The sequence below is a fragment of the Serratia sarumanii genome (assembly GCF_029962605.1).
GTDB lineage: Bacteria > Pseudomonadota > Gammaproteobacteria > Enterobacterales > Enterobacteriaceae > Serratia > Serratia sarumanii.
In genome coordinates, this window is record NZ_CP124750.1 from 4769602 (window position 1) to 5000287 (window position 230686).

Below are 230686 nucleotides of genomic sequence, written 5' to 3' on the forward strand. Positions count from 1 at the left end.
GCAGATCGGCGCGCGGCTGGAAGACGCCGGCACATTCGCCAAGTACCTCGGCGGCTCCTCCGGCAACGTGGCCTACGGCACCGCCATTCAGGGGTTAAAATCCGGCATGCTGGCGCGCGTCGGCGACGAGCACATGGGCCGCTTTCTGCGTGAAGAGCTGCAGCGCGTCGGGGCCGATACCCGCTGCCTCATCACCGACAAGCAACGATTAACCGGCCTGGTGATCCTCGGCATCAAGGATCAGGAAACCTTCCCGCTGATCTTCTACCGCGAAAACTGCGCGGACATGGCGCTGACGCCGGACGATATCGACGAGGCCTACATCGCCTCCGCGCGCGCGCTGGCCATCACCGGCACGCACCTGTCGCACCCGAACACCCGCGCCGCGGTGCTGAAGGCGCTGGAATACGCGCGCCGCCACGGCCTGCGCACCGCCCTGGACATCGATTACCGCCCGGTGCTGTGGGGGCTGACGTCGCTGGGCGACGGCGAAACCCGCTTTGTGGAATCGGACCAGGTGACCCGCGAGCTGCAGGAGGTGCTGCACCATTTCGATCTGATCGTCGGCACCGAAGAAGAGTTTCATATCGCCGGCGGCAGCACCGACACGCTGACGGCGCTGAAAAACGTGCGCCGGGCCACGGCGGCCACGCTGGTGTGCAAGCGCGGCGCGCAGGGTTGCTCGGTGTTCGAGGGCGAAATCGCCGACGACTGGGAACAGGTGAAACTGCACGCTGGCGTGCGGGTTGAGGTGCTGAACGTGCTGGGGGCCGGCGACGCCTTTATGTCCGGCCTGCTGCGTGGCTACCTGAACGATGAGGGCTGGGATCAGGCCTGCCGCTACGCCAACGCCTGCGGCGCGTTGGTGGTCTCGCGCCACGGCTGCGCGCCGGCGATGCCGACCAAACGGGAGCTGGACGACTACCTGCTGCGTGAACGGCAGGTCACGCGCCCGGACCGCGATGCGCGCCTGAACCACCTGCACCGGGTCACCACCCGCAAGCAACAGTGGCCGGAACTGTGCGTCTTCGCCTTCGATCACCGCAAGCAGCTGGCGGACATGGCACGCGAAGCCGGCGTCGGCGAGGAGCGCATTCCGCGCCTGAAAACCCTGCTGCTGACCGCGGCGCAACAGGCCGCCGCGCAGGCCGGCCTGAACGGCAACAGCGGCATTCTGGCCGACACCACTTACGGGCAGGCGGCGCTGAACGAGATCACCGGCCAGGGATGGTGGATCGGCCGGCCGGTAGAGCTGCCCAGTTCGCGCCCGCTGCGCCTGGAGCATGGCAATATCGGCTCGCAATTGATCGACTGGCCGCAGGAGCACGTGGTGAAGTGCCTGGTGTTTTATCACCCGCACGACGCGGCGGAACTGCGTCGCGAGCAGGATGAGCTGATCGCCGACGTCTACCGCGGCTGCTGTAAGTCCGGCCACGAGCTGCTGCTGGAAGTGATCCTGCCGGACAACAACCCCGACAAAGACGAACGTTATTACCTGGAGATGATTGAGCACTTCTACCAGTCGGGCATTCAGCCGGACTGGTGGAAACTGCCGCCGCTGAGCGCGGAAAACTGGCGGCGGGTCGGTGCGCTGATCGATACCTACGATCCCTACTGCCGCGGCGTGCTGATCCTGGGGCTCGACTCCCCGGAAGCGGTGCTGAAGGCGGGCTTTGCCGCCGCCGCGGATGCGCGCTGGGTGAAGGGTTTCGCCGTCGGCCGCACCATCTTCGGCCAGCCTTCGCGCCGCTGGCTGCAGGATGAAATCGACGACGCCGCCCTGATCGAGCAGGTGAAACAAAAATACCTGACGCTGATCGGTTTCTGGCGCCAGTACCGTCCGCAGGCGAGCGGTGCGCACTGACAGCGAGCGCGAGTTCACGTCCCCTTAAGGCCATTTCGCCGCTTTAAGGGGATTTTTTTGCCCCTTTTCTGTGAAGTCGCGCAATGTGCGATCGAATAAATCGCTTTTTGAGGAAATGAAATTTCCGCTCCGTCTGTTAAAATACCCTGTCAATATTTCAGGCGTCAGGCCAATGCGCCTTCACCCCACTGCGAGCCGAATGGATGAACAACCCAACTCAACTTTCGCTGTTACAGGACGAGATTCGCCACCGTTATGAAACGCTGAGCAAGCGTTTGAAGCAGGTGGCGCGCTATATTTTGGATAACAGTAACAGCATCGCTTTCGATACCGTTGCCTCCATCGCCGCACAGGCCAGCGTGCCGCCTTCCACCCTGATCCGTTTCGCCAACGCCTTCGGCTTCAGCGGCTTCAACGAAATGAAGCAGGTGTTCCGTCAGCATCTGATGGAAGAGACGGTGAACTATACCGAGCGCGCGCGCCTGTTCCGCCAAACCTCCACCGACGACAACGTCGCGCCGGAGAAACCGGCGGAAATTCTCAACGTATTCACCATGGTCAACGCGCAGGCGCTGCAGCAACTGGCGATGCAGATCGCCCCCGAGCAGCTGGATCGCGCCGTCGAACTGCTCAACAACGCCGAAAACATCTACGTGATCGGCCTGCGCCGTTCGTTCAGCGTCGCCTCCTATCTCACCTATGCGCTACGCCATCTGGAGCGCCGCGCGTTTCTTATCGACGGCCTGGGCGGCATGTTCACCGAACAGCTGAGCATGGTGAAACCGAAGGACGTGGTGATCGCCATCAGCTATTCGCCGTACGCCCGCGAGGCGGTGGAACTGGTGGAATTGGGCGCCAAGCGCGGCGCGCAGCAGATCGCCATCACCGACAGCCAGGTCAGCCCGCTGGCCGCCTTCAGCGACGTCTGTTTCGTGGTGCGCGAAGCGCAGGTGGACGGGTTCCGTTCGCAGGTGGCCTCGATGTGCCTGGCGCAGACGCTGGCGGTTTCGCTGGCGCTGAATAACGCCCGGGACGAGTAAGGCTGGGGGGAACGCGCCCGACAGGCTCGGGCGCGGCGGGGTTATTGCAGCAACAAATAGCGGTAGAGCGCGCTTTCCAGATCCTGCTTCATGCTGATGAAAAGCAGAATCTCCACCGTCTGACCGTCGTAGTCATAGATGACGCGGTATTCGCTGTCGGGATCCAATCGCTCGTGCAACCGTCCCCCCATGCCCGCCAGCACGGCGTTGAAGCGGTAGCAGGCAGGATCGTCGGCAATTGCCGCGAGGGACGATAACAACAGATTGTCCACGAACACCCCGGCCGCGACTGCTCCTATCGTTCCGCTCTTATAAGACTCGATGTCTTTCAGGCTCCATTCCGCCGCCGGCGCGACGGTAAAACGTATTTCCTGGGGCATCCTGCACCTCGGGCCTATTTCCGCGCGTCACGCAGCCGCTGCAAGGTTTCTTCGGGCGACAGACCACGCTGATTTTTAATCTCTTGCTTCGCCAGCATAGTCAGTTTCAACAACGCGTTGGACTGGCGCTCCAGATTGCGTTCCCGAATTTCGGCCTCTCTCTCAGCCGCCGTTTGTACAAACAGCTCGGCAACACCATTTTTTGTGACGTAAACCCCGCCTTCAAACAGGTCGGGCGAACCTAATCCTTCGCGCGCCGCTTTTTGGGACATGGTAGTCGTCATGGTTCTTCCTCCTGTGTACCGGCAATTTCGTTGCATAACAGCGGTTCGTTAGATTCACTCAGCCAGGGAGCGATCGCGTGCGGACAGATTATCATTTGAGCAAGATGGAGGGAAAATTTAGGTCAAATTTATACCCTGATAAAGAATAAGCCCGGCAAGCCGGGCCTCAGGCGCTTATTGCGCGGCGGGATAGCCGTCGCCGTTAATCCAGGCGTGGTCTTTTTCCCAGGTGAATTTCCATTGCCGCACCGGCCCGGCCATCACGTTGAGATAATAGTTGTCGTAGCCCGCCAGGGTCGCCACCGGGTGATAACCGCGTGGCACTTTCACTACGTCCCGATTGTAGACCGGCATGCATTCGTCGAGCGTGCGATCGTCGGTATAGACGCGCTGCATGCAGAATCCCTGCTCCGGCTGAATGCGGTGATAATACGTCTCTTCCAGATAGGTTTCGTCCGGTGAGTCTTCCCGATCGTGCTTGTGGCTCGGGTAGGAACTGGTGTTGCCCTCGTCGGTGTAAACCTCCACCACCAGCAGACTGTCGGCCGGCTCGCTGTCCGGTAGAATGTTGTGCACCAACCGCTGGTTGCGCCCCTTGCCGCGCCGCTCCACGCCGATATCCGCCGGCGTAATCAGCCGTGAAGGCAGGTGGCCGCTGCCGGGCGCGCTGCACACCGCCAGCTCCAGATCGGTTTCTGCCCGCACGTCGATGCGATCGTGGTGCGGCACATACACCGCGTAAGGCGGCGTGCGCTCGAACGGGCTCATGCGTTTGCCGATATGCGGGTATTCGGCGCGCAGCGTGGCGACGGAGGCGATACCGGCCACCAGCACCAGGCACAGCTCCTTGTCACCGCACTCCAGCTGCAGCGACTGCCCGGCGGCCAGGCGATAAACGTCGAAACCGACATAGCGCCACCCGGCATTTTCCGGCGTCACGTGCTGAATACGCCCCTCGGCGTTCGGCGTCTGACATTTGGCAAGCAGTGAAGACATCTCGATTCTCCTGTTAACTCCCCGTGCAAAGGCCGTTGCCCCGAAGGAGCAACGGCCCGCTCATACTTTGCGATCGCTTAACCCAGCGTCGGCATGCTGAATTCGGACACCGTCTGCTGCCCGGCCGGCCAGCGCGCGGTGGCGGTCTTCATGCGCGTGTAGAAGCGCACGCCGTCGGTGCCGTGCACGTTAAGCGCGCCGAACACCGAGCGCTTCCAGCCGCCGAAGCTGTGGAACGCCATCGGCACCGGCACCGGCACGTTGACGCCGACCATCCCGGCCTGCACTTCCTGCACGAACTGGCGCGCGTAGTGGCCGCTGCCGGTAAAGATGGCGCTGCCGTTGCCAAACTCGTGGCCGTTCACCGTGTCGATGGCGGTGCGGTAATCCGGCACCCGCACGATGCCCAGCACCGGCCCGAAGATCTCTTCGCGGTAGATGCGCATGTTCGGCTTCACATGGTCGAACAGCGTGCCGCCGACGTAGTAGCCTTCAGGATAGCCCGGCACCTGATAATTGCGGCCGTCGGCCACCAGGGTGGCGCCTTCTTCCACGCCCAGATCGATGTAACCCAGCACCTTTTTCTGGTGGGCGGACGACACCAGCGGCCCCATTTCATTCTCTTCTCCGCCCTGCTGCAAGCCCGGCCCGACGCGCAGCTGCGCGATCAGCGGCTTCAGTTTGGCGATCAGTTTATCGGCGGTGTCGTCACCGACTACCACGGCGATCGGCAGCGCCATGCAGCGCTCGCCGGCGGAGCCGAACGCTCCGCCCATCAGCGCGTTGACCGTGGCGTCCAGATCGGCGTCCGGCATGACGATCGCCTGGTTCTTCGCCGCGCCGAAGGCCTGCACCCGCTTGCCGTGCGCGCTGGCGGTGGTGTAAATATGTTCCGCCACGGTGGAGGAGCCGACGAAGCTCACCGCCTGAATGCGCGGATCGGTGCACAGCTGCGCCGCGTCTTCATTGGCGCAGTGCACCACGTTGAACACGCCGTCCGGCAGGCCGGCTTCTTTCAGCAGTTCCGCCAGGCGCACCGAGGCGGAAGGCACCAGCGCCGGCGGCTTGAGGATGAAGGTGTTGCCGCAGGCCAGCGCGATAGGGAACATCCACATCGGCACCATCGCCGGGAAGTTGAACGGGGTAATGCCCGCCACCACGCCCAGCGGCTGCATCAGCGAGAAGCTGTCGACGCCACTGCCGACGTCCGGCGAATACTCGCCCTTGATCAGATGCGGGATGCCGCAGGCGAATTCGACCACTTCCATGCCGCGCGTCAGTTCGCCCAGCGCATCCGAGTACACCTTGCCGTGCTCGCTGACGATAAGCTCGGCCAGCTCGTCGCGGTGCTGTTCCAGCAGCGCCTTGAAATTGAACATGATGCGCGCGCGGCGCAGCGGCGTGGTGCGCGACCAATCGGCAAACGCCCGATGGGCCACGTCGATGGCCTGCTTGACTTCGGCGGCGGTGCTCTGCGTGACGCGCCGCTCAACCTGCCCGCTGGCCGGGTTGTGCACGTCGACGGTTTGATTGCTGCTGCTCAGGCACACCTGCCCGTCAATAAAGTTACCCACGGTTTTCATGTCACGCCCTCTTTTCAAGTCCGCTGTCGCCTGGCCACTCGCCGGCGGCGCGGCGTTAATCGTCCCGCTCGCCAAACCCCGTCGGCAAGCCGGCTACATCCTGACCGGATGCAGCAAACTCTATTTCATTGAAAAAAAAATTTCAAATAAATTGTTTTGAAAAATTTGTTTTTAGTGCGTGAGGTCGCAATTTTGCGGTGTCGATCGGGTTGGCGCTTTCATTACCGCGCCAGGGAAAGCGTAACGGCGCAGGAGAAACCAGGGGCAATACACACTGACTTTGCTACAGAAAACCCGCACCGCGCCTGCCCTGTCGCCGTTACCGCCCGCCCCAGAACGCCCAAGGCGCCCGGATCGCGCGTGACGGTTTTTTTTGAACTGGATCTAAAAATCAATATTCCATTATTCACTAATTATGAAATAAATGTTCTTGTTTGTTCCAGCATTTATCGACGACATCGCCTTGATGACAGGCACGGTTCACACCCTTCCGCTCGCCCTCTTCCCGATAACCCAACCGTGCGGACGGAAGCCAGGATAAAAATCGGAGCAACACATGTCATATCAGCGTAAGCACAATACCGGCTACATATTGCGAATTTGCGGCATCGCCGCCCTGGGCGGCATTCTGTTCGGCTACGATACCGCCGTGATCTCCGGCGCGATCGAAGCGCTGAAAACCTATTTCAATCTCAGCCCGGCCGAAACCGGTTGGGCAGTCTCCAACGTGGTGATCGGCTGCGTGGTCGGCGCCTTCGCCGCCGGGCCGCTAGCGGCGCGCTGGGGCCGTAAAAAGGCGCTGATGCTGGCGGCGCTGCTGTTCACCGTTTCCGCCGTCGGCGCAGCCTTGGCCCCGACCTTCACCTGGTTCGTCATCTACCGCATCATCGGCGGGCTGGCGGTCGGCATCGCCGCCACCGTGTCGCCGATGTACATGTCGGAAGTGTCGCCAAAGGACATGCGCGGGCGCGCGCTCAGTATGCAGCAGTTCGCCATCGTGTTCGGTCAGATCGTGATTTTCTACGTCAACTTCAAAATCGCCAGCCTCGCCAGCGAAGCCTGGCTGGTGGAAATGGGCTGGCGCTGGATGTTCGCCTCGGGCGTCATCCCCTGCATTCTGTTCTGCATCCTGGTGTTCGTCATTCCTGAGTCGCCGCGCTGGAACGTGATGATGGGCCGCGACGATCAGGCGCTGGCGATGTTGACCAAGGTTTCCAACGCCGCCCACGCGCAGAATCTGCTGAAAGAAATCAAAGACTCGCTGCAGCAGGATCAACAGCAGCGGCATCGGAAGCTGAACTACGGCGATGTGCGGGTGCGTTTCATCCTGTTCGTCGGCTGCATGATCGCCATGCTGCAGCAGGTGACCGGCGTCAACGTAATGATGTATTACGCGCCGGTGGTGCTGAAAACCGTCACCGAAAACGCGCAGGAAGCGCTGTTTCAGACCATCTGGATCGGCGTGCTGCAGCTGGTCGGTTCGGTCATCGGCGCCATGCTGATGGATCGCATGGGCCGCATTCCGCTGATGCGTTACGGCACGCTGGGCGCCATCGCCGGCCTGCTGCTCACCTCGTACGCGCTCTACACTCAGGCCACCGGCTATTTCGCGCTGTTCGGCATGCTGTTCTTCATGGTGTTTTATGCGCTGTCCTGGGGCGTCGGCGCCTGGGTGCTGGTGTCGGAAATCTTCCCGAACCGCATGCGCGCGCAGGGGATGAGCATCGCCGTCGGCTGCATGTGGGTCGCTAACTTCGCGGTGTCGCAGTCGTTCCCGATGATCAACGACCACCCTTACCTGTTCTCGCATTTCCACGGCGCCTTCCCGATGTGGATCTTCGCCGCCTGCTGCCTGTTCAGCTACTGGTTCATCGGCCGCTATATTCCGGAAACCAAAGGCGTCTCGCTGGAAAAAATGGAGCAGGTAGTGCTGGCCAAACGCCACCGCCACCCCCTGCCCGACGGCAAGCCGCTGCCGCTGGAAAACGGCAAATCCTGATCTCTCAACCCTGACCGCTGGAGTAATGCCTCATGACCATTGCACTGGACCGCTTCTGCATTAACCGCAAAATCGCGCCGAATCTCGATCTGGACAGTTTTTTCCGCCTGGTGAAACGCTGCGGGCTCAGTAAGGTTGAGCTGCGCAACGATATGCCCAGCGGCAAGGTGACCGACGATCTGAGCGACGCGCAGCTCAATGCGCTCGCTGCGCAATACGGCATCGAGATCGTCACGATCAACGCCCTCGGCATGTTCAATCTGATGGACAACCCGGCGGCGCTGCAGCAGCGCGCCGAAGCGTTGCTGGCGCAGGCGCAGGCCATCCACAGCCGGGCGCTGGTGCTGTGCCCGCACTGCAGCGCCGATGACACGCGCAGCGAGCAGCAAAAACGCGACGACACCCTCGCCGCGCTGCGGCTGCTGGCGCCGCTGTTTGCCCGCTATGGCGTGCAGGGGTACGTCGAGCCGCTGGGCTTCGGCATCAGCTCGCTGCGATCGTCGCTGCTGACCCAGGCGCTCATCCGCGATTCGGGCGCGCCGTACCGCATCGTGCTCGATACTTTCCACCACTATTTAAGCGGTGTGGCGCAGGCCGACTTCGACGCGCAGATCCAGGTGGCGCAGATCGGCCTGGTGCATCTGTCCGGCGTGGAGGATGGGCGGGATAAAGGCGCGCTGAGCGACGAAGAGCGCATCATGTTGAGCGAGGGCGATCGGCTGGAGAGCCGCCGCCAGGTGCAAAACCTGGAACGCCTGGGCTACACCGGCGTCTATGCCTTCGAGCCCTTCTCTTCGCAGCTGGACAGCTGGAGCGAGGCGGATATCGAACGGGAAATCCGCCAGAGCATCGCCCTGCTGCAAGGGTAAAAAAACGGCCTCCGCGGAGGCCGTTTTTCATGGCGTTACTTCAGGTTGCCGACCACCAGCTGGTGGCGCGCGTTGTAAAACTTACGGTAGGCCAGATAGCAGGCGATGATGGTCGACAGGCTGGCGGTGGAAAGCAGCATGAAGGTCACCATAATCTGGTATTTGATCGCTTTCACCGGGTCGATGCCGGCGAAGATCAGCCCGGACATCATGCCCGGCAGGCTGACCAGCCCAACGGTTTTCGCCGAATCCACGGTCGGGATCAGCGAAGCGCGGATACTGTCGCGGATCAGCGCCGCCGAAGCGAACTTGGGCGTCGCCCCCAGGCTGAGCATCTCCTGAATCTTCTGCTGTTCGCTTTTGAAACGCTGGCCGAGGTTGGTGTAGCACAATCCCACCGCCACCATGGCGTTACCGGCGATCATCCCGGAGATGGGGATTACCTGCATCGGCGTAAATTCGATGGAGCCAGTCAAGACCAGCACCGCCAGCGTCAGCACCGCGCCGGTGGTGATGGCGATAAACGACGTCACGAACGCGTGTTCGACGTACTTGCTGCGTTTCTTGGCGTTGTAGGCCGCGTTAAAGCAGATGAACAGCACCATCAACACGGTGAGCACCGCGTTATCCAGATCGAAAATGTACTTCAGCACGTAGCCGACGATGATCAGCTGCACCACCGCGCGGCAGATGCTCCAGATAATGTCCTTTTCCAGCGCCAGCTTTTCCCGGTGGCTGATCAGAATGGCGACCACCACCAGGAGCATCGACAAGCCTAAGGATTCGTTGGTGATGTTATGCTGATTCATGCTGTTGCTCCTGTTGCTCGGCGCCGTGCGCGCGCAGGGTGATCACCTCGTCCGCATGCGCTATCTCTTCGGTATCGTGCGTCACCCACAGCACCGCCAGCCGGTGCTCCGCCACCAGCTGATGCACTATCTCATTGACGTTGCGCTTATTTTCCTCGTCCAGCGCACTGGTGATCTCATCGAGCAACAGCACCCGGGGCATAAACTGCAGGTTGCGGATCAGGGACACGCGCTGCTTCTCCCCGCCGGACAGCTCATTGATGCTTTTGGTCAGCATCGCCTCCGGCAGCCCGAAACGCGCCAGATCGGCCTGCATTTTTCGTTCATCCGGCGACTGTTGACGGATCTGGTAGGGCAGCGCCAGATTGTCGTAAACCGTATTGCCGAACAGCGCCGGCGTCTGGAAGCAGTAAGAAACCTGTTTGCGATACGCCTCCGGCGACATCTCGGCGATCGCTCGTCCGTCGAAATAGAGGTTTCCGCTGGTCGGATCCATTAAGGAAGAGATGATTTTCAGCAGGGTGCTTTTCCCGCAGCCGGAAGGTCCGGTGATCAGTTTGAACTCGCCTTCACCCAGCGTGAAAGAGACGGAGTCCAGGATCACTTGGTTGTCTATTTGATAATGAATATCATCCAATCTCAGTATGTCTTTCTTTTCCTTCATTACGATGCCGGCTCCCTACACCTGTTCCCGTCTGAGCGATAAGTATATGGCCGCAAAAAACATATTAGCAATGCCTGTGCGGATGGCAGCGAGCGGAGAGGAGGATTGACGGAGCAAAACGCCCCGTCAAATAATAAATTTTACTAATGATTAGCTGTAGGAATAGTCAAAAGCGACCGCCAGGGTCGAATCACTCTTTTTTTATCGCCGCCTGTTCGTCGCAGCTGTACCAGCGTAGAGAATTGTTGATGCTGCGGTGGGTGCAGCGAACCTTGCCCTCCTTTTCCAGCGCCAGCAGCAGGGTGCGGGTGGTATAAATGTTTTCGCCGCATTTATCCGCCAGCTCGCGCGTCTTCGGCCACTGCTCCGGCGGGGGATGCAGGCCCCCGGCCCCTTCCACAAGATCCCGGCACAATCCCCGCAACACATCCAGCATCAGCGATTTTCTACTTTCAAACGTTTTCGGCACCTTGGCCATAGCATTCCTCCTGAGTGGTTACTGCTGAGCCCCCGTTCATGACTGCACGTCAGTGATGCGCAGGGGCATAAATCACGGCGGCGTCCGCGCAAACAACGTTGTTCCGATAAAATAGACCTGGCGCTGTCTATCACCGCGCGAATGAATATTTATTAATGAATCCAACCTTTGCCGATAAAATGTCATGCATTGTTCCTCGGATTTTTCACTAGGATTTTTCTGTGCAATTTTTTTCATGGCTATCATGATATGAAGATGTTTAAACAATCCCATAACGAACTGTGAATACATAATTACCAACATTGTCAACGCATGCGCCTTACATCTGTTAAATGCATTAATCGCAGTAATCATTCCATCGTTCATCCTTTGATTATCACTTAGGTCATTATTATGTAATGCCTACGGCATCACCTGCCCTTTTCTGGTTAATCACAATGGGTTAAATAACATAAGCGCGTCCAAAAAATAGCATCTGATAAGAATAATCTTCCCCCTGCCTTGTTGTTATTTTTTTGTTAACGACTCTTCGACAAACCATCGACAACCCAGGAATAGGCGGTGGAACACCATAGGGACAACTAACCACACAAAATCATACAAAACAAATGCTTATGTTTTTCATTTTGTTTCATAAAGAAAATTCTTCAATGTTCGTCAAAGCGTAATATTAGCAAAGCGATATTGCGCATTGTAGGGCAACCGCTATTACAGTCGATCTAATATCTCGCATAACCTTATTTATTCAGTCATTTATTCTGGATAATATTTACATACGATCTATTGGTTTTTGATCTTATATTTAACTTTTTCCTTTTGGTTTTATATTCTGAATTTGAGTTATTTCAACAAAATCTATTTCCAAGCAATGCTATTGTTTGCAAGAATATTCCCAGCAAAACGCCATACTGATATTCGGGTTTTAAAATCAAATAAAACCGACCAAACATCACATAACCATTTCGTTATTAAAAGCAAATAACGAAAAGTGTGCGTATTGCCCAAAGCAAAAGGATCTGGCTCCCATCGCAGTGCGGCTAACAGGGCGTTGCTGCTCTGCGGGGATTTAGGTGTGCTTTTCTTTTTATTTAAATACTCTCTACAGGAACCTGAGAAATGAAACTGAATAAATTAATGCTGGCGACCGCCATTGCTTTTTCTACCGCCTCCGTTGCACATGCGGCGCCGACCCCGAACCAGGGCAGCGGCACCGTGACCTTTAGCGGTGAAATTATCGATGCGCCTTGCAGCATCACGCCGGACTCCGTCGATCAAACCGTCCCGATGGGCCAGATCAGCAGCCGCATCCTGGCCAAAGAAGGCAAATCCAGCGCCGAACCCTTCAGCATTGAGCTGAAAGACTGCGCGCTCAACACCATGAAAAACGTCAAGGTGACCTTCACCGGCACGCCGGATGCCGTCAACAGCAAATTGCTGGCGCTGAGCGGTTCCGCCAGCGGCGCGGGCATCGTGATTTACGACCAGCTGCACGCCAAGGAAGTTGAGCTGGGCACCGCAACGGACGGCCAGGGCCTGAACGAAGGCAACAACGCCCTGAAATTCGCCGCATACCTGCAAGGCAACAGCGCTTCCGGCGCCGTCGTGCCGGGCCAGTTCACCAGCGTGGCGAACTTTACCCTGGCTTATCAGTAAGCCTCGTTGGGGATGCCGGCGCGGGCATCCCCATGCTTAACGACGCCGGCTCCGGCAAAGGAACCGATCTCGACAGGGAGAAGCCAGCATGACCATCCATTGGCGAGGCGCATTGCTGATCGCGCTCAGCATCGGCAGCGCTAGCGCCACGGCGAAAACTCAGGGCCACGGCAAAGTCAGCCTGGGCGGCGAAATCGTCGAAACGCCGTGCAACATCGCCGGCGACAGTTTGGATCAAACCGTTGATTTCGGGCTGGTTTCAATGAGCGACGCCGGGCGAGATGCCCAGCCGAGCCTCATCGGCAGCCGCCGCCACTTCGCCATCAGGTTGGTGAACTGCGAACTGGCCAGCCAGATAAAGCCCGATTTTATTTATCGCGCGGCCAACCTCACCTTCAGCGGCATCGCGGATAGCCAAGATCCGCAATGGCTCGCCGTCCATGGCGAGGCGCGCGGCATGGCTATCGAGTTGCTGACCGACGCCGGCACCCCGATCCCGCTCGGCAGCACGACGGCGGATTATCTGATCGTTGCCGGCGATAACACGCTGCGCTTTGGCGCCCAGCTGCGCATTCACCCCGACAGGGCACGGGCGGGCGGTTTCAGCTCATTGGCCAAATTCACCCTGTCTTATCTGTAGCCGGTTTTCGTTAGGAACGCTGTACAGCATTACGTATTCAGGTCTTACGGGATGACCTGCTATTAGGCGCGGATTTGCCATGAGTGATCATTCTATGACGTCTTTACTGACAATAAAAAAAACGCCCATCATCGTCATTCTCTCTGTTCTCTGGGCAAAAACGGTCTTTTCCGCCACGGAATTCAATACCGACGTGTTGGATATTGGCGAACGCAGCAAAGTGGACTTATCCCGCTTTTCCGACGCCGATTACGTCATGCCGGGCACCTATCTGCTGGATATCAAAATCAACCAGAAAACGCTGCCCCAGCGCAGCATTCAGTATTTCCCGTCGCCGGATAACAAGAGCGGCAGCCAGGTGTGCCTGCCGCCTGACCTGGTGGAAAAAATGGCGCTGAAAGAAGAAGCGGCCAAAAAAGTCACCCTGTGGCGCGACAACCAGTGTGCCGACATTCGCGGCATCAAAGGCGCAGCGGTTTCCGATCGCATCAGCGGCGGCGTGCTGGCGATCACCATTCCGCAGGCCTGGATGAAATACTCCGATCCCGACTGGACGCCGCCCGAGCAGTGGGACGATGGCATCCCCGGCGTGCTGCTGGATTACAATCTCAGCGGCCAAATCGGTAAACAGCACCACGACAACGGCACCGCCGAAAGCCTCAGCAGCTACGGTACATTGGGCGCCAACCTGGGCGCCTGGCGCCTGCGCGCCGATTATCAGACCGATTTCAACCAACAATACGGCCGGCGCGACAGCAATTTCGACTGGAATCAGATCTACGCATACCGCGCGCTGCCGATGCAGGCCGCCAGGCTGACGCTGGGTGAAACCTACCTGAATTCGCCGGTGTTCGACGCCTACCGTTTTACCGGCCTCAACCTCGCCAGCGACGAGCGCATGCTGCCGCCCAACCTGCAGGGTTACGCGCCAGAAGTACGCGGCATCGCCAAAAGCAACGCGCGGATCACCGTCTCTCAGGAAGGCCGCACGCTGTATCAAACCACGGTGCCCGCCGGGCCGTTCGCCATTCAGGATCTCAGCAGCTCGGTACGCGGCAAACTGGATGTGAAAGTGGAAGAACAAGACGGCAGTGTTTCCACTTTTCAGGTAGATACCGCCAGCATTCCTTATCTGACCCGCCCCGGCTACGTGCGCTATAACGTGGCGCTGGGCAAGCCGTCTGCCTACGATCACCGCACGCAAGGGCCGGTGTTCTCCGCCGGCGATTTCTCCTGGGGCTTGAGCAACGCCTGGTCGCTGTATGGCGGCGCGCTGCTCGGCGGCGATTACAACGCCTGGGCTCTCGGCCTGGGGCGCGACCTGAACCTGTTCGGCGCCCTGTCGGTGGACGCCACGCAGTCGATCGCGCGCCTGCCCGATGAACCCAGCGCCAAAGGCATGTCATTCAAGGTCAACTACGCCAAGCGTTTCGACGAGCTCAACGGCCAAATCACCTTTGCCGGCTACCGCTTTTCGCAGCGCAAATTTATGACCATGTCGCAGTACCTGCAGGCGCGCTACGGCGACATTGACGATCGCTACAGCGGCCGACAAAAAGAGTTGTATACCGTCACCGCCAGCAAAACCTTTATGGCGGAGGACAGCGCTCAGGCGATCACCGCTTATCTGACCTACTCACACCAGACTTACTGGGACGCAGGCGCGCAAAACCGCTACGGCATGTCGACCAGCAAGCTGTTCGACTTCGGCGGGATCAGCAACATCACCGCCTCGTTGGCGGCCTATCGCACTCACTATCGGGGCCGCACCGACGATAGCGCGATGCTCAATTTCACCGTGCCTATCGGCGAGCACAACCGTCTGGGCTACGCGCTGCAGGTCAATAACCGCGACGTGACCCAAACGGCGACCTACACCGACAACAGCGACATCAACAATACCTGGCAGGTCGGCAGCGGCGTCACCCAGTCCGGCAAACCGACGGCGAGCGGTTACTACACCCATAACGCGTCGTTCGGCACGCTCAACGCCAACGCGTCTTATCAGCAGGGCAGTTACTCCTCGATAGGCGGAACTTTCCGCGGCGGCCTGACCGCTACCCGGCACGGCGTCGCCGCGCACCAGAACGCCGGCAACGGCGGCAGCCGCATGATGCTGGATACCAACGGCGTCGCCGGCGTGCCGATCAACAACGGCCGCGCTTACAGCAACCGCTTCGGATTGGCGGTGATCTCGGACATCACCAGCTACTACAACACCGATACGCGCATCGACGTCAACAAGCTGGCAGACGACGTTGAAGCCACGCGCGCGGTGGTGCAAGGCACGCTGACGGAAGGCGCCATCGGTTATCGCCACTTCGAGGTGGTGAAAGGCAGCAAGCTGTTAGCCACCATCAAACTGGCGGACGGTAGCGAACCGCCGTTCGGCGCCACGGTGCTGAGTGCAACCGGACGGGAGATCGCGGTGGTGAATGACGGCGGCTCGGTGTATCTGACCGGCGTCCAACCGGAAGAGCGGTTGGACGTCGCCTGGGAAGGCCGCCGTCAGTGCCGCATCACCATCCCAGGCGCCGCCAAACCGCTGGACCGGCTGCTGTTGCCGTGCACCAAACCGTAATCCGCAACACATTGAGAGTAGACGCATAACATGAACAAACATTCGATAGCAGTAACCGCGGGCAGCCTGGCGTTGATAACGCTGGCTTCGACGGCCGACGCGGCGATCGCGTTGGATCGCACGCGCGCCATCTATGTGAGCGACGCCAAATCGATCAGCCTTAACATAACCAATGAGAACAAAGAGTTGCCTTTCCTTGCTCAGGCCTGGATCGAGAATGCGCAACATCAAAAGATCGTTTCGCCGCTGGTGGTATTGCCGCCGTTGCAACGGGTGGAAGCCGGAGAACGCAGCGTCGTGCGCATTACCAAAACGCCGGAAGCCGAGCTATTGCCGCAAGATCGCGAATCGGTGTTTTATTTCAATTTGCGCGAAATTCCGCCCAAAAGCAGCAAAGCCAACGTGATGCAGCTGGCGCTGCAAACGCAGATCAAACTGTTCTTCCGCCCGAAGGCCATCGTCGCACCGCAGGGTGAGATATGGCAAGAACAGCTGGTGTTCCACAAAACCGCCGACGGTTTCACCATCGAAAATCCGACGCCGTTCCACATCACGCTGACCGGCATCGCCCGTCAGACGCAGAAACAAGGCGGTGGCGCGATCGGCGATTTTCAGCCGGTGATGCTGTCCCCCAAATCCAGCGAAAAAGTGCGTTTGCGCGACCATGGGTTCGACGCCTTCGTCGTCACCTATATCAATGATTTCGGCGGCCACCCCGAGCTGCGCTTCACCTGCAGCGCTAGCCTCTGCACCGCCGCACCCGGAAAAAAATAAGGAGATACGGCATGGCTGACTTCACCGGCCGCCTGCGGCCTCTGCTGATCGGCGCCTTGCTGCTCGGCAACGGCGCCGCAATGGCCTCTCCGCCGGGAGAGGTTCAGGGCACCAGCGGCACCGTCGGTTTTCAGGGCGCTCTGCTGAGCTCTCCCTGCAACCTGGCGCCGGACAGTCGCGATCAGTCGGTCGATCTCGGTGAGATCGGCACGCTCGCCTTCCGGCGTGTCGGCGATCAAAGCGCGCCGGTACGTTTTCGTCTCGCCTTTACCCATTGCCTGCTGGGCGCCAAGGCGCTGGCAGACAATCCGGCCGGCATGCGCAACGGCGACGCCGGCAGGCTTTACCTGCGGGGGGAGCAGGCCGCCACGCTGGTGTTCCTCGGTGAAAGCGATCCCGACAATCCGCAGTTGCTGAAGCTGCACGGCGGCGTACAAGGCGTTGGCCTGCGGCTGAAAGATCAACGGGGCCGCGCGCTGTCCCTCAACCAACCCAGCGCCCCCTATGTCTTGCAGCCGGGCGGCAATACGTTGTGGTTCAGCGCTCAATTGGAATCAACCCGTCCGTTCATCGAAGCAAACCAATTCAAAGGAGTGGTGCATGTCCAGCTGGTCTATTTATAAACGCCTGGCGTTGCTGGGTTGCCTGGCGACGCCGTTCGGCGCTCAGGCGCTGGAATGCCACCTGAATACCGAGAACGGCATTACCGAAGAGAGCGAGGATATCGGCCGGTTGACCATACCGGCCACCTTACCGGTCGGCAGCCGGCTTTGGACCTCTAAACCGATGAGCCGCGACGTTATGTGCTGGGCGCACGCCAGCAAACCCAAGGGGGAATGGGTTTATTTCTATCCCAATCCGGACAACCGGCAGTTCGCCGCCGGCATCGCCATGGGGGTGATTTATAACGGCCGGGATCTCGGCTTGATCAACTCCCGAGTACAAACCGATATGTTTCGTACCCCTAAGCAACGGGAGCTCGGTCATGTCAACTATCAGGTTTATTTGCAAAAAACCGGAGAAATCACCGAAGGGGGCGCCAGTCAGATCGCCGTTTTTCAGCTCGATGGCGTAGGCGGCATCAACGTCCACCCGGGAAAAAATTACCGTTTCACCCTTACCGGGCTGGATAAAATCAAAGTGATCCAGTGCGCCGCTTCGGTGGAGCTTTCAACCCCGGAAGGCGTTGACTTCGGTGAGATCCCGACCTGGAAACCCAATGCGGGCACCGTAGCGAGCAAGGATTTCAGCATCTTGATCCGCAAAAACGGCTGCAGCGACAGCTTCGCGCTGGAGGCCAATTTCATGGTGAAAAACGGCACGCTGACCGACGCTACCGGCTTGAATATGGACAATGGTTCAACCTTGCGCATCCACGATAATTCCAACCCCAAATGGATTAAATACAATCAGTTCGACAGCTTTGCCGACATGAGTGGCCGCGATCAGGTGCAAAAATCCTACAGCGCCTCATTGCAGGCCAGCGGGGAAGGACAGGAAGGCAATTTCCGCAAGACCGTAATCTTGCTGATTAATTATATTTAATGGTGGTGATGATGAAGAGCTATCGGACAATCACCGCTCTGTGCGGCATCGGTTTTCTATTTTCCTCCGCAGTCGCGGCGGAAAATAAGGAAATAGACTTTTTCGGCTCCGTGGTAAGCAGACCCTGCAATATCGACCCGCAGTCTCTTCACCAGACCGTCGAGATGGATACGGTGTTGATCAAAACCTTGTACCGCTACGGCCATACCAACCCCGTGTCATTTTCCATTCGCTTAACCGACTGTAAAACCGCCGTTTTCAAATCGGTCACCGCCACCTTTACCGGCACCGAAGATGCCGAACTGCCGGGCAAGCTGGCGATCAACAATGGCGCCAACGGCGCCGCCATCGCGCTGTTCGACGGTGCTGGCAAAGCGATTGATCTGGGCACGCCGACCGATGCGGTGACATTGCAAGACGGCCCCAACGCCCTGAGGTTCAGCGCCTATGTCCAGGCCCGGCCGAGCGCGATGAAAGATAAAAGCCTTACCGAAGGCGAATTCAGTTCCGTCGCCAATTTTGTGCTGGCGTACCAATAAGCCCCGCACCGCCCCAGGGAAATCAGGAAAACGACCGGCGCGCGAACGCCGGCGATTGGCCGTCACCGTTCGCTCCGGCGCGGCGCCGCGGCCTTTTAAGGAGCCACCCATGCCAGATATTCGCTTCACGCTGTTCGACAGCGATAACTTCTACCAGCAGGGGCTGCGTCTGCTGCTGCAGGACTATCTGCACTCCCTGAACGAATGCCAACGCCTGTACCCGCAGTTCTCGCCGCTGGCGCTGCAGGCGTTGGATAACATCGAAATCGTGTTCCGCACGCCGGAAGAGCGCTGGGGCTGCGCCTGCTGCTACCGGAGCCCCTACGGCATCCCGCGCCAGCGGCAGCTGACCTTGCTGATCCTCGACGACACGGCCCAGCAACAGGTGAAAAACCTGTCTCCGCTGTTCAGCATCCACCGGCGCGACTCGGTTTACGCCATTCGCCTCAAGCTGCAGATGGCGCTGGAAAAATTCATTCAGCAGCCGTGGATGGCGCTGCACGCCGCCGACATATGGAAATGCCAGGCCTGCCGCCTCGCCGCGCTGAGCCACTGTGAGAAAAAGGTGCTGGGCCTGATGAGCAGCGGCATGTCCGCCTGCAGCATCGCCGGCCTGCTGCAGCGCAGCCAGAAAACCATCAGCGCCCACAAACGTTCGGCGATGCGCAAGCTGAACGTGCGCAAAAACAGCGAGTTGAATCGGGTGCTGCTGAATCAGCGGGAGCTGAATTAAGCGGTATGCGCGATAAGCGAATGAGAATCATCGGGCTGCGCCTAAACGCAGCCCATAACAGATTAACCTGCCATTCTCTTTTCAATGAAAGAGCCTAAACGTCAGCCATAAATCAAAGATTCGTGCATTGGCCTGTAATATCACTGCGCCAGGATTTACCTTTGTCCTTAACCTTGCAGTTATGGGCATCCCGGTGGCTAAGCACCTTCCCGGAACAGTTCTTTGCGCTATAACATGTGCCTGCGGCCGCAGACGCAGTCAGAGGTAGCAGTAAGCATGAAGCGAGAGTAATAACAATCGATAGACTTTTCATAACATATATCCTTATTCGTTCATATTTAAGTTTCATCGTTGTACATATCGCAGAATAAATCTGCTTACGTCTTTCTATCCTCAACCCATTTTGTTTAATACGCCTCCTTACCTCTCTATCAAAACTTCAACAATGAACGACGCCGTTCTATCGAACAACGCCCCAGGTAAATGCATTGATAATCACGCTCGTCCAGCGGCGATAAACACGCGGCGCCTTTTTACCGATATAAGAACTACCAGCCAATGAATGAACAGGCTATGGTGATGACTATTATAACTTTGCCGTCATTCCGGCACAGACCGCGTTGCGACATCCCTTGTCGAGGCGGATTTCCATATTTCCCGGCGCTATCCCCGCGTATCTACCGTAACAGAGGCCGAAAGGCCGCTGTCTATTTGTTGCGGAGAGTCAAAAACAATTTTTACTGGGACGCGCTGGACAATTTTGGTGAAGTTCCCTGTCGCATTGTCTGGTGGTAATAAAGCAAAAGTTGCTCCTGTAGCCGGTGAGATACTATCCACCCTGGCATGAAATATTTTCCCTGGATACGCATCAACTTTCACCTCCACAGGCAATCCTTTACGCATACGTGCTTTCTGCGTTTCCTTAAAATTGGCGCTTATCCATGGGGCCGCTCCGGAGACGATACTGGCAATGGACTGCCCCGCCTGAACCATCATACCCACTTGCAAACTACGGTTGCTGATTACCCCATCAATAGGCGCAATAATCCGCGTGTAACTCAATGTCAATTTCGCCTGTTCCAGGTTTGCCTGAGCCTGTTCAACATTAGCCTGGCTTTGCTCAATTTCGCTTTGCAAGACCTGGAGTTTATCGCTTTGCGTTTTCAAGCTCGCTTGCGTTTGGTGGTATTTTGCCTCTGCGACGCGATAACTGGATGTGGCGTTATCCATGTCTCCCTTGGAAACATAATTCTTTTTCTGCAAAATTTGAAAACGGAGATACTGCTGATGCGCATACTGCAGAGTGGCTGCAGCAGAATTCACATCGCTGCGAAACTCGTCAATAGCACTTTTTTGCATTTGATAACTTGCCTGGGCATTCGTTAACGCCGCCCGACTTTGCGCCAGAGTCGCCTCTGCTTTCTGCAACGCGACAACAAACTCCCTGTCGTCCAACTGAGCCAACAAGTCGCCTTTATTCACCCGATGATTGTCCCGAATCATAGAGTTAACCACCACCGCACTGATGCGGGCGCTGACGTTTGTAATATCTGCTTGCACGTAAGCATTGTCGGTGGTTTGAAAGTAGCGCCAATAAAGCAACCAATAAAGAAACCCTGACAAAACCAGTAACACGAGCAGAAGGAAACCTATTTTTTTAGAATGTTTCATGATGAATTCCAACAACCTGAATGATGTACGCTTAATACCCACCATCCAGGTTGAAAATATTTTCATATTATGCGCAACAGTAGAGCCTATCGTTAGCACATCCGTATCAATTGTTTGCCGAAATGTTTTCCATTAAGTGAATCAATAAAAGCCTGAGGCGCATTTTCCAGCCCATCGACTATTGTTTCTCGGTATTTCAACACACCGTTCTCTGCCGCATTTAACAAGAATGCATCTGATTCGGCGTAGTCTTTGAACCATTCGGTTACCAAAAAGAAACGATTTAAAGGCGCATCCGGCAGGGCAGAGAAAAAGTCCGCCGGGCCGGATGCATCAACATCAGTGCCTTTATTGTAATTGGCCGCATTACCGCAGATAGGCACCCTTGCCCCCTCATTCAGCAACTTGGCGACAAACAGTGATACGCGGCCGCCCACGTTCTCAAAATAGATATCGATACCCTGGGGGCACGCGGCGCGCAAATCCCGGTTAAGGTCGGCAGTCTTGTAGTTAAGGCAACTGTCAAAACCCAGCTCCTCCACGACATACCGGCATTTATCCTCGCTGCCGGCCAATCCCACAACGCGGCATCCCGCCAGTTTACCCAATTGCCCAACGACGGAGCCAACCGAGCCCGAGGCGGCAGAAACGACCAATGTTTCACCCGGTTTTGGCTTCGCGATTTTGTTTAAACCGAAATAGGCCGATCGGCCCGGCGTCCCGACCGCACCGAGAAAAATAGAAGGTGGTAATGTTGTCTCCGGCAAACGATGAACAGTGAAGTTTTGAGCATCACCGATATAATACTTTTGCCAACCGGAGAAGGTGAATACGCGATCGCCAACGTTAAACAAAGGATTACGCGAAGCCACGATTTCCCCAATAGCCTCTCCCTGAATCACTTCCCCCAGCTTTATCGGGCTCACGTATTTGGTGCTTTTATTGAGCCGTGGCCGGAGATAGAGATCGATCGATAACCATTTGTTCTCAACCAGAAACTCTCCTGGATCCAATGGCCTCAACGAGCTGGTCTCCAATCTGAAGTTTTCCAGCGTAGCGGCGCCATCAGGGTGGCTGTTCAATACGATCGATGCATTCTCAAATTGACTCATGTTCTTCCCCCTCTTAACTACGTAGATACATGTTTACGGCATCAGCAACCGCCAGCCCTGTGGGCCAGGATTTAACGGCCTTTTTTACGCAAATGTGACGTCCAACGATATTTCGGCCAATAAAAACTGAACAACACCATCAACAAAGTCAGTGGCCAACCACAGATAAAAATAATCGTGTCAACGGGCAGATCCTCGCGCATTGACAGGCCATATACACCGACGGCTTTCAGAAGGAAAACCAAGATCCACGCCAATGATACTTCGTGCCACACTTTTGCGTATTGAGCGGTACCGTAAACGGGAATATCTTTCAACCTTGGCATCGCCTGTTCTGCCAGCGTACGTATCATTGGCTTGCCTACCAGAGAATAGAAGCCGAAGACCACCACCACTGAAGATGCTCCGCTGACCGCGAGAAACACATTTTCTTTCTTGATTGCGAACGGAGCATAGCCGCGTAAATACAAATAGTGACTAACGCCTGAAACCAGAATTAATGCGATCACCGACAATGAACCGCTACGCTTGTTAAATATTTCCACTGCGCCTGAATAAATAGCCGTCAGCAGTAATGCGAAACCCGCGCCTCCCCACCAAAAGGCGATGTTATAAAGCACGATCGGGGTAATGATAGTAATGCAAGCATCGCGCGACATCAGGTAGTGCCATATCGTCATAGAGCGCTGACTCATTCCTTACCCTCTTTTTTGACATGCAAACGAAAATCGCGAGAAGAGAACATCACAAGCAACGCGGTTGCCAACATCATTCCGCCCATAATCAGAAACAGATCGTTAAACGCCATGATTTCCGACTGACGGGCGATTCTTTTGCCAAGTATCGCGAAAGCCGTACTTTTTATACTCATGACGTCAACGGCCAAACCGCGCGCGATCATCAGACTTTTAACGTCATTGAGATACCCGGCAAAGGCATTGCTGCCGGAGACCAACGACGTCTTAACGACGTCGACATGGGTATAAATGCGCGTGATGAAAAAGGTGCTTAAGATGGCAGTGCCGCAGGAGCCTCCCAGACTGCGGAATATATTGATCAACACCGCCGAAGAGGCACTGTCTTTTTGCTGAATATTGCGGGTAGCCAGCAAGGAAAGCGGCACCATGATAAAGGGCTGGCCTAATGCGCGGATCAACATGGACCAGGCCATCTGTGGGCCGGCAAAGTCACCGTCCATCGCACAGTCCATAAAGGCACTGATGGCCAGACCAACAAACCCTATGCAAATTAGATACTTCTGGTTATATCGTTGAATAAGCAACGGGATAAAAGGCAGGATGATTAACTGAGGAAACCCCATCCAGATCACCACCGTACCGATATCAGAAGCATTGTAGTCATGTACCATCGTCAGGTAATACGGCACCAAGAATAACGTACCGTAGATAGCGACGCCCAACATGGCAAAAACCAAGATGGCGCACGAGAAATTGTAGTCCCGGAATAAGCGAATATTGATAAGCGGCTGGGCATGCGTCAATTGGGCATACATAAATATTAAGAAACTAACAGCGGAAATGACCGCCAACACGCATATCATATTCGATTCTAGCCAGTTTTCTTCACCGCCCTTTTCTAAAATCACCTCAAGCGCGCCCAAACACAGCATGACCGAAATGATGCCGACAAAGTCCCCGCGACGAATAATATTCCAGTCGATAACAGGGTGTTTTAAAGCATAGTGAATCAACCCCCAGGACAACAAAGCGGGTATCGCGTTGATATAAAATATGGCGTGCCAAGAGAAATTATCCGTCAACCAGCCTCCCAATGCCGGCCCTACCGCCGGCGCGAAAGTCCCTATAATGCTAAACAGCGACATGCCCAACGGCCGTTTTTTTAATGGCAGGATCTCAATAATCAAGCGAAATGAAATGGGAATTAGCGCCCCGCCACTGAACCCTTGAAGCGCCCTAAACACGATCATGGAACTCAGATTCCATGCGGCAGAACACAGCAGCGATGCCCCCAAAAAGCCGGCAATGCACCACAGCGCATAACGCCCGGTCCCCAGAGCCTGACAAAGCCAACCACAAAGCGGAATTGCCACTATCTCTGCGGTAAAATAAGACGTCATCAGCCAGGAACTGTCATTCAGCGTCGCAGAAAGCGCGCCTTGAATCACTTTCATGGATGAATTGGCGATTTGGATATCCAAAATCGCCATAAAACCGCCGATTAATCCTCCGAGAATAGCGCACCATTCACGCCTGGAGACCCTGGTGTCCTCGGCTGGCACCGCGGCCGTTGTCAAAACGGCGCTCATGACAATATCTTCCGCAGCTGGCTGGCCGTATGGCTTATCTGAGGCGGATTCATCATCGAGATGTGATTGCCAGGCGCGCTTATTATCGTCATCCCCCCGCGAGCCAGACGAGCCCAACCCAGTCCGGGTATCTCTTGTGCAATGCGGTCCGGCAGAATCTCCTCCGCCTCCGCAACCACGATCCTGCCGTCATATTCTTTGCCCTGATAGCTATCTGTCGCAGCGATATGCGCCTGTAGAATCGTCAGAAAATGCTGGAACTGCGTTGCGCTAATATTGTCAGGAACCAATTTTGCGCGCTTGAATTCCTGCAGGAACAACAATGAACGCTGCGCTTCGGACATCTCTGCCAGCGCAGGTGCGGCGATTGCAAATGACGCACCGGTAAAACGCTCCACCTTGCGGGCGAAATATGCAAGCCGTTCAAATTCATTCATCTGTGCGGCGCGATCAATCTGTATCTGAGGAGCAGGTTGATCGAGTATCAGCACCGTTGGCGTTCGCCCGTCGGCATGCTGCAGTTGGCGCGCCATTTCGAACGCGATTGTCGCCCCCAGGGACCATCCGCCCAGCACCAGATTTCGCCGTTGCGCAATATCCTGCGCCTGCTGCAGATAGCATGCGGCCAGCACCTCTATATCGTGGTTGTAGGCCTGATCTTCACCGAAGTTCGCCACCTGCAGGCCATAGATCGGATAGTCGGCCCCCAACTCACGCGCTAATGGGTAATAACACAAGATGTTTCCGCCTGCCGGATGAATCATCAAGAGCGTCGGTTTATCTTCCTCGACCCCGGTATTCAGCATCACCAACGGCGATAATACTTGCCGTTCAGCCTGCGTCAGAAAGGCCGCCAACTCGCCGACACTGCCGTGCTCAAACAACTGCCCTAAAGACAGAGTTGTGCCAAAATGCTGATTTATTTCGATCACCAACTTCAATGCGGTAATCGAATTTCCCCCCAGCGCGAAAAAGTCATCCCGCGTATCCAATCGCTCGCGTTGCAGCACGCGGCAATAAATGGCATATAAGCGTTGTTCGACGTCCCCTTCCGGCTCTCGCACCGATTGAGGTATGGCATCGTTCATGCGCGGCAAAGCACCATAGTCCACCTTGCCACCGGCCGTTAACGGCAAGCTGTCCAGCCAAACCCACTGATCCGGCTGCATGTAATGAGGGACCTTGCTTTGCAAAAACGCACGCACTTCCGCGCTGCGAGCCTTTCCTTCGCCGCAACAATACGCCACCAGCCAGCTCTCGCCCGCACCGTTCAGCCACTGTTTTACCGCGGCTTGAGCGATCGCCGGTTGCTGCTGCAATACGTGCTCGATTTCCGCCAGTTCCACACGATAGCCCCGCACTTTCACCTGGCGATCCAAACGCCCTAAAAACTCGAGGTTTCCGTCCGGCAGCCAGCGCCCTTTGTCGCCAGTGCGGTAAAGGCGTTCACCCGCCAAATAAGGATGCGGGATGAAATTCGCCCGATTCTGCTCCTCTAAGCCGATATAGCCTGCAGCCACATGCTCGCCGCCAAGATAAATCTCACCAGGAAGGCCGATAGAGACTAACTGTTGATAAGGATCCAATACCAACACGTGGCTGTCGGCCAAGGGCTTGCCGACCGGCAAATAGTCGCCCATCTCATCCGGCAAACCGTCCGGCAAGGTATAGGTCGCCACACCGACGGTACACTCCGTAGGGCCGTAGTGATTGACCACACGGCAGTCAGCCTGCAGTTGACGTATGCGTTTGACTAACGCCGTCGGGACTCTTTCTCCGCCCAAGACTAAAAGACGACGTGGCAATAGCGCACCCGCATGGGGTGACATGAGCAATGCGGTCAGGTGCGTTGGCGTGATCTTCATGCAGTCCAAGGGATGACTCTCCAGATAGGAGAACAATGCCTGCGGATCATTAAGCTGCTGAGTGCTTATCACCTCCAGTTGTCCCTGGTAGATCAGCGCCGGGAACAGCATGGTATGCGCCAAGTCGGTAGTGAAGGCGGAAAACATGCCATATCGCGCCCCGGCAGGTTGATCCAGGACAGAGGCGATGACCTGGCAATATCGGCTTAGCTGAACATGATTGACCCTGACGCCTTTTGGCCTACCGGTGCTGCCTGAGGTATAAATGATGTAAGCGGGAGCGTCTGTCGGCATTGTCAGTAATTGGGGATTCGTGCTCAGCGCGGCGCCGTGGCACTGGTCAATCGAGATTGTCGGCTGTGAAACCGCCGGCGATCCGGCATCCACCACAACGAAGCGCGCCTGTGCGTCCCGCAGAATAAAGTCGACCTGTTCCATCGGCAAAGTGATATCGACAGGCACATAGCATCCCCCTGCTTTCAATATTGCCAGCAGAGCCACGACACAGCGTTCGCTTTTGGCCATAAACAGCGCCACTGACTGCCCCGGCAACAGGCCATGTTCCAGCAAACAGTGCGCGAGACGGTTAGCCTGCTCGTTCAGTTGTCGATAGCTCAAAAGACGGCCATCGCAACGTACAGCCACCGAATCGGCACCCAAAGCATCGGCCTGACGCTCAAACTGCCGATGAACCGCCATGGGAACGGCGTCAAGCAAGCGTCTACACCCGCTCAGCAAGTGGCTATGTTCCTCGCGAGTCACCAATGAAAGATCGCGCACGGTTATTTGAGGCCGTTCGATGAGCGTTTCCAACACCGTGCGCAGATCGCTCAACATACGCGTTATCGTACTGCGGTTAAACAAATCGGGGTTGTAGTTTAAGGTAAACAGTAAACTACCGCGGCTTTCTTCAACCCACAGGTTTAGATCCAGTTTGGATACGCCATAATCGATTTTAAGCGGTTTATAGGTAAACAACGTGTTGTTATGAAAATGAGGAAATACCTGATACGTCAGCGCCGCCTGAAAAAGCGGATTAACCTGCGGATTTCGGATATGGCCAATTTCCTCAAGAATATCATTGAGGGGAATAGCCTGGTGCAGCTGAGCTTGCTCACTCTCTGAGCGAACGTCGCCAATGATTTCTCGTAACGTCGCCTCTGGAACGATATCCAGTTTCAGGGGTAAGGTATTCATAAACAACCCCAGCATATTCTGAGTCTCGGGTTGGTTACGATTGGCAAAAGGACAACCGATAATGATTTGCTGCTGGTTGCTGTATTTGTGCAACAAGAGCATATAGGCCGAAAGAATCATGTGGAAAGGCGTCGCGCCCAGCTGTGCAGCCTGCATCTGCAAACGCTGGGTGAAATCCCGATCAAAAGTGTGGCTTGCCATACTGCCTTTGGTGCTCATTTTAGCTGGCCGTGGGCGATCGGTCGTTATCTCAAGCAGGCCTTGCGCGTCATCAAACTTTTTAGCCCAATACGCCAAACCCTTTTGATATTCTGCCGTGGCATACCACTGTTCTTCTGCCAATGCATAGTCGGAGAATTGCAGAAAATCGTTTGTACGCGGTGTCTCGCCATGGAGGATTTGGAAATACATCTCCATGAACTCTTTAAAGAACAAGCTGACCGTCCAGCCATCTGAGATAATATGGTGAAACGTCAGCAACAATACATATTCATGTCGATTGGTTTTAATCATGCGCCAATAGGAAAGTGGCCCACAAGTCAAATCGAAAGAACGCTGTCCTTCCTGACGCGCAACGTTTTCTACCCATTCGTCACGCTCGTACTCAGGAAGAGACAAAATATCGTCATAGTGGAAATTGAACAGGACTTCATCACTCACGCACTGGCAGAGTTCGCCCTCCACCACGTTGAATGTGGTGCGAAGAATGCCATGCTTTTTCGTCAGAAAGGTCAGCGCCTTTTTCACTACCTCCATGTCGATGTCATGCTCGACGCGGCAAGTGACGGCATAAGGATTGTTGTACGCCTTACCGTCGTCAAGGTACTGATCCAATACCCAAATACTGCGTTGTGAACCGGTCACAGGGAAGTGCCGCCTGGCCGAGTCAGCTTGTTTTCTGATGATTTTACCGGAAGCCAACACCACTTGCGTTTTCTTCTCCCTGGCAATTTTTTTCAACTCATCCAAACTCAACGATTTGAGCATGGCGCTACTGATTTTAGTCATCATCAAATCCCGCTTTTGCCTGATTGGCATGTTTGCCTACGTGGTTTCCCCCAGGCTCGCACCTGGGGGGAGCCGGGTTATTCGCCTTGCAGCAATACTTCCAACTCAGCAAGGATCAGTTTTGACAATCCTTTAACGGTCTGCTCCTGGTAAAACAGATCGACGCGAATATCAATTTCAAAAATACCTGATACCGTCGACACAACCTGAACCGCCAACAGTGAATTACCGCCGAGTTCAGTGAAATTATCGTTCACGCCAATCCCAGAAATACCGAGGATGGACTGCCAAACTTTGACGATTTCCTTCTCGATGTCGTTTTCGGGCGCCATATATTCCACAGACAACGCGGGCCGCACATGGCCATCAGCGGCTTTTTCCTCCTCATTCTCCAATAAGGTTTCATTTTGAGCCGGGATAGACTCATCGATCAGTTGCCCAAGGTCGCTGGTGACAATAACCAATTGTTCAAATTCCAAATGCGCCAGCTGGCGTTTCAGCGCATCGAGCCCTTCATTGAACAAAATATCCTTGTCCGCAAGATTGACTTTCACCGCCGCGGGCGCCGCCTTCTCGTCCGACTCCACCACCTGATTGACTTGGGTCATTTTAATCAGAGTGTAATTTTCCAACGTCAATAACGGCACGCCGGCATGTGACAGGAAGACAATATCCATCGTAATGGCATTGTCCGTATGCTGATACGGCCCCTTCAGTTTGAGGTGCGCATAGCAATCCGTTTCCAGCGGCGCGTGGTAGGTTATTTTGCCGTAACTGATCGGCAGGAAGTTTTCCTGGGTGATATAAGTCAGGCAGCGGATCGCCGTGGCGTCGATCATCGCCGGGTGGAATGGATAGCGCGCAAAATCGTCATGGAAATCGGAACCGATAACTTTATGCATCAACCATTCGTTTTCCCCTTGCAAAATGTCTTGGTGGTTGTCCCACCGCGGGCTCAGCGAAAGGAAGACATCGCCAGTATTGGCGTTGCCCAGCTCGCACTCCAGCGGCTCGTACGCCAATGCTTTCGTACAGCGCTGGCGAAGAGACTCAAGCGATGCCGGTTCATCCTCTGACTCAGCCACTTTTGAGCTGACTAAACCCAGCGCATGCTCCTGCCAGGCCAGATCCAACAGGCCTCTGCTTCGCAGGCTAAACTTGTAACCATGACTCTCTGCGGTGACCAGCAACTGCATGTTGCGCGGCCAGGCATGATGATAAATGACGGGTTGCGTCAACAGCAGATTCTTAACCTGCAATCTCTCTTGAGGTTTAAAATGGCTCATCCATTCGTACAGCATCGATAATATCGTCGCGCCGACCAATGACGGCTGATGCGTCAAGCGATGCTCATCAATGACCCAGTCTTTTTGCACCGCCAGGTTGACCCGATAACGCTCTTGCATTCCCTCACGGCCAATCAACGTCAACAAATCGCCCTCTACTTCTTCAAACTGTGCGGATTTACTATTTTTTTGCTCAATCAGATGATTGCTCCAACGCACCGCCATACCGATATCCCCCCACTTACCCCAGTTGAGAGAAACCGTATGCCCAGAACGTTGCTGGTTGCGGTAATGGGCGAAAGCGTCCATAAACGCATTGCCCGCGCAATAATCGATGCGCGCCTCATCGCCGACAATCGAAGTGATCGAAGAGAAAAGAATGAAGAAATCAGGCTGTTTATCTTTAAGCAGCTCGTCCAAAATCAAACTGCCGTTCACTTTGGGATTCAACACGCCAGCACAATCGGCGTCATTTTTCAGCGGAATAATTCCGCCGCCGGCAATCCCCGCGGTATGGAAAACGCCATCTATGCGGGTAAACCCGGCCAGCACATCGCGCATACCGGCATAATCGCAGACATCAACCTGCGCAAGATGCACGGTGTTTCCACGTTCTTCCAGCCGTAAAACCCCCGCGATTTTCTCACTCACCGAATCGTCCACCGAATGCTGCTGCAGCCACGCTTGCCATTGATCGCGCGGCGGCAGCTCAGTGCGATAAGTCAGGATCAAAGTCGCATTGCTGACCTCTGACACATGGCCCGCAACCAACATGCCCAGTCCGCCCAAACCACCGGTAATGAGGTAGACACCCTCATCCTTCAGCTCCGCAGCAATTCCCGTATCATCTTGCTTCAGATGAACGGCCTGATAATCTTCCTCCCACCGGTTGCGCCCGCGATAAGCCACCAGATTGCCATGCGTATCGATATGGCTTTCGTCAATCAATTGCTGTGCTAAATCATGGGGCGCCGTGTAGCCGAATAAATCCACATCCACAACGTGGCACCGCACTTCGGGATACTCGTGATAAAAGACGCGCGCAGGCCCAACGACCAACGCTTTTTGCGGTGAATACAGCCGTTCCTCCGTCACATTGAAAATATTGTTGGTCACAAACAAGAGGTGCAGGTTTTCCAGCAGGTTTTCACTGACCAATGCCTGCTGCAAATAAAGAGGGCTGTAAAATGCGTCGACCTGCAGCGCATAGCCATCACCATGGCACTGCGGTGCGCCGTTATCGGCAGAAAGGTTCCACATATTAATGATGCGAGTGGGACGCAGCGCCAGGTTCTTCACACTTTTCAGCAGGCGAACGTAGTCTTCGCGTTTGGAGGGATCGATAACGTAACACCCGTTCGCCGCATCCTCCTCATAGTGAGTGCCGCGCCAGACGGTCAATACGCGCTGTGCGCTTTCCGCCAGCTGCCTTTGAATATGTTCGGCGATAACCATGGCGTCCACGAACAGCAGCCAACATTCCGAGTCTGGATCGATGCGGCTACCTGCCATGAACCTGGCGGGAATGGTGCGTTTCCAGGCCGGCATGTGAAACCATTCGCCAATATCCGCTTTTTTGCGTTTGAGGGCGCTGACGGAACTGGCGCTCTGTCCTCCTTCGGCTCCTCGCTTCAGCGCCGGCAGCTTGAATTCCTTACGTTCGAAAGGATAGCCCGGCAATGGCAACCGGCGGCGATGTTCATCACCGTAAAATTGAGCCCAGGAGATTGTTACACCGCTGGCCCACAGGCATCCCAGCGAGGTAAGTAAATATTCTCCCGTCAATTCCACATCCTTCGCGGTAGGCAGCGAAGAGTAAATCAACGCGCTTTCATCCGCCTTGAAATGCTGCTTCGCGGCCGATTCAAGAGAACGGCCTGGCCCCACTTCCAGGAAGATATAATGCTGATGTTCTTCAGACATCAACGTTTTGAATGCGTGAGAGAACAGCACTGGATTGCGCACATGTCTCACCCAATAATCGCTGTCAGTGGCTAGCGCATCGGTTATCCAATCGCCACTCACCGTAGAGACGAATGGGATTTTTGGGGCGTGCAATTCAATGCCGTCGATGACCTCTTTAAAAGCTGGCAATGCCGGTTCCATCATGTATGAATGGAAGCCATGGGAGGTATCCAGATGCTTGCAAAACACATTGTTGTCTTCAAGCTGCCGTTGGAATACCTCAATCTCATCCAAATCGCCGGCGACCACGCAGAGCCCCGGGTAATTGACGGCGGCAATCTCCAATTTGTCGCCCTGTAACCGCTGACGCAGCGACTCTTCATCCATCAGCACGGCAAGCATTGCGCCAGCCGGCAGCGCTTGTACCAGTTTGCCGCGTAACGCCACCGCGCGCAGCGCATCTTCCAGGGAGAACACGCCGGCAATACACGCTGCGACATATTCGCCAACGCTGTGGCCTATCATGGCATCGGGTTTGATCCCCCACGACATCCATAATTGCGCCAGACTGTATTCGACAATAAATAGCGCAGGCTGCGTAAACTGGGTTTCATTAATACGGTTTTTTCTTAATCCTTCGTCGCCTTGGAAAATTATCGACAATAAATTTACGCCCAAGATCGGGTCCAAATAGCGACAGCAGCGATCCATCACTTCGCGGAATTTCGGGTAAGTGGCGTACAGCTCACGGGCCATATTGATGTATTGGTTGCCCTGGCCGGGGAACATAAACACCACGGCCTTATCGCCTTTCGTCAACGTTGAAATATTGGCGGACGGCTGGTTCAATTTCTCCAGTAACGTTTCACGATCCTGCCCTACGACGACCGTGCTGTGCGCAAACGGCTGGCGGCCCACCTGTAGCGTGTAGGCGACATCGCCAAGATTGACGTCCTTGTTTTCAACCAAGAAATCGTGCATACGTTGTTTCATCGCTTCCAACGCAGTTCGGCTCTTCGCCGAGAATGGCAGCATAACCAAGCCATCATGGCGAGTGCTTGGCTCCGTTCGCGGCGGAGCCTCAAGAATGACACAGGCGTTCGTCCCCCCTACGCCAAACGAATTCACCAATGCACGATGCGGTTCGTCAGAACTCGCCAGTTTGCTCAATTCGGTATTCATCACAAACGGGCTGGTTTCAAATGCAATATTGGGATTTGGCGAAATATAATGCAGTGAAGCAGGAAGGTCCCCTTTCTCCAATGCCAATGACGCCTTAATTAAGCTCGCCATGCCGGAAGCAGCATCCGTATGCCCGATATTCGTTTTTACCGAACCCAGCCGGCAATATTGTTTTCTGTCGGTAAATTCACTGAACGTCTGGCTGAGCGAAGTGAACTCGATAGGATCCCCCAACGCAGTCGCGGTGCCATGCGCCTCGACGAAACTGATGGTATCCGGATGAACCTGCGCGTTGTCGAACGCCTGTTTCGCCACCGAAATCTGGCCTTCGATACTTGGCGCGGTATAGCCCGCCTTCAGATTGCCGTCATTATTAATCGCCCCGCCTTTCAATACCGCATAGACATGGTCGCCATCACGCAATGCGTCACTCAAGCGCTTCAATATGACAACGCCGGCTCCGCGACTGAATACGGTGCCATTGGCACGAGAATCAAAAGCATAACAACGCCCATCCGCGGACTCCATTCCGCCTTGCATGTATTGGTAGCCACGGCGTTCAGGGGTATCGAGGGAAACGCCACCGGCGACTATCAGATCGCTTTCCCCATTCAACAGACTATTAATACCCATCACCACGGCGACCATCGCGGTAGAACACGCCGTTTGCACATTAACGCTGGGCCCTTTTAAATTCAGCTTGTACGACACCCTGGTGGTAACATAATCCTTATCGTTATTGGTCACCACTGAAGCACCGCTCACGTACTTTTGCACATCAGGATGCGTATTGACTTTATTCAAATGCCACGCAGTACCGGTTCCGCCAAAGACGCCGACTTTACCGGGATAGGTACTGGGTACATAACCCGCATCTTCAAATGCATGCCAGCTGCATTCCAAAAATACCCGATGTTGAGGATCCATAATTTCCGCATCACGAGGTGTGATATCGAAGAAATTGGCGTCAAAATATTGCGCATTACCCAAGATGCCTCTGCGACGAATATAGTTTGACGAGGCGATCATTTCCTCTTCAATGCCGCTGGCTCTAAGCTCCTCTTCAGTGAACGTACTGATCGTTTCTACACCATCTAGCAGATTTTTCCAGAACATTGCCTTATCTTCTGCACCCGGGAAGCGCGCAGACATTCCCACGATAGCGATATCCCTATCACGGCACGTTGTTTGATATTTCATCTTTACCTCACCATGTGTAGCACAATTAAAATTAATAAATTATTTGTTTTTTCCTAATAGCTCAGCATTTTTCTCTGCAATGCGTTGACTTAGCATCTGTACGGTTGGGTATTGGAATAAATCCATAATGGTAATGGGCGTGGAAAACTTATCTTTTATTTCCCTGTGTACTTTAGACATCAATAACGAATTACCTCCAGCGTCAAAGAAATTATCTTTCGTTGACAGCTCCTTGTTTTTTAAAATCGTTCTCCATACAGAAATGATTTGCGCTTCTATATCAGAACTCATCTTGCTTTTTATATCAACCATCTCTCTCTCTCCTTTATTTTCATGCGAACTAAGGTTAGATTTATCGACTTTGCCATTTGGATGAATCGGCATCTTATCCAATGAAATAAATCTGGAAGGCAGCATAAAGAAGGGCAGAGACTTCGCCAAAGCGCTCTTTACCTCCTGAACATTAATAGGCTGTTGATGACGAGAAACATAAAATGCAGATAGCGTTGGTATTTTATTATTTTGGTTGAACTCTACAATAACGGCGGCATGCGATATCTGGGGCAAAGCCTGCAAATGCATTTCGATTTCAGCCAGTTCAATCCGATGCCCACGAACTTTTACCTGATCATCAACCCTGCCGATAAATTCCAAGACATTGTCATCAAGGCATTTGACCAAGTCGCCGGTTCGGTACATTTTATGATTTTCGCCCGGGATAAAAGGATCTTTGACGAAACGCTCGAGGGTCAACGTTTCAGCATGCAGGTACCCCTTGGCCAGAATGTCGCCGCCCAAATAAAGCTCACCGCAGTTTCCGGGCTGAACAGGTTTAAGCGCGTTGTCCAACACATAGGCGCGCGCATGGGGAATCGGCCGTCCTATGGGAACCATGCCCTCTCCCTGCTCTGGCAAGCACGGCCAATGGCAGGCAAAAATAGTCGCTTCCGTCGGCCCATACAGATTGTGGATCTGCCCGGAGAACTGACGGCTCAAATCGTCGACCAAACTCTGCGGCAGCGCTTCGCCACCGGCGAAAATATGCGTTAAAGTTCGACAATCGCCCACCACATCGGCATCAACGATAATGCGTAACGCAGTGGGTACAAATTGGGCAACGGTAACCCGGTGGCGGCGAATGAAATTTGCCATTAGCAGGGGATCATATTTCATTTCCTCATCGATCAGCGCGCAGCTTGCGCCAGTCATCAAAGGCCAAAATATTTCCCAGACAGAAACATCGAAACTGAAGCTGGATTGGTTCAGTACCACATCATGCTGGCACAGATTGAACGCAGCCTGCATCCATTTCAAATACTGTACAACCGTGCGATGACTGACCATCACCCCCTTCGGCTTACCGGTTGATCCGGACGTATACATGACATAACAGAGATTGGACCCACTGACTTTCGGCAAAGCCGATGCCAAAGGTAAAGTGAGGTCCAGGCGCGTGATGTCCAACCATTCGCAACGCTGGGAGGCGTCTTTCAACGCCTGATCCAGAACACCGCTCGTAATGACCAGTCTCGTACCAGCATGATCAATCATGTATGCCAGACGGTTAACAGGATAATATGGGTCCAATGGCAAATAGCAGGCGCCTGCCTTGAGTATTCCTAATAAACTGATAACCAGATCCATTCCCTTATTAAGGTAAACGCCGACGATATCCCCTGGTTTTATCCCATGACTAATTAATCGCTCCGCCAATGCATCCGTATATTGGTCCAGTTTTTGATAGGTCAGTGCGTTATTATCACATCGCAACGCCACCAAATCCGGCGTAGCATTACTCTGCCATTTAAATCTAGCATGAATAATATCTTCAGATACCATGATCTGAACCTCTAATTTATATTGTATTGTTTGAAAGTAGATTTCTTAAAAACAGGATGCATCAAAGAGTCATTCTTTCAATTATCCCGATATATTCTTTTGACAGCCGTATCACTTCATCTTTTTTTAGCGCTGCCATATGATAGTTAAAGCAAACATTTAGACATTCTCCTTCATGAATAGACAATGTCATATCGACTTTTGCGAAGTCGCTTTCTACCGCTTTGACGTCAATATCAACTCCACCACAATTGACCGGTGATGGCATCGCACTTAAATAGTTAAAACAGACCGGCGCATACAAGAGATCCATCCAGCCATGCGCGCGAATGTCACTATTCAAAATATCATAAGGTATCGTTTGATTTTCCAATAACCCATACACTCTTTTTCGACAACGATCTAAAAGCGATCCGATATCATCTTCAGGACTGTACTTATCGTAATAAGTCACTCTATTTACGAAACAACCCAACAGCGAGGTTTCTTCATAAAGCATGCGATTGGAGACAGGGATGCCAATTGGCACATGGCGATAACGCGTAAAAGTATTTAGCAACACATTGAATGCCGTCAGCATACAAACAAAAACTGTGGTTTGGTGGCTTCTCGCAAAGGCCATGAGCGATTGCGTCAACGCTTTCGAGATCGTAAACCACACATTTTTTCCCTCCAACGTATCTCGGGGGGAGAACAGGGAAGCATCTGCGCCGGTATGTACGTAATGAGCAAAAGTTTCCAGCCAAAATTCTCTTTCCTGCGGGTAGCGCGTCGGCTGGATGCACTGCTGTTGCCAGCAACGATAGTGCTGATACCCCTTGCCTTGGCCTAGCTCAAAGCCACGATCGCCCGCGCGGTAGGCCTGAAAATAAGCAATGAATTGCTTGAAGAATAAACCGATAGAGTCATGGTCAAAAACGGTGTGGTGGACCTGTAGCAAGAGAATGTGCCAGCTCGCCGGTAGGGACATGAACCGGATATGAATGAGCGGCATGAGTTCAAGATCCATCTCGGGTACGCCGGCGGCGGCCAACAGCCCTTCGTCGCTCAGCTCATCGAAAGTGCAGATCTCCGCCGCGCACTCCTGGCGCACGATCTTCAAATCCGACGCGGGATAGTCTCCCTCACTGCAACTAACGTTGTTTAGATTAAAGCGACTGCGCAATACTGGATTATTCTTCAAGATCTGCTGAATACTCCACTCCATGGCGGAAATATCCAGCGGCCCACCGAAGGCCAACCTAAACGCAATCTGATAAGCGCCAGGCGCCGGGCTGATTTGATCTAAAGTTAAAAAATAGCGCTGTTCACTAGAGATAGACGGGAGCCTAAAATCATTTTCAAGCACAACCGGGTCAGTATCATTGACATAGTAAGGCACGATAAACGATAGCAGATGAGGCGTTGCATTATCGAAAAACAAGGTGTAATCAATATCGCTAAATAATCGGCGCTTAATTAATTGCCTTATCTGAATCACCTGCAACGAACCGCCACCCAGATCAAAGAAATTATCATCTGCGCCTAAGTCACAGAAACCTAATGCCTCCTGGAATATATCAATGAGTTCTTGTTCCAATTCGTTGGCGGCGGGACGAAAAGCATAACTCAGCGCAGGGCGTGATGGAACGGGTTGGGGCAATCGCTGGAGGTCCAGTTTTCCGTTAGGAAGTTTTGGCATGGTTTCGACAAAAATAAAGTGCGAAGGAATCATGGCTGCCGGTAACGTCAAACGCAAAAAATTCCTGATTTCGTTTGCCGAAATAGTCCCCTCAGATTCCGGAACCAGGTAAGCGATCAATCGTATGCCCCCCGTGCTTTCCTCTGTCTTCCGCACCAAGGCGTGTCTAATTCTGTGATCTTCACGTAAGGCGATTTCAATCTCTTCCGGATCGATTCGCACTCCATTTATCTTGATCTGGCGGTCGATGCGACCCAGATAGACAATCTCGCCATGCGAATTGAATTTTCCCAAATCACCGGTTCGATGGCCACGATAGCACGCATGATCGATTTCCTGCGTAAAGAAACGTTGGTGAGTTAATGTATCGCGATTGAGGTAACCGCGCGCCACGCCTTTCCCAACAATACAGATTTCCCCACACCGATCGCCGCTGACAGGTGAACAGTCATCATCAACAATCAGTATTTTACTGCCTCGCAATGCCTTACCCAGAGTGACCGCCTTCCCTTTTTCCAAACGAGCGAAAGAGCCGTTTGCCGTCGTTTCCGTAGGGCCGTATAGGTTATACACCGTTGCGTCTGGACATTGCGCAAAGGTTCGCTCTTTTAGATCAAAGGGAACCGGCTCACCGGAAAGAAATACGGTTGTTGGTAAACGCGACGCGCCGCCTGCTTGACGATCGTAGCGCAGCAACGCATCCCATACCGTCGGCACACAATAAAGCGCTCCTGAAGGATGTTGTTCGTACCAAGTCAGCAATTTTTCAGGCTCATGCAAAATATTGGCAGGTAAAATATGCAACGTATCGCCACGCAGCAAAGGGGCATAAAGTTGCGTAACCGCAGCAGCAAAACTCAAGGTTGAAGTCAGCGGTAATACTGCCTGAGTTTCAGGCCAAAGTGCTTGGTTGAACCAATCCAGGTAATAACTCAAATTCCCGTGCTCAATGACAACCCCTTTTGGTAACCCGGTAGAGCCTGAGGTATACAGCACATAAGCGATATCCGTTTTCTGTACCACGGGCAGGCTTATCGTAGCCGGCATATCTGCATAGGCGATATCCTCTAACGCCAGCGTAGAAGGGAAATTTTTTCCTATCCCCGTTTTACGCATGATGGAAACCGTGGTCAGCAACAAAAAGGCTGCAGCGTCATCGAGAATTTTTAATACTCTCTCGTTAGGCAAAAAATCTGATAAGGGAATATAGGTGTAGCCCGCTTTGAGAATTGCCAACAGCACCACAGGCATCATTAGACCTGGCTCCAGATAGACAGCAATTCTTCCTCGTGGATGCATCGGATATTTTGATAATAAATAGCGCGCTAGTAGATTGGACTGGTATTCAAGCTGGGCATAACTCAACGTTTGCTCGCCAAAAACGACTGCACGCTTAGCCGGTCGTTGGGTTGACCACGTCGAAATGGGTTCAAAAATAGGCTTTCTGTCATTCATAACAGCTCCTTCCATATTTTCCGCCTAAACTCAACAGTAAAATCCAAAGAAACTCAGGTTCAAACCTCGGTATGTTTTTTGATCAAAAAATGCCCGAAGGTTGGCCATCAGATTCTTAATAAAGCTGGCGTTTTTTTTGCAATCAAAAGACAGTCATTACGACAACTGACATATGCAGAGGAAAGCATGATCGCGCAGTCTTGCCACGATTCATCTGAAATTTAAAATAACCTAGCCTATTTAATATCTCTAAATAGTTATAATTATGGATAATTCCTACTGAATGATTACGTTAAGTAATTAGTTAGGAATAATAATACCATGAGAATGATACTCAAAGACCAAAATGATTCAATTTGTAAAATATAAAAATTTTCGCATACTTTATCTGATTAAAATTTAACCGATATAACCGCAATAAGTTGATTTTAAAAAAAATAAAAAAACAACCTAATCAGAAAGCATTTGTTACATATGATATTTACTTTTGATTTTTTTGGCATTTGACAGAAGATAAAGTTAAACAAACATAAACAAATTGCGGTGTGAAACTCACTTTTAGAATAGGGGTATAAATATAAAACCGTGATGCAATCGACATTTTATCAAATCGTCTAAACAATTATTTTTGTAATTATTAACATATCAATATCTGGGTATCGAGATAAAATCGTCGCATATATTCTCACTGTTAATGCATAACCATGTTACTGACGGGTGATAATTCAACGTTCCCTTTGTATTACCCCTTTCCTTGTCGCTACATGATCAATCCTGCTTCAATGCTCACTTCACAGGACGTGACAGCGTTTGCGCTCAAAACCACCCCACGGATGGCCATGCCCTTATGGCCGCTAATGCTTACTTATTCCCGCAGGAGATTCCCGTTATTTACTCCGTATATTACGAATAAATATCCAAAATCTGGCGACAGGTTTTAAAACATTTTAGAACGTTTCATCACGCTCATTCAGGTGTAGCCAACGCTGAACTTAACAACAGCGAACAAATGATAAAAGATATCCGCTATTAACACCGAAAATGGTCTACTCTGAGCGTTAATTTTCCCTATAGATTGCGAGCCGGAATGCATGCCCAGAACAGCCAAAGCCGTTGACGTCCCCGCCCTCGGCGAGCTCGATCGTCAGGCGGGTCAACTTAGCCACCAGCTGGCGCAGGCCCTGCGCCAGGCCATCCACCGGGGCGATCTGAAAGCGGGCGACCTGCTGCCCTCGACGCGCCGGCTGTCGGCGGCGTTGAATCTGGCGCGCGGCACGGTATTGGAGGCGTTCGCTCAGCTAACGGCGGAAGGTTTTCTCGAACCGCAGCCCGGCTCCGGCACCCGGGTCGCCCACTATCAGGCGCCGCGCCGCACGCCGCACGCCACGGTGCAGGCCGCTCCGTCCACAGCCGTGCCGCTTTCCGCACAGGCGCAGCATCTGGCGCGCTTTGCCGCCCAGGCGCGGGCGTTGCCGCCGGTGCCGTTCACCGTCTCGGTGCCGATCGGCGATACCGCGCCCGACGATATCTGGCGGCGGCTCGGCAACCGCATCCGGGCGCGCGGCCCCGGCGCCCCGTCAGGCTACGGCGATCCGCTGGGCGCGTTGCCGCTGCGCGAAGCCATCTGCGACTATGTGCGCCGTTCCCGCTCGGTAAACTGCACGCCGCAGCAAATCCTCATCACCTCCGGCACGCAACAAGGGCTCTATTTGGCAGCACAGATCCTGCTGGACGCCGGCGACAGCGCCTGGGTGGAAGACCCCGCCTACGCCGGCATCACCGCCATTTTCGACAGCCTGTTTCGCGATCGGCGCATGATTAGGGTGCCCGTCGCCGCCGACGGCATCGACGTCGCCGCCGGTATCCGCCTGGCCGCCGACGCCCGCGCCGCCTTTGTCACGCCATCGCATCAATATCCGCTGGGCATGCCGATGAGCATGGCGAAAAGAAGCGCCCTGTTGGGCTGGGCCAAAGAGCGGCAGGCCTGGATCGTGGAAGACGACTACGACAGCGAGATGCGCTACGCCGGCCACCCGTTCCCTTCGCTGCAGGGGCTGGCGCCCGAGCGAACGCTCTATCTCGGCACCTTCAGCAAGGTGCTGTTCCCTTCGCTGCGGCTGGGTTACGCCATCGTGCCGCCACCGCTGGTCGACGCCTTTTGCGGCGCCAGGATCCTGATGGATCGCCATCCGCCCAGCGCGGATCAACACGTGCTGGCCGCCTTTATCGCCGAAGGGTATCTCGACCGGCATATCCGCAAAATGCGCGGCGTCTACGCCGAGAAACGCCGGGTGCTGATCGAGGCGATCAACACGCACATCCCCGCTGAGCTGGCGATAGTGCAGCCCTGCGATCAGGGCATGCACATGGTGCTGTGGCTGAGGAAAGATCTCGATGACGTGCGGGTCGCCCAATGCGCCAACGAAGCCGGATTGGCGCTGCGGGCGGTGTCGCCGATGTATGCGCCCGGCCACGGTGAGCCGGGTCTGGTGCTGGGATTGGGCGGTTACGCCGACCGCCAGGTGCAACAGGCGGTGGAACGGCTCGGCGAGGTGATCCGAGCCTGCGCCGGCAACGGCGCCTAGCGGGAAAAGCGCTTGGCGCCGAACACGCAAACCACCACGCCGGCCATCACGGCGATCATCATCGGCTGGACGGTTTCCTGCAGCAGCCAGCCCGCCAGCGCCAGGCCGAAGAACGGCTGCAGCAGCTGCAACTGCCCGACGGCGGCGATGCCGCCCTGCGCCAGGCCGCGATACCAGAAAATAAACCCAATCCACATGCTGAACACCGAGACGTAAACCAGCGACAGCCAGGCGGCGCCGCTGACGGCAGGCCAACCGGCCGGCGCCGCCAGCCAAGTGGCCGCCAGCGTCAACGGCAACGCCGCCACCAGCGCCCAGGAGATCACCTGCCAGCCGCCGATCCGACGCGACAGCACCGCCCCTTCGGCATAACCCAGGCCGCACAGCAGCACCGCACCGATCATCAGCGCATCCCCTTGCCAGGCTCCGCCGCTCCCCTGGCTTAGCGCGAAAGCGCCCACCAGCACGGCGCCGACGCCTGAAAAAGCCCAAAAAGCGGGCTTGGGCCGCTCTCCGCCGCGCAAAACGCCAAAACCGGCGGTCGCCAACGGCAGCAGGCCGATATACACCAGCGAATGCGCCGAGGTGGTGTGCTGCAGCGCCAGCGCCGTCAGCAGCGGAAAACCGATGACCACGCCAAGCGTCACAAACAGCAGCGGCGGCAAATCGGCCCGCGTCGGCCGCGCCTGGTGGGTGATCAGCAGCGCACACAGCGCCAGCAAGGCAGCGATCGCCGCCCTGACCGCCGTCAGAAACAGCGGATCGAGTTCCAGCACCGCCACCCGCGTGGCGGGCAGCGAGCCGCTGAAAATAATCATGCCGAGGAAGCCGTTCATCCAGCCCTGGGGCGAATGCCCGGCGACGGGATGCGCAGGGGGAACAACGAGAGTTTTTTCAGACTGACTGTCCGTCATGTGAACGCTCCGCACGCCTGAGGCATACCGAAATCGGCAACCCGCGAGGCGATGTCATAGTGAAAGAGAACATCGTTCCCCGGCGTCACTTGCCGGGGCCAGGTTCTATTTTTCAGATAAAGCGGTTCACGGACAGGTCCGGATAGCGAGATTTTCACTGTGCCGGTTCCGCTAACGCCAAAGAAGGGCGTTTTTCGGGCTGTCCTTGGCCGTTTGGCGGCTCTGCCGGCGGGGTATCATGGACTTTTATGCGTTTTTGCAGAATAGGACAAGGTGCGGTGCCGTGGTGAAACCCTTCTTACGCAGTGGCAGTTTGGATGATGTGCTGGCTTTAGGCGAAAACGGGCAACCGATCTACGCCTGCGCGCAGCAGCTGCGGGAAACCCTGCGTCTTCGCCGGCAGCAGCAGGCCGCCGACTGTCTGGCGATCCCCCAGCCGAACGAAAGCGGCACCCGCATCGACTGGTATGCGCCCTTCCCCGGCAAGGTCACCTCCTGGCTGGCGGCGAGCGACGCCCAGCGCGCGCAGGCGGTGCGCCACCTGGAACACTGCCTGACGATCTTCCGCAGCCTGACGGAACAGGCCCAGGCGACCGATCACCCCAGCCATCGCCTGTTCGGCGCGCTGCTGGCCAAAGCGATGCACATGCCCGACCCCAACCACGTTTACCTGGTGGACGATCGGCCGGTGCTGACCTTCTGGGGCTTTATCAAGCCGCAGGCGCAGAGCCCGGACGATCCGCTGGCCTGCCTGCGCCCGCCCGAATCGGAAGTGGAAAAACCGGCGCCGATCGCCGCCGCACCGCGCAAGACGGCCGTTGTCGAACCGGTAAAACCGGCCCCGGCCGCCGAGCCTGAACCGGCGCCCGCCCCGGCAGCGCCTATCGAATCCTCTGCCGTCGTTCGCCCGCGCCGGCGCTACGCTCTCTGGCTGTTGCCCGTACTGTTGCTGGGCAGTGCGGCGCTGGCCGCCTGGCTGCACCGCTCGCCGCCGCCGCAACCGGCGATGCCGGCGAAGGTCCAGCATCCGGCGCCGCCGGAAAAAACCGCCGCGCCGTTGCCCAAGCTGCGCTTACCGCTGGCGCACGCGACGCTGATGCCGCCGCCCCCGGCGCCGGTCATCCCGCCGCCGCTGGACAAAAATGCGCTGGTGCTGCCGCCCGAGGCGGTGAAGGCCGGCTCCACCCGTTTCCTTAATGGCAAATGGCGCGCCACCGTGGCGCTGAAAGACCCGATTACCGGCAAGCGCCCCAGCCTGCAATATCGTCTGAACGGCGGCAAAGGCAGCGCCGTTATCGCCTACGGCGACGGCGTCAGCTGCCGGGTGGCGGTCGAAGCCGGGCTGATGCAGTCCGGCAATCTGGTGATCAACAGCCGCACCAAGGCGCGCTGCAGCGACGGCAGCCGCTACCAGATCCCGGAGATCGTCTGCCGCCAGGGCGAAACCGGCGCGGCGGAGTGCACCGGCCGCTACGATGCGGACACCACCTATCCCATGACGTTCAAGCGCGAGAGTAAATGATGCTGGCACCCCTTACGGACTACAAACACGGCATTACGCTGATTCAGGACAGCGGCATTCAGTTTCTGGACTTTGCCCTGACGCCGCTGCTGGACGCCGAGTTTCCCGGCAAATTCGTGCGCAAGACCGCCAGCGGCCCGCTGCTGCGCCTGCAATGGGAGGCCGAGAGCGGCAAATACCAGCTGCCGGCCGTGGGCGACCAGGCCGCCGAAGTGGTGCGGCCGGAGTTCAGCTATCCGCTGCAGCAGTCGCTGCACCTGCTGGATAAGCTCTGGTTGCCGCTGCCCTGCTTGCGCCACACCCCGGCGGGCCTGTTCTTGTCGGGCCCGGACAACTGGGCGCGCCTGCAGGTGGTGCAGTTGGATGAACCGGATCAGGACGGCAACCTGCTGCGCGTGGTGCTGGCCTTCGACACCCGCGCTGCGGCGCCCGGCCAGGAGGCGCTGGCGCCGGGCGAAAGCGATCTCGGCACCGATCTCCGTTTCGCGCTGGCGCACCGCAACCACGAGCTGGGCGAGTTCCTCGATCTGACCTGGGTGGACGGCTGGCTGCGCGAGGCGTTCAGCCAGCGCGCCGCCGAGCGGGAGCAGCGCGCCGAAGTGGAGATCAACGCCGGGCTGAAAACCTTCGAGTATCAGGCGCACTACCTCAATCTGTTGCACATGCTTGGCCATCAGCTGGCGGTGCCGCAGATAAAGATGGTGGCGGCGACGCTGCAGCAACCGGCGATCGACGTCGATCTGGTGCTGGACGTCGGCAACTCCCACACCTGCGGCGTGCTGGTCGAGGATCATCCGGAGGAGAGCAACGGCCTGAAGCAAACCTACGAGCTGCAGCTGCGTTCGCTGTCCGAACCGCACCGCGTCTACAACGAACTGTTCGAGAGCCGGGTGGAGTTTTCTCGGGCCGGCTTCGGCAAGCCGCATCTGTCTTTCCAGAGCGGGCGCGACGACGCCTTCCAGTGGCCGTCCATCACCCGCGTCGGCCGCGAAGCCGCGCAACTGGCGCAGCGGCGAACGGGCCATGAAGGCACTACCGGCATTTCCAGCCCGCGCCGCTACCTGTGGGACGAGGAGCGCTATGCGCCCGGCTGGCGCTTCAACGAGCAGCACGAGCCGATGGCCGCCGCCGCGCCGTTGACCACCCTGATCAACGACAAAGGCGTGCCGCTGTTCGCCCTGCCGACGGCGCAACGGCTGCCGGTGTTCGCCGCCCATTACAGCCGCAGCGCGGTGATGACGCTGATGCTGAGCGAGCTGCTGGCGCAGGCGCTGATGCAGATCAACAGCATCGCCCAGCGCAGCCGCATGCCGAACGCCGCCGCGCCGCGCCGTTTGCGCGCCATCATTCTGACGCTGCCTTCGGCGATGCCGAAACCGGAGCGCGAGATCTTCCGCCGCCGCATGCAGGAGGCGATCGGGCTGGTGTGGAAGGCCCTCGACTGGCACCCGCAGGATGCGCCGTTCGACGGCGCGCACGCCCGCTTCCCGGCGCCGCAGGTGCAGATGGAGTGGGACGAGGCCACCTGCGGCCAGATGGTCTATCTGTACAATGAAACCCAGGTGAACTTCGCCGGCCGCACCGACGCCTTTTTCGCCGCCATGGCCCGGCCCGACCGGCCGCTGGCGCCGGATGAGCAGGCGGGCAAAACGCTGCGCATCGCCTCCATCGACATCGGCGGCGGCACCACCGATCTGGCGATCACGCACTATTCGCTCGACGACGGCGTGGGCAACAACATCAAAATCAACCCGCGCCTGCTGTTCCGCGAGGGCTTTAAGGTCGCCGGCGACGATATCCTGCTGGACGCCATCCAGCAGTTTATCCTGCCCGCCGTGCAGCAGGCGTTCGAAGCCGCCGGCGTAAGCGCCGCCCCGGCGTTGATGGACAGGCTGTTCGGCAACGAAGGGCGTATGGACGGGCTTTCCACCCTGCGCCAGCAGGCCGCGCTGCAGATTTTCATGCCCGCCGGGCGCGCGCTGCTCGGCGCCTATGAAGAATACGACCCGCTGGACAGCCGGGCGGAAATCGCCGCCAGCCTGGGCGATCTGCTGCCGCAGCCGCCGACGCCGCAGGTGCTGGCGTTTATCAACGGCGAGGTGCAGCGCGAAGCCGACAGCGACGCCTTCGAGATTCTGCACACCCCGCTGGTGATCCGCCTGGCCGATCTGCACGCCGCCTTCTTGTCCGATCGCATCGGCATCGGCCGCTGCCTGCGCCTGCTGGCCGAGGTGGTGGCGCTGTATACCTGCGACGTGCTGCTGTTGACCGGCCGCCCGGCGCGTTTCCCTGGCGTGCAGGCGCTGCTGCGCCACCTGCAGCCGCTGCCCGCCAGCCGCATTCTGCCGCTCGAGGGCTACCACACCCGCAGCTGGTACCCGTTCAACAAACGCGGCCGCATCGACAACCCGAAATCCACCGCCGCGGTGGGCGCCATGTTGTGCCTGTTGGCGATCGACCTGCGGCTGGAGAGTTTTTACTTCAACGTCGGCGATTTCCAGCCTTACTCCACCATTCGCCACCTGGGCATGCTGGACGGCAACAACATGCTGGCGGACGATAACGTCTATTACCGCGACATCGATCTGGATCGCGCCGACTTCGCGCTCGACCCCGCCGGCAGCTTCCAGCTGCGCGGCCCGCTGCGCCTGGGCTTCCGCCAACTGGACAACGAACGCTGGCCGGCCTCGCCGCTCTATACGCTGACCATCAATGACGCCCAGCTGGCGCGCAAACTGGCCGGCGACGCGGTGATCACCCTGCGGCTGGCCATTACCGCCAGCGCCGAACAGGGCGCGGAAAGCGTCAGGATCGCGCAGGCGTTGCTGGCCGACGGCAGCCCCGTCCCGGCGCACCATCTGCAACTGAAACTCAATACCCTGGCTGCCAGCGCCTCCGGCGCGACCCACTACTGGATAGACAGCGGGAGCATTTACCCACGATGAAAGCTATCACTACCGCCCAATCGGCCCCGAACCACGCACTCAGCGCCGGCATTCTGCAGGCGATCGCCTGGGTGGACACCGCGCGCCGGCAGTCCACCCGTTTGGAACGGGAAGCCGATCGCCTGACGCTGCGCCTGCGCCGTTGCCATAACCGCGCACTGCAATTGGCGAAGGCACAACCTGCGCAGGTCGCTATCGGCCTGTACGGCCACAACGCCGCCGCCAAGGCCCACCTGCTGGCGGCGCTGGCCCCCGGCGCAGAAAGGCTGCACGGCGACGCCGCGCTGGCGGTGCGTTACTGCGCCACCGCGCCGACGCCGTCCACCGAGTATCCTCTCGCCCTCGCGCTGCTCGATGAAGCGCAGTGGCTGGCCATCACGCTCGATGCCGCCGCGATGGGCGGCTTCCGGCTGGACTGGGACGCCCGCGCGATCGCCGGCCATCTGCAAGCGTTGACGCGTCACCGCCAAGCCGTCGCCCTCGACGGCCTCAGCGACAGCGATGTGCTGGCGCTGTGGGATAGCCAACGCCGCCACGGCGACAAGGGGCAACAGACGCTGGACAGGCATTTCTGGCCGCAGGCCGTGGCGCTGGCGCCGCAGCTGAGCATCGACGATCGCGCGCGCCTGTTTGCGCCGCTGTGGGGAGAGGAAACGACGCTGACGGCGCATTATCGCCAGCTGGCGCACACGCTGCATGCCCTCGGCGGCAGCCGACAGGTTCATGCTCCGCACCGCGCCTTACCGCTGCTGACCGCGAGCGCCGCAGCGGAAAACGCCGCGATCGTCGTGATGGCCGAACACGGCGGTGAACGGAAGATCGCGTTGAGCGATCTGACCTGGCTGACCGCCGAAGTCACCACCGTTCTGCCGCAGACGGCGCAGGCGGGCCTGCCCGCCGACGTGGCGCTGATCGACCTGCCCGGCAGCCGCGCCTGCCCGCAGGCGGAACCGACGCAGCGGCTGCAACAGGCGAAACGCGCCCATTTGCTGACCCGCTGCGCAGACGGCCTGCACGCCAACCTGCTGCTGGTGGCCGATGCCGCCGCCACGCCGCAGGACGCCGCCCGCGTCGGCCAGGCGCTCGCCAACTGGGTCAATCAGACTCAGGGAGAAACCCCGGCGCTGCGCCAGCGCCGCAAACCCGGCCTGATCTGGGCGATCACGCCGTTCGATCAACGCGGGGAAGGCAAAGCGCGCCCCGACGACGCCGTACAGCGCCAGGTCGGCGAGCCCGGCGACAGCTGGGCCACGCTGCTGGCGCTGGATGAACAGGATTGCCGCCGCATGGTAAGTTACCTGGCCACCCAGGCGCGCCCGGCCCAGAAGCAAGCGCGCCTGCTCGAACAGCGCGAAGAGTTGCAGCGTGAGCTGACGGAAAGCCTGCTCGGCAACTGGCTCACCGCCGCCGCTCCGCACGCGGCGCAGCAACGCGGCCAACAGCTGCTGCGCGCGCTGCAGGCGCAGGCCGGCCGCCACGGCGAACTGCTGGAACGGCTGTTGCCGCAGCGCGATACGTTGCGCCAGCTTTATCAGCAACAGCAGCACGCCGCGCCGGCCCCGACGACGACGCCAGCGCCGTTCGGGCTCGACATCGATCTGTTCGGCGCACCGGAAACCCCGGCACCCGGCGAGCCCTCCGCGTCGCCCTTTGCCGCGCGGGTATTCGCGGATTGGATCAACCATCTGCGCAGCCTGCCGGACAGCCGCCGGTTGCTGGAGCTGCTCGGCGTCGAAAAGCCGCACCTGGAACTGCTGGTCGATGCGCTGATCGGCGCCGCCTGCCGCCTGCGGCTCGATGATGAGCTGGAACGCGCGCTGTGCGCCGGGGGCCTGCCGGAACAGAGTGAAGATCGGCAAATCAGCCAGGCGCTGGCGATACTGGGCGACTTCGTCGCCTGGCTCGGCTTCCAGCGGCGCGATGCGGCAACGCGCCCCGAGAGCCGCGTCAACCCCGGCCAGCCGATCTTTACCCCGCCGCCGCAGCCGGCGGTGGACTGGAGCAGCCAGCAGCGGTTAACCCGGCTGGCGCCGACGCCGACCAAAAACACCGCGTTTTATATCTATGACTGGCTGATCGGCCTGCAAACCCTGCTGGCGGAGAATGCGGCGACGGAAAGCGCGCTCGGCGAGGCGCAGCGCGCGGCGTTGGAAGAGATCGTGGCGACTCTGCGATAAGCGGCGGCTCTGGCAGCAATAGGGGGCGAAAACAGGATAAATCGGGCGTTGCCGATTATGCTGATGAGTAACGCAGCGATTCTGGGAGAAAATCATGCCCCCTTTCAGCCTGAAGACTATCGATCATGTGGTTCTGCGCGTGCGCGATGCGGAAAAAAGCCTGCGGTTCTATACCCAGACGCTGGGTTGCGACATCGCCAAACGGCGGCCCGATTTGGGGCTGGTGCACCTGCGCGCCGGAACGGCCATGATTGATCTGGTCGACGTGAACGGCCAGCTTGGAAAAAAAGGCGGCGACGCGCCCGATCCTCACCGGCAAAATGTCGATCACCTCTGCCTGCGCATCGATCCTTTCAACGAAGACGAACTGCTGGCCTATCTGCGATCGCAGGGGATCGCCGTCGAGCCCGCTGAATCGCGCTACGGCGCGGAAGGCGACGGGCCATCGGTTTACTTCAGCGATCCGGACGGCAATCGCATAGAGCTTAAGGGGCCGGCGATCGGCTAGATCCTGGCGCTCCCGTTGATGTCGGCCAGCCGTTGGCTATCCACCACCCGCAGCGATTTGTTTTTAAACTGAATAATACCGTCCGCCGCGAGCTGCGCCAGCGCGCGGCTCAGCTGCCTGACGGAGATCCCTAATCTGCCCGCCAACAACTCCCTGTTTTCGAGCTGAATCTGCACACCTTCCTGCTTTATTTTAAATAACAAAAATTTGCGCAGCTTATATTCTGCCGTTAAGCCGCCGCTCGCATGCAGCAATGAAGCGTTAAGCAGCTTGTCGCTCAACTGCCGGCACATAAAGGCGAGGAAAACAGGATCGTGCATGGCCCGCTCTTTGATGACGTCGATAGGCAGCGTGAAGATCAGCGCGTCCGTGACCGCCTGAACGGTGCTGAACACCGCCCGCTGCGCCCGGGAGAACAGCTCCAGATCGCCTATCACCGAGAAATCCGTTTCGAAGGAAAAGACGATGTGCATGCCGTTCACATCGTAATTCTCAACCTGCAATTTTCCCTGCACGAGAAAAAACAGGTGGGTCAACCGATCGCTTTGCGTCACCAGGTATTCACCGGCCTCGACCCTGACCAGACGCAAGACGGCCAGCAGCGGGGGCGAAAGCGCCGTTCGCAGATCGTGAGCTTCGATAAACGCTTCTTTTAGCTTGCTGTCACCGACAGTTTTCACGGCGATTCACTCCCAGGGCTTATCCGTTAACGTCTTGCATCCTATCTTTTCGGCTGCGCCCAGAATAGCCGGCGCGCTTCAGAACGAAACAGGACATCTGACCTTTTTTGCCTCGGGCCGTCTGGGTATTTTCTCCGCAGACCCCACCCAAGGAGAGTGCCATGCGACATATTTTGATAGATACCGATACCGCCTCCGACGATGCCGTCGCCCTGCTGATGGCATTGCGCGAGCCTGACGTGAGGGTGGAAGCGATCACCACGGTCGCAGGCAACTGCCCGCTTGAACAATGCGTCAAAAATGCACTTATCTGCGTGGAAAAAGCGGGAACCTATACGCCACCGGTTTATGCAGGCATGGCGAAACCGCTGTTCCGAACGCGTTATCACTCGCACCACATTCACGGTGAAGACGGCATGGGCGACATGGCCTTGCCCGATCCACAGCTGACCGCCGCACCCATGCATGCCGTAGACGCCATCATCGACTGTGCCGCACGGCTCAATGGCGAGCTGGAAATCGTCACCCTCGGGCCGCTGACCAATCTTGCGATGGCGGTGCTGAAAGCGCCCGCGCTGGCCGAACAAGTGAAAAGGGTTTATGTCATGGGCGGTTCCGGGCTGACGCCCGGCAATATCACTCCGCTGGCCGAATTTAATTTTTACGCCGACGCCGAAGCCGCGCATTTGGTGCTCACTGCCGGGCTGCCCCTCACCCTCGTCGGTTGGGAGATCGGCATGGGGGAAGCGTTTATTGGCGAGGACGATATTGAACGATTGCATCATCTCGGCGAACTGGGGCGCTTTGCCGTGCGCTGCAACCGCACGCTGATGGCGTTCAACGCCGGGCGCACCGAGCGTAAAGGCTTTGATTTGCCCGATCCGACCACCATGGCGGTGGCGCTCTACCCGGACATCGTCGAGACCAGTCTGGATGCGTATTCCTGGGTAGAATATAAAAGTGAACGGTCTTACGGCCATTACGTCATTGATTCCACCCACCTGACCGGCGAACCGGCCAATGCCCGCGTGATTACCCGTATTAAACCCGGCCTGTTTAAAGAAAAACTGTTCTCACTGTTATCTCACCGCGAATGAAATAGGTGGCTGTCATGAATTTCGATCCGAGCAAATTAAAAAAAGTGGAATTGCACGTCCATTTAGATACGTGCTTGAGCTACCACTATGTCAAAAAGATCGACCCGCAATTAACCAGAACGGCCTTTAATCGGCAATTTATCGCGCCGAAGCGATGCGCCGATCTGGGGGACTTTTTAAGCAAGATCGCGCCGCAAATAGACCTCTTGCAGACGCGCCAGGCGATAGCGCTGGCCGTCGATGACTTGTTCGCGCAGCTGGCGGCGGATAACGTCATCTATGCGGAAGTGCGCTTTGCCCCGCTGCTGCATACCCGGATGGGATTAAGCGGTGAAGCGGTGGTCGAGACGGTGCTCGCCGCGATGTATGACGCCGCGCAAACTTACGGCGTCGCCGCCGGGCTGATCCTGTGCACGCTGCGGCATTTCGATGCGGCCGCCAGCCTGCAAACCGCCGGGCTCGTGGTTAACTATCTGGGCCGCGGCGTGGTCGCGCTGGATTTAGCCGCCGACGAAGCGCGTTACCCGCTGGCCAATCACGTAGCGGCCTTTCGAGCGGTGCGCGAAGCCGGCGGTAACGTCATCGCCCACGCCGGCGAGGCGAAGGGCGCCGACAGCATACGGGAAACGCTGGATAGGCTGCAGGTGTCGCGCATCGGCCACGGCGTCAGGAGCATCGAGGATGCTGCGCTTATCGAGCGCCTGATAGCCACCGGCGTCCTGCTCGAGATCTGCCCCAGTTGCAATCTCGTCTGCAATCTGTTCGACAGCATCGACAGTCACCCGATAGACCGGCTGAAAAGGATGGGAGTGCGGCTGAACGTGAATACCGATGCGCGCACCGTCGCCGATACCACGCTGAACAAGGAGTACCGGCTGTTGCATGACGCCTTCGGCTGGCAGGATGAAGATTTTAACCGCAGCAACCGACAGGCGCTGGAGGCGAGTTTTCTCGACGGCGACACTAAAATGAAATTAATGAATCAGCTCAAGGCCGGGCCAATGTGACCCGGTACGTTTCAAGGCTGAGCGGGTTTTAACGCTCCTGCGCCGCCAACGCCTGGGCGCAGGCCCAGGCCGAGCTCCACGCCCACTGGAAGTTGTAGCCGCCCAACCACCCGGTCACGTCCACCACTTCGCCGATAAAATAGAGCCCCGGCGCCTTGTGGGCTTCCATCGTCTTGGAGGAAAGTTCGTTGGTGTCGACGCCGCCGAGCGTCACTTCCGCCGTGCGGTAGCCTTCGGTGCCGTTCGGCTGCACGCGCCAGTTCTGCAACAGCTCCACCAGCGCCGCCTGCTGCGGCGTATTCAGCTGCTTCAGCGTGGCCTCCGGCAGTTGTCCCAGGGTTTGCAAGCACTCCACCAGCCGCTTCGGCAAGTGCAGCGCCAGGGTGTTTTTCAGACTTTGGTTCGGGTGCTCTCGGCGTTGATCATCCAGGAAGGCCGCCAAATCCAGCTCAGGAAGTAAGTTAACGCTCACATACTCACCCGGCTGCCAGTAGCTGGACAGCTGCAGCACCGCCGGGCCGGACAGGCCGCGATGGGTAAACAGGATGCTTTCACGGAAGCTGACGCCGTTCTCGGCGGTGATCACCGCCGGCACCGAGACGCCGGACAGCGTCTGCACATGCTCCAGCAGCGGCTTATGCAGGGTAAAAGGCACCAGCCCGGCGCGCGTCGGCAGCACCCTGAGGCCGAACTGCTCCGCCAGCTTGTAACCGAACGGCGAAGCGCCCAGCCCCGGCATGGACAAACCGCCGCTGGCCACCACAAGTGATCGAGCACTCACTTTTTCACCATTCAGCGCCAGCGCGTAACCATGTTCGGTTTTCTCCACGCCCAGCACTTCGCTGCGCAGGCGCATCGTCACCTGGCCCAGCTCGCACTCTTTGACCAGCAGATCCACCACCTGCTGCGCCGAGTCGTCGCAGAACAGCTGCCCCAGCGTTTTTTCATGGTAGGCGATGCCGTAGCGGTTGATCAGATCGATGAAGTCCCACTGGGTGTAGCGCGCCAGCGCCGACTTGCAAAAGTGCGGGTTGTTCGACAGATAGGCCGCCGGTTCGGCGTACATGTTGGTAAAGTTGCAGCGCCCGCCGCCGGACATCAGGATCTTGCGGCCCGGTTTTTTGCCGTTGTCGAGCAGCAACACGCGGCAACCGAGTTGCCCCGCCTGCGCAGCGCAAAACATGCCGGCGGCGCCCGCCCCAATCACTACGACATCAAACTGTTCCACCTGAGCCTCACTTATCAAAACCACAATCGCGACAAAAGGGCGCCATATTACGCCGTTTCGCCGCCGGTCACCGCCAAATTCACGGCGGCAGATTGTAAAGCCCCGGCGCCGCCAACGCCATAGTAAGAAAATATTACAGAGGTCAGAGGAGAATAACGCATTGATATTCCATATTTTTGTTATAGGCGCGTCATCGTTTCGTCATGTCCAAATCAAAAAAACGTCATATTTTCCTTTTCCCCGGCCCCGGTTGTCACTGATAATGCGCGGCGTTCATGTCCACAAACTGGCGTAACGCTTATGCTGCATTTGTTCGCTGGCCTGGATTTCCATACCGGCCTGATGTTAATTCTCGCATTGTTGTTCGTGTTGTTTTATGAAGCCATCAACGGTTTTCATGATACGGCCAATGCGGTCGCTACAGTTATTTATACCCGCGCCATGCGCTCGCAACTTGCGGTCGTGATGGCAGGTTTGTTCAACTTTCTTGGCGTAATGCTCGGCGGTTTGAGTGTTGCTTACGCCATCGTCCACTTGCTGCCTACCGATCTGTTGTTGAACGTCAGTTCAGCACACGGATTAGCCATGGTCTTCTCCATGCTGTTGGCGGCAATCATCTGGAACCTCGGCACCTGGTATTTCGGTCTGCCGGCCTCCAGTTCCCATACGCTGATAGGCGCAATCATCGGTGTCGGTTTAACCAACGCCCTGATGACCCACACTTCGGTGGTGGATGCGCTTAACGTCCCGAAAATGATTGGTATTTTCCTTTCTCTGCTGTTCTCGCCGCTGGTCGGCATGATGGTGGCGGGAGTGATGGTGTTCGCCTTGCGCCGCTATTGGAGTGGCACCAAGAAACGCCAGCGTATCCACATGACCCCTGCGGAACGTGAAAAGGTCGACGGCAAACGCAAGCCGCCGTTCTGGACCCGTATCGCGCTGATCCTGTCGGCGATTGGCGTCAGCTTCTCGCACGGCGCCAACGACGGCCAGAAAGGCATCGGCCTGATCATGCTGGTGCTGATCGGCGTTGCGCCGGCCGGCTTCGTGGTCAATATGAATGCAACCGGTTATGACATCACCCGTACGCGTGACGCCGTGACCCACCTGCAGCAATATTACCAGCAGCACGGCGACGCGCTGTCGCATGCGGTGTCGTTGACGCCGCTGGTGCCAAGCCCGGATGACGAAGCTGCGCCGAACAAGCCGGCCGAGTTCCACTGCGACAGTTCGCGCGCCATGCCGGCGATCGAGCTGGCTCAGGGCATGCTGACCAACCTGCAAAGCTACGATCAGCTGACGGTTGAGCAGCGCAGCCACCTGCGCCGCCTGCTGATGTGCGTGACCGACACGGCGGATAAAGTCGCCAAGCTGCCGGAAACCTCATCCGCCGACCAGCGCTTCCTGAAGAACCTGCGTCAGGATCTGCTGCAGACCGTCGAGTACGCGCCGATGTGGATCATCGTCGCCGTCGCGCTGGCACTGTCACTCGGTACTATGGTGGGCTGGAAACGCGTGGCCACCACCATCGGCGAGAAGATCGGCAAGAAAGGCATGACCTACGCCCAGGGCGTATCGGCCCAGATGACCGCGGCGCTGTCTATCGGCGTGGCGAGTTATACCGGCATGCCGGTCTCCACCACCCACGTCCTCTCTTCGGCGGTTGCCGGGACGATGATCGTGGACGGCGGCGGCGTGCAGAGCAAAACCGTGAAGAACATCCTGTTGGCCTGGGTACTGACCCTGCCAATCTCGATTCTGCTTTCCGGTGCGCTGTATTGGGTTGCGTTGAAGCTGATCTAAGCGATAAGCATCATGAGGAAGGCGGCCGCAGGGCCGCCTTTTTTTTGCCTGCATCAAGGGAAACAGGAAGGCATTAATACCAGATCATCAGCGCTATCAGGCTGATGACCACCAGGCCGCACAGGGCCGAGGTCAGCATGAACTGCCCGCGCACCCGCTCGCAGCGGCGAATAAACTCCGGATCGTGGTGCTCGACATAGCGTTGCGCAAAGATATAGCGCACCAGCCTCAGCTGCTTGCTGGGTTGCCCGTGGGCGGTGAAGAAACCGCCGCCGTCGACGTATTGGTACAGCAACGGGTCACAGCCGCGCAATACCACCAGCAATGCGCGCAGAGAAGAGTAATACCGCACCATGTTAACCACACACACCACACATAAGGCCCAAAACAGCGCGACGGTACTGATCATGATTACCCCCTCAAGGCGTTGTTATCCGCGGCCATCCGCCGGGTCCAACCGCCCTACCTCATTACCCGATACTCTGCTGGAGCTTACCGCTCTCATCCCCTTTTTTGCCTGCACGGGCCATGCCCATAACCCACCGCCTCCAGAGACGTTACCGCACCGCACAGAGAGATTTGCACGGCGTGATTCCACTCAGAGGGGAAATGGTGAGGCCCATATTCATCATTGTAGGTTAATGAAACGCAAACTGGCCTGATCAGTGGATAAAATTTACCGCCACGCGCCGAAACGCCCCCGCCGGGGCGTTATAAGTGATAACCGTTCGTCTGCAATTAGTCGTTTTTCCTGGATAGTCTATCCCGCCCCACGCCGCTGATCTTTCCCCCCACGCTGGCTAGACTCAGGTTTCCGTTACGCTCATCCAAGGAAACTGTTATGGCAAACCATTCAATCAAGGGAAAAACCGTCCTGATCGCCGGCGGCGCCAAAAATCTCGGCGGGCTGATCGCGCGCGATTTGGCTGAACAAGGCGCCAAAGCGGTAGTGATCCACTACAACAGCGCCGCCTCCAAAGCCGAAGCGGATAAGACCGTCGCCGCCATCCAGGCCGCCGGGGCGCAAGGCGTCGCGCTGCAGGCCGATTTAACCACCGCGGGCGCGGTCGAGAAGCTGTTCGCCGATGCTGTCGCCGCCGTCGGCAAGCCGGATATCGCCATCAATACCGTCGGCAAAGTGCTGAAAAAGCCGATGATCGACATCAGCGAGGCCGAGTACGACGAGATGACCGCGGTCAACGCCAAAACCGCGTTCTTCTTCCTGAAAGAGGCGGGCAAACACCTCAACGACAACGGTAAAATCTGCACGCTGGTCACCTCGCTGCTCGGCGCCTTCACGCCGTTCTATGCCGCTTACGCCGGCACCAAAGCGCCGGTGGAGCACTTCACCCGTGCCGCCGCCAAGGAGTTCGGTGAGCGCGGCATCTCCGTGACGGCGGTCGGCCCCGGCCCGATGGACACCCCGTTCTTCTATCCGGCCGAAGGCGCCGATGCGGTGGCGTATCACCAAAGCGCGGCGGCGCTGTCGCCGTTCAGCAAAACCGGCCTCACCGATATCGAAGACGTGGTGCCGTTTATCCGCCACCTGGTCAGCGACGGCTGGTGGGTTACCGGCCAAACTATCCTGATCAACGGCGGCTATACTACCAAGTAACACCGCATGGGGGGCGCGCGTCTGGCGTCCGCCCCCGCCAGGAGGCGCAGCGTAGAGGATATTGCAATGCACATGCTAATGGTCATTGGCGGAGGCGTGGTTCTCCTGGGATTGTTTGTGCTGTTCGGCTGGCTCTGGGGCGCCAGCGCGGCGGGCATGGCGCTGGCGGCAAAAATTTTCGTCCCGGCCTGGTTGCTGATCGCGGCGGTCAATATGTGGGTGGGCGTCGCCCACGCGGGCTACAGCCTGCGGGCGGAGTTGCCGATCCTGCTGCTGGTGTTCGCGATCCCCGCAGCCATCGCCGCGTTCGTATTCTGGCGCCTCGCCCATGTCTGAAAGCGCCGGCGACCTGCTCAACGTGGTGACGCTACTCGGCGCCGCCGTGGTGGCCGTGCCGCTGTTCAAGCGCTTGGGGCTGGGCTCGGTGCTGGGTTATCTGGCAGCCGGTTTGGCGATTGGGCCGTTCGGCTTTGGTTTGTTCAACGATGCGCAGACCATCCTGCACACCGCCGAGCTTGGGGTGGTGATGTTTCTCTTCATCATCGGCCTGGAGATGCGGCCTTCTCATCTGTGGAACATGCGGCGCGATATTTTCGGCCTGGGCAGCCTGCAGGTATTGAGCTGCGGGCTGCTGCTCACCGCCATCGGCATGGCCTTCGGCTTTTCATTGGCCATCTCCTTCATCTGCGGCATGGGATTCGTGCTGACGTCTACCGCCATCGTCATGCAACTGTTGGGCGAGCGCGGCGACATCGCCAGCCCGCGCGGTCAGAAAATCGTCGCCGTATTGCTGTTTGAAGATCTGATGATTGTCCCGCTGCTGGCGCTGGTGGCGTTCATCGCGCCGGCCGGTTCATCGACGCCGGTATCCGGTTCCGCCTGGGGCGGCATCGCCATCGCCGCCGGTGCGCTGGCCGCGCTGGTGGCGGCCGGCATCTGGCTGCTGAACCCGCTGTTTCGCATTCTGGCGCACGCCAAAGCGCGCGAAGTGATGACCGCAGCCGCGCTGCTGGTAGTGCTTGGCGCCGCTTTGCTGATGCAGCTGGGTGGCCTCTCCATGGCCATGGGCGCCTTTTTGGCCGGCGTGCTGCTGTCGGAATCGACGTTCCGCCATCAGCTCGAAGCCGACATCGAGCCCTTTCGCGGTCTGCTTTTGGGGCTGTTCTTCCTCGGCGTCGGCATGTCTCTCGATCTGGCCGTGGTGGCGCGCAACTGGCCGCTGATCGTCAGCGGCGTGCTGGCGATGATGTTCATCAAAGGCCTGTGTATTTACTGCGTGGCCCGGTTGACGAAAAGCTCGCACGGTGATGCTCTCGACCGCGCCGTACTCATGGCGCAAGGGGGAGAATTTGCGTTTGTGCTGTTCGCCGCTGCGCTGGCCAATCAGGTGCTGCCTGCGGAAGCCAACGCCAACATGACCGCCGTCGTGGTGCTGTCGATGGCTTTGACACCGCTGGCGGTGTTGATCCACCAACGCCTGCGCGTCTCGTCCGACGCCTCGTTGGACGGCACGGAACAGCCCACCGGCTTGACCAACAGCGTGCTGATCGTCGGGTTCGGCCGTTTTGGTCAGATCGTCAGCCAGCACGTTTTGGCGATGGGCGCCGATATCGCCATTATCGACCGCGAACCCCAGGTTGCCCGCGACGCGCAAGACTTCGGCTTCAAAGTTTACTATGGCGACGGTGCGCGCATGGATGTGCTGCATGCGGCGGGCGCCGGCCACGCCCGCGCCATCTTGGTCTGCATTGACGATCCGCAAGCCGCCACGCAGATTGTCGAACACGCCAAAACCCACTTCCCGCAGGCCCGCGTGCTGGCTCGCGCTCATGACCGCGAACATGCCATCGCGCTGATCAAGGCCAATGTGGATTACCAAATTCGCGTCACCTTAGAGTCCGCCATGTCTTTCGGGCATGAAGCTATGTTGGCGTTGGGCTCCGATCCGGAAACCGCGGCGGATCTGATGGCCGAGCTGCGGCGCAAGGATGCCGAACGGTTGGCGATGGAGGTGTCCGGCGGCATTTACGCCGGTACATCGATGATTTTGGGCAATGCGCCGACCAAGGCGAAGAAGGAATGACGGGCATGCCGACCCTTTTCCGCCGGCGCAGCGATGCGCTCGCGGCCGATAATCAAACGGCCGATGAGGTGGTGCGGTTTTGGCGAGACGCCGGCGCAGAGCAATGGTTCCGGCAGGATCCGCGCTTCGACCAACGCTTTCGCGCGCGCTTTTTGGGCCTGCATCTGGCGGCGGCCCGGCGTGAACGCGACGACTGGCTTAAGACGCCGGAAAGCGCGCTGGCGCTGATGATCCTGCTCGACCAATTTCCGCGCAACGCTTTTCGCAACACCGCCCACATGTACGCCACCGATCCGCTGGCGCGCCGCTTCGCCCGCATCGCCATTGCGGCGAACTACATGCAGGCCGTCGAGCCTTCGCTGCGCCTGTTTTTTTGCCTGCCGTTCGCCCACTCGGAAAATCTCGCCGATCAGGATCTTTCCGTGGCGCTAAACGCTCAACTGGGGCCGGCTGAACGCGCGCACGCCGAGGGACACCGCGATATCATCCGCCGTTTCGGTCGTTTCCCACATCGCAATCAGCTGCTGTTGCGCGATACTACCACGCAGGAGCAAGCCTTCCTGGAGCAAGGAGGGTTTGCCGGATAACGCCGCAGAATGCTTTAAGCGGCAATAATAAGGACAATAACGGGCGCATCGATGGACAGATTCAATCAATACCGCGTATTCGTGCAGGTGGCGGAGATGGGCAGCTTTATCCGCGCAGCCCATGTGCTGGAGGTGCCGCGCGCCTCGGTGTCCGCCGCCGTGCAACAGCTGGAAACGCAGTTGGGCGTGCGCCTGCTGCACCGCACCACGCGGCAGGTGCGGCTGACCGCCGACGGCGAACAGCTGCTCGAGCGGCTGCGCCCGCTGCTGGCCGAGGTGGAGGATATCGATCAGTCGTTTCAGGCCAGCCAGCGCCAGGCCTCCGGGCGGCTCAGCGTCGACGTGCCGAGCCGCATCGCCCGCCGGCTGATCGCGCCGGCGCTGCCCAGCCTGCTGCGGCGCCATCCCCACCTGCAGCTGGTGCTCGGCTCCGCCGATCGCGCCATCGATCTGGTGCAGGAAGGGGTCGACTGCGCGGTGCGCGTCGGCGATCTGCACGACAGCAGCCTGGTGATGCGCCCGCTCGGCCATATCGCGCTGATCAACTGCGCCAGCCCCGCCTACCTGAGCGAATTCGGCCATCCGCTTCAGCCCGCCGATCTTGCCGAGGGGCACAGGAGCATCGGTTACGCCTCGCCCAAAACCGGCCGCGAATCCCCCTGGGAATACCTGACCGACGACGGCCATACCCAGCGGCTCGAACTGCCCAGCCGGGTGGTGGTCAACAACGCCGAGAGCTATATCGCCTGCTGCCGCGCCGGGCTGGGGCTGATGCAAATCCCGCGCTACGACGTGCAACACCTGCTCGACGCCGGTGAACTGGTGGAAGTCCTGCCCGCTTACCGCGCCGCCTCCATGCCGATCGCCCTGATCTATCCCCATCGTCGCCAGCGCTCACGCCGCCTGGCGGTGTTTCACGAATGGTTTGAAAGCCTGCTGCAGCCGCATCTGGAGCGCTGATTGCGCATTTAGCGCTATACTTTGTTTAATAACGCTTATAATTCAAGCGGTCAGACCGGCAGCATCCGCATAATCAATAGGCTTTTACGCCGCGCGGGTGTACAACGAAAGGTATCGGGCGGAGAGATTTTCGATGCGGCGCAGTGTGATCGCCCCAACATATCATTGCGTTATCCGAATGATACTATGGAACCAAAAGCGCAAGGCGGGTAAACGGAACGCCTGCTAACCCTTTTAATCGGCATGTTTATGGAAGGAGTATTCTTATGGCTTACAAACACATACTGATCGCGGTGGACCTATCCCCGGAAAGCAAGATCCTGGTAGAAAAAGCCGTCTCGATGGCGCGGCCGTACAACGCTAAAGTTTCTCTGATCCACGTCGATGTCAACTATTCCGACCTCTATACCGGCCTGATCGACGTCAATCTCGGCGACATGCAAAAACGCATCTCCGAGGAAACCCATCAGGCGCTGACCGAGCTGTCGCAAAACGCCGGCTACCCGATCACCGAGACCCTGAGCGGCAGCGGCGATCTGGCGCAGGTATTGGTCGATGCCATCAAGAAATATGACATGGATCTGGTACTGTGCGGCCACCACCAGGATTTCTGGAGCAAGCTGATGTCTTCCGCTCGCCAGCTGATCAATACCGTGCACATCGATATGCTGATCGTGCCGCTGCGCGATGAAGAAGACGAATAAAGTAAGCACTTGCTAACTTAACTGCCCAACGCCCGCGCCCTGCGGGCGTTTTTCATGCCGCCACGCCGATTAATCGCTTGATAATCAACCGCCCTCCGATGATATAGTCGCTAAAGACACAACATCCTCCCCCGGGCATCGCCTATACCCATATCTATAAGAAATAGCGGGGGAAAACTTAATGCTAAAAGGAGTTATCCATGGAATATGCCGTATCGGTAGAGTCTTTCCTGTCCTCGTTACAGCGCCATAACCCCCACCAGCCGGAATATCTGCAGGCGGTGCGCGAAGTCTTCACCTCGCTGTGGCCGTTTATCGAACGCAACCCGCGCTATCGCGAACAGGCTCTGCTGGAGCGCCTGGTGGAGCCCGAGCGCGTCATTCAGTTCCGCGTCAGCTGGGTGGACGATCGCGGCCAGGTGCAGGTCAACCGCGCCTTCCGCGTACAGTTCAACTCGGCCATCGGCCCCTACAAGGGCGGCATGCGCTTCCATCCGTCGGTAAACCTGTCGATCCTGAAATTCCTCGGTTTTGAGCAGACCTTCAAGAACGCGTTGACCACCCTGCCGATGGGCGGCGGCAAAGGCGGCTCCGATTTCGATCCCAAGGGCAAAAGCCAGGGCGAGATCATGCGCTTCTGCCAGGCGCTGATGACCGAGCTGTATCGCCATCTGGGGCCGGACACCGACGTGCCGGCCGGCGACATCGGCGTCGGCGGCCGTGAAGTCGGCTTTATGGCCGGCATGATGAAGAAACTGTCCAACAACACCGCCTGCGTGTTTACCGGCAAGGGTCTCTCCTTCGGCGGCAGCCTGATCCGCCCCGAGGCGACCGGCTACGGCCTGGTGTACTTCACCGATGCCATGCTGCAGCGCCACGGCCTGGGCTTTGAAGGCATGCGGGTGGCGGTGTCCGGCTCCGGCAACGTGGCGCAGTACACCATCGAGAAAGCGCTGGAGCTGGACGCGCGCGTGATCACCGTGTCGGATTCCGGCGGCACCCTGGTGGACGAGGACGGCTTCACCACCGAGAAGCTGGCGCACCTGGCGGAGATCAAAAACCAACGCTACGGCCGGGTGGCGGACTATGCCCGCGAACGCGGCCTGACCTATCTGGCCGGCCAGCAGCCGTGGAACGTGCCGGTGGATATCGCCCTGCCGTGCGCCACCCAGAACGAACTGGATCTCGAGGCGGCGCAGACGCTGATCCGCAACGGGGTGAAGGCGGTAGCGGAAGGCGCCAACATGCCGACCACCATCCAGGCCACCGACGCCTTCCTCGACGCCGGTGTGCTGTTCGCGCCGGGCAAGGCGGCTAACGCCGGCGGCGTGGCCACCTCGGGGCTGGAGATGGCGCAAAACGCCGCGCGCATCGGCTGGCGGGCAGAGAAAGTGGATGTACGTTTACAACATATCATGGCCGATATTCACCACGCCTGCGTGGAATACGGCGGCGAAGGCAAGCAAACCCACTACGTGCACGGCGCGAATATCGCCGGTTTCGTCAAGGTCGCCGACGCCATGCTGGCGCAGGGCGTGCTGTAATCCGCCGTAAAGGTGATCTTGTTCACACATCGATTAAATGCTTCAATGCCGGCCTCTGCGCCGGCATTTTTTTATGCTTTCTCACCATCCAAATGATGCCAATTGGTTAAATAAAAGTTAACAAGAAGTTATTTATCGCTTCTTAATCGGTAGTAAATTTACCACCACAAAATAATTAAACATTTATTTAACACTAAATACGCCATTATTTTACTTAATTGTGCACGGATCACATTTCGTTAACTTCAGCTACGCCCCCTCTTCCATTCCTTTGTAATCTGCAGCGGTGGAAAAACCGCCACCCCTACAGATAAAAAAAGGTACAGCTAATGAAATTTAACCTCGCATTATTAAATGCATGTGTGGTTTCTGCGTGCATGTTATCGACAACACCTGTGTTCGCCGCTGATAAATATGAGATTGCCGTAGTCGCCAAAGTGACCGGCATTCCGTGGTTCAACCGCATGGAAGTGGGCGTCAACGAAGCGGCGAAAAAACTCGACGTCAACGCCTACCAGACCGGCCCTTCTACCCCGGATCCGGCCGCGCAGGTCAAGGTGATTGAGGATCTGATCGCCAAGAACGTCAACGCCATCATCGTGGTGCCGAACGACGCCAAGGTGCTGGAGCCGGTGCTGAAAAAAGCGCGCGACAAAGGCATCGTGGTGCTGACCCATGAATCCCCGGACCAGCAGATCGGCCAGTGGGACATCGAGACCATCGACAGCGAGAAATACGCGCAGGCCAACGTCGATGAGCTGGCGAAAGACATGGGCGGCAAAGGCGGCTACGCGATCTACGTCGGCTCGCTGACCGTGCCGCTGCACAACGCCTGGGCCGATTCCGCCATCAAATACCAGAAAGAAAAATACCCGGACATGTTTGAAGTCACCTCACGCTTGCCGGTGGCGGAAAGCATCGACAAATCCTACGCCACCACGCTGGATCTGATGAAAACCTATCCGCAGATGAAGGGCATCATCGGCTTCGGCTCGCTCGGCCCGATCGGCGCCGGCCAGGCGGTGGCCAAGAAACGCGCCAAGGACAAGATCGCGGTGGTGGGCATCGCCATGCCGGCGCAGGCCGCCCCTTACCTGATGCGCGGCGACATCAAAAAAGCGCTGCTGTGGGATCCGAAAGACGCCGGCTATGCGCTGGTGACGGTGGCCGACCAGCTGCTGCAGGGCAAGGAAGTGAACAAGGATCTGGCGATCGAGGGCCTCGGCAAGGCCGACGTCGATATGGAACACAAAGTGATTCGGTTTAACAAGATTTTGGAAGTCACCAAAGACAACGCCCAATCGCTTGGATTCTGATTTTTCGCGTAATTTCGCCACACCGGGAAAGTAGTTAAACCCTCGTAGGGGCGCAGCTTGCTGCGCCCAGGGCTTCGGCCGCTACGCAAGCACAGGTTAACGTTATGACAGCCTCCCCCGCATTTATCACCCTGGAGAATATCAGCAAGCGATTCCCAGGCGTGCTGGCATTAGACCAGATCAACCTGACGCTCAATATTGGCGAAGTGCACTGCCTGGCCGGGCAAAACGGCTGCGGCAAAAGCACCATCATTAAAATCATCTCCGGCGTCTATCAGCCGGAAAAAGGCGCCAACATTTCGCTTGAAGGCAAACTCTTCCACGCCCTGACGCCGCAGCTGTCCGGTTATTACGGCATACAGGTGATCTACCAGGACCTGTCGCTGTTCCCCAATCTGACGGTGGCGGAGAACATCGCCATCCACCGTTACCTGCCCGGCGGCCGTTTCTGGGTGCGCAAGCGGGTGATGCGCCAGACGGCGCTCGACGCCATGGCGCGGGTCGGCATACGCATCGATCCCGATAAAAAGGTGGAAAAACTGTCGATCGCCGATCGGCAACTGGTGGCGATTTGCCGCGCCATCGCCGCCGAGGCGCGGTTGGTTATCATGGACGAACCGACCGCCTCGCTGACCCGCCAGGAGGTCGACGGCCTGCTGCGGGTGGTCAACGAGCTGAAGGCGGCCGGCATCTGCGTGGTATTCGTCAGCCACAGATTGGATGAAGTGATGGAAGTCGCCGATCGCATCAGCGTGATGCGCGACGGCAAGCTGGTGGGCACCTGGCCGGCCAGCGAACTGGACAGCCACGAACTGGCGTTCCTGATGACCGGCCAACGCTTCCACTACAGCCCGCTGCCGCCGCTGCCGCCGGCTGAACAGGCGCCGCTGCTCGAGGTACGCAACCTCAGCCGCGGCGAGAAATACCGCAACGTCAATCTGGCGCTGCGCGGCGGCGAGATCGTCTCGATCGTCGGCCTGCTCGGCGCCGGCCGCACCGAACTGTGCCTCAGCCTGTTCGGCATGACGCGGCCGGACAGCGGCGAGATCCGCATCGAGGGCCAGGCGGTGCAGCTGCACAACAACCGCGAAGCGGTGCGCCACGGCATCGGCTATGTGTCGGAGGATCGTCTGACGCAGGGGTTGATCATGGAGCAATCGATCTACGACAACACCATCGTCACCGTCTTCGATCGGCTGCATACCTCGCTCGGGCTGCTGGATCACGCCAAAGCGACCGAGCTGGTCAACCGGCTGATCCGCGATCTGAACATCAAGGTGTCCGACAGCGCATTGCCGGTGAAAACCCTGTCCGGCGGCAACGCCCAGCGCATCGCCATCGCCAAGTGGGTGGCGACCCAGCCGAAGATCCTGATCCTCGACTCGCCCACCGTCGGCGTGGACATCGCCAACAAAGAGGGGATCTACCAGATCGCCCGCGATCTGGCGCAGCTGGGCATGGCGGTGCTGATGATCTGCGACGAGATCCCGGAAGCCTATTACAACAGCCATCGGGTGATGGTGATGCGCAAGGGCGAGCTGATCGCCGAGTTTGCGCCGCACCAGAGTACCGAGCAACAGATCGCCGAGGTGGTGAATGGATAAGTCATTATTGGCCCGCCTGGCCGGGCGGCACGAGTTTTATCTCGGCCTGTTGGTGCTGCTGCTGGCGATCGGCCTGAGCGCCGGCACCGACGAGTTTCTGACGCTCGGCAACCTGACCGACGTCGCCACCAGCTACGCCATTCTCGGCATCCTGGCCTGCGGGCTGTTCGTGGTGCTGATCGCCGGCGGCATCGACATTTCGTTCCCGGCGGTCACCGCCATCGCTCAGTACGTGATGGCCAGCTGGGTGATCCAGCACGGCGGCAGCTTCCCGCTGGCGTTCGCCCTGGCGATTGGCGTTGGCCTGCTGCTCGGGCTGGTGAACGGTTTCCTGGTGTACTGGCTGAAAGTGCCGGCAATCATCATCACCATCGCCACCCTCAACCTGTTCTACGGCCTGCTGGTGTACGCCACCAACGGTACCTGGCTGTACGGCTTTCCGGACTGGTTCATGAACGGCATCAACTGGTTCTCGTTCCAGGGCGCCGACGGCTACGACTACGGCCTGACGCTGCCGCTGCTGTGCCTGTTGGCGACCATCGTCGTCACCGGCGTGCTGATGAACCGCACCCGGCTGGGGCGCCAGATCTACGCCATGGGCGGCAACCGCGACGCGGCGTCGCGCCTGGGGTTGAACCTGCTGCGGCTGCATTTTTGCGTCTACGGCTACATGGGCATTCTGGCCGGCGTCGCGGCGGTGGTGCAGGCGCAGATCACCCAGTCGGTGGCCCCCAACTCGCTGCTCGGCTTCGAGCTGACGGTATTGGCGGCGGTGGTGTTGGGCGGCACCAGCATGAGCGGCGGCCGCGGCTCGTTGACCGGTACCCTGCTCGGCGTGGTGCTGCTGGCCTTCCTGCAAAACGGGCTGACGCTGCTCAGCGTCTCGGCCTATTGGCACCAGGTATTCAGCGGCGCGATCATTTTGATCAGCATCAGCACCACTGCCTGGAACGAAAAACGCAAGCTGCTCAAGGAGATCTGACATGACGCAGTTAACTCGGTTGATCCCAAACGATCGGATCATTCGCCTGCAGGGCGCGATCATCATCGCGGTGGCGCTGCTGTTCGCCGGGCTGCTCGGATCGCGCTTCTTCAGCCTCGGCAACTTCCAGTCGATCGCCTCGCAGCTGCCGATCCTCGGCCTGCTGGCGCTCGGCATGGGCATCACCATGCTGACCGGCGGCATCAACCTGTCGATTATCGCCGGCGCCAACGCCTGTTCGCTGGTGATGGCGGCAATCATCGTCAGCCACCCTGACCAGCCGCTGTTCCTGGCGCTGGCGCTGGTGGCCGGCCTGCTGGTGGCGGTGGCGATCGGCGCGCTCAACGGCGCGCTGGTGGCCTGGATCGGCGTCTCGCCCATCCTCGCCTCGCTCGGCACCATGACCCTGATCACCGGCCTGAATATTCTGCTGTCCAACGGCGCGGTGATCTCCGGCTTCCCGGCGGCGATTCAATTTCTCGGCAACGGCGCCGTGCTCGGCGTGCCGGTGGCGCTGATCCTGTTCCTGCTGGTGGCGGCCGGGCTGTGGCTGCTGCTGGAGCACACCACGCTGGGGCGCAGCCTGTACCTGATCGGCTCCAACGAGCAGGCCACCCGCTTCAGCGGCGTGAACACCGCGCGGGTGCAGGTAGCGGTGTATATCCTGTCGGCGCTGCTCGGCTGGGGCGCCGCGCTGCTGATGATGGCCAAGTTCAACTCGGCCAAGGCCGGCTACGGCGAATCTTATCTGCTGGTGACCATTCTGGCCTCGGTGCTGGGCGGCATTAACCCGGACGGTGGCTTCGGCCGTATTCTGGGGCTGGTGCTGGCGCTGATCGTGCTGCAAATGTTGGAAAGCGGCCTCAATTTGCTGGGGGTTAGCAGCTACCTGACCATGGCCCTGTGGGGCGGCGTGCTGATCCTGTTTATCGCGTTACAGAATCGAAAAGCCTGAGGAGAAAATAATGGCGAGCTATTTTATTGGCGTAGATGTGGGCACCGGAAGCGCGCGCGCGGGCGTATTCGATCTCAATGGCCGCATGGTCGGCCAGGCCAGCCGGGCCATCGATCTGTACCGGCCGAAGGCGGATTTCGTCGAGCAGTCGTCGGATAACATCTGGCAGGCGGTGTGCAATGCGGTGCGCGACGCGGTCAACCAGGCCGACATCAACCCGATCCAGGTCAAGGGGTTGGGCTTCGACGCCACCTGTTCGCTGGTGGTGCTGGATAAAGAGGGCAAGCCGCTGACCGTCAGCCCCTCCGGCCGTACCGAACAGAACATCATCGTGTGGATGGATCACCGGGCGATCGCCCAGGCCGAGCGCATCAACGCCACCAAACACCGGGTGCTGGACTTCGTCGGCGGCATTATCTCGCCTGAGATGCAGACGCCGAAACTGCTGTGGCTGAAACAGCACATGCCCACCACCTGGGCCAACGCCGGCTACCTGTTCGATCTGCCGGACTTCCTCACCTGGCGCGCCACCCAGGACGCCACCCGCTCGCTGTGTTCGACGGTCTGCAAGTGGACCTATCTCGGCCACGAACAGCGCTGGGACAAGAGCTACTTCCAGCAGATCGGGCTGGAAGACGTGCTGGAACATGACGCGGCCAAGATCGGCAGCGACGTCAAAATGATGGGCGAGCCGCTGGGCCACGGCCTGACCCAGCGCGCCGCCGGCGAGATGGGGCTGATCGCCGGCACGGCGGTGAGCGTGTCGATCATCGACGCCCATGCTGGCACCCTCGGCACGCTGGGCGCCACCGGCGTCTCCGGCGAGGTGGCCGACTTCAACCGCCGCGTCGCGCTGATCGGCGGCACCTCCACCGGCCATATGGCGATGTCGCGCACCGCGCGCTTTATCGGCGGTGTCTGGGGGCCGTATTACTCGGCGATCCTGCCGGAATACTGGCTGAACGAAGGCGGCCAGTCCGCCACCGGCGCGCTGATCGACCACGTCATCCAGTCGCACCCGTGCTACCCGGAGCTACTGACGCAGGCGAAAACTCAGGGGCAGACCATCTATGAGGTGTTGAACGCCATTCTGCGCCGCATGGCCGGCGAGCCGGAGAATATCGCCTTCCTGACGCAGGACATTCATATGCTGCCGTACTTCCACGGCAACCGCTCGCCGCGCGCCAACCCGACGCTGACCGGCATCCTGACCGGGCTGAAGCTGTCGCGCACGCCGGAGGACATGGCGCTGCACTACCTGGCCACCATTCAGGCCATCGCGCTCGGCACCCGCCACATCATCGAAACCATGAACCACAGCGGCTACAGCATCGACACCATTATGGCCAGCGGCGGCGGCACCAAGAACCCGATCTTCGTGCAGGAGCACGCCAACGCCACCGGCTGCGCCATGCTGCTGCCGGAGGAGAGCGAAGCGATGCTGCTCGGCGGCGCGATGATGGGCACCGTGGCGGCGGGCGTGTTCGACACCCTGCCGGAGGCGATGAGCGCCATGAGCCGCATCGGCAAGACGGTCACGCCGCAGACCAACCAGATAAAAAGCTACTACGACCGCAAATACCGGGTATTCCACGAGCTGTACAACGACCACATGAAATACCGCCGGTTGATGCAGGAGGAGGCGTGATGCAGCAGGAATGGCGGCAGGCGGTGCAAGGTTGGCAAACCTACAGTCAGGAGCTGGCGCAGCTGGGCGAGCGCCTCGACGCGCGCACCTGGCAGCGGCTGCTGACGCTACTGGCCGACTGCCGCGGTAAAATCGCCGTCACCGGCGTCGGCACCTCGGGGATTGCGGCGCGCAAGATAGCCCACATGCTGGCCTGCGTGGAACGGCCGGCGGTCTACCTCGACGCCACCGGCGCGGCGCACGGCGATCTGGGTTTTCTGCGCGCCGACGATCTGCTGATCCTGATCTCGCGCGGCGGCAATTCCGACGAGCTGACCCGCCTGCTGCCGACGCTGCAGGCCAAGGGCGTGACGATGATCGCGGTGACGGAAAACCCGCATTCCGCCATCGCACAGGCGGCGCAGTTGACGATCGCCACCGGGGTGCAAAAGGAGATAGATCCGCTGAACATGCTGGCCACCACCTCAATTGTGCTGGTGCTGGCGATCTTCGACGCCGCCTGCGCCTGCCTGATGGCGCGCAGCGGTTACGACAAGGACGCCTTGCTGGCGGTGCATCCGGGCGGCGGCGTGGGGAAAAGCTTGCGGGAGGAAAACTGAGGGCCCGACACGGCGGGCCCGGCAGACATTACAGCGGCATGTAGATATCGAAACGGTGGCTTTTGGTCAGCGTGGCGGCGTGCGCCGGCACGTCGGCCAGCGGCGGCGCGTAGTCCGGGCGTTTCACCACCACGCGCTTGGTCGCCAAACGGCGCGCCGGCTCCAGCAGGCCGTCGGCGTCATCGTCGCTGCCCACCAGCGATTGAAACACCCGCATCTCTTTCTTCACCAGCGCGCTTTTTTGCTTGTGCGGGAACATCGGATCGAGATACACCACTTCAGGGCGCGGGCTGAGATCCGCCAGCGCCGTCAGGCTGGAAGCGTGCAGCAGCGTCAGGCGCTCGCGCAGCCACGGGCCGATTTCCGCATCCTGATAGCCGCGCTGCAGGCCGTCGTCCAGCAACGCCGCCACCACCGGATTGCGCTCCAGCATCCGCACCCGGCAACCCAGCGCCGCCAGCACGAAGGCGTCGCGCCCCAGCCCGGCAGTGGCGTCCACCACGTCCGGCAGATAGCTGCCCTTGATGCCGACCGCTTTGGCCACCGCCTCGCCGCGGCCGCCGCCGAAGCGGCGCCGGTGCGCCATGGCGCCAGAGACGAAATCGACGTAGATCCCGCCGAGCTTCGGCTCGTCGCGCTTGCGCAGCTCCAGCCGCTGCGGGGTCAGTACCAGCGCCATCGGCGCGTCGTCGTCGGACGTCAGCTGCCAGCGCTGCGCCAAAACAGACAAGGCGCCGGGATCGGCGCCTGCTTCACACAATAAACACACGCTCACGTGTCGGGTTATCCTTTAATGCCGTAATGGCGCAGCATAGCATCCAGCTGCGGCTCGCGGCCACGGAAGCGTTTGAACAGCGCCATCGGCTCTTCCGAACCGCCGCGCGACAGGATGTTGTCGAGGAAGGATTTGCCGGTTTCGGCGTTGAAAATCCCCTCTTCTTCGAAGCGCGAGTAGGCGTCGGCCGACAGCACTTCCGCCCACAGGTAGCTGTAGTAACCCGCCGCATAGCCGCCGGCGAAGATGTGGCTGAAGGCGTGCGGGAAGCGGCCCCAGCTCGGCGAAGGCACCACCGCCACCATTTTCTTCACTTCCGCCAGCGTCGGCAGGATCTGCGCCCCTTTTTCCGGGCTGTATTCGAAGTGCATGCGGAAATCGAACAGGCCGAACTCCAGCTGGCGCAGGATGAACAGCGCCGCCTGGTAATTCTTGGCCGCCAGCAGCTTGTCGAGCATGGCCTTCGGCAGCGGCTCGCCGCTCTGGTAATGGCCGGAGATAAACGCCAGCGCTTCCGGCTCCCAGCACCAGTTTTCCATAAACTGGCTCGGCAGCTCGACCGCATCCCACGGCACCCCGTTGATGCCGGAGACGCCGGCGGTATCGATCTGCGTCAGCATGTGGTGCAGACCGTGGCCGAACTCGTGGAACAGCGTGGTCACTTCGTTATGGGTGAACAGCGCCGGCTGGTCGCCCAGCGGGCGGTTGAAGTTGCAGGTCAGGTAAGCGACCGGCTTTTGCAGCGTGCCGTCGGCCTTGCGCAGGCTGCCGACGCAGTCGTCCATCCAGGCGCCGCCGCGTTTGTTTTCGCGGGCGTACAAATCGAGGTAGAAGCTGCCGCGCAGCTCGCCGTCGGCGGCGAACAGATCGAAGAAGCGCACGTCCGGATGCCAAGTCTCCACGTCTTTACGCTCTTTGGCGGTGATGCCGTAGATGCGTTTCACCACTTCGAACAGCCCTTCCACCACCCGCTGCTCCGGGAAGTACGGGCGCAGCTGCTCGTCGCTGATGGAGAACAGGTGCTGCTTCTGTTTTTCGCCGTAATAGGTGATGTCCCAGGCTTCGAGCTCGTCCACGTCATAGTGCTGTTTGGCGAAGGCGCGCAGCTGCGCCAGCTCTTGCTCGGCCTGCGGGCGGGCGCGCTTGGCCAGATCGCTCAGGAAGCCGATCACCTGCTCCGGGCTCTCCGCCATTTTGGTCGCCAGCGACTTGTCGGCGTAGGTGTCGAAGCCCAGCAGCTGAGCCAGCTCGTGGCGCAGCGCCAGCGTTTCCGCCATCACTTCGCTGTTGTCCCATTTGCCGGCGTTCGGCCCCTGATCGGAGGCGCGGGTGGCGAAGGCGCGGTACATCTCTTCGCGCAGCGCGCGGTTGTCGGCGTAGGTCAGCACCGGCAGGTAGCTCGGCATGTCCAGCGTCAGCAACCAACCGTCCTGCTCTTTGGCCTGCGCCATCGCCTGTGCCTGCGCCAGGGCGCTCTCCGGCAGGCCGCTCAGCTCGGCTTCGTCGGTAATCAGTTTGCTCCAGCCCATGGTGGCGTCGAGCACGTTGTTGCTGTAGGTGGAACCCAGTTCGGACAGGCGCGCGACGATCTCGCCGTAGCGCTGCTGTTTATCCGCCGACAGGCCGATGCCCGACAGTTCGAAATCGCGCAGCGCGTTGTCCACCGCCTTGCGCTGCGGCACGCTCAGCGCCTCAAACGCCGCGCCCTCTTTCAGGCTGCGGTAGGCCTGGTACAGCCCTTCGTGCTGGCCGACCCAGGTGCCGTACTCGGACAGCAGCGGCAGCGCCTGCTCATAGGCGGCGCGCAGCTCCGGGCTGTTTTTCACCGAGTTCAGGTGCCCGATCGGCGACCAGATGCGCGACAGCCGATCGTCCGACTCCGCCAGCGGCTGACACAGATTGTCCCAGGTGAACGGCCCCGGCTGCGCGACCACGCGCTCTACCGCGGCGCGGCAGTCCGCCAGCGCGGATTGCACCGCAGGCACGATATCTTCAGGGCGGATCGCCGAGAACGGCGGCAGGGAAAACGGGGTCAGCAACGGATTTGTCATAGGGCAGTCCTGATTAGCGTTGGGGCCCGCCGTGGGGCGAGCCTTAAAATGCGTATGAATCTCTAACATGGAGCCAGACAACAGGAAAATCAATGCCCGGCGTTGATCGTTGGTGCCTTAAACGGCGCTTTGGCGGATGCGGGCGGCCAGCGCCGCCAGCTGCTCGTCGTCGGCGCGCGCGGCGTCGTGGGAGGAGATATAGCCCTCGTAACGCGCGAAAAACTTCGGCGAGGTCGATTCGATCGGCCGCCACTGATCCAGCGACGCGGTGCCGTGCAGCGGGATCAGTTTGGCGTGCACGTGGTCGACGCCGTAACCTTCGAACACCATGCCGCAGCGGCCGACGTCGTCGAACGCGCGATCCAACTGCTTCGCCACCCGCTTGCTCGCCAGCATCAGCGCGCTCAACACCTCGTCCGGCAGGTCAAAGGCATAGCTCGGGTGGTGCGCCTTGGGGATCACCACGCTAAAACCGTCGGTGTTGGGGAAGATGGACAGGAACGCCAGATGGTCGTCGTCTTCCCAGATTTTATGGCACGGCGCCTTGCCCGCCACGATGTCGCAAAAAATGCAGCTCATATCGCCTCCAGGGTGCAGCGTCGAGCCGACGGCCCGCCATCAAACACCTCTCGGCAACATAGCGGATATTTTGCTTTTTTACCGCTATTAAACGGCATTCCCCGCCCAAATCGCCGGACGCCGCCCATGCCAGGGCGCGGCGCGTTCCAGCTGTCCGGCCAGCTGCAACAACCGATCCTCACGGCCAAAACCGGCGACAAACTGCATGCCTATCGGCAGGTTGTGCTGCGCATCCTGGGCCAGCGGCACCGACATCGCCGGTACGCCGGCGACGTTAAATACCGGGGTGAACGGTGAATGATCGAACAAATGCGCCGTCCATTCCAGCCCGTCCATATTCGCCGCATTCGCGCCATAACGGCCAAGCCGCCAGGGCAGGTCGGGTAGCGTCGGCGTCAGCAGCAGGTCGTATTGCTGGAAATAGGCGCCGACTGCGCGAGTCACCCGGTTGCGTACCTCGAGCGCACGCACCATATCCACCGCCCTGACCGCCTGGCCGTAGCGATAGCAGGCCAGCGTTTCCGGCTCCAGCGTTTCGCTTGAAATGGCCCGTCCGCTCGCTTGGCTCAGACCATCGACCCAGCCGACCAGATTGGCGCACCAGATTTGCGCATTGGCGAACACCAACTCTTGCCAACTGACGCCAATCGCCATTTCCGTTTCGCTGACCTGATGCCCCAACGCCGCCAATAACACCGCCGTTTCCGCCGTGGCGCCGGCGATGTTCGACTCGGTTTTTCCGCCGTTCCACGCCTCGGTCATCATGCCGATGCGCAGCCTGCCCGGTTGCCGCGTCACCTGCGATAACCAGCTGTGCGCCGGCGGCGCCGTGTAATACGGCTCGCCAACGTGAGGACGCTGCATCGCATCCAGCAACGCGGCGCTGTCACGCACCGTGCGGCTGAGCCCCAGCTGGACGCCAAAGCCGTTGAAGACCTCATCCATCACCGGGCCATGCGGCACCCGACCGCGCGTAGGCTTGAGACCAAATACCCCGTTTGACGAAGCCGGTACGCGAATCGAGCCGGCGGCGTCGGTGGCGTGAGCGATGGGCACCATACCGGCGACAACCGCCGCACCGGCGCCACCGCTGGATCCACCGGCGCTGAAATCCAGGTTCCAGGGGTTGCGCGTGGCACCGTAAAGCACGGCCTCGGTGGTGGTGCTGAACGCCATTTCCGGCGTGCTGGTGCGGCCAAAGGTCACCAGCCCGGCCCGGCGGATATTACTCATCAGATGGCTGTCGGCGGCGGCGACGCTGCCCTGCGCCAACCGGCTGCCCAGCTCAACGCGCTTGCCTGTCATGCTGATGGCGATGTCCTTGATCAGGAAAGGCACGCCCGACAAAGGCCCGTCGTCTTGTTCCGGCGGCTGCTCCCAGTGTTCCACCACCGCGTTAATCGCCGGGTTCACCGCCTCGACGGCGGCCCGCGCCGCCTGTTGCAGCGCCGCTGCGCTGACCTCGCCACGCCGCACCAATTCGGCCAATCCCAGCGCATCGTAGCTCACGTATTCGCTCAATTTCATCATCGTCCCCCTCTCCGTTGCGGTTTCACCGGTCTGTTCCGGCGTCCGTTCCACGGTAGGGAGATCGGCGCTATAGTTGAAATTGATAGATTTAATTCGGGGAATAGTTATCAACAATTTAAAGCGGCTCGATCTCAATCTTTTGGTCACATTGGAAGCGTTGCTCAGCGAGCGCAGCGTGACGCGGGCGGCGGCGCGCCTCAATCTCAGCCAGCCTTCGGTCAGCATTCAGCTTGCCAAGCTGCGTGAGATCTACCGTGACCCGCTGCTGCTGCCGAACCCGCACGGCATGCTGCCGACGGCGCGCGCGCTCGGCCTGTTGGCACCGCTGCGCCAAACGCTGGCCGATGTGGGCCGCCTGGTCGCGCCGGATCAGCCCTTTGATCCGCGGCAGGCGGAAGTCACCTGGCAGCTGGCCGCCGCCGATGCCGCTGAATACGCAATTTTGCTGCCGATGCTGCCCCGTCTGCGGCTGGCGGCGCCGAAATCCCGTCTGGCGATCCGCGAAGCGGCGCCCAAACGCATGAGCCGCGATTTGGCGGACGGGGTGATCGATCTCGGTTTTCTGAGCCGGGAAGAAGCGCCGGCGGAGCTGCGCCATCGGCCGCTGTTTCACGAGAACTACCTGCTGGTCGGCCGCCGGGATCACCCGCTGTTGCAACGGCCACCCTCACTCGAACAGTTCTGCCAGCTTGAGTTTGTGATGGTTTCGCAAGATGGCGGCGGTTTTCGTACCCAGATCGATACGCTGCTGGCCGCACAGGGGTTAACCCGACGGGTCGTAATGTCGGTGCCGCACTTCCTGTTTATTCCCGCGTTGCTGGCGAAGTCCGATATGGTCGCCATGCTGCCTTCGCGCATGCTGGGGGAACTGTTGGGGGAATTGCGCACCTGCGCGGCTCCGCTGGAGATGCCGGGTTACGACATGGTGATGGTATGGCATGAACGCTCCCATCTCGACCCGGCCCACAGCTGGCTGCGCGAGCAGGTGGTGGCCGCGCTGGGGCCGCTATAAAATCTCCACCAGCGCAAACTCTTCGAACACCAGCCACATATCCGCCGCAAAGGTGCCTTCGCGGGTGAAAAATTCCCGATGCCCCCGCCGCCAAAACGCCAGGCTTTTGTCGCCTTCGCCCTCTTTGGCCGCCATCTCGGCGGTCACCTGGTCGTAGCGCACCAGGCGCAGCGCCAGGGTTTTGATCACGCAGGCCGGTTCGCCGCGGCCGTCGAGAATAATGTTATCGTCGCCGATCATCGGCGTTTGCTCCCGGCGATAGCTCGCATAGGAGCTGCAGGTGGCGGTCTTTTCCCCGCTCAGCACCAACTGCAGCAGTTCGTCGGCCAACTCGGGGCCGTCGCCGAACGCCCAGCGCGCCGCGTCGGGGTAGTTCGCCAAAATCGCCTGTTTGCTCATCGTCCTGTCCCTTTCTGTGAACGTCTGCGGCAACGGAGTCCGGTTTTTCCCGGCCAGACAGTTTATACTGTGCAGATTATAAGCCTTATTGCATTGAATGCTCCGTCTGCGGAGCACAAGGAACCGCCACCCGTCATGTTAAGTTATCGCCACAGTTTCCACGCCGGCAACCACGCCGACGTGCTCAAGCACACCGTTCAGAGCCTGATCATCGAGTCGCTGAAGGAAAAAGAGAAGCCGTTCCTGTATCTGGATACCCACTCGGGCGCGGGCCGTTATCAGCTCAGCGGCGAACACGCCGAGCGCACCGGCGAATACCTGGAAGGCATCGGCCTGCTGTGGCAGCGCGACGATCTGCCGGAAGAACTGGCGGCCTACATGAGCGTGGTGCACAACTTCAACCGTTCCGGCATGCTGCGCTACTACCCCGGTTCGCCGCTGATCGCCCGCCAGTTGCTGCGCCCGCAGGACAAAATTCACCTGACCGAGCTGCACCCGAGCGACTACCCACTGCTGCGCAGCGAGTTCCAGAAAGACGAGCGCGCCAAAGTGCAGCGCGCCGACGGCTATCAGCAGCTGAAATCCCAGCTACCGCCCCTGTCGCGCCGCGGCCTGATCCTGATGGACCCGCCGTATGAAATGAAGACCGATTACCAGGACGTGGTCAAAGGCATTCAGGAAGGCTACAAGCGTTTCGCCACCGGCACCTACGCGCTGTGGTACCCGGTGGTGATGCGCCAGCAGATCAAACGCATGCTGCGCGATCTGGAAGCCACCGGCATTCGCCGCATTCTGCAGATCGAACTGGCGGTGAAACCCGACAGCGATCAGCGCGGCATGACCGCCTCCGGCATGATCGTCATCAACCCGCCGTGGAAACTGGAACAGCAGATGAAAAACGTGCTGCCGTGGCTGCATAAGGTGCTGGTGCCGTCGGGCATCGGCCACCATCTGGTGAACTGGGTGGTACCGGAGTAATCCCCGGCAGGGCGCGGTTCGCCGCGCCCTGCGTCCACCTATCGCAGCCATCGACGCAATCTTTGCGACAAACCCCGGTCAGGCGTTAAACTCTTACCCTCTTCAATTTCACAACTCATGGAAATCCCAGATGACGAAACATTACGATTATCTAGCAATTGGCGGCGGCAGCGGCGGTATCGCATCGATCAACCGGGCAGCCATGTACGGCCAAAAGTGTGCGCTGATTGAAGCCAAAGAGCTGGGCGGCACCTGTGTAAACGTGGGTTGTGTACCGAAAAAAGTCATGTGGCACGCGGCGCAGATCGCCGAGGCCATCCATCAGTACGGCCCGGACTACGGCTTCGACACCATCGTCAACGCCTTCGACTGGAAGAAGCTGGTCGCCAACCGCACCGCCTATATCGACCGTATCCACAACTCCTACGACAACGTGCTGGGCAAGAACAAGGTCGACGTGATCAAAGGCTTCGCGCGCTTCGTGGATGCGCACACCGTGGAAGTGAACGGCGAGCTCATCACCGCTGACCACATCCTGATCGCCACCGGCGGCCGCCCGAGCCACCCGGCGATTCCGGGTGCGGAATACGGCATCGACTCCGACGGCTTCTTTGAGCTGGACGCCATGCCGAAGCGCGTCGCCGTAGTCGGCGCCGGCTATATCGCCGTGGAGATCGCCGGCGTGCTGAACGCGCTGGGCGCGGAAACGCACCTGTTCGTGCGCAAGCACGCGCCGCTGCGCAGCTTCGATCCGATGATCGTCGAAACCCTGGTGGAAGTGATGAACACCGAAGGGCCGAGCCTGCATACCGAATCGGTGCCGAAAGCGATCGTCAAGAACGCCGACGGCAGCCTGACGCTGCAGCTGGAAAACGGCAAGGCATTCACCGTCGACTGCCTGATCTGGGCCATCGGCCGCGAACCGGCGACCGACAACCTAAACCTCGGCGTTACCGGGGTGAAGACCAACGAGCAAGGCTATATTGACGTCGATAAGTTCCAGAACACCAACGTCAAAGGCATCTACGCGGTGGGCGACAACACCGGCGCGGTAGAGCTGACCCCGGTCGCCGTGGCCGCCGGCCGCCGCCTGTCCGAGCGCCTGTTCAACAACAAGCCGGATGAGCACCTGGATTACAGCAACATCGCCACCGTGGTGTTCAGCCACCCGCCGATCGGCACCGTCGGCCTGACCGAACCGGAAGCTATCGAGAAGTTCGGCGCGGACAACGTGAAGGTGTACAAATCCTCCTTCACCGCCATGTACAGCGCCGTGACGCAGCACCGCCAGCCGTGCCGCATGAAGCTGGTGTGCGCGGGTAAAGAAGAGAAGATCGTCGGCCTGCACGGCATCGGCTTCGGCATGGATGAAATCCTGCAGGGCTTCGCGGTAGCGGTGAAGATGGGCGCCACCAAGAAGGACTTCGACAACACCGTGGCGATCCACCCGACCGCGGCGGAAGAGTTCGTTACCATGCGCTAACCGCTGCGGTTAGCCCATTCTCAGGCCGGTAAACACCGGCCTGTTCTTTTTGTGCGGTTTACTATTCCCTTCGCGCCCGCCTGCTTTTTCTGCCATTATTCTGCCTGATAAATTAGCGGGACTGATACAACCTCCCCGCGCCTCTGGAGAACACCGATGCTGTTCAAACTATGCAAAACCCTCGCGATGGCCTGCGTGGCCCTGATTATCGCCCAGAGCAGCGCGCTCAGCTTTACCCTGGAAGTGGCGGGCAAGATCGACAACGTGACCGACCCGGTCAACAAAAGCTATCTGTTCACCGATAAGCAGCTGTTGGCGATGCCGGTGCGCAGCATCACCACCTCCACTTCCTGGACGCCGCAGAGAAAATTCGAAGGGATTTCGGTGGCCGATATCCTGGAGCGCGTCGGCGCCAAGGGCGAGACGCTGACCTTCTATGCGCTGAACGACTATTACATCGACGTGCCGCTGTCCGACGTCAAAAAGTACAACATGATCCTGGCCTATAAGATGGACGGGGAGATGCTGAAACTCAGAAACTTCGGCCCGCTGTTCCTGGTTTACCCGCGCGACGCCGCCGGGCCTGAACTGAACTCGCCGTTGTACAACTCGCGCTTTATCTGGCAAGTGGACAGGATCGTGATCAAATGAAGCTGACGACCTTTAAGAACGGCAGCAGGCTGGCGATCCCGGCCATTTTCGCCGCGCTGTTTTTAGTGGCTTCGACCGTCACGCTCTATTACTACAGCGCCACCCTGTCGAAGAAAGGGCTGTATGCCATCGCCGGCACGCAGGAGAACTACTCCTGGTCAATCGCCAAGTTCTCCATCAAGCTGGCGGAGTTCGACACGCTGGTCGAGCAGCAAAGCCACGCCGCGCAGGTGGACAACGACAACCTGCGGCTGCGGTTCGAAATCCTCTATTCGCGTTTTTACGTGCTGGAAACCGTCTCCGAATCGACCCAGCCGCTGTACGCCGAGCCGGGCTACCCGGAAGTGGTCAAACAGATGCGCCTGCAGATGGATCGCATCGATAAGCTGCTGAGCAGTCGGAAAATCGACTTCGGCCAGGTTTCCGCGGCCATGAGGGCCATCAAGCCTTACGCCATCGAAATGGCCAACCTGACCGACCACGCCGAGGTGAAGCAGCGCACCGCCGCCTATGAGGATTACATCGAGAAACGGCACATTATTTTCTATGGGCTGGTGATCGTCATGTTCTCGGTGATCGCGCTGATCGCCATCACCCTGATCGTGTTCCGTCAGCAGCGGCTGACCATTCGCCAGCAGGCCAAGGCCATCGAGGCGGAGAAAGCGACGCGCACCAAAAACGCCTTCCTCGGCGCCATCGGCCACGAGCTGCGCACCTCATTGCAGAGCGTGATGTCGGCCATCGACGTGCTGGTGAATACCCGGGTGTCAGCTGAGCATGCGGACACCTTCCAGCGGCTGGAGACCGCCGCGCAGCAAATCGAAAGCCAGATGAAAGATCTGACCGACTACGCGCACCTCGACAGCGGCATGATGGAATTGCGCATCGTGCCGTTCGACGCGCAGAAGCTGATCGCGGAGACCGCCAACGAAATCGCCACCCTGACCCGCAAAGAGCAGGTCAAACTGAGCTGTGAAGTGGAATGCAGCCACCTGCTGGTGCACTCCGATCCGCTGCGCATCCGGCAGATTATCGTCAACCTGCTGACCAACGCCTACAAGTACACCGAAAGCGGCAGCATTACGCTGCACAGCTGCCTGCGCCGCCAGCCGGGCGGCAGTTCGTTGATTATCGAAGTGACCGACACCGGCATCGGTATCGAAAAAGACCAGCTCGATCAGATCTTCAAGCCCTTTACCCAGTTGGATCAGTCGCATACCAAGCAGTATGCCGGCGTCGGGATGGGGCTGGCGATCGTGCACGGCCTGGTGACATTGCTCGACGGCACCATCACGGTGTACAGCGAAATCAAGAAGGGCAGCACCTTTATCGTCAGCATTCCGGTGCAGATCAGTGAAGACGAACGCGCCGACGCGCCCGCCGCCGCCAATGCCTCTCTGCAGCAGAAGCCACAGCAGGTGCTGGTGGTGGATGACAACAAGTCGGTGGGTGACGCCTTTGCGGCGCTATTGGACAAGCTGGGCTACCAGCACGAACTGTGCGACTCGCCGGAGCGCGCGCTGCAGAAGCTGCTCAGACGCCCTTACGACGCGCTGTTGCTGGATCTGCAGATGCCGGGCATCGACGGCGCCGCCCTGGCCAGGCAGCTGCGCAACCGCCGCGGCCCCAACCGCCATGTGCCGATCATCGGCATCAGCGCCTACACGCCGGAGCAGCTGACGGCGGATCAGCGCGCCCTGTTCGATAACTACCTGATGAAGCCGGTTCGGCTGGATGCGCTGTCAAACGCACTGGCCGAGGTGTTCCCCGCTAAAGATTAAAACAGCGTTGCAGTGCGGCTTCGATCACATGGAGCCGCACCGGCTTTTCATAAGGGCCGAGCACGTCGTACTCGCGCATCGCCTGAGCGATTTCCGACTCGCGTCGGTCGGTACCCAGTTCGCCGGTCAGCACCAGTACCGGCGCGTCCGGGTTGTCGGAGGCGCGGATGGTGGCGATACAGCGATCCGCCGTTTCCTCACCGATCAGCCAGTCCACCACGTAGCCGTCGAACAGACTTTGCTGCAATGCCTGACAAAAACTGTCGACGTCGTAAAACGCCACCGCGTTGAAGCCGCAGCCGCCGAGATACTTGGCCAGCTCATCGGCCGCCTGATGCGAATCGTCCAATACCGCGATGCTCAGCCGCTCGTCGTCGCCGAAGCCGGGCCGGATTTCGATCAGATCGACGCCGTAACGCGGGCCTGCCGGTGCCTCATCGGCGCGATAGATACGCCACTGCCCTTCCACGCGCAGCGCCACAAATTCCGCCGGCCGCCCGGCAGGAAGCTCATCGCCAATGTGCCCGACGCAAGGCATCGCCAATGTGCCCGACGCAAGGCATCGCCACCCCCGCCACGAAAAAGATGGCATCGCGCGCCATGTTTGGCTCGGTGGTCTCGTGTTCGGCGCTCAAATCGGCGATCGCCGCCGGCGTTTCTCCCAACGCGGCCGCGACGCTGTTGATCTGTTCCAGCGTCCAGGGGCTTTGCCCTTTCAGTTTGCGGTGCGCATGTGAAAAACTCAGATCCAAGATGCGGCTGAGCTCGCGGGCATGCTGACGTTTTCCAATCCCGTAATGTAAAAACAGCTCCCTGACCCGATTGGCAATCGACTGTGAATCGAATTTTTGGTGATTGTTATCCATTTGTTCCTTCGATTTTTTTTACTGATTTATCAGTCGTTTTGATTATTTCCGCTGAAAAAGCCACATCTAAAACTGGCATCTCATGCAATTATGCGTTAAAAACGTTGCTTGACATACCATGTTGCATCGTCAAACATGGTATCAAAAGAGACATACAGCAATACACTATAAAAAATAACACCAGCACGTTTTTTAATAATAACCATAGTAACACCAGGGAAAATTTGTTCCGTTGCCGCTACTGAGACGATGAGCACATCGCTCGGACTGCGCAAATCAAACGGGGCTTGAGCCTTTAGCGCTAATCTGTTTTACCCACTTTTAAGCCGGGATCCGTCAGGGTCCCGGTTTTTTATTGCCCTGGCGCCGCGCCATCATACGGACTCACCCCGCAGCCGCAAATAAAAACGGAGCCGGCATGCCGGCTCCGTGGTCATTGCGATGATCGCTGAACGTCAGAAGCGCCAGGTAAAACCGGCGTTGACGCTGTTGTCCTGATGGTTCTGCGACAGCAGCCCGCCGTAGCCCAGCGACAGCGTGGCGTTCTCGTTCACCGCCACTTCCGCCCCCGCCTTCAGCACCATGCCGTCGCGCGAGACCGGCACGCTGTCCACCACGAACGGCGCGTTGCCGCCGTTGAACCGCAGCCCGGTGCCACGCTCCAGCCCGCCGTACTGGTGTTGCCACCCCAGCTCGCTGCGCAGCGCCACCGTCGTGCCCGCGCTCACCTGCCATTCGGTGTCCGCACGCAGGCCCAGCGTCGACACCGTCGCGTCCGTGTGCTGCTTGTCGCCGCGCAATGCCGCCGCGCCGCCGCTTTCTGCGATGCCGTTGTTCTCGAAGTTCACGTACGCCAGGTTCACGAACGGCTCCAGGTTCAGCCACTCACCCTGCACGCTGTAGCCCGCTTCCGCGAACAGTTGCTCGGTGCGCGCGCTGTACTTCGCCGTGTCGCGGTCCGACTGCATCCCGTAGTTCACCGACCGCTTGGTGTCGATGCGGTGCCAGGTGTAGCCCGCCCCGCCACGCAGCGCCAGCGCCCCGAACTGCTTGTCGCCGTACGCCGCCAGGTGGTAGTTGTCGCTGTCCGCCTTCGACCCGTACCCGCCGTGCAGCGAGGTGCGGGTGTAGCCGGTCGCCACCCCCAGCCGCCAGTCGTCCGCCGCCGCCGAGTCCAGCCCCACCAGCACCCCGTAGGTCGAGGCCTGATAGCCGGTAGCATTGGCGTCGCCCGACGCGTGGTCCCACGCCCCCAGCAGCTGCGCCCAGGCACCGCCCTCATCCGCCTTGATGGCCGACGAGCTCGCCAGCCCTTCCGCCTGACGCAGACGCCCGTTCAGCGCCTCACGCAGGTAGCGGCTGTCGTTCACCAGCGCCGAGGCGATGTCCGCATGGATTTGCCCCGACAGCTGACGGAACGCCTGCCGCGCTTCGCCCGCCGTGCCGCTGCCGAGCAGGCTCTCGTACACCGGGTTGCCCGCCGCCAGCGCATCCGCCGCCGCCGCCACCGCTCGCTCGTTCGGCGTCTGCGCCACGCTGGCGAAGCTGGTGCCGTTGCGCCCGACGCTCAGCGTCACCCCGGTCGGCTGGTAGCTCAGCCCGGTGCCGAGGAACAGGTAGTTCGGCGCCACCGCGTCAAACTGCCCGCTCACCCCCTGCTGCGCGCTCAGGATGGTGTACTGCTGGCCCAGCAGGCTGCGCACCTCGCTTTGCGTCAGCAGGTTGGGGCTGTTCTCCAGCGTCACCGCCACCTCGCCGCCGCCGATCGTCGCCGATCCGCTGCTCTGGATCCGATCGCTCTGGCCGTTCGGCCCCACTTCCACCGCGTAGCGCGAACCCGGCTCGAAGCTGACGTTACCCGCCACGTTCAAAGTGCCGATCGAGTTGCCCGGCGCCACGGTGCCGCCCTGACGGGCGGTCAGCGAACCGACCGTACCGCTGCCGCCGACGATGCCGCCGCTCTGCACGCTGACGGTCGAAGTGACCGAGCCGTTGACTGCCAACCGCCCCTGATTGACCAGCGTCGGGCCGGAATAGGTGTTGTTACCCGTCAGCACCAGCGTGCCGATGCCCTGCTTGGTCAGGCCGCCGTGGCCGGAGATGTTGTTGGAGTAGACTTCCAGTTCGCAGCTGATGTCGTCACACTTCCTGGCGTGCAGCGTGCCGGCATCCACCTCGGCGCCCAGACCCGGAATATTGGCGACAAACTGGGTCGGGCCGTAGGCCACGCCCGTCGGATCCGGGATGCGGAACTCCGCCGGAATATCCTCGACGGTATAGAACATGCCCGGGCCGTTAATGGCTTTGCCCAGGTTGATCATCCCCCAACCGTAGAGCGCGTCGATGCCCGGCGCGCCCATGTCGGTAGCGGTGGTTTTCAGCACGTCGGCAATCTGCGCCGAACTCATGTACGGGAAACGCTGCAGCAACACCGCCACCGCGCCGGTGACGTGCGGCGTCGCCATCGAGGTGCCGTTTTTATTGCCGTAGTCCGACACCAGGTTGGCCGGATCGGAACCGTTGGCCACGGTGCTGTAGATTTTGCTGCCCGGCGACGAGACGCAGAAGCTGGCGGTATAGCCGCAACGGGAAGAGAAGCTGCTGATGGTGTAAGGCACGCTGTTGGCCGAAGCCGCATCCTGCGCCACGCTGGCGACCGACAGCCAGTTCGGCGCGATGTCCGGCACGAAGTAGGCCAGCCCGCTGATCACATCCGGCTGGTTGTAGTTGCCGTCGTTACCGGCGGCGAACAGCACCAGAATATTTTTGCGCGCGGCGTCGATGGCGCCCTGATAGCCTGCGCCGGCCAGGCTGCCGAGCAGCGGTTTGACCTGATCGAATTGTTCCTGCGCATCCTTCAGCTCAAAGTGCAGCGCGTTAGGATCGCGGCCGCCGTCGGACAGAAAGTCGGGAATACTGACGCCCCAGCTGTTGTTGATCACCCGCACGCCGTTGTTGATCATCGCCTGCCAGCCGGCATTGGTGACGGCGCCGTCCAGGCCGAGGAATTCACCATAGGCCGGGCCGTCGTTGTCGTTATCGACGCTGATCACCTGCGAATCGAAAGCCACGCCGTGCATGCCGACGCCGTCGCGGTTGGCGGCGCTGATGCCCGCAACGTGCACCCCATGATTGCTCAGCATGCCCTGTGAGCCGCTGTAGAAGTGGAAGGTGCCGTCGAAGTAAAAGCGGTCGCCGGCGTTAATGCCCGGCCGGTGCGGATCGGTGTAGGCGCGATAGCCTTCGGTGACGACGTTGATCAGTTTGCCGTCGCCGGCGAACTCGGGATGGCGGTTGACCGGGGTATCGAAAATACCCACCTTCTGCCCTTTGCCGGTATAGCCGGCGGCGTAGGCCTCATCGGCGTGGATCGCCCCCAGCCCCCAGTTGGCGTTGAATTCGGCGTTGCGCCAGCTGGCCGGATCGCCGGCTTGGCCGTTCACCTCGTGCGGCGCCGCCTGTGCATACCCCGCCAGCGCCATGCAGCAGACCAGCGCGTTCAGCCGCCACGGCGAGCGGCGAGCATTTCCTTTGCTATCAAAACCCATTGTTGTTGTCATTTCCTTACCTTTTGCTTGTTATTGGCCGACGCCCCAGGTGCGCCGGGCTTTCATTAGCAGGATGTGAAAAAGGAACCGTCCGCAGACGGTTCCGGTACAAGGATTGAATCGATGGTGTTTGTGCTTAGAAGCGCCAGGTGAAACCGGCGTTGACGCTGTTGTCCTGGTGGTTCTGCGACAGCAGCCCGCCGTAGCCCAGCGACAGCGTGGCGTTCTCGTTCACCGCCACTTCCGCCCCCGCCTTCAGCACCATGCCGTCGCGCGAGACCGGCACGCTGTCCACCACGAACGGCGCGTTGCCGCCGTTGAACCGCAGCCCGGTACCTCGTTCCAGCCCGCCGTACTGGTGTTGCCACCCCAGCTCACTGCGCAGCGCCACCGTCGTGCCCGGGCTCACCTGCCATTCGGTGTCCGCACGCAGGCCCAGCGTCGACACCGTCGCGTCCGTGTGCTGCTTGTCGCCGCGCAATGCCGCCGCGCCGCCGCTTTCCGCGATGCCGTTGTTCTCGAAGTTCACGTACGCCAGGTTCACGAACGGCTCCAGGTTCAGCCACTCACCCTGCACGCTGTAGCCCGCTTCCGCGAACAGCTGCTCGGTGCGCGCACTGTACTTCGCCGTGTCGCGGTCCGACTGCATCCCGTAGTTCACCGACCGCTTGGTGTCGATGCGGTGCCAGGTGTAGCCCGCCCCGCCGCGCAGCGCCAGCGCCCCGAACTGCTTGTCGCCGTACGCCGCTAGGTGGTAATTGTCGCTGTCCGCCTTCGACCCGTACCCGCCGTGCAGCGAGGTGCGGGTGTAGCCGGTCGCCACCCCCAGCCGCCAGTCGTCCGCCGCCGCCGAGTCCAGCCCCACCAGCACCCCGTAGGTCGAGGCCTGATAGCCGGTAGCATTGGCGTCGCCCGACGCGTGGTCCCACGCCCCCAGCAGCTGCGCCCAGGCACCGCCCTCATCCGCCTTGATGGCCGACGAGCTCGCCAGCCCTTCCGCCTGACGCAGACGCCCGTTCAGCGCCTCACGCAGGTAGCGGCTGTCGTTCACCAGCGCCGAGGCGATGTCCGCATGGATTTGCCCCGACAGCTGACGGAACGCCTGCCGCGCTTCGCCCGCCGTGCCGCTGCCGAGCAGGCTCTCGTACACCGGGTTGCCCGCCGCCAGCGCATCCGCCGCCGCCGCCACCGCTCGCTCGTTCGCCGTCTGCGCCACGCTGGCGAAGCTGGTGCCGTTGCGCCCGACGCTCAGCGTCACCCCGGTCGGCTGGTAGCTCAGCCCGGTACCGAGGAACAGGTAGTTCGGCGCCACCGCGTCAAACTGCCCGCTCACCCCCTGCTGCGCGCTCAGGATGGTGTACTGCTGGCCCAGCAGGCTGCGCACCTCGCTTTGCGTCAGCAGGTTGGGGCTGTTCTCCAGCGTCACCGCCACCTCGCCGCCGCCGATCGTCGCCGATCCGCTGCTCTGGATCCGATCGCTCTGGCCGTTCGGCCCCACTTCCACCGCGTAGCGCGAACCCGGCTCGAAGCTGACGTTACCCGCCACGTTCAAAGTGCCGATCGAGTTGCCCGGCGCCACGGTGCCGCCCTGACGGGCGGTCAGCGAACCGACCGTACCGCTGCCGCCGACGATGCCGCCGCTCTGCACGCTGACGGCCGAAGTGACCGAGCCGTTGACTGCCAACCGCCCCTGATTGACCAGCGTCGGGCCGGAATAGGTGTTGTTACCCGTCAGCACCAGCGTGCCCATCCCTTCTTTGGTCAGGCCGCCGTGGCCGGAGATGTCGTTACTCCAGAAGTCCAGGCCGCACAGCACATCGCTGCAGACGCGCTCGGTCGGTTTGCCCTTGTCCAGCACCGCGCCGACGCCCGGCAGATCCACCACGAACTGGGTCGGGCCGTAGGCCACGCCCGTCGGATCCGGGATGCGGAATTCTTCGGGAATATCCTCGACGGTCGCCAACATGCCAGGGCCGTTGATGGCTTTGCCCAGGTTGATCATCCCCCAGCCGTAGAGCGCGTCGATGCCCGGCGCCCCCATGTCGGTGGCGGTGGTTTTCAGCACTTCCGCCACCTGCGCGCCATTCAGATACGGGAAACGCTCCATCAGCACCGCGACGCTGCCGGCCACGTGCGGCGCCGCCATCGAGGTGCCGCTGTATTTGGCGTAGCCGGTCGTCAGATTCTCCACGCTGGTGCCTTCAATCACCGAGCTGTATACCCGGGTGCCCGGCGCCGAAACGCAGAAGCTGGCGGTGTAGCCGCAGCGGGAAGAGAAGGTGCTGATGCTGTAGTCGCCGCTATTAGAGGGATCCTGCAAGCTGGCGACCGACAGCCAGTTCGGTGCAATCTCCGGCACGAAATAGGCCAGGCCGGCCATGGCATCGGGGTTATTCAGATTGCCGTCGTTACCGGCGGCGAAGATGGTGACCACGCCGCTGCGCGCCGCGTCGATCGCGCCCTGATAGGCGCCGCCGGGCTTGGTGCCGAGGATCTGTTTGATCTGATCGAACTGCTTTTGCGCATCGTTCACCGTGAAGTGTGGATAAGCCGGGTCATAACCCCCCTCCTCAAACTTTTCGGTAATGCCGATGCCCCAGCTGTTGTTGATGATGCGCGCGCCGCTGGCCACCAGCGCATCCCAGCCGGCCTGGTACACCGCGCCGTCGTTGCCGAGGATGATGCCGTCCTCCGGGCCGGGATCGCCGTTTTCGGCGCTGATGATCTGCGCGTTGAACGCCACGCCGTGCATGGCGCCGCCGTCGCGGCTGCCGGCGGCGATGCCGCCCACGTGGGTACCGTGCGAACCGAGCGTGCCATCGGAGTCCACGCTCGGCGTACCGTCATAGCGGAAAGTGTCGCCTTTTTTCACCGGGATATAGGGATCGGTGTATTCGCGGATGCCTTCGGTGACCAAATTGATCACCTTATTCTCACCGGCAAATTCGGGATGCTTGGCGTAGACCGGCTGATCGAAAATGCCAAGTTTGATGCCTTTTCCGGTATAACCAGCGGCGTAGGCCTGGTCGGCGTGGATCGCCCCCAGCCCCCATTCCGCGTTGAACTCACTGCTGCGCCAGCTGGCCGGATCGCCCGCTTTGCCGTTCTCTATATAGCTGGCAGCCTGCGCCCCGCCGATCGCCGTCAGGCAGATCAGCATCGCGCTCCATTGTGCGCGATGAACTCCGATTTCAGGCCAGCCGAAGGCCGCCCGAGCGGATTTGACTCCTCTAAGTTTCTTCTCCATCCCAGATACCGTCCGTTGTTGTTTGCAAATGTTTTATAAGATTTTTTGTGTAACAGTTTGGTAACACCAAATAAATAAAGCACAACAATCTCAAGTGCGCTTAATGTGTCACTCGGCAGTTCGGCGGGAGGAGAGAAAGTTTCAGGGGTGAATCAGGCCAGCGACGATAAGAAATGACAATGACGCTTGGCGGTATCGGAGCGGCGATAGCACGTGAGGGAATAAATATTAATTAACTGATAAATAAAAATATAATTCAGGGGTAAATGAAGGGTGTGGCCGCCTGAAAAGTGCTTAACAGGCGTCTTTTATCACTTTAAATTATAAATTTTGCCAATATTCACTCAGTGAATTATGCTGGTTTTTCAGTCAGGCATCGGCAAAAATTGGATTATCCTGCTGATGTTTTTTTGCGGTTCGTCGCGTCCTCTTCCGCCTGACGAAGGATGGCTTTGGCCATCCATTGCGTGACGTCCTGAATGCTCTCAAGCTCCAGCCCCCAGATATCTTTCAGCACCAGGAACACCTCCGAGCCGTAAATCAGCGAGAAAGCATGAATCACTCTCTGCAGAGAGTCCGGCGGCAGTTTGCCCTGCAGCGGTTCTACCGCCAGCGCCAACAGACGCTTGCGGTTGCCGCGCACGAATTTTTCGCCCGGCGTCGCGTGCGCCCACTGCTGCAAAGAGAGCTGCAACGCCGCGCGCAACGCCCCCTCGTGCCGTTCCATCTGAGGATAGGCGAAGGTCAGCAACTGCTGGATGCGCTTCAGGGCATCATCGTCTTGCGGGCGCCATTCCAGAATAGGCCCCAGGCTTTCCGCCACCACGGCGCTAATCAGCGCACTCTGGGTCGGAAAGTAGCGGTAGGCGGTCGCACGCGATACCTGCGCATACGCCGCCAGTTCGGTGATCGAAGGAAACGCGCCTTCGTCATACAGCGCCATCGCGCTGGCCAGCAACAAACGGTAGGTTTTTGCCCGGGTGGACGTCAGTGAAGGATCGAACGGGGTGGGAAAAGCATTTATCGGCACTTAAACCTCATACATCTGTACATGCTTGCGCGGCTGGAGATACGCCACTGCCGACAGGTTGACGACAAAGGCTCGGCCGCGCAAAAAGCTCAAAAATGAGACAGAAGTCCCATTTTGCACTGAGCTGCCCTTGCAAAAATGATACTGCCGTCTCATTATATAAATACATTAATCAATTTAATTTAAATGCCAACACCAGGGCACCTAAAAAAATATAATGCATTAATTTTTAAAATAAAAATTAGAAGCACCTCGGAAAACCCATGAAAGATACTTCAAATTTTGTCTATATTGCTACCACAGCAGATACGAAAGGACAAGAGTTGGAGTATGTGCGGCGGCTGATTGCCAGCCTGGATTTACCCACGCGAACCGTCGATCTCTCCACCCGTAGCTTGCCGTTTGACTCCCCGGCCGATATCGGCCCAGAAGAGGTCGCTCGCCACCATCCGGCGGGCGCCGGCGCGGTCTTCTGCGCCAGCCGCGGCCAGGCGATCGCCGCCATGGCGACCGCTTTCGAACGCTTTATCCTGACGCGCCGCGATATCGCCGCCCTGCTTGGCCTGGGCGGCTCCGGCGGCACCGCCATCATCACGCCGGCCATGCAGCAACTGCCGATCGGTCTGCCGAAAGTGATGGTCTCGAGCATGGCGGCGGGTGACGTTTCCGCCTATGTCGGCGCCAGCGATATCAGCATGCTGTATTCGGTCACCGATCTCGCCGGCCTGAATCGCATCTCGCGACGGGTGCTGGGCAACGCGGCGCGCCAGATAGCCGGCGCAGTCCGCTTCGCCGCCGTCGACTCTCACGACGACAAGCCGGCGATCGGCCTGACAATGTTTGGCGTCACCACGCCCTGCGTTCAGGCGTTGATTGCCGAGTTGGGATCGCTATGGGATTGTCTGACGTTTCATGCGACCGGCAGCGGCGGCAGAGCGTTGGAAAAACTGATCGATAGCCGCCAACTGCACGGCGCCATCGATTTGACCACCACCGAAGTTGCCGATCACCTGTTTGGCGGCGTGCTGCCCTGCAATACCGATCGTTTCGGTGCCATCGCGCGTACCGGCATCCCGTGCGTGCTCTCCTGCGGCGCGATCGACATGATCAACTTCGGCGCGCCGAACACGGTGCCGGCTCGCTATGCCAACCGTCTGCGCCACCCTCACAACCCGCAAGTGACGCTGGTGCGCACCAGCGCGCGGGAGAATGCGTTAATGGGGCGTTGGATGGGCGAAAAAATCAACGCCTGCGCGGGCGAAGTGCGTTTCGTTATCCCGGCGGGCGGCGTATCGGCTCTGGACGCGCCCGGGCAACCGTTCTGGGATCCGGCGGCGCTGGCCGCCTTTACGCAAGCGCTGGAAGAAACGGTGCGCGCCACCGACAAACGCCGGTTGATAAAAACGCCTTATCATATTAACGACCCGCGCTTTGCTCAGGCCGTTGCCGAGCAGTTCCGGCACATGGTCGGCGGAGAATGATTATCACTCACTGCATAGCCTGCCAGTGATAACGCCAAATAGGAAAAGGGCCAGACAAATAGTCTGGCCCTTTATTATTCACCGCGAGCGGATATTACTGATCGGAGGACATCTGCGCCTTCATTTTATTCATATGGTCCATCATCTTTTGCTCACGTTTCTGATAATTCTCATTGTATTGTTTTTTCTGCTCAGGGGTCAGCAGGTTATACATTTTATTTTCCGCTTTGGCGCGCTCCAGCATGCGTTCGGATTGCGCTTTACCGATCGCGTCAATTTGCGCCTTCGCCTTCGCTTCGTCAAAGCTGTCGGAAGCGACCAGATTGTGCAGCGCCTGGCGCTCCTCTTTCATGCCCGGCCCGCGCTTCTGGTGCGACTCTTTCATGATATCGCGCATCTGCTGGCGCTGCTGCTCGGTCAGGTTCAGCCCGGCGAACGGGCCGCCTTTGCCTTCACCCTTGTGATGCATCATTTTCATCGGCGCCGCATCCGCCGCCGGGGCAGTGGTGTCTGCAGCGAACGCCGCGGAAGCAGAACCCAGGGCCAGCGTGGAAGCAATAAATAAAGCCGTCAATTTACGCATAATCATTTCCTTAAAAGTTTTTCTTCATCAGGAGCGCTGTACGTTAACAGGCTCATTCGTCGTCGGAGATAATAATAGGCTGATAAATTTCAAGTAATGCGAGGGTGTGTAAACTTTTTAAAACCCGTCTCGGATTTATTCACCAATTATGAGAAAACTATGAAGATGGCGTTTATTTGATGGAAATTTTAATTTTCCGGCAACAATCCCCTCGGTGGAGTGATTTTTCCGCTTTCCCCTTACCGTTATAATTTACTCGCCTGCACGGCAACCTTGCATCAACCGTTTTCCGATAACGGGGGGAAGTCAGTACCAGCATCACAGGATCCGATGTTCTCCTACACTTTAAGACAACCGGCCGCCGGGCGACGTTTAAACCGCAAAACTAATCATTGCTTATATAATAGTTCCCATCACCCGCTCCGCCTGTGAAAACCTGTTATATGATGCACAGATGCGTACGGCGATCGCTTTCGGGCCAACAGGCTGCCCGGAGCTGTGCTGACCGGCCGCCCGTGCTCTTTTGAGGAATCATCATGCCCGCAGACCAAGGCCCTGAGCTTCTTAACGCCCACTTCGGCACCCAAAGCCCCCACTGGCGGCTGGCGTTTGACAGCAATGCCCTGGAGCTGTCCGCCGTTAAAGGCAAAGCCCACGTCGCGGTGGCGCTCAGCGCCATGGAAGCGGCGAAAATCCGTCGCCTGACCGGCGTCACCGCCAGCCTGGAGCTGACCATTACGCTAGCCGGTGCACCGCTGCATCTGCATCTGGTCGGGCGCCGCGTCAACAACCTCGAATGGGCGGGCACCGCTTCCGCCTTCAGCGACACCCAATCTGTGGCGCGCGACCTGGTGCACGGCCTCTCCTTCGCCGAGCAGGTGGTGTCCGAAGCCAACTCGGTGATCGTGATCGTCGATCAACACGGCCGCATTCAGCGTTTCAACCGGCTGAGCGAGGAGTATACCGGGCTGCACGAACACGAGGTGATCGGCAAAAACGTTTTCCAGCTGTTTATGAGCCCGGAAGAAGCCGCCGCTTCGCGGCGCAACATCGCCGGCTTCTTCCGCAACGGTTCGTCCTATGAGGTGGAACGCTGGGTAAAGACGGTCAAGGGCGAACGGCTGTTCCTGTTCCGCAATAAGTTCGTGCACAGCGGCAGCGGCAAAAACGAAGTCTTTCTGATCTGCTCCGGTACCGACATCACCGAAGAACGCCGGGCGCAGGAGCGGCTGCGGGTGCTGGCCAACACCGATCTCATCACCGGCCTGCCGAACCGTAACGCCATCCAGGACAAGATCAATCACGCCATCGCCACGCGCGGCGAAGAGAGTTTCGGCCTGGTGTACCTCGATCTGGACAACTTCAAAAAGGTCAACGACGCCTACGGCCATATGTTCGGCGATCGGCTGCTGGTCGAGGTCGCGCTGGCGATCCTCGGCTGCCTGGGCCCGGACCAGGTGCTCGCCCGCCTCGGCGGCGACGAATTCCTGGTGCTGGCACCGCAAGCCGATCGCGAGCGCCTGCAAACGCTGGCGCAGCGCATCATCGACAGGCTGAAAACCCCTTTCCGCATCGGCCTGATTGAGGTGTATACCGGCTGTTCGATCGGCATCGCGCTGTGCCCGGAGCACGGCAACGATCTCGACAGCCTGATCCGCAGCGCCGATACCGCCATGTACGTCGCCAAGGAGCACGGCAAACGTACCTATACCGTCTTCTCGCCGGAGATGAATAAACGCGTCGCCGAATACATGTGGCTGGACACCAATCTGCGCAAAGGGCTGGAGCAAAATCAGCTGGTGCTGTATTACCAGCCGAAAATCGACGCGCGCAGCGGTGAAGTGCACAGCGTGGAAGCGCTGGTGCGCTGGGATTCGCCGGAGCGCGGCCTGATCCCGCCGCTGCAGTTCATTTCCTACGCCGAGGAGTCCGGCCTGATCGGCCCGCTCGGCCAATGGGTGCTGCAGACCGCCGCCGGGCAGGCGGCGCAGTGGCAAGAACAGGGCTTAAATCTGCGGGTGGCGGTCAACCTCTCTGCCCGTCAGCTGGCCGATGACAGCATCGTCAACGACCTGCTCGGGGTGCTGCGCCGTCACCGCATGGCCCCCTGTCTGCTGGACTTCGAGTTGACCGAAAGCAGTCTGATTGAAGACGAGAACCGCGCGCGCGCGTTGATCACCCGGCTGCGCGAACTGGGCGCGCAGGTGCATCTCGACGACTTCGGCACCGGCTATTCGTCGCTGGCGCAGCTGGCGCGCATTCCTCTGGACGCCATCAAGCTGGATAAAAGCTTCGTGCGCGGGGTGAATTTCAACCCGGTATCGCAATCGTTGGTGCGCGCGATCGTTGCGGCGGCGGAGGCGTTGGCGTTCCGGGTGATCGCCGAAGGGGTGGAGACCGAGAGCGAAAACCACTTCCTCGACGAGGTCGGCGTGGACGAAAAACAGGGCTTTCTGTTTGCGCGGCCAATGCTCCCGGAACAGCTGGAGCATTGGCTGCAGTCCTATCGCCCGCGCTCACCCTCCGCATGAGGCGGGCGCGTTAAGGTTAGCCGGCACGACGCAGGTTCAGGGTATGGCGATCCTGCAACATCACCAGCCGCTCGATGTAGGCGCGGTCTTTTTCCTCAATGGTAAAGGCCGAGTGCACCCAATCTTCGGTAATGTCCATCAGCTCGGAGCGCGTCAGCTGCAACACGCGCTGACGCGCCCGCAGCATGGCGCGCATGCCGTTGAGCTTCGGCCGAATGGTATCGATAAAGGTGCGCGTCGCCATGTAGGCGTCGCCGGGCTGGAACAGCTGATCCACCAGCCCGCGGCTCTCGAACCACTCTGCGGTATGCGACTCGCCGCCCCAAATCAGCTCCTCGGCCAAGCGCATGCCCGCCTTGCGCGCCACCAGCGAGTAACCGCCCATACCGGGAAACAGATTGAACGCGATCTCCGGAAACCCCATGCGCGCATTGTTCTGCGCCAGCACGAAATGGTGCGCCAACGCCGCTTCAAAGCCGCCCCCCAGCGCGCTGCCTTCGACCATCGCAATGCTGACCGCGCCGGTGTCGAAACCGCGAGCCGCCGCATGCACGCAGTCGATGCAGGCGCGCGCGTAGGCCATCATCGCCTCGCGCTTGCGGTTTTTGATCGCGTCGGCGAAGAACTGCAGATCGCCGCCGACGTTGAACATGTTCGGCACCAGCGAGCCGGTGACCCAGAAATCGAACCGCAGCGAAGATTCCTTCGCCGCCTGCGCCAGCGTCATGATGTCTTCGATCAGCGCCTGGTTGAAGCAGGGGCGCGGCGCGGCGCGCAGCAGCATCCACATGATGTGCCGCCCCTCTTCATAGTAGGCGGACAGCTGCGACAGATTGCCCGCTTCGGTAAACGGGCGGCAGGTGGGGTGATTAAGCAATTTCATAAGACCTTCCAGTTTTTCTGTTGATGACGGATGAGACCGTTCCAGCCCCTACGGCTGCAGCGGAGCGGCGAGCGGCAAAGCGCAACGCCACATCATGAGTAAACGCTTTCTCGCCGACGAAACAGATAAAAATTGGAGGTAGGAAAGTGAAAAAAACCGAGGCGCCACGGGGTTTTCATAGGAATTTTACCTATCTGCCCCTCCCCGGCATTTCATGCCGGGCGCTAACGCGCTAAGCTCGGAAAATGACCGTTTACCGCCCCGGCGCTCAAAACGCCGCGGGGCTTTGGCTATAATCAATGCTGAAACATGTCGTTTAACGTTAAGGAAATCGTGAAGTAATGCCTACAGGACCAGACCAGGAACGCCGCCAGCCCGCACAAGACACGCCGCCGAAGCCGCTTATCGCCATCAAGACCGGCCATGAGACCCTCGACCGCCGCATCGGTGGTTTTTCACGTCTGATTGAACGCATCAAAGCCTGGCCGAGCGTGGCGCACCTGCTGCGCGCGGCCGAACGCTTTAACGATCGGCTGGGTAGCCAGTTCGGCGCCGCCATCACCTATTTTTCATTCCTCTCGCTGATCCCGATCCTGATGGTGTCGTTTGCCGCCGCCGGCTTCGTGCTGGCCTCCAATCCGGATCTGCTGGCCCGCTTGATCAACCGGATCGTCGGCAGCATCAGCGATCCGACGCTGGCCAGCACGCTGAAGAACACCGTCAATACCGCCATTCAGCAGCGCACCACCGTGGGGTTGACCGGCCTGGCGCTGGCGCTCTATTCCGGCATCAGCTGGATGGGCAATCTGCGCGAGGCGATCCGCGCGCAGTCGCGCGATGTCTGGGAGCGCAATCCGCAGGATCAGGAGAAAATCTACTTCAAATACACCCGCGACTTCATCTCGCTGACCGGCCTGGTGGTCGCGCTGATTATCACGCTGTCGCTGACCTCGGTCGCCGGGTCGGCGCAGGCGGCGATCGTCAACGCGCTGGGGCTGGACGGCATCGAATGGCTGCGGCCGGCGCTGACGACGATCGCGCTGTCGATCTCGATCTTCGCCAACTATCTGCTGTTCCTGTGGATTTTCTGGATGCTGCCGCGCCACAAACCGAAGAAAAAAGCGCTGCTGCGCGGCACCTTGCTCGCCGCCATCGGCTTTGAGGTGATCAAGTTCGTGATGACCATGACGCTGCCGCAGGTGGCGAAGTCGCCTTCCGGCGCGGCCTTCGGATCGGTGATCGGGCTGATGGCGTTCTTCTACTTCTTCGCTCGTTTGACGCTGTTTTGCGCCGCCTGGATCGCCACCGCCGACTACAAAGGCGACAAAGCGTTGCCGGAACGCGAGCCGCCAGCGCGCTGAAGCCATGCAATCGTGCCGGTGTTATCGCACACACCGGCAGGTTCATCTGGTTAACAGCCAAAAAACCAGTCAATACATCTGAATCGCGCGGTGCGCCATCCGAAAAACCAGCATAACAAACTGCCCAGTCACTTTTCTTTGCCGTTTTTACAGCCATTCCCTCTGCGCGAACTCCATTTCTCAACGTTTAACGCTGCAGAAAAGAAGCCCGGTAAAACATTAGTCTTTTTAACCGGTTAGGAGCGGCGTTGCCCAAAGCTCCCGCGTTGAAAAGGCCGCATGCTGTCACTAAGATGGATTTTTACCCCCTCTAACGATAAGAAATATTATGCAAGCCACCATCGCACCCCCACTCGACGCCGACGAGGCGTCCACACCGGTGAACTCCCGCGGGAAAGTCATCGTCGCCTCGCTGGTCGGCACCGCCATCGAGTTCTTCGACTTCTACATCTACGCCACCGCCGCGGTGATCGTGTTCCCGCACATCTTCTTCCCGCAGGGCGACCCGACCACCGCGACGCTGCAGTCGCTGGCCACCTTCGCCGTCGCCTTTGTCGCGCGCCCTATCGGCTCTGCGCTGTTCGGCCACTTCGGCGATCGGGTAGGGCGCAAGGTCACGCTGGTCGCCTCGCTGCTGACCATGGGGATTTCCACCGTGCTGATCGGCCTGCTGCCAAGCTATGAAACCATCGGCATCTTCGCCCCTATCCTGCTGGCGCTGGCGCGCTTTGGGCAGGGCCTGGGGCTGGGCGGCGAATGGGGCGGCGCCGCCCTGCTGGCGACGGAGAACGCGCCGGCCAAAAAGCGCGCGCTGTACGGCTCCTTCCCGCAGTTGGGCGCGCCGATCGGCTTCTTCTTCGCCAACGGCACCTTCCTGCTGCTCTCCTGGCTGCTGAGCGACCAGCAGTTTATGGATTGGGGCTGGCGCGTGCCGTTCATCCTCTCCGCGGCGCTGGTGCTGATCGGCCTGTACGTTCGGGTATCGCTGCATGAAACGCCGGTGTTCGCCAAAGTGGCCAAGGCCGGCAAACAGGTGAAAGTGCCGCTCGGCACGCTGCTGAGCAAGCATCTGAAAGCCACTATCCTCGGCACCTTCATCATGCTGGCGACCTACACGCTGTTTTATCTGATGACGGTGTATTCGATGACCTACGGCACCGCGCCGCAGCCGCTGGGCCTCGGCTACTCCCGCAACAGCTTCCTGTGGATGCTGATGGTGGCGGTGATCGGCTTCGGCGTGATGGTGCCGATCGCCGGCCTGCTGGCGGATGCGTTCGGCCGCCGCAAGACCATGATCGCCATTACCCTGCTGATGATCGGCTTCGCGTTCCTGTTCCCGCCCCTGCTGGGTTCCGGCAATCAGGCGCTGGTGATGGGCTTCCTGCTGTGCGGCCTGAGCATCATGGGGCTGACCTTTGGCCCGATGGGCGCGCTGCTGCCGGAGCTGTTCCCGACCGAAGTGCGCTATACCGGCGCGTCGTTCTCCTACAACGTCGCGTCGATCCTCGGCGCGTCCGTGGCGCCTTATATCGCCACCTGGCTGGCGGCCCACTACGGGCTGTTCTACGTCGGCATGTACCTGGCGGCGATGGCCGGGTTGACGCTGCTGGCCCTGCTGTTGATGAAAGAAACCCGCCACCGGTCGCTGTGATCCCCTGCGGCCCTCTCACTGCGGGGGCCGCACGCGTTGTTCGTTTACTGTCATAAAACCGGGCTATGCTGGATGTTTCTCTCGGTAACAGGATCGGCCGATGTCTCTGCGTCGTGGGGTATTTGTCTGCGTTGCGCTGCTGGCGGCTCTCGCCATCGCGCTCTATTACGGGTTGAAGCCTGATCATCCCGATGCGCTGTGGCGCATCGTCAGCCAGCAATGTCTGCCCAATCAGCAAGCGCATGACAACCCGGCGCCCTGCACGCAGGTAGATGTGCCGGCCGGCTTCGTGGTGTTTAAAGATCGCAACGGGCCGCTGCAATACCTGCTGATGCCCAGCGCCAAAATCACCGGGATAGAAAGCCCGGCGGTGCTGGACGCCACTACGCCGAATTTCTTCGCCCAGGCCTGGCGCGCGCGCCACGTGATGGCGGAACACTATGGCAAACCGATCGACGATGGCGATATTTCACTGGCGATCAACTCGGAATATGGCCGCACGCAAAACCAGCTGCACATTCATATCTCCTGCCTGCTGCCGGCGGTAAAACAGCGGCTGGCGCAGATCGGCCCCGATTTTATCGATCAATGGCAACCGTTGCCCGGCGGCCTGTTGGGGCATGACTATCTGGGGCGGCGGGTGACCCCCGCCGAACTGGAACAACAGGGCGCCTTCCGCCTGTTGGCTTCCGGCCTGCCGCGCGCCGAAAGGCGCATGGGCAGCTTCGGCCTGGCGATGACCGCGCTGCCGGACGGCGATTTCCTGCTGCTGGCGACCGAGCGCAGCCTGCTGCCGTTTACCCTGGCCTCGGCGGAAGAGATCCAGGATCACGACTGCCGGCTACTCACGCCGCCGCCGCACGCCTGACTATTTTTTGCCTTTCATCTCCCGCAGGATCTGCCCGCACTGGTTCTCCTCGCCGCCTTCACTGGGTGAAACCAGCGCCAGCAGCGCCGCCGCCGGCGTCAGCACCGCCCCCAACGCCACCGCCGCCGCACCGCGCGCGATCAGCGGCCCGGCTTTCACCCCGGCGTCGGGGTGCTTGAAGGTGCCTTTCACGTACAGCGGCGAGCGCAGGGTCAGCACGCGCATCCCCTTGCTTTCCGGATCGATGGACAAATCCAGCCGTTCGGTGGAGAGGTTGGTGTTGCCGGTGATGTTGATCACCGCGTTCTCGGTGTCGAACACGAACAGCCGCGGCGCGGCGACGCCGCTGCGGATGCCGACGTCCGCCGCGGCGCAATTGATGCCCACCACGTCGTCGCCGAACAGCTGCGCCACCAGATAGTTGCCGACGTTCAGGCCGAGGATCTCCATCAGGCTACGGCTGATCACCCCGTTATTGATCAACAGGCGCAGGTCGCCGTTGCTGGTCGCCAGCAGCTCGGCCACCGAATTGCCGCTGCCCGTCAGCCTGGCGTCGCCGTTCATCTGCCCGAGGCTGCGCTTCATCGCCGCCACGTTCGGCAACAGCTGTTTGAGCTGGAGTTTGCGCGCATGCATATCCACCTGGCCGCGCATCGGCTTTTTGCCGCCGTCGAGGCGCACCACGGCGTTCAGGCTGCCGCCCGCCATGCCGAAGCGCAGCGGATCCAGGCGCAGTTCGCCATTGTTCAGCTTCAGATGCGTGGCCAAATCGCTCAGCGGCAAATCGCTGCCGCGTTCGATACGCGCGGCGGCAAACTTCACGTCCGCATCCATCTTGCGCCAGCTTTGCGTATCGAACTGTTCGACCGGCAGCACCTTATCCGCCGGCTGGCGGCTCTTCTCGCCGCGCCCGGCTTTGGCGGCGTTGGAGTCCGCGCCGATCAGCGGCGCCAGATCCGCCAACCTCAGCTGCCGGGAGCTCACCGCGCCGCTCAGCGTCGGCCGCGGCTTACCGGCAACGTATTTCAAATCGCCGTGAATGTCGCTGTCACCGATTTTGCCGTCGAATTTCTGATATTCGAACACGGCGCCGCCCGGCTGATGCAGGCGGGCAATCAGATGGCCATCGGTCGCATACGGCGGCGTGTTCGGCAGCAGCACGCCGGTCAAGCCATAGAGATTACCCAGGCTTTCGCCGGAAAATTTCAGCTGCACGTCCAGCCCGCCGAGGTTCAGCGGATCGGTCAAGGTGCCCGCCACCGCCACACGGGTGCTGCCGGAGCGCACGTCGGCCTGCAGCGGGAACGGCAGATCGGCGCTCTGCAGCGACAGCATGCCGCCAATCTTGCCGCTGCCGCTCAGCGGCTCGCCGTTGTATTTGCCCTTGACCTGCCAACCGAAGACGTAGTCAGGAGTGGCGGCCTTGCCGCTGCTCTGTTTGCCGGTCACTTCACTGAACGGCAGCGGTTTGCCGAGCGGATCGATGACGGCGCGGAAGTCCGCCTTCAGCGTGGCGTCTTTAAAGGCGATCTGCCCCTTGTCGAACACGATGTCGTGAACGGTGAACGACCAGTCGGAAGGCGGTTGCTGCGGATCCTGGCCAGCGGCCAGGTCAAACGTCCAGTTGTTGTCGCCGTTGGCCAGGCGTTGCAACGACGCATTCGGCTGCTTGAGCCAAATGCGCGGGATCAGCAGTTCTTTCTTCAGCAACGCCAGCGGTGCGATGCTGGCGTCGACGCGCTGCAGCGTCACCATGCTGTCGCCGGGCATGTTTTTCGGGTTACCCAGCCACACGTCTTCGGCGTGAATATGCGGCCAGGGCACCCAGGCGCGCCAGCCGCCCTCATCCCGGTTACGCGACCAGTCGACGCCCAGATCGCCGCGGATGGCGAACGGCCGCCGCAGTTCGGCCGACACTTTGTCGTTGATGGTGGGCTTGAGTCGATTCCAGTCGAAGGTAGCGATGAAGATCGCCAGCGCGGCGATCGCCAGCAGCACAATGCCGCCCAGCCAGCTGAAAACCTTTCCTGTTCTTGTCATAGGGCTCCCTCAGCACATAAACCGGGCTGCCGAATGAAAGGAAAAGGAATGAGCAGCCCCGTTTAAGATTAGCTGAGGATAGGCCGGAGTTCACGCCGGCGCGCCGGGCGCGGCGAACAGCGTCGGTACGCTGTGTAAAGTTTCAAAGCATGCCGGGCGGGAAAGATAGTAACCCTGCGCGGCCAACGCGCCGGAACGCTGCACCAGCCGCCACTCCTGCTCGGTTTCCACGCCTTCGACGATCACCCCGTCGCTGTACTGGTTCATCATCTTGATCAGGGTGCCGAGCAGCTGCACGCCCTCTTCAGACTGTTTAAGCAAGGTGAACAATTCGCGCGCTACCTTGATGTATTGATAGCGCCAGGCGCCGACGGCGGAGAAGTTGGCCAGCCCGCTGCCGAAATCGTCCAGCCACAGCCGTTCGCCGCCGACCATCTGGTGCAACGGGCGGTTTGACGCCGTTTCGGCGTGCTCCACCAGTTCGAAGCGCAGATAGGGCATCTCGGCGATCTGCCGCTGCAGCTCGCTATGGCGCTGCAACGCTTGCAGCGCCATGCCGTCGATATTGACCGACACCATCAACGCGTGGCGAATGAACAATGCCTGCCAGCGCTGCAACAGCGCCAGCTGTTCCTGGATCACCCGCAAACGCTGGGCGACGCCGAGCGAGGAAAAATACTGTTCCGGGGATTGCCGTTTGTCCGGTTCATTCGGGTGATATACCGCCGTCAGCAGTTCCACCGCCAGCAGCGCGCCGCTGGTGCGATAAATCGGCTGGAAGGTATACAAGCGCCGGCATTGCCGCCAGTAGCGCCGCGATTTGGCGCAGGCATAGAGGGCAAAACAGGGCGCCAGCAGACCCGAGATCAGGTTGGTTATCATCGGTACTATCGCCGTGGCGGGGAAGTGAGAGCGCTGCCGCTGTTTCTTTACCCAGCTTATCGGCCGCGCCGCGCAAAACTTTAAGCACGAATTGCCGCACGGTTTCTTCTTCACCCTGTTTTGGCATGGGCCGATCGCGATCATAAAAAATCAAAACACCGTTTTAATTTATTGACTCCCTCACCGCCTTGCGTGGAGACTGGCGGTTGTTGCTTCTTCTTTAGCCAGGGCTTATTGACGATGACTATCCGAAATCTCGCCGTGATCGGCGAATGCATGATCGAACTGTCGCAGCAGGGCGCACAGCTGACGCGCGGCTTTGGCGGCGATACCCTCAACACCGCCGTCTACCTCGCCCGCCAAATGCCGGAACAGACGCTGCAGGTGCATTACGTCACCGCGCTCGGCACCGACAGCTTCAGCGACGAGATGCTGCAGGCCTGGCGGCAGGAGAAGATCGAGACCGGGCTGATTCAGCGGTTGGAAAACAAACTGCCGGGCCTGTACGTGATCGAAACCGACGCCGCCGGCGAACGCACCTTCTACTACTGGCGCAACGACGCCGCCGCCCGGTATTGGCTGGCGGGTCCCCAGGCCGACGCACTGTGCGCCCGGCTGGCGCAGTTCGATTACCTGTATCTCAGCGGCATTAGCCTGGCGATCCTCGCGCCTGCCGACCGCACGAAGCTGCTGGCGCTGTTGCGCCGCTGCCGCGCCAACGGCGGCCAGGTTATCTTCGACAATAACTATCGCCCGCGCCTGTGGCACAGCCGTGAGGAAACGCAGCAGGCCTACCGTGAGGTGCTGGCCTGCACCGACATCGCCTTCCTGACGCTGGATGACGAAGAGCTGCTGTGGGGCACGCAGCCGGTTGAACAGGTGGTGGCGCGCACGCAGGCGCTCGGCGTCGGCGAGATCGTTATCAAACGCGGCGCGGATGCCTGTCTGGTGTTCAGCGTGGAGGGAGAGCGGCTTGAGGTGCCGGCCATCGCGCTGCCGCCGGAGCGCGTGGTGGATACCACCGCGGCGGGCGACTCTTTCAGCGCCGGTTACCTGGCGGTACGCCTGAACGGCGGCAGCGCCCAACAGGCGGCGCAGCGCGGCCACCAGCTCGCCGCAACGGTGATCCAACACCGCGGCGCCATCATTCCCGCAGCGGCGATGCCCGCATAGCCAATAAGGCGGCGGCGAGGTAGCCTCGCCGCCCGCACAATAGATCCCAGAAGCATTGATGAGAGGATGATTGAAAGAATTTCCCTGGCGTTGGCTTATTTCCGCCCAGAGCTGCTAAGCTCGGGTCTTGGCATTGCTGCCTTTTTGAATTTATTAGCCGAGTATAAATTTCAATCCGCCGCACTGACTAGCTGGACTTTGGTGCAGGTCGGGCTGAGCCGCGAACGACAGGGAGGTTACCAATGACCGTCACATTCGCCAACGCCGTCGCCGCAAGACTGCATCTTGACGGCCGACTGCACGCCTTCAACCAATTCAAATACGCTTATTTGACCTTCAACAAACACCTTCCCGATCGCCATCTGCTGGTCTCGAGCTACCCGCAAGAATGGCTGGACATCTACAGCGCCAATCGCTATCAGCGCATCGATCCCGTCGTGCGCGCCGCCCATAGTCGCTGCGCGCCCTTTATGTGGCACGACACCCCCGTCACCACCGAGGATCGGCATTACCGGAAGATCTTCAGCCAGGCGCGGGAGTACGACATCGTGCACGGCTGCAGCTTTGTTTTGCACGATCACGACAACAACCTGGCGATCTTGTCGATCAGCGCCACGGCAGCCGATGACGCCGAACTGCGGCAGCTGATGGAAGACGAGAGGGCCAGCCTGCAGATGGTATTGGTCGATACCCACCAGCACGCTCTGGCCTTGGCCAGCGCCGAGGCGAGCCGGACAGACCGGCTCTCGCCGCGCGAAGGGGAAATCCTCTACTGGGCCAGCCAGGGCAAAACCTACCATGAGATCGCGCTGATCCTGGGGATAAAAACCGGCACGGTGAAGTTTCACATCGGCAATGCGGTGCGTAAGCTGGGGGTCGCCAACGCCAAACACGCGATCCGGCGCTGCCTCGAACGGCAATTGATCACGCCACCGTAGGCATAAAAAAGCCGGCATCGCTGCCGGCTCTGTGTGCTTTGCCTTGCGGGAAATCAGCCCGCAACGGCGATGCGTTTCATGTCGGTCATGTAGCCACGCAGTTTGCGGCCGACGGTTTCGATCGGGTGGCTGCGCACCGCTTCGTTCACGTCACGCAGCTGCGCGTTGTCCACCGCCGTACCCGCCGCGGCTTTGCCCAAATCGCCCGCCTGCAGGGTGGTCATGAAGTCCTTCAGCAGCGGCACCGCCGCGTTGGCGAACAGGTAGTTGCCGTACTCTGCGGTATCGGAGATAACCACGTTCATTTCATACAGACGTTTGCGCGCAATGGTGTTGGCGATCAGCGGCAGCTCGTGCAGCGACTCATAGTAAGCCGACTCTTCGATGATGCCGGCATCGACCATAGTTTCGAACGCCAGCTCAACGCCCGCTTTCACCATTGCCACCATCAGCACGCCGTGATCGAAGTACTCTTGCTCGCTGATTTTGCCTTCAAACTGCGGCGCATTCTCGAACGCGGTTTTGCCGGTCTCTTCGCGCCAGGTCAGCAATTTCACGTCGTCTTCCGCCCAGTCGGCCATCATGCCGCTGGAGAACGCGCCGGAGATGATGTCGTCCATGTGCTTCTGGAACAGCGGCGCCATGATGGTTTTCAGCTGTTCGGACAGCGCATAGGCACGCAGCTTGGCCGGGTTGGACAGGCGATCCATCATCAGGGTGATGCCGCCCTGCTTCAGCGCTTCGGTGATGGTTTCCCAGCCGAACTGAATCAGTTTCTCGGCGTAAGCCGGATCGGTGCCCTCAGCAACCAACTTATCGAAGCACAGCAGCGAACCCGCCTGCAGCATGCCGCACAGAATGGTCTGCTCGCCCATCAGGTCGGATTTCACTTCGGCGACGAATGAGGACTCCAGCACGCCGGCGCGGTGGCCGCCGGTGGCCGCCGCCCAGGCCTTGGCAATCGCCATGCCTTCGCCTTTCGGATCGTTTTCCGGGTGAACCGCAATCAGGGTCGGCACGCCGAAGCCGCGCTTGTACTCTTCACGCACTTCGGTGCCCGGGCATTTCGGCGCGACCATCACCACGGTGATATCTTTACGCACCTGCTCACCCACTTCAACGATGTTGAAGCCGTGGGAGTAACCCAGCGCCGCGCCGTCTTTCATCAGCGGCTGCACCGCGCGCACCACGGAAGAGTGCTGCTTGTCCGGCGTCAGGTTGACCACCAGATCCGCCTGCGGGATCAGGTCTTCGTAGGTGCCGACCTTAAAGCCGTTTTCGGTCGCCTTGCGCCAGGAAGCGCGCTTCTCGTCGATCGCTTCTTTGCGCAGGGCATAGGCGACGTCCAGGCCGGAGTCGCGCATGTTCAGCCCCTGGTTCAGGCCCTGGGCGCCACAGCCGACAATCACCACTTTTTTACCTTTCAGGTAGCCGGCTTCGTCAGCAAATTCGTCGCGCGCCATAAAGCGGCATTTACCCAATTGCGCCAACTGCTGACGCAGGTTCAATGTGTTGAAATAGTTAGCCATGGTGGTACTCCGGTTTGATGTTGTCTTGCATTGTTATTTTCATTCCCCGCCCTGTCTGTGCGGAGATTCGTTAAACTCAATGTATAACAGGAAATGCGTTGCTTAAATTGATATATTAAGAACGTGACATTGCAATTTATGCAACACACTCACTGCGAGCGTATCGATATGGATTTACGTGATTTAAAGCTGTTCCTGCATCTGGCCGAAAGCCATCACTTCGGGCGCACCGCCAAGGCGATGCACGTCAGCCCGTCGACGCTCTCCCGCCAGATCCAGCGGCTGGAAGAGATCCTCGGGCAGCCGCTGTTCCTGCGCGATAACCGCACCGTGCAGCTGACCGACGCCGGCGAACAGCTGAAAGAATTCGCCCAGCAAACGCTGCTGCAATATCAGCAGCTGAAGCACTCGCTCGGCCAGCACGGCCCTTCGCTCAGCGGCGAACTGCGGTTGTTCTGCTCGGTGACCGCGGCGTACAGCCACCTGCCGCCGATCCTCGATCGCTTCCGCGCGCAGCACCCGCTGGTGGAGATTAAGCTGACCACCGGCGACGCCGCCGACGCGGTCGACAAGGTGCAATCCAACGAGGCCGATCTCGGCATCGCCGGCCGGCCGGAAACGCTGCCCGCCAGCGTGGCGTTCACCAAAATCGGCGAAATCCCGCTGGTGCTGATCGCGCCAGCGCTGCCCTGTGCGGTGCGCAGCCAGGCGTTCGCCGACAGGCCCGACTGGGCCGAGATCCCGTTCATCCTGCCGGAGCACGGCCCTTCGCGAAAACGCATCGAGCTGTGGTTCCGCCGCCACCGCATCAGCAATCCGCTGATTTACGCCACCGTCGGCGGCCACGAAGCCATCGTGTCGATGGTCGCTCTGGGCTGCGGCATCGCGCTGATCCCAAGCGTGGTGGTGGACAACAGCCCGGAGCCGGTACGCAACCGCATCTCGCAGCTGGATAACATCTCGATGGTCGAACCGTTCGAGCTGGGGGTCTGCGTCCAGAAAAAGCGCCTCAGCGATCCGCTGATCGACGCCTTTTGGCGCTTGCTGCATCCCCGCTGACGCGGGGTTTACAGATCCGCCGGATCGACCTGCTTCATCGTCTCTACCTGCATCAGCCAGTGGTAGAGCGGCTCAAGCTGCAAAAATGCCCCGGCCAGCAGCGGCGCCAGATCGGCGCTGAACAGCTTTTCCACTTCGCTGTCGGTCACCATCACCGCGAACGATTTGCGGTTGTACCAGGTGGCGATCTCCGCCGCCTGTTCCTTCACCAGCGGGCGCTTGTAGCTCTCACCCACCAGCTCGAACGGCGGCCGGCAGCAGGCGGCCACCTCAAGGAAAGGCTGCGGCCGCTGCCTCAGCGTATGGCGGAACAGATCCATGGTCGGCTTGTTGGCGCTGTAGTAGCCGAGCCCATAGCGCAGCATGTCCGGCCCCAGTTCGAAAAAGTAGACCGGCGCGTCTTTCCAGTCTTTACTCGGGCGCTTGAACGTCAGCCACATGCGGCTGCGGTAGCGCGATTTGTCATGAGAAAAGCGCGTATCGCGATGAATGCGCGACAGCGTTTTGCCGATCGCCGGGCGAGTCTCGAACTGCGGGTCGATCGCCAGCATGCCGGGAGCCAACTGCTCCACCAGCGCGCGAAACGGCGCCAGCAGCTCGCGATCGTAGATGTCGCGGTTGCCGTCGAACCACGCCTTATCGTTCTCGATCCGCACCTGCTGCAGGAAATTCAGACCCTGCTGGCTAAAGCCGGAGAAGGGTTGCGTCATAAGTTTTTCCGTTCTGACGGTTTATCGGGTGTTGCGCAGATCTTCCCTCTGCCAACGGCGTTTGATCAACACGCGCCGACGCGTGCGAAAATAAGCGACATAGAGATAGAACGCCGCCCGGTTGCTGAATAGCGCCCCGCCAACCACGCCCCCCAGCAGCATGGCGACAGTGGCGATGCCGGTCATCCCCGCCGCCCACGCCGCCGCGGCGCCAAGGCAAAACAGGCCGAGCATGCCAAGGTAATATTGCAGCAATACCACCCCGCTGTTTTTACCCTGCACCAGTTGGAACAGGATCAACGTCATCCACACCGCCACGATCGCGCCGCTGCCCATGAGAACGGCGGCGGAAGTCTTGCCGCTCCAGGCGGCCGCCACGTCCGTGGCCAGGCCCATCACGCCCGCCAGCCCCAGCGCCAGGCAAACCATCAGCAACATGACATTGCCGACGCCCGGCGGCGACAGCCGCTGGCCCGGCGTCAGGAAATGCTGCTCGAGCTGCGCATCCACACCGGCGAAAAGCGCGCCATCGCGCGCCGCGATTTGGCGTTCCATCTCCCGGCCCTGCGCGATCAGGCGTTTAATCATCCAGTCCGCCATTACCTCACCATCTGCGGCAATTTCTGCATAATGCCCACAAAATACTGCCCGGTGGTTTTCACATTCACCGGCGCAGACAGGGTGCCGCTGATGCCGCTACCCACGAACGTCAATGAGTTATTGAGCGCCGAATGCAATTGCTGGCGCAGCCCGTTTTGGATCGCTTCCGTCGGGTAGCGCTTCGGGTATAAGCCGTTCTTCACCATCTCTTTCAAGACGTTATTGGAAATTCCCGGATTTTCCGCCCGAATGATGTTTTCGGTCAGCCGCTTCCTTTCGCTACGGGGCATGCTTTTCAGCCATTCCGTCGCCTTGCGCGCCGAAATGCGGCGCATGGCGCGGTAGGTCATCGTCGCTTCCTTCAGGGCAGCCCCGGCACTGGCCAGCGAGATCACATCGAGCACGGTACTGGTAGCGATATACCACTGTTCTGAGTCGAGCTGAGCCAGTTCATCGCCTTTCCCGTCATAAAGCTTGTTGACGCGGTACAGCCCATTGCCGCACTGCAACGCGCTGGCGGCCATGCCGGCATAGCCCAGATAAGCCACCGCCGAGCTGGTGCCGCCGGTAAACGGCACGGCGACGCTGCCCGACGCCAGTAAAAATACCGATACCAGCAGCGTTCCGCACGACAGCGCGGCCGAGGCCAACTCTTTGCTGACGCTGGGTTTGCTCAACGCTTCCGACAGCGTATTGGTCGCGGCAACGCGTGAAGTATGAGCCACCGTTTTGCTGATGACCACGTGGGTAACCTGCGAAGCGTTTGAGTAACCGGTGTGCTGCGTCGGGCGGACTAAAAATGAGTTCTGCCCGTCGGAAAAAATAATGCCCACGCCATGAAAGGCGAGGCTGCAGTCCAGCGAGTCCTGCAAGGCTTGCAGATTAATATCGCGATAGAATTCTTGTACGCCGGTATTGCCCAACAGGCGGGCAAACTCGGCGTTGGTCAAATCGTCTTCGGGGGAACCGAACGGCGTAGAAAAAGCGGTTTTCATTGTCGTGCATCCCTATACGTCAGAAGTCTTGGCAGTATAAAAATGCACGACAAAATCACAACCATGCAACCCATAAACTGACTAACGCGTCACGGTTGCTTATCAATCCGACTCACCCCTGCAAAAAGAAGCGGAACGCCGGGTTGTCGGTTTCGTCGTGGCAATCGTAGCCCAGCGCCTGCAGGTGACGCTCGAATTCCGGCTCGCTTTGCGCCAGCTCGAAGGCCGCCAGCACCCGGCCGAAGTCGGTGCCGTGGCTGCGATAGTGGAACAGCGAAATGTTCCAGTGCGTGCCCAGCGTCTGCAGGAACTTCAGCAGCGCGCCCGGCGACTCCGGAAACTCAAAGCTGTACAGCCGTTCGCGCAGCGGCTTCGACGGACGCCCGCCCACCATGTAGCGCACGTGCAGCTTGGCCATCTCGTCGTCCGACAGATCCACCACCTGATAACCGTCGGCGTTGAGTTCGTCGATGATCTCCCGCCGTTCGGCGTGGCCGCGCGTCAGACGCACGCCGACGAAAATGCAGGCGTTGTCGGCATCGGCGTAGCGGTAGTTGAATTCGGTCACCGAGCGGCCGCCCAGCAGTTGGCAGAACTTGAGGAAGCTGCCCTGCTGTTCCGGAATGGTTACCGCCAACAGCGCTTCGCGTTGTTCGCCCAGTTCGCAACGTTCGGAAACGTAGCGCAGCCCGTGGAAGTTGAGGTTGGCGCCGGACAGCACGTGCGCCAGACGCTCGCCCTGAATATTGTGCTGCTGCACGTACTTTTTCAGCCCCGCCAGCGCCAGCGCGCCGGAAGGTTCGGCAATGGCGCGCACGTCCTCGAACAGATCTTTGACCGCCGCGCAGATGGCGTCGCTGTCCACGGTGATCACGTCGTCCAGATACTCACGGCACAGGCGGAAGGTTTCGTCGCCGATGCGCTTCACCGCCACGCCTTCAGCGAACAGCCCGACGCGCGCCAGATCCACCGGATGGCCGGCATCCAGCGCCGCGCGCAGGCAGGCGGAGTCTTCCGCTTCGACGCCGATCACTTTGATCTGCGGCATCAGCTGCTTGATCAGCACCGCCACCCCGGCGGCCAGGCCGCCGCCGCCGACCGGCACGAAGACCCGATCCAGATGCGCGTCTTGCTGCAGCAGCTCCATCGCCAGCGTGCCCTGCCCGGCGATCACCGTCGGATGATCGAACGGCGGCACGAAGGTCATGCCCTGCTGTTGGGAAAGCTCGATCGCCTTCGCCTTGGCCTCGTCGAAATTGGCACCGTGCAGCAACACTTCGCCGCCGAAACCGCGCACCGCATCCACCTTGATGTCCGCGGTGGACACCGGCATCACGATCAGCGTTTTGAGCCCCAGCCGTTTACCGGAGAAGGCGACGCCCTGCGCGTGGTTGCCGGCCGAAGCCGTTACGACGCCGCGCGCCTTCTGCTCTTCGTCCAGCCCGGCGATCATCGCATAGGCCCCGCGCAGCTTGAAGCTGTGCACCGGCTGGCGATCTTCGCGCTTCACCAAAATGGTGTTGCCGAGGCGCGAAGAGATTTTGCTCATGGCCTGCAACGGGGTGACCTGCGCCACCTCGTAGACCGGCGAGCGCAGTACCGCTCGCAGATATTCCGCGCCGCAGGGGGCGCTGGGTAGGGGTTGAGAGACCGCCATACTGCTTATCCCCCCAGTTTGCTCTTGTCGCGCACCGCGCCTTTGTCGGCGCTGGTGGCCAGCGAGGCGTAAGCGCGCAGCGCGAAGGACACCTGACGTTCACGGTTTTTCGGCGTCCAGGCCGCGTCGCCGCGCGCCAGTTCCGCCTCATGCCGCGCCGCCAGCTCCTGCTCGCTGACATCCAGCTGGATGCCGCGATGCGGAATGTCGATCGCGATCATGTCGCCGTCCTGCACCAGGGCGATCAGGCCGCCGTTGGCCGCCTCCGGCGAGGCGTGGCCGATGGACAGCCCGGAGGTGCCGCCGGAGAAACGCCCGTCGGTGATCAGCGCACACGCCTTGCCCAGCCCCATCGATTTCAGATACGTGGTTGGGTAAAGCATTTCCTGCATGCCCGGCCCGCCTTTCGGCCCTTCGTAACGGATAACGACCACGTCGCCCGCCACCACTTTGCCGCCGAGGATAGCTTCTACCGCATCATCCTGGCTTTCATACACTTTGGCAGGGCCGCGGAAGGTGAGGATTTCCTTGTCTACGCCGGCGGTTTTGACGATACAGCCGTTTTCCGCCAGGTTGCCATACAGCACCGCCAGCCCGCCGTCCTGACTGTAGGCGTGCTCACGGGTGCGGATGCAGCCCTCCTTGCGGTCGGTGTCCAGCGAATCCCAGCGGCAGTCCTGAGAGAATGCCTGCGTGGTGCGGATACCGGCCGGCCCGGCGGAGTACATTTTCTTGACGCTTTCGTCGCGGGTCAGCATCACGTCGTAGGCTTCCAGCGTCTGCGGCAGGGTCAGCCCCAGCACATTGTTCACCTCGCGGTTCAGCAAACCGGCGCGATCCAGCTCGCCGAGGATGCCGATTACGCCGCCGGCGCGGTGCACGTCTTCCATATGGTATTTCTGCGTGCTCGGCGCCACCTTGCACAGGTGCGGCACTTTGCGCGACAGGCGATCGATGTCTTCCATGGTGAAGTCCACCTCGCCTTCCTGCGCCGAAGCCAGCAGGTGCAGTACGGTGTTGGTCGAGCCACCCATGGCGATGTCCAGCGTCATGGCGTTCTCAAACGCCGCCTTGTTGGCGATATTGCGCGGCAGCGCGCTCTCGTCGTCCTGCTCGTAATAGCGTTTGGTCAGCTCGACGATGCGCTTGCCGGCGTTGAGGAACAGCGCTTTGCGATCGGCGTGGGTGGCCAGCAGCGAGCCGTTGCCCGGCTGCGACAGGCCCAGCGCTTCGGTCAGGCAGTTCATCGAGTTAGCGGTGAACATGCCGGAGCAGGAGCCGCAGGTCGGGCAGGCGGAACGCTCGATCTGCTCGCTGTCGGCGTCGCTGACGTTCGGGTTAGCGCCCTGGATCATCGCATCCACCAGATCCAGCTTGATGATCTGGTTGGAGAGTTTGGTCTTGCCGGCTTCCATCGGGCCGCCGGAGACGAAGATCACCGGGATATTCAGGCGCAACGCCGCCATCAGCATGCCCGGGGTGATCTTGTCGCAGTTGGAGATGCACACCATCGCGTCGGCGCAGTGGGCGTTCACCATGTATTCGACCGAGTCGGCGATCAGCTCGCGCGACGGCAGGGAATAGAGCATGCCGCCGTGGCCCATGGCGATGCCGTCATCCACCGCGATGGTGTTGAACTCTTTGGCCACGCCGCCAGAAGCTTCGATCTGCTCGGCGACCAGTTTGCCCAGATCGCGCAGATGCACGTGGCCCGGCACGAACTGGGTAAAGGAGTTGACCACGGCGATGATCGGCTTGCCGAAATCGGCGTCGGTCATCCCGGTCGCGCGCCACAATGCGCGGGCACCCGCCATATTGCGGCCGTGGGTGGTGGTGGCGGAACGGTACTTAGGCATGCTCTTTTCACTCCAAATGTATTTATGACAGGCGGCGAACGAACCGCCTGGATATTCTTATCTGTCTGTCTTGTCGTTACGGATTTACCGGATCCAGCCAGCCGTATTTGTCTTCTGTCTTGCCGCTGAACAGGCCGAAGAACGCCTGTTGGATCTGTTTGGTCACCGGACCGCATTTGCCGATGCCGACCTGAATGCCGTCCACGCTGCGTACCGGCGTGATTTCCGCCGCGGTGCCGGACATGAACACTTCGTCGGCCAGGTACAGCGATTCGCGCGACAGCACCTGCTCACGCACTTCGAAGCCCATGTCTTTCGCCAGCTTGATGATCGCGTCGCGGGTGATGCCCGGCAGCGCCGAAGAGGTGAACGGCGGGGTGTAAATCACACCGTCTTTCACTTCAAACAGGTTCTCGCCCGCCCCTTCGGAAATGTAGCCGTGCACGTCGAGCGCGATGCCTTCCTGATAGCCGTGGCGACGCGCTTCGCTGCCCACCAGCAGGGAGGAAAGATAGTTACCGCCGGCCTTGGCCGCAGTGGGGATGGTGTTTGGTGCGACGCGGTGCCAGGAGGAGACCATCGCATCGATGCCTTGATCCAGCGCTTCTTCACCCAGATAAGCGCCCCAAGGAAACGCCGCGATAATCACGTCCGTTTTGTAACCGGCCGGCGGGTTGACGCCCATGCCGACATCGCCGACGAACACCAGCGGGCGGATGTACGCGCTGACAAGGTTGTTCTTGCGCAGCGTGGCACGGCAGGCTTCCATCAGCTCGTCGACGCTTTGCGAAACCGGCATGCGGTAGATTTTCGCCGAGTCGTGCAGGCGCTGCATATGCTCGCGATGACGGAACACTACCGGCCCCAAGTGCGAGTCGTAGCAGCGCACCCCCTCAAATACCGACGTGCCGTAATGCAGCGCGTGCGACATCACGTGCACTTTGGCCTCGGCCCAGGGAACCATCTCACCATTGAACCAAATGTAATCGGCTTTCTTTGTCATTGTTATTTATCCTTCTCGGCGCCTCAGGCGCGTATTTGTTGTGATGTTGGCTGCTGGATCTCGACGCAGGAGACGTCCATCAGTTTGCTTAATTGAGATGACAACAGGGCAACCGGACGCGGGCTGGCAACGGTCAATTCGATATTGATGCTGTCGGCGTTGGCCGGGGAAACCATATTCATAGCACAAACCTGAAAGCCGCGATGACGCACGACCCGCAATACGCGCTCTAACATTTCGGGGCGAAAACGCGCCTGGATCGAGAGTTGATGCTGCATCATGATATTTCCTCCAACATGGTTTCGTTGCCGGCGCCCGGCGGCACCAGCGGCCAGACGTTTTCGAGTTCGTCGATAGAGACCTGCAGCAGATAAGGGCCTTCGGTGTTGAACAGCGCCTCGAGCGCGCCCTCCACCTGATCCTTGCGGCTGATGCGCTGGCCGGGAATGCCGAAGGCGGCGGCCAGCATCAGGAAGTCGGGGTTATCGGACAGGTTGGTTTCACTGTAGCGGCCGTCGAAGAACAGCTGCTGCCATTGACGCACCATTCCGAGGCGCTGGTTGTCCAGCAGTACGATCTTCAGCGGCAGCTGTTTGCGCTTGATGGTGCCCAGTTCCTGCACGTTCATCATGAAGGAGCCGTCGCCCGAGACGCAGATCACCGTATCTTGCGGGCGCGCGATCTGGGCCCCTACCGCCGCCGGCACGCCGAACCCCATGGTGCCGAGGCCGCTGGAGGTGATGAAATTCTCCGGGCGTTCGAACGTCATGTGCTGCGCGCTCCACATCTGGTGCTGGCCCACGTCGGTGGTCACTACGCTGTTGGCCGGCTTGCGGGCGGACAGCTGGCGCAAGAACAGCGGCGCGTAGATCGGCTGGCCGGGGTGATCGTAGCGGCAGGCGTGGTCGGCTTTCAGCGCCGTCACCTGCTGCTGCCAGGGGGCGATGTTCAGCGGGCGCTGCAACGCCGGCAGCAACGCTTTCAGATCGCCTTGCAGGGCCACATGCGCCTGGCGCAGCTTGCTCATTTCCGCCGGGTCGATATCCATGTGGATCACTTTGGCGTGCGGTGCGAAGGCGTTCAGTTTGCCGGTCACGCGGTCATCGAAACGCGCGCCGACGGCAATCAGCAGATCGCACTCCTGCACCGCCAGGTTGGCAGCCTTGGTGCCGTGCATGCCCAACATGCCGAGGTACAGCGGATCTTGCGCATCCGGCGCGCCCAGCCCCTTCAGGGTGGCGACGTTCGGCATGCGGGTCACGGCGATGAACTCGCGCAGCGCCGGCACCGCCTGCGCCATGCCCACGCCGCCGCCGACGTACAGCATCGGTTTGTGCGCCTGCGCCAGCAGCTCGGCCGCCTCCGCCAACGCCGCCGCCGGGAATGCCGGCGCTTCATCGACCGGTATCAGATGCGGGTGCAAGTCGCCCTGCGCCAGCTGGATGTCTTTCGGGATATCGATCAGCACCGGGCCAGGACGGCCGCCGGCGGCGATGGCGAAGGCTTCCGCCATAATGCCCGGCAGCGCGTCCAGCGATTCCACCAGGAAGCTGTGTTTGGTGCAGGCCAAGGACAGGCCAAGAACATCGATCTCCTGAAAGGCATCGGTGCCGATCAGCGCGGAACCCACCTGACCGGTGATGGCGACAACGGGAACGGAATCGAGCAGCGCATCAGCCAGGCCGGTGATCAGGTTGGTGGCGCCAGGGCCGGAAGTGGCGATGCAAACGCCGACTTTGCCGGTGGCGCGGGCGTAGCCGATGGCGGCCATCGCGGCGCCCTGTTCATGGCGGCACAGCAGGTGTTCCACACCGCCGTCGTACAACGCATCGTACACCGGCATGATTGCCCCGCCCGGATAGCCGAATACGGTATCCACACCCTGCGCACGCAACGCTTGAACTACCCACTGAGCGCCATTCATAGTTATTTCCCCGCCTTACTTCGACAACCGCAGGATTTTGTTCTGTTTTTCATGCTCTGCCCCTTGCTCCACTTTTCTCTTGCCAATAAAAAACCCCCGGACCTGACGGTGCGGGGGTTCTCTTGCGATTCCGGCTTGTTTGCTAAGCCTTTCTTCGTCCAAGTGCAGCCCCGCACGGTGGGATAATAATCACCACCACGCTAATCACGACTAGGCTAATCACTTGGGCAAAGGCTTTCATAATGGGTTTGTTCACTGTGCTCATTCAGAACTAATGCTTACAGAGGTACCATAGTCGCGCGCGGCATGACAACTCTTTTTTTGCGTTATTATTCGGCGCAATCTGGTCATACCTCACGCGAATAGCCCGGATTTCACACGTTGGCGCGCACGCCCGGATTTTTCACCGCGTCTGTTATCGCCTTACCGCGCGTATCCTTGCCGAAGAACACCAACAGGGCGATCGCCAGCGCCACCGTACCGGCGACGATCGCCATCGCCAGGCCGTAATTATGCCCATGATGTTCGGCGATGGTCGCCTGCAGCGTGGCGTTGACCGAAGCGATCAGGTTACCCAACTGGTACACGAACCCCGGCAGCACCGCGCGGGTGTTGGCCGGCACCAGCTCAGTCAGGTAGGTCGGCACCACGCCCCAGGCGCCCTGCACCATGAACTGCATCAGGAAAGCGCCGATCCCCAACATCAGCGAACCGCTGGAAAATGCCCACAGCGGGATCACCGGCAGCGCCAGCAGCGCGGCGATGATGATCGCTTTTTTGCGGCCGATCTTTTCCGACAACGAACCGAAGAAAACGCCGCCGATAATTGACGCGATATTGTAGCTAATGGCGATGATACTGACGGTTTTTGGATCGAAACCATGCTGAACTTTCAGAAACACCGGATACAGATCCTGCGTGCCGTGGGAGAAGAAATTGAACGCCGCCATCAGCAGCACCAGATAGCAGCACAGCTTCCAGTGGCTCTTCAACGCCGGCAGCAAGGCAGAGCTTTCCTTGCGTTCACGCGCCGCCAGCCACACCGGCGACTCCTGCACGCAATAATAAATAAACGGCAGCAGCAGGATCGGCGCCGCACCGATGACAAACATGCCGCGCCAGCCGACCGTTTCGAACAACAGGCCGTACACCACCGCCGCCAGCAGATAACCGAACGGATAGCCGGCCTGGAAAATGCCCGACATCAGGCCGCGCGAGCGGTCCGGTATGGTTTCCATCGCCAACGACGACGCCACGCCCCAGATGCCGCCCATCGCAACGCCGTACAACACCCGCAACAGTAAGAAGACCGTCAGCGAGGGCGCGGCGGCGGAGAGCAGCTCAAACACCGAGAAGAAGACGATATTCAGCATCAGGATCGGCTTGCGGCCATATTTTTCCGCCGCACGCCCGAAGATCAGCGCGCCAATCGGGCGCACCGCCAGCGTGAGCAGAATCGCCAACGTCACCTGTTCCAGACCGACGTGAAAGGATTGCGCGATGTCACTGAGTAAGAATACCAGCACGAAAAAATCGAAAGCGTCGAGCGTCCAGCTTGAAAAGCTGGCGATTGCCGCGTTGCGTTGCAGCGGGGTCCAACCAAACATAGTGTTATCCCTACCGTAGAGTACGAAGTCAGGAGGTTTAGCGGCTGCCGGGCAGAATGCGGCGGCGGTCGGGGTTTGTTAAATACGTGATTTTTCTTTTAATCAATTGTTAAATACACCCGTTAACCCTATGATTGCAATGCGTATGGACCGCTAATGTGTTGCAGCCTTCAGCGAATTGTTAATGGGTATTGCCGCAGGTTGCGAGGCGGCTCGCACAACCTCATTTATTTCGATGAAAATCAGCGATTACTCTGCTAAATACATCGAAAAACCACCAATAACGCCGCGCAATACCCAGATGAATCACGCATCATGTCGCCCTCAGCAAGGAGAGCGATATGTCACTGGCGGTAATCTATAGCCGCGCCATCATCGGCGTTCAGGCCCCTTCCGTGACGGTGGAGGTGCATATCAGCAATGGCCTGCCCGGCCTGACGCTGGTCGGCCTGCCGGAAACCACGGTAAAAGAGGCGCGCGATCGGGTGCGCAGCGCCCTGATCAATAACGGTTTCACCTTTCCCGCCCGGCGCATCACCGTCAATTTGGCACCCGCCGATCTGCCGAAAGAAGGCGGGCGTTACGATCTGCCGATAGCGCTGGCGATCCTCGCCGCCTCCGAGCAATTGCCCCTCGCACCGTTGGCGCGCTACGAGTTTCTTGGCGAGCTCGCGCTGTCCGGCTCACTGCGCGCGGTCAGGGGCGCGATCCCGGCGGCGCTGGCGGCGGCTGATGCCGGGCGGCAACTGATCCTCTCAACGGACAACGCCGCCGAAGTCGGCCTGATCGCGCAGTCGCACTCCCATACCGCGCGGCACCTGCTGGAAGTCTGCGCTTTTCTGCTCGGCCAGGGCGAACTGCCGGTGGCGGCCACGCCCCCCGCTGTGGACAACGCGTGCGAAAACGCCGACCTGCGCGATATCATCGGCCAGGAGCAGGCCAAGCGGGCACTGGAGATCGCCGCCGCCGGCGGGCATAACCTATTGCTGATTGGGCCGCCGGGCACCGGTAAAACCATGCTGGCCAGCCGCCTCACGGGCCTACTGCCACCGCTCACGGAGCCTGAGGCGCTGGAAAGTCTAGCGGTCGCCAGCTTGCAGCATCACATTCCCGCTGCCCTACCATGGCGCCAGAGGCCGTTTCGCGCACCGCACCACAGCGCCTCGATGGCGGCATTGGTCGGCGGCGGCTCACTGCCGCGACCGGGCGAGATCTCGATGGCGCATAACGGCGTGCTGTTTCTGGATGAACTGCCGGAATTCGAGCGTAAGGTACTGGATGCGCTGCGTGAGCCGTTGGAATCCGGCGAGATCGTGATTTCACGCGCCAACGCCAAGGTCTGTTTCCCCGCCAGAGTGCAGCTGATCGCGGCAATGAACCCCAGCCCGACGGGGCACTATCAGGGGTTGCACAATCGCGCCTCACCGCAGAAGGTGTTGCGCTATCTGGCCCGGCTGTCAGGGCCTTTTCTCGACCGTTTCGATCTGTCTATCGAAGTGCCGCTGTTGCCGCCGGGAACACTCAGTCATCGGAAAACACACGGAGAAAGCAGCGAACAAGTGCGGAAAAGAGTGCTGCTGGCACGCGCCCGGCAACTTGAACGCGCCGGTAAAGTCAACGCGCTGCTGAGCAACCGCGAAGTGGAACGGGATTGCGTTCTGCAGTCGGCAGACGCCGAGTTTTTGGAGGCGACATTAAACGCGCTGGGGTTATCGGTTCGCGCCTGGCAGCGCATCTTGAAAGTGGCGCGCACGCTGGCGGATTTGGCGGGAGATGCTGAGCTCGACAGGCGCCACCTCAGCGAAGCACTGGGCTATCGCAGCATGGACCGCCTGCTGTTACAACTGCATCGTAGTCTGGAATGAAAATGGGGCCCGCAGGCCCCATCGTCTTTAGTCTTCGCTGTCGCTGTAATCTTCTACTGCGTCAGCCTGCGGTTTACCGCCGGACAGAGTATGGAATTTCTTCGGGCGACGTGTGCGCGCCAGATATTTAGCCCATACTTTTTCCTGTTCGGTAGCCGCTTCGCGCTCACCGCGGCACACTGCGACGAACAGTTGTTCTTCTTCAGTGGCCGGCTGGCGTTTGCCCGAGTCCAGCTCGTTAAACGCGTAGCCGAAGCGCTCTAGCAATTGCGCCTCTTTAATGGTGAAATCGCCGTGACGGGAGAACCCGCGAGGGTAATGTTTATTATCAAAAAAACGATTGGTCGTGGTGAAGCTATCCGCCATCTGACACGCTCCTAATTCTCTTATGGCCGTGCTGTTTATGGCGCGGAGTATTAGATAGGCTTGACAGCGTGTAAAACAAAACATTTAAATCTTAACGACAAATTTTTTTGGAGATAGGTGTGGATACCGAATTACTGAAAACCTTTTTGGAGGTCAGTAGAACGCGTCACTTTGGCAGAGCCGCAGAATCTTTGTACTTAACGCAGTCCGCGGTCAGTTTCCGCATCCGTCAGTTAGAAAACCAGCTGGGCGCCAATTTATTTACCCGTCATCGCAATAATATCCGCCTGACGCCTGCTGGCGAGCGGCTTCTGCCCTATGCCGAGAGCCTGATGAACACCTGGCAGCTGGCGAAAAAGGAGGTCGTGCGTTCGCTGCAACACACCGAGTTGTCGATCGGCGCTACCGCTTCGCTGTGGGAAGCCTATCTGACCCCTTGGCTACAGGCGCTCTATCAACAACGCGAAGCGCTGCAGCTAGAAGCCAGGGTGGCATTAAGGCACTCTTTGGTAAAACAACTGCATGAAAGGCAGCTCGATTTACTGATCACCACTGAACCGCCTAAGATGGATGAATTGGCCAGCCAGCAACTGAGCAATTTCTCATTACGCCTGTTCTCATCCGCGCATCGTGACAAACAGGCCCCCATGCCCTACATCAAGCTGGAATGGGGAGCCGACTTCCACCAACAGGAAAGCCGCATACTGGAAGGTGATAACGTGCCGGTGCTTACTACCACCTCCGCTCACCTGACGCGTCAGCTGTTGGAAACCACGGGTGGATGTGCTTTCCTGCCCAGCCAGTGGGAAAAAGAGTATCCACAGTTGGTGGCCGCCACCGAGATCCCGCCGATTATCCGCCCACTGTATGCCGTCTGGTTGCAAAACAGCGATCAACAGCCTTTGATTCGGCAATTACTTAAAATACCTATAAATACCGCAGCCTAAAGCGTTATGGCGGCCTTAAACGCCGTCATCGTGGTCATGCCTGTCTATCACACCAAAACGCGCTCATCGCCTTCTGAGAGAAGATAATGCAAAACGAGATAAGAATCAGGAGGCCGGCAGGATAGAGTTCGGAGGAACATGAAGCAACCAGGATCGGGCAAACATCGGCATATAACGTCAAAAGCGCTCTATTCCAAAGCGGTAAGGAAGAAAAATGATAGGCAAAAAAAAACCCTTTGCTTTCGCAAAGGGTTCTTAATATGGCAGGGGCGGAGAGACTCGAACTCGCGACACCCGGTTTTGGAGACCGGTGCTCTACCAACTGAGCTACGCCCCTAAATCTCGCTTAACATTATGCCTGCTAATAAAGCAGGCATAATTAAATAAGTGGCGGAACGGACGGGGCTCGAACCCGCGACCCCCTGCGTGACAGGCAGGTATTCTAACCAACTGAACTACCGCTCCACCGATTCTTTTACGTTGCATCTTTCGATGCCGGCAATATCGCGCTCTGCGATTTGCGCATTACCAGTCGTCACGCTGATAACGTTTATTTGATGCCTGGCAGTGTCCTACTCTCGCATGGGGAGACCCCACACTACCATCGGCGCTACGGCGTTTCACTTCTGAGTTCGGCATGGGGTCAGGTGGGACCACCGCGCTATTGCCGCCAGGCAAATTCGTTTCATTCCAACCGCTTCACTCTCGTGTCGCCATCAGAACCAATCTCGGAACTTCGCTGAAAATCTCTTCGTCTCTAAAACATCTTCGGTGTTGTAAGGTTAAGCCTCACGGATCATTAGTACTGGTTAGCTCAATGCATCGCTGCACTTACACACCCAGCCTATCAACGTCTTAGTCTTAAACGTTCCTTCAGGGGCCTTAAAGGCCCAGGGAAGACTCATCTTGAGGCAAGTTTCGCGCTTAGATGCTTTCAGCGCTTATCTTTTCCGCACTTAGCTACCGGGCAATGCCATTGGCATGACAACCCGAACACCAGTGGTGCGTTCACTCCGGTCCTCTCGTACTAGGAGCAACCCCTCTCAATCTTCCAACGCCCACGGCAGATAGGGACCGAACTGTCTCACGACGTTCTAAACCCAGCTCGCGTACCACTTTAAATGGCGAACAGCCATACCCTTGGGACCTACTTCAGCCCCAGGATGTGATGAGCCGACATCGAGGTGCCAAACACCGCCGTCGATATGAACTCTTGGGCGGTATCAGCCTGTTATCCCCGGAGTACCTTTTATCCGTTGAGCGATGGCCCTTCCATTCAGAACCACCGGATCACTAAGACCTACTTTCGTACCTGCTCGAGCCGTCACTCTCGCAGTCAAGCTAGCTTATGCCTTTGCACTAACCTCACGATGTCCGACCGTGATTAGCTAACCTTCGTGCTCCTCCGTTACTCTTTGGGAGGAGACCGCCCCAGTCAAACTACCCACCAGACACTGTCCTCACCCCAGATTATGGGGCCGAGTTAGAACATCAAACATTAAAGGGTGGTATTTCAAGGATGGCTCCACGCAGACTGGCGTCCACGCTTCAAAGCCTCCCACCTATCCTACACATCAAGGCTCAATGTTCAGTGTCAAGCTATAGTAAAGGTTCACGGGGTCTTTCCGTCTTGCCGCGGGTACACTGCATCTTCACAGCGAGTTCAATTTCACTGAGTCTCGGGTGGAGACAGCCTGGCCATCATTACGCCATTCGTGCAGGTCGGAACTTACCCGACAAGGAATTTCGCTACCTTAGGACCGTTATAGTTACGGCCGCCGTTTACTGGGGCTTCGATCAAGAGCTTCGCCTTGCGGCTGACCCCATCAATTAACCTTCCAGCACCGGGCAGGCGTCACACCGTATACGTCCACTTTCGTGTTTGCACAGTGCTGTGTTTTTATTAAACAGTTGCAGCCAGCTGGTATCTTCGACTGGCTTCAGCTCCATCCGCGAGGGACTTCACCTACATGCCAGCGTGCCTTCTCCCGAAGTTACGGCACCATTTTGCCTAGTTCCTTCACCCGAGTTCTCTCAAGCGCCTTGGTATTCTCTACCTGACCACCTGTGTCGGTTTGGGGTACGATTTAATGTTACCTGGAGCTTAGAGGCTTTTCCTGGAAGCAGGGCATCAACTACTTCTGCACCGTAGTGCATCGTCATCACGCCTCAGGGTTAGTATGTAACCGGATTTACCAGGTCACACCCCCTACACGCTTAAACCGGGACAACCGTCGCCCGGCTAGCCTAGCCTTCTCCGTCCCCCCTTCGCAGTAACACCAAGTACAGGAATATTAACCTGTTTCCCATCGACTACGCTTTTCAGCCTCGCCTTAGGGGTCGACTCACCCTGCCCCGATTAACGTTGGACAGGAACCCTTGGTCTTCCGGCGAGCGGGCTTTTCACCCGCTTTATCGTTACTTATGTCAGCATTCGCACTTCTGATACCTCCAGCAACCCTCACAGGCCACCTTCAACGGCTTACAGAACGCTCCCCTACCCAACAACGCCTAAGCGTCGCTGCCGCAGCTTCGGTGCATGGTTTAGCCCCGTTACATCTTCCGCGCAGGCCGACTCGACCAGTGAGCTATTACGCTTTCTTTAAATGATGGCTGCTTCTAAGCCAACATCCTGGCTGTCTGTGCCTTCCCACATCGTTTCCCACTTAACCATGACTTTGGGACCTTAGCTGGCGGTCTGGGTTGTTTCCCTCTTCACGACGGACGTTAGCACCCGCCGTGTGTCTCCCGTGATAACATTCTTCGGTATTCGGAGTTTGCATCGGTTTGGTAAGCCGGGATGGCCCCCTAGCCGAAACAGTGCTCTACCCCCGAAGATGAGTTCACGAGGCGCTACCTAAATAGCTTTCGGGGAGAACCAGCTATCTCCCGGTTTGATTGGCCTTTCACCCCCAGCCACAAGTCATCCGCTAATTTTTCAACATTAGTCGGTTCGGTCCTCCAGTTAGTGTTACCCAACCTTCAACCTGCCCATGGCTAGATCACCGGGTTTCGGGTCTATACCTTGCAACTATTCGCCCAGTTAAGACTCGGTTTCCCTACGGCTCCCCTATACGGTTAACCTTGCTACAAAATATAAGTCGCTGACCCATTATACAAAAGGTACGCAGTCACACCACGAAGGTGCTCCCACTGCTTGTACGTACACGGTTTCAGGTTCTATTTCACTCCCCTCGCCGGGGTTCTTTTCGCCTTTCCCTCACGGTACTGGTTCACTATCGGTCAGTCAGGAGTATTTAGCCTTGGAGGATGGTCCCCCCATATTCAGACAGGATGTCACGTGTCCCGCCCTACTCATCGAACTCACGACCTGTGCATTTTAGTGTACGGGGCTATCACCCTTTGCTGCGCGACTTTCCAGACGCTTCCACTAACACACAAGCCGATTCAGGTTCTGGGCTCCTCCCCGTTCGCTCGCCGCTACTGGGGGAATCTCGGTTGATTTCTTTTCCTCGGGGTACTTAGATGTTTCAGTTCCCCCGGTTCGCCTCATGCCACTATGTATTCATGACATGATAGTGTGTCGAAACGCACTGGGTTTCCCCATTCGGGTATCGCCGGTTATAACGGTTCATATCACCTTACCGACGCTTTTCGCAGATTAGCACGCCCTTCATCGCCTCTGACTGCCTAGGCATCCACCGTGTACGCTTAGTCACTTAACCTCACAACCCGAAGATGTTTCCATCGTTCAAGTTGCAAACATTTGAGAGACTCTATGACAGGTTACTCTTCATTCCGGTACTTCTACGGAGGAATGAATTTCAGCCGTCATGTTTCAATTTTCAGCTTGTTCCAGATTGTTAAAGAGCAAAATACTTCGCAGCATACTGTTGCCAATATACTCTGAAGTAGTGAAATACCGGACTATATGGTGGAGCTAAGCGGGATCGAACCGCTGACCTCCTGCGTGCAAGGCAGGCGCTCTCCCAGCTGAGCTATAGCCCCATACAGTCACGCGCAGTACCTTTTCCACTTCCGAGAAGTGGTAGGCTTGAGTGGACTTGAACCACCGACCTCACCCTTATCAGGGGTGCGCTCTAACCACCTGAGCTACAAGCCTATAAAGGTATTTCTGCTCGTTACTTTTTCATCAGACAATCTGTGTGAGCACGCCACGCGAACTAATATCTTTAGGTAAGGAGGTGATCCAACCGCAGGTTCCCCTACGGTTACCTTGTTACGACTTCACCCCAGTCATGAATCACAAAGTGGTAAGCGCCCTCCCGAAGGTTAAGCTACCTACTTCTTTTGCAACCCACTCCCATGGTGTGACGGGCGGTGTGTACAAGGCCCGGGAACGTATTCACCGTAGCATTCTGATCTACGATTACTAGCGATTCCGACTTCATGGAGTCGAGTTGCAGACTCCAATCCGGACTACGACGTACTTTATGAGGTCCGCTTGCTCTCGCGAGGTCGCTTCTCTTTGTATACGCCATTGTAGCACGTGTGTAGCCCTACTCGTAAGGGCCATGATGACTTGACGTCATCCCCACCTTCCTCCAGTTTATCACTGGCAGTCTCCTTTGAGTTCCCGGCCGAACCGCTGGCAACAAAGGATAAGGGTTGCGCTCGTTGCGGGACTTAACCCAACATTTCACAACACGAGCTGACGACAGCCATGCAGCACCTGTCTCAGAGTTCCCGAAGGCACCAAAGCATCTCTGCTAAGTTCTCTGGATGTCAAGAGTAGGTAAGGTTCTTCGCGTTGCATCGAATTAAACCACATGCTCCACCGCTTGTGCGGGCCCCCGTCAATTCATTTGAGTTTTAACCTTGCGGCCGTACTCCCCAGGCGGTCGATTTAACGCGTTAGCTCCGGAAGCCACGCCTCAAGGGCACAACCTCCAAATCGACATCGTTTACAGCGTGGACTACCAGGGTATCTAATCCTGTTTGCTCCCCACGCTTTCGCACCTGAGCGTCAGTCTTCGTCCAGGGGGCCGCCTTCGCCACCGGTATTCCTCCAGATCTCTACGCATTTCACCGCTACACCTGGAATTCTACCCCCCTCTACGAGACTCTAGCTTGCCAGTTTCAAATGCAGTTCCCAGGTTGAGCCCGGGGATTTCACATCTGACTTAACAAACCGCCTGCGTGCGCTTTACGCCCAGTAATTCCGATTAACGCTTGCACCCTCCGTATTACCGCGGCTGCTGGCACGGAGTTAGCCGGTGCTTCTTCTGCGAGTAACGTCAATTGATGAACGTATTAAGCTCACCACCTTCCTCCTCGCTGAAAGTGCTTTACAACCCGAAGGCCTTCTTCACACACGCGGCATGGCTGCATCAGGCTTGCGCCCATTGTGCAATATTCCCCACTGCTGCCTCCCGTAGGAGTCTGGACCGTGTCTCAGTTCCAGTGTGGCTGGTCATCCTCTCAGACCAGCTAGGGATCGTCGCCTAGGTGAGCCATTACCCCACCTACTAGCTAATCCCATCTGGGCACATCTGATGGCAAGAGGCCCGAAGGTCCCCCTCTTTGGTCTTGCGACGTTATGCGGTATTAGCTACCGTTTCCAGTAGTTATCCCCCTCCATCAGGCAGTTTCCCAGACATTACTCACCCGTCCGCCGCTCGTCACCCAGAGAGCAAGCTCTCTTGTGCTACCGCTCGACTTGCATGTGTTAAGCCTGCCGCCAGCGTTCAATCTGAGCCATGATCAAACTCTTCAATTAAAAGCTTGATGTGCTTCCACTCGAGAAGCGATGCTCAAAGATTTACTGCATGAATTTTACTTCAGTTAGTCACTCTTCAAGACTTGATATTTTTTTGCATCCGAGGATGCTGGATATCGTCTTGTGGAGTGCCCACACAGATTGTCTGATAAATTGTTAAAGAGCAGTGCCGAGAAACTCATCGGCGCGGGCTGCGTATATTACGCTTTTAGCCCGGAGAGTCAAGCGTTTATTTCGCTGTCTTCTCGCTGACCCGGCGGCTTGTCAGTCGTTGTTCCCGGTCAGTGGAGGCGCATTATAGGGAGTTCTCGGCAGGCCGCAACCCCTATTTTCAATATTTTTTCCGACCGTTGAATGTTTAACCAAAACACCGTTAAAGCGGCAGTTTTTTCAACGATTTAAAGCCGTAGCTCTGCAAAACGGGCAATAAAGCGTCAGTATCTTCATTCAACGCCATGCAATAGGCCAGATTCTCTTCCTGGCTCGAGACCAGATTTTCCTGCGTCGAGATGAGCCAGGCGGTACGACGGGCAATCGCCGCGCCGGAATCCACCAGCCGGGTGCCTTCCGGCAACACTTGCATCAGCTCTTCAGCTAATAGAGGGAAATGGGTGCAGCCCAGCACGACGGTATCCGGCGGCTCGCGCATGCTCAGCCACGGATGCAGGATCTTCTTCAGTACCGGCAACGGCACGGCTTCGCCGTGCAGCTTGGCCTCCGCCAACTCCACCAGCTCTGAAGAGCCCAGCAGTTCAATCTTGCAGTCGGTAGCGAAACGGGAAATCAGTTCGTGGGTGTAGCTGCGCTGTACGGTGCCACGGGTCGCCAACAGGCCGACGATGCCGTTAACGGTAAGACGGGCGGCAGGCTTGATGGCGGGCACCACGCCCACGACCGGGAAACTGAAACGCTCGCGCAGGGCCGGCAAGGAAACGGTGCTGGCGGTGTTGCAGGCAATGACGACAATCGCCAGAGGATGCCGCTGCTGCACTGCGCCGACAATCTCCATCACGCGCTCAACGATAAACTCTTCGGACTTCTCACCGTAGGGGAACGCCACGTTGTCGAAAGCGTATATATAGTGGAGATCCGGCAGCAACTGCCGAATCTCCTGATATACCGACAGCCCGCCGACGCCGGAATCGAAAACCAGCACCGTCGGGCGAGGTGTGGCGGTGCTGTTAGAAGGTATAGCTTCCAGTGAGGTAGTATTCTCTTCCTGGAGTAGCGTAGCCATAGGCCGTCTCATAATCTTTATCAAACAGGTTGGCAATTCTACCACGAACTGTCAGATGAGATGTGACCGGATACGAAACTGCGAGATCCCACAGGCTCACGCCGCCGAGTTTCACGCTCTGCTCCGGATAGGTACTGTAGTCCTTGTCATAACGTTGACCCAAATATTGATAAGTCACCGCCCAGTCAAAGTCATACAGCTGCCAGTCCAGCTCATATTTCACCTGCTGTTTGGCGCGGCGCAGCAGCACTTCGTGAGTTTTTGCGTTGCGCGGGTCGACATAATCGTAACCAATCTGGTGCGTCAGCGGGCCGGTATCAAAAGACGCCGTCGCTTCAATCCCTTTGATGGTCGCCTTACCCACGTTGTAGTAGACGTAGTTGGTTTCCCCCGTCGAATCGATCAAATTGTCGATGTCGTTGCGATAACCGGAGATGCGCCAGGTCACCGGCCCGGTCAGCCCTTCAAAACCGCCTTCCCACTGCTTGCTTTCTTCCGGCTTCAGATCGGTGTTATTGCCAAAGTTGCCGTATAGCTGGCCCATATTGGGTGCTTTGAACGCCGTGCCATACGACGCGATAAAACGGTATCCCTCGACGAACTCCCAGGCCGCGCTGGTTTGCCAGGTGCCGTGCCAGCCAAACTCGGAATGATCGTCACCCCGAACCGCGCCTTCCAGCGTCACCGGGCCAACCAGTTGCTGCGCGGTCAGATAGATGCCTGCATCACGTTGGCTTTTTTCACCCTTTACGGTGGTGGAGTCCGGTTTGATTTTCTGTTGCTGCCAGTCGACGCCAGAGCTTACGGTACCCTGTCCAACCTGCAGCGTATTGCCCCACTGCAGGTTGTACTGTTCGGAATCCACCAGGCTGGCCGAGCTGTCATGCATACCGCGGCGAGGATCGTAATCGTAATCCTTGCTATGGCTGTAGCTGCCGGTCAATTGTGTTGCGTAAATGCCTTCTTTATAACGCAATCCGGTATCCCAGGTTTGGCTGTACAGCTTGCGAGTATCTAGCAGAGAGCTGGCCGGAGAGGAATAGTAACTATCGTACGCCGTGCGGTTGTCGTAGCCATACCCACGTACAAAACCGCTGACCGATTCGCTGAACTGATGCTCAAGCGCACCATACAGCGATTTACTCATAAAGCCATCGCGATCCTGCTGGCTTTGCATACCGGTACTGCCATAGGCCACCACGTCATACCCTTTGGTATAGGTGTAGTCGCCCGCCACCGTCGCCACGGTGCTGTCGCCCAGCTGCTGTTGGGTCGACGCGTCATAGGATTGATAGCCGTTGGAGCCGAGGCCGGCGGAAAGCGTCGTGCCGTTCTTTTCGCGGGTGGTAATGATGTTGACCACGCCGCCGATGGCGTCGGAGCCGTACACCGCCGAGCGCGGGCCGCGAATGTATTCGACTTTCTGCACCAGCGAAATTGGGATTTGGCTAAGATCGGAAGAGCCGCTGACGCCCGCCTGGTTAAGGCGAATGCCGTCAATTAGCACCAGCACGTGGCTGGAGTTGGTGCCACGAATAAACAGCGAGCTCTTTTGCCCCAGCCCGCCGTTCTGGCCAACATCCACGCCCGGCAGGCGGCGCATCACGTCGGTCAGGCTCTTGGCCTGCCAGCGATCGATATCGTTGCGGGTGACGATGGAAGTCGGCGCCAGCACGGAAGAAACCGGCTGCGGGAAGCGGTTGGCGGTCACCACCAGGTTATCGCCATTCGTGGTTGTGGTGTTGTCTTGCGCCCATCCAGAAAAAGCCGTGACGGAGGAAACCACCGCCAGCAGCGTATTTTTTGTAATTGTCATGAGAAAAGCATCCAAACTTAATTGGCGGATGCCGCAGGATCATGGCCGATAGTTCGCGACGGCCACGGACATTGCGACGTAACACCGGCAGGTCTTCGGGCTTGGGATTTGCAGGCCGCGGGGCGCGACCGGCAACGGGCGATGACTTCCCATCCTGCAATGGACAGTGTCTGCGTCGAAACGCTATCGCCGTGACTTCCCCTTACCGCTGCGCGTCAGCTCCGGATTCACACCGGATTCCCTTTTCACTCGCTGCTTGAGGCCGGACGGCAATGCTACGATCAATGAAAATAGATGTCTAGACTGCTACTAATGTTACAAATAATAAACGCGACAAAACTGGACTTCACGGGCTGATTCCCTACAATCCCCGCTGATCAAATTTGCCTGACGAGAAGACACACATGACGCCCGAGAATTTGCCTATTGAACGTTACGATGACCAACTGGCGGAGAAAGTCGCCCGCCTGAAGACGTTGATGTCACCGTTCGCGGCGCCCGAGCCGGAAGTGTTCCGCTCGCCAGTCGACCACTACCGCATGCGCGCCGAATTCCGCATCTGGCACGACGCGGACGACATGTACCACATCATGTTCGATCAGCAGACCAAGCAGCGTATTCGCGTCGATCGTTTCCCGGCCGCCAGCGAACTGATCAACCGCCTGATGAGCGCCCTGATCGCCGCGCTGAAACCGGAACCGATCCTGCGTCACAAGCTGTTCCAGATCGATTATCTGTCGACGCAAAGCGGCAAAATCATCGCCTCGTTGCTGTACCACCGCAAGCTGGATGACGTTTGGCAACGGCGCGCCGAGCAGCTGCGTGACGATCTGCGCGCGCAGGGTTTCGACCTGCAGCTGATCGGCCGGGCGTCGAAGACCAAAATCATGCTCGACCAGGATTATGTTGACGAAGTGCTGCCGGTCGCCGGCCGCGACATGATCTACCGCCAGGTGGAAAACAGCTTCACTCAGCCCAACGCGGCCATGAACGTGCAGATGCTGGAATGGGCACTGGCGGTGACCGCCGGTTCCAAAGGCGATTTGCTGGAGCTGTATTGCGGCAACGGCAACTTCTCGCTGGCGCTGGCGCGCAATTTCGAGCGCGTGCTGGCGACCGAAATCGCCAAACCGTCGGTGGCGGCGGCGCAATACAACATCGCTGCCAACCATATCGACAACGTGCAGATCATTCGCATGGCGGCGGAAGACTTCACTCAGGCGATGAACGGGGTGCGCGAATTCAACCGATTGAAAGGCATCGATCTGAGCGGCTACAACTGCGAGACGATTTTCGTCGATCCGCCGCGCAGCGGGCTGGACGAGGAAACGGTGAAGATGGTGCAGGCCTACCCGCGCATTCTCTATATCTCATGCAATCCGGAAACGCTGTGCGCCAACCTGGAAACGCTGCAGGCCACGCACCGGGTCAGCCGCCTGGCGCTGTTCGATCAGTTCCCGTATACCCATCACATGGAATGCGGCGTGCTGCTGGAAAAGCACCGCTGATACGACAGGGGCGCCATCATGGCGCCCCGTTTCATTACGACTCTTGAGTCGGCGCATCCGGCGCCTTGCGCGCCTTCAGTTTCATCCCGATCCACAGCACCAACGCCACGCAGATCACCGACGGCAGGAAGTTGGAACCGATCTGCGGGTATTCGGCGCGCACGATGGCGCTGTACATCAGCAGCCCCAGCAGGAAACAGGCCGCCGCCAGCTTCGGCATGCCGTCCGGCATAGCGCGGTTCAGGTAACGCTGATGCAGGCAGTACACCGCCAGCACCAACGCAATCAGCGGGAAGATCGAAAACGGCACCACCGAGCTGAACAGCGCGGCAAACGAACCGTTGATCGAAAGGCCGGCAATCAACGCCAGCAGTAAGGTGCCATTTTCACGGCCTGGTTTTTCCATCATTTTTTACCTTTTTTATACGTGGGACACAGAAGCTTTTTCTTGTTCGCGGCGATACCAGTAATACGCCCCTTTGGAGATCATCCGCAGCTGCAGCACCAGCCGCTCTTCCAGCTGCTGCCGCTGCTCGACGTCGATATCCAGCGCTTCCGCGCCGGCGCTGAACACGATGGTGACCATCGCTTCCGCCTGCGCTTCGGTAAAGCTGCGCGGCATGTGGTTTTCCAACTCGAGGTAGTCCGCCAGTTCGGCGATGAAATGCTGGATCTCGCGCGCCACCGCCGCACGGAATGCCGCCGACGTGCCGGAACGCTCGCGCAGCAGCAGGCGGAAGGCGTTCGGGTTGTTGCCGATAAATTCCATAAAGGTGGACACCGAGGTGCGGATCACGCTGCCGCCCTTGGCGATGCGTTGGCGCGCCTGGCGCATCAACTGACGCAGCATCAGGCCGCTTTCGTCCACCATGGTCAGCCCCAACTCATCCACATCGCGGAAATGGCGGTAAAACGACGTGGGCGCGATGCCCGCCTCGCGTGAAACTTCCCGCAGGCTCAGGCTGGCGAAGCTGCGTTCGGCGCTCAGCTGGCTGAATGCGGCTTCGATCAGGGAACGACGAGTCCGTTCTTTTTGTTGTGCTCTGACGCCCATATGCATATCCGGATAGGTTCCATTCTCTCAGTCTAACGCCCTAGACTCGGCAATATAGCAAATTTTATTGCAACAGCATTTATACTAACGCGCTCTATCACACTTCCGCCCTGAGCCGATTGTGCTTTGCCTCAAAAAGCCTAATGGTGATTGGGTGAGCAGCGCTATGATGTTAAGATACCGTTGTAATCTTGTATAAAAAACAGGTCTCTCCTACATGCAACAGCACTATCAATTTGATGCCATTGTGATTGGCTCGGGCCCTGGTGGTGAAGGTGCCGCCATGGGGCTGGTGAAACAGGGCGCCCGCGTGGCCGTTATCGAACGGTACAACAACGTAGGCGGCGGATGTACCCACTGGGGCACCATCCCTTCCAAAGCCCTCCGCCACGCCGTCAGCCGCATTATCGAATTCAACCAGAACCCGCTTTACAACAACTCGCGCACGCTCAGCGCGACCTTCCCTGACATTTTACGCCACGCCGATAACGTCATCAGCCAGCAAACCCGCATGCGCCAAGGGTTCTATGAGCGGAACCAGTGCAAACTGTTCGCCGGCGACGCGCGTTTCATCGACGCCAACACCGTCAGCGTCAGCTACATGGACGGCACCCAGGACACCATCCGCGCCGACCACATCGTGATCGCCTGCGGCTCGCGCCCTTATCACCCGGCCAGCGTCGATTTCAATCACCCGCGCATCTACGACAGCGATTCCATTCTCGAGCTGAGCCATGAACCGCGCCACGTGATCATTTACGGCGCCGGGGTGATCGGCTGCGAATACGCGTCTATCTTCCGCGGTCTGAACGTCAAGGTCGATCTGATCAACACCCGCGATCGCCTGCTGGCATTCCTCGATCAGGAGATGTCGGATTCGCTCTCTTACCACTTCTGGAACAACGGCGTGGTGATCCGCCACAACGAGGAGTTCGAGAAGATTGAAGGCACCGAAGACGGCGTGATCGTGCACCTGAAGTCCGGCAAGAAGGTGAAAGCGGACTGCCTGCTGTACGCCAACGGCCGTACCGGCAACACAGATTCGCTGGGGTTGGAAAACGTCGGCCTGGAATCGGACAGCCGCGGGCTACTGAAGGTGAACAGCATGTACCAAACCGCGCTGTCGCACATCTATGCGGTCGGTGACGTGATCGGCTATCCGAGCCTGGCTTCCGCCGCCTACGATCAGGGCCGCATCGCCGCGCAGGCGATCGCTTCCGGCGAAGCCAGCGGTCACCTAATCGAAGATATCCCGACCGGCATCTACACCATTCCGGAAATCAGCTCCGTCGGCAAAACCGAGCAGGAACTGACGGCGATGAAGGTGCCGTATGAAGTGGGCCGCGCCCAGTTCAAGCATCTGGCGCGCGCGCAGATCGCCGGGATGAACGTAGGCAGCCTGAAGATCCTGTTCCATCGCGACACCCTGCAGATCCTCGGGATCCACTGCTTCGGCGAGCGTGCGGCGGAGATCATCCACATCGGTCAGGCGATCATGGAACAGAAAGGTGAAGGCAATACTATCGAGTATTTCGTTAATACGACCTTCAACTATCCGACCATGGCCGAAGCCTACCGGGTGGCGGCGCTTAACGGCTTAAACCGCCTGTTTTAACGCGTTGTCGATGTAGCCCTGCATGTGCTCGCGGATCGCTTCGGCCAACTGCTCATAACGGCTGCGCAGTGGGGAACCGGGGCGATACACCAACGCGATGGTGCGCTTCGGTTCCGGCTTGTAGCAATCCAGATAGCAGACGCCGTCGCGTTCGCGCTGCGGCGGCACCGCCAGTGACGGCAGCAGGGTAATGCCGCTGCCGGCCGCGACCATATTGCGCAGCGTTTCCAGACTGGTGGCGCGGAAGTGGGTATCTTCGTCCGCGCCCGCCTGGAAGCAGAAGCCCATCGCCTGATCGCGCAGGCAGTGCCCATCCTCCAGCATCAGCAGCTTCTCTCCCGCCAAATCCGGCATCGCCACGCGCTCGCGCTGCGCCCACGGGTGATCGGAATACACCGCCAGCTTCATCGGTTCATCGAACAGAGGCACTTCGATAAACGCCTCGGTTTCCTTCACCAATGCCAGAATGGCGCAGTCCAATTTGCCGCTGTCGAGTTGCGCCAGCAGTTGCTGGGTTTGCGCTTCGTGCAGGTACATTTCCAGTTTCGGGAAAGTTTTGTGCAGCGTCGGGATGATCTGCGGCAGCAGATAAGGCCCCACGGTCGGGATCAGGCCGATGTGCAGCGGCCCGGACATGGCTTCGCCCTGCTGGCTGGCCATCTCCTTCAATACTTTCACTTCGCGCAGCACGGTACGCGCCTGCTCCACCAGCAGCAGACCCGCCTGGGTGAACAGCACCTTGCGGCTGGTGCGCTCGAGCAGCATGACGCCCAACTCGTCTTCCAGCTTGCGGATCTGCCCGCTCAGCGTGGGTTGGCTTACATGGCATGAATCGGCCGCGCGGCGGAAGTGCCGGTGCTCGGCCAAGGCGACCAGATACTCTAAATCACGAATATTCATTGTTTCCCTCCATTCCATGATAGCTCATGGCGATAGATAAGATAGCAATGAGCGATTAGATCTATCAACCCCCAGCGACAATAATGTGTCCCAACGAAGCGATATCGCGCTAAATGCTAAAAATTAATTTTGCTAATTAAGGGGTTAATCAATGTTTACCAGTCAAGAAGGCAAGAAAGTTCCTCAGGTTACTTTCCACACCCGTCAGGGCGACCAATGGATTGATGTGACCACTGATGACCTGTTCAAAAACAAAACCGTTATCGTGTTCTCGCTGCCGGGCGCATTTACGCCAACCTGTTCTTCGAGCCATCTGCCGCGCTACAACGAACTGTCCAGCGTATTCAAGCAGCACGGCGTCGACGGCATTCTGTGCGTCTCGGTGAACGATACCTTCGTGATGAACGCCTGGAAAGCCGATCAACATGCGGAAAACATCACCTTCGTGCCGGACGGCAACGGTGAATTCACCAAAGGCATGAACATGCTGGTCGAGAAAGCGGATCTGGGCTTTGGCCCGCGTTCATGGCGCTACTCGATGCTGGTGCGCGACGGCGTGGTCGAGAAAATGTTCGTCGAACCGAACAAGCCGGGCGACCCGTTTGAAGTGTCCGACGCCGACACCATGCTGAAATACCTGGCGCCGGAATTCAAAGTGCAGGAGTCGGTCTCCCTGTTCACCAAGCCGGGCTGCCCATTCTGCGCCAAAGCCAAGCAAATGCTGCAAGAGCGCGGCATTCAGTATGAAGAGATCGTACTGGGCAAAGACGCCACCACCGTCAGCCTGCGCGCCGTCAGCGGCCGCGCCACGGTGCCGCAAGTGTTCATCGGCGGCCGTCACATCGGCGGCAGCGACGATCTGGAAACTTTCCTGTCAGCTTAATAAGTAATAACAAAGCCAACGTGAACTTTGGCGGGCTACGGCCCGCCCTTTTTTTACCTTTCAGGAGCGGATATGAAACTGTTGAACGTTGATGTTGCGGTCATCGGCGGCGGCACCGCAGGGCTCGGCGCCTATCGCGCGGCCAAACTGTCTACCCCCAGCGTGGTGATGATCGAAGGCGGGCCTTACGGCACCACCTGTGCGCGCGTTGGCTGCATGCCATCCAAGTTGCTGATCGCCGCTGCCGAAGCGGTACATCAAATCGAACGCGCGCCGGGCTTTGGCGTGCACCCAACCGGTACAACCCGCATCGACGGGCGCGAAGTGATGGCGCGCGTCAAACGCGAACGCGATCGCTTCGTCGGCTTCGTGCTGGAAGGCGTGGACGAGATCCCGGCCGGCGATAAAATTCAGGGCTATGCCCGCTTTATCGACGACAACACGCTGCAGGTCGACGAGCATACGCGCATCGTGGCGCAGCGCATCGTGATCGCCACCGGTTCCCGCCCCAGCTGGCCGGCGCCGTGGAACGAACTGGGCGATCGTCTGATCGTCAACGACGATCTGTTCAACTGGGATGATTTGCCGCAGTCCGTAGCGGTATTCGGCCCTGGCGTCATCGGGCTCGAGCTGGGGCAAGCGCTGCACCGCCTCGGTGTCGACACCAAGGTCTTCGGCATCGGCGGCGCCGTCGGGCCGCTCACCGACAGCGCCGTGCGCGACTACGCCGCCAAAGCACTGGGGGAAGAGTTCTATCTCGACGCCGACGTGAAGGTAGAGATGATGCAGCGCGAAGGCGACAAGGTGTTTATCCGCTATCGGGACCTGCAGGGCCAACCGCAGGAGATCCTGGTGGACTACGTGCTGGCCGCCACCGGCCGCCGCCCCAACGTCGATCGGCTGGGCCTCGAAAACACCGGCTTACAGCTTGACGCCCGAGGCGTACCGCTGGCCGACCGCCTGACGATGCAAACCAGCGTGCCGCATATTTTCATCGCCGGCGACGCCAGCAACCAACTGCCGCTGCTGCATGAGGCCAGCGATCAGGCACGCATCGCCGGCGCCAACGCCGGCAGCTTCCCGGAGATCAATCCGGGCCTGCGCCGCAGCGCGATTTCGGTGGTGTTCTCCGATCCGCAGATCGCCATGGTCGGCTCAACCTTCCGCGAGCTGAGCGAGAAGTTCAGCGCCTGCGGCTGCTTTGAAGTGGGCAACGTCTCGTTTGAGAATCAGGGCCGCTCGCGGGTGATGCTGCGCAACAAAGGCATTCTGCACGTCTACGGCGAGCAAGGCACCGGCCGTTTCCTCGGCGCGGAAATGATCGGCCCGGACGCCGAACACATCGCACACTTGCTGGCCTGGGCGCACCAGCAGCAGATGACCGTCGATCAGATGCTGGACATGCCGTTCTATCATCCGGTGATCGAAGAAGGCTTGCGCACCGCGCTGCGCGATCTGCAGGCGAAGCTCAAACTCGGCACGGCCGAAATCGAGCGCTGCCAGCGCTGCCCGGGCGAATAACCTCTTATTCTCCGTTCATCCCCACCGGGCCTTCAGGCCCGGTTTTTTTGCGCAGCACTTTCCACATTTTCCTCCCTCCTCTTGCCTCACGGCCCTTCTGCGTTCATTTTTTATGCTTCGACATTGAAGTGATACCAATAACGATACTAGAATAAAGCAAGGAGCCAGAATGGAGGAAGAACATGGAAAAGCATGAACACTATACCTATCGCATCACCTGGTCAGCGGAAGATCGTGAATATGTCGGGCTGTGCGCCGAATTCCCCTCGTTGTCCTGGCTGGCGGCCACGCGTACCGGCGCGCTGGAGGGTATCGAAAAAGTGGTGAGCGAAACGATCGACGATATGTTGGCGCAAGGTGAAACGCCGCCGCAGGCGCTGGCGGAAAAGAACTTCAGCGGAAAACTGGTGTTGCGCATGACGCCGGAACAGCATCGGCGGCTGGCGATCGGCGCGATGGAGGAAGGCGTGAGTCTGAACCGTTATCTGTGCGCACGCCTGGCGGGGTAGAGGTTCAAGGGCGGCACCGGGTCGCCCTTGTCGTCGTCAAGCCAAACGCTGTTTCGCTGCGGCGATTGCCGCGGCCACCTGCTGCGGCGCGACGCCGCCTTTGGCCGCACGCTTGTCCAGGCAGGATTGCAAGGCCAGGATCGGGTAAACGTCGTCGCCGATCGTTGCGCTGAACTGCTGCAAGTCCGCCAGCGGCAGCGCTTCCAGCGGTTTGCCCTGGCGAATCGCTTCTACCACCGCCTCGCCGACGATATGGTGCGCCTCGCGGAACGGCACGCCCTTGGCGACCAGGTAATCCGCCAGTTCGGTGGCGTTGGCATAGCCCTGCTCCGCCGCTTCCTGGCAGCGCGGGCGCTTCACCTGAATGCCGTCCAGCACCAGCGCCGCCATCTGCAGGCAGTCCATCCAGGTGTCGAGCGCGTCGAACAGCCCTTCTTTGTCTTCCTGCATGTCTTTGTTGTACGCCAGCGGCAGGCCTTTCAGCGTCATCATCATGCCGGTCAGCGCGCCCTGCACGCGGCCGCACTTGCCGCGGATCAGCTCCAGCGCGTCCGGGTTTTTCTTCTGCGGCATCAGCGAAGAACCGGAGGTCACACGGTCGGACAGCTCGACAAACGCTGCTTCGCCGCTGTTGAAGAAGATCAGGTCTTCGGCGAAGCGCGACAGGTGCACCATGCTGATGGCGGCGTTGGACAGCAGCTCCAGCACGTGATCGCGATCGGATACGCTGTCCAGGCTGTTGCGGGTCGCCGAGGCGAAGCCCAGCCAGCCGGCCAGCTGCTCGCGATCGATAGGATAAGCGGTGCCGGCCAGCGCGCCGCTGCCCAGCGGGCTGACGTCCAGCCGTTTCAGGGTATCCTGCAGGCGGCTCTCATCGCGCGCCAGCATCTCGACATAGGCCAGGCACCAGTGCGCGAAAGTCACCGGCTGCGCGCGTTGCAGGTGGGTATACCCCGGCATCACCGCATCCTGGTTGGCTTCGGCGGTCTCCACCAGCGCCTGCTGCAGCTGGACGATCGCCTGATGCAGATCGCCGACTTGCTGTTTGCACCACAGCTTCAGATCGGTCGCGACCTGATCGTTGCGGCTGCGGCCGGTGTGCAGCTTCTTGCCCAAATCGCCGACCTTCTCGATCAGCTTCTGCTCCACCCAGCTGTGGATGTCTTCGGCATCGCTTTGGACGATCGCCAAAGGATCGGCCTGGACCTCCGTCAGTAGCGCATTCAGCGCCTGCTCCAGCTGCTGTTGCTCCGTTGCCGTCAACACGTTAACGGTCACCAGCGCCTTCGACCAGGCCACCGAGCCCACGATATCCTGCTCCGCCAGGCGATAATCGAACCGCAGCGAATCGTTGAGTTGCTTGAACCGCTGATCCGCCGCCTGAGTGAACCGTCCGCCCCAAAGTGCCATATCTTACTCCTGAATTTTTATGCGAAAGGGCGCAGCATGCTGCGCCCTTGCAGAGTCACGCCAATCGATTATTTATTCTTTTTCTCGTTCAACGCGCGGATGCGTGAAGACAGAGAGAACAGGCGGATAAAGCCGCCCGCGTGGCTGTGATCGTAAACTTCGTCTTCGCCGAAGGTGGCGAACTCTTCGGAGTACAGGCTGTTGGCGGATTTTTTCTGGATCGCCGTCACCTGGCCTTTGTACAGCTGCAGCACCACTTCACCGTTTACCTCTTCAGCCAATGCTTCGGCAGAGGCCTGCAGCGAGCGGCGCAGCGGCGCGAACCAGCGGCCGTCGTACACCACATAAGACATCTCCAGGCCCAGCTGCTCGCGCCATTTGAAGCTGTCGCGGTCCAGCACCAGCTGCTCGACGGCGCGCAGCGCCGCCACCATGATGGTGCCCCCCGGGGTTTCATAGCAGCCGCGGGATTTGATACCCACCAAGCGGTTTTCCACGATGTCGATACGGCCGACGCCGTGCTTGGCGCCCAGCGCGTTCAGGGTTTCCAGGCACTGGTACGGCGACAGCGCTTTACCGTTAACCGCCACGACGCGGCCTTTCTCAACGGTGACGGTCACCTGCTCAGGCTGGTCCGGCGCTTCCTGCGGATCGACGGTCCACACCCAGCAATCTTTGTTCGGCGCATTCCACGGGCTTTCCAGCACGCCGCCTTCGGTGGAGATGTGCCAGGCGTTTTCATCGCGGCTGTAGATCTTCTCCAACGACGCGGTAGTCGGGATGTTGCGCTCTTTCAGGTAATCCAGCAGCGCTTCACGGGAACGCAGGTTCCACTCACGCCACGGCGCCACCACTTTCAGCTGCGGTGCCAGCGCGGTGTAGGTGGTCTCGAAGCGCACCTGGTCGTTGCCTTTGCCGGTCGCGCCGTGGCACAGCGCGTCGGCGCCCACTTTCAACGCCAGCTCGACCTGCGCCTTGGCGATGATCGGCCGCGCCATCGAGGTGCCCAGCAGGTAGCTGCCCTCGTACAGGGCGCCGGTCTGCAGCACCGGATAAACGTAATCGCGGATAAATTCTTCACGCAGATCGACCACGTGACATTCAGAGGCACCGGACTGCAGGGCTTTTTGCTCCACGCCTTCCAGATCGCTGCGCTCCTGACCGATGTCCGCCACGAACGCCACCACTTCACAGCCGCCGTAGTTCTCTTTCAGCCATGGAATGATGGCCGAGGTATCCAGGCCGCCGGAGTACGCCAGAACGATTTTTTTGATGCCTTGGTTTTGCATGATCTATTCCTTTCTAATTCTAAAATTAAGCGAGGATCCGGGTGCCAATCGACACGCCGTTAAACAAAGCAGGAAGCTGATCGGCATGGCGCCAGCTGGCGATATCCACCGGGCGGCCGAGGGTGCGGGCCGCGTCGAGCGCCGCATTCACCTTCACCACCATACCATCGGTGATAATGCCTTGCGCGATCAGTTGTTCCGCTTTTTGCGCCGTCATTTCCGCAATGCGTTGCCCCTTGCCGTCGAGGATGCCGCTGACGTCCGACAGCAGGATCAGATCCGCCCCCAGCGTCGCCGCCAGCGCCGTCGCCGCCTGATCGGCGTTCACGTTCATTAACTGCCCATCGGCGGTGATGCCGATGGAGCTGACAACCGGCAGGTAGCCGGCGCTCAGCAGGGTATTGAGCAGCGCGGGCGAACCGGGCTGCGCGTTGCCGACGTGGCCCAATGCCGGATCGAGCGGGGTCACGACTGCGCTGCCGCCGTCCGCCAGGCTCAGGCCGACGGCGTTGATTTGGTGTTTAATCGCCCACGCCAGCAGCGTTTTGTTGGCGGTGCCGGCCAGCGCGCCGGTGATGATGTCGATCTGATCGGCCGGCGTGACCCGCAGGCCGTTCTTTTTCACCACCGGCAAAGAGAGCTGCTTCATCAGTTCGTCCACCACGCAGCCGCCGCCGTGCACGATCACCAGCGGGCGCTGATGCTGCTGCCGGTAGCTGTCCAGCGCGGTAAACAGACGCTCCAGCGCTTCTTCACTGTCTAATAACACGCCACCTAACTTGATAATTAACGGGTTCATTGCTGTTTACTCACGCTGGTTTAAAGGAGTGACTGGGTTTCCGGGAAGCCGAAACGGATATTCAGGCATTGCACCGCCTGTGCCGCCGCGCCTTTCAGCAGGTTGTCTTCCACCGCCACGGCGATCAGATGCTCGCCCTGCACCGCAAAGCCGATGTCGCAGAACGGCAGCCCCACCACCGCTTTCAGCGCCGGCACGCCCTGGTCGTACAGCCGCACCAGCGGCTTGTCGTCATAGGCGGCGTGATAGGCGGCGGCCACGTCCTGCGCGGTCACGCCGGCCTTCAGGCGGCAGGTGATGGTTTCAAGGATGCCGCGCGGGAAGTTGCCCAGGTGCGGCGTAAAGATGACCGGCACGCCCAGGTGCGCGGCGATCTCCGGTTGGTGCCGGTGGGTGAAAATACCGTACGGCTGCAGGCTCACTTCGCAGAAGCTGGTGGTCATGCAGGCCTTGCGCCCGGCGCCGCTGACGCCGCTGGTGGCGTTGATCACCGGCCACTGGTCGAGGTTCAGCAGCTGTTTTTCGATCAACGGTTTCAGCGCCAGCTGCGCCGCCGTCGGGTAACAGCCCGGCACGGCAATCAGCTGCGCCTGTTTAATCTTGTCGCTCTGCCATTCCGCCAGGCCGTACACCGCCTGCTCCAGCAGAGCGCCATGCTGATGCTCGAAACCGTAGTACTGGCTATAAAAATCGGCGTCCTGCACGCGGAAGGCGCCCGACAGATCGAACACCACGCAGCCCGCCGCCAGGAAGGCCGGTGCGATATCGTGGCTGACTTCATGAGCGGTGGCGAGGAACACCACGTCGATGCCCTGCGCCGCCTTGGCGACGTCGGTCAGCGGCTGCAGCGGCAGATCGACGATGCCTTTCAACTGGGGATGGAGATCGGAAAGCAACTTTCCTGCATCTGCACTTTGCGCTGAAACCGCTAAAGCGGTTATGTTCATGTGTGGGTGGCGATTCAGGTAAGCCGTGAGCTCCGCTCCGGCGTAACCGCTGGCACCAACGATCAGCGTATTCAACATGTGGCCTTTCACCTTCTAAACTGACGTGCGGTCGCTTGCGACCCAGGTAACAGGGCTAGCCAGCGTTGTTGCGCCGTTCACCCACGGAGCCTGGCGTTGATGCTTTTATAAACATCCGGGTATCGGGTTCCCTTACGCGTCGGCTTACTGTATTTTTATTCAAAATAAATGCATGAATATTGATACTATCCTAACCAAAGGCTGTCAACAGTGAAGATGAAATTACCTCCATTTATTGAGCTGTACCGGGCGTTGATCGCAACGAAGTCGATCAGCGCCACCGATGCCGGCCTCGATCAGAGCAATGAGGCGTTAATCAACTTGCTGGCCGGCTGGTTTGCCGACCTGGGCTTTCGCGTCGACGTACAGCCGGTGCCAGAATCGCGCCACAAATTCAACCTGCTGGCCAGCATCGGCGAAGGCAGCGGCGGCCTGCTGCTGGCCGGCCATACCGATACGGTGCCTTACGACGAAGGCCGCTGGACGCGCGATCCCTTCACCCTGACCGAGCACGACAACAAGCTCTACGGCCTGGGCACCGCCGACATGAAAGGCTTCTTCGCCTTTATTCTGGATGCGGTGCGCGATATCGACGCGAGCAAACTGACCAAGCCGCTGTACATTCTGGCTACCGCAGATGAAGAAACGACGATGGCCGGCGCACGTTATTTCGCCGCCTCCACCGCCATTCGTCCGGATTTCGCCATCATCGGCGAACCGACCTCGCTGCAGCCGGTGCGCGCACACAAGGGCCATATGGCCAACGCCATTCGCATCGTCGGCCAGTCCGGCCACTCCAGCGATCCGGCGCGCGGCGTCAACGCCATCGATCTGATGCACGAATCCATCGGCCGCCTGATGGAGCTGCGCAAAACCCTGCAGGAGCACTACAACAATCCGGCGTTCGCCGTGCCTTATCCCACCATGAACTTCGGCCATATCAGCGGCGGCGACGCGGCCAACCGCATCTGCGCCTGCTGCGAGCTGCACCTGGATATCCGCCCGCTGCCCGGCATGACGCTCGACAATATCAACGAGCTGATGCATCAGGCATTGGAGCCGGTGAGCCAACGCTGGCCGGGCCGCCTGACCATCGAAGAGCTGCACGCGTCGGTGCCGGGTTACGAATGCCCGACCGACCACCGCATGGTGGCGGTGATCGAGGAGCTGCTGGGCACCCGCACGCAGGTGGTCAACTACTGCACCGAAGCGCCGTTCGTACAGCAGGTCTGCCCGACGTTGGTGCTCGGGCCCGGTTCCATCGATCAGGCCCACCAGCCGGACGAATACATCGACACCGCGTTTATCGAACCGACGCGCAAACTGCTGGGCCAGCTGGTCAATCACTTTTGCCGGCAGTAAACCCGACATTTAACAGGGGAAACGCGCTATGCTTCCCCTAACTCAAAATAAGTAGAAAACGGCGAAATAAGCCACGCTGATAACCGATGCGGCGTAATTAAATTTCAGAAAATGCGCCGATTTTGATGTTTTTTTGCTAAAAATAGTGTCAATTGACGATTGGACAGGAACGCGATGTGATCAGGCAGGCGGTCTGCGCCTGACGCGTGAAATTTATTTACAAGATAAAAATCATACAGAACTGGGTCAGGGGTTATATGAACGAACAATATTCGGCAATGCGCAGTAATGTCAGTATGCTCGGCAAATTGCTCGGCGATACCATCAAAGAAGCGCTGGGCGAGCATATTCTCGATCGCGTTGAGACCATCCGTAAGCTTTCCAAATCTTCACGCGCCGGCAACGAAGCGCATCGCCAGGAGCTGCTCTCCACCCTGCAGAACCTGTCCAACGACGAGCTGCTGCCGGTGGCGCGCGCCTTCAGCCAGTTCCTCAACCTGACCAACGTCGCCGAGCAGTACCACAGCATTTCGCCCAACGGCGAAGCCGCCAGCAACCCGGAAGCGCTGGCGCAGCTGTTCAGCCGTCTCAAAGACAAAAAGCTCAGCGACAAAGAGCTGCAGCACGCGGTGTCGCAACTTTCCATCGAGCTGGTACTGACGGCGCACCCGACGGAGATCACCCGCCGCACCCTGATCCACAAGCTGGTGGAGGTCAACACCTGTCTCAGCCAGCTCGATCACAACGATCTGGCCGACTACGAGCGCAACAAGATCATGCGCCGCCTGCGCCAGTTGGTGGCCCAGTCGTGGCACACCGATGAAATTCGCAAACATCGCCCTTCCCCGATCGACGAAGCCAAATGGGGCTTCGCGGTGGTGGAAAACAGCCTGTGGGAAGGCGTGCCGGCGTTCCTGCGCGAGTTCAACGAGCAGTTGGAAAACTCCATCGATTACAGCCTGCCGGCGGAAGCGGTGCCGGTGCGCTTCACCTCCTGGATGGGCGGCGACCGCGACGGCAACCCGAACGTGACCGCCGAAATTACCCGCCATGTGCTGCTGCTCAGCCGCTGGAAAGCCTGCGACCTGTTCACCCGCGATATTCAGGTGCTGGTCTCCGAGCTGTCGATGACCGAATGTACCCCGGAGCTGCGCGCCCGCGCCGGCGGTGACGAGGTGCAGGAACCGTACCGCGAAATCATGAAGCAGCTGCGCAGCCAGCTGATGAGCTCCCAGGCCTATCTGGAAGGCCGCCTGAAGGGCGAACGCGTGCTGAAGCCGCACGACCTGCTGGTGAACAACGAGCAGCTGTGGGAGCCGCTGTATGCCTGCTACCAATCGCTGCAGGCCTGCGGCATGGGCATCATCGCCAACGGTCAGCTGCTGGATACCCTGCGCCGCGTGCGCTGCTTCGGCGTGCCGCTGGTGCGCATCGACGTGCGCCAGGAAAGCACCCGCCATACCGAGGCCATCGCCGAGCTGACCCGCTACCTGGGGCTGGGCGACTATGAAAGCTGGTCGGAAGCCGATAAACAGGCGTTCCTGATCCGCGAACTGAACTCCAAACGCCCGCTGGTGCCGCTGAAATGGCAACCGAGCGCCGACACGCAGGAAGTGCTGGAAACCTGCCGGGTGATCGCCGAAGCGCCGCAGGGCTCGATCGCCGCCTACGTGATTTCGATGGCGCGCACGCCTTCCGACGTGCTGGCGGTGCACCTGCTGCTGAAAGAGGCCGGTTGCCCGTTCGCGCTGCCGGTCGCTCCGCTGTTCGAAACCCTCGACGATCTGAACAACGCCGACGACGTGATGACTCAGTTGCTGAACATCGACTGGTATCGCGGCTTTATTCAGGGCAAACAGATGGTAATGATCGGCTACTCCGACTCGGCGAAAGACGCCGGCGTGATGGCCGCTTCCTGGGCGCAGTACCGCGCGCAGGACGCGCTGATCAAAACCTGTGAAAAGGCCGGCGTGGCGCTGACGCTATTCCACGGCCGCGGCGGTTCCATCGGCCGCGGCGGCGCACCGGCGCATGCGGCGTTGCTGTCGCAGCCGCCGGGCAGCCTGAAGGGCGGCCTGCGCGTCACCGAACAGGGCGAGATGATCCGATTCAAATTCGGCCTGCCTGAAGTCACCATCAGCAGCCTGGCGCTGTATGCTGGCGCGATCCTCGAGGCAAACCTGCTGCCGCCGCCGGAACCGAAGAAAGAATGGCGGGCGCTGATGGACGATCTGTCAGACACCTCCTGCCGGATGTATCGCGGCTACGTGCGTGAAAACCCGGACTTCGTGCCTTACTTCCGCGCGGCCACGCCGGAGCTGGAGCTGGGTAAACTGCCGCTGGGCTCACGCCCGGCCAAACGCAAGCCGAACGGCGGCGTAGAGAGCCTTCGCGCCATTCCGTGGATCTTCGCCTGGACGCAGAACCGCCTGATGCTGCCGGCCTGGCTCGGCGCCGGCGCCGGATTGCAGGAGGCGGTGAAAGCCGGCAAGCAGGCGGAACTGGAGGCGATGTGTCGCGACTGGCCGTTCTTCTCCACCCGCATCGCCATGCTGGAAATGGTGTTCGCCAAGGCCGACCTTTGGCTGGCGGAATACTACGATCAGCGCCTGGTGGATAAATCGCTGTGGCCGCTGGGCCAACAGCTGCGCGATCAGCTGGAAAGCGACATCAAGGTGGTGCTGACCATCGCCAACGATGCGCACCTGATGGAAGACCTGCCGTGGATTGCCGAATCCATCGCGCTGCGCAACGTTTATACCGACCCGCTGAACGTCTTGCAGGCCGAACTGCTGCACCGTTCGCGTCAGCAGGAGCAGCCGGACGCCCGCGTCGAGCAGGCGCTGATGGTCACCATCGCCGGCGTCGCCGCCGGGATGCGCAACACCGGCTAGCGAGCCTCATCGCGGCCCCGTTTATCGGGGCCGTTTTTTTATGCCTTTCCCCCACAAAAAAAGGGCGCCGCGGTAAGCGATGCCCTTTTTCAATGGAACAGGCCTGTCAGGCGGCGGCCACCGGGCGCACGCCCAGCGTGTGGCAGATGGCGTAGCTCATTTCGGCGCGGTTCAGCGTATAGAAGTGGAAATCTTTCACGCCTTCGCGGCTGAGGATCTTCACCATGTCCATGGCGATGTTGGCGCCGACCATTTTGCGGGTCTCCGCATCGTCGTCCAGCCCTTCGAACATGCTGGTCATCCAGCTTGGCACCCGCACGTTGGTCATGGTGGCGAAGCGCTGCAGCTGCTTGAAGTTGGACACCGGCAGAATGCCCGGCACGATTTCCACGTCGATACCGGCGGTGACGCAGCGGTCGCGGAAGCGCAGGTAGCTCTCAACGTCGAAGAAGAACTGGGTGATGGCGCGGCTGGCGCCGGCGTCGATCTTGCGCTTCAGGTTGATTAAATCGGCCTGGGCGCTCTTCGCCTCCGGGTGCACTTCCGGGTAGGCGGCGACGGAAATGTCGAAGTCGCCCACGTCTTTCAGCAGCGCCACCAGATCGGTCGCGTACATGTCCGGCTTGCCGCCGCCCGGCGGCAGATCGCCGCGCAGCGCCACGATATGGCGAATGCCGCTGTTCCAATAATCGGCCGCGATGTCGCGCAGCTGCGCCGGGCTGGCGTCGATGCAGGTCAGGTGCGGCGCCGCCTCCAGGCCGGTGCGCTCCTTGATCCCCTTGATGATGCTGTGGGTGCGATCGCGCTCGCCGGAGTTGGCGCCGTAGGTGACGGAAACGAATTTGGGTTTGAGGATGCTCAGACGATCGATCGACTGCCACAGGGTCTCTTCCATCTCGCTGGTGCGCGGCGGGAAGAACTCGAATGATACGTTAATCTGGCCGTTCAACTCCGCCAGACTCTGATTCAGCGCTTCCCGCTGGTTTGCGTGGAAAAAGCTCATACCCTGCTCACCTCTTATCAATCACTGTTTTTTTCATCTTGATGAGCGTCTATACGTTTAGACGTCTAGATAGAAAATGCCGCATGTTGGCTAAAGAGTCAACAGGAAAATGAGGGGAATAAGATGATTAATCTTCACCCGCTCAACGAGGGAATTTCATGACGGCGGCAGGGATAAGTATGGCAGGAAAAGCAAAGGGGCGCGGTGAACCCGCGCCCGCAGAGGATTAAAGCAGCTGCGCCAACCGGTTAAGGTCTGACTGGATCGCTCCGGCGGTCACGTCGCGGCCGGCGCCCGGCCCGCGGATCACCAGCGGATTATCGCGATACCAGCGGCTTTCGATGGCGAACACGTTGTCGCACGGCAGCAACGAGGCCAGCGGATGCTCAGGACGCACCGCCTCCACGCCGACCCGCGCCTTGCCGTTGGCGTCGAAACGCGCCACGTGACGCAGCACCAGGCCCATTTCGCTGGCGGCCTCAAAACGCTGCTGCATCTGCTGGTTCAGCGCCTCGCCGTTCTCGAAGAACTGATCGACGGAGCCCTGCTCGCAGCCCGCCGGCACCAGCGACTCGACCCGCACCTGGTTAGGTTCGATGTCGTAGCCCGCTTCGCGCGCCAGGATCACCAACTTGCGCATCACGTCCTGGCCGGAGAGATCGACCCGCGGATCCGGTTCGGTCAGCCCCTGCTGCCAGGCCTGATCCACCAGCTCGGTAAACGGCACCGTGCCGTCATACTGCAGGAACAGCCAGGAAAGCGTGCCGGAGAAGATGCCGCTGATCGCCAAAATGCTGTCGCCGCTGTCGCGCAGATCGCGCACCGTGTGGTTGACCGGCAGACCGGCGCCGACGGTGGCGTTGTACAGCCAGTGGCGGCCGGTTTTGGCGAAGGCGTCGCGAATTTGGCGATAGGTATCGCTGCACGAGGCTCCCGCCAGCTTGTTGGCGCTGATCACGTGGAAACCGTAGCTGGCGAAATCCAGATACTGCCCGGCCAGCTCTTCGCTGGCGGTCACGTCGAGCACCACCAAATCGTCGAACGGGTGCGCGCGCATCCACAGGAACAGCGACTCTTCGTCGAGCGCCTGCGCCTCGTCCTCAAAGAACGCCAATGCGCGGCTGGCGTCCAGCCCTTCGTAGTTCAGCAGGCTGCGGCGGCTGTCCACCACCCCCGCCAGGATAAATTCGAAGCCGCTGCGCGCGGAAATATTGGTCTGCTCGCGGGCAAACAGCTCCAGCCAGCGCGACCCAATGTTGCCCTTGCCGAACAGCACCAGACCGATGCGCTTCTCGGCGCGGAACAGGCTTTGGTGCAGCCCCTGAATCAGCAGCGCGGTCGGCCCCTGGCGTAATACCGCCACCAGGCTGATGCCATCTTCCGCCTGCCAGATAAATTCGACCGGCTGATCTTTCAGCTGCTGATAGAAGCGATGGCTGTGCAGCGGGTTCTTGCACACCCCGGCGCCGACCATCGCCACCAGCGCCAACCCTTCGCGCAGGTGCAGTTCACCCGGCAGCGCCGAGGCCTGCAGGATCGCCAGCGCGCTGTTGACCACCTCGGAGGTGTAGCACAGCTGCACTCGATTGCGGTCAGGATGGATGCCCACCGCCAACGGTTTGATCTGCGCGCGCTTGAGCACCAGATCCAATTCTTTCTGCGCCAGTTTGAAGTCATGCTGAGCGGCGACGTGCAGCTCAATCAGGCACACGTCATCGTGGCTGGTGACAATCTTGGCGCCGGTGCCGGACGCCAATACGCGCTCGATGCGCGTCGAGCCCTGCTCCGGCTGGTAGCTGCAGCGCAGCTGAAGATCGATATCGCTGCCGGAGACCGGCTGCAGGGTGCGGGTATGCAACACCGGTGCCGCCAGGCGCGCCAGCTCGCTGGCTTCGTCCAGGCGCAGCAGCGGCAGCAGGCAGGCGTCTTTCACCTTGCGCGGGTCGGCGCTGTAAACCCCGGCCACGTCGCTCCAGATGGTGACGCGCGCCGCGCCGGCCAACGCGCCGACCTGAGTGGCGGAGTAGTCGCTGCCGTTACGCCCCAACAGCACGGTTTCCCCGGCGTCGTTGCGCGAAATGAAGCCGGTCACCACCAGGCGCTTGCCCGGATGTTGAGCCAACAATTGCTGCAGCAGCGGATAAGAACGGCCTTCATCCACCTGCGGCTGCGCGGCGCGCTCGGCGCGCAGGAAATCACGCGCATCCAGCCAGGCCGCCTGCATATCCAGGTGGTTGAGCACCGCCGCCATCAGGCGCGCCGACCAGATCTCGCCGTGCCCGACCACTTCGGCATAGCACACCTCGTCGACTTTGCCGTCCAGCAGCACCGCCAGACGTTCCAGATCCTGAATGAACTCGGCGATCAGCGGCTCGGCGCTTTCCGGCGGCAGCAGGCCGCTGATAAGATCGCTGTGATAACGACGCAACGTCTGCTGCACCTGGTGCGCAGACAGGCGATCGCTCTGGCTGAGCTTCAGCCAGTTGATCAACTGGTTGGTGGTACTGCCGGCGGCCGATACCACCATCATGTCGCCCGGCTGGCTGTATTCCGCCATAATCCCGGCCACACGCAGATAACACTTCACATCCGCCAGACTGCTGCCGCCAAACTTGTGCAGTTGACGCCCACTCACCGGCCCTGCTACAGCAATTGCATTCATGCTTACCTCGTTGCCGCCGCCTGGAAAGCGCGTTCCAGATCGGCAATCAAATCTTCACTGTCTTCAATACCCACGGAAATGCGCAGCAGGCTCTCGGAGATGCCGGCCGCTGCCCGCGCCTCCGCCGCCATGCCGGCGTGGGTCATGGTCGCTGCATGCGAGATCAGGCTTTCTACGCCGCCCAACGATTCTGCCAGAGTAAACAGCTCAAGGGCAGAGAGAAAACGGCGCAGCACCGCTTCATCGCCGTCCAGTTCAAAACTCAGCATCGCGCCGAAACCGCGCTGCTGCCGGCGGGCGATCTCATGCCCCGGATTCTCCGGCAGGGAGGGATGATACAGCTTTTTCACCAACGGTTGCTGCTGTAAATAGTCAACAATCGCTTCAGCGTTTAGCTGCGCCGCCTTGATGCGCGGCGACAGCGTGCGCATGCCACGCAGCAGCAGATAGCTGTCGAACGCGCCGCCGGTCACGCCGATGTTGTTCGCCCACCAGGCCAGCTCGACCGCCAGCTCGGGATCTTTGGCGATCACCGCCCCGGCCACCACGTCCGAATGCCCGTTCAGGTATTTGGTGCATGAATGGACCACCAGATCGGCACCGAGTTCGATCGGCTGTTGCAGGGCCGGGCTGAGGAAGGTGTTGTCCACCACCGTCAACGCGCCCGCCGCGTGCGCGGCGGCGCAGATCGCCGCGATGTCCACCACCCGCAGCAGCGGGTTGCTGGGGCTTTCGATCAACACCAGCTTCGGCTTTTGCGCCAGCGCCTGTTGCAGGGCGGCTTCATTACCCTGATCGACGAACAGCACGCGATAGGCACCGCGTTTGCTCAGGCTGTCGAACAACCGATAGCTGCCGCCGTAGCAGTCGTGCGGCGCCACCAGCAGATCGCCGGGCTTCAGCAGCACGGTGGTCACCAGATGGATCGCCGACATCCCGCTGCCGGTCATCACCGCGCCGGCGCCGCCTTCCAGCTCCGCCAACGCGCGTTGCACCACGTCGCGCGTCGGGTTGCCGCGGCGCGAATAATCATGGGCTCGGGGTTGGTTGAAGTCGGTAAAGTTATAGGTGCTGGACAGATGAATCGGCGGGACAACGCAGCCGTACTGTTCGTCGTCGTTCAGGCCGCTGCGTACGGCAATCGTGGCTGGTTTACGCGTCATGGGCTCGCTCGGCTCTCGGTTCGGTGAATGAGGCCTAAAGAGTAATCGCAGGATTGATAGACGTCAATACATCTGGACATCTAAACTTCTCTGCGTATAGATTGAGCAATGGCACAATACCCGCTAAAATTATGCCGATATGACATGACGATAAGATGTTAAGCCGCAATGCCCGGCCGAGGCGGGGCATTCAGTGACCCTGGTCGCGTAAAATTGACATTTATTTAGTGAGAACAGTGAAGATCGGGCATAATTGGCCGGTTTTTAGAATTTTGTAATTTTTCTGACAAAGTTAAGGTGTCCCATGGCTGAGTGGAACGGCGAGTATGTCAGCCCTTACGCTGAACACGGTAAAAAAAGCGAGCAAGTCAAAAAGATCACGGTATCCATTCCGCTGAAGGTCCTGAAAATCCTCACCGACGAACGGACCCGTCGCCAGGTGAACAACCTGCGCCACGCCACCAACAGCGAACTGCTGTGCGAAGCGTTTCTGCATGCCTTTACCGGCCAGCCGCTGCCGAACGATGAAGACCTGCGCAAAGAGCGCAGCGATGAAATTCCGGAAGCCGCGAAAGTGTTGATGCGCGAACTGGGTGTCGACCCCGATACCTGGGAATATTGAGAACCGCCCGGCGAACGCTGGCGGCAGAAACGAAAAAAGGCGCCAAAGGCGCCTTTTTCATCGGACGATAAGAAATCTTATTTCTTAGCGCCTGGTACGCTGAAACGCTTGTTGAAGCGGTCAACGCGGCCACCGGTAGCAACGTCACGCTGCTTGCCAGTGTAGAACGGGTGGCATGCGCCACAAACGTCCAGGTTCAGATCGTGGCCCACGGTGGAGCGGATCTTCATCACGTTACCGCAAGAGCAGTTAGCAGTAACTTCTTCGTATTTTGGGTGGATACCTTGTTTCATGGGAAACCTCAGTTAAGGCCGTGTCGCTATCCAGCCCTGTTTCGCCAGACACCACACGTGGTTGATAATAGAATTTTGGTATCGAATTATACCAAAGGCGGCAAATTATACAGCATTAGCCGGGGCGCGCAATCGGAACCGTACATTTGCCGATGCGCCGTGTAAACTGATGCCCACTTTTTTCAATTTGGATGAGATCATGCCCGTCGTACACGTTGCCTTGCCGGTCCCCCTCGCCCGCACCTTCGACTATCTGCTGCCGCCCGGCATGCAGCCGGTGGCCGGCGCGCGCGTGGGCGTGCCCTGGGGCAGGCAGCATGCGATCGGCATCGTCACCGGCTGCAGCGACACCAGTGAACTGCCGCTGGACAAGCTCAAACCGATCGACAGCGTGATCGACGCCGAATCGCTGTTCTCCCCCAGCCTGTGGCGCATCCTGCGCTGGGCCAGCGATTACTATCACTACCCCATCGGCGAAGTGCTGTTCCATGCGCTGCCGATCCTGCTGCGGCAAGGCAAACCGGCCGAGGCCGCGCCGCTGTGGCAATGGTTCGCCACCGAAGAGGGACGCGCCACCCCGCCCGAAAGCCTGAAACGCGCGCCGAAACAGCAGCAGGCGCTCGCGGCGCTGCTGCAACGCCCGGTCTATCGCCATCAGGTCAGCCAGCTTGAGCTGATGGAAAGCGCCCTGCAGGCGCTGCGCGCCAAAGGGCTGATCGATCTGCGCGCTCAGGTCGCGGATACGCACGACTGGCGCCCCAACTTCGCAGTGCTCGGCGAGCGGCTGCGGCTGAACACCGAGCAGGCTACCGCCGTCGGGGCGATCAGAAGCGAGGATGAGCAGTTCGCCGCCTGGCTGTTGGCCGGGGTAACCGGCTCCGGCAAGACCGAAGTCTACCTCAGCGTGCTGGAAAACGTGCTGGCCAAAGGCCGACAGGCGCTGGTGCTGGTGCCGGAAATCGGCCTGACGCCGCAAACCATCGCCCGCTTTCGCGAGCGCTTCAACGCGCCGGTAGACGTGCTGCACTCCGGGCTGAACGACAGCGAACGGCTGGCGGTTTGGCTGCGCGCGCGCAGCGGCGAAGCCGCCATCGTCATCGGCACCCGTTCGGCGCTGTTCACGCCGTTCCGTCAGCTGGGCGTAATCATCATCGACGAAGAGCATGACAGCTCTTATAAACAGCAGGAAGGCTGGCGCTACCACGCCCGCGATCTGGCGGTGTTCCGCGCCCGGGAAGAGGACATCCCGATGGTGATGGGCTCCGCGACCCCGGCATTGGAAACGCTGCACAACGTGCAGCTGGGTAAATATCGCCAGCTGAAGCTCACCCAGCGCGCGGGCAACGCCAAACCGGCAACGCAGCACCTGATCGATCTAAAGGGGCTGCCGCTGAAGGTCGGCCTGTCGCAACCGCTTTTGAAAAGCATGCAGCACCATTTAAAAGCCGGCAATCAGGTGATGCTGTTCCTCAACCGCCGCGGTTACGCTCCGGCGCTGCTGTGCCACGAGTGCGGCTGGATCGCCGAATGCCAGCGCTGCGATCACTACTACACCTTCCACCAGCATCAGCGCCAGCTGCGCTGCCACCACTGCGACAGCCAGCGGCCGGTGCCGCACCAGTGCCCACAGTGCGGCTCCACTCACCTGGTGTCGGTCGGCGTCGGCACCGAACAGCTGGAGCAGGAGCTGGCGCCGCTGTTCCCCGACACGCCGATCACCCGCATCGATCGCGACACCACCAGCCGCAAAGGGGCGCTTGAGCAGCACCTGGCGGATATCCATCGCGGCGAAGCGCGCATTCTGATCGGCACGCAGATGCTGGCCAAGGGCCACCATTTTCCCGACGTCACGCTAGTGGCGTTGCTGGACGTGGACGGCGCGCTGTTCTCCGCCGACTTCCGCTCCGCCGAGCGTTTCGCTCAGCTGTATACCCAGGTCTCCGGGCGGGCCGGCCGCGCGGGCAAACAGGGTGAAGTGCTGCTGCAAACCCACCATCCGGAGCACCCGCTGCTGCAGGTACTGCTGCAACAGGGTTACGACGCCTTCGCCAAACAGACGCTGGCGGAGCGCAACAGCGTGTTTCTGCCGCCTTACACCAGCCACATCATCGTGCGCGCCGAAGATCACGACAACCAGCAGGCCCCGCTGTTCCTGCAGCAGCTGCGCAACCTGCTGGAAGCCAGCCCGCTGAAGGACGATTCGCTGTGGGTGATGGGCCCGGTGCCGGCGCTGCAGTCCAAACGCGGCGGCCGTTTCCGCTGGCAGCTGCTGCTGCAGCACCCGACGCGGCGCGTCCTGCAACAGCTGATGAAAAGCTCGCTGCCGCTGATCGGCACCCTGCCGCAAACGCGCAAGGTGAAATGGACGCTGGATGTCGATCCGATCGACAGCTGATCCCGGAAAAGTCCGATTTAGCTGCCGCAGTGCAAACGTTTACCCTTGAAATTGCGAGCGAACGCTAAAAAACCTTCTCAGGTCACATTTTTTATGCAAATTAGGTAACAAAGGCGGGGCGTATTCTGTTTAGAATGTCTGCGAGGGCAAATTTTGTCGCCACATCGCAGCGCGACGGAGTGCCCGAACGCGAGTGGCGCTCAATGACAACAATTTCGCCACCGCATGCCGGACATTGTGAGCAAACAGCAGTAGTGGCGTCGGCATGGGGCTGACGCAAGGAGAAAGGCGTTGGAACACAAGAAAGAGTTATCCATGGCGACCATGAAAGACGTCGCCGAAATGGCGGGCGTTTCAACGGCTACCGTATCGCGTGCGCTGATGAACCCGGAAAAGGTGTCAACGCCGACGCGCCAGAAAGTGGAACAGGCCGTCCTGGCCGTGGGTTATTCTCCTCATGCTCTGTCACGCAATATCAAGCGCAACGAATCCCGCACCATCCTGGTGATCGTGCCCGACATCTGCGATCCGTTTTTCGCCGATGTGATCCAGGGGATCGAACAGACCGCCGCCCAACAAGGCTATCTGGTGCTGATCGGCGACTGCGCGCAGCAAAACCAGCAGGAGCGCACCTTCGTCAATCTGATCATCACCAAACAGATCGACGGCATGCTGCTGCTGGGCTCCAACCTGCCGTTCGACGCCAGCAAGGAAGAGCAGCGCAACCTGCCGCCGATGGTGATGGCCAACGAGTTCGCTCCCGAGCTGGAACTGCCGACGGTGCACATCGACAACCTGACCGCCGCCTTTGAAGCCGTGCATTATTTGCATCAATTGGGCCACCGGCAGATCGCCTGCGTCGCCGGGCCGGAACAGATGCCGCTGAGCCATTATCGGCTGCAGGGTTACGTTCAAGCGCTACGTCGTAATGGCATTACCGTCGAAAGCAGCTATATTACCCGGGGTGATTTTACCTACGAAGCCGGCGCGCAAGCGCTGACGGCGCTGATGGCACAGCCGAAACCGCCAACGGCGGTATTCTGCCACAGCGACGTCATGGCGATCGGCGTGCTGTCCCAGGCGAAGAAAATGGGGCTGCGGGTGCCGCAGGATCTGTCGATCGTCGGCTTTGACGACCTCAAGCTGGCGCAGTATTGCGATCCGCCGCTGACCACGGTGGCGCAGCCGCGCTTCCAGATCGGCCAGCAGGCGATGTTGTTGCTGTTGGAGCAGTTGAACGGCCAGACAGTGGCCAGCGGCTCCCGGCTGTTGGACAGTGAATTGATTATCAGAGGCAGCACCGCTGCCCCGAAACGCTAGTCAAATATTTTAGGGTTCAGTAACATGACGGACTTATCCTTTCATCAGGACACAGCGGAATAATAGTGGCACAAAAAGACTATGTAAGCCGTGGGCGCGCAGCAGGAGCTAAGCGTAAAACCCCCAGCCGTAAAAAACGCAGTTCTCCGAAGGTTTCCAAAACCGTGCTGGCATTAGCCGCCGCGTTGCTGGTTGTCTTTGTCGGTGGCCTCTATTTCATTACGCACAACAAGCCGGAAGACGCGCCGTTGTTGCCTGCGCACACCACGCGCCCCGGCAACGGCCTGCCGCCGAAGCCGGAAGAGCGCTGGCGCTACATCAAAGAGCTGGAAAACCGGCAGATCGGCGTGCAAACCCCGACCGAACCGACGGCCGGCGGCGAGCTCAATTCCAAAACTCAGCTGACCGCCGAACAGCGGCAACTGCTGGAACAGATGCAGGCCGACATGCAGCAGCGCCCGACGCAGCTGAACGAAGTGCCGTATAACGATCCGGGCCAGGCCAACGCGCGCAGCACTCGCCAGCAGCAGCAGATGCAACAACAGCAAATGCAGCAGCAGCCGGTGCAGCAACAGCAGCAGGTCAGCCAGCCGCCGCGCAACCCGTTCAACAACGGGGCCACCACCGCGCCGGTGCAGCCGCACCCGCAGCCAAAACCGACTACCCAGCAACCGGTACAGGTGAAACAGCCTGAGCCGAAGCCGCAACCGAAACCGGAGCCCAAACCGGAAGTGAAACAGGAAACGGCCAAGCAGGAAACCAAACCGGAATCAAAACAGAAGTGGATGGTGCAATGCGGTTCGTTCCGCGCCACCGATCAGGCTGAATCCGTGCGTGCGCGCCTGGCGTTCGAAGGCATCGAGAGCCGCATCACCGCCGGCGGCGGTTGGAATCGCGTGGTGCTCGGCCCGTACAGCAGCCGCGCCGCCGCGGACAAAACCCTTTCGCGCCTGAAGGGCGTCGGCATGTCGAGTTGCATTCCCCTCTCCGTTGGGGGTTGAAAAGCGTCAATCCCCCCCCATCTATACTCTCAATATGCCTCGTAGCGTCTGCGAAAGCAGGCGCTGCGGGGGCTTCTTTCCGTCTTTAACGAGGGTCTGCTCGTGACAACAATTGTAAGCGTACGCCGCAACGGCCAGGTCGTCATCGGTGGTGATGGCCAGGCAACCCTGGGTAATACGGTGATGAAGGGTAACGTCAAGAAAGTGCGTCGCCTGTACAACGACAAAGTGATCGCCGGTTTCGCCGGTGGCACCGCTGACGCCTTCACGCTGTTTGAACTGTTTGAACGCAAACTGGAAATGCATCAGGGCCACCTGGTGAAAGCCGCCGTCGAGCTGGCGAAAGACTGGCGCACCGACCGTATGCTGCGCAAGCTCGAAGCGCTGCTGGCGGTCGCCGATGAAAACGCTTCGCTGATCATCACCGGCAACGGCGATGTGGTGCAGCCGGAAAACGATCTGATCGCCATCGGCTCCGGCGGCCCTTACGCTCAGGCCGCAGCCCGCGCCATGTTGGAAAATACCGAGCTGAGCGCCCGCGACATCGTTGAGAAATCCCTCAACATCGCCGGCGACATCTGTATTTACACCAACCATTTCCACACCATTGAAGAATTGCCTTCCAAAGCGTAAGGATCGAATACCATGTCTGAAATGACCCCGCGCGAGATCGTCAGCGAACTGGACAGCTATATCATTGGCCAAAACAAGGCCAAACGCGCTGTCGCCATTGCCCTGCGCAACCGCTGGCGCCGGATGCAGCTCAACGAGATGCTGCGTCACGAAGTGACCCCGAAAAACATTCTGATGATCGGCCCGACCGGCGTCGGTAAAACCGAAATCGCCCGCCGTCTGGCGAAGCTGGCCAACGCGCCGTTCATCAAGGTTGAAGCCACCAAGTTCACCGAAGTGGGCTATGTGGGCAAAGAAGTGGACTCCATCATCCGCGATCTGACCGATGCCGCCATCAAAATGGTGCGCATGCAGTCGATCGAGAAAAACCGCACCCGTGCCGAAGAGTTGGCCGAAGAGCGCATTCTCGACGTGCTGATCCCGCCGGCCAAAAACAACTGGGGCCAGCCGGAAGAAGGCCAGGAACCGTCCGCCGCCCGCCAGGCATTCCGCAAGAAACTGCGCGAAGGCCAGCTGGATGACAAAGAGATCGAAATCGATCTGGCCGCCGCGCCGATGGGCGTGGAAATCATGGCGCCTCCGGGCATGGAAGAGATGACCAACCAGCTGCAGTCGATGTTCCAGAACCTCGGCGGCCAGAAGCAAAAACCGCGCAAGCTGAAGATCAAAGAAGCCTTCAAGCTGCTGGTGGAAGAAGAAGCCGCCAAGCTGGTGAACCCGGAAGAGCTGAAAGAGCAGGCGATCGAAGCGGTTGAACAGCACGGCATCGTGTTTATCGACGAGATCGACAAAATCTGTAAGCGCGGCGGCCAAAGCTCCGGCCCGGACGTCTCGCGCGAAGGCGTACAGCGCGATCTGCTGCCGCTGGTGGAAGGCTGCACCGTGTCCACCAAGCACGGTATGGTGAAGACCGACCACATCCTGTTCATCGCTTCCGGCGCGTTCCAGACCGCCAATCCGTCAGATCTGATCCCGGAGCTGCAGGGCCGTCTGCCGATCCGCGTTGAGCTGCAGGCGCTGACCACCGAAGACTTCGAGCGCATCCTGACCGAGCCGAGCGCGTCGCTGACCGAGCAGTACAAAGCGCTGATGGGCACCGAAGGCGTCAACATCGAGTTCACCGCCGACGGCATCCGCCGCATCGCCGAAGCCGCGTGGCAGGTCAACGAAAGCACCGAGAACATCGGCGCGCGTCGTCTGCACACCGTGCTTGAGCGTCTGATGGAAGATATTTCCTACGAGGCGAGTGAAATTAATGGCCAATCCATTACAATTGATGCGGATTACGTGCGCAGTCATCTGGATGAACTGGTGGCGGATGAAGATTTGAGTCGTTTTATCCTATAATCGCTCAATCTTTGTCTTGTCAGTCATCTGTGTGGGAGGCATTGCCTCCCACAATTATTTCTAACGGACACCGCAACTTACTGACAGAAGCGAAACATGAGCTCATCGACCCCCACCACCCCGATCTCCGCCTGGCTGGAAAGTCTACGCCCCCGCACCCTGCCGTTGGCCTTTGCCTCCATCGTGGTCGGTTCGGCAATTGCCGCCTGGCACGGCAGCCTGAAACCCGAAGTGGCGCTGCTGGCGCTGTTGACTGCCGGCCTGCTGCAGATCCTCTCCAATCTGGCGAACGACTACGGCGATGCCGTCAAAGGCAGCGACAAAGAAGATCGCATCGGGCCATTGCGCGGCATGCAAAAAGGCATGATCACCCAGGCGCAGATGAAACGGGCGCTGGTGGTGACGGTGGTACTGATCGCGCTCGCCGGCTGTTCGCTGATCGCCGTCGCCTGCGAGCAACCCAGCGACGTGGTCGGCTTCCTGGTGCTGGGCGGGCTGTCTATCGTGGCGGCCATCACCTATACCGTCGGCAACAAGCCCTACGGGTATTTGGGGCTGGGCGACATCTCGGTGCTGGTATTCTTCGGCTGGCTGAGCGTAGCCGGCACCTACTATCTGCAAACGCACACCTTCGACAGCGTCGTGATGCTGCCGGCCACCGCCTGCGGCCTGCTGGCGACGGCGGTGCTCAACATCAACAATCTGCGCGATATCGAGAGCGATCGCGAAAACGGCAAGAACACGCTGGCGGTGCGTCTCGGCCCGCACAAGGCGCGCATTTACCATGCCCTGCTGCTCGGCGGCGCGGTGCTGTGTTTCGCGCTGTTTACGCTGTTCAATCTCCACAGCCCGTGGGGCTGGCTGTTCGTGCTGGCGATCCCGCTGCTGGTGCGCCACGGCCTGCGCGTACTGCGCGATCCGACGCCGGTCGGCATGCGGCCGATGCTGGAGCACATGGTCAAGGCGGCGTTGCTGGCCAACCTGCTGTTCGCCATCGGCGTGGCGCTCAGTTAAAAACTGATGATTTTGCCAACAGGGCGAATAAAGGGATATACTGAACATTCCAGCGGCAAACAGACGTAAAATCCTATGAAATACGATACTTCCGAACTTTGCGACATCTATCATGAAGAGGTGAACGTTGTTGAACCTCTGTTCTCCAATTTTGGCGGGCGTACTTCATTTGGCGGGCAGATCACCACGGTGAAATGCTTTGAGGATAACGGCCTGTTGTTCGATCTGCTTGAAGAAAACGGCCGCGGCCGCGTGCTGTTGGTCGACGGCGGCGGTTCGGTACGCCGGGCGCTGATCAACGCCGAACTGGCGCGCCTGGCCGCCCAGAACGAATGGGAAGGCATCGTGGTGTACGGCGCGGTGCGTCAGGTGGACGATCTGGAAGAGCTCGACATCGGCATTCAGGCGATGGCGGCGATCCCGGCGGGCGCGGTAAGCGAAGGCGTGGGGGAAAGCGATATCCGCGTCAACTTCGGTGGCGTCACCTTCTTCTCCGGCGATCACCTGTATGCCGACAACACCGGCATCATCCTCTCCGAAGACCCACTCGACATCGAGTGATTTTCGGTCATGAAAAAGGGCGCCGCAGGCGCCCTTTTCGTTGCTGCCTGGCGTGAGGAATCAGACCTCTTCCATTTTGCCCAGCAGAGCGCGCAGGCGATCTTGCCATACGTGCTGTTCTTCTTTCAGCTGTTGGTTTTCGCGCACCAGCGCTTCGTGGTTGCCGGAGGCAGCCTGAACTTCCTGCGACAGAGAGTTGTTTTTGTCTTTCAGCTCTTCAATTTCCATCTGCAACAAGGTGATGGTATCAATCGCCTGCTGTACTTTTGCTTCCAGTTTCTCAAATACTTCAAATGACATGCTTCAGTCCCCTCATGATAGCAAGGCGTACATCTATAAGTAGCGGCCGCAACGTCGGCTGCAGCTACTGCGAATATTGCATCGCGCTCAGTGACGCGCGCCGTTATGGAAGGCGCGCCAGTCTCGATTCGTTAAAAACGATTGTAAGTAGCCAGTCTCCGCCTGTCTAGCAACATACCGGATCATCGCGCAGTCTGTTGCAATTTTCCTGCCTCCGCCATCAGCAAAAACTGAAAATCCCCGCCGCCGCCGCCGCGAGTTGTTAACGCCCCTCGCCAAACCACTGGTCAGATCACACTTTTATGGCTCAGAAAGAACACTAAACGACGCGAAATCGCTCAATTTTATGACGAGCTACACACATTTTGATTTCGCTATTTCTCGTTTATGTTCGTTAACGATAAATTTACATCACGTCCTCATTCAATAATTGGACGAGATGAAAAAAACTGTGCCCATAGGTCAGATGTATACCTAACTGAGCCTATAAACCAACAACCGCCGTTTTGCAGGACAACAACATTATGAGCCAAACCACCAGTCCGACATTAAAAGGCCAGTGCATCGCCGAGTTCCTCGGCACGGCGCTGCTGATCTTCTTTGGCGTAGGCTGCGTTGCCGCGCTGAAACTGGCGGGCGCCAGCTTCGGCCAGTGGGAAATCAGCATCATTTGGGGCCTGGGCGTCGCCATGGCCATCTATCTGACCGCCGCCATTTCCGGCGCGCATCTCAACCCCGCGGTCACCCTCGCTCTGTGGCTGTTCGCCTGCTTCGACGGGCGCAAAGTGGTGCCTTACATCATTGCGCAGATCGCCGGTGCCTTCTGCGCCGCCGCCCTGGTCTATGGGCTGTACTACAACCTGTTCTTCGACTTCGAAGCGGCTCACCACATGGTGCGCGGCAGCAACGAAAGCCTCGAGCTGGCCGGCATCTTCTCGACTTACCCTAACGCGCATATCTCCGTCGGCCAGGCCTTCCTGGTAGAAATGGTGATCGCCGCCATTCTGATGTGCCTGATCCTGGCGCTGACCGACGACGGCAACGGCATCCCGCGCGGCCCGCTGGCGCCGCTGCTGATCGGTATTCTGATTGCCGTGATCGGCGCCTCCATGGGACCATTGACCGGCTTTGCGTTGAACCCGGCGCGTGACTTCGGGCCGAAACTGTTCGCCTACCTGGCCGGCTGGGGCAAAGTCGCCTTCACCGGCGCACGCGACATCCCGTACTTCCTGGTGCCGATCTTCGCCCCTATCGTCGGCTGTGGCCTGGGCGCTTTCGGTTACCGCGCGCTGATTGGCCGCCACCTGCCGTGCGACGTCTGCGTGACGGAAGAAGAGCCCGACGCCAAGACCCAGCAGCGCAAAGCATGATGGGTGCAGTTTTACACGGTTAACAACAGCAGGATAATTACCATGACTGTAGAAAAAAAATACATTGTCGCACTCGACCAAGGGACCACCAGCTCACGCGCCGTCGTGCTCGATCACGACGCCAACATCGTTGCGGTATCGCAGCGCGAATTCCCGCAGATCTATCCCAAGGCCGGCTGGGTTGAGCACGACCCGATGGAAATCTGGGCGTCGCAAAGTTCGACGCTGGTAGAAGTGCTGGCGAAAGCCGACATCAGTTCCGATCAGATCGCCGGCATCGGCATCACCAACCAGCGCGAAACCACCATCGTCTGGGAAAAAGAGACCGGCAAGCCGATTTACAACGCCATCGTCTGGCAGTGCCGCCGCACCGCCGACATCTGCGAGAAGCTCAAGCGCGACGGCCTGGAAGAGTACATCCGTCACAATACCGGCCTGGTGGTTGACCCGTACTTCTCCGGCACCAAGGTGAAGTGGATCCTGGACAACGTCGAAGGCGCCCGCGAGCGCGCCAAGCGCGGCGAACTGCTGTTCGGCACCGTCGACACCTGGCTGGTGTGGAAAATGACCCAGGGGCGCGTACACGTTACCGATTACACCAACGCCTCACGCACCATGATGTTCAACATCCACGAGCTGGACTGGGATGAACGCATGCTGGAAGTGCTGGATATCCCGCGCGCCATGCTGCCGAAAGTCCGTCCTTCCTCCGAGGTGTACGGCCAGACCAACATCGGCGGTAAGGGCGGTACGCGTATTCCTATCGCCGGTATCGCCGGTGACCAGCAGGCGGCGCTGTACGGCCAGCTGTGCGTTCAACCGGGCATGGCGAAGAACACCTACGGCACCGGCTGCTTCCTGCTGATGAACACCGGCAAAGAAGCGGTGCGTTCGAAAAACGGCCTGCTGACCACCATCGCCTGCGGCCCGCGCGGCGAAGTGAACTATGCGCTGGAAGGCGCGGTGTTCATCGGCGGTGCGTCTATCCAGTGGCTGCGCGACGAGCTGAAACTGATCAGCGACGCCGCCGACTCCGAATACTTCGCCACCAAGGTGAAAGACAGCAACGGCGTCTATGTGGTGCCGGCCTTCACCGGCCTGGGCGCCCCTTACTGGGATCCGTACGCCCGCGGTGCCATCTTCGGGCTGACCCGTGGCGCCAACAGCAACCACATCATCCGCGCCACGCTGGAATCCATCGCCTTCCAGACCCGTGACGTGCTGGACGCCATGCAGGCCGACGCCAACACCCGCCTGCAATCGCTGCGCGTGGACGGCGGCGCGGTCGCCAACAACTTCCTGATGCAGTTCCAGTCCGATATTCTCGGCACTCGCGTAGAACGCCCTGAAGTGCGTGAATCGACGGCGCTGGGCGCCGCGTTCCTGGCGGGCCTGGCCATCGGCTACTGGAACGATCTGGACGAAGTGAAGAGCAAAGCGGTGATTGAACGCGAATTCCGCCCAAGCATCGAAACCACCGAACGCAACTACCGCTACGGCGGCTGGAAAAAAGCGGTGGCGCGCGCTCAGGCGTGGGAAGATCACGAGTAATCCCGAAGCTGCCGTTTCACCAACAAGCGCTGCCTACGGGCGGCGCTTTTTTTTGCCCCGCCCCGCCGCCGCCGCCGCGCTGTGATAGACTTTGCCGATATTTTCTTCCCTTTCTCACAGACAGGTTTGCCATGAAACGTGAATTAGCCATCGAATTTTCCCGCGTTACCGAAGCCGCCGCGCTGGCGGGCTACAAATGGCTGGGACGCGGCGACAAGAACGCCGCCGACGGCGCGGCGGTCCACGCCATGCGCATCATGCTTAACAACGTGGATATCGATGGGCGCATCGTGATCGGCGAAGGCGAGATCGACGAAGCGCCGATGCTGTATATCGGCGAACAGGTCGGTACCGGCCAGGGCGACGCGGTCGACATCGCGGTCGATCCGATCGAAGGCACCCGCATGACCGCCATGGGCCAGTCCAATGCGCTGGCGGTATTGGCGGTGGGCGATCGCGGCGCCTTCCTGCACGCGCCGGACATGTACATGGAGAAGCTGGTGGTCGGCCCGGCGGCACGCGGCGCCATCGATCTCAACCTGCCGCTGGCGGAGAACCTGCAGAACGTCGCCGCCCGGCTGGGCAAACCGCTGTCGCAGCTGACGGTGATCGTTTTGGCCAAACCGCGCCACGACGGCGTCATCGCGCAGATGCAGCAGCTCGGCGTGCGGGTGTTCGCCATTCCTGACGGCGACGTGGCGGCCTCCATTCTCACCTGCATGCCGGAAAGCGAGGTCGATGTGATGTACGGCATCGGCGGCGCGCCGGAAGGGGTGATCTCAGCCGCGGTGATCCGCGCGCTGGACGGCGACATGCAGGCGCGTTTGCTGCCGCGCCATGAGGTGAAAGGCGACAGCGCCGAGAACCGCCGCATCGGCGAACAGGAGCTGGCGCGCTGCCGGGAGATGGGTATCGAAGCCGGTCAGGCGCTGCGTCTGGATCAGATGGCGCGCAACGACAACGTGATCTTCTCCGCCACCGGCATCACCAAGGGCGATCTGCTGGAAGGCATCAGCCGCCAGGGCAATATGGCCACGACCGAAACGTTGCTGATCCGCGGCAAGTCGCGCACCATCCGCCGCATCCGTTCAACCCACTATCTGGATCGTAAAGACCCGGCGCTGCACGAGTTTTTGCTGTAACGAAACAGGGCGCCGAATGGCGCCCTGTCGTTATGCGGTATGCCCCTGATGTTGCATCCGGTTGGACAACGGCCACCAGCACAGCAGGATCAACAGCGCCATCGCGAACATCAGCAATCCGAGGCTGAACTGCCCGGTTTGCGGCAGCATGGCGGAAAGCCAGGTCGCAAGCCCCGATCCCATATTCTGCATGCCGCCCACCAATGCGCCCGCCGCGCCGGCCAGGTAAGGGAACGGCTCCATCGCCCCGGTGGTCGCCAGCGGGAACAGCATGCCGGCGCCGAAGAAGAACAGTGCGGCCGGCACGATCAGCGTCCAGATGTTCATCACGCCGAACCAGCCCGGGATCCACATCATCGCCCCCGCCAACAGGCAGCTAATCACCGAATGCCACATCAGCGTGTGGAAGGTCTTGCCGTCGCGCCCGGCGTACCAGGCGCCGAAAAACGCCGCCGGGATCGGCAGAATGAACAGGATGCTGACGGTCAGGCCACTCAGCCCCAACACACCGCCCATCAACACGCCGCAGCTGGCCTCGAATACCGCAATGCCCGCCAGCGCGCCGATCAGCATCACCAGATAGTAGCTGAAGGTGCTGTCAGCCAGCAGCTGGCGGAAACTGGCCAGCATGCGGCGTTTTTCCGTTTGCACCGGGCGGGTTTCCGGCAGCCAGCGGAACATGGCGAAAGCGACGCAGGCGCACAGCGCCAGCAGGAAGGCGTAGCTGGCACGCCAGCCGAACACCATCGCCAATGCGCCGCCGATCACCGGCGCCAGCAGCGGGCTGACCAAAATCCCCATATTCAGCAGGCTGTTGGCATAGCGCAGCGCGGTGCCGGCATACAGATCGCGCGGCATGGTGCGCGCCATCACGCCCGCCACGCCAGTGCCCATGCCCTGAATCGCGCTGGCGGCGACCAGCATCGTCAGGTTGGTGGACAGCAGCGCGCCCAGCGCGCCGATCAGGAAGATCATCATGCCGGTCAGGATCACCGGACGACGCCCGATACGATCCGATATCGGCCCGTAAATCAGCTGGGAGAAACCGTAGGTCAGCAGATACGCCGCCATCACCCGTTGCACGGCGCCGGTGCGAACCGACAGATCGTGGGCGATATCAGCAATAACGGGAACATAAATGGTTTGCGCCATCTGGCCGACGGCGACCAACAGGATAAGCATCACCAGCAGGTGAAAATTCTCTAGTTTTCTCATTATCTTCGTTAACGTTTCAACTCGTCACAGCGTCCCGGAATGGCCGTTGCAGCAGCCAGAACGGCAAGCAGCCCTCTATGGCGGCATAAACTAATCAAATCTGATTTTTTTAGCGAGTTTCAGGCAGATATTGATCCAGGTCACACTGGCAGCAAACCCGACCAGGCTCGTAAATTAAACTGTACGTCTAACGCTTTGGAGTTAAAAACAGCGCCCTTGCAGTAGCCGCGCTTTAGCATTTAATCGATAATTCTTTTCATCAACTTGAAATAAAATAACACCATAGGGATTTGGTTCATGAAAACACCTGAGCTGATTTTATTGCAGTTAAAGGCTCTCGGCCCGCACTCGGCCAAAATGCTGGCGGAGCGTCTGGACATTACGCCGATGGGTATCCGACAACATCTGCAATCCCTGGAAAAACGTGAGTTGGTTTGTTACGAAGAAGCGCGCAGCAAGGTCGGCCGCCCGACGCGCTACTGGTCGCTGACCGAGCGAGGGCACGCCTTTGCCGCCGCCGACCAGGAGCGGTTGCGGGCATCCGCGCTGCAGCTGTTTGGCGGCGCCGGGGTGGAGCCGTTGCTCAACGCGCGCGAAGAGCAGCTTTATCTGCGTTATGCCGAAGAGCTGTCCGCCGAGCGCAGCCATCAGGACCGGTTAGCCCGCCTGGTGCGCCTGCGGCAACACGACGGTTACATGGCCGAATTGCTCGACCACCCGCACGGCGCGCTGCTGGTGGAAAACCACTGCCCGATCGGCGTGGCCGGCTCCAGCTGCAGTAGCCTGTGCAATTCCGAGCTGCAGCTGTTTCACCGCCTGTTCGGCAACGACTACCGGGTAGAGCGCACCGCGCACGCCATTTCCGGCTCACGACATTGTGCTTATTTGATTCGACCACGGGAGCTTTAGAGTATGGCTGAATGGGTAAACGGCAAGGTTACGCAGGTAAAACAATGGACCGACGGGCTGTTCAGCCTGGTGGTCAATGCCCCCATCGATCCTTTCACCGCCGGGCAATTCGCCAAGCTGGCGCTGGAGATCGACGGCGAACGGGTGCAGCGCGCCTACTCCTACGTCAATGCCCCCGACGACGCCAATCTGGAGTTCTATCTGGTCACCGTGCCAGAAGGCAAACTGAGCCCGCGCCTCAATCAGCTGCAGCCGGGCTCGGACGTGATGGTAACCAAAGAAGCCGCCGGCTTCTTCGTGCTGGACGAGGTGCCCGACTGCGACACGCTGTGGATGCTGGCGACCGGCACCGCCATCGGCCCCTATTTATCGATTCTGCAGCAGGGCATCGGGCTGGAGCGCTTCAACAACCTGGTGCTGGTGCACGCCGCGCGCTTTGCGCGTGACCTGAGCTACCTGCCGCTGATGCAGCAACTGCAGCAGCGCTACAACGGCAAGCTGCGCATCCAGACCGTCGTCAGCCGCGAAGAGGCGCCCGGTTCATTGACCGGCCGCGTACCAGCGCTGATCGAGGACGGCCGGCTGGAAGCGGCGATCGGCTTGACCATCGACGCCGAAACCAGCCACGTGATGCTGTGCGGCAACCCACAAATGGTGCGGGACACCCAGCAAACGCTGAAAGACCACCGCCAGATGCGCAAGCACCTGCGCCGCAAGCCGGGCCACATCACCAGCGAACACTACTGGTAACCCGGCGAGGGTCAGCGGAACTTCACCGGTTCGGCTTCCGGGCCGAACCGGTTATCTCCCGGCGTGCCGACGAAGGCGCCCAGATCGATCATCATCATCACGATAATCAGCGTCGGAATGAAACGCCCGACGCCCCATTGCCAGATCGGCGCCAGCATCTGCCAGTTCCCCGCCGCCAGCATCCACGCCAGGATCAGCAGCAGCGCCCACCAGCCGGCCTTGTTGCGATCGTGCAGGCGCTTGACCAGCACCGCCGCCGTCGGCCACAGCAACGCCACGATAAAGAAGGCGATGGATTGGATGGCGATCAGCTGATAATTGGCCAGCGTAAACGCCGCCGCCATCAGCGCCAACCACAGCCCCATCCAAATCCAGAAGTCGCGCCGCCCGATGCGGCCCTTAAAAGAAAAACACCACTGTTGTAACGTCATCGATTCCTGCGCTCTAAGCCTGCCCATATTCTGCGCCGCAGTGTAACATAGGCGCTGCCGGGCCGAGTTTTCCGCCTCGCATAACGCGGTGCGCCGCACAGCTTTCTCGTCAGCGAACCGATAATGGCGTGGGATCTTTGACAAGCCCCGCGGGTTATCGCTTTAATCGGAGCCATCTTTGTCCTTGATACCATACGCCATGCTGAGAAAAACCCTCGTCATCGCCTGCCTGCTGCAGGCGGCCGCCAGCGCCTGGGCCGATCCGCCGCCCACCGAAGCGACGCCCGCCGCACCTTACCTGCTGGCCGGGGCGCCGACGTTCGATCTGACGGTGGTCAAATTCCGCGAAAAATACAACCGCGACAACCCGAAGCTGCCGATTGGCGAATTCCGCGCCATTCCCGCCGCCGAAGACGATTCGCCGCTGCTGACGCGCGCCGCCAGCAAACTCAACGAAAACCTGTACGCCTCCACCGCGCTGGAGAAAGGCACCGGTAAAATCAAAACGTTGCAGATCACTCACCTGCCGCTGCAGCAGGCCAATGAAGAAAAAGCCGCGCGCGCCATCGCCATCAGCTACATGGCGGCGCTGATGCGCCAGTTCGAACCGGCGTTGACGGTGGAACAGAGCCAGAACAAGGTGAACAGCCTGCTGGAAAAAGGCAAAGGATCGCGCTTTTACCAACAGCAGGTCGGCGCCATTCGCTATGTCGTTTCGGACAACGGCGATAAAGGCGTAACCTTCGCGGTTGAACCGATTAAGCTGGCGCTTTCCGAGCCGTAACGGCGTGGCATTTAATGACGAAAAGCAAAGCCTTCGCGCTTAATGATCTCTATACTGTTGGGCAGGTAAACTGCCGGTCCGGCAGTTGTCATTTCGACTCTCGCGTTCCCTAGTTGGAGGAAAAAACATGCGTCATCCATTAGTTATGGGTAACTGGAAGCTTAACGGCAGCACCCACATGGTCAACGAACTGATCGCCGGCCTGCGCAATGAGCTGAGCAGCGTTGACGGCTGTGGCGTCGCCATCGCCCCGCCGGTGATGTATCTGGATCAGGCCAAGCACGCGCTGGCCGGCAGCCGCATCGCGCTGGGCGCGCAGAACGTGGACGTTAACCTGTCCGGCGCCTTCACCGGTGAAGTTTCCGCCAACATGCTGAAAGACGTCGGTGCCCAGTACATCATCATCGGCCACTCCGAGCGCCGCACCTACCACAAAGAAAGCGACGAAGTCATCGCCGAGAAATTCGCCGTGCTGAAAGAAGCCGGCCTGATCCCGGTGCTGTGCATCGGTGAAACCGAAGCGGAAAACGCCGCGGGCAAAACCGAAGAAGTGTGCGCGCGCCAGATCGACGCCGTGCTGAAAACGCTGGGCGCACCGGCGATGAAAGGCACCGTGATCGCCTATGAGCCGGTCTGGGCCATCGGCACCGGCAAATCCGCTACCCCTGCGCAGGCGCAGGCCGTGCACAAATTTATCCGTGACCACATCGCCAAGCACGATGCCGCGGTTGCCGCTGAAATCATCATCCAGTACGGCGGTTCGGTGAACGACAAGAACGCCGCAGAGCTGTTCTCTCAGCCGGACATCGACGGCGCGCTGGTTGGCGGCGCCTCGCTGAAAGCCGACGCTTTCGCCGTGATCGTCAAAGCCGCTGCCGCAGCGAAAAAAGCCTGATTCCCTTAGGCCTGCCATAAAAAAACCCCGGCTTGCCGGGGTTTTTTATTGCCGCTCAACCGGCATCAGCGTTTGCTTATCTCGTCGAACACGCCGCCGGTGGCGAAGTGCACCTTCTGCGCTTCGGTCCAGCCGCCGAAGGTGTCATCCACGGTGAACAGCTTCAGCTGCGGGAACTGCCCGGCAAACTTGGCCGCCACCGCCGCATCGCGCGGACGGTAATAGTGCTGCGCCGCGATGGTCTGCCCTTCCGGCGAATACAGATACTTCAGGTAGGCGGTCGCCACGTCGCGGGTACCGCGTTTATCGACCACCTTATCCACCACTGACACCGTCGGTTCGGCCAGGATCGATTCGCTCGGCGTAATAATCTCGAACTTGTCTTTGCCGAGCTCTTTCTCCGCCAGCAGCGCTTCGTTTTCCCAGGCGATCAGCACATCGCCGATGCCGCGCTCAACGAAGGTGTTGGTCGCGCCGCGCGCGCCGGAATCCAGCACTTCGACGTTCTTGTACAAGTTTTTGACGAAGTCCTGCGCCTTGGCCTTATCGTTGTTGTTGTGGTGCAACGCGTAGCCCCAGGCGGCCAGGTAGTTCCAGCGGGCGCCGCCGGAGGTTTTCGGGTTCGGGGTGATCACCGACACGCCCGGCTTGATCAAATCGGGCCAGTCGTGAATTTGTTTCGGGTTGCCTTTGCGCACCAGGAAGACGATGGTCGAGGTGTAAGGCGCCGAGTTGTCCGGCAGGCGCTTGATCCAGTCTTTCTCGATGCGCCCGCGTTCGGCGATGGCGTCGACGTCATAAGCCAACGCCAGCGTCACCACGTCGGCCTCGATGCCGTTGATCACCGAGGTCGCCTGTTTGCCGGATCCGCCATGCGACTGGCGCACCGTCACCTTGTCGCCGGTTTCCGCCTGATAGTGCTTGCTGAATGCCGTGTTGTAAGCCTGATAGAATTCACGCGTCGGATCGTATGACACGTTCAGCAACTGAATATCCTTCGCCATGGCGCCGGACGCCAACAGCACCAATGTCAGACCTACACCCCATTTACGCATCGACAGGCTCTCCCAGAAAATTAAGCGCAACCTCAATCGGTTGGTTTAGCATCAGAGCCTGCCAGAAACTTTCCCGGCAATTAAAGAATAAAAAATTTTGGGATAGATGATTACGGAATATATCGCCGGCGGGCATCAAAAAGCCCCCGCAAGCGGAGGCTCTTTTGTCGTGCGGTGAGCGGCGTATCAGTACAGTTTTTTCGCCGTTTCCAGCCAGTCGCCCTTGAACGGACGCTTCATGTTTTCGATCGCGTCGATGATGTCGTGGTGCACCATTTTTTCGTTCTGGATACCGACGCAGCGGCCGCCGTAGCCCTGCAGCAGCAGCTCGATGGCGTAGGCGCCCATGCGCGAGGCCAGGATGCGGTCGTAGGCAACCGGTGAACCGCCGCGTTGAATGTGGCCCAGCACGGTGGCGCGGGTTTCACGCTTGGTTTCCTGCTCGATGTGGCGCGCCAGCTCATCGATGTCGCAGATGTGCTCGGTGATCGCCACGATGGCGTGTTTTTTACCCTTGGCGATACCGGCCTTGATTTCGCACACCAGGTCTTCGCGGTTGAATTCGATTTCAGGCAGCACGATGAATTCGCAGCCGCCGGCAATCGCCGCCGCCAGCGTCAGATCGCCGCAGTAACGGCCCATCACTTCCACGATGGAGATACGCTGGTGCGAAGAGGAGGTATCGCGCAGGCGGTCAATTGCTTCCACCACGGTTTCTAGCGCGGTGAAGTAACCGATGGTGTAGTCGGTGCCGGCAACGTCGTTATCGATGGTGCCCGGCAGACCGATGCACGGGAAGCCTTCTTCCGTCAGGCGTTTGGCGCCCATGTAGGAACCGTCGCCGCCGATCACCACCAGCGCGTCGATGCCGCGATTCTTCAGGTTTTCAATCGCCTTGGCGCGCACGTTTTCATCCCTGAACTCCGGGAAGCGGGCCGAGCCAAGGAAGGTGCCGCCGCGGTTGATCATGTCGGACACGCTATAGCGGTCCAGCTGCTCCATGCGATCTTCGTACAAGCCAAGGTAGCCATCGTAAATACCAAAAACTTCCAGACCTTCTGAAAGCGCAGAACGCACAACGCCGCGGATTGCAGCGTTCATACCCGGCGAATCACCGCCGCTCGTCAGTACACCGATTTTCTTGATCATGACTACCTCTGAACTGTGTAGATGCAATTTCTTAAGAATTCTGTCTCCGCCGATCGTCTTGAAACCTCTCCGGCTGCAGAAAACCAGCTTTACGGCTTATTGCTGGATATTATATCAAAAACACCCAGCTGAATTGATTCAAGTCACGCAATATAACGGTAAAAACACCGCATGGCACGCTGAGCTAACTCAGATATTCATGATAATACTTCGATCTATGCCTCTATCTGATTATAGCTCCCAATGCCCCTGCCTACCCGGTGGCACCACGGAGCACGGATCCAGGTGAATGATGACGTCCGCCCCCGCAAAACGGTGCCGCAACGCCTGTTCCACCTGATCGGCCAACCGATGCGCCTCACGCAGCGGCAGCGTGTCTTCCATCTCCAGATGCAGCTGGATGAAACGCGTCGGCCCCGACTGCCGCGTGCGCAGATCGTGCGCGCCTTTCACCCCGGGCCAGGAGGAAACCACCTCGATAATCGCCTGGCGTTCGTCATCCGGCAACGCCCGATCCAGCAGCGACTGCACAGCTTCGTAGCCCATGCGCAGCGCGCTATACAGGATGTAAACGCCGATGCCCAGCGCGAACAGCGCGTCCGCCCGCTGGAAGCCGTACCAGCTTAGCCCAAGAGCGATAAGAATAGCACCATTCATCATGACATCTGACTGATAATGCAGCATATCTGCGCGCACCGCCTGGCTGCGCGTTTTTCTGACCACCCAACGTTGATAGGTGACCAGAATCAGGGTGCTGATCAACGCGATCACCGTCACGACGATCCCGACGCCGGGATCGCGCAGCGTTTGCGGCGCATACAAATGCTGGAAGCCGGTGAGGAACAGAAACAGGGCGGAGCCGGAAATAAACATGCTTTGCGCCAGCGCCGCCAGCGATTCCGCTTTGCCGTGGCCAAAGGTGTGCTCGGCATCGGCCGGCTGCAGCGAATAACGCACCACCAGAAGGTTGGTCAGCGAGGCGGCGATATCGACCAGCGAATCTACCAGCGCCGCCAGCAGGCTGACCGAACCGGTGTGGTACCAGGCGACGATTTTGATCAACAGCAGTGACGACGCCAGCGCGGTAGCGGCCAACGCAGCGGACTTTACCAGGCGTGCATAGCGCTGTTCCATCAAGGGATCCCGGTCAAAAGGTGTGGCGCTCAATATAGCGAAATGTCGGATAAAAAAAACCCCGCCATCATGGCGGGGAAGACAGGGATGGTGTCTATGGCAAGGAAAAACAGGGGACTACTCAGTCGTACTTCACTTCTGGGCAGAAGCTTGCTGCAAACCAGAAATTTGTTGCTCCATCTGCTGCATACGCTGCTGATGTTTCTGGTCTAAAACACTTTTTTGCTCTGGCGTCAGCAGGTTATACATTTGGTTGCGCACCCGGGCCATTTCGACCTGGCGCTTGACCTGCTGTTGGGCCATCTTTTCCGCCTGGGCATACACGGCGGCTTCGTCAAATTTCTCTGCGGTCACCAGTTTATGCATGGCTTCCATTTCAGCTACATTGACACCAGGCAGATCGTGCCGGGCCTGGCGCATCAAATCGCGCATTTGCTGGCGCTGCTGTTCGCTGAGGCTGACACCGTCGAACATATGGTGTTGGCCGGGTATTCGGGTCATCGCGTCGTTGCCGGGAGGTTGGGCTGTGTCCGGTATAGTGTCGGCAGCGAAGGCAGCGGTCGAACCAATTGCCAGCAGTGATGCCATAACTAATGCGGTCACCTTACGCATTTCAACTCCTCAAGCTTTCTCACTTTGCGAATCAACGAGGAGCAGTGTACCGCTACACCTGAAAACCTGCGTCAGTGCATGTAAAACTACGTAAAGTCATGGAATGGCAACAGTTGATGACGTATTTTGCGTCTGGAGGTAAATCATAATGAACAAGATTCTGTTAGTTGACGACGACCGCGAGTTGACCTCGCTGTTAAAAGAACTGCTTGAAATGGAAGGTTTTAATATCGTCGTCGCGCACGATGGCGAGCAGGCGTTGTCGCTGCTGGACAGCTCCGTCGATCTGCTGCTGCTCGACATCATGATGCCGAAGAAAAACGGCATCGATACGCTGAAAGAACTGCGCCAACATCACCAGACGCCGGTCATCATGCTGACCGCGCGCGGCAGCGAACTGGACCGCGTGCTGGGCCTGGAGCTGGGTGCCGATGATTACCTGCCGAAACCCTTTAACGATCGCGAACTGGTCGCGCGCATTCGCGCCATTCTGCGCCGTTCCAACTGGAGCGAACAGCAGCAGCAGGTCGACAGCGGCGCCCCGACGCTGGATGTCGATGGCCTGCAGCTGAACCCCGGTCGCCAGGAGGCCAGCTTCGACGGCCAGGTGCTGGATCTGACCGGCACCGAATTCACCCTGCTTTACCTGCTGGCGCAGCATCTCGGCCAGGTGGTGTCGCGCGAACTGCTGAGCCAGGAAGTGCTGGGCAAACGCCTGACCCCGTTCGATCGCGCCATCGACATGCACATCTCCAACCTGCGGCGTAAGCTGCCGGATCGCAAAGACGGGCATCCGTGGTTCAAAACCCTGCGCGGGCGTGGTTATTTGATGGTATCTGCAACATGATCAACAGTTTGACGGCACGCATCTTCGCCATTTTCTGGTTCACGTTAGCCCTGGTGCTAATGTTGGTGTTGATGGTGCCCAAGCTTGACTCCCGCCAAATGACCTCGCTGCTCGACAGCGAACAGCGGCAGGGGTTGATGCTGGAACAGCACGTCGAGGCCGAGTTGCAAAACGATCCGGCCAACGATTTGATGTGGTGGCGCCGCCTGTTCCGCGCCATCGACAAATGGGCGCCGCCGGGCCAACGCCTGCTGCTGGTCACCAGCGAAGGCCGGGTGATCGGCGCGCAGCGCAATGAAATGCAGATCGTCCGCAACTTCATCGGCCAATCCGACAACTCGGATCATCCGAAGAAGAAAAAGTACGGCCGCGTCGAGCTGGTAGGGCCGTTCGCGGTGCGCGACGGCGAAGACAACTACCAGCTGTACCTGATCCGTCCCGCCAACAGCCCGCAATCCGATTTCATCAACCTGATGTTCGACCGGCCGCTGCTGCTGCTGATCGTCACCATGTTGATCAGCGCCCCGCTGCTGCTGTGGCTGGCCTGGAGCCTGGCGAAACCGGCGCGCAAGCTGAAAAACGCCGCCGATGAAGTAGCGCGCGGCAACCTGAAGCAGCATCCGGAACTGGAGGCCGGCCCGCAGGAATTCCTGGCCACCGGCGCCAGCTTCAACCAGATGGTCAGCGCGCTGGAACGCATGATGAATGCTCAGCAACGCCTGATATCGGACATCTCGCACGAGCTGCGCACGCCGCTGACGCGCCTGCAGCTGGCCACCGCGCTGATGCGCCGCCGCCACGGCGAAGGCCACGAACTGGCGCGCATCGAAACCGAAGCGCAGCGGCTGGATTCGATGATCAACGATCTGCTGGCGCTGTCGCGCGGTCAGCAGAAGAGCGAGCTGGCGCGCGAGCAGCTGAAGGCCAACGAACTGTGGGCCGACGTGCTGGACAACGCCCGTTTCGAAGCGGAACAGATGGGCAAGCAGTTGGAGATCACCGCGCCGCCCGGCCCATGGACGCTGTTCGGCAACGCGAGCGCGCTGGACAGCGCGTTGGAAAACATCGTGCGCAACGCCCTGCGTTATTCGCACACCCGCATCGCCGTGGCGTTCAGCGCCGACAATCAGGGCGTGACCATCCAGGTTGACGACGACGGCCCCGGCGTCAGCGCCGAAGACCGCGAGCAGATCTTCCGTCCGTTCTATCGCACCGACGAGGCGCGCGACCGCGAATCCGGCGGCACCGGCCTCGGCCTGGCAATAGTCGAGGCGGCTATCAACCAGCATCGCGGCTGGGTGAAGGCCGAAGACAGTCCGCTTGGCGGCCTGCGGTTGGTGCTGTGGCTGCCGCTGCATCATCAACGTCTGTCGACTAAGACAGAACAGTAAGAGTTTGCTATCCTGCGCCCCTCGTTCACGAGGGGCCTGCAACATGCTGAACATCGTTTTATTTGAACCCGAAATTCCACCCAACACCGGCAATATCATCCGCCTGTGCGCCAATACCGGCTTTAACCTGCACCTGATCGAACCGCTGGGTTTCCCGTGGGACGACAAGCGCCTGCGCCGCGCCGGGCTGGACTACCATGAGTTCACCCGCGTCAGCCGTCATGCCGATTACGCCGCCTTTCTCGCCGCCGAAAAGCCGCAACGGCTGTTTGCCCTCACCACCAAAGGCACGCCGGCGCACAGCGCCGTCAGCTATCAGGCCGGCGACTACCTGCTGTTCGGCCCGGAAACGCGCGGGTTACCCGCCGATATCCTCGATGCGCTGCCTGCGCAGCAAAAAATCCGCATCCCGATGCAGGCGCAAAGCCGCAGCATGAACCTGTCGAATGCCGTCTCGGTGGTCGTGTATGAGGCCTGGCGGCAGCTGGACTATGCCGGCGCGCTGATCAAGGCGTAATCCGCGACGACGCGCCATACTGAAAGGGTCATCCTCTCCAGAGCACGGCACATGGTTTTCGTCGCAGATATTGTCACCCAGCTTCGCCGGCTTGAGCCGGCGCTGAACGAGGCGCTGTTGCGGCTGCAACAGGCGCAAGACACCGAAGCGCTGCACGACTTGCGCGTCTGTCTGCGCCGCATTCGCAGCCTGCTGCGCCCGTTGCGCGGCTGCCCCGGCGCAACGCGGCTCGATCGGGCCGCCGCCGAGTTGGGCAGGCTCACGACGCCGCTGCGCGATCTCGAGGTGCTGATCGCCGAACTGGCGCGCCATCGCCTGGATTGGCAGGCCAACGTGCGCCAGAGCGATCTTCAGGCCCGCTACCGTCAACTGCTCGCCCATCCGCAGATCATCGACTTTCCCTCGCTGTTGCACACCTGGCCGCGCCGCTTCCGCCGCACCGCGCGACGCACCGCCAAACACCGCCTGAACCGACGCCTGCAGCGCCAGCAACAGCAATTGCGCCGGGCATTGGCCGATACCGGCTACGATCGCCACCGCCTGCGGCTGCTGATAAAGCGCCTGCGCTACGCGGCCGAAGCCTATCCGCAACGCCTCCCCCTCTCTCCCGCCGCGATGGCGGGCCTCAAGGCGGCGCAAAGCGCCCTCGGCGACTGGCACGATCGTGAGGTCTGGTGCCTGCAGGCAGAACATCAGGCGGATCTCTGGCCCTTGTTGCCCCGGTGGCAAGCTGAGCAACGCCAGACGCTGGCCAAGGCGGACGACTTGCTCGCCGCCTTATCGTCGGCGCTGACGGCGAAAACCGGCGGCGCATCACGATCCTGAAAAAAGGCCGCGGCAGGGCACGCCCGGCCCCGAAAATGCCCGATGAGGCGTAGATAATGCGCTATGTTTTGTAAGGGTAATCACCACTCATCATAGGAAACCATATGAAGAAACAACGCTTGAGCGTTGCCATGGCGGTTCTGGCAGCGGGCCTGTTGCTGGCGGGCTGTTCGTCCAAAGTCACCCAAACGTCGCAGTATTCGGGCTTCTTGTCCGATTACAGCAAACTGCAGGAAACCACCTCGCCAAGCGGCCATAAAACGCTGCGCTGGATAGACCCAAGCTACAAGGAATCCAACTATCGCGGCCTCTATTTCCAACCGGTGGTCTATTTCCCGGCGGAGAAACCCACGGCGCGCGTCAGCCAGGACACACTGAACAAGATTAAGGCCTACGCGACCCAGCGGATCAAAACCGCGCTGCAGAACCGCTTCACCATTCTGCCAAGCCCGACGGGCTCGCGCGTGCTGGTGGCCAAGCTCGCCATCACCGCCGTTTCCGCCGAAAATGAAGACATGAAATTCTATGAGGTGGTGCCGGTCGCCGCGGTGGTCGCCAGCACCATGGCTGCTACCGGGCACCGGACGCAAAATACCGCGCTGTATATCGAAGGCGAGCTGATCGACCAGGATACCGGCAAAACGGTGATGGAAGTGGTACGCAAGGCCTACGGTAAAACCGTCAACAACGACAGCACGCCGGTCACGGCGGATGACGTCAAGGCGGCGATCGACGACATCGTCACCGATATCACCAACTTCCCGAAACAGGGCTGACCGCCGCCTGAAAAACACAGGGGAAGCCGAAGCTCCCCCTGAATGGCTGCAAAGACGGCGCTCAAATGCCGTCGCCGTACTCGAAGCCGTGATTGGTGCCGTTAAAGTATTGGTCCATATCCATCGACGGCGTATCGCTCTCCGGCCGCCCGACGATGCGCGCCGGCACGCCGGCGGCGGTGGTGTGCGGCGGTATCGCCTGCAAGACCACCGAGCCCGCGCCGATCTTCGCGCCCTTGCCCACTTCGATATTGCCGAGAATTTTGGCGCCGGCGCCAATCATCACCCCTTCGCGGATTTTCGGGTGACGGTCGCCGCTGGTTTTACCGGTACCGCCCAGGGTGACCGACTGCAGGATAGAGACATTGTTCTCCACCACCGCCGTCTCACCGATCACGATGCCGGTGGCGTGGTCGAGCATGATGCCGCAGCCGATGGTCGCCGCCGGGTGGATGTCCACGCCGAAGGCGACGGAAATTTGATTTTGCAGGTAGATAGCCAGCGCTTGCCGCCCTTGCTGCCACAGCCAGTGACCGATGCGGTAAGCCTGCAGCGCATGGAACCCTTTCAGGTAAAGCAGCGGCGTGGAGTATTTATCGACCGCCGGGTCGCGCAGCCGTACCGCGAGGATATCGCGCGCCGCCGACACGATCATCTGGTTGTCGGACTTGTAGGCCTCTTCCACCACCTCGCGCACCGCGATGGCGGGCATGATCGGCGTCGCCAGCTTGTTGGCCAGCATATAGCTGAGCGCGCTGCCCAGGTTCTCGTGCTTGAGCAACGTCGCATGGAAAAAGCTGGCCAGCATCGGTTCACAATCAGCCAGTGCTCGCGCTTCTGATTTAATGCTGTTCCAGACCTGTTCCAACTCTTCTGACGACATCACATTCCCCTCTGCCTTGCCAAACGGGCCGCTTCACACGGTAGCGCGAAGCGGCCCAGGTCATTAGCGGGGTCAGCATGCTGCCCCGACATATCGTTTTATGTCACGCGCTGGGTTTTTCGTCCTTTCGGGCTCGCCCCAGCAGGCTCAGCGCCGCTTCGCGGGCGTCTTTATGGCAGTAAAGCACCTGATAAATCTGTTCGGTGATCGGCATTTCCACACCGTGCCGCTGCGCCAGCGCCAACACCTCTTTGGTATTGCGATAGCCCTCGACCACCTGACCGATGCTGTCCTGCGCTTCCTGCACGCCTTTGCCCTGCCCCAGCATAATACCGAAGCGGCGGTTGCGCGATTGGTTGTCCGTGCAGGTTAGCACCAGATCCCCCAGCCCCGCCATGCCCATGAACGTCGAAGGATCGGCGCCCAGCGCAGAACCCAGACGGCTCATTTCCGCCAGCCCGCGTGTAATCAACGCGGTGCGGGCGTTGGCGCCAAAACCGATGCCGTCGGACATGCCGGCGCCGATGGCGATCACGTTCTTCACCGCGCCGCCAAGCTGCACGCCGATGAAATCGGGATTGCTGTAGACGCGGAAGCTCTTGCCGCAGTGCAACAGCTGTTGCAGATCGTCGGCGAACTGCGCATCGGTCGCCGCCAGCGCGATCGCCGTCGGCAGGCCGGCGGCCAGCTCTTTGGCGAACGTCGGCCCGGAGAGCACCGCCAGCGGGATCGCCTCGCCCAGCGCCTCACGCGCCACGTCCTGCAGCAACCGGCCGGTTTCCGCTTCCAGCCCCTTGGTGGCCCACACGATGCGGGCGTCCGGGCGCAGATGCGGCTTCAGCTGGCGCAGCACGTCACCGAACACGTGGCTCGGCACCACCACCAGCACGTCGCGGCTGGCCGCCAGCGCCCGCGCCAAATCGGCTTCAAGCAGCAGGGTATCGGGGAAGGGAACGTCGGGCAGAAACGCCTGATTGCAGCGATCTTGCTGCAACGTTTGAACTTGCGCGGGGTTATGCCCCCACAGCACCACGGTGTGGCCGTTACGCGCCAGCGTAATGGCCAATGCGGTGCCGTACGAGCCGGCACCGATGACAGTCATTGAAGCATTGACGGTGTTCATCAGGCATCCTGATGTGGTGCGGCACCTTCGCCTTCCGCCTGCTGCTGCAGATAGTTCATGAACAGCGCGTCAAAGTTGACCGGTGCCAGGTTCAGCTGCGGGAACGTACCGCGGGAAACCAGGCTGGTGATGCACTCGCGCGCATACGGGAACAGGATGTTCGGGCAGTATGCGCCCAGGCAATGCGCCAGCTGCGTGCCTTCGATGCCTGCTACCGAGAAGATGCCCGCCTGTTGCACTTCGCACAGGAACGCGGTCTCTTCGCCCAGGGTCGCCGTCACGGTTACGCGCAGTACCACTTCATACACTTCGTCAGCCAGCTGGCTGGACGCGGTATCCAGATCAAGTTTAACTTCCGGCTGCCATTCCTGCTGGAAAACCTGCGGCGCATTCGGCGCTTCGAAAGAGATGTCCTTGGTATAAATACGTTGGATCTGGAAAGCCATTTCGGTGCTGTTTTGTTCTGACATGTGAGTAATACCCTTGGTTAAACGTCCTTATTGACACTCGGTGAACCGGCAAGCTGCTTAAAGCAGTGGATCCAGGCCGCCGCGAGCATCGAGTTCATATAAATCATCGCAGCCGCCGATATGCCGGCCATCGATGAAAATCTGCGGCACGGTGGTGCGCCCGCTGCGCTCGATCATCACTTCGCGCTTGGCGTTATCGCCGTCGATGGCGATCTCGTTAAACGCCGCGCCCTTGCTGTTCAACAGCGCCTTGGCGCGATGGCAGAACGGACAGGTCGCTTTGGTGTAGATATCAATGTTAGCCATGGATTGCCACCTCAAATAGGTTAAACGGTTACTTACCGCGCACCAGCGGCAGGTTTTCTCCACTCCAGCCGGAAATGCCGTCTTTCAGCATAGTCACCTTTTCAAAACCGGCCTTGCTCAGGTTCTCCGCCGGCTCGCGGGAGGCGGTGCCGTTGGCGCACACGACGATGATCGGCTGCGCTTTGTGTTTTTCCAGCTCGCCCAGGCTGCCGCTTTTGATTTCGCTGGCGGTCAGGTTGATGGCGTTGGCCAGGTGACCACGGCGAAAATCGTCGCGGCTGCGGGTGTCGACCACCACGGCTTCTTCTTTGTTGATCAGACGAATAGCTTCACCGCGGGCGATCTCTTTGACCTTGGAGAAACGGCTTTTGAAGGTCATGACGATCACGGCGACCAGCAGAGCGATCCAAGCCAGGCTCAGAATAGGGTGTCTGCTTACGAATGGCATAATTTCTTGCAGCATGGGGTGTAACAACTCCCGTCAGTTAAGGGATAAATAAGTCAAGGTTCCAGAGTATACCTGCCGAGTGCGGCAAATACAGCCAATAAGCAAGCGCGATTGCAGAAACTGCGGGCTGCGCTGAGAAATTCCCGACGTCAGAGCATAAAAGCCCGCGCGATTCGCCGCAACCTTGATCTCTTTGGGCTATTTATCGCCGGCGGCGATGTAAAATCAGCCGGTTTTTCGAGGGTGAATAGCCATGCTTGCGGCGGGCGCATGGCTATTCGCAGCTTAAAAAGTTCATAAGAGGTCAATGCAATGTCGAGCAACAAAAAACCGATGGTTCTGGTGATCCTGGACGGTTACGGCCACCGTGAAGAGCGGCAGGACAACGCGATCCTGAACGCCGGCACTCCGGTGATGGATCGCCTGTGGCGGGAGCAGCCGCATACGCTGATCGCCGCCTCCGGGCTGGATGTCGGCCTGCCCGATGGGCAAATGGGCAACTCCGAAGTCGGCCACGTCAACCTGGGCGCCGGGCGCATCGTGTACCAGGATCTGACCCGGCTGGACAAAGCGATCGCCGACGGCGACTTCTTCGCCAACCCGGTGCTGACCGCCGCGGTCGATAAGACCGTAGCGGCCGGCAAGGCGGTGCACATCATGGGCCTGCTGTCGCCGGGCGGCGTGCACAGCCACGACGAGCACATTCTGGCCATGCTCAAGCTGGCCGCCCAACGCGGCGCCAAAGCGGTTTATCTGCACGCCTTCCTCGATGGGCGCGACACGCCGCCGCGCAGCGCCGAAGCCCCGCTGCAACGCTGCCGCGACGCCTTCGCCGCATTGGGCGTCGGGCGCATCGCCTCGCTGATCGGCCGCTACTACGCGATGGACCGCGACAACCGCTGGGATCGCGTGCAGCTGGCCTATGACCTGCTGACCGCGGCCAAAGGCGACGCCGTGGCCGAGGATGCGATCGCCGGGCTGCAGGCCGCTTATCAGCGCGGTGAAAACGACGAGTTCGTCAGACCGACCGTGATCCGCGCCACCGGTGAGGCCGATGCCGCGATGCAGGACGGCGACGCGTTGATCTTCATGAACTTCCGCGCCGACCGCGCGCGCCAGATCACCCGCGCCTTCGTGAACGCGGATTTCGACGGTTTCCCGCGCGCCAAACAGGTGCAGTTCGGCGATTTCGTGATGCTGACCGAATACGCCGCCGATATCGCGACCGCCTGCGCCTATCCGCCGGCGTCGCTGGCCAACACCTTCGGCGAATGGCTGATGAAGCACGACAAAACCCAACTGCGCATCTCGGAAACCGAAAAATACGCCCACGTCACCTTCTTCTATAACGGCGGCGTGGAAGCGCCGTTCAAGGGCGAAGACCGCGTGCTGGTCAACTCGCCGAAGGTCGCCACCTACGATCTGCAGCCGGAGATGAGCGCCGCCGAGCTGACCGACAAGCTGCTGAGCGCCATCCGCAGCGGCAAATACGACGCCATTATCTGCAACTACCCGAACGGCGACATGGTGGGGCATACCGGCGTGTATGAAGCGGCGGTCAAAGCGGTGGAAACGCTGGACGCCTGCATCGCCCAGGTGGTTGATGCGGTGCGCGACGTCGACGGTCAGCTGCTGATCACCGCCGATCACGGCAACGCCGAGCAGATGCGCGATCCGGCCACCGGCCAGGCGCACACCGCCCACACCAGCCTGCCGGTGCCGCTGATTTACGTCGGTAAACCGGCGCGGGCGGTCGAAGGCGGCAAGCTTTCGGACATCGCGCCAACCCTGTTAACGCTGATGGGAATGGAAATCCCGCAAGAGATGACTGGTAAGCCGCTGTTCATCGTGGAATAATCCTTCTCCATGAGGGAGAAGGCGTTTTTTGCACTATCAAGGGTAACCCGAAGCGCAAACGCAGGCAGCCGGCCGCTGCCTGAACGCACCGCGCCAAGGACGTTCACCGCCATGTGCGCCAGCGTATTTTGCGCTGGCGTCTTGCTGTTGCCGCTCGCCGGCCAGGCGGCGGAGGACAATAAATCCCAGCTGAAAGACATCCAGCAGAGCATCGCCGAGAAAGAAAAGGCGGTGAAGCAGCAGCAACAGCAGCGCAGCTCGCTGCAGGATCAGCTGCGTCAGCAGGAAAAAACCATCGCCCAGGCCAGCCGCCAGCTGCGCGACACCCAGAGCACGCTCACCCAGTTGGGCAAGGACATTGCCGGCCTGAACGCCTCAATAGCCAAACTGCAAAAGCAGCAATCAACCCAACAAAATCTCCTCGCCAAACAGCTCGACGCCGCCTTCCGGCAAGGGCAGCACAGCGCCGTGCAGCTGATCCTCAGCGGTGAAGAAAGTCAGCGCAGCGAACGTATTCTGGCCTATTTCGGCTATCTGAACGAAGCGCGTCAGAAAACCATCGAAGAGCTGAAGCAGACCCGCGCCGAGCTGGCGAAGCAAAAAACCACGCTGGTGGCCAAACAGGGCCAGCAAAAATCCTTACTGGGCGAGCAACAGACGCAGCAGCAGAAGCTGGAGCAGGCGCGCGGCGCCCGCAAGAAAACGCTGACCGCGCTGGAAGCCTCGCTGGAAAAAGACCAACAACGCCTGGTGGAACTGCGCCAGAACGAAGCCCGCATGCGCGACAAGATCGCCCGGGCGGAGCGCGAAGCCCGTGCGCGCGCCGAACGCGAAGCGCGTGAAGCGGCCAAGGTGCGCGAACAGGTGCGCATCAAGGAGCAGCAGGCGAAGAAAACCGGCACCACCTACAAACCTAGCGAAGCCGATCGCTCGCTGATGGCGCGAACCGGCGGCCTCGGTCGTCCGGCCGGCCAGCTGATGTGGCCGGTGCGCGGGCGCACGCTGCACGGCTTTGGCGAACAGCAGCAGGGCGAGCTACGCTGGAAAGGCATGGTGATCGAAGCCCGCGAAGGCAGCGAAGTGAAAGCCGTCGCCGATGGCCGCGTGCTGCTGGCCGACTGGCTGCAAGGCTATGGCCTGATGGTGGTGGTCGAACACGGTAAAGGCGACATGAGCGTGTACGGCTACAACCAGAGCGCGTTGGTCAACGTCGGGGCGCAGGTGCGCGCCGGCCAGCCGATCGCTCTGGTCGGCACCAGCGGCGGCCAGGGAACGCCGTCGCTCTATTTCGAAATCCGTCGTCAGGGACAGGCGGTTAACCCACTGCCGTGGTTGGGAAGATAGATTTGCGCTATGTCAAAACCCGTACAGCTCTGTTAATAGGCTGTCTGCTGCAGGTTTACGCTGCGCAGGCAGGAAAACTCTCCATCGTCATCGATGACGTGGGCTACCGCCCTCACGAAGAAAACGCGGTGCTGCAAATGCCGACGGCGATCTCGGTCGCGGTGTTGCCCAACGCGCCGCATGCCCGCCTGATGGCCACCCGCGCCCACAGCCAGGGCCGCGAAGTCTTGATCCACATGCCGATGGCGCCGCTCAGCAAGCAGCCGCTGGAGCGCGATACCCTGCAGCCTTCCATGAGCAGCGACGAGATCCAGCGCATCATCCGCAACGCGGTGAATAACGTGCCCTACGCGGTCGGCATGAACAACCACATGGGCAGCGCCATGACCTCCAGCCTGCCGGGCATGCAGAAAGTGATGCAGGCGCTCGAAAGCTACCGACTGTATTTCCTCGACAGCATGACCATCGGCAGCAGCCAGGCGACCCGCGCCGCGGCCGGCACCGGCGTGAAGGTGATCAAACGCAAGGTGTTCCTCGACGATACCGCGAACGAAGCCGACATCCGCCGCCAGTTCAACCGCGCGGTCGAATTGGCGCGGCGCAACGGCTCCGCCATTGCCATCGGCCACCCGCGCCCGGCGACGGTGAAGGTGCTGCAGCAGATGCTGCCGTCGCTGCCCGCCGATATCGTGCTGGTCAAGCCGAGCGCGCTGCTGAACGAACCGCAGGGCAACGGCGGCGGCTACGTCCCACCGCCGGTCAAACCGCAAAAACCGCAGCCGAAGAACCCGTTCAGCGGCGGCATCAAGCAGTGCAAGGTCAAACCGCCGAAGGAAAAAACCAACGCCGGCACCGCGCTGGGCGTCATCGCCGACAGCATCGCCACCTCGCCGCCGGTGACCTTCATCAAGCGTCATTGGCAGCACTGGACGCAAGCCAAACCGCAAGCGTAAAAAAAGGGCCGGAATTCCGGCCCTTTTCACATCAGCCGAGATTAATCCCAGCTCAGCACCACTTTACCCGACTTGCCGGAGCGCATGGCGTCGAAGCCCTGCTGGAACTCGTCGATCGAGAAACGGTGGGTGATGATCGGGCTCAAATCCAGACCGGACTGGATCAGCGCCGCCATCTTGTACCAGGTTTCGAACATTTCGCGGCCGTAAATCCCTTTGATAAACAGCCCTTTGAAGATGACCTGGTTCCAGTCGATCGACATGTCCGAAGGCGGAATGCCCAGCATGGCGATGCGCCCGCCGTGGTTCATCGCATTGAGCAGCGTGCGGAACGCCGGCGGCGCGCCGGACATTTCCAGACCGACGTCGAACCCTTCGGTCATGCCCAGCTCGGCCATCACGTCGCTGAGGTTTTCCTTGCTGACGTTCACCGCGCGGGTCACGCCCATCTTGCGCGCCAGTTCCAGGCGGTATTCGTTAACGTCGGTGATCACCACATGGCGAGCGCCGACGTGTTTGCACACCGCCGCCGCCATGATGCCGATCGGGCCGGCGCCGGACACCAGCACGTCTTCCCCGACCAGATCGAACGACAGCGCGGTGTGCACCGCGTTGCCGAACGGATCGAAGATCGAAGCCAGTTCGTCGGAGATGTTATCCGGGATCTTGAAGGCGTTGAACGCCGGGATCACCAGGTATTCCGCAAAGCTGCCCGGACGGTTCACGCCCACGCCGACGGTATTGCGGCACAGGTGCGTGCGGCCGCCGCGGCAGTTGCGGCAATGGCCGCAGGTGATGTGGCCTTCGCCGGACACGCGATCGCCGATGCTGAAGCCTTTGACTTCCTGACCGATCGCCACCACTTCGCCGACGTATTCATGGCCGACCACCATCGGAACCGGAATGGTTTTTTGCGACCACTCGTCCCAGTTGTAGATATGCACATCGGTGCCGCAGATCGCGGTTTTGCGGATTTTGATCATGATGTCATTGTGGCCCAGCTCCGGCTGAGGCACGTCGGTCATCCAAATCCCTTCTTCCGCTTTCAGTTTTGACAGTGCTTTCATGGTTTTACCTTATGCAATAACGCCAAGATCCTTACCGATACGTGTAAACGCCGCCACTGCGCGTTCGATTTGCTCCGGGGTGTGGTCGGCAGACATCTGGGTACGGATGCGCGCCTGGCCTTTCGGCACCACCGGATAGAAGAAACCGGTCACATAGATGCCTTCCTTGAGCAACGCATTGGCGAATTCCTGCGCCAGCTTCGCCTCACCCAGCATGACCGGGATGATGGCATGATCGGCGCCGGCCAACGTGAAGCCGGCGGCGGTCATTTTTTCGCGGAACAGACGCGCGTTGGCCCACAGGCGATCGCGCAGGGCATCGCCCTCTTCCAGCAGTTCCAGCACTTTGATCGACGCGGCGACGATCGCCGGCGCCAGCGAGTTGGAGAACAGGTACGGGCGCGAACGCTGGCGCAGCCACTCCACCACTTCTTTCCTGGCGGCGGTGTAGCCGCCGGACGCGCCGCCCAGCGCTTTGCCTAACGTACCGGTGATGATATCGACGCGGCCCATCACTTCGCAGTATTCATGGGTGCCGCGCCCGTTGGCGCCGACAAAGCCCACCGCGTGGGAGTCATCCACCATCACCAGCGCCTGGTACTCGTCCGCCAGATCGCACACCCCTTTCAGGTTGGCGATCACGCCGTCCATCGAGAAGACGCCGTCGGTGGCGATCAGGATGTGGCGCGCGCCGTCGGCTTTGGCCTGCTTCAGCTGCGCGGCCAGCTCGGCCATGTCGTTATTGGCGTAGCGATAGCGCTTGGCCTTGCACAGGCGCACGCCGTCGATGATCGACGCGTGGTTCAGCGCATCGGAGATAATGGCGTCTTCCGGGCCGAGCAGGGTTTCGAACAGCCCGCCGTTGGCGTCGAAGCAGGAGGAGTACAGGATCGCGTCTTCCATGCCCAAGAAGGCCGCCAGTTTCTGTTCCAACTGCTTGTGGCTGTCCTGGGTGCCGCAGATGAAGCGCACCGACGCCATGCCGAAACCGTGGCTGTCCATGCCCGACTTGGCGGCGGCGATCAGCGCCGGATGGTTGGCCAGGCCCAGGTAGTTATTGGCGCAGAAGTTGATCACATGGCTGCCGTCGGCGACGGCGATATCCGCCTGTTGCGCGGAGGTGATGATGCGTTCTTCCTTGAACAGCCCTTCACTGCGAGTGGCGGCAAGCTGTTGTTCCAACTGCTGATAAAAAGACGCTGACATTCGGTTATCTCCAGGATTGGGCTATTTGCGGCATATTTTACTGATTTGTAACCAAACTGACGAGAATGCGCGGGAGAGAATATTAAAATTGCAGCAGATATCACGGCAAAAAGCGGACTTCAATGGCAATGCGGGATATTCGGAGCCCTTCCGCTGTTTGCCGCGGCATGAAATGCTATTATAACCGCCATTGAGCGTGGGGCATTGTGCCCCGCCAGGCAGCTTAGCAGGGGTAACCCAATGATTATCGTCACAGGCGGCGCCGGCATGATCGGCAGCAACATCATTAAGGCACTGAACGACAAGGGATATCGCGATATCCTGGTGGTGGATAACCTGAAAGACGGCACCAAGTTCGTCAACCTGGTCGATCTGGACATCGCCGACTATATCGATAAAGAAGACTTTATCGCCAGCATCGTGGCCGGTGACGATCTGGGCGATATCGAAGCGGTCTTCCACGAAGGCGCCTGCTCCGCGACCACCGAGTGGGACGGCAAGTACATGATGGACAATAACTATCAGTACTCCAAAGACCTGCTGCACTACTGCCTGGATCGCGAAATCCCGTTCCTGTACGCCTCCTCCGCCGCCACTTACGGCGGCCGCGAAGAGTTCATCGAAGAGCGTGAGTATGAAGCGCCGCTCAACGTGTACGGCTACTCCAAATTCCTGTTCGATCAGTACGTGCGCGAGATCCTGCCGGAAGCGGACTCGCAGATCTGCGGCTTCCGCTACTTCAACGTTTACGGCCCGCGCGAAGGCCACAAAGGCAGCATGGCCAGCGTCGCCTTCCACCTGAATACCCAGATCAACCGCGGCGAAAACCCGAAACTGTTCGCCGGCAGCGAAAACTTCAAGCGTGACTTCATCTACGTCGGCGACGTGGCGGCGGTTAACCTGTGGTTCTGGGAGACCGGCAAATCCGGCATCTTCAACTGCGGTACCGGCCGGGCGGAAACCTTCCAGGCGGTGGCTGACGCGGTGGTGGACTTCCACCAGAAGGGCGCGGTGGAATACATCGAGTTCCCGGAAAAGCTGAAGGGCCGCTATCAGGCGTACACCCAGGCCGATCTGACCAAACTGCGCGCCGCCGGCTACGATGCACCGTTTAAAACGGTCGCCGAAGGCGTGAAAGAGTACATGGCCTGGTTGAACCGCACCGCATAAGCTGAAGGAATTAACGCTGGGTATGAAAATACTGGTTATCGGCCCTTCTTGGGTTGGCGACATGATGATGTCGCAAAGTCTCTATCGCACCCTGAAGGCCGAATACCCGTCGGCGGAGATCGATGTGATGGCGCCGGCCTGGTGCCGCCCGCTGCTGGCGCGCATGCCGGAAGTCAATCAGGCGCTGGCGATGCCGCTGGGCCACGGCGCGCTGGGGCTCGGCGAGCGCCGCCGCCTGGGGCGCGCCCTGCGCGCCAACCGTTACGATCGCGCTTACGTTCTACCCAACTCGTTCAAATCCGCGCTGGTGCCCTTCTTCGCCGATATCCCGCAGCGCACCGGCTGGCGGGGCGAAATGCGTTACGGCCTGCTGAACGACGTCCGCGTGCTCGACAAGGCGGCCTTCCCGCTGATGGTGCAACGCTACGTGGCGCTGGCCTATGACAAAGGCCGCATTCAGCGCGCCGACGATCTGCCGCAGCCGCTGCTGTGGCCACAGCTGCAGGTGAGCGACGAAGAGATCGCCGACACCACCGCAGCCTTCAACCTGACCGACAGCCGGCCGATCGTCGGCTTCTGCCCGGGCGCGGAGTTCGGCCCCGCCAAACGCTGGCCGCACTATCACTACGCGACGCTGGCTCAGCGGCTGATCGAGAACGGCTATCAGATCGCGCTGTTCGGCTCGGCGAAAGATCACGAGGCCGGCGAACAGATCCGCGCCGCGCTGCAGGAAGACGCCCGCGATTTCTGCCTTAACCTGGCCGGAAAAACCCAGCTGGAGCAGGCGGTGATCCTGATCGCGGCCTGCCGGGCGGTGGTCAGCAACGACTCCGGTTTAATGCACGTTGCCGCAGCGTTGAACAAACCGCTGATAGCCTTGTACGGCCCAAGCAGCCCCGACTTCACGCCGCCGCTCTCCGACAAGGCGCGGGTAATTCGCCTGATCAGCGGCTACCACAAGGTGCGCAAGGGCGATGCCGAGCAGGGATACCACCAAAGTTTGATCGATATTCAGCCGCAGCAAGTATTGGATGCGCTGACGCCGCTACTTGTCGCCAGCGAGGAATAGTCATGCAGGTGTTAATCGTAAAAACCTCCTCAATGGGGGACGTACTGCATACGCTGCCCGCCCTGACCGACGCGCTGCAGGCCATTCCCGATATCCGCTTCGACTGGGTGGTGGAAGAAGGTTTCAGCCAAATCCCGACCTGGCACCCGGCGGTGGATCGCGTGATCCCGGTGGCCATTCGCCGCTGGCGCAAGAACTGGTTCGGCAACGACACCCGGCAACAGCGCTGCGACTTCAAGCGCGCGCTGCAAGAACGCCGTTATGACGTAGTGATCGACGCGCAGGGCCTGATCAAAAGCGCCGCGCTGATCACGCGCATCGCCAAAGGCAATAAACATGGCCTGGACTGCAAGAGCGCGCGCGAGCCGTTCGCCAGCTGGTTCTACAACGTGCGCCATGAGATAGACAAGCAGCAGCACGCGGTGGAACGCACGCGCGAACTGTTCGCCAAAAGCCTTGGCTACGATAAACCGGGCAGCTACGGCGATTACGCCATCGCCGCGCGCTTTCTCAGCAGCCCGCCGGCCGATGCCGGGCGGTATTTGGTGTTTTTGCACGCGACGACGCGTGACGACAAGCACTGGCCGGAGCAAAACTGGCGCGAGCTGATCGCGCTGACGGCGGACAGCGGGTTGAAGATCAAACTGCCGTGGGGTGCAGAGCATGAACATCAGCGCGCGCTGCGCTTGGCGGAAGGTTTTTCACATGTCGAAGTGCTGCCGAAGCTCAGCCTGCAGCAGGTGGCCGAGGTGCTGGCCGGCGCCAAGGGCGTGGTCTCGGTCGACACCGGGCTCAGCCATTTGACCGCCGCGCTCGACAAACCGAACATCACGCTGTTCGGGCCGACCGATCCCGGCCTGATCGGCGGCTACGGGCAAAATCAGCACTCGTTGATTTCGCCGGAAAAAAGCATGGCGACAATCGACGCCGATACGGCATGGCAGGCGTTGCAAAAGGTTATAGCATGAAAAAACTGCACATTATCAACCTGGGTAAAATGGGCGGCGTCGAACGCCTGTTCCTGCAGTACATCAACGATACCACCGACGGCAGCAACAAGGTCTTGTGCATCAGCGGCGACATTGGCGAAGAAATCCGCCGCCAGTTGCCTGCGCATCAGCCCGTCACCTTCGCCAACCGCCTGATCAATGCGCTGCCGTTGCGCTGCCCGCAGTTCCTGCGCAAATTTTTGCTGAAGTGGAAAATCGAGCGGGCGAACGCCGACGTGGTGATCGTCTGGGACCTGGTGCCGGGGCTGGCGGCCAAACCCAAGCGCGGCAAGCTGGTTTACTACGATCACGGCTGCTCCTGGCGTTACCCCAAGAATAAAAAGACGCTGCGTTTCTTCGCCATGCTGGGCGGCGTCATTTCCGCCTCACACGCGTCGAAGCGGGTGATGGAGCTGCGCTTTAATCTGCCTTGCCCAAATCACGTGGTGATCAACCGCATCAAAACACCGGCGGGGATCGATACTGCGCCGAAAACCCTGTCGCAGCCGGTCAGGATCGGCACTGCCTCACGCCTGGTCAGCCTGAAAGGCATCAGCGTGTCATTATTGATGATGCAGGAACTGCTGCGGCGCGGGCATGACGTCACGCTGGAAGTGGCCGGCAAAGGGCCGGATCGCGCGGCGTTCGAGGCGCTGGCGGCCCGGCTACAGCTCGGCGATCGCGTCACCTTCAGCGGTTATCAGGATGACGTCGCCGGCTTCTTCAATCGCACGCACATCTACATGAGCACGCCGATCACCGAGCCGTTCGGCTTGTCCTGCATGGAATCGCTCTATTTCGGCGTGCCGGTCATCTTCCCGCAGGTTGACGGCCAGCCGGAAGCGGTGAAAGACGGGGTCTGCGGCATTGGCCTGACGCCGTCGGTCACCATCGAACAACACCGGCAGCTCACCGATATCGAGGTCGACTTCCCGCATGAGGTCTACGATCCGTTGACCGACAGCCTGGTCGCGCCCAAGCTGCTGTCGCATATCGATTGTGCGGATGCCGTTGAGAAATTGCTGGAGCGAGAAACCTACCAGACTCTGAGCCGAAATGCGCAGCGCTATCCTGCGGAACATTTTAACTATGCTCAGTTCAAAGTTGAATTCGACGACACGCTGCGATCCTTTATCGCTTAATTGAAACGTGAGCCGGAAAATACGCCCGATGCTAAAACACAGAACGCCGCACCCTGCCTTCAGCTATCTGATCTATCTGGGGTGCGCCATCGCTTTTTGCACCATTCCTTTCGGTTCCGCGACCGGACGCAATCTGTTTTACGTTTCCAGCTACATCGCCTTTATCGCCGTTTGCCTGTACCCGCGCTACTACTTCAGCAACGTTAGAAACCTGCTGCTGCCCGCGCTGATGTTCAGCGTGGGCATGGGAACCATCCTCTGGATGCATCACTTCAAACAGCCGGGTGAGTACATCAATATTTATCGCTCTTATATGTCGACCGGCAAACTGCAGCTCGCGACCGCTTTCATCTTGCTGATTGCGCTCAATGAGCGGTTGTGCGTACAGCGCCTGCTGATCGTTGTGGCTCTCGCCACCGGTCTGGCGATCAACGGTTATTCCCTCTATCAGGGGCTGCGTCTGGATATCCCGCGCGTAGAGCTCAACTTCGATCGCGCCACGGTCGCCGCCTATCTGATGACCGCCATCGATCTGGTCATGATGCAAGCCATCCTGATGCTGCGCACCCGCTACCGCCTGGTGTTGTACATTGCGGCATTCCTGCTGTCCTTCTCTGCGCTGGTGCTCACCGGCACGCGCGCGGCCATGTTGGTCTATCCGGTGGCGGTCTGCCTGTCGCTGCTGGCCACCAAGCAGTTGGTTTCCAGAAAACACAAGCTTGCGTTGGTGGCCTCGGTACCGCTGCTGCTCGTAGCCTGCGGCCTGGTGTTTAAACCGCAGATAGAAGAACGCATTCAGGCTTTTGAGACCGACATGCGCCTGATGGACCAGCCGCAGACTGAAAACTCCATCATTTCCCGGCTGTCGATGCAAACGCTGGCATGGCATACCGGGTCACAAGCCCCGTGGGGCCAATCCGCCGAACAGCGCGGCGAAGAGATCCGTGCGATGGTCGCACAGCAACCCCGCCTGTCTGGCGTCATGCCCTACATCAACGTCCACCTGCACAACGAGCTGCTGGAAACTTACTCGCTCAAGGGCGTCTGGGGTGTACTGCTGCTGCTGGCGCTGTATGTCAGCCTGTTTTTCTCTTCCTTCCGGCCACAGCGCAACGCGCTGCTGCTGAGCGTCAGCGCCAGCCTGTTCGTTTACGGCCTGAGCGACGTCATCTTCTTCAGCACGGAAGGTACCGCCATGTTCGGCCTGGCGCTGATCGCCGCCGTTCTTTCCGTCACGAAACAGCCCCCTGTTCAGGAGCCCACCCCGTGAATCCTCAGCAGCCGCTGCTCAGCGTTATCGTGCCGTTTTATAATAACGAAGCGTTCGTTATCGCTGCGCTGGATTCGTTATTTGCACAGATTAGCGACGATATCGAGGTGGTGATCATCGACGATGGCTCCACCGACGCCTCCGGCGCACTGGTCAGCCAATATCTGGCGCAGCGGCGGCACCCGCGCGTGGTCTTTACTTCACAGGCCAACGGCGGCATTGCGCACGCCCGCAACGTCGGCTTACGTCTGGCCACCGGACGCTATATCACCTTCCTCGACGGCGACGATCTGCTGAGCGACGACTATCTAGCGATCCTGCGCCCCCAGCTTACCGCCGGTGAATATGATCTGATCGATTTTAATTATCAGAAGTTCACCGAGCATCCGCCGACACCGGATAACCGCGCGGCGCGGCCCGTAGCCTACGACTTTTCACAATTGGGGCTGGGCAGCCTGCAATCGCTTTTCGAACGCTCGATGTGGCATCTCTGGAGCCGGGTATATAAACGCACGCTGCTGGCAGGGGAAGCGTTCGAAGAAGGCAGGCGCTACGAAGACGTAATTTTTACGCCTTTTCAGTATTTCAAAACTCGCCGCATCGCCCATCTTGACGGCGAACTCTACTTCTATCGGGACAACAGCCAGGGCATCACCCGCAATATCAAACCCAAAGATATTGAAGATATGTTGTTCGCCATGGAGAAGATGCTGCGTTTTGTGGCGCAGCATCCCGGGGATGAGCCGCTGCGCCGGTTGGCCGCCCTGATGCTGGCCAACTGCTTTTCCGAGGTGAAAAGCATGTCGAAGGCGGTCTACGGCTATTACCATTACGCGCCGGCAACGCTGCACATCCTGCGCCGCGCCGCCGACGTCTGCCGCAACAGCGACGTGCCGGGCAAAAAAGTCCGCCAGATGCGCTATGCGCGAGTGGATACCTTTCTTTCTAAGCTGCGCGGGCGCAGGCCGCGCTAACCGCATCGGCCTGGCGGCCGATGGGTCGTCTCGCCTTTAGCGCGCTAAAGGCACGTGTGCGACCAGCTCGTCATAAATCCGCTGCGGTTGGATGACCCCCATCGGGCTTTCCGCCTCCAGCGGCATCGTATAACCGGTACGCGACACCTGAATGATGCGGTGCAGTTCAGCATCCTGAATCGGCCCGGTGGAGCGTGAGTCGGCGGTCACGAACAGGCTGATAGTTTTCACCTTCAACGCCACCGCCAGGTGCAGCGGCCCGGTATCGCCGGTGACCAGAACATGGAAACTGTCGATCAACGTCAGCAAGCCTTGCAGCCCCGTTTTACCGATCTGGTTATCCACGCAGGCCTGCGTTTGCGGGCCGATCAGGCTCATAAACTGTTTGGCCTTGCCGTCGTCAAACGGTGCGCCAATCAGCACGATGCGTACATTAGGGTGCTTCGCCACCAGCTCATCGGCCAGCCGCGCATAGTGCGAAACCGGCCAGCAACGCGACTCCGTAGATGCCCCCAATTGAAACCCGATGGTGGGATGCTCGCTGCTTTTGACGCCGCGCTGATAATCCACGGGAATTTCCATCGTCGGATCGTCGCTGCGGCAGCCCAAAATGGAAATCAGCTCCAGCTTGCGGCGCACGAAGTGGCCGTAATAATGGAAGACATAGTTGGTCAGCCAAGGCTCCAGCCCGCAAATGCCCGAACTGTAGTTATCGCGGATAATGTACTTCGCCCCGGCCAGTACGGCGCTGATGATGTCATAAGGCAGGTGGGAGTGCAGAATCAGCGCCAAATCCGGCTGATGTTCGCGCAGCGATTTCAGCAACGGGCGGATCGTCTTGATCTTGCTGTCCCAATACACCACGCGATCGTAATAGCGGCCGTTTTCCACCAGCTCGCGGTTTTTCTTGTGCACCACCAGTGTGATGTGTGCGTTGGGGTAGCGTTCCCGCATCGCCCTCAATGCCGGCGTGTTGAACATGAAGTCGCCCAACGCCGTGGTGGAATAGATGACGATATTGTCAAACTGCTGGGCGCCGTCGAACGTCGTCTTATCCTGAAAACGACCGTACTTCGCCGTATAGCGCCGCAAGAACCAGTCGGCAACCTTGATTTTCCATTTTTTCGACATGTGCGTGCTTAATTCGCTTTAAGTTGATAATACTCGGCCAGCGTCATGCCCACCGTGCGCTGCTGCAGCCAGTCAAACAGCTGTTCCAGATCGCGGTACAGCACTTCGATATCCTGCTCGGTTTTGAACGTCGGGCTGCCGCCCGGCATAAACTCGGAGGAGTGCAGCATAAATTCGACGTAGTCATGCCCCTGCGCCAGCGACGCTTCAGCCACCCCTATCATCTTGGCCACGTTGCCGCCACTTGGCCGCAGCCAGTTGACGGACGGCGAACGCCGCTTGCCGCGCAGCCGATCATAACCTTGCTTGAACGCGTTCATCAGCGCCGAGTGCTTGTACTGAATGCTCATCGGCACTTCCAGCAGCGCCGAAGCGCCCGGTTTGGCAATGTTCTGCGGATCGATGAAATAGGCCTGCGACGGGAACCGGCTGTAATCGGTGCCGCCGTTGCCCTGCGGATTGCCCGGCGAAAACTGCCAGTTGACGCGCGGCGTCACCGAACAGTCCACCTGATAGCCATACTCCAGCAGCAGCGAGGCATAATATTCGTTGAACGCCCAGCGGCCGGCGCGATGGCTGAGCATTTTGGTCTGGAAGGCATCTTCCAGCAGCTTGGTCATGTGATCGACCTTGGCGCGGATCTGATCGGCGGGATACTCGATCAAATACGGTTTGTGGCGCCAGTCGTCGTCGGTGAGCGGCGTTAGCGGCGGGCTGTTCCAGGCGTGCAGGTGCATGCCGACTTCACCCGCGCCGCGGGCGATCACGTCACGCGCGAACTCGACGTAAGCCGGATCCATCGCCATTTCATAGTTGGTGAGATAAACCGGTTTGAAGGCGTATTTTTCGCACAATGCCTGAAAGCGCGGCAAGAAACGCGTGTTTTCGGTCGCGATGCGATCGTGGTTTTGCCACAGATTATCGCCTTCGGTATCAATGGTGATGAGAAACGCCGGTTTAGTCATGAATATCGAGCCTGATATCAACAGAATGCACTATGTTACGCAGCCCGTTTCGCCAGGGCAAACGACTTTGCTGCCTGGTTTGGACAACATTGAAACGCATTCGTCCCCGGCTCGGCGATTTTTTTGCGGCCCGGCAAGAAAACCTTGCAACAGTAGCCACATGCGATCGGGTCATTTAGAATCAAAGATTGGTTTCCCAGAAAGCGACTCATGATGAACGACGCGCCAGCCCCAACTTCCGCCCCATCCGTACAGCGTATTTTGATCATAAAACTGCGCCATCACGGCGATATGCTGCTGGTCACGCCGGTCATCAGCAGCCTGCGGCAAAACTACCCGCAGGCGCAGATCGATGTGCTGCTGTATCAGGAAACGCAGGAGATGCTGGCCAGTAATCCGGAACTGTCGACGCTGTTCGCCATCGACCGCCAATGGAAAAAACAGGGTGCCCGCGCACATCTGGGGCACGAGCTGGCGCTGCTGCGCCGCCTGAAGGCGCAGCGCTACGATCTGGTGGTCAACCTGGCCGATCAGTGGCGCAGCGCCATCCTCACGCGCCTGACCGGCGCGCGCATCCGTCTGGGCTTCGATTTCCCCAAACGCCGCGGCTTCCTGTGGCGCCACTGCCACACGCAGCTGGTGCCGGTCGACAATCACGCCCACCTGCATACCGTCGAACAAAACCTCTCGCTGCTGGCGCCGCTGAACCTGCCCGCGCTCAGTGATCATGTGACCATGAGTTACGATCCGCAGGATTGGCAGGCATGTGAGCAACGGTTACAGAAACAGGGCGTCACCGGCAGTTATATTGTGGTGCAGCCCACCTCGCGCTGGTTCTTCAAATGCTGGAGCGAAGAGAAAATGGCCGCCACCCTCACCGCCTTGCAGGCCGACGGCCACCAGCTGGTGATCACCTCCGGCCCCGACGCCAGAGAACAAGCCATGGTAGAGCGCATTTTGGCGCTCTGCCCGCCGCAGGGCGTGATTTCGTTAGCCGGCCAGCTGACGCTGCGCCAGTTGGCCGCCCTGATCGACCACGCCAAGCTGTTTATCGGCGTGGATTCGGTGCCGATGCACATGGCCGCCGCGCTGCACACGCCGTGCGTAGCGCTGTTCGGCCCTTCCAAGCTGACTTTCTGGCGGCCGTGGCAGGCTACCGGCGCCGTGATCTGGGCCGGCGACTTCGGCGAACTGCCCGATCCGGACGCCATCGATACCGGCACCGACGAACGGTATCTCGACCTTATTCCTACAGACGCGGTGATTGCAGCCGCGCGGAGCACGCTGGCATGAAAGCATTTCGTTTGGCGATCGTTCGCCAAAAATACCGCCCGGACGGCGGAGCCGAACGTTTCGTTTCCCGCGCCCTGGAGGCGCTGGAGCAACAGGATCTCGATCTGAACGTCATCACCCGCGAATGGCAGGGTGACGCCAATCCCAACTGGCATATCCACCTGTGCAACCCGCTAAAACTCGGCCGCATCAGCCGCGAACGGGGCTTCGCCGTGGCGGCCAGGGCGCTGTGGCAGAAAGAGCATTTTGATCTGGTGCAAAGCCACGAGCGCATTCCCGGCTGCGACATCTACCGCGCCGGCGACGGCGTACACCGCCGCTGGCTGCTGCAACGCGCGCGTCTGCTGCCGGAATGGCGCCGCAAATGGCTGTTCTCCAACCGTTATCACCGCTATGTGATGTGCGCCGAACGCGCCATGTATGCCGCACCGGAGCTGAAAGCCGTCATCTGCAACGCCGAGATGATCAAGCAGGAAATCATCGCGGACTTTGGCGTGCCCGCCGAAAAAATCACGGTGATCTATAACGCCATCGATAATCAAAAGTTCCCGCCCGCCGACGAGGCCCTGCGCCAACGTCTGCGCGAGCAGTATCAGATCCCGCAACAGGCGCACTGCCTGATCTTCGTCGGTTCCGGCTTTGAGCGCAAAGGGCTGGCGGCCGCCATCCGCGCCGTGGCAGCGACCGACAGCCACCTGTTGGTGGTCGGCAAAGACAAGGCCGAAAAACGCTACCGGGCGCTGGCACAGTCGCTGGGCTGCAGCGATCGGGTTCACTTTATGGGCGTGCAGAAGCAGACCTTGCCGTTTTATCAGGCCGCAGATGCGCTGCTGCTGCCGACGCTGTACGATCCGTTCCCGAATGTGATTCTGGAAGCGATGTCGTGCGGCCTGCCGGTTATCACCAGCACCACCTGCGGCGGCGCCGAGTTTATCACCCCCGGCCAGAACGGCTTCGTGACCGATGCGCTCGACGTACCGGCCATCGCGGAGGCCATTCGCGCGCTGCCGCGCCAGGCGCTGGGATCATCCATGGGCGAAGCGGCAAGATTGCGTATTATGCCGGCTACGCCGGCGCATCTGTCCGAACAGCTTATTTCCCTCTATAACCGGTTACTGGATTAGCTATGCGTATTCTGATGATCATCGACGGCCTGCCGGGAGGCGGCGCGGAAAAAGTGGTGCTGACCCTGTGCCAGGGCATGCAGCAACAGGGGCATGACGTCAGTCTGATCTCGCTGCGCGACGTCTGCAATTACCCTATCCCGCCGGGCATTGATTATCAGGTGGTGGCCGATCGCAGCCGCGCCCCCTGGCGCAAGCTGACCGAGCTGTCGCGCCGCGCCGGCGCGCTGGATCGGGCGATAGCCGAACACGAGCGCCAACACGGCGCGTTCGATCTGGTGTTCTCCAACCTGCATAAAACCGATCGCATCGTCAGCCGCAGCAAGCGGTTGGCCGCGGATCGCCTGTGGTTCTGCATTCACGGCATTCTCTCCACCTCCTACCTCGGCCACCGCAAGGGCCTGGATCGCTGGCTGAAGCAACGCAAAATCGCCAACGTTTACCAGGGAAGAAACATCGTCGCCGTTTCACGGGCGGTCGGCGACGATCTGCAGCAGAACTTGCCGATCCGCCCGCGCCGGCTGGCGGTCATCAACAACCCGTTCGATATCGACGCCATCCAGCAACAGGCGGCGATGCCTTGCGAACTGGCCGGCCAGGACTATCTGGTGCACGTCGGCCGCTTTCACGCCACCAAGCGGCATGACCGCCTGCTGAAAGCCTATGCGCACTCCGGCATTCAGGCGCCGCTGGCCTTAATCGGCGCCGGGGACGACGCCAGAGTCGCCGAGGTCAAACGTCTGGCGACAGACCTGGGCATTGCAGAGCGCGTGCTGTTTCTCGGTTTCCAGGCTAATCCCTACCCGTTTATTCGCCATGCCTCGCTGCTGGTGCTCAGCTCCGACAGCGAAGGGTTTGGCAACGTGCTGGTAGAATCGCTGCTGTGCGGCACACCGGTGGTCAGCACTCGTTGTCCGGGTGGCCCTGCGGAAATTCTGGAAAAAGCCGGCATGGCTAACGCGCTGGCGGAATTAAACGAAGCGTCGCTGGCAGAAAAAATGGCGGAGATTTACGCCAATCCGCCGCAGATAAATCAACAGCAATTGCTGAGCTATGGGCTTGAGCCTATTTGCCGCCAATATCTGGAACTGGAAAGAAAATAATAAAGAATGAAATAAGGCAGGGGATGCCTGCCTTATTTTCTTCGCTAGCTGAGCGCCTGCATTTTCTGCCAAACCTCATCGACAGAAACATCCTCACAGTGCCCCGACTCACTTTGCAAAATATGATGACGGCCGGTCCATGGATGCCAGGAGGCTTTATCGGTATCGCCAAAGAACACTACCATGTCCTTATTCAACGCGGCGGCAAGATGCATCTGCCCACCGTCGCTGCACAGCACCCGGTCGCATAAATCAAACCCGCCCAACAGCTCACGCACCGACGCCGTCGGATAAAGCGCGACGCGTTCGTTTTGACACAGCGCCAGCAGCTGTTCGGCGCGCTGCTGGTCGCCGATGTCGTCCGGCGCCAGCGTGCCCTGCGGCGACCAGAAGATCAGCACGCCGGTGTGGGGATCGGCAACCAGACGGTTGATGATTTCGGCATAGCGTTCAACCGGCCAACGCCTTTTCGGGCTGCGGCTGCTGATATGCACGGCGCATACCCGTTCGACCGGCGGCAGACGCTCCTGCAGCCGTTGCGCCGCCAATTGCCGCTCTTCAGGCGTCAGAAACACCCGCACCGGCGGGATCAGAATGGATTGATCGGTTATCGCCGATAAATAGCTGTAGGTATGTTCGACCTGATGTTGACCGTTGAAATCGTCCTTGCGGAACGGGCGATGAATATCTTTCGTGCCCAAATCAGCGCCGATGATATGGGTGGCGCCAGCCATTTTCGCTAAACGTAAACTGTATTTGCAAGGCACCGGGTTGGCCAGAATGACCGCATCGAATTTTATTTTGCGCAGCTTCAGGAAGATCATCAGACGCTCGAAATAAACGCCCAGCGTGGTCTCATTTTTCGCCTTGTGCTTGGCCTTTTTATAGACAAAGACTTTCTCGAGATGAGGGTTGTTTTTAACGACGTCCTGGCTGACTTTATTGATCAGCAGATAAACTTTTGCGTCCGGATAGGCAATTTTCACCCCTTCAATCAAGGGCGTGGTGCAAACAAGATCGCCGATGTTATCGCGGCGAATAATTAAAATATTCTTCATTCCGAGCCTGTCGGCGAAATCGCTCGCCGGTTGTCTGAAACTGACACCCAAGGTTACCAAATTAGCGCCTTTCCCTTCCAGTTATGGTACTATTCCGAATAACCCATATAAATGAAATTGATAGAATGTTGCTGCGTTTATATCAGGTACTACTCTACCTCATCCAACCCCTGATCTGGCTCCGCTTACTGCTGCGCAGCCGCAAAGCTCCAGCCTACCGTAAACGCTGGGCGGAACGCTATGGCTTCTGCGCCGGAAAAGTCGTGCCAGGCGGCATCATGCTGCATTCCGTCTCCGTCGGCGAAACGCTGGCGGCCATCCCGCTGGTGCGGGCGCTGCGCCATCGTTACCCCGCTTTGCCGATAACTGTGACCACAATGACCCCAACAGGTTCAGAACGCGTCCAGTCCGCTTTCGGCAAAGACGTGCATCATGTCTATCTGCCCTACGATCTGCCCGGCTCCATGAACCGCTTCCTCGATCAGGTGAATCCCAAGCTGGTGATCATCATGGAAACCGAGCTGTGGCCCAACCTGATCAACGCGCTGCATCAGCGGCAGATCCCCCTGGTGATCGCCAATGCGCGCCTGTCGGCCCGCTCCGCCGCCGGCTATAAGAAAATTGGCGGATTCATGCGCGATATGCTGCGCCGCATCACGCTGATCGCCGCCCAAAACCAGGAAGACGGCGATCGGTTTATCGAGCTGGGCCTGAAGCGCTCTCAGCTGGCCGTGACCGGCAGCCTGAAGTTCGATATCTCCGTCACCCCGGAGCTGGCCGCCCGCGCCGTTACGCTGCGCCGCCAATGGGCGCCGCGCCGCCCGGTGTGGATCGCCACCAGTACCCATGACGGGGAAGAAACCATCCTGCTGGAAGCGCACCGCAAACTGCTGGAAAAACACCCCGATCTGCTGCTGATCCTGGTGCCGCGTCACCCGGAGCGCTTCCCGACCGCCAAGGAGCTGGTGCAGAAAGCCGGCTTCAGCTACACCCTGCGCAGCAGCGGCGAAATTCCGTCCGGCAGCACCCAGGTGGTGATCGGCGATACCATGGGCGAGCTGATGCTGCTGTACGGCATCGCCGATCTGGCCTTTGTCGGCGGCAGCCTGGTGGAACGCGGCGGACATAACCCGCTGGAAGCCGCCGCGCATGCCATCCCGGTGTTGATGGGCCCGCATACCTTCAACTTCAAAGACATCTGCGCCAAGCTTTCGCAGGCCGAAGGCCTGATCACTGTGACCGACGTGGATTCGCTGGTGAAGGAAGTGGAAACCCTGCTGACCGACGAAGACTACCGCCGCTACTACGGCCGCCATGCGGTGGAAGTGCTGTATCAGAATCAGGGAGCGTTGCAGCGCCTGCTGCAGCTGCTGGAACCGCACCTGCCGCCCCGGAGCCACTAAATGAGCAGCCGCAAAAGCCTGTCGGTGGTGATGATCGCCAAAAACGAAGCCGGGCTGTTGCCGGACTGTCTGCGTTCGGTCGAGTGGGCCGATGAAATCATCGTGCTGGACTCCGGCAGCGAGGACGACAGCGTCGCCATCGCCGAAAGCCTGGGCGCCAAAGTCTTCACGCACACCGACTGGCAAGGGTTCGGCAAGCAGCGCCAGCTGGCGCAAAGCTACGCCAGCCATGACTACGTTTTGATGATCGACGCCGACGAACGCGTCACGCCCGAGCTGCGGCAATCCATCGAACGGGTGTTGAACGCGCCGGACGACGGCGCCGTCTACAGCTGTGCGCGGCGCAATCTGTTCCTTGGCCGCTTCATGCGCCACAGCGGCTGGTATCCCGACCGCGTCAACCGCCTGTACGCCAACCGACGCTATCGCTATAACGACGATCTGGTGCACGAATCGCTGAACATCGGCGGCGCCAAAGTGATCCCCCTCAGCGGCGATATGCTGCACCTGACCTGCCGCGATTTCTTCGCCTTCCAGCGTAAACAGCTGCGCTACGCCGAAGAATGGGCTACGCAACGCCACCGGGCCGGCAAGCGTTGCGGCTACCTGTCTATCCTGACCCACACGCTCGGCGCCTTCGTCAAAACCTGGCTGCTGCGGGCCGGCTTCCTCGACGGTAAACAGGGGTTGCTGTTAGCGGTGGTCAACGCGCAATATACCTTCAATAAATATGCCGCATTATGGGCATTGGGCCGCAACTACTCAGAGAAGTGAATCATGACCAGCAAAGCCATCTATCCCGGGACCTTCGATCCCATGACCAACGGCCACCTGGATTTAGTGACGCGCGCGTCACTGATGTTCGATCACGTGATTCTGGCCATCGCCGCCAGCCCGAGCAAAAAGCCGCTGTTCAGCCTGGATGAACGCGTGGCGTTGGCGACGCAGGTCACCTCGCATCTGGACAATGTGGAAGTGCTGGGCTTCAGCGAGCTGATGGCGCACTTTGCCGCTCACCAAAATGCCAATATCCTGGTGCGCGGCCTGCGTGCAGTGTCTGACTTTGAATACGAATTGCAGCTGGCGAACATGAACCGCCATTTGATGCCGACGCTAGAAAGCGTGTTCCTGATGCCTTCCGAAGAGTGGTCGTTCATCTCCTCCTCACTGGTGAAGGAGGTCGCCCGTCACGGCGGCGATATCGCGCCTTTCCTGCCTGACGTGGTCACCCAGGCACTGATGGCGAAGCTCGCCGCCGAGTGATGCTCAGCGCTGGCAGCGGCGGCAAAAGAAGGTGCTGCGCTGCCCGTGCTTGGCCGATTCGATCGGCGTACCGCACGCGCGGCACGGCTCTCCCGCCCGCCCGTAAACCTGCAGTTCCTGCGCGAAATACCCCGGTTTGCCGTCAGACTGCAAAAAGTCGCGCAATGTCGTGCCGCCCTGCTCGATAGAGCGCTGCAACACCGCCTTGATGGTCTGCGCCAGCAGCGCCGCTTCGGCTTTGCTCAAGGATCCCGCCGGACGATCGGGCAGGATCCCGGCGCTGAACAGCGATTCGCTGGCGTAAATATTGCCGACCCCAACCACCAGCTTGTTATCCATCAGCCACGGTTTGATCAGCGTGCGCTTATTGCGTGATTTTTCATACAGGTAGTCGCCGTTGAACGCTTCGCTCAGCGGTTCCGGCCCCAGATGCGCCAACACGCTGCTGGTCGCCAAATCTTCGCACCACAGCCAGGCGCCGAAACGGCGCGGATCGGTATAGCGCAGGATCATGCCGTTGCTGATCACCAGATCGACGTGGTCGTGTTTGCCGGCTTCATCTTCGTTTTCCTCGCGCAGCATGCGCAAGCTGCCCGACATGCCCAGGTGCACGATAATCCAACCGTTCTCCAGCTCGATCAGCAGGTATTTGGCCCGGCGCTGCACACTGAGCACAGGCCGATCGCTCAGCGTCAGGATCTGCTCGGAAACCGGCCAGCGCAGGCGCGCGTTGCGCACCACCGCATACTGAATGCTGTGGCCGACAAGATAAGGCTCTATACCGCGTCTGCTCGTCTCAACTTCCGGTAATTCAGGCATCTGGCTTCCCCTCCGACGTTTTCTACCCTTTATAAAACAAAAAACCCGGCCAAGGCCGGGTTTTTCATTAATCCACTAAAATTATTTAATTTTAGCTTCTTTGTATACTACGTGCTGACGGACAACTGGATCGAATTTCTTCAGTTCCAATTTTTCCGGCTTAGTACGCTTGTTCTTCGTGGTGGTATAGAAGTGACCAGTACCAGCAGAAGAAACCAGCTTGATCTTCTCGCGAACACCTTTAGCCATGATTCAGTTCCTTAATACTTCTCACCACGGGCACGCAGATCGGCCAGAACCGTCTCAATACCCTTCTTATCGATAACACGCATACCTTTAGCAGATACACGCAGAGTTACAAAGCGCTTCTCAGCCTCAACCCAAAAACGGTGTGAGTGCAGGTTAGGCAGAAAACGGCGTTTGGTCGCGTTCATTGCGTGGGAACGGTTGTTACCGCTCACCGGGCGCTTGCCAGTAACTTGGCAGACTCGGGACATGTCTATTCTCCAAAAATCAAATCAGCTCGAGCTTCGTATAGGGTATGGCCGCCTCGTCAGGCTTTTAGAGCCCATCTCAGCAAACTTCATACTGAGGAGACTCTCGTCATCAGGTAGAAACCACACATCAGGTCAGAAACCTGCTGAGATAGGCTCTTGCGCCAAACCCAAGATTCTCAAAGGTGGCGTAGTATACGCTCTGAAGCGTAAGTGCTCAAGTCCCGAACAGCTAAAGATCCCACAAGGATCGCGAAAAAATCGCTTAAAGCCATCCGCGCTCGGCAAAAGAGACGCATTCACCCCGACCGATCACCAAATGATCAAGCACTCGGATCTCCAATAACTGACAGGCTTTCACCACCTGTTCCGTTATCAAGCGGTCGGCATGACTGGGTTCAGCCTTACCCGAAGGGTGATTATGCGCGAGAATCAGCGCGGCGGCATTAGCCTTCAACGCTTCGCGCACAATTTCTCTCGGGTAGACGACGACGCTGCTGATGGTACCAGCAAACATCTCCTGATGGCGAATAACCCGGTGCTGATTGTCTAAAAACAATACCAAAAAGACCTCCCGCTCGCGATGCGCCAGCAGGCTTTGCAGATAATGCTGGGTGACGCGCGGATTGAGCATGGCGTTTTCCTGCGACAAATGGCTGGAAAAGAAGCGCAGCGCCAGCTCGGCAATCGCCTGCAGCTGCGTATAGCTGGCGTCCCCCAGGCCTTTTTGGCTGCAAAAAGCCTGATGATCGGCCGACATCAGGTGATAAAGCGAGCCGAACCGGCGCAGCAGCTGCTCCGCCAGCTGCATCACGTGCACGCCGGGCAACCCGGTACGCAAGAAAATGGCCAACAGCTCTGCGTCGGACAGCGCCGCCGCCCCCTGCATCAGCAGCTTTTCACGCGGTGCCAGCGCGCCCGGCCAGCACGCCACAATCGGGTTGCTCATCGTGTTCCTCCCTGAAAGGGCTACAGCATGCCATGTGCCGCCCGGCGCGTTCGACAGGTGTTTGATAACATTGCGAAGTGTTTCGCAAAGCACAATGTAACCCCCTGCAGCCATTGCGGAATCGCTCACCTGAACCACGGATATGCTAAAATGGCGCATCTTTCGGCTTTCAATCGGACAATGATGATGACGGGACTTTCCGGCAAACATATTGTGCTTGGCATCAGCGGCGGCATCGCCGCTTACAAATGCCCAGAGCTGGTGCGCCGCCTGCGCGACAGGGGCGCGGAAGTGCGCGTGGTGATGACCCATGCCGCCAAGGCGTTCATTACGCCACTGACGCTGCAGGCCGTTTCCGGCTACCCGGTGTCCGACGATCTGTTGGATCCCGCCGCCGAAGCCGCCATGGGCCACATCGAACTCGGCAAGTGGGCGGATCTGGTTATTCTGGCGCCGGCGACCGCCGATCTGCTGGCGCGCGTCGCCGCCGGCATGGCCAACGATCTGCTGACCACCGTCTGCCTGGCGACCGATGCCCCCATCGCCGCCGCGCCTGCCATGAACCAGCAGATGTATCGCGCCGCCGCCACGCAGGCCAACCTGCAAACGCTGCAGGCGCGCGGCATACTGCTTTGGGGGCCGGACAGCGGCAGCCAAGCCTGCGGCGACGTCGGCCCGGGCCGCATGTTGGATCCGCTGGACATCGTCGACCTGGCGAACGGTCATTTCTCCGCCCCGCAGGATCTGCAACATTTGCAGGTTATGATCACCGCCGGCCCGACGCGTGAAGCGCTGGATCCGGTGCGTTTCATCAGCAACCACAGCTCCGGCAAAATGGGCTTCGCCATCGCCCGCGCCGCCGCCGCCCGCGGCGCGCAGGTGACGCTGATCGCCGGGCCGGTCAGCCTGCCGACGCCGCCATCGGTCACCCGAGTGGACGTCACCAGCGCGCTGGAGATGGAGCAGGCGGTGCAACAGCGCGCCGCACAGCAGCAGATTTTCATCTCCTGCGCCGCCGTGGCCGACTACCGCCCCGAGCGGATCGCCGATGAAAAAATAAAAAAACAGGGTGATGAAATCATCCTCAAGATGGTAAAAAACCCCGACATCGTCGCCGGCGTGGCGGCGATGACCAAAAATCGACCGTTTGTCGTGGGGTTTGCCGCCGAAACCCAGAATGTGGAAGAATACGCGCGGCAAAAACTGGCGCGTAAAAAGCTGGATTTGATTTGCGCTAACGATGTATCGCTTGCAGAGCACGGGTTCAACAGCGACACCAATGCCCTGCACCTTTTTTGGCAGGATGGAGAGAAACGCCTGGCGCTGAGCGACAAGGCACTCCTTGGCCAACGTTTAATAGACGAGATAGTCAGCCGTTATGATGAAAAAAATCGACGTTAAGATCCTCGACCCGCGCATCGGTCAGGATTTCCCGCTACCGACCTACGCCACCCCGGGCTCCGCCGGTCTCGACCTGCGCGCCTGCCTGGACAGCGCGGTAGAGCTGGCGCCGGGTGAAACCACGCTGCTGCCTACCGGCCTCGCGATCCATATCGCCGACGCAAGCCTGGCGGCGGTGATCCTGCCGCGCTCAGGCCTGGGCCATAAGCACGGCGTCGTGTTGGGCAACTTGGTCGGCCTGATCGACTCCGATTATCAGGGCCAGCTGATGGTGTCCGTTTGGAACCGCGGCCAGAAGCACTTCACCATAGAGCCGGGTGAACGCATCGCGCAGATGGTCTTCGTGCCGGTGGTGCAGGCAGAATTCAACCTGGTGGAAGAATTCGACGGCAGCGAGCGCGGCGAAGGCGGCTTCGGCCACTCGGGGCGCCACTAAGCGCCACCCAAGGCACGGGGGCCGGCAGGGAAACGTCGCCTGAACCTTGCCTTTCCGGGGAGAAGGATGTTCTCTGCGGCAAGGTTTTACCGCGACAATTGCAGCGCACACCAGGCAGCGCGGAAAAGGCCGTTAAGGCCGCTGACCCCAGCATCGTAAAAAAGCTATCACATAAGCCGCACAGAGCCTGCTCTGCAGCGGCCGGTGCCCGGGTTTCCGTCAGTTAAGTTTTAGCAAGGGTCTAATCAGACATGGCAGAAAAAGAAAATACGAAAAGGAATCGGCGCGAGGAAATATTGCAGGCGTTAGCCCAGATGCTGGAGTCCAGCGACGGCAGCCAACGCATCACCACCGCCAAGCTCGCCGCGAACGTGGGTGTTTCTGAAGCTGCGCTGTACCGGCATTTCCCCAGCAAGACACGGATGTTCGACAGCCTGATCGAGTTTATCGAAGACAGCCTGATCACCCGCATCAACCTGATCTTGCAGGACGAGAAAGAGACGTTTAATCGTCTGCGTCTGATTTTACTGCTGATTCTGGGCTTTGCGGAACGCAACCCGGGGCTGACGCGCATCATGACCGGCCACGCGCTGATGTTTGAACAGGATCGCCTGCAGGGCCGCATCAACCAGCTGTTCGAACGCATCGAGGCGCAGCTGCGCCAGGTGTTGAAAGAGCGCAAATTGCGCGAAGGCAAAGGCTTTATCGTCGATGAAACGCTGCTGGCCAGCCAGCTGCTGGCCTTCTGCGAAGGCATGTTGTCGCGCTATGTGCGTTCGGAATTCCGCTATCGCCCAACGCAGGAATTCGACGCCCGCTGGCCGCTGTTGGCGGCCCAGCTGCAATAAAGATAACGCCGGGCATGCCCGGCGTTTTTACTTACACCCCGTACTGCTCGCGGTAAGCGCGCACCGCCGCCAAGTGGTCCGCCATTTCCGGCTTCTCTTCCAGATAGGCGATCAGGTCCTTCAGCGTCACGATCGAAATCACCTTGCAGTGATAGTCGCGTTCCACTTCCTGAATGGCGGAAATATCCGCGCGGCCGCGTTCCTGACGGTCGAGGGAGATCAGCACGCCCGCCAGCGAAGCGCCGCTGGCGCCGATGATTTCCATCGACTCGCGGATCGCGGTGCCGGCGGTGATCACATCGTCCACCAACATCACGCGCCCCTGCAGCGGGCTGCCTACCAGCGAACCGCCTTCGCCGTGGGTCTTGGCTTCCTTGCGGTTAAAGCAGTAAGGCACGTCGCGCTCATGGTGTTCCGCCAACGCCACCGCCGTAGTGGTGGCGATAGGAATGCCTTTATAGGCCGGGCCAAACAGCAGGTCGAAATCGATGCCGGAGTCCATCAGAGCTTCGGCGTAGAAGCGCCCCAACAGCGCAAGATCGCGCCCGGTATTAAACAGGCCGGCGTTGAAGAAATACGGGCTGGTGCGGCCGGATTTCAGGGTGAACTCGCCGAATTTCAATACCTGCTTGTTAAGCGCGAACTCGATAAACTGGCGCTGATAGGCTTTCATTACTGCTTCTCCTCGTCTGAATCTGCTTAGGTCTTGTTATTACTGCCGCCCGATCGCCGGGCATAAAAAAGGCGACTTCTCAGTCGCCTTAAAAAATCAGTCCGCCAGCGCCGCTTTCTGCGCCTGGAAGATGGTTTCGATGCCCCCTCGGGCCAGCGCCAATAGCGCCAACAGCTCATCGTGGCTGAACGGCTCGCCTTCGGCGGTACCCTGCACCTCAATCATGCGGCCATCTTCCATCATCACCACGTTCATGTCGGTTTCCGCCGCGGAGTCCTCCACATACTCCAGATCGCACAGCGCTTCGCCATTGACGATGCCGACCGAAACCGCCGCCACCATGCCCTTCATCGGGTTGGCTTTCAGCTTGCCGTTGGCCACCAGCGTGTTCAACGCATCGGCCAGCGCCACGCAGGCGCCGGAGATCGAGGCAGTTCGGGTACCGCCGTCGGCCTGCAGTACGTCGCAGTCGAGGGTGATGGTGAATTCACCGAGCTTTTTCAGGTCTACCGCGGCGCGCAGCGAGCGGGCGATCAGGCGCTGGATCTCCAGCGTGCGGCCACCCTGCTTGCCTTTGGCGGCTTCACGAGCGTTGCGGCTGTGGGTGGAGCGCGGCAGCATGCCGTACTCGGCGGTGATCCAACCTTGCCCCTGGCCTTTCAGGAAGCGCGGAACGCCCTCTTCTACCGTGGCGGTGCACAAGACTTTGGTATCGCCAAACTCAACCAGCACTGAACCTTCAGCGTGTTTGGTATAGTGACGGGTCAGTGTCAGGGGGCGAACTTGCTGTGGTGCTCTGCCTGCAGGACGCATGGGCTCTCTCCGGCTTCAAATCAACTATTGGCTGCGCATTATACGGGCTTCGTGACGTAATGCCTATCCTGCCCGCAGCCGCGACGCTATAATCGTCCCATCTTTTCCTATTACGGGTACGCATCAATGATCCGCAGCATGACCGCCTACGCCCGGCGTGAAATCAAGGGTGAATGGGGCAGCGCAGCCTGGGAGCTGCGTTCCGTTAACCAGCGCTACTTAGAAACCTACATCCGCCTGCCGGAACAATTCCGCAGCCTGGAGCCGGTGATCCGTGAACGTATCCGTGGCCGCCTGACCCGCGGCAAAGTCGAATGCAACCTGCGTTTCGAGCTGGATCCAAGCGCGCAAAGCTCGCTGATCCTGAACGAAAAACTGGCCAAACAGCTGGTCGAAGCCGCCAACTGGGTGAAAATGCAGAGCGACGAAGGGGAAATCAACCCGATCGACGTGCTGCGCTGGCCGGGCGTGATGTCCGCGCAGGAGCAGGATCTGGACGCCATCAGCGCCGAGCTGATGCAGGCGCTGGACGGCGCGCTGGATGACTTCATCGTCGCACGCGAAAGCGAAGGTGCCGCGCTGAAAACGCTGATCGAACAGCGCCTCGACGGCGTCAGCGCCGAAGTGGTCAAAGTGCGCGCCCAGATGCCGAACATCCTGCAATGGCAGCGCGAGCGCCTGGTCAGCAAGTTGGAAGAGGCACAGGTACAGCTGGAAAACACCCGCCTGGAGCAGGAGCTGGTGCTGATGGCGCAGCGCATCGACGTCGCCGAAGAGCTGGACCGTCTGGAAGCGCACGTGAAAGAGACGCACAACATTCTGAAGAAGAAAGAAGCCGTCGGCCGCCGCCTCGACTTTATGATGCAGGAGTTCAACCGCGAATCGAACACCCTGGCCTCCAAGTCGATCAATGCCGACGTCACCGCTTCCGCCATCGAGCTGAAAGTGCTGATCGAGCAAATGCGCGAGCAGATCCAGAATATCGAGTAAATTATTTCAAAGTCCACCAAAATCCATAAGCCCATGTTAAATGGGCTTTTTTATTTGAACCATAGTCTATTAAAGACCATTTAGATTCATTAAAAACCACCAACAAGTGGGGAGTAAAACGGGGAGCGCTTTTGCTTTACTAGTCTCATCTGCCAGTTTATAACCATATACCCCCCACAGCGATTTTTCATCAGGATAGGTATATGACCTCACTCACTGTCAGGACGGTTCAGGCTCTCATCAAAGCAGGAGAACCGGGGAAGTTTGGAGATGGGCGTGGTTTGTACCTGAAAGTCCCACAAAAAGGTGAGGCGTATTGGATGCTTCGATACACAATCGGCTCTAAGAGACGAGAACTCACACTTGGCAAGGTATCCCATCTATCTCTGTCTGAGGTACGTAGCCTCGCTGAGGATACTCGAAGAAAAGTTGCCACCGGAGATGATCCTATTGCTGAACGGAAACTTAACCGACCTAAGCAAATCACAACGGTAGATGGATTGTTTGAAGACTGGCACAAAGACCTGGTTAGGCGGTTGAAGCATCCACAAATCCCAGAAAGGGTATACAAGAAGGATATTGCCCCTACTATTGGTCAACTTTCTTTGACGAAGATAACCCCCATTGATATCCGGTCAATTCTGCAAAAAATTACAGATAGCGGAAGACCGACCATTTCAAACGATGCCCTACTCTACATGAAGCAACTATTTGACCACGGCATTAAGCTTGGTCTGCTTCAGAGCAACCCAGCAATGGCGTTCAAGGTAAATGATGCAGGTGGAATCGAAAAAAGCAGAGAAAGAGCATTAAGTCTTGAAGAAATTGGTCAGGTGTTTAAAGTTTTCAGAGAACGCTCTGACAGCTTCTCTCGTGATAACTACCTTGCCTGTGCCCTGCTACTACTCCTTGCTGTTCGCAAAAGTGAGCTGACCGAGGCTCCTTGGGCAGAATTCGATTTGGATGAGAAAAAATGGTCTTTACCCAAGGAAAGAAGTAAGTCTGGTGTAGAAATCGTCATCCCGCTTCCCCCACTCGCTATTAAGATTCTTGAAGAGCTAAAGGTCAGAGCTTTTGGTTCTGATTATGTCTTCCCTAACCGCAGATCCAGTAAGAATCTACACATGGGAAAAGACACCCTCAACAGGGCGATAGCGAAGCTATTCGGGGTAGAACCAGGTAAGAAGAAGCAACCGCCTAATGTAATGGGAAATATTGAATATTTCACAGTCCATGACTTACGAAGGACTTGCCGAAGTTTGCTTGCATCACTGTCTGTTCCCCCACATGTCGCAGAAAGATGTCTGAACCACAAGCTGAAAGGTGTAGAAGGTATTTATGACAGGTATGATTATTTTCAAGAGAGAGAAGTAGCACATCTCAAATTATCTAGATTGCTTACAAAGCATATTAATTTATTGGATAGATAAAATTTCCCTTTATTTTTATGTTAGGAATCATTGAGACATCATAATGTTTCAGATATATATGGAAAGAGTATTTTTTGAACATTTCTTGCTAATTCGTACATTTAGTGTACAATCAAAAGAAGTAAAGAGGTATCGAATTAATTAGAAGAGGTCATTATGGATATTCAGGAACTTACGAGAAAACTTAAAAATAAAACAATTTCATACACGACAGAAGAAACAAAACAGATCCTTATCGATGCCAAAGTTTTGGTTAAAGATGGTTCATATAATCCAGAGATGTTTTCTAACGAGTTAGTCAAAAAAAGCCAGCGAGCAATGAAGCGTAGAAGATGATATGAAGTATTTTAATAGTAAACCCTCCATTGTTTATGGTTATCATGGACTTGATAAAGATGTTGCTTACAATATTTTAAATAACCATTCGGAATTTCTTTTGAGTGATAACACTTACGACTGGCTTAGTGGAGGTGTTTATTTTTGGGAAAATAATTATGAACGTGCAATGGACTATGCAATTGAGTCAAGTAAAAGAGCATCTTCAAATATTAAAACTCCGTTTGTTCTTGGAGCTGTTATTGAATTAGGTACCTGTCTTGATTTATTAGACCATAGTGATATTGATTATGTTAAAGAAGTTTATGACTTGTTTGTGCAATATTTGAAAGAAACAAATTCTCCGCTTCCAGTGAACTCAAGTTTTAATTCAAAAGTTAATGACCTAATGAAAAGAGAATTAGATTGTGCTGTTATTTCTCATGCTAAAGAATTAGCTAAATTAAATGGGATATCTATTGATACCGTTCGGGCATCATTTCAAGAGGGTAATCCCATTTATCCTTCGGCTAACTTTCATGATAAAACACACATACAAATTGCTGTAGTAAATCCCAAATGTATAAAAGGTGTCTACTTACCAAGAGAACGATAATTAGCATTAAACTAAATCGAAGGGACTTATGACAGGTATTATTATTGTGAAGAAATAAAAAAGCCCATCCTTTTTAAACGACGAGCTAAAACAAATAATTCTACTTTCAAGTTATTTTCTTTTTACCCATTCACTTTTAGAAAAAGTCATAGAAGACTTACAGGCAAAACCCATAGAAATACAAAATGAAAAAGATAATACCAGGATGGTTATACAATACCAATTAGGATTATCATAAAGCTTCAACTTAATCACTTCCCTAAATAAAATCGATAACCATATAAATAACACATAATAGCTTATTGTTTGATTAATTTTTGAAACAGAGTATGGTTTTGAACTTAAAAATAATTTATCTATAACACTACTCTCTTTTTTTCCTAAATGAGAATTGGCTACAACTTTATATAATGGGCCTATAATATCATCTTCTAACATATCAACATGTTTTTCCCAATTTTCCTGCCAAAACTTACTTCCTTTATTAACGCAAACCCAAGCGAATGAAAAGACAGCGCCTAAACATCCTACTAATAAAGTAAGCTCTCCCCTATACTCAGCTAATAAACTGTTAGATGATTGAATAGCAATGAATGCAACCAAACTTGCCCCAATGAAAGTCCAAAAATAAGTAGCCCTTTTCCAATATAATTCTATTTCGAACTTTCGTATTTCAAGAGCATAAGTTAAAGCTTTGTCTCTCTTACATGAGTTTGACAGAAAAGCCTCCTCATAATCCAAGTCATTGAAATCATTAGTTTTGCGCATGAAATCCTCCTGATATTTTTGTATGAATATTAAGTTGTACTAAGGTGTAAGTAGTATATATAATTGAGACTACTCTCATTACCAAAGGGTTAATACATGTATAATCAACAATTTAGCACTCTTGTAGTATCTTTGGTTGATACTGATACCAACCGTATAATGGCAAATCCTGGTGAAGATGCTGGTAAAGGTAGCCAATACATATGGCTGAGTAAAGACACTCTTGATTTTTTCCCTCCATTAGATCAAAAAAATGATCGGGAAAAAGTTGCAGAGTATACTCTTATCAATTTAAATTATGTTGACCTGAATGAAATACGCGAAGAAAGAGTTACTTACGAAGCCGATAACAACATGGATGTCAGGCTTGGTACTGGGAGACTACGATATAGCAAAATAGCACAGCCTGGGGATTTAGCCTGTATAACGAGAACCGGAGTTAAAGAATATCAACTAAGAATAATACAACAAGGCTCTGCCTCATATGATCTATTAAAAGCCAAAGCAACTACTTCTATTGGTCATAAAGGTAAGAAATTTGGTTTCTTGGATAACGAAACATTTTTCCAAATTATATAATTATTCAGGGCCGATCAGGCCCTGTGTTTCTTCAAAATAATCAATCTTTCAGAGTCAATTGAGTTTGACTTATGAAGGTCATATCTTTTATAAACCTCTAAGGTAATATCCTCAAATAACTCCCAACCAATTGATTTTGCGATTTCAATAAGATATGAAGGTGTGTCTAATTTAAATACTCTACCACTCAGCGTAGTTGTGTTATGACCAACAACTAAGGCAAATTTTGCATTGACCTTCATCATAGAATAAACATTCTCAAACATTTTTTGCATGTCAGCGAAGTATCTATATACAATAAAAGGCATTGCCTGTCTTCTGAATCCATCTTTTTCAGTTAAGCTATTGGACATGTCAAGACAAAGTTCATGTAGGCTGTCTGGAATCTTAAAAAAGTTCTCGTTTAAAGAATTCATCAGATCTTTTTTAAGCGAGGGTGATAATTCACGAGACCCTATTAACTCACGATCTAATTTTTTAACCTCATCAGGCGAAGCCAGACCTAGCCATACAATGCTAAGCCTCTGAGTATCAATATAAGGCAAAGCAGTAGCATAAGGTGGGCTGGTAATTGCACAATCAAATTCTCGAAATCCTTTTAGAGATTTACTATCTCTTATATCAATATTTATAGCTTCGGAATTAATAGAATAATCCACTTCAATATTGCATATTGAATTGATGTTAGCACAAAACGAACTCACTTTTATTTTGACAGCATCCCAAAAATCAGTGGTCGGCATTTCGGATGTTCGTCTCCGAATTCTTAAATCAGCAGGCTCCTGTAAAGAATATTCTCTAACTAAATCACTCACAAGGGCTAAAAATAGATTTCTAAACTTAATGTTAGCACTTTCATAAATAATAGTTCGAAGAGTTTCTAATTTTTTAAGAGTTTCGATTTGAAACCATTTTTTAAGATAAATTGTACGAACGTCATCTTCAATAATAAACTTAGGAGATAACTCTATTGCTTTATCGATACAGTGGTGAGCAAATAATGTAAATTTACTTACATCCATACTAAGAGTAGAGATTTTGGCATTACTAATAAAACAGGCCAATGGGTTATAATCGAAACCTACCCCCTCTAAATTATTCAATGCGGATTCATATAAGGTTGTCCCGCTACCGCAGAAAGGCTCTAGAATTTTAGACTTTTCATTAACTTCTAAAATATTTAAAATAGAAGATACTATCTGAGGATTGAACTTACCTTTATATTCATGTAGCCCATGTGCCCCGTATCGTGTTGACTGCCTCTTTGTATGCCCACTTTTGACACAGGAATTCTCTTTAAACTCTTGTAATGACGATACTGAATTCTCGTCATCACTTATCAACCTCAGGAAGGTTAGCCTTCTGATTTTTTCCATCTCATCATTACTTAAACCATTTTTTTGAACATGATAACCGGTATCAGAATCAAGAATTAAATCTGATGGAAAAATCAAAGACAGCTCTTTTTTTGCAAGCAATTTTTCATATTCAAAAAGCTTGTAATTTGGAAATTTAAAATTAAGCATTATTTTTTCCTAAGAACCACAATTGTTTCCTCTTTAATCTTTGCGTAGGAAAGATTAAATGATTTTCTATTAGAATTCATGGTTCTATTGAACCTTTCAACAACGTCAAAACCGAGATTTTCTGCTGCCTCAACAATAAGGTCAGCATTATCAACATTTTTACCATGAATTATGGATCTACCAACTACAAAAGCAGCGTGTCCATGCGTTATAAGAACAGAATCTATAAGCTGTAAAGTTCCATACATTTGATGGTAAAAATCTCTCTCAGTATGATGATTTTTTTTGAAAAAATGTGCTCTCGCTCCAATTTCTTTTTCTTTAATTTCTTTTGGATCAAAGCCCAACCACCACATTCTATATTTATGATATAGCCAATATTCATATGCATTAGGATATGGAGGTGAAGTTACAACAAGTCCCACAGTCGAATTAATGTCAGATGGTTGAACAGCTAATACATCTTTATTAATAATTTGACATGGGAAATCACTACTATTGTATAACAATGAAGAGTTCAGTTTCTCACATGAAACAAGGAACAATCTAAATACATCTTCTGCTACTAAATTTTTATTTATAGCAGCATAACGTGTGTCGCTTTCTTGATTCGATGCTTTTACAATGATGGAAGAGAAAGCAACACATAACGCGTCAAAAGTATCGCGCCCCAAATAATCATGTATACTTTTCTTCAATTTCAACAAATTAACTTGTATATCAGACTTGAACCAATGATTGATATTTGGAATACTTTCCAACTCATCAATATCAACCTTTCTTGATTTTGCATCAGCCACAACGTCATTAAAAACCGTGCCAAAGTTAGGAGGGATTTTAGTTGTTTTGACTTTAGAAATTAAACAAGCTATAGGATTGAGGTCAATTCCAACGCATGGTAAACCTAATGATTGTGCTACTTTTAGAGTTGTTCCAGAACCGCAGAATGGATCAAGAACTGAAGTGTTTTTATCACAGCCTAAATAATTAATTAACTGAAAAGGGATCTCAGGTATGAATTTCGCAGGGTAAGGGTGAATTCCATGAATAGAATCGCTAATAATCTTTTCTTTAAAATCCCAATCCAACTCAGTAATAAGCTCTGCCATCTGAAATCACACCATTATTAAAAACAACCTCTTAAAATAGCATAAATTACAAACAAACACAACAAAAAACAAACAATCACTGGAATATCAATTATGTATGCTCTATAACTTTAAAGATTATTTCATTATATTTAGACCAAAAATGCAAAAAATCTATAAATGACATGAAGTTAATCAGGCATTTTTATAAAGCACCTGCTAAAACTCAACATTACTGATATTATCATTTCAAATTTCTATTTATCATTAAGTTTAGCAATAAACAAGCCTATTGCCCTTAGAATTAATCTTATTTAAGGACATGTAGTTAAGGCTCATTACCCACCAAATTTATAAAAAATAACTGCCATCCTGAATTTTGAGGATTTAAAGATTTTTAACTTAAGCAAGGGCTAACTCATCGAAGCTACGCTTCTTTGAGTTCCCTTGTTTTTCGCCCTACGGTTGAAAAAGAAGAGCTGGGTCAAATTCAAAATATTGACATATCACATTTTTGAAATATAAATATACAGAGTGCCGCAACGGAATTGCTCACAATAAAAGTAATACAAAACCTAATATACGAAAAGGAGCTTCTATGAAAGAAACTATAGCATTACCATTCTGTAAGAAGAACAACAAAGTCCCAGCAAAATCATTGCGAATCCATTGTGTCAGCGCCCGATTCAACCATGAAGAACTACAGCTTCTCAACACGAAACGTGGTGATAAAAGCAAGGGTGAATGGCTCAGATTAGCTTCTCTTGATAAGCTTCCCATAATGGTTCCACCAATAAATATAGAAGCCTGGAAATCATTAGCCGAAATATCTCAGAAACTGAATAACCTAATATGCCATCTTGATACTAAAAGTAGCGGAGGTGAGCTTACAAAAACAGAAATCTTCGCTATAAAGCGTCAGATATCAGAGCTTCGCTCATGCCTCACAGCTTCTGATTTGCCAAGTGGTAAATAGTTTTCATGAAGGGAATGCAAAAAATCAAAAGAGGAAAAACCTTTAATGGCCTTATTTCTTATTTATTAAAACCTGCTTCGCACCACAAATCAGATCCGAGTGTGGTTGGTGGCAATGTGATAGAAAGCTTCGCAGAAGCACTAAGTGCAGAGTTCAACGCTACGAAGCTCCTACGCTCCGATGTAAGTAAACCTGTATGGCACAATTCTCTGCGTCTGCCTGCTGGTGAGAGTCTACCATTACAACGATGGAAGCTGTTAGCCGACGACTATATGAAGCGTATGGGGTTCTCTGAGACGCATCTACGAGCTTATGTTCTGCATGATGATAAAGATGGTCAACATATCCATATAGTAGCAAGCCGCATTGATGCAACATCCGGGAAGCTCTACTTAGGGAAAAATGAGAACCTTATCAGCACCCGTATAATACAGCAGCTTGAACTTGACTATTCACTGACCAGAACAAAAGGGCCGGAGGCTAAAGCATCATCAACCTCGCCCTCTCCTAAACCGAAGCGCAAAAAAACTCGTAATGAAACGATGCAGGAAAAAAGAACTGGTGAGCTATGCTCTAAAACAGTCATACAGGAAGCTATAGATACACTCATAACCAGCAAGATTTCCGAAGAAGAGTTTGTGCAGCAGCTTGCAGCTCAGAAGATAAAAGCTGTTCCTAACAGAGCGTCAACAGGAAGGATGAATGGTTTTTCGTTTGAGTATAACAACGTTTCATTCAAAGCTTCGCAGCTTGGTAAAAAGTATTCATGGAAAAACTTAGAGCCGTTCATCATCATTGATTCCCCGACCATAGTTAACAGAAAAACCGAGACATCTAGTTTTTTCGTTGGAATAGATATGGAAGACATACAGCTTGCCTCACCTGAGGCTGTCTCATTTGTGGTTGATGATAAAACTCGTGGTAAAAGCTATGTTGACGTAGCGATGCGATGGATAGAAACCATTCCCTGGGTAGACAAAATAGTTAACACCGTCAAAAAACTACGTAATCCGTTGTTAAGGGCGTTTAAACAGCCTCCCAAGATTTTTTCTGCTTCACCACTTTCTATAGACCTACCATCTCTTCCGTCTGTTGAAAAACCTGTGAAAACAAACATTTTTAGACTGAAAATTTAGCATAAATCAACCTAAAAACCCTTATGTTACTGATTTCAAGACAAAATAATTGATCGTTATAACCGATCGATTAAACACCTATGATAGCCAAAGACTATTAAAATATAAAATATCGATCGGTACAAATGATTTGATAACTTTACAGCTTTGTACAAAATGTACGTTGAAGGAACTATCGGCTAATAGACTGATTTTACTAGCCTATTTTTAATATCGTTCTATCATACAGGAAAAATCGTATGAAATTCTTCATGATGAAGCGTGTAATGCTGGCGATTGCACTCCCTGTACTTGTCGCTTATTTCGGTGGAAGTAAGGTCATGTCAGTTTATTGGGTGCCCCTGTTTTTTATCAGTGCGATGCTATGTGCAACAGCTTATGGCAAATATGTCGTCAGGAAAAACAATGATGCTACATTCAATTATCTGAATGAAAATAATGATGGGATCTATATTCATAAATTCAATGACTGCGTGATTCGGTTAGACAAAAATAAACAAGAAGTATTTCTTAAAAATAGCGCAGGAGAAGAAACCTATTCTTTTAATGACATCAAAGAGTGGCGCTACAACATTACCTATGGTGGTGAAGTTGCAGGTGCTGGATTAAGCAGTATCAGAGAGAACGGTAAAACATTAGGTCAAAACATCGCTGATACAGGTCTCTTTATCCGTGTAAAAGACGTGCGTAAACCAGAATGGCATATCCGGTTCTATCCTCGTAATGATGCTTTCAATTCGAGTAATGGGTTAAATGATTTGAAGACGCAGCTCAACCAATGGATGGAGATCTTTGATCAGAATTTAAATGCTGCATAGAACACTTTTAATAATCGCTAAGCCTGTATGCTGACATACAGGATTTTTTCATTTTAAAGTAATTAAATTTGACAACAGGAAAATGGTACGTCATAAGTTGAATAATATGGCTACCAGCTAGTACTGGTAGCCATATATCAGCAACCCCTTAGTAAACCGGTTGGCTATACAAAAGGATGCTGATAAAAATCGCTATCCTTAGCAGGTTTGTGAGATTATTATGCATAATCCACCTCCTTCTTTATAATTGTTATTTTAAGGACCTGTGGTCCAAGCGTATAGTAGCAGCAAAAGCACCCTCATGGGTGCTTTTTTTGTTCATCTAAGGGTATGTAATTGAGAAGTGTGGAGGAATCCAGTTTTGCAGAGAACTTCTTGTTCATCTATCGATGATAGTCAAGCCACGTTTTTCGGTGGGGAAGATACGACATAGCTTTCAGGTTGAAAATTCAAAAGTTAAAGATACTATTTATGCCCATGACTTTTATTATACTCGATGTCCCTTTTCCTCAAACTCATAGCCAACAGAGATCTATCATACTTTCTTTTTTCGTTAATGAAAACATTTTCACTATTTGTTTTGTTATTCAAAATAAAGTGAATAAGAAGACTGCACATCCTTCTTATTTTATCAGCATCGACTACTCTATTTTCTATATTGTTTATGAAGCAGTAATAAGAGGTAAGCATAAAAGATAAAACTACATCTCTGTTAGCTAACTCTATATTATCAATGTCTTTTTTATACTTGATATAGAAACCTACGCAAAAAAGATACGATTTATCAATTATATCTGATTCTGACATCCCGGACTCTTCGAGTTTTTTAATGAAGCGTTCAAAGAGTATCAGAAAACGTTCCATACTATTCAGTTTTTCCATAATATGCATCCTTGCAACTAATTTTATCATCCTGACAATTAATAAATAACAGTATTAGTTTAAATATCAATACCTCAGTGAAAATATATTTACAGCATGTAATGATAAATTTACTTAATTGTCGTTTTTTGCACGTAATGGCTCATTTAGCTGGTGTGGCTTAAGTCCATATTTATATGAATTGTACTGCCATAGTGTAAACTGTTCTTTATATCTGGCATTTTGCTTCTTCAGCATTTCATTTTCCGCTTCCAGATTTTTTATCCTCTGTGCAGCAATTATCAGATTAGCTGGTTTCCTAATAGGTACATTAGCTTCTTTGATTACTGCCTTTTTCATTAAATATACATCTACGATATCTTTATGCATATTTAGTGATTGTCTGGTTGGTTTCTTACCAATAAGTGATTTCACTTCCTCACAAAGAGCGTCCCATGTTAATTTACCATCCCACAGATGAATTGCATTTTTAATTTTATTGATATCTGTCTTTGTTAAATGTTTTGCCATACAGCCTCCTGTTTCTAAAATTATTATATTGTATATTTCTCCAGAGCTGACAATAAATTATTATGAAATGAAACCCATTTATCAGCCCCGTAAAAACCCTCATCCATAGCCTTTTTTGCTAATTGATGTAGTGTACGTTGTTTTTTTATTATTTCGTCGCGCTCTTGCATAGTCATTTTGTCATAGTCTGACGTAATATAACTCCCAGCTTCAGTTAATTTACTACAAGGTGGAATTAAATAATTATGGATACAATAACCATGAGGTGTTAAATGAATCGCGCCATGCTCTGGTTTGACAAATCCTTCAACATCGTCATGAGTATTGGACTGTTCTTCTTTTTGATTGCAATAGCGATGGTTTCCCAGCCTCATCAACCCAATTTTCTCAAGAATTTCCTCTTGTGAAGTATGATCGTAGTCTCTATTTTGCAAAATACTGACTCTTCCAGACCATTTGGCAATATCCAAATCAGACATATCACCTAAATGTGCCAGTGTATTTAAAAGATGTCTTGGCTGATGAGATCGCAAATAAAATGCTTCACCTGAAGCATCAAAATAATTATAACGTTCAAATATGTTTTTCATTCCTGAAACTGATTTTTTGGATTTACATATATCATTATAAAATAAGGCGTAAGTAGGTTTGTAAAGAACGTAACTATTTTCTAATTTAGATTCATTTAATTGATTAAGATTCAATAAGCACAGAGCATTGCTGTATTTCACGGATTTTTCTTTATCGAACCAAGGGAAATCCTCAGGTAATAAGTCAGTTATCATTTTCCATAGTGTTCTCAAAGTGTAATGTCCGTCTGCCGGATTCAAGAAAGAAATTCCGCCATCCAGACTGATTCGTTTTATCTTATTGATGCATTGTTTCTTATCACTAAGCAGATAACCAAGAGCCTGGCATACTTGAATAGCATCGAGTGGTTCGTTTTCATTCACGTTAGGACAAAGCGAGTGTCTGTAAAACTTACCAGGTGAGCATTCATACCATCGAGCAAGAGAGCGGGCATTGTCCGAAAGGACACGCAGCCTGCTAATCGCTTTCTTGGCAACAGGTACCATAACGTCAGGTATCCACTTGATAGTCGCACCACCACCTTTTGCTGCATAATAACGAAGCCCGTAGCGCCCCACGCCATTTTTATCTTTCCTCGTGATTTCACAGTCAGCAGGTAAAGCTAAAATCTCTGAGACTCGGCTAGGTGAGCACATTAATAAAGCACAAACAGATGTTGTAAACAGATCTCTTGAGCTGAGAACTTCATCTTTTTGAGAGAAAATATTAGCGACAGCAAGTAAAGCCTGCTCATCAGGAAGCTTATTTCTCCTGTTTTCATCTTCTTTTTCTGGAAGATAGCTTTTTTTATTTTTCAGCTTGATAGGGTTGACCCAACCCAGATAGCCAAATTTAACAAAATGATTTTCAGATAAAAAACAAGCCAATCTTTCAAGCTCATAACCACACTTATAAAGCACCTCATTCTTATAATAATTACTGGCTATCTGCAAAGCCTCATCCAGAACTATGGTAGAAACATTATATACATGTGCATTTTTACAGACTTGTAAAAGAGCTTTCTCAAGACACTTCAGCGCCATAATTTTTGCTCCTGTTTTTTTAGCTGGACTTAAAGCTTGCATGTATCGGACATAGCTTTTAGAGAAATCCATAAAGTTTTCATCTAAGAAAGAATCACCTTTAGCTTTATCTATCTTCCTAAAAACAGCGACACCTTTCCAGATAGAGGCATTCCATTGTAGATCCACGCCGAAAACTGTTAATTTTTCACGGCAGAAAAAAATGAAATCCTGGACGTTTCTTTCTGCATCTAAATCAGATTGAGACTTAAAAACAATACTATTCATCATAATCATCCTTTAGTTTCAAGAACACGGTTATAGTTTCTAAAATAAACACAACTACGGCATGGTATTTTCAGATTGTTAATACAAGATGAACAAGATTTTTCCACTAATAATCCTTTCAACTCATCCACAACACCATCATTAAGTTTCCCAAGAAAAGCATTAGCAAAAAAATTCAATCGTGCAGAAACGGCTTTATTTATTCTATTTATATTATCTGGTAGATTTTCAACATAAATACCTGCACTTGCTATTGAAGAATGATCAAGTAGCTCGGCAATAATATCAATACTTTCCCCATCACGGGCAAGCCTTGTTCCCAGAGTGTAGCGTAGTCTTCGTGCATTTATTTTCATGACTTCACCAGTTCTGATTGATATTACTGACTCGTCTTTAACTATCTTATTCAAAATATAATCAACAATGTTTTTAGAAGCATGAAATATATCAGAAGAAAGTTTTTCTATGATATTCCTATCGTTCTTCAGATAACCATAATCTATCTTACTTAGAAATACAGGAACTTCGCTTATTTCTTCTTGGGTAAGAGTCCTTCCAATTTTCCCCTCAAATATTTTTACCGAAGAAAAAGCCTGCTTTTTAATAAGATTGAAAACATATTCACTAACCATTAGTTTTCTAAAAGATTTTCTGAACCCCAAACCTTGCTTAATTCTCGGAAAATTTATAAACTGCCCTATTTCACCGTAGATTGTTTCTTCACGAATTATATCTTTAAATTTTAAAGAAGTAATTTGCAATGGCCTTCTTCCGGTAAAACTAACTAACATCGTTATCGAAAAATCAAATAACGTAATATTGCCAACCTCATACGCAATTTTGAGTGCATTATTAAAAGCATGATGTTCATCATCAGTTAATGGTCCTCTCTGTGGACATTCCTGTTTTACAACATAGCCAGATTCTTTGACTTTTAAGATCATCGCTTTTAAAAGCGTTATAGTTTTTTCATTAACACCATAATAGCCTAATGAGTACCATTTCTTTAAAAAAGACCTTAGGTTAACTAAATACTGAACTCGAACATTAGAAAGAGTATCCTTATAATTCAGAATAGTTGACTCATCAATATAAGAAGGATTCATGATTCTAACAAAATGGCTCATAGCGCTGTTAACATTTATAGCATAGCGAGGACTATACTTGCAGGCATAAAAGGCCAATGTTTTCCTGTATCCCTCAATCAATTTAGGATGCAGAACAGAAGATACCAAATTTGTATTAATAACGGAGTCCCTGTCTAAAATCCATTTGTCATCATCCATGAAAAAATAATAACCAGTATGTTTCACTTCCAAAGGTATATGTTTCTCAAGAAATCGGGAGTTATTCATTTATAAATTTCTCCATCATTTTGTTTTGAAAAGATAATGAGGTTTTATATGATTCTTCTTCAATATGTCTCCTGTTATAAATCTTTGCCATTTCTGAACCAGGGCACCACCCCATTATATAACTTCTGATTTTTGCTTCCCTTTCCTCTGAAAAACGCTCATCCATTTCATCTATATTTTTAGAAAAATCATAATTCCAGGTATGTCTCAACATATGACCGCTCAACTCATTTAACTCTGCATGGGATTTACTAATTATCTTGATGATTTTATGGTATGCTGATTTAGATAAAGGCATACCAACTGTTTTACCTGATTTATTTGTGATAAAAAGGAAATCATTACCTTTAGAATTTCTTACTTTGTTTCTATCGCCAGTAATAAATTTATAGATTTCTTTCATCAACACATCACCTATAGGGAGTTTCCTTTCACATGTCTTGACAAGGGGTTGATACAATCGCGGATCAGATTTATCATCAGCTCGCCTTCTAATTGCAATTGTAGAATGGCAAAGATCGATATCACTAATCCTGAGATTCAAAAGCTCCCCTGCTCTGAGTCCAAGTGAATAGAGTAAAAGGATAATTAGTCGATTACGACTCTGAACTTCGAGCGAAAATGGATTTTCCATTCCACCTGGTTTTAAAATATGAAAAATAAGATCAATCTGTCTTTGAGTTAGAGTCTTATCTGATATGTTTTTTTGATATCTGTCTGTATTAGACGGTCTTTCATTTTTTAAGTTATTTATAAATGAATTTATTTCAGCCCCTACATTTTTATGATTTGATGAAGATAAAATAACATTGCAAAGCCATTTAATATAATCACAGATAACCATAAACCTGAAATATTTAGTAGGTCCCTTTACATAAGTAGAAATCACCTTGCCTTTTTTAAAACTCTTCGACATGTAATCTAAAAGGGAAGTTATTTCATCAAAACTCAAAAACTCCAATTTTAGTATCCTTTCTTCAATATTTATTGAAAAGAAAGAAAAAAAGTTTTGAAGTAAAACCAATCCACCAGCTATTGATTGCATAGTATTGATGGAGTTTGATTGGTTCCTTACCTGTGTAATTAAGTAAAGATTAGGGTAATAAATTGGCTCCCCAGTAAATTTATTCACCACATGGCAAAACCTTTCGCCATTCTTAAAAACAAATGAATTTACAGAATATTTTTTCATATAAGATCCTTTTTAAATTTTACATTTACCTATAAGTCATTAATATTAATAAATCATGATTTTATTTTTTACAAAAAAAATAATCATGAAATTGAAATTTATCGTTATGATTTAATTAATTACAGCGTAAAATTTTCGCACCTTATATAAGGTGTATCTAGTTAGCATTCTATTCACCTAATACTTACCAATAAACCTCTAAGCCTTATAAACACTATAAGGTCATTTTAGTCTGTAAATTTTTTCGTAAATTATATCTGTCAATAATACGACAGGATTTTACATAACTTGATAATTAATATGAATTAAAGATAATGTTGGATAATTATTTTTGATAACGTTTTTAATGTTTCAGTTTCTTTTATTAATGACAGCCATGTTTCATAAACATAGAATCTTTCAAATTTATCAAGCTGATTTATATCCTTAATTGGATCTACAACATTCCCCATTAAATACTGGCTCAACCAATATACGATTTTCTTTGTAAAATTATTATCAGGGAGTTCATAAATAGCATTAGAGTCAAATATTTCATCAAACATCCCTTCGCTAAGATTGCACATATGATTTTCATCGTTAATAAATTTTTCGATATTCATTTAACCCCCACACTTAGGCCACATTATTTCTGGAGTTATCAATAGTTAATTGAATCCACTCTTCCACTTCACTTTCAATGAAAGCAACGGCACGAGCACCTATTTTTACGGGGGGAGGAAAACGTTTTTGGTTGATGAGGTGATAGATCCATGCTTTACCGTATCCAGTACGATGCAGAACTTCTGGTAAACGAATAAGGCGGGTGCTGTGCTGATTCATAGTCGTTTCCTCTTGTGTTGTTTTTGATGGAAACGACTATACGAATGAATAGGCAAAAAAAGCAGTGAGGTTCAGAACACCTAAATGATAGAAATTAACTCTTTTCAGAATCAGAGAGTTTCATGGTGTCTGAAACTCTCATGTTTTTTAAATGACTATTCTTGTTTATGAAGTAATAAAACTGCCTGATGAAGTCTACTGAGGTCGCTTTGAGGGCAAGTGGTCTGTCGGTATCTTTGACATGATAGTGAAGTCTGATCTGACTTTCATCATCATCATCGGTATAAAGCAGCCTAGACAGGCGATCATCCGATACACGAATCTGTTTAATCTTTGTCCACACTAAAATGTCGAGCATAGGTATGATTCGATAGTTGATAAGCTTCTTAATGGTTCCATATCCAAAGCGAACGGAATCCAGAGGGTTTTCCTGTATTTCCATGTACTTACGCCACTGAGGTAATGCCGCTTTGAGTGATTCCGCAATTTCGTCGTCTGTGCCACTTGATAGATCAACTTCTAACATGACTGTTCTTTGGAATTGGTCGGGTAAACTTTCGTAGAGAGTTTCTTCCTGTAGCTCACCGTTGATTGAATACTTATCATCGCAATGCCACACAAAAGTGCCCCGTTGCATTGCGATGATGCTCAGTTCAGCAAGTCGTTCAAGTGTAGTTAGAAAGAAATGAGGCGGTTGAAACAATCGGTTGTCCGGTGCCATATAGCCAAGTTGCTTTTCCTCAATCAAGAATGGATTTCCGCTGAAAATTTTTTCGAAGTATCCCATTAGGGCTTTTGCCTCAAAATCCTCCCTGTAGCTTTTGAAGAACAGTGTTCTGGCCCACAGCTCGTGGTATAACTGTAGAAGGGTGAGATCTTCGAACTTACGATATGTGTCGATATCTAACCATTTCTTGATTTCTTTGGTATGTTCAGTTGTCCAGTTTTTCACTCATCCTCTCCGTCTATAACTCAATATTTAAGTAAACTATACGGGGGGTGATTCGGGGAGTAAATATCGATTTAAAGATCTTTAGTTGTTATCAACCCGCTGATTATTAAAGAAAATAACAATGGAATCGATATTCAGATCCAGAACATCGAGTGATCCTGCCCCGCATGCCATCAAGCCCGCGCCAAGCGGGCTTTTTTATGGCTGAAGATCAGCGATGGGCGGCCGCCTGCTCTTCATCAATCAGCCCCATTTTCTGCAGCTGCACCGCAATGCTCCAGGTTGAGCGCTCGAACTCATCGCTCAGCGCTTCCAGTGTCGCCCCGGCCGCATGGCTCTCACGCAGCCGCAGTTTTTCTTCTTCCGGCCAAGGGAAGTAGGCATTGGCCGGCCGGCCCTCGGCCAGATTCTTCTGCCGCTTCTCCTCCGGCGTCAGCCGGGCTTTTTTCTGCAGTTCGGCTTCACCGTCGAACTCGTTGGCCAACGCGAACAGAAGGCGGATAGCCTCCGGCGCACAGGCCGCCGAAGCCGGTCTCAACAGCTCGCCGGTGTCGGGATTAACGCCGTTGGCCAGCGCCCTGAGCAACGTGCCGGTATTCATCGTTTGCCTCCTTGTCCGAGAAAATACGCGCCGGTCGTGGCGCTCTGTTCAGGCATTTTTCTCTGCCTCTCTCGAGAAAACCACGCTTTACGCCATGAAAAAGCGCCAGTTGCGAGCCAGATTCCAGGCGTTTGCACGCGAGTGACGGCGATTGCATCAGGTTGCGTGCCGGCAGGCCTCTGGGCAACCGGCCACCGGGAAGCTTATGAAAAACTGCCGAGCAGCGCGTGCGGATGACAATCGGCAAGATATCCCGCACGCCATAAGTATTTTGTTCTAATTATCACGCAAGGTAATGAAAGGGCGGCGATGCTGTGGCTAAATGTGTTTTTTTCCTGCCCGTGAACCGTACGGACCGTTTATGCCACAAATTCTGCAATTTATTATGGCTCTGGTGGTGATCATCGCCCTGGCGCTGCTGGTCAGCAATAATCGCAAGAAAATCCGCCTGCGCTATATCATCCAGCTGCTGGTGATCGAAGGCGCGCTGGCCTATTTCTTCCTGCACTCCGCCAGCGGGCTCAGCGTGATCAAACACGTCGCCGGCTTCTTCGACACCCTGCTCGCCTACGCCGCCCAAGGATCGGAGTTCGTGTTCGGCGGCATGAGCAAGGATGGTCTGGCATTCATCTTCCTCGGCGTTTTGTGCCCTATCATCTTTATTTCCGCCCTGATCGGCATTTTGCAGCATTTCCGCATCCTGCCGCTGATCATTCGCCTGGTCGGCACCTTGCTGTCCAAGGTCAACGGCATGGGCAAGCTGGAATCGTTCAACGCCGTCAGCACGCTGGTGCTGGGGCAGTCGGAGAACTTCATCGCCTATAAAGGCATCATCGGCGATATCTCGCCGCGCCGCATGTACACCATGGCCGCGACCGCCATGTCGACGGTATCGCTCTCCATCGTCGGCGCCTACATGTCGATGATCGACGCGCAGTACGTAGTGGCGGCATTGATCCTTAACATGTTCAGCACCTTCATCATTCTGTCGATCATCAACCCGTATCAGGTTGAAGACGAGCCGGAGCTGAAGCTGAACAAACTGCATGAAGATCAGAGCTTCTTCGAAATGTTGGGCGAATACATTCTGGCCGGCTTCAAGATTGCGATGATCATCGCGGCGATGCTGATCGGCTTTATCGCGCTGATCTCCGCCGTCAATGCGCTGTTCTCCGCGGTGCTCGGCATCAGCTTCCAGCAGATCCTCGGCTATGTGTTCTATCCGCTGGCCTGGCTGATCGGTATCCCGGCGGAAGAGGCTCTGAAGGCGGGCAGCATCATGGCGACCAAACTGGTGGCCAACGAATTCGTGGCGATGATTGAGCTGAAGAAAATCGCGGCGGAACTGTCGCCTCGCGGGCTGGGCATTCTGTCGGTGTTCCTGGTGTCGTTCGCCAACTTCGCCTCCATCGGCATCGTCGCCGGCGCCATCAAGGGACTGAACGAGCAGCAAGGCAACGTGGTTTCCCGTTTTGGCCTGAAGCTGGTTTACGGCTCGACGCTGGTGAGCCTGCTGTCGGCGGCCATCGCCGGCCTGGTGCTGTAATCCCCACTCCCGGCCGCAGGGCCGGGAGTTCGCTTTAAAACGCCACGCACACCGGCGCATCCACCCGCATTACCGAATCCTGCGCAAACTGTTGCTTGTAGCCGCTGCGCAGCGCCTCGATATTCGCCTCGCTCTCTTTGCCCGGTGCATGGATCAGCAGCAGCGCCTTGCTGTTCTCGCGCGCCAGCTTGCCGTCGTGGCCCAGCCACTGCCCTTTGGCATCAAAGACCGTCAGCCCGTCTTTAAAGCGCGGCGTCACCTGGCTATCGACAAAGGTTTGCCACTCGGCGGCGGTGATCGCCGGCCCCGCCGGGCGATTCAGGCCGAAGTAGAGCGTTGTTTGCACCAGCGGATCGCCGGTGCGGCAAGCCGGGGCGGGTGGCACAGCCTGGTGGCCTGGCGCCACGCAGCCGCTCAGCAGCAAGGCGGCCACCACGGCGCCGGCGGCCAATCTCGGGGAGTTTTTCATCTGCAGTCTCGGTTTATCGGTTGAAGGATTCGCTGCAAAAAGCATAGTCAGCGATGGAAACCAGCGCGAAATTTCTAATACTTTAATCAACAGCCAGATGTTAAAAAAGGCTGGTTATCGGCAATAAAAACGGAGTTTGGATTAGCTAAATTAATCCGAAACGCCATCGGTGAAAAAAACTCAGTGGCGCGCGTCCTCGGCGGCGATTACCCTGCCGGCCATCATTCTGACGCAAGTACGCTGTGAATCCCTTATGTTACTAAGCATCCTTTATATCATCGGCATCACCGCCGAAGCCATGACCGGCGCGCTGGCGGCCGGCCGCCGCCAAATGGACATGTTCGGCGTGATCATCATCGCTTCGGTCACGGCGATCGGCG

At 57.7% G+C, this 230686-nt stretch carries 197 protein-coding genes, 4 tRNA genes, 3 rRNA genes, 1 pseudogene and 1 riboswitch (2 of these 206 running past the window's edge); of the genes and pseudogenes, 104 read left to right on the top strand and 101 right to left on the bottom strand.

Features of this window, described 5'->3' with window-relative positions; all coding sequences use genetic code 11:
* Positions 1-1864, top strand: the 3' portion of a protein-coding gene (locus SSARUM_RS22630; protein WP_060431147.1) for a bifunctional 5-dehydro-2-deoxygluconokinase/5-dehydro-2-deoxyphosphogluconate aldolase. 68 nt of this gene lie to the left of the window's left edge; the window shows 1864 of its 1932 coding nt (coding positions 69-1932); the start codon falls outside the window, past its left edge; its stop codon occupies positions 1862-1864.
* Positions 1865-2067: 203 nt separating this feature from the next.
* Positions 2068-2904: a MurR/RpiR family transcriptional regulator gene (locus SSARUM_RS22635; RefSeq protein WP_004930856.1), complete on the top strand. Its 837-nt coding sequence runs from the start codon at positions 2068-2070 to the stop codon at positions 2902-2904.
* A 41-nt stretch (positions 2905-2945) separates the two neighbouring features.
* Here SSARUM_RS22635 and SSARUM_RS22640 read toward each other — a convergent pair whose 3' ends face one another.
* The 4 genes from SSARUM_RS22640 to SSARUM_RS22655 all read right to left on the bottom strand — a co-directional run bounded on the left by SSARUM_RS22640 (position 2946) and on the right by SSARUM_RS22655 (position 6147).
* On the bottom strand, positions 2946-3284 hold the full coding sequence (locus SSARUM_RS22640) for a type II toxin-antitoxin system RelE/ParE family toxin (RefSeq protein ID WP_033649357.1): 339 nt from the start codon (positions 3282-3284) through the stop codon (positions 2946-2948).
* 14 nt (positions 3285-3298) lie between these two features.
* Positions 3299-3568, bottom strand: a complete 270-nt coding sequence (locus SSARUM_RS22645; protein ID WP_033649358.1) for a hypothetical protein — start codon at positions 3566-3568, stop codon at positions 3299-3301.
* A 174-nt stretch (positions 3569-3742) separates the two neighbouring features.
* Positions 3743-4564, bottom strand: a complete 822-nt coding sequence (gene iolB, locus SSARUM_RS22650; RefSeq protein WP_033636349.1) for a 5-deoxy-glucuronate isomerase — start codon at positions 4562-4564, stop codon at positions 3743-3745.
* 77 nt (positions 4565-4641) lie between these two features.
* Positions 4642-6147: a CoA-acylating methylmalonate-semialdehyde dehydrogenase gene (locus SSARUM_RS22655; RefSeq protein ID WP_015379335.1), complete on the bottom strand. Its 1506-nt coding sequence runs from the start codon at positions 6145-6147 to the stop codon at positions 4642-4644.
* Between the two features lie 556 nt (positions 6148-6703).
* On the opposite strand from SSARUM_RS22655, the gene SSARUM_RS22660 reads away from it, so the two are divergent.
* Positions 6704-8146: a sugar porter family MFS transporter gene (locus SSARUM_RS22660; protein ID WP_033636350.1), complete on the top strand. Its 1443-nt coding sequence runs from the start codon at positions 6704-6706 to the stop codon at positions 8144-8146.
* A 32-nt stretch (positions 8147-8178) separates the two neighbouring features.
* A complete protein-coding gene (locus SSARUM_RS22665; RefSeq protein WP_033649361.1) occupies positions 8179-9015 on the top strand; it encodes a TIM barrel protein in 837 nt (278 codons plus the stop codon).
* A gap of 35 nt (positions 9016-9050) precedes the next feature.
* Here SSARUM_RS22665 and fetB read toward each other — a convergent pair whose 3' ends face one another.
* From fetB to SSARUM_RS22685, 4 genes are all read right to left on the bottom strand, one after another.
* Complete coding sequence (gene fetB, locus SSARUM_RS22670) at positions 9051-9824, bottom strand: iron efflux ABC transporter permease subunit FetB (protein WP_060431145.1); 774 nt, start codon at positions 9822-9824, stop codon at positions 9051-9053.
* Positions 9811-10488 carry an iron efflux ABC transporter ATP-binding subunit FetA gene (fetA, locus tag SSARUM_RS22675; protein WP_033636353.1) on the bottom strand — a complete coding sequence of 226 codons (678 nt, stop codon included), beginning with the start codon at positions 10486-10488 and terminating at the stop codon, positions 9811-9813. Before fetA ends, fetB begins: the two co-directional genes overlap by 14 nt.
* Before the next feature lie 190 nt (positions 10489-10678).
* The gene (locus SSARUM_RS22680; RefSeq protein WP_033649362.1) at positions 10679-10966 is read right to left on the bottom strand and encodes a FaeA/PapI family transcriptional regulator; all 288 of its coding nucleotides are present in this window, start codon (positions 10964-10966) and stop codon (positions 10679-10681) included.
* Between the two features lie 72 nt (positions 10967-11038).
* Entirely contained in the window at positions 11039-11320 is a 282-nt protein-coding gene (locus SSARUM_RS22685; protein WP_060431143.1) for a hypothetical protein, read from the bottom strand.
* Positions 11321-12082: 762 nt separating this feature from the next.
* Here SSARUM_RS22685 and SSARUM_RS22690 point away from each other — a divergent pair.
* The 8 genes from SSARUM_RS22690 to SSARUM_RS22725 all read left to right on the top strand — a co-directional run bounded on the left by SSARUM_RS22690 (position 12083) and on the right by SSARUM_RS22725 (position 19431).
* Positions 12083-12619, top strand: coding sequence for a fimbrial protein (locus SSARUM_RS22690; protein ID WP_033636355.1), 537 nt, complete (start codon positions 12083-12085; stop codon positions 12617-12619).
* Positions 12620-12707: 88 nt separating this feature from the next.
* A complete protein-coding gene (locus SSARUM_RS22695) occupies positions 12708-13259 on the top strand; it encodes a fimbrial protein (RefSeq protein WP_033649363.1) in 552 nt (183 codons plus the stop codon).
* A gap of 79 nt (positions 13260-13338) precedes the next feature.
* Complete coding sequence (locus SSARUM_RS22700) at positions 13339-15840, top strand: fimbria/pilus outer membrane usher protein (RefSeq protein WP_060431141.1); 2502 nt, start codon at positions 13339-13341, stop codon at positions 15838-15840.
* A 30-nt stretch (positions 15841-15870) separates the two neighbouring features.
* Positions 15871-16614 (top strand): fimbrial biogenesis chaperone, encoded by a 744-nt coding sequence (locus tag SSARUM_RS22705; protein WP_060388436.1) that lies wholly within the window; start codon positions 15871-15873, stop codon positions 16612-16614.
* Between the two features lie 11 nt (positions 16615-16625).
* A complete protein-coding gene (locus SSARUM_RS22710; protein WP_060388437.1) occupies positions 16626-17237 on the top strand; it encodes a fimbrial protein in 612 nt (203 codons plus the stop codon).
* Positions 17215-18159 carry a fimbrial protein gene (locus SSARUM_RS22715; protein ID WP_033636360.1) on the top strand — a complete coding sequence of 315 codons (945 nt, stop codon included), beginning with the start codon at positions 17215-17217 and terminating at the stop codon, positions 18157-18159. The genes SSARUM_RS22710 and SSARUM_RS22715 overlap by 23 nt, the downstream gene beginning before the upstream one ends.
* A complete protein-coding gene (locus SSARUM_RS22720) occupies positions 18159-18698 on the top strand; it encodes a fimbrial protein (protein WP_086556970.1) in 540 nt (179 codons plus the stop codon). Before SSARUM_RS22715 ends, SSARUM_RS22720 begins: the two co-directional genes overlap by 1 nt.
* Before the next feature lie 109 nt (positions 18699-18807).
* A complete protein-coding gene (locus SSARUM_RS22725) occupies positions 18808-19431 on the top strand; it encodes a helix-turn-helix transcriptional regulator (protein ID WP_033649366.1) in 624 nt (207 codons plus the stop codon).
* A gap of 663 nt (positions 19432-20094) precedes the next feature.
* Here the strand turns inward: SSARUM_RS22725 and SSARUM_RS22730 are convergent.
* From SSARUM_RS22730 to SSARUM_RS22765, 8 genes are all read right to left on the bottom strand, one after another.
* Positions 20095-21102: an HlyD family secretion protein gene (locus tag SSARUM_RS22730; protein ID WP_033638614.1), complete on the bottom strand. Its 1008-nt coding sequence runs from the start codon at positions 21100-21102 to the stop codon at positions 20095-20097.
* Positions 21103-21194: 92 nt separating this feature from the next.
* Positions 21195-22214 (bottom strand): NADP-dependent oxidoreductase, encoded by a 1020-nt coding sequence (locus tag SSARUM_RS22735; protein ID WP_033636362.1) that lies wholly within the window; start codon positions 22212-22214, stop codon positions 21195-21197.
* A gap of 71 nt (positions 22215-22285) precedes the next feature.
* Positions 22286-22909: a hypothetical protein gene (locus SSARUM_RS22740; RefSeq protein ID WP_033636363.1), complete on the bottom strand. Its 624-nt coding sequence runs from the start codon at positions 22907-22909 to the stop codon at positions 22286-22288.
* Complete coding sequence (locus SSARUM_RS22745; RefSeq protein ID WP_065424452.1) at positions 22906-24501, bottom strand: MDR family MFS transporter; 1596 nt, start codon at positions 24499-24501, stop codon at positions 22906-22908. The genes SSARUM_RS22740 and SSARUM_RS22745 overlap by 4 nt, the downstream gene beginning before the upstream one ends.
* Positions 24498-28574, bottom strand: coding sequence for a non-ribosomal peptide synthetase (locus SSARUM_RS22750; RefSeq protein WP_223182046.1), 4077 nt, complete (start codon positions 28572-28574; stop codon positions 24498-24500). Before SSARUM_RS22750 ends, SSARUM_RS22745 begins: the two co-directional genes overlap by 4 nt.
* 74 nt (positions 28575-28648) lie before the next feature.
* Positions 28649-34144, bottom strand: coding sequence for a type I polyketide synthase (locus SSARUM_RS22755; RefSeq protein ID WP_033649367.1), 5496 nt, complete (start codon positions 34142-34144; stop codon positions 28649-28651).
* 39 nt (positions 34145-34183) lie between these two features.
* Positions 34184-35983 (bottom strand): non-ribosomal peptide synthetase, encoded by a 1800-nt coding sequence (locus SSARUM_RS22760; protein WP_033649369.1) that lies wholly within the window; start codon positions 35981-35983, stop codon positions 34184-34186.
* Between the two features lie 61 nt (positions 35984-36044).
* Positions 36045-39119, bottom strand: coding sequence for an AMP-binding protein (locus tag SSARUM_RS22765; protein WP_039569059.1), 3075 nt, complete (start codon positions 39117-39119; stop codon positions 36045-36047).
* Between the two features lie 1091 nt (positions 39120-40210).
* On the opposite strand from SSARUM_RS22765, the gene pdxR reads away from it, so the two are divergent.
* Positions 40211-41704, top strand: a complete 1494-nt coding sequence (gene pdxR, locus SSARUM_RS22770; protein ID WP_060431139.1) for a MocR-like pyridoxine biosynthesis transcription factor PdxR — start codon at positions 40211-40213, stop codon at positions 41702-41704.
* Here the strand turns inward: pdxR and SSARUM_RS22775 are convergent.
* On the bottom strand, positions 41701-42618 hold the full coding sequence (locus SSARUM_RS22775; protein ID WP_060431137.1) for a DMT family transporter: 918 nt from the start codon (positions 42616-42618) through the stop codon (positions 41701-41703). The two genes, pdxR and SSARUM_RS22775, sit on opposite strands and share 4 nt — an antisense overlap.
* Before the next feature lie 283 nt (positions 42619-42901).
* Between SSARUM_RS22775 and SSARUM_RS22780 the strand changes: the two genes are divergently transcribed.
* From SSARUM_RS22780 to SSARUM_RS22795, 4 genes are all read left to right on the top strand, one after another.
* Positions 42902-44140 (top strand): SrfA family protein, encoded by a 1239-nt coding sequence (locus tag SSARUM_RS22780; protein ID WP_060431135.1) that lies wholly within the window; start codon positions 42902-42904, stop codon positions 44138-44140.
* Positions 44140-47085, top strand: a complete 2946-nt coding sequence (locus SSARUM_RS22785) for a virulence factor SrfB (protein ID WP_060431183.1) — start codon at positions 44140-44142, stop codon at positions 47083-47085. Before SSARUM_RS22780 ends, SSARUM_RS22785 begins: the two co-directional genes overlap by 1 nt.
* Complete coding sequence (locus SSARUM_RS22790; protein WP_060431133.1) at positions 47082-49262, top strand: virulence factor SrfC family protein; 2181 nt, start codon at positions 47082-47084, stop codon at positions 49260-49262. The genes SSARUM_RS22785 and SSARUM_RS22790 overlap by 4 nt, the downstream gene beginning before the upstream one ends.
* 94 nt (positions 49263-49356) lie before the next feature.
* A complete protein-coding gene (locus SSARUM_RS22795; protein WP_060431131.1) occupies positions 49357-49770 on the top strand; it encodes a VOC family protein in 414 nt (137 codons plus the stop codon).
* Here the strand turns inward: SSARUM_RS22795 and SSARUM_RS22800 are convergent.
* The gene (locus tag SSARUM_RS22800; protein WP_060431129.1) at positions 49767-50450 is read right to left on the bottom strand and encodes a Crp/Fnr family transcriptional regulator; all 684 of its coding nucleotides are present in this window, start codon (positions 50448-50450) and stop codon (positions 49767-49769) included. The genes SSARUM_RS22795 and SSARUM_RS22800 overlap by 4 nt on opposite strands.
* A gap of 161 nt (positions 50451-50611) precedes the next feature.
* On the opposite strand from SSARUM_RS22800, the gene SSARUM_RS22805 reads away from it, so the two are divergent.
* Together SSARUM_RS22805 and add are read left to right on the top strand one after the other, a co-directional pair.
* On the top strand, positions 50612-51547 hold the full coding sequence (locus SSARUM_RS22805; RefSeq protein WP_060431126.1) for a nucleoside hydrolase: 936 nt from the start codon (positions 50612-50614) through the stop codon (positions 51545-51547).
* 74 nt (positions 51548-51621) lie between these two features.
* The gene (gene add, locus SSARUM_RS22810) at positions 51622-52554 is read left to right on the top strand and encodes an adenosine deaminase (protein ID WP_230118452.1); all 933 of its coding nucleotides are present in this window, start codon (positions 51622-51624) and stop codon (positions 52552-52554) included.
* 28 nt (positions 52555-52582) lie between these two features.
* On the opposite strand, the gene SSARUM_RS22815 is transcribed toward add, so the two are convergent.
* Entirely contained in the window at positions 52583-53782 is a 1200-nt protein-coding gene (locus SSARUM_RS22815; RefSeq protein ID WP_060431122.1) for a BaiN/RdsA family NAD(P)/FAD-dependent oxidoreductase, read from the bottom strand.
* A gap of 300 nt (positions 53783-54082) precedes the next feature.
* On the opposite strand from SSARUM_RS22815, the gene pitA reads away from it, so the two are divergent.
* Positions 54083-55585 carry an inorganic phosphate transporter PitA gene (gene pitA, locus SSARUM_RS22820; protein WP_033636373.1) on the top strand — a complete coding sequence of 501 codons (1503 nt, stop codon included), beginning with the start codon at positions 54083-54085 and terminating at the stop codon, positions 55583-55585.
* Positions 55586-55658: 73 nt separating this feature from the next.
* Here pitA and uspB read toward each other — a convergent pair whose 3' ends face one another.
* Complete coding sequence (gene uspB / locus SSARUM_RS22825) at positions 55659-55994, bottom strand: universal stress protein UspB (RefSeq protein WP_016930435.1); 336 nt, start codon at positions 55992-55994, stop codon at positions 55659-55661.
* Positions 55995-56426: 432 nt separating this feature from the next.
* Between uspB and SSARUM_RS22830 the strand changes: the two genes are divergently transcribed.
* The 13 genes from SSARUM_RS22830 to SSARUM_RS22890 all read left to right on the top strand — a co-directional run bounded on the left by SSARUM_RS22830 (position 56427) and on the right by SSARUM_RS22890 (position 70182).
* On the top strand, positions 56427-57200 hold the full coding sequence (locus SSARUM_RS22830; protein WP_043148361.1) for an SDR family oxidoreductase: 774 nt from the start codon (positions 56427-56429) through the stop codon (positions 57198-57200).
* Positions 57201-57266: 66 nt separating this feature from the next.
* Positions 57267-57536 (top strand): hypothetical protein, encoded by a 270-nt coding sequence (locus SSARUM_RS22835; RefSeq protein ID WP_033636375.1) that lies wholly within the window; start codon positions 57267-57269, stop codon positions 57534-57536.
* A complete protein-coding gene (locus tag SSARUM_RS22840; protein ID WP_060431120.1) occupies positions 57529-59283 on the top strand; it encodes a monovalent cation:proton antiporter-2 (CPA2) family protein in 1755 nt (584 codons plus the stop codon). The genes SSARUM_RS22835 and SSARUM_RS22840 overlap by 8 nt, the downstream gene beginning before the upstream one ends.
* 5 nt (positions 59284-59288) lie before the next feature.
* Positions 59289-59870, top strand: coding sequence for a DUF924 family protein (locus SSARUM_RS22845; RefSeq protein WP_049195636.1), 582 nt, complete (start codon positions 59289-59291; stop codon positions 59868-59870).
* 51 nt (positions 59871-59921) lie between these two features.
* A complete protein-coding gene (locus SSARUM_RS22850; protein WP_033654477.1) occupies positions 59922-60830 on the top strand; it encodes a LysR family transcriptional regulator in 909 nt (302 codons plus the stop codon).
* 266 nt (positions 60831-61096) lie between these two features.
* Positions 61097-61534 (top strand): universal stress protein UspA, encoded by a 438-nt coding sequence (gene uspA, locus SSARUM_RS22855; RefSeq protein ID WP_004930988.1) that lies wholly within the window; start codon positions 61097-61099, stop codon positions 61532-61534.
* 200 nt (positions 61535-61734) lie between these two features.
* A complete protein-coding gene (gene gdhA / locus SSARUM_RS22860; protein WP_033649380.1) occupies positions 61735-63078 on the top strand; it encodes an NADP-specific glutamate dehydrogenase in 1344 nt (447 codons plus the stop codon).
* A gap of 329 nt (positions 63079-63407) precedes the next feature.
* Positions 63408-64394, top strand: coding sequence for an autoinducer 2 ABC transporter substrate-binding protein (locus SSARUM_RS22865; RefSeq protein WP_033649381.1), 987 nt, complete (start codon positions 63408-63410; stop codon positions 64392-64394).
* A 104-nt stretch (positions 64395-64498) separates the two neighbouring features.
* Positions 64499-65998 (top strand): sugar ABC transporter ATP-binding protein, encoded by a 1500-nt coding sequence (locus SSARUM_RS22870; protein ID WP_033636380.1) that lies wholly within the window; start codon positions 64499-64501, stop codon positions 65996-65998.
* Positions 65991-66980, top strand: coding sequence for an ABC transporter permease (locus tag SSARUM_RS22875; protein ID WP_015379367.1), 990 nt, complete (start codon positions 65991-65993; stop codon positions 66978-66980). The genes SSARUM_RS22870 and SSARUM_RS22875 overlap by 8 nt, the downstream gene beginning before the upstream one ends.
* A gap of 1 nt (position 66981) precedes the next feature.
* Positions 66982-67935 carry an ABC transporter permease gene (locus tag SSARUM_RS22880; protein WP_033649382.1) on the top strand — a complete coding sequence of 318 codons (954 nt, stop codon included), beginning with the start codon at positions 66982-66984 and terminating at the stop codon, positions 67933-67935.
* 10 nt (positions 67936-67945) lie between these two features.
* A complete protein-coding gene (locus tag SSARUM_RS22885; RefSeq protein ID WP_039569021.1) occupies positions 67946-69583 on the top strand; it encodes an FGGY-family carbohydrate kinase in 1638 nt (545 codons plus the stop codon).
* The gene (locus SSARUM_RS22890; protein ID WP_039569018.1) at positions 69583-70182 is read left to right on the top strand and encodes a KpsF/GutQ family sugar-phosphate isomerase; all 600 of its coding nucleotides are present in this window, start codon (positions 69583-69585) and stop codon (positions 70180-70182) included. Before SSARUM_RS22885 ends, SSARUM_RS22890 begins: the two co-directional genes overlap by 1 nt.
* 28 nt (positions 70183-70210) lie before the next feature.
* On the opposite strand, the gene rsmJ is transcribed toward SSARUM_RS22890, so the two are convergent.
* From rsmJ to SSARUM_RS22910, 4 genes are all read right to left on the bottom strand, one after another.
* Positions 70211-70957: a 16S rRNA (guanine(1516)-N(2))-methyltransferase RsmJ gene (gene rsmJ, locus SSARUM_RS22895; protein ID WP_033649385.1), complete on the bottom strand. Its 747-nt coding sequence runs from the start codon at positions 70955-70957 to the stop codon at positions 70211-70213.
* A gap of 8 nt (positions 70958-70965) precedes the next feature.
* On the bottom strand, positions 70966-73008 hold the full coding sequence (gene prlC, locus SSARUM_RS22900) for an oligopeptidase A (protein WP_060428724.1): 2043 nt from the start codon (positions 73006-73008) through the stop codon (positions 70966-70968).
* A gap of 117 nt (positions 73009-73125) precedes the next feature.
* Positions 73126-73587 carry an HIT family protein gene (locus SSARUM_RS22905; protein WP_060431116.1) on the bottom strand — a complete coding sequence of 154 codons (462 nt, stop codon included), beginning with the start codon at positions 73585-73587 and terminating at the stop codon, positions 73126-73128.
* An 87-nt stretch (positions 73588-73674) separates the two neighbouring features.
* Positions 73675-75117 carry an amidase gene (locus SSARUM_RS22910; protein ID WP_282493947.1) on the bottom strand — a complete coding sequence of 481 codons (1443 nt, stop codon included), beginning with the start codon at positions 75115-75117 and terminating at the stop codon, positions 73675-73677.
* A 106-nt stretch (positions 75118-75223) separates the two neighbouring features.
* Here SSARUM_RS22910 and SSARUM_RS22915 point away from each other — a divergent pair, with 106 nt between their 5' ends.
* Positions 75224-76129: a LysR family transcriptional regulator gene (locus SSARUM_RS22915; RefSeq protein ID WP_060427187.1), complete on the top strand. Its 906-nt coding sequence runs from the start codon at positions 75224-75226 to the stop codon at positions 76127-76129.
* Here the strand turns inward: SSARUM_RS22915 and SSARUM_RS22920 are convergent.
* On the bottom strand, positions 76124-76528 hold the full coding sequence (locus tag SSARUM_RS22920; protein ID WP_049213723.1) for an ASCH domain-containing protein: 405 nt from the start codon (positions 76526-76528) through the stop codon (positions 76124-76126). The genes SSARUM_RS22915 and SSARUM_RS22920 overlap by 6 nt on opposite strands.
* 135 nt (positions 76529-76663) lie before the next feature.
* On the opposite strand from SSARUM_RS22920, the gene SSARUM_RS22925 reads away from it, so the two are divergent.
* From SSARUM_RS22925 to SSARUM_RS22940, 4 genes are all read left to right on the top strand, one after another.
* Complete coding sequence (locus SSARUM_RS22925; RefSeq protein WP_060427185.1) at positions 76664-77506, top strand: 23S rRNA (adenine(2030)-N(6))-methyltransferase RlmJ; 843 nt, start codon at positions 76664-76666, stop codon at positions 77504-77506.
* A 130-nt stretch (positions 77507-77636) separates the two neighbouring features.
* Positions 77637-78989, top strand: coding sequence for a glutathione-disulfide reductase (gene gorA, locus SSARUM_RS22930; protein ID WP_060431114.1), 1353 nt, complete (start codon positions 77637-77639; stop codon positions 78987-78989).
* Positions 78990-79145: 156 nt separating this feature from the next.
* On the top strand, positions 79146-79640 hold the full coding sequence (locus tag SSARUM_RS22935) for a putative pterin-binding protein (RefSeq protein WP_033636391.1): 495 nt from the start codon (positions 79146-79148) through the stop codon (positions 79638-79640).
* Positions 79637-81421, top strand: coding sequence for an ATP-binding response regulator (locus tag SSARUM_RS22940; protein WP_033636392.1), 1785 nt, complete (start codon positions 79637-79639; stop codon positions 81419-81421). The genes SSARUM_RS22935 and SSARUM_RS22940 overlap by 4 nt, the downstream gene beginning before the upstream one ends.
* Here SSARUM_RS22940 and SSARUM_RS24610 read toward each other — a convergent pair.
* From SSARUM_RS24610 to SSARUM_RS22965, 4 genes and pseudogenes are all read right to left on the bottom strand, one after another.
* A pseudogene (locus SSARUM_RS24610) lies at positions 81411-82287 on the bottom strand (helix-turn-helix domain-containing protein). The gene SSARUM_RS22940 and the pseudogene SSARUM_RS24610 overlap by 11 nt on opposite strands.
* A 455-nt stretch (positions 82288-82742) precedes the next feature.
* Positions 82743-85769 carry an autotransporter outer membrane beta-barrel domain-containing protein gene (locus SSARUM_RS22955; RefSeq protein ID WP_369819466.1) on the bottom strand — a complete coding sequence of 1009 codons (3027 nt, stop codon included), beginning with the start codon at positions 85767-85769 and terminating at the stop codon, positions 82743-82745.
* Positions 85770-85971: 202 nt separating this feature from the next.
* Positions 85972-88995, bottom strand: a complete 3024-nt coding sequence (locus SSARUM_RS22960) for an autotransporter serine protease (protein WP_089185433.1) — start codon at positions 88993-88995, stop codon at positions 85972-85974.
* A gap of 478 nt (positions 88996-89473) precedes the next feature.
* Positions 89474-90025 carry a TetR/AcrR family transcriptional regulator gene (locus SSARUM_RS22965; RefSeq protein ID WP_223182088.1) on the bottom strand — a complete coding sequence of 184 codons (552 nt, stop codon included), beginning with the start codon at positions 90023-90025 and terminating at the stop codon, positions 89474-89476.
* Between the two features lie 350 nt (positions 90026-90375).
* Between SSARUM_RS22965 and SSARUM_RS22970 the strand changes: the two genes are divergently transcribed.
* Complete coding sequence (locus tag SSARUM_RS22970; RefSeq protein WP_049212973.1) at positions 90376-91593, top strand: Tm-1-like ATP-binding domain-containing protein; 1218 nt, start codon at positions 90376-90378, stop codon at positions 91591-91593.
* A 94-nt stretch (positions 91594-91687) separates the two neighbouring features.
* On the opposite strand, the gene spy is transcribed toward SSARUM_RS22970, so the two are convergent.
* Complete coding sequence (gene spy / locus SSARUM_RS22975) at positions 91688-92176, bottom strand: ATP-independent periplasmic protein-refolding chaperone Spy (RefSeq protein ID WP_033636398.1); 489 nt, start codon at positions 92174-92176, stop codon at positions 91688-91690.
* Positions 92177-92712: 536 nt separating this feature from the next.
* On the opposite strand from spy, the gene pdeR reads away from it, so the two are divergent.
* A complete protein-coding gene (gene pdeR, locus SSARUM_RS22980) occupies positions 92713-94707 on the top strand; it encodes a cyclic di-GMP phosphodiesterase (RefSeq protein WP_033654492.1) in 1995 nt (664 codons plus the stop codon).
* Positions 94708-94723: 16 nt separating this feature from the next.
* Here pdeR and SSARUM_RS22985 read toward each other — a convergent pair whose 3' ends face one another.
* On the bottom strand, positions 94724-95590 hold the full coding sequence (locus SSARUM_RS22985) for a crotonase/enoyl-CoA hydratase family protein (RefSeq protein WP_033636400.1): 867 nt from the start codon (positions 95588-95590) through the stop codon (positions 94724-94726).
* Positions 95591-95931: 341 nt separating this feature from the next.
* Between SSARUM_RS22985 and yhjD the strand changes: the two genes are divergently transcribed.
* From yhjD to SSARUM_RS23000, 3 genes are all read left to right on the top strand, one after another.
* A complete protein-coding gene (gene yhjD / locus SSARUM_RS22990) occupies positions 95932-96951 on the top strand; it encodes an inner membrane protein YhjD (protein WP_033636401.1) in 1020 nt (339 codons plus the stop codon).
* Positions 96952-97279: 328 nt separating this feature from the next.
* Positions 97280-98602, top strand: coding sequence for an MFS transporter (locus SSARUM_RS22995; protein WP_039569733.1), 1323 nt, complete (start codon positions 97280-97282; stop codon positions 98600-98602).
* A gap of 100 nt (positions 98603-98702) precedes the next feature.
* Positions 98703-99470 (top strand): CDP-diacylglycerol diphosphatase, encoded by a 768-nt coding sequence (locus tag SSARUM_RS23000; RefSeq protein ID WP_060431310.1) that lies wholly within the window; start codon positions 98703-98705, stop codon positions 99468-99470.
* Here SSARUM_RS23000 and SSARUM_RS23005 read toward each other — a convergent pair whose 3' ends face one another.
* Entirely contained in the window at positions 99471-101510 is a 2040-nt protein-coding gene (locus SSARUM_RS23005) for an AsmA family protein (RefSeq protein WP_033649973.1), read from the bottom strand. It lies immediately after the preceding gene.
* A gap of 90 nt (positions 101511-101600) precedes the next feature.
* Positions 101601-102392 (bottom strand): cyclic-guanylate-specific phosphodiesterase, encoded by a 792-nt coding sequence (gene pdeH / locus SSARUM_RS23010; RefSeq protein ID WP_033649972.1) that lies wholly within the window; start codon positions 102390-102392, stop codon positions 101601-101603.
* A 240-nt stretch (positions 102393-102632) separates the two neighbouring features.
* On the opposite strand from pdeH, the gene kdgK reads away from it, so the two are divergent.
* The 3 genes from kdgK (at position 102633) to SSARUM_RS23025 (ending at position 104503) form a co-directional block, all read left to right on the top strand.
* Positions 102633-103565, top strand: coding sequence for a 2-dehydro-3-deoxygluconokinase (kdgK, locus tag SSARUM_RS23015; protein WP_033649971.1), 933 nt, complete (start codon positions 102633-102635; stop codon positions 103563-103565).
* A gap of 66 nt (positions 103566-103631) precedes the next feature.
* Complete coding sequence (locus SSARUM_RS23020) at positions 103632-103811, top strand: hypothetical protein (RefSeq protein ID WP_033649970.1); 180 nt, start codon at positions 103632-103634, stop codon at positions 103809-103811.
* Positions 103808-104503, top strand: coding sequence for a LuxR family transcriptional regulator (locus SSARUM_RS23025; protein ID WP_033649969.1), 696 nt, complete (start codon positions 103808-103810; stop codon positions 104501-104503). The genes SSARUM_RS23020 and SSARUM_RS23025 overlap by 4 nt, the downstream gene beginning before the upstream one ends.
* Positions 104504-104556: 53 nt before the next feature.
* On the opposite strand, the gene ilvC is transcribed toward SSARUM_RS23025, so the two are convergent.
* The gene (gene ilvC, locus SSARUM_RS23030; RefSeq protein ID WP_038874693.1) at positions 104557-106032 is read right to left on the bottom strand and encodes a ketol-acid reductoisomerase; all 1476 of its coding nucleotides are present in this window, start codon (positions 106030-106032) and stop codon (positions 104557-104559) included.
* A gap of 168 nt (positions 106033-106200) precedes the next feature.
* On the opposite strand from ilvC, the gene ilvY reads away from it, so the two are divergent.
* Positions 106201-107091: an HTH-type transcriptional activator IlvY gene (ilvY, locus tag SSARUM_RS23035; RefSeq protein WP_033636409.1), complete on the top strand. Its 891-nt coding sequence runs from the start codon at positions 106201-106203 to the stop codon at positions 107089-107091.
* Between the two features lie 8 nt (positions 107092-107099).
* Here ilvY and SSARUM_RS23040 read toward each other — a convergent pair whose 3' ends face one another.
* The 10 genes from SSARUM_RS23040 to SSARUM_RS23085 all read right to left on the bottom strand — a co-directional run bounded on the left by SSARUM_RS23040 (position 107100) and on the right by SSARUM_RS23085 (position 117443).
* A complete protein-coding gene (locus SSARUM_RS23040; RefSeq protein WP_060388456.1) occupies positions 107100-107801 on the bottom strand; it encodes a DUF2461 domain-containing protein in 702 nt (233 codons plus the stop codon).
* Positions 107802-107822: 21 nt separating this feature from the next.
* Positions 107823-108401: a hypothetical protein gene (locus SSARUM_RS23045; RefSeq protein ID WP_060431314.1), complete on the bottom strand. Its 579-nt coding sequence runs from the start codon at positions 108399-108401 to the stop codon at positions 107823-107825.
* Entirely contained in the window at positions 108401-109396 is a 996-nt protein-coding gene (locus tag SSARUM_RS23050) for a hypothetical protein (protein ID WP_033654501.1), read from the bottom strand. Before SSARUM_RS23050 ends, SSARUM_RS23045 begins: the two co-directional genes overlap by 1 nt.
* 112 nt (positions 109397-109508) lie before the next feature.
* Positions 109509-111053, bottom strand: coding sequence for a threonine ammonia-lyase, biosynthetic (ilvA, locus tag SSARUM_RS23055; protein WP_033649966.1), 1545 nt, complete (start codon positions 111051-111053; stop codon positions 109509-109511).
* 5 nt (positions 111054-111058) lie between these two features.
* Positions 111059-112909 (bottom strand): dihydroxy-acid dehydratase, encoded by a 1851-nt coding sequence (gene ilvD / locus SSARUM_RS23060; protein ID WP_033649965.1) that lies wholly within the window; start codon positions 112907-112909, stop codon positions 111059-111061.
* A 76-nt stretch (positions 112910-112985) separates the two neighbouring features.
* Entirely contained in the window at positions 112986-113912 is a 927-nt protein-coding gene (locus SSARUM_RS23065; RefSeq protein WP_033636413.1) for a branched-chain amino acid transaminase, read from the bottom strand.
* 23 nt (positions 113913-113935) lie between these two features.
* A complete protein-coding gene (ilvM, locus tag SSARUM_RS23070; RefSeq protein WP_004929955.1) occupies positions 113936-114193 on the bottom strand; it encodes an acetolactate synthase 2 small subunit in 258 nt (85 codons plus the stop codon).
* The gene (gene ilvG / locus SSARUM_RS23075; RefSeq protein ID WP_039569749.1) at positions 114190-115836 is read right to left on the bottom strand and encodes an acetolactate synthase 2 catalytic subunit; all 1647 of its coding nucleotides are present in this window, start codon (positions 115834-115836) and stop codon (positions 114190-114192) included. Before ilvG ends, ilvM begins: the two co-directional genes overlap by 4 nt.
* A gap of 142 nt (positions 115837-115978) precedes the next feature.
* Positions 115979-116077 carry an ilv operon leader peptide gene (gene ilvL / locus SSARUM_RS23080; RefSeq protein WP_013814970.1) on the bottom strand — a complete coding sequence of 33 codons (99 nt, stop codon included), beginning with the start codon at positions 116075-116077 and terminating at the stop codon, positions 115979-115981.
* Positions 116078-116210: 133 nt separating this feature from the next.
* Positions 116211-117443 (bottom strand): MFS transporter, encoded by a 1233-nt coding sequence (locus SSARUM_RS23085; protein ID WP_033649963.1) that lies wholly within the window; start codon positions 117441-117443, stop codon positions 116211-116213.
* Between the two features lie 341 nt (positions 117444-117784).
* On the opposite strand from SSARUM_RS23085, the gene SSARUM_RS23090 reads away from it, so the two are divergent.
* Positions 117785-119308, top strand: a complete 1524-nt coding sequence (locus tag SSARUM_RS23090) for a YifB family Mg chelatase-like AAA ATPase (protein WP_033649962.1) — start codon at positions 117785-117787, stop codon at positions 119306-119308.
* Positions 119309-119335: 27 nt separating this feature from the next.
* Here the strand turns inward: SSARUM_RS23090 and SSARUM_RS23095 are convergent, their stop codons facing one another.
* Positions 119336-119674, bottom strand: a complete 339-nt coding sequence (locus SSARUM_RS23095) for a MaoP family protein (protein ID WP_004929946.1) — start codon at positions 119672-119674, stop codon at positions 119336-119338.
* Positions 119675-119793: 119 nt separating this feature from the next.
* On the opposite strand from SSARUM_RS23095, the gene hdfR reads away from it, so the two are divergent.
* A complete protein-coding gene (hdfR, locus tag SSARUM_RS23100) occupies positions 119794-120621 on the top strand; it encodes an HTH-type transcriptional regulator HdfR (protein WP_039569756.1) in 828 nt (275 codons plus the stop codon).
* A gap of 261 nt (positions 120622-120882) precedes the next feature.
* Here the strand turns inward: hdfR and SSARUM_RS23105 are convergent.
* From SSARUM_RS23105 to btuB, 9 genes are all read right to left on the bottom strand, one after another.
* Positions 120883-120958, bottom strand: a tRNA-Trp gene (locus SSARUM_RS23105).
* Between the two features lie 51 nt (positions 120959-121009).
* Positions 121010-121086: transfer RNA gene (locus SSARUM_RS23110), tRNA-Asp, on the bottom strand.
* Between the two features lie 94 nt (positions 121087-121180).
* A 5S ribosomal RNA gene (rrf, locus tag SSARUM_RS23115) occupies positions 121181-121296 on the bottom strand.
* 103 nt (positions 121297-121399) lie between these two features.
* Positions 121400-124307, bottom strand: a 23S ribosomal RNA gene (locus SSARUM_RS23120).
* 207 nt (positions 124308-124514) lie between these two features.
* Positions 124515-124590: transfer RNA gene (locus tag SSARUM_RS23125), tRNA-Ala, on the bottom strand.
* Between the two features lie 38 nt (positions 124591-124628).
* A tRNA-Ile gene (locus tag SSARUM_RS23130) sits at positions 124629-124705 on the bottom strand.
* A gap of 75 nt (positions 124706-124780) precedes the next feature.
* A 16S ribosomal RNA gene (locus SSARUM_RS23135) occupies positions 124781-126322 on the bottom strand.
* Together the 16S, 23S and 5S rRNA genes with 4 tRNA genes alongside form the textbook arrangement of a ribosomal RNA operon.
* A 373-nt stretch (positions 126323-126695) precedes the next feature.
* Positions 126696-127559, bottom strand: coding sequence for a glutamate racemase (gene murI / locus SSARUM_RS23140; RefSeq protein WP_033649902.1), 864 nt, complete (start codon positions 127557-127559; stop codon positions 126696-126698).
* Positions 127504-129375: a TonB-dependent vitamin B12 receptor BtuB gene (gene btuB, locus SSARUM_RS23145; protein ID WP_033649900.1), complete on the bottom strand. Its 1872-nt coding sequence runs from the start codon at positions 129373-129375 to the stop codon at positions 127504-127506. Before btuB ends, murI begins: the two co-directional genes overlap by 56 nt.
* A gap of 69 nt (positions 129376-129444) precedes the next feature.
* Positions 129445-129664, bottom strand: a riboswitch (cobalamin riboswitch).
* A gap of 115 nt (positions 129665-129779) precedes the next feature.
* Between btuB and trmA the strand changes: the two genes are divergently transcribed.
* Positions 129780-130883, top strand: coding sequence for a tRNA (uridine(54)-C5)-methyltransferase TrmA (trmA, locus tag SSARUM_RS23150; RefSeq protein ID WP_033636420.1), 1104 nt, complete (start codon positions 129780-129782; stop codon positions 130881-130883).
* Positions 130884-130917: 34 nt separating this feature from the next.
* Here the strand turns inward: trmA and SSARUM_RS23155 are convergent, their stop codons facing one another.
* Positions 130918-131289, bottom strand: coding sequence for a YijD family membrane protein (locus tag SSARUM_RS23155; protein ID WP_033649905.1), 372 nt, complete (start codon positions 131287-131289; stop codon positions 130918-130920).
* Positions 131290-131304: 15 nt separating this feature from the next.
* Positions 131305-131937 (bottom strand): HTH-type transcriptional repressor FabR, encoded by a 633-nt coding sequence (gene fabR / locus SSARUM_RS23160; protein WP_004931044.1) that lies wholly within the window; start codon positions 131935-131937, stop codon positions 131305-131307.
* A 217-nt stretch (positions 131938-132154) separates the two neighbouring features.
* Here fabR and sthA point away from each other — a divergent pair, with 217 nt between their 5' ends.
* Positions 132155-133552, top strand: a complete 1398-nt coding sequence (gene sthA / locus SSARUM_RS23165; protein WP_004931047.1) for a Si-specific NAD(P)(+) transhydrogenase — start codon at positions 132155-132157, stop codon at positions 133550-133552.
* Here the strand turns inward: sthA and oxyR are convergent.
* A complete protein-coding gene (gene oxyR, locus SSARUM_RS23170) occupies positions 133535-134452 on the bottom strand; it encodes a DNA-binding transcriptional regulator OxyR (protein WP_033636422.1) in 918 nt (305 codons plus the stop codon). The two genes, sthA and oxyR, sit on opposite strands and share 18 nt — an antisense overlap.
* 151 nt (positions 134453-134603) lie before the next feature.
* Between oxyR and SSARUM_RS23175 the strand changes: the two genes are divergently transcribed.
* From SSARUM_RS23175 to SSARUM_RS23185, 3 genes are all read left to right on the top strand, one after another.
* Positions 134604-135335, top strand: coding sequence for a glutathione peroxidase (locus SSARUM_RS23175; protein ID WP_019452251.1), 732 nt, complete (start codon positions 134604-134606; stop codon positions 135333-135335).
* Between the two features lie 72 nt (positions 135336-135407).
* Positions 135408-136856 (top strand): dihydrolipoyl dehydrogenase, encoded by a 1449-nt coding sequence (locus tag SSARUM_RS23180; protein ID WP_060431268.1) that lies wholly within the window; start codon positions 135408-135410, stop codon positions 136854-136856.
* A gap of 182 nt (positions 136857-137038) precedes the next feature.
* Entirely contained in the window at positions 137039-137365 is a 327-nt protein-coding gene (locus tag SSARUM_RS23185) for a type II toxin-antitoxin system HicB family antitoxin (RefSeq protein ID WP_033649898.1), read from the top strand.
* Between the two features lie 36 nt (positions 137366-137401).
* Here the strand turns inward: SSARUM_RS23185 and argH are convergent, their stop codons facing one another.
* The 4 genes from argH to argC form a co-directional block, all read right to left on the bottom strand.
* Positions 137402-138775 (bottom strand): argininosuccinate lyase, encoded by a 1374-nt coding sequence (gene argH / locus SSARUM_RS23190; protein WP_033636426.1) that lies wholly within the window; start codon positions 138773-138775, stop codon positions 137402-137404.
* A gap of 68 nt (positions 138776-138843) precedes the next feature.
* A complete protein-coding gene (locus SSARUM_RS23195) occupies positions 138844-140064 on the bottom strand; it encodes an argininosuccinate synthase (RefSeq protein WP_033649897.1) in 1221 nt (406 codons plus the stop codon).
* A gap of 25 nt (positions 140065-140089) precedes the next feature.
* The gene (argB, locus tag SSARUM_RS23200; protein WP_033636427.1) at positions 140090-140863 is read right to left on the bottom strand and encodes an acetylglutamate kinase; all 774 of its coding nucleotides are present in this window, start codon (positions 140861-140863) and stop codon (positions 140090-140092) included.
* 20 nt (positions 140864-140883) lie between these two features.
* Positions 140884-141888, bottom strand: a complete 1005-nt coding sequence (gene argC / locus SSARUM_RS23205; RefSeq protein ID WP_060431270.1) for an N-acetyl-gamma-glutamyl-phosphate reductase — start codon at positions 141886-141888, stop codon at positions 140884-140886.
* Between the two features lie 216 nt (positions 141889-142104).
* Between argC and argE the strand changes: the two genes are divergently transcribed.
* A complete protein-coding gene (gene argE, locus SSARUM_RS23210) occupies positions 142105-143250 on the top strand; it encodes an acetylornithine deacetylase (RefSeq protein ID WP_060431273.1) in 1146 nt (381 codons plus the stop codon).
* 257 nt (positions 143251-143507) lie between these two features.
* Complete coding sequence (gene ppc / locus SSARUM_RS23215) at positions 143508-146144, top strand: phosphoenolpyruvate carboxylase (RefSeq protein WP_033638623.1); 2637 nt, start codon at positions 143508-143510, stop codon at positions 146142-146144.
* Between the two features lie 106 nt (positions 146145-146250).
* On the opposite strand, the gene metF is transcribed toward ppc, so the two are convergent.
* From metF to metB, 3 genes are all read right to left on the bottom strand, one after another.
* Complete coding sequence (gene metF / locus SSARUM_RS23220) at positions 146251-147147, bottom strand: methylenetetrahydrofolate reductase (RefSeq protein WP_033649895.1); 897 nt, start codon at positions 147145-147147, stop codon at positions 146251-146253.
* A 226-nt stretch (positions 147148-147373) separates the two neighbouring features.
* Positions 147374-149809 carry a bifunctional aspartate kinase/homoserine dehydrogenase II gene (locus SSARUM_RS23225; RefSeq protein ID WP_033649894.1) on the bottom strand — a complete coding sequence of 812 codons (2436 nt, stop codon included), beginning with the start codon at positions 149807-149809 and terminating at the stop codon, positions 147374-147376.
* 2 nt (positions 149810-149811) lie between these two features.
* Positions 149812-150972 (bottom strand): cystathionine gamma-synthase, encoded by a 1161-nt coding sequence (gene metB / locus SSARUM_RS23230; protein ID WP_033649893.1) that lies wholly within the window; start codon positions 150970-150972, stop codon positions 149812-149814.
* 304 nt (positions 150973-151276) lie between these two features.
* Here metB and metJ point away from each other — a divergent pair, with 304 nt between their 5' ends.
* The gene (metJ, locus tag SSARUM_RS23235) at positions 151277-151594 is read left to right on the top strand and encodes a met regulon transcriptional regulator MetJ (protein WP_006317756.1); all 318 of its coding nucleotides are present in this window, start codon (positions 151277-151279) and stop codon (positions 151592-151594) included.
* 77 nt (positions 151595-151671) lie between these two features.
* Here the strand turns inward: metJ and rpmE are convergent, their stop codons facing one another.
* The gene (rpmE, locus tag SSARUM_RS23240; protein WP_004931078.1) at positions 151672-151887 is read right to left on the bottom strand and encodes a 50S ribosomal protein L31; all 216 of its coding nucleotides are present in this window, start codon (positions 151885-151887) and stop codon (positions 151672-151674) included.
* A gap of 199 nt (positions 151888-152086) precedes the next feature.
* On the opposite strand from rpmE, the gene priA reads away from it, so the two are divergent.
* The 7 genes from priA (at position 152087) to rraA (ending at position 160158) form a co-directional block, all read left to right on the top strand.
* A complete protein-coding gene (priA, locus tag SSARUM_RS23245) occupies positions 152087-154282 on the top strand; it encodes a primosomal protein N' (protein ID WP_060431285.1) in 2196 nt (731 codons plus the stop codon).
* A 291-nt stretch (positions 154283-154573) separates the two neighbouring features.
* Entirely contained in the window at positions 154574-155602 is a 1029-nt protein-coding gene (cytR, locus tag SSARUM_RS23250; protein WP_004931082.1) for a DNA-binding transcriptional regulator CytR, read from the top strand.
* A gap of 65 nt (positions 155603-155667) precedes the next feature.
* Positions 155668-156603, top strand: coding sequence for a cell division protein FtsN (ftsN, locus tag SSARUM_RS23255; RefSeq protein WP_033654538.1), 936 nt, complete (start codon positions 155668-155670; stop codon positions 156601-156603).
* 102 nt (positions 156604-156705) lie between these two features.
* A complete protein-coding gene (gene hslV / locus SSARUM_RS23260; RefSeq protein WP_033649891.1) occupies positions 156706-157236 on the top strand; it encodes an ATP-dependent protease subunit HslV in 531 nt (176 codons plus the stop codon).
* Positions 157237-157248: 12 nt separating this feature from the next.
* Entirely contained in the window at positions 157249-158583 is a 1335-nt protein-coding gene (gene hslU, locus SSARUM_RS23265; RefSeq protein WP_033636435.1) for an HslU--HslV peptidase ATPase subunit, read from the top strand.
* A 96-nt stretch (positions 158584-158679) separates the two neighbouring features.
* On the top strand, positions 158680-159597 hold the full coding sequence (locus SSARUM_RS23270) for a 1,4-dihydroxy-2-naphthoate polyprenyltransferase (protein WP_033636436.1): 918 nt from the start codon (positions 158680-158682) through the stop codon (positions 159595-159597).
* Between the two features lie 75 nt (positions 159598-159672).
* A complete protein-coding gene (gene rraA / locus SSARUM_RS23275; RefSeq protein WP_004931090.1) occupies positions 159673-160158 on the top strand; it encodes a ribonuclease E activity regulator RraA in 486 nt (161 codons plus the stop codon).
* Between the two features lie 60 nt (positions 160159-160218).
* On the opposite strand, the gene zapB is transcribed toward rraA, so the two are convergent.
* Positions 160219-160458 (bottom strand): septal ring assembly protein ZapB, encoded by a 240-nt coding sequence (gene zapB / locus SSARUM_RS23280; protein WP_004931092.1) that lies wholly within the window; start codon positions 160456-160458, stop codon positions 160219-160221.
* A gap of 524 nt (positions 160459-160982) precedes the next feature.
* On the opposite strand from zapB, the gene SSARUM_RS23285 reads away from it, so the two are divergent.
* The 3 genes from SSARUM_RS23285 (at position 160983) to glpX (ending at position 164521) form a co-directional block, all read left to right on the top strand.
* A complete protein-coding gene (locus tag SSARUM_RS23285; RefSeq protein ID WP_004931095.1) occupies positions 160983-161828 on the top strand; it encodes an MIP/aquaporin family protein in 846 nt (281 codons plus the stop codon).
* A gap of 42 nt (positions 161829-161870) precedes the next feature.
* Positions 161871-163379, top strand: a complete 1509-nt coding sequence (gene glpK, locus SSARUM_RS23290; protein ID WP_033649890.1) for a glycerol kinase GlpK — start codon at positions 161871-161873, stop codon at positions 163377-163379.
* Positions 163380-163510: 131 nt separating this feature from the next.
* Complete coding sequence (gene glpX, locus SSARUM_RS23295; protein WP_033649889.1) at positions 163511-164521, top strand: class II fructose-bisphosphatase; 1011 nt, start codon at positions 163511-163513, stop codon at positions 164519-164521.
* A 30-nt stretch (positions 164522-164551) separates the two neighbouring features.
* On the opposite strand, the gene emrD is transcribed toward glpX, so the two are convergent.
* Entirely contained in the window at positions 164552-165736 is a 1185-nt protein-coding gene (gene emrD, locus SSARUM_RS23300) for a multidrug efflux MFS transporter EmrD (protein ID WP_060426981.1), read from the bottom strand.
* Positions 165737-166033: 297 nt separating this feature from the next.
* Here emrD and SSARUM_RS23305 point away from each other — a divergent pair, with 297 nt between their 5' ends.
* The gene (locus SSARUM_RS23305) at positions 166034-166645 is read left to right on the top strand and encodes a helix-turn-helix transcriptional regulator (RefSeq protein WP_033649887.1); all 612 of its coding nucleotides are present in this window, start codon (positions 166034-166036) and stop codon (positions 166643-166645) included.
* Between the two features lie 3 nt (positions 166646-166648).
* Positions 166649-167395 (top strand): ferredoxin--NADP(+) reductase, encoded by a 747-nt coding sequence (gene fpr, locus SSARUM_RS23310; RefSeq protein ID WP_033636442.1) that lies wholly within the window; start codon positions 166649-166651, stop codon positions 167393-167395.
* Between the two features lie 11 nt (positions 167396-167406).
* Here the strand turns inward: fpr and SSARUM_RS23315 are convergent, their stop codons facing one another.
* Positions 167407-167826 carry a DUF805 domain-containing protein gene (locus SSARUM_RS23315; RefSeq protein ID WP_033639143.1) on the bottom strand — a complete coding sequence of 140 codons (420 nt, stop codon included), beginning with the start codon at positions 167824-167826 and terminating at the stop codon, positions 167407-167409.
* A gap of 199 nt (positions 167827-168025) precedes the next feature.
* On the opposite strand from SSARUM_RS23315, the gene SSARUM_RS23320 reads away from it, so the two are divergent.
* Both SSARUM_RS23320 and tpiA read left to right on the top strand, forming a co-directional pair.
* A complete protein-coding gene (locus tag SSARUM_RS23320) occupies positions 168026-168610 on the top strand; it encodes a DUF1454 family protein (protein WP_033636444.1) in 585 nt (194 codons plus the stop codon).
* 127 nt (positions 168611-168737) lie between these two features.
* Entirely contained in the window at positions 168738-169505 is a 768-nt protein-coding gene (gene tpiA, locus SSARUM_RS23325) for a triose-phosphate isomerase (RefSeq protein ID WP_004931113.1), read from the top strand.
* A gap of 65 nt (positions 169506-169570) precedes the next feature.
* Here the strand turns inward: tpiA and SSARUM_RS23330 are convergent, their stop codons facing one another.
* From SSARUM_RS23330 to cpxP, 4 genes are all read right to left on the bottom strand, one after another.
* Positions 169571-170560 carry a sulfate ABC transporter substrate-binding protein gene (locus SSARUM_RS23330; RefSeq protein ID WP_033636447.1) on the bottom strand — a complete coding sequence of 330 codons (990 nt, stop codon included), beginning with the start codon at positions 170558-170560 and terminating at the stop codon, positions 169571-169573.
* 186 nt (positions 170561-170746) lie between these two features.
* Entirely contained in the window at positions 170747-171709 is a 963-nt protein-coding gene (gene pfkA / locus SSARUM_RS23335) for a 6-phosphofructokinase (protein WP_004931116.1), read from the bottom strand.
* Positions 171710-171940: 231 nt separating this feature from the next.
* Positions 171941-172843: a CDF family cation-efflux transporter FieF gene (fieF, locus tag SSARUM_RS23340; RefSeq protein ID WP_033649885.1), complete on the bottom strand. Its 903-nt coding sequence runs from the start codon at positions 172841-172843 to the stop codon at positions 171941-171943.
* Between the two features lie 132 nt (positions 172844-172975).
* A complete protein-coding gene (gene cpxP, locus SSARUM_RS23345) occupies positions 172976-173455 on the bottom strand; it encodes a cell-envelope stress modulator CpxP (protein WP_004931122.1) in 480 nt (159 codons plus the stop codon).
* Positions 173456-173603: 148 nt separating this feature from the next.
* On the opposite strand from cpxP, the gene cpxR reads away from it, so the two are divergent.
* The 5 genes from cpxR (at position 173604) to SSARUM_RS23370 (ending at position 177811) form a co-directional block, all read left to right on the top strand.
* Positions 173604-174302: an envelope stress response regulator transcription factor CpxR gene (gene cpxR / locus SSARUM_RS23350; RefSeq protein WP_004931124.1), complete on the top strand. Its 699-nt coding sequence runs from the start codon at positions 173604-173606 to the stop codon at positions 174300-174302.
* On the top strand, positions 174299-175693 hold the full coding sequence (cpxA, locus tag SSARUM_RS23355) for an envelope stress sensor histidine kinase CpxA (protein ID WP_033636450.1): 1395 nt from the start codon (positions 174299-174301) through the stop codon (positions 175691-175693). Before cpxR ends, cpxA begins: the two co-directional genes overlap by 4 nt.
* A 43-nt stretch (positions 175694-175736) precedes the next feature.
* On the top strand, positions 175737-176210 hold the full coding sequence (trmL, locus tag SSARUM_RS23360; RefSeq protein ID WP_033636451.1) for a tRNA (uridine(34)/cytosine(34)/5-carboxymethylaminomethyluridine(34)-2'-O)-methyltransferase TrmL: 474 nt from the start codon (positions 175737-175739) through the stop codon (positions 176208-176210).
* 51 nt (positions 176211-176261) lie between these two features.
* Positions 176262-177035, top strand: a complete 774-nt coding sequence (locus tag SSARUM_RS23365; protein WP_060426987.1) for a CHAD domain-containing protein — start codon at positions 176262-176264, stop codon at positions 177033-177035.
* A gap of 104 nt (positions 177036-177139) precedes the next feature.
* The gene (locus tag SSARUM_RS23370) at positions 177140-177811 is read left to right on the top strand and encodes a DUF3313 domain-containing protein (RefSeq protein ID WP_039569514.1); all 672 of its coding nucleotides are present in this window, start codon (positions 177140-177142) and stop codon (positions 177809-177811) included.
* Between the two features lie 61 nt (positions 177812-177872).
* Here the strand turns inward: SSARUM_RS23370 and cysE are convergent, their stop codons facing one another.
* The 5 genes from cysE to SSARUM_RS23395 form a co-directional block, all read right to left on the bottom strand.
* Positions 177873-178694: a serine O-acetyltransferase gene (gene cysE, locus SSARUM_RS23375; RefSeq protein ID WP_004931135.1), complete on the bottom strand. Its 822-nt coding sequence runs from the start codon at positions 178692-178694 to the stop codon at positions 177873-177875.
* 103 nt (positions 178695-178797) lie between these two features.
* A complete protein-coding gene (gene gpsA, locus SSARUM_RS23380; protein WP_033636456.1) occupies positions 178798-179817 on the bottom strand; it encodes an NAD(P)H-dependent glycerol-3-phosphate dehydrogenase in 1020 nt (339 codons plus the stop codon).
* The gene (secB, locus tag SSARUM_RS23385; protein WP_004931139.1) at positions 179817-180287 is read right to left on the bottom strand and encodes a protein-export chaperone SecB; all 471 of its coding nucleotides are present in this window, start codon (positions 180285-180287) and stop codon (positions 179817-179819) included. The genes gpsA and secB overlap by 1 nt, the downstream gene beginning before the upstream one ends.
* A 57-nt stretch (positions 180288-180344) precedes the next feature.
* Positions 180345-180593: a glutaredoxin 3 gene (grxC, locus tag SSARUM_RS23390; RefSeq protein WP_004931142.1), complete on the bottom strand. Its 249-nt coding sequence runs from the start codon at positions 180591-180593 to the stop codon at positions 180345-180347.
* Positions 180594-180621: 28 nt separating this feature from the next.
* Entirely contained in the window at positions 180622-181056 is a 435-nt protein-coding gene (locus SSARUM_RS23395) for a rhodanese-like domain-containing protein (protein ID WP_033649725.1), read from the bottom strand.
* Between the two features lie 297 nt (positions 181057-181353).
* Between SSARUM_RS23395 and gpmM the strand changes: the two genes are divergently transcribed.
* The 3 genes from gpmM to SSARUM_RS23410 are packed head-to-tail and all read left to right on the top strand — an operon-like array spanning position 181354 to position 185195.
* Positions 181354-182898: a 2,3-bisphosphoglycerate-independent phosphoglycerate mutase gene (gene gpmM, locus SSARUM_RS23400; RefSeq protein ID WP_049212142.1), complete on the top strand. Its 1545-nt coding sequence runs from the start codon at positions 181354-181356 to the stop codon at positions 182896-182898.
* A gap of 9 nt (positions 182899-182907) precedes the next feature.
* Complete coding sequence (envC, locus tag SSARUM_RS23405) at positions 182908-184242, top strand: murein hydrolase activator EnvC (RefSeq protein WP_033649727.1); 1335 nt, start codon at positions 182908-182910, stop codon at positions 184240-184242.
* A gap of 2 nt (positions 184243-184244) precedes the next feature.
* Positions 184245-185195 (top strand): divergent polysaccharide deacetylase family protein, encoded by a 951-nt coding sequence (locus SSARUM_RS23410; RefSeq protein ID WP_047570032.1) that lies wholly within the window; start codon positions 184245-184247, stop codon positions 185193-185195.
* A 41-nt stretch (positions 185196-185236) separates the two neighbouring features.
* Here SSARUM_RS23410 and tdh read toward each other — a convergent pair whose 3' ends face one another.
* Both tdh and kbl read right to left on the bottom strand, forming a co-directional pair.
* Positions 185237-186262 carry an L-threonine 3-dehydrogenase gene (tdh, locus tag SSARUM_RS23415; RefSeq protein WP_033649729.1) on the bottom strand — a complete coding sequence of 342 codons (1026 nt, stop codon included), beginning with the start codon at positions 186260-186262 and terminating at the stop codon, positions 185237-185239.
* Positions 186263-186271: 9 nt separating this feature from the next.
* The gene (gene kbl, locus SSARUM_RS23420) at positions 186272-187468 is read right to left on the bottom strand and encodes a glycine C-acetyltransferase (protein WP_033636462.1); all 1197 of its coding nucleotides are present in this window, start codon (positions 187466-187468) and stop codon (positions 186272-186274) included.
* Positions 187469-187708: 240 nt separating this feature from the next.
* Between kbl and rfaD the strand changes: the two genes are divergently transcribed.
* The 6 genes from rfaD to SSARUM_RS23450 are packed head-to-tail and all read left to right on the top strand — an operon-like array spanning position 187709 to position 194082.
* Positions 187709-188638 (top strand): ADP-glyceromanno-heptose 6-epimerase, encoded by a 930-nt coding sequence (gene rfaD, locus SSARUM_RS23425; RefSeq protein ID WP_016929696.1) that lies wholly within the window; start codon positions 187709-187711, stop codon positions 188636-188638.
* A gap of 22 nt (positions 188639-188660) precedes the next feature.
* Positions 188661-189707: an ADP-heptose--LPS heptosyltransferase RfaF gene (gene rfaF, locus SSARUM_RS23430; protein WP_033649730.1), complete on the top strand. Its 1047-nt coding sequence runs from the start codon at positions 188661-188663 to the stop codon at positions 189705-189707.
* A 2-nt stretch (positions 189708-189709) separates the two neighbouring features.
* Positions 189710-190675, top strand: a complete 966-nt coding sequence (gene rfaC, locus SSARUM_RS23435) for a lipopolysaccharide heptosyltransferase RfaC (RefSeq protein WP_033636464.1) — start codon at positions 189710-189712, stop codon at positions 190673-190675.
* Entirely contained in the window at positions 190672-191838 is a 1167-nt protein-coding gene (locus SSARUM_RS23440; RefSeq protein WP_060431277.1) for a glycosyltransferase, read from the top strand. The genes rfaC and SSARUM_RS23440 overlap by 4 nt, the downstream gene beginning before the upstream one ends.
* A 28-nt stretch (positions 191839-191866) precedes the next feature.
* A complete protein-coding gene (locus tag SSARUM_RS23445; protein WP_033649733.1) occupies positions 191867-193108 on the top strand; it encodes an O-antigen ligase family protein in 1242 nt (413 codons plus the stop codon).
* Positions 193105-194082 (top strand): glycosyltransferase family 2 protein, encoded by a 978-nt coding sequence (locus SSARUM_RS23450; RefSeq protein ID WP_060420228.1) that lies wholly within the window; start codon positions 193105-193107, stop codon positions 194080-194082. Before SSARUM_RS23445 ends, SSARUM_RS23450 begins: the two co-directional genes overlap by 4 nt.
* A 36-nt stretch (positions 194083-194118) precedes the next feature.
* On the opposite strand, the gene SSARUM_RS23455 is transcribed toward SSARUM_RS23450, so the two are convergent.
* Entirely contained in the window at positions 194119-195213 is a 1095-nt protein-coding gene (locus SSARUM_RS23455; RefSeq protein WP_033636468.1) for a glycosyltransferase family 9 protein, read from the bottom strand.
* Between the two features lie 8 nt (positions 195214-195221).
* A complete protein-coding gene (locus SSARUM_RS23460) occupies positions 195222-196178 on the bottom strand; it encodes a polysaccharide deacetylase family protein (protein WP_033649735.1) in 957 nt (318 codons plus the stop codon).
* 210 nt (positions 196179-196388) lie between these two features.
* Here SSARUM_RS23460 and rfaQ point away from each other — a divergent pair, with 210 nt between their 5' ends.
* From rfaQ to SSARUM_RS23475, 3 genes are read left to right on the top strand one after another with little or no spacing between them, the layout of a single operon-like run.
* Entirely contained in the window at positions 196389-197471 is a 1083-nt protein-coding gene (gene rfaQ, locus SSARUM_RS23465) for a putative lipopolysaccharide heptosyltransferase III (protein ID WP_033649736.1), read from the top strand.
* Positions 197468-198595, top strand: a complete 1128-nt coding sequence (locus SSARUM_RS23470; RefSeq protein ID WP_033649737.1) for a glycosyltransferase family 4 protein — start codon at positions 197468-197470, stop codon at positions 198593-198595. The genes rfaQ and SSARUM_RS23470 overlap by 4 nt, the downstream gene beginning before the upstream one ends.
* Positions 198596-198597: 2 nt before the next feature.
* Positions 198598-199698 (top strand): glycosyltransferase, encoded by a 1101-nt coding sequence (locus SSARUM_RS23475; protein ID WP_033649738.1) that lies wholly within the window; start codon positions 198598-198600, stop codon positions 199696-199698.
* Between the two features lie 44 nt (positions 199699-199742).
* Here SSARUM_RS23475 and SSARUM_RS23480 read toward each other — a convergent pair whose 3' ends face one another.
* Positions 199743-200756, bottom strand: coding sequence for a glycosyltransferase family 9 protein (locus tag SSARUM_RS23480; protein WP_060431279.1), 1014 nt, complete (start codon positions 200754-200756; stop codon positions 199743-199745).
* 125 nt (positions 200757-200881) lie between these two features.
* Between SSARUM_RS23480 and waaA the strand changes: the two genes are divergently transcribed.
* From waaA to coaD, 3 genes are read left to right on the top strand one after another with little or no spacing between them, the layout of a single operon-like run.
* Positions 200882-202159 carry a lipid IV(A) 3-deoxy-D-manno-octulosonic acid transferase gene (gene waaA, locus SSARUM_RS23485; protein ID WP_025304695.1) on the top strand — a complete coding sequence of 426 codons (1278 nt, stop codon included), beginning with the start codon at positions 200882-200884 and terminating at the stop codon, positions 202157-202159.
* Positions 202160-202933 (top strand): glycosyltransferase family 2 protein, encoded by a 774-nt coding sequence (locus tag SSARUM_RS23490; protein ID WP_041037400.1) that lies wholly within the window; start codon positions 202160-202162, stop codon positions 202931-202933. It abuts the gene before it with no gap.
* A gap of 3 nt (positions 202934-202936) precedes the next feature.
* On the top strand, positions 202937-203422 hold the full coding sequence (coaD, locus tag SSARUM_RS23495) for a pantetheine-phosphate adenylyltransferase (protein ID WP_004931181.1): 486 nt from the start codon (positions 202937-202939) through the stop codon (positions 203420-203422).
* Between the two features lie 3 nt (positions 203423-203425).
* Here the strand turns inward: coaD and mutM are convergent, their stop codons facing one another.
* The 4 genes from mutM to radC all read right to left on the bottom strand — a co-directional run bounded on the left by mutM (position 203426) and on the right by radC (position 205684).
* Positions 203426-204241 (bottom strand): bifunctional DNA-formamidopyrimidine glycosylase/DNA-(apurinic or apyrimidinic site) lyase, encoded by an 816-nt coding sequence (gene mutM, locus SSARUM_RS23500; RefSeq protein ID WP_033649742.1) that lies wholly within the window; start codon positions 204239-204241, stop codon positions 203426-203428.
* 81 nt (positions 204242-204322) lie between these two features.
* Positions 204323-204490: a 50S ribosomal protein L33 gene (gene rpmG / locus SSARUM_RS23505; protein WP_002442576.1), complete on the bottom strand. Its 168-nt coding sequence runs from the start codon at positions 204488-204490 to the stop codon at positions 204323-204325.
* A gap of 11 nt (positions 204491-204501) precedes the next feature.
* Positions 204502-204738, bottom strand: a complete 237-nt coding sequence (rpmB, locus tag SSARUM_RS23510) for a 50S ribosomal protein L28 (protein WP_004931195.1) — start codon at positions 204736-204738, stop codon at positions 204502-204504.
* 262 nt (positions 204739-205000) lie between these two features.
* Complete coding sequence (gene radC / locus SSARUM_RS23515) at positions 205001-205684, bottom strand: RadC family protein (RefSeq protein WP_025304698.1); 684 nt, start codon at positions 205682-205684, stop codon at positions 205001-205003.
* A gap of 183 nt (positions 205685-205867) precedes the next feature.
* On the opposite strand from radC, the gene coaBC reads away from it, so the two are divergent.
* From coaBC to slmA, 3 genes are all read left to right on the top strand, one after another.
* On the top strand, positions 205868-207085 hold the full coding sequence (gene coaBC / locus SSARUM_RS23520; protein WP_060388472.1) for a bifunctional phosphopantothenoylcysteine decarboxylase/phosphopantothenate--cysteine ligase CoaBC: 1218 nt from the start codon (positions 205868-205870) through the stop codon (positions 207083-207085).
* Entirely contained in the window at positions 207063-207521 is a 459-nt protein-coding gene (gene dut, locus SSARUM_RS23525; protein WP_033636478.1) for a dUTP diphosphatase, read from the top strand. Before coaBC ends, dut begins: the two co-directional genes overlap by 23 nt.
* A 251-nt stretch (positions 207522-207772) precedes the next feature.
* Positions 207773-208369: a nucleoid occlusion factor SlmA gene (gene slmA / locus SSARUM_RS23530; protein ID WP_025304700.1), complete on the top strand. Its 597-nt coding sequence runs from the start codon at positions 207773-207775 to the stop codon at positions 208367-208369.
* A 31-nt stretch (positions 208370-208400) separates the two neighbouring features.
* Here slmA and pyrE read toward each other — a convergent pair whose 3' ends face one another.
* A complete protein-coding gene (gene pyrE, locus SSARUM_RS23535; protein ID WP_004931204.1) occupies positions 208401-209042 on the bottom strand; it encodes an orotate phosphoribosyltransferase in 642 nt (213 codons plus the stop codon).
* 96 nt (positions 209043-209138) lie between these two features.
* Positions 209139-209855, bottom strand: a complete 717-nt coding sequence (rph, locus tag SSARUM_RS23540) for a ribonuclease PH (RefSeq protein WP_025160305.1) — start codon at positions 209853-209855, stop codon at positions 209139-209141.
* Positions 209856-209981: 126 nt separating this feature from the next.
* Here rph and SSARUM_RS23545 point away from each other — a divergent pair, with 126 nt between their 5' ends.
* The 4 genes from SSARUM_RS23545 (at position 209982) to SSARUM_RS23560 (ending at position 213206) form a co-directional block, all read left to right on the top strand.
* Positions 209982-210845, top strand: coding sequence for a YicC/YloC family endoribonuclease (locus SSARUM_RS23545; RefSeq protein WP_015379441.1), 864 nt, complete (start codon positions 209982-209984; stop codon positions 210843-210845).
* A gap of 203 nt (positions 210846-211048) precedes the next feature.
* Positions 211049-212275 (top strand): tyrosine-type recombinase/integrase, encoded by a 1227-nt coding sequence (locus SSARUM_RS23550; RefSeq protein ID WP_282493987.1) that lies wholly within the window; start codon positions 211049-211051, stop codon positions 212273-212275.
* Positions 212276-212431: 156 nt separating this feature from the next.
* Complete coding sequence (locus SSARUM_RS23555) at positions 212432-212611, top strand: hypothetical protein (protein WP_023327758.1); 180 nt, start codon at positions 212432-212434, stop codon at positions 212609-212611.
* A gap of 1 nt (position 212612) precedes the next feature.
* Positions 212613-213206: a hypothetical protein gene (locus tag SSARUM_RS23560; protein ID WP_023327757.1), complete on the top strand. Its 594-nt coding sequence runs from the start codon at positions 212613-212615 to the stop codon at positions 213204-213206.
* A gap of 111 nt (positions 213207-213317) precedes the next feature.
* Here the strand turns inward: SSARUM_RS23560 and SSARUM_RS23565 are convergent, their stop codons facing one another.
* The gene (locus SSARUM_RS23565) at positions 213318-213974 is read right to left on the bottom strand and encodes a RipA family octameric membrane protein (RefSeq protein WP_282493990.1); all 657 of its coding nucleotides are present in this window, start codon (positions 213972-213974) and stop codon (positions 213318-213320) included.
* Between the two features lie 96 nt (positions 213975-214070).
* Here SSARUM_RS23565 and SSARUM_RS23570 point away from each other — a divergent pair, with 96 nt between their 5' ends.
* Positions 214071-214553, top strand: coding sequence for a DNA binding protein (locus SSARUM_RS23570; RefSeq protein WP_282493992.1), 483 nt, complete (start codon positions 214071-214073; stop codon positions 214551-214553).
* 14 nt (positions 214554-214567) lie between these two features.
* On the opposite strand, the gene SSARUM_RS23575 is transcribed toward SSARUM_RS23570, so the two are convergent.
* Together SSARUM_RS23575 and SSARUM_RS23580 are read right to left on the bottom strand one after the other, a co-directional pair.
* Positions 214568-216079: a TRM11 family methyltransferase gene (locus tag SSARUM_RS23575; RefSeq protein WP_282493994.1), complete on the bottom strand. Its 1512-nt coding sequence runs from the start codon at positions 216077-216079 to the stop codon at positions 214568-214570.
* Positions 216079-217188, bottom strand: coding sequence for a DNA methyltransferase (locus SSARUM_RS23580; protein WP_282493996.1), 1110 nt, complete (start codon positions 217186-217188; stop codon positions 216079-216081). The genes SSARUM_RS23575 and SSARUM_RS23580 overlap by 1 nt, the downstream gene beginning before the upstream one ends.
* A gap of 577 nt (positions 217189-217765) precedes the next feature.
* Here SSARUM_RS23580 and SSARUM_RS23585 point away from each other — a divergent pair.
* From SSARUM_RS23585 to SSARUM_RS23595, 3 genes are all read left to right on the top strand, one after another.
* Entirely contained in the window at positions 217766-218143 is a 378-nt protein-coding gene (locus SSARUM_RS23585; protein ID WP_282493998.1) for a hypothetical protein, read from the top strand.
* A 5-nt stretch (positions 218144-218148) separates the two neighbouring features.
* Positions 218149-219279: a relaxase/mobilization nuclease domain-containing protein gene (locus SSARUM_RS23590; RefSeq protein WP_282494000.1), complete on the top strand. Its 1131-nt coding sequence runs from the start codon at positions 218149-218151 to the stop codon at positions 219277-219279.
* 239 nt (positions 219280-219518) lie between these two features.
* Positions 219519-220097 (top strand): DUF4755 domain-containing protein, encoded by a 579-nt coding sequence (locus SSARUM_RS23595; RefSeq protein ID WP_282494002.1) that lies wholly within the window; start codon positions 219519-219521, stop codon positions 220095-220097.
* Between the two features lie 465 nt (positions 220098-220562).
* Here SSARUM_RS23595 and SSARUM_RS23600 read toward each other — a convergent pair whose 3' ends face one another.
* The 9 genes from SSARUM_RS23600 to SSARUM_RS23640 form a co-directional block, all read right to left on the bottom strand.
* Positions 220563-220979: a hypothetical protein gene (locus tag SSARUM_RS23600; protein WP_282494004.1), complete on the bottom strand. Its 417-nt coding sequence runs from the start codon at positions 220977-220979 to the stop codon at positions 220563-220565.
* Between the two features lie 114 nt (positions 220980-221093).
* The gene (locus tag SSARUM_RS23605) at positions 221094-221489 is read right to left on the bottom strand and encodes a hypothetical protein (RefSeq protein ID WP_282494006.1); all 396 of its coding nucleotides are present in this window, start codon (positions 221487-221489) and stop codon (positions 221094-221096) included.
* Between the two features lie 23 nt (positions 221490-221512).
* Positions 221513-223372 carry a DNA-binding protein gene (locus SSARUM_RS23610; protein WP_282494008.1) on the bottom strand — a complete coding sequence of 620 codons (1860 nt, stop codon included), beginning with the start codon at positions 223370-223372 and terminating at the stop codon, positions 221513-221515.
* Positions 223373-223374: 2 nt separating this feature from the next.
* Positions 223375-224724, bottom strand: a complete 1350-nt coding sequence (locus SSARUM_RS23615) for a site-specific integrase (protein ID WP_282494010.1) — start codon at positions 224722-224724, stop codon at positions 223375-223377.
* The gene (locus tag SSARUM_RS23620; RefSeq protein WP_282494012.1) at positions 224717-225916 is read right to left on the bottom strand and encodes a tyrosine-type recombinase/integrase; all 1200 of its coding nucleotides are present in this window, start codon (positions 225914-225916) and stop codon (positions 224717-224719) included. Before SSARUM_RS23620 ends, SSARUM_RS23615 begins: the two co-directional genes overlap by 8 nt.
* A 305-nt stretch (positions 225917-226221) precedes the next feature.
* Positions 226222-226518: a hypothetical protein gene (locus SSARUM_RS23625; protein WP_078309530.1), complete on the bottom strand. Its 297-nt coding sequence runs from the start codon at positions 226516-226518 to the stop codon at positions 226222-226224.
* Positions 226519-226531: 13 nt separating this feature from the next.
* On the bottom strand, positions 226532-226738 hold the full coding sequence (locus SSARUM_RS23630) for a helix-turn-helix transcriptional regulator (RefSeq protein WP_282494015.1): 207 nt from the start codon (positions 226736-226738) through the stop codon (positions 226532-226534).
* Between the two features lie 94 nt (positions 226739-226832).
* Entirely contained in the window at positions 226833-227690 is an 858-nt protein-coding gene (locus SSARUM_RS23635) for a DUF6387 family protein (protein ID WP_282494016.1), read from the bottom strand.
* A 211-nt stretch (positions 227691-227901) separates the two neighbouring features.
* Positions 227902-228291 (bottom strand): hypothetical protein, encoded by a 390-nt coding sequence (locus tag SSARUM_RS23640; RefSeq protein ID WP_033636479.1) that lies wholly within the window; start codon positions 228289-228291, stop codon positions 227902-227904.
* Positions 228292-228652: 361 nt separating this feature from the next.
* On the opposite strand from SSARUM_RS23640, the gene SSARUM_RS23645 reads away from it, so the two are divergent.
* Complete coding sequence (locus tag SSARUM_RS23645; RefSeq protein WP_004931212.1) at positions 228653-229837, top strand: NupC/NupG family nucleoside CNT transporter; 1185 nt, start codon at positions 228653-228655, stop codon at positions 229835-229837.
* Between the two features lie 34 nt (positions 229838-229871).
* Here SSARUM_RS23645 and SSARUM_RS23650 read toward each other — a convergent pair whose 3' ends face one another.
* Positions 229872-230306 carry a DUF3574 domain-containing protein gene (locus SSARUM_RS23650; protein ID WP_047569999.1) on the bottom strand — a complete coding sequence of 145 codons (435 nt, stop codon included), beginning with the start codon at positions 230304-230306 and terminating at the stop codon, positions 229872-229874.
* Between the two features lie 253 nt (positions 230307-230559).
* Here SSARUM_RS23650 and SSARUM_RS23655 point away from each other — a divergent pair, with 253 nt between their 5' ends.
* Positions 230560-230686, top strand: the 5' end (the start) of a protein-coding gene (locus SSARUM_RS23655) for a trimeric intracellular cation channel family protein (protein ID WP_025304704.1). It continues 491 nt past the right edge of the window; only the first 127 of its 618 coding nucleotides appear in the window; it begins with the start codon at positions 230560-230562; its stop codon lies beyond the right edge, outside the window.

Excerpts from the sequence above, each read along its gene's own strand:
- SSARUM_RS22635 (WP_004930856.1), top strand. The coding sequence starts at position 2,068 with ATGAACAACCCAACTCAACTTTCGCTGTTACAGGACGAGATTCGCCAC.
- SSARUM_RS22640 (WP_033649357.1), bottom strand. The coding sequence starts at position 3,284 with ATGCCCCAGGAAATACGTTTTACCGTCGCGCCGGCGGCGGAATGGAGC.
- SSARUM_RS22645 (WP_033649358.1), bottom strand. The coding sequence starts at position 3,568 with ATGACGACTACCATGTCCCAAAAAGCGGCGCGCGAAGGATTAGGTTCG.
- iolB (WP_033636349.1), bottom strand. The coding sequence starts at position 4,564 with ATGTCTTCACTGCTTGCCAAATGTCAGACGCCGAACGCCGAGGGGCGT.
- SSARUM_RS22655 (WP_015379335.1), bottom strand. The coding sequence starts at position 6,147 with ATGAAAACCGTGGGTAACTTTATTGACGGGCAGGTGTGCCTGAGCAGC.
- SSARUM_RS22660 (WP_033636350.1), top strand. The coding sequence starts at position 6,704 with ATGTCATATCAGCGTAAGCACAATACCGGCTACATATTGCGAATTTGC.
- SSARUM_RS22665 (WP_033649361.1), top strand. The coding sequence starts at position 8,179 with ATGACCATTGCACTGGACCGCTTCTGCATTAACCGCAAAATCGCGCCG.
- fetB (WP_060431145.1), bottom strand. The coding sequence starts at position 9,824 with ATGAATCAGCATAACATCACCAACGAATCCTTAGGCTTGTCGATGCTC.
- fetA (WP_033636353.1), bottom strand. The coding sequence starts at position 10,488 with ATGAAGGAAAAGAAAGACATACTGAGATTGGATGATATTCATTATCAA.
- SSARUM_RS22680 (WP_033649362.1), bottom strand. The coding sequence starts at position 10,966 with ATGGCCAAGGTGCCGAAAACGTTTGAAAGTAGAAAATCGCTGATGCTG.
- SSARUM_RS22685 (WP_060431143.1), bottom strand. The coding sequence starts at position 11,320 with ATGATTACTGCGATTAATGCATTTAACAGATGTAAGGCGCATGCGTTG.
- SSARUM_RS22690 (WP_033636355.1), top strand. The coding sequence starts at position 12,083 with ATGAAACTGAATAAATTAATGCTGGCGACCGCCATTGCTTTTTCTACC.
- SSARUM_RS22695 (WP_033649363.1), top strand. The coding sequence starts at position 12,708 with ATGACCATCCATTGGCGAGGCGCATTGCTGATCGCGCTCAGCATCGGC.
- SSARUM_RS22700 (WP_060431141.1), top strand. The coding sequence starts at position 13,339 with ATGAGTGATCATTCTATGACGTCTTTACTGACAATAAAAAAAACGCCC.
- SSARUM_RS22705 (WP_060388436.1), top strand. The coding sequence starts at position 15,871 with ATGAACAAACATTCGATAGCAGTAACCGCGGGCAGCCTGGCGTTGATA.
- SSARUM_RS22710 (WP_060388437.1), top strand. The coding sequence starts at position 16,626 with ATGGCTGACTTCACCGGCCGCCTGCGGCCTCTGCTGATCGGCGCCTTG.
- SSARUM_RS22715 (WP_033636360.1), top strand. The coding sequence starts at position 17,215 with ATGTCCAGCTGGTCTATTTATAAACGCCTGGCGTTGCTGGGTTGCCTG.
- SSARUM_RS22720 (WP_086556970.1), top strand. The coding sequence starts at position 18,159 with ATGGTGGTGATGATGAAGAGCTATCGGACAATCACCGCTCTGTGCGGC.
- SSARUM_RS22725 (WP_033649366.1), top strand. The coding sequence starts at position 18,808 with ATGCCAGATATTCGCTTCACGCTGTTCGACAGCGATAACTTCTACCAG.
- SSARUM_RS22730 (WP_033638614.1), bottom strand. The coding sequence starts at position 21,102 with ATGAAACATTCTAAAAAAATAGGTTTCCTTCTGCTCGTGTTACTGGTT.
- SSARUM_RS22735 (WP_033636362.1), bottom strand. The coding sequence starts at position 22,214 with ATGAGTCAATTTGAGAATGCATCGATCGTATTGAACAGCCACCCTGAT.
- SSARUM_RS22740 (WP_033636363.1), bottom strand. The coding sequence starts at position 22,909 with ATGAGTCAGCGCTCTATGACGATATGGCACTACCTGATGTCGCGCGAT.
- SSARUM_RS22745 (WP_065424452.1), bottom strand. The coding sequence starts at position 24,501 with ATGAGCGCCGTTTTGACAACGGCCGCGGTGCCAGCCGAGGACACCAGG.
- SSARUM_RS22750 (WP_223182046.1), bottom strand. The coding sequence starts at position 28,574 with ATGATGACTAAAATCAGTAGCGCCATGCTCAAATCGTTGAGTTTGGAT.
- SSARUM_RS22755 (WP_033649367.1), bottom strand. The coding sequence starts at position 34,144 with ATGAAATATCAAACAACGTGCCGTGATAGGGATATCGCTATCGTGGGA.
- SSARUM_RS22760 (WP_033649369.1), bottom strand. The coding sequence starts at position 35,983 with ATGGTATCTGAAGATATTATTCATGCTAGATTTAAATGGCAGAGTAAT.
- SSARUM_RS22765 (WP_039569059.1), bottom strand. The coding sequence starts at position 39,119 with ATGAATGACAGAAAGCCTATTTTTGAACCCATTTCGACGTGGTCAACC.
- pdxR (WP_060431139.1), top strand. The coding sequence starts at position 40,211 with ATGCCCAGAACAGCCAAAGCCGTTGACGTCCCCGCCCTCGGCGAGCTC.
- SSARUM_RS22775 (WP_060431137.1), bottom strand. The coding sequence starts at position 42,618 with ATGACGGACAGTCAGTCTGAAAAAACTCTCGTTGTTCCCCCTGCGCAT.
- SSARUM_RS22785 (WP_060431183.1), top strand. The coding sequence starts at position 44,140 with ATGCTGGCACCCCTTACGGACTACAAACACGGCATTACGCTGATTCAG.
- SSARUM_RS22790 (WP_060431133.1), top strand. The coding sequence starts at position 47,082 with ATGAAAGCTATCACTACCGCCCAATCGGCCCCGAACCACGCACTCAGC.
- SSARUM_RS22795 (WP_060431131.1), top strand. The coding sequence starts at position 49,357 with ATGCCCCCTTTCAGCCTGAAGACTATCGATCATGTGGTTCTGCGCGTG.
- SSARUM_RS22805 (WP_060431126.1), top strand. The coding sequence starts at position 50,612 with ATGCGACATATTTTGATAGATACCGATACCGCCTCCGACGATGCCGTC.
- pitA (WP_033636373.1), top strand. The coding sequence starts at position 54,083 with ATGCTGCATTTGTTCGCTGGCCTGGATTTCCATACCGGCCTGATGTTA.
- uspB (WP_016930435.1), bottom strand. The coding sequence starts at position 55,994 with ATGATCAGTACCGTCGCGCTGTTTTGGGCCTTATGTGTGGTGTGTGTG.
- SSARUM_RS22830 (WP_043148361.1), top strand. The coding sequence starts at position 56,427 with ATGGCAAACCATTCAATCAAGGGAAAAACCGTCCTGATCGCCGGCGGC.
- SSARUM_RS22835 (WP_033636375.1), top strand. The coding sequence starts at position 57,267 with ATGCACATGCTAATGGTCATTGGCGGAGGCGTGGTTCTCCTGGGATTG.
- SSARUM_RS22840 (WP_060431120.1), top strand. The coding sequence starts at position 57,529 with ATGTCTGAAAGCGCCGGCGACCTGCTCAACGTGGTGACGCTACTCGGC.
- SSARUM_RS22845 (WP_049195636.1), top strand. The coding sequence starts at position 59,289 with ATGCCGACCCTTTTCCGCCGGCGCAGCGATGCGCTCGCGGCCGATAAT.
- SSARUM_RS22850 (WP_033654477.1), top strand. The coding sequence starts at position 59,922 with ATGGACAGATTCAATCAATACCGCGTATTCGTGCAGGTGGCGGAGATG.
- uspA (WP_004930988.1), top strand. The coding sequence starts at position 61,097 with ATGGCTTACAAACACATACTGATCGCGGTGGACCTATCCCCGGAAAGC.
- gdhA (WP_033649380.1), top strand. The coding sequence starts at position 61,735 with ATGGAATATGCCGTATCGGTAGAGTCTTTCCTGTCCTCGTTACAGCGC.
- SSARUM_RS22865 (WP_033649381.1), top strand. The coding sequence starts at position 63,408 with ATGAAATTTAACCTCGCATTATTAAATGCATGTGTGGTTTCTGCGTGC.
- SSARUM_RS22870 (WP_033636380.1), top strand. The coding sequence starts at position 64,499 with ATGACAGCCTCCCCCGCATTTATCACCCTGGAGAATATCAGCAAGCGA.
- SSARUM_RS22875 (WP_015379367.1), top strand. The coding sequence starts at position 65,991 with ATGGATAAGTCATTATTGGCCCGCCTGGCCGGGCGGCACGAGTTTTAT.
- SSARUM_RS22880 (WP_033649382.1), top strand. The coding sequence starts at position 66,982 with ATGACGCAGTTAACTCGGTTGATCCCAAACGATCGGATCATTCGCCTG.
- SSARUM_RS22885 (WP_039569021.1), top strand. The coding sequence starts at position 67,946 with ATGGCGAGCTATTTTATTGGCGTAGATGTGGGCACCGGAAGCGCGCGC.
- SSARUM_RS22890 (WP_039569018.1), top strand. The coding sequence starts at position 69,583 with ATGCAGCAGGAATGGCGGCAGGCGGTGCAAGGTTGGCAAACCTACAGT.
- prlC (WP_060428724.1), bottom strand. The coding sequence starts at position 73,008 with ATGACAAATCCGTTGCTGACCCCGTTTTCCCTGCCGCCGTTCTCGGCG.
- SSARUM_RS22905 (WP_060431116.1), bottom strand. The coding sequence starts at position 73,587 with ATGAGCTGCATTTTTTGCGACATCGTGGCGGGCAAGGCGCCGTGCCAT.
- SSARUM_RS22910 (WP_282493947.1), bottom strand. The coding sequence starts at position 75,117 with ATGATGAAATTGAGCGAATACGTGAGCTACGATGCGCTGGGATTGGCC.
- SSARUM_RS22920 (WP_049213723.1), bottom strand. The coding sequence starts at position 76,528 with ATGAGCAAACAGGCGATTTTGGCGAACTACCCCGACGCGGCGCGCTGG.
- SSARUM_RS22925 (WP_060427185.1), top strand. The coding sequence starts at position 76,664 with ATGTTAAGTTATCGCCACAGTTTCCACGCCGGCAACCACGCCGACGTG.
- gorA (WP_060431114.1), top strand. The coding sequence starts at position 77,637 with ATGACGAAACATTACGATTATCTAGCAATTGGCGGCGGCAGCGGCGGT.
- SSARUM_RS22935 (WP_033636391.1), top strand. The coding sequence starts at position 79,146 with ATGCTGTTCAAACTATGCAAAACCCTCGCGATGGCCTGCGTGGCCCTG.
- SSARUM_RS22940 (WP_033636392.1), top strand. The coding sequence starts at position 79,637 with ATGAAGCTGACGACCTTTAAGAACGGCAGCAGGCTGGCGATCCCGGCC.
- SSARUM_RS22955 (WP_369819466.1), bottom strand. The coding sequence starts at position 85,769 with ATGGCGCTGGCGGGGTATGCACAGGCGGCGCCGCACGAGGTGAACGGC.
- SSARUM_RS22960 (WP_089185433.1), bottom strand. The coding sequence starts at position 88,995 with ATGCTGATCTGCCTGACGGCGATCGGCGGGGCGCAGGCTGCCAGCTAT.
- SSARUM_RS22965 (WP_223182088.1), bottom strand. The coding sequence starts at position 90,025 with ATGGCGCTGTATGACGAAGGCGCGTTTCCTTCGATCACCGAACTGGCG.
- SSARUM_RS22970 (WP_049212973.1), top strand. The coding sequence starts at position 90,376 with ATGAAAGATACTTCAAATTTTGTCTATATTGCTACCACAGCAGATACG.
- spy (WP_033636398.1), bottom strand. The coding sequence starts at position 92,176 with ATGCGTAAATTGACGGCTTTATTTATTGCTTCCACGCTGGCCCTGGGT.
- pdeR (WP_033654492.1), top strand. The coding sequence starts at position 92,713 with ATGCCCGCAGACCAAGGCCCTGAGCTTCTTAACGCCCACTTCGGCACC.
- SSARUM_RS22985 (WP_033636400.1), bottom strand. The coding sequence starts at position 95,590 with ATGAAATTGCTTAATCACCCCACCTGCCGCCCGTTTACCGAAGCGGGC.
- yhjD (WP_033636401.1), top strand. The coding sequence starts at position 95,932 with ATGCCTACAGGACCAGACCAGGAACGCCGCCAGCCCGCACAAGACACG.
- SSARUM_RS22995 (WP_039569733.1), top strand. The coding sequence starts at position 97,280 with ATGCAAGCCACCATCGCACCCCCACTCGACGCCGACGAGGCGTCCACA.
- SSARUM_RS23000 (WP_060431310.1), top strand. The coding sequence starts at position 98,703 with ATGTCTCTGCGTCGTGGGGTATTTGTCTGCGTTGCGCTGCTGGCGGCT.
- SSARUM_RS23005 (WP_033649973.1), bottom strand. The coding sequence starts at position 101,510 with ATGACAAGAACAGGAAAGGTTTTCAGCTGGCTGGGCGGCATTGTGCTG.
- pdeH (WP_033649972.1), bottom strand. The coding sequence starts at position 102,392 with ATGATAACCAACCTGATCTCGGGTCTGCTGGCGCCCTGTTTTGCCCTC.
- kdgK (WP_033649971.1), top strand. The coding sequence starts at position 102,633 with ATGACTATCCGAAATCTCGCCGTGATCGGCGAATGCATGATCGAACTG.
- SSARUM_RS23020 (WP_033649970.1), top strand. The coding sequence starts at position 103,632 with ATGATTGAAAGAATTTCCCTGGCGTTGGCTTATTTCCGCCCAGAGCTG.
- SSARUM_RS23025 (WP_033649969.1), top strand. The coding sequence starts at position 103,808 with ATGACCGTCACATTCGCCAACGCCGTCGCCGCAAGACTGCATCTTGAC.
- ilvC (WP_038874693.1), bottom strand. The coding sequence starts at position 106,032 with ATGGCTAACTATTTCAACACATTGAACCTGCGTCAGCAGTTGGCGCAA.
- ilvY (WP_033636409.1), top strand. The coding sequence starts at position 106,201 with ATGGATTTACGTGATTTAAAGCTGTTCCTGCATCTGGCCGAAAGCCAT.
- SSARUM_RS23040 (WP_060388456.1), bottom strand. The coding sequence starts at position 107,801 with ATGACGCAACCCTTCTCCGGCTTTAGCCAGCAGGGTCTGAATTTCCTG.
- SSARUM_RS23045 (WP_060431314.1), bottom strand. The coding sequence starts at position 108,401 with ATGGCGGACTGGATGATTAAACGCCTGATCGCGCAGGGCCGGGAGATG.
- SSARUM_RS23050 (WP_033654501.1), bottom strand. The coding sequence starts at position 109,396 with ATGAAAACCGCTTTTTCTACGCCGTTCGGTTCCCCCGAAGACGATTTG.
- ilvA (WP_033649966.1), bottom strand. The coding sequence starts at position 111,053 with ATGGCGGTCTCTCAACCCCTACCCAGCGCCCCCTGCGGCGCGGAATAT.
- ilvD (WP_033649965.1), bottom strand. The coding sequence starts at position 112,909 with ATGCCTAAGTACCGTTCCGCCACCACCACCCACGGCCGCAATATGGCG.
- SSARUM_RS23065 (WP_033636413.1), bottom strand. The coding sequence starts at position 113,912 with ATGACAAAGAAAGCCGATTACATTTGGTTCAATGGTGAGATGGTTCCC.
- ilvM (WP_004929955.1), bottom strand. The coding sequence starts at position 114,193 with ATGATGCAGCATCAACTCTCGATCCAGGCGCGTTTTCGCCCCGAAATG.
- ilvG (WP_039569749.1), bottom strand. The coding sequence starts at position 115,836 with ATGAATGGCGCTCAGTGGGTAGTTCAAGCGTTGCGTGCGCAGGGTGTG.
- ilvL (WP_013814970.1), bottom strand. The coding sequence starts at position 116,077 with ATGAAAGCCTTTGCCCAAGTGATTAGCCTAGTCGTGATTAGCGTGGTG.
- SSARUM_RS23085 (WP_033649963.1), bottom strand. The coding sequence starts at position 117,443 with ATGTTTGGTTGGACCCCGCTGCAACGCAACGCGGCAATCGCCAGCTTT.
- SSARUM_RS23090 (WP_033649962.1), top strand. The coding sequence starts at position 117,785 with ATGTCACTGGCGGTAATCTATAGCCGCGCCATCATCGGCGTTCAGGCC.
- SSARUM_RS23095 (WP_004929946.1), bottom strand. The coding sequence starts at position 119,674 with ATGGCGGATAGCTTCACCACGACCAATCGTTTTTTTGATAATAAACAT.
- murI (WP_033649902.1), bottom strand. The coding sequence starts at position 127,559 with ATGGCTACGCTACTCCAGGAAGAGAATACTACCTCACTGGAAGCTATA.
- btuB (WP_033649900.1), bottom strand. The coding sequence starts at position 129,375 with ATGACAATTACAAAAAATACGCTGCTGGCGGTGGTTTCCTCCGTCACG.
- trmA (WP_033636420.1), top strand. The coding sequence starts at position 129,780 with ATGACGCCCGAGAATTTGCCTATTGAACGTTACGATGACCAACTGGCG.
- SSARUM_RS23155 (WP_033649905.1), bottom strand. The coding sequence starts at position 131,289 with ATGGAAAAACCAGGCCGTGAAAATGGCACCTTACTGCTGGCGTTGATT.
- fabR (WP_004931044.1), bottom strand. The coding sequence starts at position 131,937 with ATGGGCGTCAGAGCACAACAAAAAGAACGGACTCGTCGTTCCCTGATC.
- sthA (WP_004931047.1), top strand. The coding sequence starts at position 132,155 with ATGCAACAGCACTATCAATTTGATGCCATTGTGATTGGCTCGGGCCCT.
- oxyR (WP_033636422.1), bottom strand. The coding sequence starts at position 134,452 with ATGAATATTCGTGATTTAGAGTATCTGGTCGCCTTGGCCGAGCACCGG.
- SSARUM_RS23175 (WP_019452251.1), top strand. The coding sequence starts at position 134,604 with ATGTTTACCAGTCAAGAAGGCAAGAAAGTTCCTCAGGTTACTTTCCAC.
- SSARUM_RS23180 (WP_060431268.1), top strand. The coding sequence starts at position 135,408 with ATGAAACTGTTGAACGTTGATGTTGCGGTCATCGGCGGCGGCACCGCA.
- SSARUM_RS23185 (WP_033649898.1), top strand. The coding sequence starts at position 137,039 with ATGGAAAAGCATGAACACTATACCTATCGCATCACCTGGTCAGCGGAA.
- argH (WP_033636426.1), bottom strand. The coding sequence starts at position 138,775 with ATGGCACTTTGGGGCGGACGGTTCACTCAGGCGGCGGATCAGCGGTTC.
- SSARUM_RS23195 (WP_033649897.1), bottom strand. The coding sequence starts at position 140,064 with ATGCAAAACCAAGGCATCAAAAAAATCGTTCTGGCGTACTCCGGCGGC.
- argB (WP_033636427.1), bottom strand. The coding sequence starts at position 140,863 with ATGAACCCGTTAATTATCAAGTTAGGTGGCGTGTTATTAGACAGTGAA.
- argC (WP_060431270.1), bottom strand. The coding sequence starts at position 141,888 with ATGTTGAATACGCTGATCGTTGGTGCCAGCGGTTACGCCGGAGCGGAG.
- argE (WP_060431273.1), top strand. The coding sequence starts at position 142,105 with ATGAAATTACCTCCATTTATTGAGCTGTACCGGGCGTTGATCGCAACG.
- ppc (WP_033638623.1), top strand. The coding sequence starts at position 143,508 with ATGAACGAACAATATTCGGCAATGCGCAGTAATGTCAGTATGCTCGGC.
- metF (WP_033649895.1), bottom strand. The coding sequence starts at position 147,147 with ATGAGCTTTTTCCACGCAAACCAGCGGGAAGCGCTGAATCAGAGTCTG.
- SSARUM_RS23225 (WP_033649894.1), bottom strand. The coding sequence starts at position 149,809 with ATGAATGCAATTGCTGTAGCAGGGCCGGTGAGTGGGCGTCAACTGCAC.
- metB (WP_033649893.1), bottom strand. The coding sequence starts at position 150,972 with ATGACGCGTAAACCAGCCACGATTGCCGTACGCAGCGGCCTGAACGAC.
- metJ (WP_006317756.1), top strand. The coding sequence starts at position 151,277 with ATGGCTGAGTGGAACGGCGAGTATGTCAGCCCTTACGCTGAACACGGT.
- rpmE (WP_004931078.1), bottom strand. The coding sequence starts at position 151,887 with ATGAAACAAGGTATCCACCCAAAATACGAAGAAGTTACTGCTAACTGC.
- priA (WP_060431285.1), top strand. The coding sequence starts at position 152,087 with ATGCCCGTCGTACACGTTGCCTTGCCGGTCCCCCTCGCCCGCACCTTC.
- hslU (WP_033636435.1), top strand. The coding sequence starts at position 157,249 with ATGTCTGAAATGACCCCGCGCGAGATCGTCAGCGAACTGGACAGCTAT.
- SSARUM_RS23270 (WP_033636436.1), top strand. The coding sequence starts at position 158,680 with ATGAGCTCATCGACCCCCACCACCCCGATCTCCGCCTGGCTGGAAAGT.
- rraA (WP_004931090.1), top strand. The coding sequence starts at position 159,673 with ATGAAATACGATACTTCCGAACTTTGCGACATCTATCATGAAGAGGTG.
- zapB (WP_004931092.1), bottom strand. The coding sequence starts at position 160,458 with ATGTCATTTGAAGTATTTGAGAAACTGGAAGCAAAAGTACAGCAGGCG.
- SSARUM_RS23285 (WP_004931095.1), top strand. The coding sequence starts at position 160,983 with ATGAGCCAAACCACCAGTCCGACATTAAAAGGCCAGTGCATCGCCGAG.
- glpK (WP_033649890.1), top strand. The coding sequence starts at position 161,871 with ATGACTGTAGAAAAAAAATACATTGTCGCACTCGACCAAGGGACCACC.
- glpX (WP_033649889.1), top strand. The coding sequence starts at position 163,511 with ATGAAACGTGAATTAGCCATCGAATTTTCCCGCGTTACCGAAGCCGCC.
- emrD (WP_060426981.1), bottom strand. The coding sequence starts at position 165,736 with ATGAGAAAACTAGAGAATTTTCACCTGCTGGTGATGCTTATCCTGTTG.
- SSARUM_RS23305 (WP_033649887.1), top strand. The coding sequence starts at position 166,034 with ATGAAAACACCTGAGCTGATTTTATTGCAGTTAAAGGCTCTCGGCCCG.
- fpr (WP_033636442.1), top strand. The coding sequence starts at position 166,649 with ATGGCTGAATGGGTAAACGGCAAGGTTACGCAGGTAAAACAATGGACC.
- SSARUM_RS23315 (WP_033639143.1), bottom strand. The coding sequence starts at position 167,826 with ATGACGTTACAACAGTGGTGTTTTTCTTTTAAGGGCCGCATCGGGCGG.
- SSARUM_RS23320 (WP_033636444.1), top strand. The coding sequence starts at position 168,026 with ATGCTGAGAAAAACCCTCGTCATCGCCTGCCTGCTGCAGGCGGCCGCC.
- tpiA (WP_004931113.1), top strand. The coding sequence starts at position 168,738 with ATGCGTCATCCATTAGTTATGGGTAACTGGAAGCTTAACGGCAGCACC.
- SSARUM_RS23330 (WP_033636447.1), bottom strand. The coding sequence starts at position 170,560 with ATGCGTAAATGGGGTGTAGGTCTGACATTGGTGCTGTTGGCGTCCGGC.
- pfkA (WP_004931116.1), bottom strand. The coding sequence starts at position 171,709 with ATGATCAAGAAAATCGGTGTACTGACGAGCGGCGGTGATTCGCCGGGT.
- fieF (WP_033649885.1), bottom strand. The coding sequence starts at position 172,843 with ATGGAACAGCGCTATGCACGCCTGGTAAAGTCCGCTGCGTTGGCCGCT.
- cpxP (WP_004931122.1), bottom strand. The coding sequence starts at position 173,455 with ATGCGTAAGGTGACCGCATTAGTTATGGCATCACTGCTGGCAATTGGT.
- cpxR (WP_004931124.1), top strand. The coding sequence starts at position 173,604 with ATGAACAAGATTCTGTTAGTTGACGACGACCGCGAGTTGACCTCGCTG.
- cpxA (WP_033636450.1), top strand. The coding sequence starts at position 174,299 with ATGATCAACAGTTTGACGGCACGCATCTTCGCCATTTTCTGGTTCACG.
- trmL (WP_033636451.1), top strand. The coding sequence starts at position 175,737 with ATGCTGAACATCGTTTTATTTGAACCCGAAATTCCACCCAACACCGGC.
- SSARUM_RS23365 (WP_060426987.1), top strand. The coding sequence starts at position 176,262 with ATGGTTTTCGTCGCAGATATTGTCACCCAGCTTCGCCGGCTTGAGCCG.
- SSARUM_RS23370 (WP_039569514.1), top strand. The coding sequence starts at position 177,140 with ATGAAGAAACAACGCTTGAGCGTTGCCATGGCGGTTCTGGCAGCGGGC.
- cysE (WP_004931135.1), bottom strand. The coding sequence starts at position 178,694 with ATGTCGTCAGAAGAGTTGGAACAGGTCTGGAACAGCATTAAATCAGAA.
- gpsA (WP_033636456.1), bottom strand. The coding sequence starts at position 179,817 with ATGAACACCGTCAATGCTTCAATGACTGTCATCGGTGCCGGCTCGTAC.
- secB (WP_004931139.1), bottom strand. The coding sequence starts at position 180,287 with ATGTCAGAACAAAACAGCACCGAAATGGCTTTCCAGATCCAACGTATT.
- grxC (WP_004931142.1), bottom strand. The coding sequence starts at position 180,593 with ATGGCTAACATTGATATCTACACCAAAGCGACCTGTCCGTTCTGCCAT.
- SSARUM_RS23395 (WP_033649725.1), bottom strand. The coding sequence starts at position 181,056 with ATGCTGCAAGAAATTATGCCATTCGTAAGCAGACACCCTATTCTGAGC.
- gpmM (WP_049212142.1), top strand. The coding sequence starts at position 181,354 with ATGTCGAGCAACAAAAAACCGATGGTTCTGGTGATCCTGGACGGTTAC.
- envC (WP_033649727.1), top strand. The coding sequence starts at position 182,908 with ATGAGGGAGAAGGCGTTTTTTGCACTATCAAGGGTAACCCGAAGCGCA.
- tdh (WP_033649729.1), bottom strand. The coding sequence starts at position 186,262 with ATGAAAGCACTGTCAAAACTGAAAGCGGAAGAAGGGATTTGGATGACC.
- kbl (WP_033636462.1), bottom strand. The coding sequence starts at position 187,468 with ATGTCAGCGTCTTTTTATCAGCAGTTGGAACAACAGCTTGCCGCCACT.
- rfaD (WP_016929696.1), top strand. The coding sequence starts at position 187,709 with ATGATTATCGTCACAGGCGGCGCCGGCATGATCGGCAGCAACATCATT.
- rfaF (WP_033649730.1), top strand. The coding sequence starts at position 188,661 with ATGAAAATACTGGTTATCGGCCCTTCTTGGGTTGGCGACATGATGATG.
- rfaC (WP_033636464.1), top strand. The coding sequence starts at position 189,710 with ATGCAGGTGTTAATCGTAAAAACCTCCTCAATGGGGGACGTACTGCAT.
- SSARUM_RS23440 (WP_060431277.1), top strand. The coding sequence starts at position 190,672 with ATGAAAAAACTGCACATTATCAACCTGGGTAAAATGGGCGGCGTCGAA.
- SSARUM_RS23445 (WP_033649733.1), top strand. The coding sequence starts at position 191,867 with ATGCTAAAACACAGAACGCCGCACCCTGCCTTCAGCTATCTGATCTAT.
- SSARUM_RS23455 (WP_033636468.1), bottom strand. The coding sequence starts at position 195,213 with ATGTCGAAAAAATGGAAAATCAAGGTTGCCGACTGGTTCTTGCGGCGC.
- SSARUM_RS23460 (WP_033649735.1), bottom strand. The coding sequence starts at position 196,178 with ATGACTAAACCGGCGTTTCTCATCACCATTGATACCGAAGGCGATAAT.
- rfaQ (WP_033649736.1), top strand. The coding sequence starts at position 196,389 with ATGATGAACGACGCGCCAGCCCCAACTTCCGCCCCATCCGTACAGCGT.
- SSARUM_RS23470 (WP_033649737.1), top strand. The coding sequence starts at position 197,468 with ATGAAAGCATTTCGTTTGGCGATCGTTCGCCAAAAATACCGCCCGGAC.
- SSARUM_RS23475 (WP_033649738.1), top strand. The coding sequence starts at position 198,598 with ATGCGTATTCTGATGATCATCGACGGCCTGCCGGGAGGCGGCGCGGAA.
- SSARUM_RS23480 (WP_060431279.1), bottom strand. The coding sequence starts at position 200,756 with ATGAAGAATATTTTAATTATTCGCCGCGATAACATCGGCGATCTTGTT.
- waaA (WP_025304695.1), top strand. The coding sequence starts at position 200,882 with ATGTTGCTGCGTTTATATCAGGTACTACTCTACCTCATCCAACCCCTG.
- SSARUM_RS23490 (WP_041037400.1), top strand. The coding sequence starts at position 202,160 with ATGAGCAGCCGCAAAAGCCTGTCGGTGGTGATGATCGCCAAAAACGAA.
- coaD (WP_004931181.1), top strand. The coding sequence starts at position 202,937 with ATGACCAGCAAAGCCATCTATCCCGGGACCTTCGATCCCATGACCAAC.
- mutM (WP_033649742.1), bottom strand. The coding sequence starts at position 204,241 with ATGCCTGAATTACCGGAAGTTGAGACGAGCAGACGCGGTATAGAGCCT.
- rpmG (WP_002442576.1), bottom strand. The coding sequence starts at position 204,490 with ATGGCTAAAGGTGTTCGCGAGAAGATCAAGCTGGTTTCTTCTGCTGGT.
- rpmB (WP_004931195.1), bottom strand. The coding sequence starts at position 204,738 with ATGTCCCGAGTCTGCCAAGTTACTGGCAAGCGCCCGGTGAGCGGTAAC.
- radC (WP_025304698.1), bottom strand. The coding sequence starts at position 205,684 with ATGAGCAACCCGATTGTGGCGTGCTGGCCGGGCGCGCTGGCACCGCGT.
- coaBC (WP_060388472.1), top strand. The coding sequence starts at position 205,868 with ATGATGACGGGACTTTCCGGCAAACATATTGTGCTTGGCATCAGCGGC.
- dut (WP_033636478.1), top strand. The coding sequence starts at position 207,063 with ATGATGAAAAAAATCGACGTTAAGATCCTCGACCCGCGCATCGGTCAG.
- slmA (WP_025304700.1), top strand. The coding sequence starts at position 207,773 with ATGGCAGAAAAAGAAAATACGAAAAGGAATCGGCGCGAGGAAATATTG.
- pyrE (WP_004931204.1), bottom strand. The coding sequence starts at position 209,042 with ATGAAAGCCTATCAGCGCCAGTTTATCGAGTTCGCGCTTAACAAGCAG.
- rph (WP_025160305.1), bottom strand. The coding sequence starts at position 209,855 with ATGCGTCCTGCAGGCAGAGCACCACAGCAAGTTCGCCCCCTGACACTG.
- SSARUM_RS23545 (WP_015379441.1), top strand. The coding sequence starts at position 209,982 with ATGATCCGCAGCATGACCGCCTACGCCCGGCGTGAAATCAAGGGTGAA.
- SSARUM_RS23550 (WP_282493987.1), top strand. The coding sequence starts at position 211,049 with ATGACCTCACTCACTGTCAGGACGGTTCAGGCTCTCATCAAAGCAGGA.
- SSARUM_RS23555 (WP_023327758.1), top strand. The coding sequence starts at position 212,432 with ATGGATATTCAGGAACTTACGAGAAAACTTAAAAATAAAACAATTTCA.
- SSARUM_RS23560 (WP_023327757.1), top strand. The coding sequence starts at position 212,613 with ATGAAGTATTTTAATAGTAAACCCTCCATTGTTTATGGTTATCATGGA.
- SSARUM_RS23565 (WP_282493990.1), bottom strand. The coding sequence starts at position 213,974 with ATGCGCAAAACTAATGATTTCAATGACTTGGATTATGAGGAGGCTTTT.
- SSARUM_RS23570 (WP_282493992.1), top strand. The coding sequence starts at position 214,071 with ATGTATAATCAACAATTTAGCACTCTTGTAGTATCTTTGGTTGATACT.
- SSARUM_RS23575 (WP_282493994.1), bottom strand. The coding sequence starts at position 216,079 with ATGCTTAATTTTAAATTTCCAAATTACAAGCTTTTTGAATATGAAAAA.
- SSARUM_RS23580 (WP_282493996.1), bottom strand. The coding sequence starts at position 217,188 with ATGGCAGAGCTTATTACTGAGTTGGATTGGGATTTTAAAGAAAAGATT.
- SSARUM_RS23585 (WP_282493998.1), top strand. The coding sequence starts at position 217,766 with ATGAAAGAAACTATAGCATTACCATTCTGTAAGAAGAACAACAAAGTC.
- SSARUM_RS23590 (WP_282494000.1), top strand. The coding sequence starts at position 218,149 with ATGAAGGGAATGCAAAAAATCAAAAGAGGAAAAACCTTTAATGGCCTT.
- SSARUM_RS23595 (WP_282494002.1), top strand. The coding sequence starts at position 219,519 with ATGAAATTCTTCATGATGAAGCGTGTAATGCTGGCGATTGCACTCCCT.
- SSARUM_RS23600 (WP_282494004.1), bottom strand. The coding sequence starts at position 220,979 with ATGGAAAAACTGAATAGTATGGAACGTTTTCTGATACTCTTTGAACGC.
- SSARUM_RS23605 (WP_282494006.1), bottom strand. The coding sequence starts at position 221,489 with ATGGCAAAACATTTAACAAAGACAGATATCAATAAAATTAAAAATGCA.
- SSARUM_RS23610 (WP_282494008.1), bottom strand. The coding sequence starts at position 223,372 with ATGATGAATAGTATTGTTTTTAAGTCTCAATCTGATTTAGATGCAGAA.
- SSARUM_RS23615 (WP_282494010.1), bottom strand. The coding sequence starts at position 224,724 with ATGAATAACTCCCGATTTCTTGAGAAACATATACCTTTGGAAGTGAAA.
- SSARUM_RS23620 (WP_282494012.1), bottom strand. The coding sequence starts at position 225,916 with ATGAAAAAATATTCTGTAAATTCATTTGTTTTTAAGAATGGCGAAAGG.
- SSARUM_RS23625 (WP_078309530.1), bottom strand. The coding sequence starts at position 226,518 with ATGAATATCGAAAAATTTATTAACGATGAAAATCATATGTGCAATCTT.
- SSARUM_RS23630 (WP_282494015.1), bottom strand. The coding sequence starts at position 226,738 with ATGAATCAGCACAGCACCCGCCTTATTCGTTTACCAGAAGTTCTGCAT.
- SSARUM_RS23640 (WP_033636479.1), bottom strand. The coding sequence starts at position 228,291 with ATGAATACCGGCACGTTGCTCAGGGCGCTGGCCAACGGCGTTAATCCC.
- SSARUM_RS23645 (WP_004931212.1), top strand. The coding sequence starts at position 228,653 with ATGCCACAAATTCTGCAATTTATTATGGCTCTGGTGGTGATCATCGCC.
- SSARUM_RS23650 (WP_047569999.1), bottom strand. The coding sequence starts at position 230,306 with ATGAAAAACTCCCCGAGATTGGCCGCCGGCGCCGTGGTGGCCGCCTTG.